A 224158-nucleotide genomic window follows, 5' to 3' on the forward strand; every position below is an offset into this window, starting at 1 on the left:
GATGCTGGCGGAGATTGCCCGCCAGTTCGGCGGTATCGACGAGGATAAGCTGCTGCTGGAGGGCGAATCGCGCAACTCCGGCGAGAATGCCGCCTTTAGCCAGCGCCTGCTTGACGCGCGGCAACTGCGGCCGCAGCGCGTGGTGCTGATTCAGGATCCGCTGCTGCAGCGCCGCGCTGACGCCACTTTTCGCTGGCAGTGGCGCGAGCGCGACAACGCGCCGCTCTTTATCAACTGGCCAGTATTTACGCCGGTAGTGACGCTCGATTCCGGCATGGCGCGCATCACCGGCGCGCCGCCGCAGGGTTTATGGTCGATGGAACGCTTTGTGCAACTGCTGATGGGCGAGGTGCAGCGCCTGCGCAACGATGAAAAAGGCTACGGCCCGCGCGGTGCCGGATTCTTTGGCGAAGTAGCGATGCCCGATGCGGTGGATAATGCCTGGCACCGCCTGGCGCAGCTGCCCGCCGTACAGGCACGGCTGACGGCGAAGCGTTGATTAACGGCTTTTTAAATAGACCTGTAAATTCACATTCACTGCGTTAAGCAGCGGGACGCTGACGCCATGGCGCGCCGCGCGCTCAACCAGATCGCCGATCACCTGTTCCGCTTCAATATCGTATCCCTGCGTTAAATCGCGGTACATCGAAGAGGTCATCGGCGTGGCGGGGTTATTCAGCAGTTCCAGGATTTTTGCTGTCACCGCCGGGCGCGGCTGGTAGCCGTCGGCGGTAATGGTCGCCAGCACCTCGCTAAAGATGCCGCGCAGCAGCGCTTCGCCGCCATCGGCGGTAAGCACCTGCTGCGTATCGCCACGTGCCAGGCAGCAGACCGCGCCGAGCGTGCTCAGCAGCAGCCACTTCTCCCACAGTTCGCTGATAATATTGTCGGTAAAAAAGGTATCGACGCTGGCCGCGCGCAGCGCCTCATCGACGCGCTGTAGCCGCGCATCGTTATGGCCGTCGAGCGCGCCGTAATAGATCTGATGCAGCGGCGTCATCTGCACCACTTCGCCCTGTTCGCCCAGCGTGGCGTTAATCTTCACCAGCCCGCCGATCGCTTTATCGCCGAAGCGTTCACGCAGCCTGTCGATATGGCGCATCCCGTTGAGGATCGGCATGATCAGCGTTTGCTCGCCGACGACGGGGGCAATGTCCTCTATCGCCTGCGCCAGGCCAAAGCTTTTCACCGTAAGGATAATCAGGTCGTACGTGCCGCTCAGCGATCCCGCCTGCGCCAGCTGCGGCTGAAGTTTCTCAACGCCCTGCGGCGTTCTCAGCACCAGCCCGTTCTCCTTTAGCTGCCTGAAGCGCCGCTCGCGCACCAGGAAAGTAACATCACACCCCGCCTGCGCCAGACGCGCGCCAAAATATCCGCCGGTGGCTCCGGCGCCCACGATAAGAATGCGCATGATCGATTTTTTCCTTTGCTGTTGAACTCCCTACCTTAAAACCTGACGGCTGCGGTTGCCAGCGCCGCGTGGATCAGCTGCGCGCTATCGCCGCCAGCAGGGCGGGGAGCAGGCCGGGAAAGCGCCGGTCCAGACAGTCGCGGCGCAGCGAAATCAGATTCTCTCGTCCGACGGGCCGCTGCCAGATGACGCCGCTGTCGCGCAATACGCGCCAGTGATGGGTCATGGTCGATTTGGCAATTTCGCCGCGCAGCGCGTTGCAGCTCTGTTCGCCGTGCTGCGCCAGCGCCTGAAAAACCGCCAGTCGAATCGGATTGCCCAGCGCAAACAGTACATTTTCCAGTTTAATTTCGTGCGGCTGCGGATGATTTTCCAGCATGGTCTTCCTGTTCTACGCTCTATGAGTTGTGCAATTATAGCTCAAACTGTTCGTATTTAGTCGTACAGTGAGCGTAAGCTGATCTGCGACGACGCGCAATCGTGCGCGCCGCACCACGAGTCAACAGACTAAGGACGCATCATGCCCCGAACACTTCCCGTTGAGCGTTACCGCAACATCGGCATCTCCGCGCATATTGATGCCGGTAAAACCACCACGACCGAGCGCATTCTGTTTTATACCGGAATGAGCCACAAGCTGGGTGAGGTGCACGATGGCGCCGCAACGACCGACTGGATGGCGCAGGAGCAGGAGCGCGGCATCACCATTACTTCGGCGGCGGTCAGCTGTTTCTGGCCCGGCATGGACGGCAGTTTCTCGCCGCATCGCATCAATATTATCGACACGCCCGGCCACGTTGACTTTACCATTGAAGTTGAGCGTTCGATGCGCGTGCTGGACGGCGCGGTGATGGTCTATGACGCCGTCGGCGGCGTGCAGCCGCAGTCGGAAACCGTGTGGCGGCAGGCCAATAAATATCACGTACCGCGCCTGGCGTTCGTCAACAAAATGGATCGGCAGGGCGCGGACTTCTTTCGTGTGGTGCAGATGATGAAAGATCGCCTCAGCGCCAACCCGGTGCCGATCGTCATCCCCATCGGCGCGGAAGAGCACTTCAGCGGCGTGGTCGATCTGCTGAAAATGCAGGCGATCTACTGGGACGACGCGTCGCAGGGCATGAGCTTCAGCTATGCGCCGATCCCGGACGGCCTGCGCGAAGAGGCGACCCTGTGGCGCGAAAAAATGGTGTCGGCGGCGGCCGAGGCGAGCGACGAGCTGATGGAGGCCTGGCTGGAAAGCGGCGATCTGGAGCATGACCAGATTATCGCCGGTCTGCGCCAGCGCACGCTACGCAACGAAATACAGCCGATGCTGTGCGGCAGCGCGTTCAAGAACAAAGGCGTACAGCGCATGCTGGATGCGGTGGTCGAGCTGATGCCGTCGCCGGCGGATATTCCCGCGATCAAGGGCACAGATGAAAAAGGCAACGAGGCGGAGCGGCATCCGAGCGACGATGAGCCTTTTTCCGCGCTGGCGTTCAAGCTGATGAGCGATCCCTTCGTCGGACAGCTTACTTTTGTGCGCGTCTATTCCGGCGTGCTGCGCAAAGGCGACAGCGTCTGGAATGCGGTGAAGGGTAAAAAAGAGCGTATCGGACGCATCGTCCAGATGCATGCCAACGCGCGTCATGAAATTGAAGAGATCCGCGCCGGGGATATCGCCGCCTGCGTCGGGCTGAAAGAGGTGACGACCGGCGAAACGCTGTGTGATCCTAATGCCATCATCACGCTGGAGCGCATGGAGTTTCCGGAGCCGGTGATCTCGCTCTCAATCGAGCCGAAAACCAAAGGCGATCAGGAGAAGATGAGCCTGGCGCTGCAGCGGCTGGCGGCGGAAGATCCCTCGTTTCGGCTGCATACCGATGAGGAGTCTGGTCAGGCGATTATTTCCGGTATGGGCGAGCTGCACCTGGAGATTATCGTGGACCGTCTGAAACGTGAATTTGGCGTTGAAGCGAATATTGGCCGTCCGCAGGTAACCTACCGTGAAACCTTGCGCAAAGCGGCGCGCGAGGTAGAGGGCAAATTTGTGCGTCAGTCCGGCGGTAAAGGGCAGTATGGTCATGTGGTGCTGACGCTCGAGCCGCTGGAGCCGGGCGGCGGCTTTGTGTTTGAAGACGCCACCAAAGGCGGCGTGGTGCCGCGCGAATATATCCCGTCGGTGGAAAAAGGTATCCGCGAGGCGCTGAACAGCGGCGTGATTGCCGGTTACCCGATAGTGGATGTGAAGGCGATCCTCACCTTCGGCTCCTACCACGACGTCGACTCCTCGGAGATGGCATTCCGCATGGCGGCGATTCTGGGCTTTCGCGCGGCGGCGAAGCAGGCCGATCCGGTGCTGCTGGAGCCGGTCATGAAAGTCGAGGTAGAGACGCCGGAAGAGTATGCGGGCGGCATTATGGGCGACCTCTCGTCGCGTCGCGGGCATGTGCAGGGCATGGATGAGCACTTCGGCGGGCGTATTATTCGCGCTGAAGTGCCGCTGGCGGAGATGTTTGGCTACTCTACTTCGCTGCGCTCGCTAACGCAGGGCCGCGCCACCTACAGCATGGAGTTCGCCCACTACGCCCAGGCGCCGCGTCAGGTGGCCGACGCGGTGGTCGCAGCGCGTCACTGAGTTACAGGCAGGTCACGCCATGCGCGGCGGCCTGCTCCTCCCAGCGTTTTATTTCGTTATAGGCAGCGCGTTCCGGCACGGTGAATCCACTGATAAAGCTGTCGCGCGCCGCCTTTTCCTCTGCAAACTGCGTGAGTACGCGGCGCAGCGTCGCCAGCGTCTGCGCATCAGTCTGCGCCGAGGCGATCAGCGGCGGGGCGGGGCAGAGCGGCGTTTCGCCGACAATCGCCAGCGGCGCCAGCTCGTGCGGGGCATGGCGTCGCAACAGCGCCCAGCTAAGGCAATCGATCGCCGCGATATCCGCTTTGCCCGCGCGCAGATCCGCCAGCGACTGGCGATGGCTGCCGCTCAACAACGTGGAGCTGAAAAAGCGGCCCGCTTGCGCCAGCGGCGCAATAAGATAGCGCAGCGCGTTATAGCCGGAGTGGGAATCGACGCTGTTCGCCACCGCCCGACGGCCGCGAAAATCCGCTAACGCGCAATCCTCATCCTCCTGACGCGCGACCAGCCAGCTACGGTAGCGTGCGCCGTCACACCCCGGCGCGCTGAGCTGAAACGCGCCGACCAGCTGCACGTCAGGCAGCATCGTCACCAGCGGATAGCCACAGGTCTGGCTCAGCAGCAGGTCGTCAGCGCGCCAGTGCGCCAGCAGATCCGCAGGCCACTCAACCTCCGCCCGCAGGCGCTGCGCCAGAATGCCGGTCAACGCCCGCGTGTCGGGATGATGAATGTCGTACATCGGTAACGAAAGCCGTTTCATGCCGTCACTCCTGTTGTCTGTCAGAGGGCGTGAGAGTCTGCTGGCCTGGGTGAAAAACGTTTGTCCCTTTCGGTCTGATCCGGCGCGCAAGCCGCAGCAGATAAACCCTGCGCCAGGATGACGAAAAAGAGAAGGCTTATCAGGAATTAACTTATGTCGAAAAAGTTGATGATACGGTTGAAAACTATTGGCTATCAGTACAGGCGCGGCTGTCGTAACCTTTGGTCATCGAATCTTATCTCTCACGCAGCGGCGAAGTTTGCCCGCGAAAGGAACTGAATTATGAAAAAGATTGGCTTCTTATCCTTCGGTCACTGGACTCCCTCTTCACAATCCGCCACCCGCTCTGCGCAGGATGTGCTGTTGCAGTCTATCGACCTTGCGGTCGCCGCTGAAGAGCTGGGTGCAGATGGCGCTTACTTCCGCGTGCACCACTTTGCCCGTCAGCTCAGCTCGCCGTTCCCGCTGCTGGCGGCGGTCGGCGCGCGCACCAGTAAAATTGAGATTGGCACCGGCGTTATCGATATGCGCTACGAAAACCCGCTCTATATGGCGGAGGATGCAGGCTCGGCGGACCTGATCGCTAACGGGCGCCTTCAGCTCGGCATCAGCCGCGGCTCGCCGGAGCAGGTGGTAGAAGGCTACCGCTACTTCGGCTATGCGCCGCAAGAGGGCGAAACCGATGCCGATATGGGCCGCCGTCATACTGAAGCATTTTTAGAGGTGCTGCGCGGCGAAGGTTTCGCTAAGCCCAACCCGCAGCCGATGTTCCCGAACCCGCCGGGCCTGCTGCGCCTGGAGCCTTTCTCTGAAGGACTGCGCGAGCGCATCTGGTGGGGGTCCGGCTCTAACGCGACGGCGGAGTGGGCAGCGAAAATGGGCATGAACCTGCAAAGCTCCACGCTGAAAGATGACGAGACCGGCGAGCCGTTCCACGTTCAGCAGGCGAAACAGATCCGCGCCTACCGCGAAGCCTGGAAAGCGGCGGGGCATACGCGTGAGCCGCGCGTATCGGTCAGCCGCAGCATCTTCGCGCTGGTTAACGATATGGACCGCGCCTACTTTGGCCGCAGCGGCCAGGAGCAGGACTCCGTCGGTTTCCTTGATGAGAAGACGCGCGCCATTTTCGGCCGCAGCTACGCGGCGGAGCCGGAAGCGCTGATTAAACAGCTGGCGCAGGATGAGGCCATCGCCGAAGCGGACACGCTGCTGCTGACGGTGCCGAACCAGCTTGGCGTGGCGTACAACGCGCACGTTATCGAAGCGATTCTGAAATATGTCGCCCCGGAGCTGGGCTGGCGCTAAGTATGAAGAGGGCGGCTGCGGCCGCCTTTTTTATTATAAATTGTTATTCTTAAGCTCTTTTCCCTCTCTCTGGCGTTGTCAGGCACTCTTATCGGTTCGGCTCAAGTTAATCTTTCCGCGGCAACCAGACCTGCCTCCTGATCGGGAATCATCTGTGCAGCGCGCGCCACTCCGGTTATGATTTCGTCTCTGTCTGAATGGATGGCCGCGAGAAGCAAGGAGGAACTATCAGCCGCATCAGGATAAGAAAAGGCAACGGGGAGCCTGACCGTGAAGGTTAAAGCACCACGTCATGCCTTTCATTACGCACCCTTCCGTAACCTCTTTTTCGCCCGCACGCTTACGGTGCTGGGCAACAGCGTCGCGCCGGTAGCGCTTGCCTTTGCGGTGCTCGATATGGGCGGTTCCGCCGCCGATCTGGGCGTGGTGGTGGCCGCGCGCTCTCTGTTTAACGTCCTTTTTTTGCTGACTGGCGGCGTGCTGGCCGATCGTTATTCGCGTAATCGGGTGCTGCTGATCTCTTCAATGATTGCCGCGCTTTCCCAGAGTGGCGTCGCCTGGCTGGTGCTGGACGGCTCAGCGACCCTTGCTGGTTTAGCGATGCTGAGCGCCGTGAACGGCGCGGCAGCGGGCATTGCGCTGCCTGCCTCATCGGCGCTGGTGCCGCAAACCGTACCGACGCAGAAGCTGCGCCAGGCGAACGCCTTTATTCAGTCGGGCGTCTATGCCGGCACCATTATCGGCGCGTCGCTGGGCGGTATCCTCACCAGTACCTTGGGCGCTGGCTGGGGACTGGCGGTCGATGCGCTGGGCTTCGCGCTCGCCGCGCCGCTCTATTTCTCCGTTCGCACCGACGCGCAGCCGTCAGGAACGCAAACCACGCTCTGGCAGGATTTACGCGACGGCTGGCGGGAGTTTATCTCCCGAAGCTGGGTCTGGGCGGTAGTGGCGCAGTTCGCCGTGGTCAACGCCGCCTTTACCGGCATGGTAATGGTGCTCGGCCCGGTTATCGCCGACAGCGCTTTTGGTCGCACCCGCTGGGGCATGATGATTGCGGCGCAGAGCGTCGGGCTGATTATCGGCTCCGGTATCGCGCTGCGCTGGCGGCCGCGGCGCGCAATGTTCACCGGCGTGATGCTGGTGGCGCTCTGTGTCTTTCCCATTCTGCTGCTGGCAGGCGGCGCTTCTTCCGGCTGGCTGATGGGCGCGTTTTGCCTGGCCGGCACCGGGTTTGGGCAGTTCGGTGTCATCTGGGCGCAGGCGCTGCAAACCCATATCCCGCGCGACAGGCTGGCGCGTGTCTATGCCTATGACGCGATGGGCTCCTTTATTACCATTCCGCTGGGAGAGCTGGCCGCCGGGCCGCTGGCGATGCAGTTCGGCACTCAGGCTGTGCTGTTGAGCTGCGCGGCGGCGGTGCTGGCAGCGACGCTTGCGGCCAGCCTGGTGCCGGCGATCAGAAGACTTAAACTGACTGAATAGCCGCTGTCGGCTGCTGAGGCGAGGAATGCAAAAAGCCCGCTCAGGTTTCCCTGAGCGGGCTTCTCTAAATATGGCTCCTCTGACTGGACTCGAACCAGTGACATACGGATTAACAGTCCGCCGTTCTACCGACTGAACTACAGAGGAATCGTTTGAACGGGGCGCATATTATCGACCTGCATCGGTCATGTCAAAGCCCTTTTTCACAAAATTGTTCAACTGCTGAAATAAACGTCAGGGGCAGCGCCGCCACCGGCAGAAAAGGCGTGCGCCAGATGAAAATTATTTTTCTTTAAAAGCCTTAATGAAAAAAATGCTTAACACTGCGCGGCTGGCTATCTCCTCTTCATCGCCGCTTTTCTTCCGTAAGATAAAGATCTCAAAGCGGCTCACACTTCTTATCTCTGCCGTTTGCCTGCGCATTTTTCGGAACGTATATTCCGCAAAAATCTCATTATGAAACCAGAGGGCAGTCGATGAACAGAGTCAGGATCGGCATGATCGGCAGCGGCTATATCGGACGCTGTCACGCAATCGCCTATGCGCAGGCGCCGACGGTCTTTGCGCTTAAAGGCGAAATCGTGCGGGAAATGCTGGCGGAGGTTAATCCGGCGCTGGCGGAAAAGCAGGCCGCCGCCTTTGGTTTCGCCCGCTCAACCGGTGACTGGCGTGAGCTGGTGCGCGATCCCGCCATTGACGTCGTGGATATCTGCGCCCCTAATTTTCTGCATAAAGAGATGGCGCTGGAGGCGATTCGCCACGGCAAACATGTCTATTCGGAAAAGCCGCTGTCGCTGTCGGTGGTAGATGCAGAAGAGATGGTTAACGCCGCCCGGGCGGCGGGCGTAAAAACGCTGGTGGGCTTTAACTATATGAAGAACCCGACCAGCCAGCTGGCGAAAGAGATTATCTCACGCGGCGAAATCGGCGAGGTGGTGCATTTCTACGGCACCCACAACGAAGATTATCTGGCCAAGCCGGAGACGCCGCTCGACTGGCACTGTCAGAAGGCGCTGGCGGGCCTCGGCGCGCTGGGCGATCTGGCGGCGCATATCGTCAATATGGCGCACTATCTGGTGGGCGAGATTGAAGAGGTCAGCGGCGACATGATGACGGTGATTAAAACCCGTCCCGATGCAAAAGATCCCAGCCGTCTGCTGCCGGTAGAGAATGAAGATCAGGCCAGCGCGCTGCTGCGCTTTCGCAACGGCGCGCACGGTGTGATTGAAACGTCGCGTATCGCCTGCGGCAGCAAAATGGGGCTGACCTATGTGGTCACCGGCACCCGGGGCACGCTGCGCTACAGCCAGGAGCGTATGGCGGAGCTGGCGCTCTATCTGCATGACGAACCGGCGGGACGACAGGGTTTTAAAACCATTCTGACCGGTCCGGCGCATCCCGACTATGCCAGCTTCTGCGTCTCGGCAGGACACGGCATCGGTTTTAACGATCAGAAAACGGTAGAGATTCGGGATTTAATCAACGGCGTTGCGGCGGGCGATCGCCTGTGGCCCGACTTTGCTGAAGGTTTGCAGGTGCAGAAGGTGCTGGAGGCGATTGCGGTGTCGGCCGCCGAGCGGCGCTGGCAAAAAGTGTAGCGAATCAAAGCGCGCGGTCTGGCAGGCCGCGCGCCAGAATTTTCCTCAACCCGTAGCCTTCTCCCACCAGAGCTTATCCAGCGCATAGTAGCGGTCGCGCTCGCTCTCCGGCTGCTGCAAATCGCGCTTCCACGGCTTCGCCAGAATATAGTGCAGGTTCTTCACCTCGCGCGCATTCCACATCCGGCTGTGCTGAAACGGCAGCGTTTTCAGCGCGTTGTAGATATAGGGAAGCGGCTGCCAGCGGCCAGCGAACGCCTCGTTCAGCAGATCCTGTTCGGAGAACGGGTAGGCCTTCAGATCCTCGATCGCCGCAATACGATCCGCCAGCTGCTCATAGACAGCGTTATCCGGCTTCAGCACCAGAAAGCCGCCGTTCAGGTAGTTATCCAGCGACGCGGGCGCGGGCTGGTTGCGATCCTGCCAGGTATAGTGACAGTTTTCCGGCTGCCAGCTGGCGGGATAGGAGGCGATCTGGTTAGGGTTGCAGCGACAGGCGTGGCAGGCCGCCAGTTGATTGTCGCCAAAATCGAGCGTGAACAGCTCATCCATATTGCGCAGCACCAGCATATCAGCATCAAGAAACACCACGCGCTCATAAGCGGTCAGCTGCCAGGCGCGCAGCTTGGTCCATACTTCGCCGAACTGCGCTGACGCGTAGTGCTGTTCCAGCTCGCGGTTGGGATAGATCGGATCGACCTGCTGCACCACACAGCCTTCCGCCTGAAGCGCGGCGCGATCCGCCTGGGGGATCGCCTCGGTAGCCATCACCACCAGCGGCCAGCGCGTGTTGCTCTGCTTCAGTGAACGGTGCAGTGCCTTTACGCCCACCAGATAATCGGGCTGCGTCAGCAGCGTTACCCATGCATACATGGTTCTCTCCCTGTAAAAGTCAGTCAAAAAGCGCGGTCAGATAGCGGTTGCTGAAGCGGCGTTGCGGGTCCAGTTCGCGGCTCAGCGCGCGGAAATCGTCCCAGTGCGGATAAACTTCGCGCCAGACGTAGCGCCCGGCGTCGTAATATTTGCCCCAGTGCGGCCGGCCGCCTTCCTCCGCCAGCAGTTTTTCCACTTCGGTGAGAAAGTGCAGGCCGTCCTGCGACAGCGAACCGTCATCGGCGTAATAGACCACAAAACCAAAGAAGCAGGTTGGCTCGCCGTAAGCGGGACTGAGCCAGGCTTCGGACGCGCCGGTGCAGCGCAGGATAATCGGATAGTGCATATGGGGGCGGTTAGCGGCGTACCAGCGTTTGATTTTGCCGATCGCGGCGGGTGTACGCGCCAGCGGGATGCCGATCTCTACGTTGATCTGCGGCACCGCGATGCCGCGGCAGAATAGCTGGTAGATATCGCCGGTGACGTCGGTAAAGTCGCGAAATCGAGTGACGGTGCGGAACTGTTTGCCGCCTTTGCCGTGGATCTGCGTATCGCGATGCATCTGCTCCAGCGTCTGGTCGATGGTGCTGTTCAGGCTGTCATCGCCTTGATCGTCGTGCTTCACCACTTCGCGGCCGTTCGCTTGCCACTCTGCGGTTTCCTGCGCGTCTGCTTCGCGGGCGTTCCAGACGTGCATCAGATTGTCATCGACGAACCACCATGCCTTGCTCAGCGCATACTCTTCGTTCCAGCGCAGCAGATCCTGCTCAAGGTTGTCCGCCGTCACGGCGTTTTTATAACAGGTGTAGATGCGGAAGGGCTGGGTGCGCAGCGTCACGGCAGTGACAATGCCAAGCGCGCCAAGGGTGACCTGCGCGGCGGGGAAGTCAGGCTCGCCGCGCGTAAACTCGCGCACCGAACCGTCGGCCAGCACCATGCGAATGCGCAGCGCTTCGTCCGCCAGCGAGCTTTGGTGCAGGCCCTGGCCGTGGGTGCCGGTCGCCATCGCGCCCGCCAGCTTTTGCACCGCAATCACGCCAGGCGACGCGGCCAGCATGCGATCCATTGCGGTCAGCCGGATATAAAGGTCGTTGAGCGTGGTGCCCGCCGCCACGGTGACGCTCTGCTCATCCTGTGCCAGCAGACCGGAAAGGGCGCTGATATCTACCAGCACGTCATCCTCTCCGACGTCCAGCATACGGCCTGGCGACAAACGACTGCCCACCACGCGCACGCGGCCCTGCGTGCCGCGCAAAAGCTGTTGCAGCTCCGCTTCGCTGCGCGGTTGATGCAGCTGCCGACGGCTGCCGATGCGGGCGTTTTGCGCCCAGTTCCACAGCGACTCATCCTGGTCGCTGAGGGTAGTGTTGCGAAGGGGATAGCGTTCGACGTCTCTGCTCACGACTACATTCCTGTGTTGAGATCGGTGAATTTCGTCCGTTAAGCGTAGCCCATCGCAGCGTTGTCGCTTCCCTTAAGCCGGTTTACGGATGTAACGCAGCGTCGCCGTCACCGCCAGCTGTCGATTGCGGCGGATACTCTCCTCTTCGCTGTTATCCGGGCTGAAGAGCGCGTTAAAGGTGTAGCGGTTGGAGACGTGATGCACGCAGATGCTGCTAATCAGGCGGTGAACGTCGATGGTTTCGACCTCACGAATAAAGATGCCCTGCTGCTGGCCGCGCGTCAGGATATCGTCCAGCAGGTCGAGGGCGCTGCGGTTCAGCGCCTTGATGCGCGGCGACTGGCTGATATAGCGGCCGCGCAGCAGGTTTTCCGTGCAGACCAGCCGCATAAAATCGGGATGCGAGACGTGGTAGTCGAAGCTGGCTTCCACCAGTTTGCTCATCGCCAGCTCAGGCTCCATCGCCGCCAGGTTCAGGCCGGTCTCATGCTCGCGGATCGCCTGATAGACCTGTTCAAGCACCTCGATATAGAGCTTCTCTTTGGTGCCGAAATGGTAAACCACCATGCGTTTGGTGGTCTGCGCATTTTCGGCGATCTGCTCCAGACGCGCGCCCTGCATGCCATACTCGGCAAAAGTCGTCAGGGCGCCAGCGATAATGCGTTTTTTCAGCCCTTCAGGATCGTTTTTTCGTTTTGGTGTGGTATCTGACATAGCGTTCAGTAACAAGGAAAATTCAGCCGCTATGGTATCACAGCGCGACAGCCGGGCATTTGCAGATCCAGGGGAAATGGTAAGGCGAGGGTTTCAAAGAGTGAGCTGTTATTACACCGGCGAGAATGCTGGCGCGGCGGGTTATTCGCAGTATTGCCCCAAAAACCAAAAGCCCGCTCGGGTTTCGCTGAGCGGGCTTTTTAAATCTGGCTCCTCTGACTGGGATCGCCTTTGCCGGTAACGGCAATAACCGGCAGCTGTTTTACATATCGTGCAGCCTGCGTTGCGTCAGTAACTGGCGACGCTGGAAGGGGAGCAGCGATGATTAGTCCGCACTGAGACGCCGACCGAGGCCGGAAATATTCTTTATATGCACGCCCAGACGGTTTTACGTCAGTGTGAGCAGGCGCGCCGCGCTCTGAACTGCGCCGGTCAGGCGCTCAGCGGGCAAGTGACCCTCGGTCTGTCCCTCGGCAGCAGCGCAGCGCCCGACGTGGCCGCCAACTGTTACAACCCGGGTGCTTTCCACATCGACGTTGTTAACACCCTGTCTACTAACCCAAGTTGGTCTGAGTAAACGGCCTGCCAGTTACTCTTCTGCAGCAGATAAATTTCATGATTCGCCGCGTCGGGTTGATACTCTCGCTCCCAACGCACTAAGGATTCCCCGGTTTCGGCGAGGGTGGAATAGACACCCGCCGCGACGCCTGCGGCAATCGCGCAGCCCAGGGCAGTGGCTTCTTTCACCACCGGCACTTTTACCGGAATGCCGGTCACGTCACTGAGGATCTGGCACCACAACTTTCCTTTCGAGCCACCACCCGCGAACACAAGCGACCTGGCGCGGACGCCGGAGAACTCGGCAATCAAGTCCAGGTTGCAGGCTGAGACAATCGCGGCGTTTTCCTCCAGGGCGCGGAACAGGGTTTGCTTATTGCAGCGTTCAGGATCAATCGACAAATTGATAAAAGAAGGCGCGGCGTGATACCAGGTTTTGAAATGCATCGCATCGGAGAAAATCGGTGTGATGCCCCATGAGCCGACTGGCACGCGGGCAGCCATATCCTCCAACAGCGAGTAGGTGTCGACCCCCAGACGCTGGGAGAGCAGCTTTTCTTCGGAGCAGAAGGCGTCGCGGAACCAGCGCATGGTCAGGCCAGTGAAAAAGCTGATCGACTCGGCTTGCGCCATGCCGGGGATGACATGTGGATTGATGCGGATGTTCATTTCCGGATCGGTGACGGGCTTTGGCAGGTTAACCACTTGCTGCCAGAAGGTGCCGCCCAGCACGGCGGTCTGCCCGGCGCACACCACGCCCAGCCCCAGCGTGCCAAGCTGTACATCGCCGCCGCCCATGCCCACGGGCGTACCAGCCTGTAAACCGCTGGCTTCTGCTGCTCTGGCTGTGACGGAGCCCAGCCGGGTGCCGGTTTCGGCTACTGGAGAGAGCATATCGGCGCGTAGACCGGCCATGTCGAGCAGCTCTGGGCGCCAGTTGCGGGTGGCGAGGTCTAACATGCCGGTGGTGCCTGCGTTAGAGGGGGCTACCGCCAGCTCGCCACTCAGCATAAAGGCCAGCCAGTCGCTAATCATGGTGACGGTGGCAGCCTGACGATAAATATCCGGGCGATGATGCGCCAGCCACAGCAGGCGCGGCATGGCGCTTAGCGCCAGCGTCTGGCCGGAGCATTCATACACTTCGCGCTCGAATTCAAAGTCGTGAATTTCCTTTAGCTCGGAGACTTCGCGACTGGCGCGAGCATCAACGTTGGCACAGGCCCAGATGGGTTCACCGGCTTTATTATAGAGAACGATGCCTTCGCGCATTGAACAGGCGGCAACGGCGCGAATACTTGAGGCGGGGAGTTGTGCTTCATGCAGGGCCTGGCGAATGCACTGGCAGGCCAACTGCCAGTTCTTGCTCAAATCAAACTCCATCGAACCGGGCACGTCCGGCACCGCCAGATGGATCCACTCGGCCTGTCCCGCGGCTATCTGCTCACCTTCGAGATTGAAAATCACCGCGCGGATACTGCCCGTGCCGGCATCCAGTGCCATCAAATAAGCATCGTTTTTTGTTGCAGATGATGTGCTCATAGTCCGCCTCTCATAACGGTTTTTATCCATACCCGTTACCGTCGCCACGCAGAACACATCTTGCGCGTTAATCGAGTAGCGCCAGCATCGCCTGCGCCGTGCTCTCTTCGGTAACCAGTGCGTTGATTCGTTTACCTTTCAGCGCCGCGATAATCGCCTCGGCTTTTTCCACCCCGGCGGCGACGCCCAACACGGTGGGAATATTGGCTAAATCATCTGGCGAGACGGCAATCAGCTCGTCGTGGATCGTCATGTTCTCCGCCAGCTCGCCGTTGCGCTGCATGAAGTAGCCGAGAATGTCGCCGACCGCGCCTTTGCGGCCAAAAATCAGTTGTTCGCCTTCGCTGATATAGCCCGAGCGCAGGATCGTCGCGTCGTGCTTCTGGTTCAGTGAGCCAATGCCGACGATGGCAATGTCTGCCGCGCAGGCCGCCAGCATCACGTCATGCACGCTGCGCTCCTGGCGGAAAATCGCCGCGACGCTGGCGGACGAGGCCCGCAGTGGTGCGGGGATAATGCTTACGCCACAGGCCGCGTCGAGCTGGCCGATGCCGGTCATATAAGGCCCGACGCCGCCGGACAGCGTCACCATGCGAATCTGCTGCGAGCTGATAAACCCACTCAGATGCTGCAGGGTGCTCATCGCCGTTTCGCCAAAACCCACCGCCAGCAGCTGATCGGGCTTGAGCAAGGTCATCAGCATATGCGCGGCACCCACGCCCAAACGGCTGCTCAAAACGCCTTCCGACAAGTGCGGTAACACGCGGATATGCTGCAAATCAAAGCGATCCAGTAAGGTGTTTTCCAGCGCCAGACACCCCTCAAAGCGCGAGTTAATCTGCACGCGGATCACCCCAGACTGGCGGCCTTTTTCCAGCAAGCGTGAGACTTTCAGGCGCGTCAGCCCCAGCCGGTCACCGATCTCATTTTGGGTCAGGCCGTCGTGGTAATAGAACCACGCGGTGCGAGCCAACAGCTCTTCTTCGCCCATGCCATATTCCATTGGGATAGTCAGGTTGGACTGGTTTGCTTTGTCATTCATATTGAACACTTATCAAAATATAGATCAATTGTTCGTTAACGAAATGATGTTAACTGTGATGGGCATGGCAAATCGTGAAGGATTCCCGTGTGAATCATATCGCAGAATATAGGGATTAAACAAACCGTGATCGCTGTTCAGGTTTTATCCACCGCTGCAGACTAGTCTTTTGAACAATATTAAATGGTAAATACATTTGTTCATTGAGTGTGTTTTTAATCAGAGGTCGCTTCATGCACACAGACTCTCTTAACGCGTTATTACACGTTTCCGGTGTCAGCAAAGGCTTTTCCGGCGTGGCGGTACTTAAAAATATCGACTTTACCCTGCACGGCGGAGAGATCCACGCGCTGCTGGGAGGCAATGGCGCGGGAAAATCCACTTTGATGAAAATCATCGCCGGGGTCGAGGTGGCGGACAGCGGAACGCTGTGGCTGAACGGTAAAGTGCACACCGGTATGACGCCCGCCAGGGCCCATCAGGCAGGGATCTATCTGGTGCCGCAGGAGCCGATGCTCTTCCCCAGTCTGACGGTAAAGGAGAACATCTTGTTCCGTTTGCCCGCCCATCAGGCCAGTGCTGACAAGCTGAAACAGCGTCTTGACCAGTTGGGCTGCACCTTACCCCTCGGCGCGCTGGCGGGGACGCTGGAAGTCGCCGACCAGCAGCTGGTAGAGATTCTGCGCGGGCTTATGCGCGACGCGCGGCTGCTGATCCTTGATGAACCTACGGCGTCGCTGACTCCTGCTGAATCCGCGCGGCTGTTTACTCAGGTTAAAAAGCTGGCTGCGCAGGGCGTCGGCGTGGTGTTTATCTCTCACAAGCTGCCTGAAATTCGCCAGATTGCCGACCGCGTCAGCGTGATGCGTGACGGCAAGATGGCCCTCAGCGGCGCACTGAGCGAGCTTGATAACGACCAGCTGATTCAGGCCATTACCCCGCAGGCGGCCGAAACGGCGCTGCCCGCCGAACAGAAGCTATGGCTGGATCTGCCCGGTTCGCGCCGTAATGGCGCAGCCGGTACGCCAGTGCTACAGGTGGAAAATCTCACCGGCGAGGGCTTTATCGATATTTCCCTGACGGTGAATGCCGGAGAAATCGTCGGGCTGGCCGGCGTGGTGGGGGCCGGGCGCACCGAGCTGGCGGAAACGCTGTATGGCCTGCGCGCCGCACGGGCCGGGCAGGTGTGGCTGGCGGGGCGCGATATCACTTCGCTCAATACCCTGGCCCGACTGGAACAGGGACTGGTCTACCTGCCCGAAGATCGCCAGGCCTCCGGCTTATATCTTGACGCGTCGCTGTCATGGAACACCACTTCGCTGACCTTTAACCGCACCGGCTGGTGGCTTAACCCCAAACGTGAGGCCGCCGTGCTCGAGCGCTACCACCGCGCGCTTGGCATCAAATATTCTCACGGCGACCAGCACGCCCGCACGCTGTCCGGCGGTAATCAACAAAAACTGCTGATTGCCAAGTGTCTTGAAGCTGGCCCCGCGCTGCTGATTGTCGATGAGCCAACCCGTGGCGTGGACGTTTCTGCCCGCGCCGACATCTACCAGCTGCTGCAAAGCGTGGTGAAACAAAATGTCGCTGTGCTGCTGATTTCTTCCGACCTGGACGAGATAGAAGAGCTGGCGGACCGGGTCTTTGTCATGCATCAGGGGGAGATGAGCGGCGAGCTGCGCGGTGGCGATATTAACGTTAACGGCATCATGCATATCGCCTTCGGCAATGCGCACCAACCCGCCCCTGTCAACGCTTTAGAGGGAGAAGCCTGATGCTGAGACTGATTCAGAATAACCGTGAGCTGACCGCGCTACTGGCGATTATCGCGTTGTTCGGCCTGCTCGGCGCGATGGACAGCCACTCCTTTAGCTTCCAGACGCTGGGGATGATTTTCGGCAGTGCGCAGATCCTGATGCTGCTGGCTATGGGTGCCACGTTAGTGATGCTGACCCGCAATATCGACGTGTCGGTGGGGTCGATAACCGGGCTGTGCGCCGTGTCGCTGGGCATCTTGCTCAATAGCGGTCTTGCTTTGCCGCTGGCCTGCCTGGCGACGCTGGCGGTAGGGATCGCGGCGGGCTTATTCAACGGCGTGCTGGTGACGTGGCTGCGTATTCCGGCGATTGTCGCCACCCTCGGCACTCTGGGTTTATACCGCGGATTGATGCTGCTGCTGACCGGCGGCAAGTGGATTGAGGGGCTACCTGCTGACTTAAAAGCTCTTTCTACGCCGCTGGTGCTGGGCATTTCTCCTCTCGGGCTGCTGGTGATTGTTCTGTTGTTAGTGATGTTCTGGGTGCTGTCGCGCACGCCTTTTGGCCGCAGCTTTTACGCCGTCGGAGACAATCTACAGGGCGCGCGCCAGCTCGGCGTGCCGGTGAACCGCATACGTATTCTGGCTTTTGGCATTAATGGCTCGATGGCGGCGCTGGCCGGGATTGTCTTCGCGTCGCAGATTGGATTTGTCCCGAACCAAACCGGCAGCGGGCTGGAAATGAAAGCCATTGCTGCCTGCGTGCTGGGGGGAATCAGCCTGCTTGGCGGCACCGGCAGCCTTGTTGGCGCGGTGCTGGGGGCCTATTTCCTGACGCAAATCGACAGCGTGTTAGTGCTGCTACGCCTGCCCGCGTGGTGGAACGACTTCATCGCGGGCGTCGTGTTGCTGGCGGTACTGGTGTTTGACGGGCGTTTGCGGCAGGCACTCGACAAAAATCTGCGCCGCCAGAAGTACGCCCGTTTCCAGCCGAAAGCGGCGGGGGTGGCAAGAGCCAAAACCAAATCGTCGGAGACGCGCACTTCCCGACGTATGAACACCAATAAAAGCGGGGTGCTGTGATGAACAATCTGAAGCGTTACGGCTGGGAGGGGACATTGCTGGCCCTGCTGGTGGTGGAGATTTTACTGTTCGGCCTTACCAACCCGCGCATGCTGGACGTTAACACGCTGCTGTACAGCACCAGCGATTTTATCACCATAGGTATCGTGGCGCTGCCGCTGACAATGGTGATTGTTAGCGGCGGCATCGATATTTCATTCGGTTCAACCATCGGCCTGTGCGCCATTGCGCTCGGCGTGCTGTGCCAGGCGGGCGTGCCTCTGCCGCTGGCGATTGGCCTGACGCTGGCGCTTGGCACTGCCTGTGGCCTGCTCAATGCCACGCTGATCCTCTATACCGGCGTGAATCCGCTGGTGATCACCCTCGGCACGTTATACCTGTTTGGCGGCAGCGCGCTGCTCCTCTCCGGACTGGCAGGCGCGACAGGCTTTGAAGGGATCGGCGGCTTCCCGGCGGCCTTTACTGACTTCGCTAACCAGGTGCTGCTGGGCCTGCCAATGCCGCTGCTGATTTTTCTTTTAGCGACGCTGTTCTTCTGGGGCTTGATGCACCGCACGCGTACCGGCCGCAATGTGTTTCTGATTGGGCAAAATGCCCGCGTGGCGCGCTATGGCGCACTGCCAGTCAGCCGCACCTTATTCGTGCTTTATGGCATGACCGGGCTGGCCTCGGCAGCGGCGGCAATAGTCATGACATCCTACTTCGGCTCGGCGCGCTCGGATCTTGGCGTCTCCTTACTCATGCCTGCCATCACCGCGGTGGTGCTTGGCGGCGCGAATATTTATGGCGGTTCTGGCTCGGTGCTCGGCACGGCGCTGGCGACCTTGCTGATTGGCTATTTGCAACAAGGGCTGCAGATGATCGGCATTTCCAGTCAGGTTTCCAGCGCATTCTCCGGCGCGCTGCTGATTCTGGTAGTGATTGGCCGTTCAGCCAGCCTCAACCGTGGCCTGCTTCGCAGTGTTTTCCAGCGCTATTACCGCCGCTGGTCTGCGCCTTCTGCTTCTCTGACCTCGAAATAATGTGGAGTGAATGATGAAAATAACCGCGTGGAAAACCCTGTTCGCTGTCAGTGCATTAGCTTTGGTTTGTGCCAGTGTACAGGCGGCCGATCGCATAGCCTTTATCCCGAAACTGGTGGGGGTCGGTTACTTCACCAGCGGCGGCAATGGGGCAATGGCGGCGGGAAAAGAGCTGGGTGTCGATGTGACCTACGACGGCCCGACGGAGCCAAGCGTGTCGGGGCAGGTGCAGATGATCAACAACTTCGTTAATCAGGGTTATGGCGCCATTGTCGTGGCGGCAGTCTCCCCAGACGGCCTGTGCCCGGCCTTGAAACGCGCCATGCAGCGTGGGGTGAAAGTCCTGACCTGGGACTCGGACACCAGGCCCGACTGCCGCTCGATTTACATCAATCAGGGCACGCCGCAGCAGTTGGGTTCCATGCTGGTGGATATGACTGCCAGCCAGGTCACTAAAGAGAAAGCCAAAGTGGCGTTTTTTTACTCCAGCCCCACGGTAACTGACCAGAACCAGTGGGTGAAAGAGGCAAAAGCCAGCATCGCCAAAGCGCATCCAGAGTGGGAAATCGTCACCACGCAGTATGGCTATAACGATGCCACCAGGTCGCTGCAAACCGCCGAGGGCATTATGAAGTCGTGGAATGACCTCGACGCCATCATCGCGCCAGACGCTAATGCTTTGCCAGCGGCGGCGCAGGCAGCGGAAAACCTCGGGCGCAAGGATATCGCCATCGTCGGCTTTAGCACACCAAACGTCATGCGACCCTATGTCGAGCGCGGGACAGTGAAACAGTTCGGCCTGTGGGACGTGGTCGCGCAGGGCAAGATTTCAGTTTATGTCGCCGAACAGCTGCTGAAAAAGGGCGAGCTAAACGTGGGCGACAAGCTGGATGTGCCGAAAATCGGCCAGGTTGGCGTCTCACCAAACAGCGTGCAGGGCTACCAGTATGAAGCCAGGGGTAACGGCATTGTTCTGCTGCCGGAGCGCGTGGTGTTCACCAAAGACAATATCGGTAAATACGATTTTTGACATTAACGTCAAGGTAAGGGGAGCTTGAGATGGCTGATCTAGACGACATCAAAGACGGGAAGAATTTTGGTATTGGTACGCCGCAAAGCAACCGCGCGTTCTTTCTCAAGGGAAGTGGGGCGCTGGACTGGGGGATGCAGTCACGGCTGGCACGCATTTTCAATCCGGCCTCCGGGCGCACCGTCATGCTGGCGTTCGACCACGGCTATTTTCAGGGGCCAACCACCGGCCTGGAGCGGATCGATCTCAATATCGCGCCGCTGTTTGAATACACCGACGTGTTGATGTGTACGCGCGGTATTCTGCGCAGCGTGGTGCCCGCCGCCGTCAATAAACCTGTGGTGCTACGGGCCTCAGGAGGTAACTCGATTCTGACCGAGCTGTCGAATGAAACGGTTGCTGTAGCGATTGAAGACGCGCTGCGCCTGAATGTGTCAGCCATGGCCGCGCAGGTGTATATCGGCAGCGAGCACGAGCATCAGTCGATCAAAAACATTATTCAACTGGTGGATCAAGGCACCCGCTACGGCATGCCAACCATGGCGGTGACCGGCGTGGGGAAAGATATGGTGCGCGATCAGCGTTACTTCTCATTGGCAACCCGCATTGCCGCCGAGATGGGGGCGCACATCATCAAAACGTACTATGTGGACAGCGGCTTCGAGCGCGTCGCCGCAGGCTGCCCGGTGCCGATTGTTATCGCTGGTGGCAAGAAACTGCCCGAACGCGAGGCGCTGAAGATGTGCTTTCAGGCAATCGATCAGGGGGCGTCGGGCGTGGATATGGGGCGCAACATCTTCCAGTCCGAATCGCCGATTGCCATGCTGAAAGCGGTACAGGCCGTGGTGCACGACAACGCCAGCGTAGATCATGCCTACCAGCTGTTTCTCGACCACACATGCTGAGCCAGAGGAGGCGTTATGGAAGTCACTCTCGTAGAAATTAATGTCAAAGCCGATAAGGTCGATGAGTTTCTGAACGTGTTTCGCGAAAACCATTTAGGTGCAATTAAAGAACCAGGCAATCTGCGATTTGATGTGCTGCAAGACGAACAGGAGCCTACCAGGTTTTACATCTATGAGGCTTATGCCGATAGTGACGCCGTCGCCGCGCACAAGAAAACGCCACATTATCTTAAGTGCGTCGAGGCGCTGGAGGAAATCATGACTGGCCCCAGGAAAAAAACCAGTTTTAAAGGGATCTATCCCTAAAGACAGCCTTTACTTCCTCTGTTAACAGAATGTATGCCCGTAAGCATGAGAGTATTCACACCCAGTCAAAATCAAAAAACCAAAAGCCCGCTCAGGTTTCCCTGAGCGGGCTTTTTAAATCTGGCTCCTCTGACTGGACTCGAACCAGTGACATACGGATTAACAGTCCGCCGTTCTACCGACTGAACTACAGAGGAATCGTTGGAACGGGGCGAATATTAGCGACGCCGTTGTGGCTTGTCAAAGCACGATTTCATTTTTCCCGACTGAACGCTCGCAAAAGCAGCGGTTTGCCGCTTTTTCAACAAATTCGGCGAGATTTCAAACTGCTAACAGGATCTCACTTTAAACGCATTTCCCTGCAGATGTTAGATACGTGTCAAAGTTTTGTTATTTGTCGATGTTAAAACAACTGTTTCAGTGCTTTTATGATAAAAATTTCAAAAGCAATATTAATGGAATAAATAAACTGCTTATTATCACCGCCGGAATGAATCAGCAAAACTGGAACGTGATTTTAAAATTAATTCCTGCGGAAACAAGCAATTGTAAAAAGGAGGAGTGAGTCACAAAAAAGCGCGATCGTCCAGGCCCCACCTCTGTAAACAGATTTGAAACCGCCAGCAACGTTGAGTGAATGTAAAAGATATTTTTCATTCGCGGTATCAGCGGCGTCGGCAAGTTAACGACAATAAGGGTTACTCATGAACATCAAAAAAACACTCGCTGTCACACTGTTAGCCTGCATGTTGCCCGCCGCCGCGATGGCGAAAGATCTTTCGGTCGGCGTATCGATGGCGTTGTTCGACGACAACTTCCTCACCATTCTGCGTACCGCGATGCAAAAAGAGATGCAAAAAGAGGGCGTTCAGGGGCAGATGGAAGACGCCAAAGGCGATGTCTCCCAGCAGCTGCAGCAGGTGCAGAACTTTATCGGCCAGGGCGTTGACGCCATCATCGTCAACCCGGTGGATACCAACGCGGTGAAGCCGATCATGGATCAGGCCACCAAAGCGGGCATCCCGCTGATCTTTGTTAACCGTCGCCCGCAGGCGGAGCTTAGCGACAAGATGGCTTATGTCGGATCGGACTCCGAACTGGCGGGTCGTCTGCAGATGGAAGCGCTGGCGAAAGCGTTAAACGGCAAAGGCAACGTCGCCATTCTGATGGGCGATCTCGCTAACGAAGCCACGCGCGACCGCACCAAAGGCGTCGAGGCGGTTGTCGCCAAATACCCTGGCATCAAAGTCGTGCAGAAACAGACTGCAAAATTTATGCGTAACGATGCGGTAGACGTGGTGAGCAACTGGCTGACCGCAGGCGACGATATCCAGGCGATCGCCTCTAACAATGATGAGATGGCTATCGGCGCGCTGCAGGCGCTGGGCAAAAACCCCAACCATATCCTGATCGCTGGCGTGGACGGCACCCCGGACGCGCTGCAGATGCTGAAAAACGGCAAGATGGTCGCCACGGTGTTCCAGGACGCTAAAGGGCAGGGCGAGGGCGCAGTTCAGACGGCCGTTAAGCTGGCGAAGGGCGAAAAGGTACAGAAGATTATCGATATTCCTTACCAGCTGATCACGAAAGACAATATGCAGCAGTTCGTTAACCGTAATCAGAAATAACCGATCCCGACTCAGCCGTACGGAGGTGATGTATGACCGCTTTTGCGCTTGAAGCCGAAGGCATCAGCAAGTTCTTTCCCGGTGTAAAGGCACTCGACAACGTTTCGCTGCGCGTGCGTCCGGGATCGGTGCATGCCTTGATGGGCGAAAATGGCGCGGGCAAATCCACTTTAATGAAGTGCCTGATCGGGATGTACCGTCCCGATCGGGGCACCATCCGCATTAAAGGGGAGCCGGTGCAGTTTCAGGACACCATGGACGCCTTGCGTTCAGGCATTTCCATGATCCACCAGGAACTTAATCTGGTGCCCTACATGACCGTCGCAGAGAATATATGGCTGGGACGCGAGCCGATGAAATATGGCTTTGTTGATCACGGCAAGCTCAACCAGCAGACGCAGACGCTGCTCAACCAGCTTAATATCCGTCTCAAGGCCGATCGTCTGGTGGGCGAGCTGAGCATCGCCGCGCAGCAGATGGTGGAGATCGCCAAAGCGGTCTCCTGGAACGCCGATATCGTGATTATGGATGAGCCGACCTCCGCCCTGACTGAAAGCGAAGTGGCGCATCTGTTCACCATCATTCGCGACCTGCGCGCGCAGGGCAAAGCCATCATCTATATCAGCCATAAAATGGATGAGATCTTCGCCATCACCGATGAGATCAGCATCTTCCGCGACGGCAGCTGGGTCGGCAGCAATCACACCGCGCAATTTACTCGTCAGTCGCTGATCACCCAGATGGTCGGGCGCGAACTGACTCAACTCTTTCCAAAATTCAACAATTCGATTGGCGAAGAGGTGCTGACGGTGCGCAACCTCAGCAGCAAAGATCGCTTTCATGACGTCAGTTTCAGCCTGCGGCGCGGTGAAATCCTTGGCGTCGCCGGTCTGGTGGGCGCAGGGCGCAGCGAGGTAATGGAAAGCCTGTTCGGCATGGAGAGCATCGACAGCGGTGAAGTGCTGATTGACGGCGTGCCGGTCAATATCGATTCGCCTTCAACGGCGATAGAGAAGGGTATGGCGTTTTTAACCGAAGACCGCAAGAAATCGGGGCTGTTTCTCGTGCTGTCGGTGATGGAGAACATGAGCATCGTCAATATGCCGGAGTACAGCGGCAAGAGCGGCTTCGTCAGTCATATCAAGATGGCGCAGGATTGTATGGAGCAGATCCGCCGGCTGAATATCAAGACGCCGACCATGGATCAGATCATCAACAACCTGAGCGGCGGCAACCAGCAGAAGGTGCTGATCGCCCGCTGGCTGCTGGCGCAGCCCAAAATCCTGATCCTCGACGAGCCGACGCGCGGCATCGACGTCGGCGCGAAGGCGGAAATCTACCGTTTGATCTCTGAACTGGCCAACCGCGGCGTGGCAATCATCATGGTGTCGTCGGAACTGCCGGAAATTCTCGGCATGAGCGACCGCGTGATGGTTATGCATCAGGGGCGTATTACCGGCATCCTCGATAAAGAAGAGGCCGACCAGGAAACCATTTTGTCGCTGGCATCCGAGTGAGGCGCGAGACAACTATGAGCAATATCAAAGTGACTGCCACTCCGGCAGCTGAACAGACATCGTTTTTCGGCAATCTGCGGCATAAACTGCCCAAAGATACCGGCATCTTTATCGTTATGGTCGGTATCGCGCTGATTTTCGAAATAGCCGGCTGGTATGTGCGAGACCAGTCATTTCTGATGAACACCAACCGCCTGATCCTGATTGTATTGCAGGTGGCGATCATCGGCATTATCGCCGTCGGGGTCACTCAGGTCATCATTACTACCGGTATCGATCTCTCATCGGGTTCGGTGATTGCGCTGACCGCCGTGGTGGCGGCCAGCCTGGCGCAAACCTCTGACAGCCTGTCACCGATGTTTCCATCGCTGGTGAATATGCCTGCCGTGGTACCTATCGGCGCGGGCATCGGCGTGGGGCTGCTGTGCGGTATGGTCAATGGCATATTGATCACCCGCACCGGCATTCCACCCTTTATCGCTACGCTGGGCATGATGGTCTCGGCGCGTGGTCTGGCGCAGTATTACACCCAGGGTAATCCAATCAGCTTTCTTTCCGACGGCTTTACCTCCATCGGCCAGGGCGCGATGCCGGTTATTATCTTTCTTGTGGTGGCGCTGCTCTTTCATATCGCCCTGAAGCACACCCGCTACGGCAAATACGTTTACGCTATCGGCGGCAATATGACCTCGGCCAAGGTCTCCGGCATTAACGTTAATAAATATCTGATTATCGTCTATACCATCGCCGGTGCGCTCTCCGGCCTGGCGGGCGTGGTGCTGGCGGCGCGCGTCAGCAGCGGTCAGTCAAGCATGGGGATGTCTTACGAGCTGGACGCGATCGCCGCAGCGGTTATCGGCGGCAGCAGCCTGATGGGCGGCGTCGGGCGCATTACGGGCACGCTGATTGGCGCAGTGATCCTGGGCCTGATCAAGAGCGGGTTTACCTTTGTCGGCGTCGATGCTTACGTTCAGGACATTATTAAAGGCATTATTATTGTGGCCGCCGTCTCGATTGATATGCATCGCAACCGCAAAAAACGCTGATTTTTCTGCGCTCAGGCCTGCCCGCTTGTGAAAGCGGGCAGGCTTTTTTTTTAACTGGCTCCCTTTCTGCTGCATACCTCTGTTTTTCTTATCTCATCCGTTCATTTCTGCCATCCACTATATGCACGTCTGGCTCGCACAGGCTGCACCAGCGAAGTGCATCCGCCGGGCTGTCCGTTACTGCCGCGCCATTCCTGCAGCTTATTACCTCTTTATGCGTAATCAGAAAGGCTTATTTTTCGCGCTGTTAGGATTTTTCTGCATCAGGCAGGGCGCGCCTGCAGAAAAACTGGCCTGCTAATTGCAATTTGTCTGTTACCAGGCCAGCAGGCCGCATGAACAGATGTTATTGGCATTCGGGGAATGTGACGGAGGCAAGATGAACTTAAGACGACTGAAATACTTTGTGAAAATCGTCGATATTGGCAGTTTGACGCAGGCGGCTGAAGTGCTGCATATCGCGCAACCTGCGCTCAGTCAACAGGTTGCCACGCTGGAGAACGAACTGGATCAGCAGCTGTTAATTCGTACCAAGCGCGGCGTAACGCCGACCGAAGCCGGTAAAATTCTCTATGCGCATGCGCGAACGATTTTACGGCAGTGCGAGCAGGCGCAGACGGCGGTAATCAACGCCGGGCAGGCGCTCAGCGGACAGGTCTCTATCGGCATGGCGCCGGGCACGGCGGCATCATCGCTGACCATGCCGCTGCTGCAAACGGTTCGGGAGCAGCATCCGGAAATTCTGGTTTATCTGCACGAGAACAGCGGCAGTTCGCTGAATGAAAAGGTAATGAACGGCCAGCTTGATATGGCGGTGCTCTACGACCGTTCGCCGACGGCGGGCATTACCAGTATGCCGCTGATGAAAGAAGAGCTTTACCTGGTCGGCGCGACCGACTGCCCCGGCGGCTCGGTCGATCTGGCCCAGGTGGCGCAGATGAGCCTGTTTTTGCCGCGCGACTATAGTGCGGTGCGCAAGCGCGTTGACGAAGCCTTTTCGCTGCGTCGTCTGAGCGCGCGCATTATCGGCGAGATCGAATCGCTGTCGATGCTGACCGCCGCCGTCGCCAGCGGGATGGGCGTGACGGTGCTACCGGAATCTGCCGCGCGGGCGCTGGTCAGCTCAACCCAGGCCTGGATGGCGCGCATCAACAGCCCGGCGCTGCATCTGCCGCTGTCGCTGAACGTCTCGGCGCGTCTGCCGCTTTCGCCGTCCGCGCAGGCGGTGAAGGATATTTTGCTGTCGCTGCTTAACAAGCCTATGGCAGAGGAGCGCGCGCTGCTGCTGGTCAGCTAGCCTCGCTCTGGCGGCCCCACGGGGCCGCTTTTCCTGTTGTGCAGATGCCGATCCAGCTCCGCCACCCGCTTTTGGTTTCCCACACCCCACCACGAATCCCGAATCTTTTCCCATAAGCTCATTGCTACAAGCGCGAATCCAGGATTCAGACGACGCAGGTTTATCCTTAAAAGCGTCAGACAACGCAGCCATTTTTAAAAAAATGAGCAATCACAGGCGAGGGTGTGCCAGAGGCATCCGACACGCTGAGGCGCGCGCGGTCCGTAAGGCTGACGTAAGCAACGAAGGGACCGCGCGCAGCGCGGCGTGGAGGCTGCCGGAAGCCGGGATTGTTAAGGGGCTGGCGAGCCCCTTAACACGCACGCCGGCAGCGCAGCTGCTGAAACTCCTCAGCGCCTGGCGGGCGGAACCCGCTCAGAGCCAGCCGTTCGCACAGCGAACGGCAGACAAGCCACTGGTGGGCGAACCCGCTCAGAGCCATTCGCGCAGCGAACGCCTGCCCGCCTGCGCAGCAGGCACCCAGGGACTCTGGCGGGGCGCCCACCCGCTACCCTATATTCCCCCTGCGCATAAGCACAAAGTTTTTATTATTTGTTGATATCAATAAACCTTCTTACCATCGGAGATAACAATTTCGTAAAGGGAGGTAAATACCGTGAATTTCCAGCAACTTAAAATTATCCGCGAGGCGGCACGCTGCGAGTTCAATCTGACGGAAGTGGCAAACACGCTATTTACCTCACAGTCAGGCGTCAGCCGTCATATCCGCGATCTGGAGGATGAGCTTGGCGTAGAGATCTTTATCCGCCGCGGCAAGCGCCTGCTGGGCATGACCGAGCCGGGCAAAGCGCTGCTGACTATCGCCGAACGCATCCTCGACGAAGCGGGAAAGGTGCGCCGTCTGGCGGACGTCTTCACTAATGAAACCAGCGGCATTCTGACCATCGCCACGACGCATACCCAGGCGCGCTACAGCCTGCCGCGCGTTATCAAGGCGTTTCGCCAGCTCTATCCCAACGTGCGGCTGGAGCTTAATCAGGGATCGCCGCAGGAGATTGTCGCCATGCTGCTGGCCGGTGAGGCGGACGTCGGCATCGCCAGCGAACTGCTGGTAAATAACCCCAGCCTGGCGGCGTTCCCCTGGTTCAGCTGGCACCATGCGCTGCTGGTGCCCAGCGATCATGAACTGGTGCAGCAGCAGCCGGTCTCGCTCAGCACCCTGAGCCGTTATCCGCTTATTACCTATCGTCAGGGCATCACCGGGCGCTCGCGCGTCGACCGCGGGTTCCAGAGCGCGGGCCTGAAGCCCGATATCGTGTTGAGCGCGCAGGATTCTGACGTGGTAAAAACCTATGTCGAACTGGGATTAGGCGTCGGCATCCTTGCCGATCAGGCGTGTGAAACCCAGCGGGAAGAGGCGCTGGTGCGCATCGATGCGCACCATCTGTTTGATGCCAATACCGTCTGGCTTGGCCTGAAGCGCGGACAGCTGCAGCGCAACTATGTCTGGCAGTTTATGGAGTTATGCAACGCCAATCTGTCGCTGGAAGAGATTAAACGTCAGGCGCTCTCCTCTCAGCGCGAAGAAGAGCCGGTTATCGACTTCCAGATCTAATCCGGCAGCGACTCGACGATGGCCAGCTGAAGGCCATCCCAGCCTTTACTGCCGACGGTTTGCAGCGCGGTGGCCGTCAGATGTGGGCTGTTGCCGACGTCGGACAGATACTGCCGCAGCCCCTGCACGTTTTCGTCTGTTGATTGCGAATCGACAATACGCCCGCCGCGCACCACGTTATCGCCGATAATCACGCTGCCGACGCGTGCCAGCTTTAGCGCCCAGCGCAGGTAGTGCGGATTATTGCGTTTATCGGCGTCAATAAAGATCATATCGAACGGCCCCTGCAGCGTCGGCAGGCTCTCCAGCGCCGCCCCCACCCGCACGTCGATTTTGTCTGCCATGCCCGCTTCGGCGAAATTTTCGCGCGCGACCTGCGCATGCTGCGGCGAAAACTCCAGCGTCACGATGCGGCCGCTCTCCGGCAGGGCGCGCGCCAGCCACAGCGTGCTGTAACCGCCCAGCGTGCCGATCTCCAGAATGCGCGAGGCGTTCATCATGCGCGCCAGCAGGTAGAGCAGCTTGCCCTGGTTGGCCGCCACGTCAATCGGCGGCAGGCCAGCGGCGGCATTGCGCGCCAGTACCGCCTCCAGCGCCGCATCCGGTTTCACCAGCGTCTGGGTGAAATAGTCATCGACTGCTCGCCACATATGATCGCTCATACTTATCTCCTTGTTTAAAAACTGAGCATAGCAGCCGCGCGGCATAAAATTTTTTTTAACTCCGCAAAACTCGCTGTTTCGGGTTTCTGCCTGGTGAGAAAAACATCCTGCGCTGAGACGACGCGATAGAGTGGAAGAAAACCGATGAAAAAGGGGAGTGAGATGTCGCGTCTTCAACTAAAAGATTCCGATCTGCTGCGCCAGCAGGCGCTGTTCGGCGGCCGCTGGCAGGATGCTCACAGCGGCGAGACCTTGCCGGTTGTCGATCCCGCCAGCCGTGAAACGCTGGCGACCATTCCGGCGCTGGGCCGCGCTGAGACGGAAGCAGCTATCGCCTGCGCCGAATCGGTGCGCATCGCCTGGGGCAAAACGCCCAACGCCAGCCGCGCCGCGCTGCTGGAGAAGTGGCATCAGCTTATCCTCGATAACGCCGACGACCTGGCGGCGATCATGACCGCCGAACAGGGCAAACCGCTCGCCGAAGCGAAGGGCGAAGTGCTGTACGGCGCGAGCTTTGTCAAATGGTTCGCCGAAGAGGCGCGCCGTATCTACGGCGATACCATTCCTGCGCCGAGCGAAGATCGCCGCATTCTGGTGCTGAAACAGCCTGTCGGCGTCGCGGCGGCCATCACGCCGTGGAATTTCCCCATCGCCATGATCACGCGAAAAGTCGCGCCTGCGCTGGCGGCAGGCTGCCCGATTATCGTCAAGCCGTCGGAGCTGACGCCGCTTTCGGCGCTGGCGTTGGCGGTGCTGGCAGAGCGCGCGGGCTTTCCCGCAGGCGTGCTGCAGGTTGTGACCGGTCTGCCCACCGAGATTGGCGCGGCGCTGACCGGCAGCCGTCTGGTGCGGAAAATCTCCTTCACCGGCTCGACGCGCGTCGGCCAGCTGCTGATGCAACAGAGCGCCGACAGCGTAAAACGCCTCAGCCTGGAGCTGGGCGGCAACGCGCCTTTTATTGTCTTCGACGACGCCGATGTCGATATCGCGGTAGCGGGCGTAATGGTCAGCAAGTTTCGCAACGCCGGGCAGACCTGCGTCTGCGCCAATCGCATTCTGGTGCAGCGCGCTATTTATGAACGCTTCGCGGCGAAGCTGCTCGACGCGGTCGCCACCCTGAAGGTGGGCGACGGCTTTGCGCCAGGCAGCACTATCGGCCCGCTGATCAACGAACGCGCGGTCGAGAAAGTTAACGGCCACATCGCAGATGCGCTTGGCCTGGGCGCGGAGCTGCTGACCGGCGGCACCAGCCACGGCAACGGCACTTACGTGCAGCCCACGGTGCTCGGCAAGGTTACGGCACAGATGCGTATCGCTCATGAAGAGACGTTCGGTCCGGTCGCGCCGCTGTTTATCTTTGACGAAGAGGAGGAGGCGGTCGCGATGGCCAACGATACGCCCTATGGTCTGGGCGCCTATTTCTTTACCGAAAATATTCGTCGCGCATGGCGCGTCGCCGAAGCGCTGGAATTTGGCATGGTCGGCTTTAATACCGGCGCGATCTCATTAGAAGTCGCGCCATTCGGCGGCGTAAAATTATCGGGAATTGGCCGGGAAGGATCGCGCTATGGCATTGAAGAATATCTGGAACAGAAAGCCTTCCATATTGGCAGCCTGAATTAATCCTTCGGCCTTTTTTTAATATCCTGTAAAGAGCGTTTGTCGCATAAGCGGCAAACGCTCTTTATTTTGTGCGCTGCGTCAGGTTTTTCTCGCTGTTCGCCATTTTAGTGCAAGTTTCATGCGCAATGCACCACGGTAACGCATGAATTTTGTGAGCCAAATCATCTGTTTATTCCTTCGGCAATTACGCAAAATTTCCTCTTTCAATACGGCAGAAAATTTTTTTGCGCTGTTTTAAACGCATTTTTATTTTTCAACTGGCTGGCATACTTTCTGCATTACCTTTTTGCACAAGCTTATTAACGCTGAATATAAGTCCTGCTTTAGCGCTAATTCCCTGATGGTTGACGGGTGTAACAAATAAGGATTTATCCATGTTAAGTTTCGACCCTGAAAAAGTTTCGCTTCCTGTCGGCCATTATATTGACGGCCATCACGTTCAAACCCAGGGGGCGGCATTTGCCGTCAGACGTCCGTCCGACGGCAAAGCCTACGCCACGCTGCATGAGGCGGACGCCGCCGATGTCGACCGCGCGGTACAGCTCGCGCACCAGGCGCTGAAAATCAGCGGCTGGTCTGGCTGCGCGCCGCGCGAACGCGGCCGGGTACTGCGTCGCTGGGCCGATCTTATTGAGCAGGACAGCCTGCTGGCGCAGCTGGAGGCGCTCGGCTCCACCCGTCCTATCGGCGATGTCATCCAGCATGAAATTCCGTTCACCGCCGAAGCGATTCGCTTCTACGCCGAGTGCGCGGATAAGTACAGCGGCGATCTCTTTCCGACGCGCGACAGCAGCCTGGGTATGCTGATCGCTGAGCCTTACGGCGTGGTTGGCGCTATTACGCCGTGGAATTTTCCGCTATCGATGGCGTCGTGGAAGTGCGGCCCGGCGCTGGCGGCGGGCAACGCGGTAGTGCTCAAACCCTCCGAGCTTACGCCCTTTTCAACGGTGCGCATGGCTGAACTGGCGGTGCAGGCCGGCCTGCCAGCTGGCGTGCTCAATATCGTGCAGGGCAGCGGCGCGGTGACCGGCCACGCACTGGTGACGCATCCGCTGGTGCGCAAAGTCTCGTTTACCGGCTCGACCCTGACCGGCGCGCGCATTATGAGCGACGTGGCGCAGCACGGCATGAAGCCGGTCACGCTGGAGCTGGGCGGCAAAAGCCCGCAGCTGGTGTTTGACGACGCGGGCGACATCGAGGTGGTGGCGCAGCGCATTCTGCGCGGTTTTACCGCCAACGGCGGCCAGGCCTGCGTGGCGGGCACCCGTCTGATTGTGCAGCGCGCCATCGCTGCGCCGCTGCTGGATCGCCTGAGCGCGCTGTGCCGCGGCGTGCAACCGGACGTGACCTGGAGCGGCGACAGCCGCTACGCGCCGTTGATCGATGAACGGCAGGGCAAAAAAGTTGCCTCCGTGATCGCCGCCGCGAAGGCGCAGGGCGCGGAAGTGCTGGTCGGCGGCGAGCGTTTCGCCGACACCGGTGAGGGCTGGTTCTGGCAGCCCACCTTGCTGTGCGGCGTCACCCAGGATAACCCGGCGGTGCAGCAGGAGATTTTCGGCCCGGTGCTGACGGTGCAGACCTTCGACGACGAAGAAGAGGGCCTGCGGCTGGCGGCGCATGAGATTTATGGCCTGTGCGCGGGCGTGCATACCCTGAGCCTGCCGCGCGCGCTGCGCGCCATACGCGCCATTGAGGCGGGCACCGTGTGGGTCAACCGCTACGGCCGCTCCGGCGACTTCATCATTCCCACCGGCGGCTTTCTTGGCTCCGGCGTCGGCAAAGATTTGGGGCGACAGGCGTTTCAGGCCTGCCAGCGTCAGAAAAGCGTACTGATCGATTTTTAACTTTTCCTGATTAAAACGAGGTCGCGTCATGGCACTGTTTAAACCGAAATTTATCACCTTTGACTGTTACGGCACGCTGATTAACTTCGATATGGCGGGCGCGGCGGCGCGCTGTTTTAAGGCGCGCGTGGCGGCTGACGAGATGCAGGCCTTCACAACCGATTTCGCCCGTTATCGTCTGGATGAAGTGCTGGGCGCCTGGAAGCCTTACTACGACGTGGTGAGCAACGCGCTGCAGCGCACCTGCAAAAAATGGGGCGTGGCGTGGGATAAGGCCGACAGCGACTTTATCTACACCGACTGCGCCAGCTGGGGACCGCACCCCGACGTGCCTGCCGGGCTGGCGAAACTGGCGACCGAGTTCCCGCTGGTGCTGCTCAGCAACTCGATGAAGGATCTGCTGCCGCACCATATTCCGCGTCTGGGCGCGCCGATCCATATGGCGATCACCGCGGAGGAGGTGGGCGCCTATAAACCGCAGATGAAGGGCTTTGAATATATGCTGCAGAAGCTCGACTGCCGCCCGGACGAGATCCTGCACGTCTCCTCCAGCTTTCGCTACGACCTGATGACGGCGCACGATCTCGGCATCACCCATAAAGCCTGGGTTAATCGCGGTCACGAACCGGCTAATCCCTACTACGGCTACACCGAAATCCATGACATCGGCGCATTGCCTGCCGTCGTTGGACTCTGAGGAGAGCGCTATGAAACTCGAATCGTTCTGGCAGGCCACGGCACCGCCGTTTCACGGCGCGGCGCAAGGTTCGCTGCCGTCGCATGCTGACGTGGTGGTGATCGGCGGCGGCTTTACCGGCGTCTCGGCGGCGCTGAGCCTGGCGCGCAGCGGCCTGGACGTGGTGCTGCTGGAGGGCGGCGAGGTGATGAGCCAGGCCTCGGCGCGCAACGGTGGACACTGTAATACCGGCGTGGCGCAGAACTTCGCCTCGCTGGTGGCGAGCCAGGGCATCGAGAAAGCCAGCCGCTTCTACCGCGCCTACGACGATGCGGTCAGCTATGTCGAACAGCTGGTGCGCGATGAGCGGATCGACTGCGATTTTCGCCTGTGCGGCAAGCTCAAGCTCGCCAGTAAGGCGTCACATTTCGCTGGCCTTCGCGAAGCCTGGGAGCTGATGCGCCGCACCGTGGACCCGGAAATTGAGCTGATCGGCAAAGAGGCGATCCGCCGCGAAGTCGACAGCGACGCCTTTCACGGCGGGCTGCTGCAACAGCGCGGTGGCCAGATGCATATGGGTAAATTCGGCGTCGGTCTGGCGGAAGCGGCGGCGCGCAGCGGCGCGAAAATCTTTCCGCACCACGCCGTAACCGGCTTAACCCGCCTTGACGGCTATCGCCACCGCGTACAGACCGCCAAAGGGGAGATCCTCGCCGACAAGGTGCTGATGGCGACCGGCTGCTCTAACGTTGGGCCTTTTCGCTGGTTTCAACGCCGTATCGTGCCGGTAGGCAGCTTTATCGTGGTGACGGAGCCGCTGGGCGATGCGTTAATCCGCCGCGTGCTGCCAAACGATCGCACCTATGTCACCTCGCTCAACCTCGGCAACTACTTTCGCACCACCGCCGATCGTCGGCTGGTATTTGGCGGCCGCGCGCGTTTCGCGGTCAGCAATCCCACCTCCGATTCGCGCAGCGGCGACATCCTGCAGGTCTCCATGGCCCGGCTCTTTCCGACGCTGGCGCAGGCGCGCATCGACTACTGCTGGGGTGGCATGGTGGATATGTCCGCCGACCGGCTGCCGCATGCGGGCGAACATGACGGTGTTTTCTACTCTATGGGCTACAGCGGCCACGGCACCCAGATGTCGGTGTGGATGGGCGCGGTGATGGCGGATCTGATCGCCGAAAAAAGCAATCGCAATCCCTGGCAGCGCGACGCCTGGCCCGCGCTGCCCGGTTATCACGGCAAGCCGTGGTTTTTGCCGCTGGCCGGACTCTATTACAAAGCCAAAGATCGTTTCTCTTGATGCTTCATTCCAGGGGTTGAACCTTAAACGCTATTGAGGGTACGCAGATGAGTAAAAATGATAATAACGCGCTGACGCGCATGCTGACCGAAGGCACGCTGTCACGCCGCGGCCTGATGAAAATGCTCTCCGCCGGCGCGGTGATGAGCAGCGGCATTATCGGCTTCCCACAGCTGGGCTTCGCCGCCGAAACGCCGGTGAAAGGCGGCAAAATACGCGCCGCGATGTCAAACGCCTCCGCGACCGATACCCTTGACCCGGCCAAAGCCAACAACAGCGGCGACTATACCCGGCAGTGCATGTTCTACAACGGCCTGACCGAGCTGGATAAAAATCTCAAAGCCCTGCCGGCGCTGGCGACATCGCTCGACTCCAGCGACGGCATCACCTGGCAGATTAAACTGCGCAGCGGCGTGACCTTTCACGACGGCAAGCCGCTGACCGCTAAAGATGTGATCTACTCGCTGAGCCGCCATAAAGATGCCGCGGTTGCCTCTAACGCTTTTAAAATCGCCGAGCAGTTCCAGAGCCTGAATGCGGTAAACGACAACGAAGTGCAGCTGGTGCTGAGCCAGGCGAACTTCGATCTGCCCTATATCCTCGCCGCGCCGCCGTTTTTGATCGTGCAGGACGGCACCAAAGACTTTACCAAAGGCATCGGCACCGGGCCTTACGTCTGCAAGGAGTTTACGCCGGGCGTGCGCTCGGTCGGCCGCAAAAACCCCAACTATTTTAAGCCGGGTTTGCCGCACCTCGACGAGGTGGAACTGCTGGGCGTCACCGACCAGGCGGCGCGCGTCAACGCCCTGATGTCGGGCGATCTGCATATCGTCTCAACCCTGGGCGCCAACGACTGCAAGCGCATTAAGGCGACCAGCGACTTCGCCGTACTGGAGAGCAAATCAGGGATGTACACCAACCTGATTGTGCGCACCGATATCAAACCGGGCAGCAACGAAGACTTTGTGCTGGCGATGAAATATCTGCAGCCGCGCGAGATGCTGGTCAAAACCGTGCTGCAGGGCTACGGCGACGTCAGCAACGATACGCCGGTGCCGCCCTGGCATCCGCTCTATAACGCCGAGCTGAAGCCGCGTCCGCTCGATGTGGAGAAGGCGAAATTCCATATCGAAAAGGCGGGGATGAAGGGCGCGACGGTAGAGATCGTCACCACGCCAAATATCGAAGGGGCGGTCGAAGGCGGCCAGCTGATCCAGCAGGTGTCGCGTAACGCCGGCATCAACGTGAAGGTGCGCCGCGTGCCCTATGACGGCTACTGGTCGACGCACTGGACCAAAGATCCCGTGGGCTACGGCTCTATCAACCCGCGGCCGACGCTCGATATGCTCTTCTCGCAGTTCTACCTGTCCGGCGCACCCAACAATGAGTCGGGCTGGAAGAACCCGCAGTTCGACCAGCTGGTGACGGCGGCGCGCGGCGAGCGCGACCAGGGGAAACGCAAGCAGATGTACGGCGATATGCAGAAGCTGATCTACGACCACTGCGGCACCATTATTCCGACCTTTATCAGCACCATCGACGGCTACAGCAAAAAGGTGAAGGGCGTCGAAGCCTGGCCCTCCGGCATGATGATGGGCTACCGCTTTCACGAATTCGCCTGGCTGTCCGCTTAACCCTCTCTACGCTGGAGAACGCCGATGAACCGATACATGATGTTCCTGATCGCCCGCCGCGCAGGCGCTGGCATCCTGACTTTGCTTATCGTCTCGGCGGTGGTGTTCTTTATCACCAGCCTGCTGCCGGGCGACGCGGCGCAGATGATCCTCGGGCAAAACGCCACGCCGGAAACGGTAGCGGCGCTGCGCGCCCAGCTTGGGCTGGATCAGCCGCTGCTGCTGCGCTACTTCAGCTGGCTGGGCGGCATGCTGCAGGGCGATTTCGGCACCTCTTTCGCCAGCCATCTGCCGGTGATGCAGCTGGTGGCACAGCGCATTCCCGCCACCTTTGAGCTGGCGGCGATCACCACGCTGATTTGCGTGCCGCTGGCGCTGCTGATCGGCATGACCGCCGCCATGACGCGCGGGTCGATACTGGATCGCGTGCTGGTGATCGGCACCATGGCGATGGTGGCGGTGCCGGAGTTTCTGGTGGCGACGGTGGCGGTGCTGATCTTCGCCGTGAAGCTGCACTGGGTGTCGGCGATGTCCTTCGGCTCGCCGAATATGGATCTGGTCAGCTACCTGAAAGCCTACGCGCTGCCGGTGCTGACGCTCTGCTGTGTGCTGGTGGCGCAGATGGCGCGCATGACGCGCGCCGCCATTATCAACCAGCTCGACAGCCCCTATCTGGAGATGGCGCTGCTGAAAGGCGTGTCGCCGCTGCGCGCTGTGCTGCGCCACGCCTTGCCCAACGCGGTCGGCCCTATCGCTAACGCGATTTCGCTCAGCCTGTCCTATCTGTTCGGTGGGGTCATCATTATCGAAACCATCTTCAGCTATCCCGGCCTCGCCAGCCAGCTGGTGGATGCGGTAAGCAACCGCGACCTGCCGGTGGTGCAGTTCTGCGTAATGCTGTTCGCCGGCTGCTATCTGCTGTTGCTGCTGCTGGCTGACGTGCTGACCATCGCCTTCAACCCGAAATGGAGAAGCGCATGAATATTTTACTTCCCGTTCGTCTCTTTCAGTCGCTGTCAATCTCAGGACGGCTGGGCTTAACGGTCTCGGCGTTCTGGCTGCTGATGGCGATTTTCGGCAACCAGCTGGCGCCGCACAACGTCGAGGATATCGGCGGCGGCCCGCTGTTCGGCGGCTTTACCGCGGACAACTGGCTCGGCACCGACGCGCTGGGGCGCGATATTCTCAGCCGAATCCTCTACGGCGCGAAGTTCTCTATCGGTCTGGCGCTGGGCGCGGCGCTGGGCGCCAGCCTGATCGGCACGCTGCTGGCGCTGCTGGCGGCCGTGACCGGCCGCTGGCTGGAGGAGATCCTGGGCCGTGTCAACGACGCCATGCTGGTGCTGCCGGGCAAAGTGCTGTCGCTGATGATTGTCGCGGTATTCGGCTCTTCGCTGCCGATGCTGCTGCTCACCGCCATCTTCACCTACTGGCCGGGCGCGTTCCGCATCGCCTTCGCCATGGCGGGCAGCCTGCGCAATATGGACTATGTGCGCGCCTCCCGGCTGCGTGGCGAGAGCCGCTGGTATATCGCCATTCATGACATCCTGCCCAATATGGTGCATCCGATGCTGGCGGATTTCGGTCTGCGCTTTGTCTATATCGTCTTGCTGCTCAGTGGCCTGAGCTTCCTCGGTCTCGGCGTACAGCCGCCCTACGCCGACTGGGGCACCCTGGTGCGCGAAAATATTCAGGGGCTGTTTGACGGCTCGCCAGCGGTGCTGATGCCTGCGCTGGCGATCGCCAGCCTGACTGTCGGCGCTAACCTGTTTATCGACAGCCTGCAACAGATGCGTCCGCTGACGCTGGCGAAGGAGGGCGTATGAACGTGATGCCGCATACCGCAATGCCGGTGATCTCCGTGGAAAAGCTGCGTGTCACGGCGCAGAGCGACAAGGGCGAATCGATTGACCTGGTGTCAGATATCCGCTTCACCGTACAGAAAGGGGAGGTGCTCGCCCTGATCGGCGAATCGGGCTCCGGGAAAACCACTATCGCCATGGCGCTGATGGGCTATGCCCGTCCCGGCTGTCGCATCGCCGAAGGCAACATCCACGTTGCGGGCGTCGACGTCAACAGCCTCAGCCCGCAGCAGCTGCGCGAGTTTCGCGGCAACAAAGTCGCCTATATCGCCCAGAGCGCGGCGGCCTCCTTTAATCCCGGCATGAAAATCATCGATCAGGTGATCGAGCCGGTGGTAATCCACGGCACCATGACGCGCAAAGCGGCGAAGGCCAAAGCGGTGGCGCTGTTCCGCGAGCTGGCGCTGCCCAACCCCGACACCATCGGCGACCGCTGGCCACATCAGGTTTCCGGCGGGCAGCTGCAGCGGCTGATGACCGCGATGGCGCTGATTGGCGATCCTGACGTGGTGATACTCGACGAGCCGACCACGGCGCTCGACGTCACCACCCAGGTGGAAGTGCTGAAGGCCTTTCGCCGCGTGGTGGCGCAGCGCGGCGTCACCGCCATCTACGTCAGCCACGATCTTGCCGTGGTGGCGCAGATGGCGGATCGCATTCTGGTGCTGCTGCGCGGCCAGATCGCCGAATATGGCACCACTGAACGGCTGATCGGCGCGCCGCAGGCGGAGTATACGCGGCTGCTGATGGACGCGGCGCGACAGACAGAGCGTCCCAGCCCGTGGCGCGAGGCAAGCGGCGAGCTTCAGCCGCTGCTGGAGGTGCGCGACCTCTGCGCCGGCTACGGCCCGCGCGACAGCGATGGCCAGCCGAAGATCCGCATTCTGGAGGATATCAATCTCCAGCTGTGGAAAGGTCAGGCTATCGGCATTATCGGCGAGTCGGGTTCGGGCAAAACTACCCTGGCGCACGCCATTGCCGGTCTCAACGCGCCCTGTCACGGCCATATGCTGTTTAACGGCCACTATATCGCGGGCGATATGCACCGGCGGCCGGATAATGAGCTGCGCCGTATCCAGTATGTGTTTCAGATGGCGGATACCGCGCTCAATCCGGCGCACAGCGTCGAGCGTATTCTGTCGCGGCCGCTGGCGCTGTTTCACGGCCTGCGCGGCCAGGCGCTGACCCAGCGGCTGCATCAGCTGCTCGATCTGGTGAAGCTGCCGCGCAGCGTGCTGTGGCGACGTCCCTGGGCGCTCTCTGGCGGTCAGAAGCAGCGCGTCAATCTGGCGCGCGCGCTGGCGGCGGAGCCGGATCTGATCCTGTGCGACGAAGTCACCTCAGCGCTGGATACCGTCGTCGCGGCGGCGGTGCTGGATCTGATCAGCGAGCTGCGGCGCGAACTGGGCCTGTCGGTGCTGTTTATCAGTCACGATATGCACGCGGTGCGGGCGGTCTGCGACAATATCGTGGTGATGAAGTCGGGACGCATTGTGACCCAGCTGGCGCGGGAAGATTACGATAAGCCGACCCGTGAGCTCTATTTCGAGCGCCTGAAACGCGCGGTGCCGGAGCTGCGACAGGGCTGGCTGGACGAGCACGAAGAGATTTTGAAAGCGGAATAGGGCTATCTGGCTTGCCATATTCTCCCCAGCAGTACGCTGGGCGTGAACAATCTGGCTGCGCCGGTAACGCCCTTATATTGTGCGCTGTTGACTGCAAAAAAGAGGTACTAACGCTATGCCCGCTCCACTCCGCTATGTACAGGACAGCGCCGACTTTCCCGACGCCGTCGATGTGGTGATTATCGGCGCCGGCATCGCCGGGGCCGCCGCTGCCTGGGAGCTGACCCGAAAAGGGGTCAAGGTGGCGCTGCTGGAAAAGGGACTGGTCGGTGCCGAACAGTCGAGCCGCAACTGGGGCTGGTGTCGCCAGCAGAACCGCGACGAACGCGAACTGCCGCTGATTATTCATGCGCTGCGGCGCTGGGGCGAGCTGGATCAGGAGACCGGTGAAGATCTGGGCTTCCGGCGCAGCGGGCTAATCTACGCGACGCGCAACGAGGCGGATATTGCCGCGTGGGAGATGTGGAACCGCATGGCGAAAAATTACGGCGTGCGCAGCGACATCCTGACGGGCGAACAGGCGAAGGCCGCCACGCCCGGCAGCACCACCCGCTGGCTCGGCGGCGTCTCATCGCCCACTGACGGCCACGCCGAGCCGCGCCTGGCCGCGCCGGGTCTGGCGATTGCAGCCCAGCGCCTTGGCGCGCTGGTGTTTCAGCAGTGCGCGGTGCGCGGGCTGGATATCGCCGCCGGGCGCGTCAGCGGCGTCTGGACCGAGCGCGGCCTGATCAAAACCAGCCGCGTGATCTGCGCGGCGGGCGCGTGGACCTCTATGTTCTGCCGCCGCCACGGCATCGACCTGCCGCTCGGCAACGTTATCGGCACCGCCTTTCGCACTCAGCCCATCGCGCAGGCGATCGGCGTGCCGCTCTATACGCCTGGCTTCGCCTGTCGTCCGCAGCTTGACGGCAGCTATACCGTTTCTGTCTCTGGCCGCGGCCGCCTGGAGCCGGGTGCGCAAGGCATTCGCTACGCGCGTCAGTTCTATGCCACCTTTAAAAGCCGACGCAAAAATCTGCGTCTGAATATTGGGATGAAGCCCTTTTTTCACGGCCCGGAAGCGCTCGGCGGCTGGACTTTCGATGGCGAATCGCCCTTTGAACGCACGCGCATCCTCGATCCTGCCGCCGATGCCGCTACCGTGCAGGAGGGATTAACCGCCATGCGCAACGAGTATCCGGCACTGGCTGGCCTTAAACTGGCGCAGGCCTGGGGCGGGATGATCGACAGCACCCCCGACGCGATTCCGGTTATCTCCACCGTGGCGAAGCTGCCGGGCCTGGTGCTGTCGGCCGGCTACAGCGCGCACGGCTTCGGCATTGGACCGGGTGCGGGACGGCTCGCCGCCGATCTCGCCACTAACGAGACGCCGGTCGTTGATCCCACACCTTATCGCTACAGCCGTCTGGTTGACGGCAGTGCACTTGAAACGCCTGGCATGATGTAAGGAGCAACGCATGACCACCATTTTTCGCGCCCTGACCGCGCACGATATTGAACGCTGCCACGCCATGACGCAGCAGCTGAAGTGGCCGCACCGCCGTGAAGACTGGCAGCAGGCGATAACGTTCGGCGAGGGCGTAGTCATAGAGGAGCAGGGCGAACTGCTCGGCAGCGCCATGCTCTGGCGCTGGGGTGAACGCGCCGCCACCATCGGGCTGGTGATGGTCGATGGTCAGCAGCAGGGCCGTGGACTGGGCAAACAGCTGATGCTGACTTTGCTGGAAAAGGTACCTGACTATAACGTGCGGCTGCACGCCACCGAGATGGGCAAAGGGCTTTATGAGAAACTCGGCTTTGTGGTCACCGGACAGATCCTTCAGTACCAGACGCGCTCGCTGGACGCGACGCCGCCGGTCTCTTTGCCTGCCGGGCTGCAGCTGCGTCGCGCGCAGGCGCAGGACGCGCCAGAGCTGACCGCGCTTGATCAGCAGGCGCACGGCATGCTGCGTTCGCAGCTGATTGCGCATCTGATTCACCAGCATCAGACCGTGCTGCTGGAGGATGCGCAGGGCGAAATTCACGGCTTCGCCAGCCTGCGCCGCTTCGGCCACGGCTGGGCGATCGGGCCCGTTATCGCAACGACTTTCGCCGTGGCACAGGCGTTGATCGCCTCGCTGATGCAGGGGCTGCGCGGCGAATTTGTGCGTATTGATACCGACGCCGCGCTGCCGCTGGCAGGCTGGCTCGCCACGCTTGGGCTGGCGCAGGTGGATAATCCCACCACCATGGTGCGCGGCACGCCCTGGACGCCGCCAGCGGGCGGCATGCAGGCGTTTGGCCTGATGACCCAGGCGATGGCCTGATGCAGATCCTCTATAAATCGGACCCGCAGCGCGGTGCGCTGTGGCAGCAGTGGCTGGCGCAGCATGCGCCCGATATTCAGCTCCACCTCTGGCCGGAGATTGGCGACCCGCAAGAAATCGAGGTGCTGATCGCCTGGCAACCGCCAGAGACGTTAATGGAGACCTTTCCCAATCTGAAAGTGCTGCTGTCGGTGGGCGCGGGCGCGGATCAGTTCGATCTTGCCGCCTTGCCGCCCGACCTGCCGGTGGTGCGCATGATTGAGCCGGGGCTGACGCAGGGCATGGTGGAGTACGTTACCTTTGCGGTGCTCGGCCTCCATCGCGATATGGTGCGCTATCTGCGGCAGCAGCGCGAAGAGAAGTGGCTGGCGCACAGCGTAAAACCCGCCGCTACGCGGCGCGTTGGCGTGATGGGGCTGGGCGAACTGGGACAGGCTGCGCTGCGGCAGCTGGCGTCGTTCGGCTTTGACTGTGCGGGCTGGAGCCGTACGCCGCGCGAACTCGACGGCGTGGAGTGCTTCCACGGGGCTGCCCAGCTCGGCGCGTTTCTGGCACGCAGCGACATCCTGGTTTGCCTGCTGCCGTTGACGGCGGAGACGCGCGGCCTGCTTAATCGCGACCTCTTTTCTCAGCTGCCCAGGGGCGCGGCGCTGGTGCAGGCGGGACGCGGTGCGCAGCTCATCCATCAGGATCTGCTGGACGCCCTCGACAGCGGCCAGCTCGGCGCAGCGGTCATCGACGTGACCGACCCCGAGCCGCTGCCGCCAGCCCATCCATTCTGGCGACATCCCGCTATCTGGCTGACGCCCCATATCGCCAGCCAGACGCAAAACGAAAGCGCCGTCGCTGCGCTGCTGGAGAACCTGCGCCGCTATCAGCGCGGCGAGCCGATGATCGGCCTTATCGATCGCACGCGAGGTTACTGATACAGGTGCCGCTCTTAACGCGCCGCGCCGCATCAACTGACGCGGCGTCTACGCCTGAACGCGGCCTGCCCGCCGCGCGTGATGTGAAGAAATTTCCCTGCTGAAAGGGCACCGATTTTGACAGGAAATGCCGCAGCCTTACCCATAACGGCAGCATGCTGAACCAGTGGGTTGCGATACTTGAGCCAACCGAACGTTACGTGGATGAGGTATGAAAATGCAGAATGTCATGGCCGAACAACAGACCTATTCAGACAACAGTTTACTGCTGGACGCGCGCGCGCAAAACGTGCCGCGCGGCGTAGTGACCGCGCATCCGCTGGTCATTGAACGCGCAAAGGGCAGCGAGGTCTGGGACGTAGAGGGCAACCGCTATCTCGACTTTGTTGGCGGCATCGGCGTACTCAACGTCGGGCACAACCATCCGGCGGTCGTCAATGCGGTGACGCAGCAGCTGGGTCTGGTATCGCACGCCTGTTTTCAGGTAGTGGCCTATCCGGGCTATATCGAACTGGCGCAGCGTCTTAATCAGCTGGTCGGCGGCGATGAGGCCTATAAAAGCGTCTTCTTTACCAGCGGCGCGGAAGCGGTAGAGAACGCGATTAAGATCGCCCGCGCCCACACCAACCGCTCTGGCGTTATCGCTTTTGACGGCGCTTTTCATGGTCGCACGCTGCTTGGCGTCACGCTGACCGGTATGAGCCAGCCCTATAAGCAGAACTTTGGGCCTTTCCCGGCCGATATCTATCGTCTGCCGTTCCCCAATCCGCTGCATGGCGTTACGGAAGTAGACTGCCTGAAGGCGCTGGATCAGCTTTTCGCGGTGCAGATCGCGCCGGAGCGCGTGGCGGCGATCATTATCGAGCCGGTGCAGGGCGACGGCGGCTTCCTGCCGGCCGGCCCGGCGTTTATGCAGGCGCTGCGCCGCATCACCGAGCAGCACGGCATCGTGCTGATCTGCGATGAAGTGCAGACCGGCTTTGGCCGCACCGGCAAGATGTTCGCCTTCCAGCATCTCAACATTAAACCCGATCTGGTGACGGTCGCCAAAAGCCTCGGCGGCGGTCTGCCGATCTCCGGCGTGGTGGGCAAAGCGGCAATCATGGACGCGCCAGCGCCGGGCGGCCTGGGCGGCACCTACGGCGGCAACGCGCTGGGCTGCGCGGCGGCGCTGGCGGTGCTCGATCTGCTGGAGCATGACAACCTGCTGGCGCGCGCCGAACAGCTCGGCGAGCAGCTGCACGCGCGGCTGCAGCAGCTGGCGGAAAAGTACGCCTGTATCGGTGACGTGCGCGGCCTCGGCTTTATGCTGGCGGTGGAGATTCTTGATTTTGAAACCGGCAAGCCCGACGCCGCGCTGACGCAAAAGATCCTCGACAGCGCCTGTCAGGAGGGCCTGCTGCTGATCAAGTGCGGCATTCAGCGCAATGTGGTGCGCTTCCTTGCTCCGCTTGTTACAACTGATTCACAACTTGAGGAGGCGCTGCATATTTTCGATATCGCCCTGGCGCGCGCCACCGGCCGTCTGGGGTAATGCACCTTCCTCATTGATATTCCTGAAATAATTATAATTTTTCCTGATGGATAACACGCACGTTAGCGCTGGCGCTGGCGGCGCAAAGCGTGTTATACCATCAGCACGTCCTGCACAATTGGTTAACAATGAGGGGTGGTATGAACGGCTTAATGAAACTTGACCGCATTGATATCAACATCCTGGTGCAACTGCAAAAAGATGGCCGTATCAGCAACGTTAATCTCGCCGATGCCGTGGGACTTTCGCCCAGCCCGTGCCTGCAGCGCGTCAAGCGCCTTGAGCAGGCGGGCTTTATCACCGGCTATGAAGCCCATATCAATCTCACCAAAATCACCGATTCGGTTACGGTCTTTACCGAAGTGACGCTCTCCGGCCATCGCCGCGAAGATTTTATGAAGTTCGAAAGCGCGCTGCGCGAGGTCGATGAGCTGATGGAGTGCCACCTGATCACCGGTGGTTACGACTATTTGCTGCGCTTTATCACCCGCAGCATTGAGCACTATCAGGAAGTGATTGAGAAGATGCTCGATGCGCAGATCGGCATTGATAAATACTTTAGCTATATCGTGATCAAATCGCCGGTAATGAAGAGCAGCGTACCGTTGCGCTCGCTGATTACGCGGCAAAACGATGTGCTGGGCACGGTCTAAACGCAACAGCTTCCTCTTCTTTTTGCCCGGTAACCGGGGCCATCGTATTCGAAAAAAACGCCTCAGGACACTCAGCCCCATAAGGGGCTTTTTTTAGTGCCGAACCCTGCGCTTTCAGGCAGCATAAAATTTCATTTCAGCCCGTTTTTCACCTTATCTGACTGGTTCGCCGCGCCTCTTCAGCCGCGTCGGCTGACCGGGCGCATTTACTATAAACCCATGCCGCGACAAGGAGTTATTAATGACTGCACTAATAATTGCCGACCATATCTGGCAGCGCGACGACTTTACCCTCTCCACCAAACGGACACGGCTGGACATGGACTGGATCCATTACCAGCTGGCCGAACGCTCTTACTGGGCGAAAGGGCAGTCGCGCGCCACAACCGAGCGGGCGGTTGCCGCGTCGCTGCCGTTCGGGCTTTACCACGTCGATGCGCAGATCGGCTTTGGACGGCTGATTACCGATTACACCCGTTTCGGCTGGCTGTGCGATGTGATTATCGACGAGGCGTGGCGCGGACATGGCTTAGGCAGCTGGCTGGCAAGCTGCGTGCGCGAACACCCTGAGCTTGCCACGGTGCGTCGCTGGATGCTTTCAACAAACGATGCCCATCAGCTCTACCAGCGGCTCGGCTGGCGCACAGTGCAGGAGCCGCACAAGCTGATGGAGTTCCCTCTCTCCTGACACTGGAGCGACACAGATGCGTTACCGCGTTGGCGTAGACATTGGCGGATCTTTTACCGATTTCGCCGTGCTGGATCGGCAAACTAACCAGATCCATACTCTGAAAGTGCTGTCGCGGCCCGATGCGCCTGGCAGCGAAATTCTGACCGGGCTGGCGCAGTTTGCCGAGCGCGACGGCCTTGACCCGGCAGAAATTGGCTACTTTACCCACGGCACCACGGTCGGCATTAACGCAGTGATCCAGCGGCGCGGCGTCCGGCTGGCGCTGTTTGCCACCGAAGGCTTCTGCGACGTGCTGGAGCTGGCGCGGCTGAAAATCCCCCATATTCACGATCTCTTTTCCCGTCGGCCCACGCCGCTGATAAGCCGCGACCGCGTTTTCGCTATTCGCGAGCGCACCGACCGCGACGGCAGAGTGCTACAGGCCGTGGATCGCCAGAGCGTGCTGGCGGCCATTGAGCGAGCGCGTGAGGCGGGCTGTCAGGGCATCGTGGTGTCGCTGCTGCACAGCTACCGCAACCGGCATAACGAGGCGGCGGTCAAGGCGATTGTCGAGGAGGTCGCGCCCGATCTGCTCACCTGTTGCTCTGCCGATATCTGGCCGATTATTCGCGAATATGAGCGCACCATCACCGCCACCATCAACGCCTACGTGCAGCCGATGGTCATCAACTATCTGGAAAAGTTTGAAAGCGCGCTGCGCGCCAGAGGCGTGACGACGCCGCCGCGCATCACCAAATCCAACGGCGGGGTGATGGGCGTCGAGCAGGCGAAGCGCGAATGCGTGCAGATGGTGCTTTCCGGCACCGCCTCGGGCGTTATCGGCGCCAGCTATCTCGCCAGCGCCTGCGGTTTTGATCGCATCCTCAGCCTCGATATCGGTGGCACCAGCGCCGACGTGGCGGTGATTATTAACGGCGAAGTGGCGCAGGGCAACGGCGAGATGATCGGCGACTTCCCGGTCTATATTCCTTCGGTGGCGGTGACCTCGGTCGGGCAGGGCGGCGGTTCGCTGGCGTGGATCGACGCGCAGGGCGTTATGCAAATGGGGCCGGACAGCGCCGGTTCACTGCCTGGCCCGGTCTGCTTCCAGCGCGGCGGCACCCAGCCAACCGCCACTGACGCCTTCGCCGCCTGCGGCATGATCGGCCATGGCGATCTCGGCTACCACGCGGTGCAGGTCGATGTCGCCGCGGCGCGCGCGGCCTGGCAGCCGCTGGCCGATCGCCTCGGCGTGTCGGTGGAGCAGACCGCGGAAACCGCCATTGAGCTGGCGATCTCCAGCATGTACAGCGACACCAGCGGCCTGCTGTCGCGTTTTGGCCTCGACCCGCGTGAATTCTGGTTCCTCGCCTTTGGCGGCGCGGGGCCGATGATGGGCTGCTTTCTGGCGCGCGAACTCAATATGAAAGGCGTTATCGTGCCGCCGACACCCGGCGTGCTGTCGGCGCTGGGCGGGCTGGTGGCGGATATCCGCAATGACTTTATCCGCACGCTCTATAGCGATCTCAACGCGCAGCTGGCGGACCGGCTGGCGACCGAGGCGGAGAGCCTGAGCCAGCGGGCGCAGGCCTGGCTGGCGGCGGAGCATGGCAAAGAGATGCCGTTCACGCTGCAGTTCAGCGCCGATATGCGCTATCGCGGCCAGTCGTTCGAGATTGACGTGCCGCTGGAGGCGGCGTGGCTGGCGAGCGCTGACGTGGCGGCGCTGCATGCGGCTTTCGACCGGCAGCATCATCAGCTGTTCGGCCACAGCGATGCCGCCGCGCCGGTACAGCTCATCAACCTGCGGCTGGTAATCGCTTCACCCACGCCGAAACCCACGCTGAAAACGCTCCCGGCGGCCAGCGAACCGGTGCAGGCGTCGAAGCGGGTTGAGGCGTGGATAGATGGCGCCTTCCATCAGGTCGATCTGGTGCTGCGCGCTGCGCTGCGCCCCGGCCACCAGCTGCGCGGGCCGGTCATCGTGGCGCAGGATGACTGCACCACCTGCGTGCCGCCGCGCATGCAGGTAGAGGTGGACAGTTTCGGCAACCTGTTAATTACCCCCCTGGGCGAGGAGCCGTAATCATGGCTATTGACGGACGTAACCTGCAAATTCTCGCCAACTACTGCGCGGCGGCGGCCGACGCGATGGCGTTTACCCTGATGCGCACCGCGCACTCCACCTTTGTGAAAGAGACTGAAGATTTCTCCTGCCAGATAGTCAGCCGCGACGGGCTGGCCTTCGCCTCGCCGCGTAGCTTTGGCGCGCCCTGGTACAGCGGCATCGACTATGCGCCTGTGCTGACGCTGATCGGCGACTATCGCGAAGGGGACATCTGCATCACCAACGACGCTTATGCAGGCAATGTAGCGACCCATTCGCCCGATATTCATATCTGGAAGCCGGTATTTTACGCCGGTGAAATCGTCTGCTTTGTCGTCGGCCATATTCACAATACCGATATCGGCGGTGCGGTGCCCGCCTCGCTGTCGCGCTCGCTTACCGACATTGTGCAGGAGGGCATCCGCATTCCGCCGCTCAGGATCGTGCGCGACGGCGAGCTGAATGAGGATGTGGCGCGTATCCTGCGCCTTAACGTGCGCGTGCCGGAGCAGAACTGGGGCGACTTTAAGGCGCAGATCGCCTCGGTCAATATCGGCGAGCGTAAGATCCATGAGATCATCGCCCGCTTCGGCGTCGCTGATTTCCTGCAGGGGATCGAGGGAATTCTCGACTATGCCGAACAACAGGCGCGCGCCATTATCCGCACCATCCCTGACGGCGACTATTTTTACGCCGATTACGCTGATGAAGATGGCGAAGGCGGCTATCCCTGCCGCGTGGCGATCACCCTGCGCGTGCGCGACGATACGCTGGAGCTGGACTACACCGGCAGCGATCCGCAGCTCGCCTCGTCGCTGAATATGCCGACCGGCGGCCGCGAGCGCCATCCGCTGGCGCTGGTCGGCGTCACCTACGTGCTGTCGACGCTCAACCCCGGGCTGCTGCTTAACGCCGGCACGCTGCGCCCGACGCGCGCTGTCTTGCCACCAGGCACGGTGATGAACTGCGAAGCGCCTGCCGCCGTCGGCATGCGATCGCTTACCTGCGCCCTGTCGCAAATCGCCACCGTCGGCGTTTTTTCACTGGCGCTGCCGGAGCGACTGCCAGCGAACTCGCCGGGCGGCAACTCGATTATGAATATTCGCACGCTGGACGCGCACAACCGCAGCGTAGTGGCATCGCTCGGGCCAGTCGGCGGCGGCGCGGGCGGCACGCCGCGTCACGACGGCCCGGATGGATCGGGCGGGCTTTCCGCCTTCCTGAAAAACACCCCGATTGAGGTCAACGAAGCGGAAGTGCCCATTCGCTTCCTGCGCTACGGTCTGGCGCCCGACAGCGCCGGACCCGGACGCTTTCGCGGCGGACTGGCGACCGAAATGGCCTTCGAGATCTTCACGCCGGAGACCACCGTTACCGCGCGCAACCGCAACCGTTCGGTATTCGCCTCGGCGGGCGCGGCGGGCGGCTGCGCGGGCGGCCTTTCTCATTTTCGCACCCTGCGCGACGGCAAGGTGCTGGAGCACGGCAACCGCGACGTAATTCACTGCCAGCCGGGCGATGTGGTCGAGGTGCGCGGGCCTGGCGCGGGCGGCTACGGCCTGCCCGTGCTGCGCGACGTCGGGGCGGTACTCAGCGATGTGCGCTGCGGTTTTCTCAGCGCGGCGGCGGCGCGCGAGCAGTATGGCGTGGTGATAACAGATGGCGAGGTAGATGCGGCGGCGACAGCGCAGCTGCGCGCCGCGATGCCGCAGCAGGCGAAGGCGCATTTTCATCACGGCGAGGCGCGCCAGGCGTTTGAAGCGTGCTGGACACCGGAGCGCTACCGCTTGCTCACCGCCTTTCTCGCCGACGCGCCGGTGAGCTGGCGTCATTTTCTGAAAACTCAGGTGTTTCGCGCCGTCGAACAGGCAGGTGAAGCGGCGGATATGGCACAAATATTCAGCGATTTACGGCTGCGCTTTCCTGCATTAGCAGGCGGATAAGCCAGATTGTCGTCTACCCTTAATCTCTGACACGGATTTTCAAGGAGGCGACAACGATGAGCATGAAAACCAGCGATTTCTTTGTGCAGCGGCTGAAGGCCTGGGGCGTAACCCGTATTTACGGCTATCCCGGCGACGGCATTAACGGCGTGCTCGGCGCCATCCAGCGCGCCAATGAGAAGGGCGACGGCATTGAATTTATTCAGGTGCGGCACGAAGAGATGGCGGCCTTTATGGCGGCCGGTCACGCCAAATTTACCGGTGAGATGGGTGTCTGCCTCTCAACCGGCGGACCGGGCGCGACCCATCTGCTCACCGGCCTCTACGACGCAAAAATGGATCACGCGCCGGTGCTGGCGATTGCTGGCCAGGCGGAAGTGACGGCGCGCGGCGCCAGCTATCAGCAGGAGATGAATCTGGATCGCGTCTTCGCCGACGTAGCTAACTTCGTGCAGGAAGCCGCCGCGCCCGCGCAGGTGTGTCATCTGATCGATCGCGGCGTGCGCATCGCCAAAGCACAAAACGGCGTGGCGGTCGTGATTGTGCCGAAGGATATTCAGGACGAACCCTGGGAAGCGCCGAAACATCTGCACGGCTTTACCCATTCCGGCCCCGGCTATCAGCGCCCTAAAGTCGTGCCTTACGAGGCGGATTTGCAGCGCGCTGCCGAAGTGCTTAACGCCGGTAAAAAGGTTGCCATTCTGATTGGCGCAGGCGCGCGCGGCGCGGCGGTGGAGGTGGTGCAGACCGCTAACGTGCTGGCGGCAGGCGTCGCCAAGGCGCTGCTCGGCAAGGATGTGCTGCCGGACGACGCGCCTTTCGTCACCGGCTCTATTGGCCTGCTCGGCACCAAACCGTCGTGGGAGCTGATGCAGAACTGCGACACGCTGCTGATGATCGGCAGCGGCTTCCCCTGGACCGAGTTCCTGCCGGAAGAGGGCAAGGCGCGCGCGGTTCAGATCGATATCGACCCGGCGATGCTCGGCCTGCGTTACCCCTGCGAAGTCAACCTGCACGGTGATGCGGCGGAAACCCTGCGCGCGCTGCTGCCGCTGCTGGAACATAAAGAGGACCGCAGCTGGCAGGAGGAGATCGCGGTACAGGTGCGCGACTGGTGGAAGGTGATGGAAGATCGTGCCCACGCGCCCGCCAACCCGGTTAACCCGCAGCGCGTGGTGTGGGAAATGTCGCCGCAGCTGCCTGATAACGCCATCGTCACCTCCGATTCCGGCTCCTGCGCCAACTGGTTCGCTCGCGACTATCGCGTTAAGCAGGGCCAGCGCGCTTCGCTCTCTGGCGGCCTGGCCTGCATGGGCGCGGCGGTGCCGTATGCTATCGCTGCGAAATTCGCCCATCCCGATAAGCCGGTGGTCGCGCTGGTGGGCGACGGCGCGATGCAGATGAACAATATGGCGGAGCTGATCACCATTCAAAAATACTGGCAGCAGTGGAGCGATCCGCGCCTTATCGTGTGCGTCTTTAATAACCAGGATCTTAATCAGGTCACCTGGGAGCAGCGGGTCATGGAGGGCAACGCGCGCTTCGAGGCGACGCAGCAGCTGCCGGATGTGCGCTACGCCCAGTTTGCGGAAACGCTTGGTCTGCAGGGTATCTTCGTCGATAACCCGGATGAGCTGGAAGATGCGTGGCGCCGTGCGTTGAGCGCCGATCGTCCGGTCGTGCTGGAGGTGAAAACCGATCCGGAGGTGGCGCCATTGCCGCCCCATATTACCTTCAAGCAGGCGAAAGCCTTTATGAGTTCAATGGCGAAAGGCGATCGCGGCGCAGCGCAGATCATCAGCGATACCGCCAGCCAGTTACTGCATAAAAAGTAAGAGGCACAAAGCGTTAAGCGGCCCCGTCGCGGGCCGCTACTCTTAGCCTCTCTCTTTCCCCTGGCCATTCGCGTCGGGGCACAGGCGATTCGCCACAATCCATTTGGGAGTCACTCATGGCTACAGATAAAAATCCGGTGTGGTTTATTTCGGGATGCTCGACAGGTTTTGGCCGCGAACTGGCGCAACAGGCCATTGCGCGCGGCTTTAACGTGGTGGTAACGGCGCGCGACACTTCCAAAGTGGCCGATCTGGTTGACGGCCGCAGCAACGCGCTGGCGGTGAGGCTTGACGTCACGCGCGCTGACAGCATCGACAGCGCGGTGAACGCGGCGCTGGAAAAGTTCAGCACCATAGACGTGCTGGTGAATAACGCTGGCTACGGCTATCAGAGCTCGGTGGAAGAGGGCGAAGATCAGGCGATCCGCGACCAGTTCGAAGCGAACGTTTTCGGCCTTTTCGCCCTGACGCGCGCCGTGCTGCCCACCATGCGCCAGCAGCGTCGCGGTCATGTCATCAATATTACCTCGGTAGCGGGCTTTATCGGCTTCGCCAGCTCCGGCTACTACTCTGCCAGTAAACACGCGGTTGAAGGCTGGTCGGACTCGCTGGCGGCGGAAACCGCGTCGCTTGGCATTCACGTCACCTGCGTTGAGCCGGGCCCGTTCCGTACCGACTGGGCGGGCCGTTCGCTGCATCAGACGCCGAGCACGCTGCCGGAGTATGCGGAGACCGCTGCGGCGCGCATGAAGGCGACCGCAGAATATAGCGGTACGCAGAAAGGCGATCCGGCGCGGGCGGCGCGGGCGATGATCGCCATCACCGAACAGGCTAATCCGCCGCGTCATCTGGTGATGGGCGAGTGGGGCTATGAGGCGGTCACGGCGAAGCTGAAAGAGCGTCTGGCGCAGATTGAAGCCTGGAAGCAGACCTCCATCGAGACTGACTTCCCGGAATAATCGTGTGCGCGCGCTCTCCGTCAGCGCGCGCTTTTCCGCTAGCTCATCCAGTCGCCCAGCCGCTCAAGCGGAACCGCTTTGCTGAACAGATAGCCCTGCAGCTGATTGCATCCCGCATCGGCCAGCGCGCTCATCTGTCCCGGCGTTTCAACCCCCTCAGCGGTGACGGTCAGCCCCATCGCATGCCCCAGCTTCACCACTGACTCGATAATCGCCACGGAATTCTCCGCCACGCCCAGCGACTGGGTAAAGGAGCGATCGATCTTGATCTTATCCACCGGAAAGGTGCTGAGATAGTTCAGGCTGGAGTAGCCGGTGCCGAAGTCGTCCAGCGCGATGCGGAAGCCCGCGTCGCGCAGCGCGATGATAATGGCGCGCGCCTCATGCTCGTTTTCAATCAGCACCCCTTCGGTGATCTCCAGCTCAATACGCTGGGGATCGCCGCCGCTTTCGCGCACGATATCGACCATGCGCGCCACAAACCCTGTGGCGCGGAACTGCACCGGCGACACATTCACCGCCACCATTAAATCGGGGAAACGCTGCTGGGTCAGGCAGGCCTGGCGCAGCACCCACTCGCCCAGCGGAATGATCAACCCGGTCTCTTCGGCGATAGCGATAAAATCCCCTGGCGGAATAGCGCCGCGCGTTGGATGATCCCAGCGCAGCAGCGCTTCGACGCCCACCATATTTTTCCCGTCGATATCCATCAGCGGCTGATACCAGACCGCCAGCCCCTGATAGCTTTGCAGCGCGGCGCGCAGATCGGCAGCTATGCTCTGCCGCGTGCGTATCGACTCATCCATCTCCCTTTCAAACTGGCGATATTTGCCGCGCCCGCTGCTTTTGGCTTCGTAGAGCGCAATATCCGCTTTGCGTACCAGCTCCTGGCGATCCAGACCATCTTCCGGTGCCAGCACCAGCCCGATGCTGGCGCCGCTCCATACCTCGCCGCCAAACAGCGGAAAAGGCTGACTGAGCGCGTCGAGAATACGCTGCGCCAGCGCCTGTACCTGCCCGATGTTTTCAACTTCCGGCATTACCAGGATAAATTCGTCGCCGCCGATGCGTCCCACCGTATCGCTGGCGCGCACCAGCCCGGAAAGGCGCTGGGCCACGGCAATAATCAGCTCGTCGCCAGCGTGATGGCCATAGGTGTCATTGATATTTTTAAACCGGTCGAGGTCAATCAGCATCAGCGCCACGCGCTGCTCCTGTCGCGTCGCCTGCGCCAGCGCCTGGGTCAGCCGTTCCTCTACCAGCGCGCGATTCGGCAGGCCGGTCAGCACATCATGAAACGCCAGGTGCAGCGCCTGCGCTTCGCTGGCGCCGAGCTTCAGCATCGATTGCGACAAATTAAGGGAAGAGATCCAGAGGCGGCGCACCATATAGAGGCAAAGCAGCGTTACCACCAGCACGGCGATACCGGTCGAGGGGCCGACGGAGCGCAGCATCTCGGCGCCGGGCCGCACCGGATCCCAGTTGATGTAGCCGACCCCGCTTCCCGCCTGCGACGTCAGCATAAAGCGCGCCGGAGCGGTGGGCGGCGCGCCGGTGTCGGAAAAGCTCAGCCCTTTTAACTGGCTGCGCTCCGCCAGGGCGGCGAGGTAGCCGTCGTCCAGAAACTTCAGGCTGACCAGCCGGTAGCGGGGCGCCGACTGCATATCGCGGCGGATGTCGTCGATCGCCAGCGCCGCCACGCGGCCGTCAATACGGGCGAAATCCGCCACCTCCTGCCGGGGGTCGGCGCGCAGCAGCCTGTTGGCCAGAATCGCCTGTACTCTGGGATCGCGCTCCGGCGACGACAAAAGCGCGCCGTCGCGCCACGCCTGCACCGGCCGACGGGCATCGTCCAGCACCATAATCAGCTGGTGGCCGAACATCTCATAGAGCCAGCGGCCGACATTATCATCCAGCCAGCGCTGGTCGGGCTGAACCGCTTCAAGATGCTCTTCCAGCGGTGTCCAGCGCGACAGGCTGTGCAGCTGGCGCTGATGTTCCGCCAGGCTCTGCGTAAATGAGGCCTGGATCATCCTCTGCTGTTGCGCCAGCGCTTTCTGATTAGTGATGGAGGTACTGAGAAAGAGGCCGGTTCCGGCGCCCGTTAGCGTCAGGAGCAGGATCGCCGCCAGCGGCAATAACACTTCACGAATAAAACTGCCGCGAAAACCCGCGGAAAGTTTGGCGCTGTTAATCATTTTCATTTTTCACGTAACAAGGATGTATCAGTTAATAAACTAGCAGAAATCCCTCAGCCTGCACGACCGCTGGTCTCACAGTTTGTTATTGAAAAAACAATAAAATCTCTGCGCCGTTTCGCTGAGTAAAAAGTTTAATGCTTCTTATCAAACAGCTGACCCTTTTCACGGCTGCAGGCGAATTCATCGTCGCGTCACTGCACAGTCACCATCCTGTCATCTGCGCAGGTCAAGGTAATGCCCAACACGCAGCCGGGCTTACCGCTGCTTTCCCCACTCAGTCAAGGTTGAGGATCTGTTCAAGATGGAGATATCCAGACATCCGACCACTGTTTACCAGGCCGTCGCCGCGCAGCTTGAGCAGGCGCTGCGGGAGAACTACCGCAGCGGCGACTATCTGCCTTCCGAACAGCAGCTGGCCGAACGCTATGAGGTCAACCGCCACACGCTGCGCCGCGCGGTGGACGAACTGGTCAATAAAGGGCTGCTACAGCGCCGTCATGGCGTCGGCATCCTGGTGCTGATGCGTCCTTACGACTATCCGCTGCATGCGCAGGCGCGCTTCAGTCAGAACCTGATGGAGCAGGGCAGCCATCCCACCAGCGAGCGGCTGCTGGCGGTGGTGCGTCCGGCCAGCGCCGACGTCGCCAGCGCGCTGGGGGTCGTCGAAGGCGACAGCGTTATTCATCTGCGGACCCTGCGCCGGGTTAACGGCGTGCCGGTCTGTGTGATTAACCACTTTCTGCCTGACCTGAACTGGTGGCCGTCGCTGCAGCGCTTCAGCAGCGGCTCGCTGCACGACTTTCTGCTACAGCAGGGCGGCCACCAGCTGGTGCGCAGCCAGACCCGCATCAGCACGCGCCGCGCCCAGGCCAAAGAGTGCCGTTTGCTGGAGATTGCGCTGCACGCGCCGCTGCTCTGCGTGCGCACCCTGAACAAAACCCGCGACGGCGAGCTGGCGGAATATTCCGTCAGCCTGACGCGCGGCGACATGATCGAACTGACTCTGGAGCATTGATGGAAAGCTTAACGCAACGACAGCAGTGGCTTTCGGTACTGGCGCACAGCAGCGCGTCGGCGCTGGCCGAGCACTGGCAGGCGCTGCATCTCGCGCCGCGCTTCTCGCTGATCCGCCCGGCGGAAATCGGTCTGACGCGCCTGATGGCGCGCATGGGCGCCAGCGGCAAGCGCTTTGTCATGGGGGACGCCACCGTCACGCGCGCCGTGGTGCGGCTGGAGGATGGCACGCTCGGCTACAGCTACGTGCTGGGACGCGACAAGGCGCACGCCGAGCGCTGCGCCCTGATTGACGCGCTGTTGCAGCAGCCGCAGACCCATGCGCTGCTGACGGAAAAAGTGATAACGCCGCTGGCGGCCCTGCGCGAGGAGCAGCGCCAGCTGCGCGCGCGGGAAATCGCCAGCTCAAAAGTAGATTTCTTTACGCTGGTACGCGGAGACAACTGATGACTTTACTGGCTAGTTTTAACCATCCGGTGGCCGATGCGCAGCGCGCGTTCCGTCGCATTCTGAAAGCGATGAGCGAACCGGGCGTGATGGTCTCGCTGCCGCTGGCGCAGGGCTGGGGCACGCTGTCGCCCGCCGCGACCGCGGTATTGCTGACGCTGGTGGATCAGGAAAGCCCGCTGTGGATCGATCCGCAGGTGGATAACGATATTCTGCGCAGCAACCTGCGCTTCCATACCGGCGTGCCGCTGAGCGAACGCTGCGACGCGCCTTTCGCGCTGAGCCATGCCGCCAGCAGTCCTCGCCCGGCGGATTTCGCCGCAGGCGACAACCTCGCGCCGGAAAAGAGCACCACGCTGATTATTGAAGTGCCGTCACTCAACGGCGGGCTGACGCTGCGCCTTTCAGGGCCAGGACTGCGCGAATCGCGCGCCATCGCGCCGCAGCTGCCGGAGAGCGTGCTGGAGTATCTGCGCAACCGTCCGCATCCCTTCCCGCAGGGCGTCGATCTGATTTTTACCTGCGGCGAAGCGATGATGGCGCTGCCGCGCACCACCGACGTGGAGGTGTGCTGATGTACGTAGCCGTTAAAGGGGGCGAGAAGGCGATCGCCAACGCCCATCAGCTACAGGCGGATCTGCGGCGCGGCGCGCGCGAGGTGGCGGAGCTGGGCTGCGATCAGGTCGCGCAACAGCTGGGTCTGGCGGTCGATCGCGTGATGACCGAAGGCGGTATCTACGATCCCGAACTGGCGGCGCTGGCGATCAAGCAGGCGAGCGGCGATCTGGTGGAAGCGATCTTCCTGCTGCGCGCCTACCGCACCACGCTGCCGCGGCTCGCCGACAGCGTCCCGCTGGCGACCGGCGAGATGCGCCTTGAGCGCCGTATTTCCGCGGTCTATAAGGATCTACCGGGCGGCCAGGTGCTCGGCCCGACCTATGACTACAGCCACCGCCTGCTCGACTTTACTCTGCTGGCTAACGGCGAAGCGCCTGCCGCACCGCGCGACGACGAGGCGCTGGCCGCGCGCTGCCCCCATATGTTCGCCATGATGAGCGACGAGGGGCTGGCAACGCGGGAAACGGATGACGGTAGCGAGCCTGTGGATATTACCCGCGAGCCGATGGAGTTTCCGGCCAGCCGCGCGGCGCGCCTGCAACAGCTGGTGCGCGGCGACGAAGGCTTTCTGCTGGCGCTCGGCTACTCCACTCAGCGCGGCTATGGCCGTACCCATCCTTTCGCTGGCGAGATCCGCACCGGCTACCTGAGCATCAGCATCTGCCCGGAAGAGCTCGGCTTTGAGCTGGAGATCGGCGAAGTGCTGCTGACCGAATGCGAGATGGTTAACGGCTTCACCACTCGCGGCGAAGAAGCGCCGCACTTTACCCGCGGCTATGGCCTGGTGTTCGGCCGCGCCGAGCGTAAAGCGATGGCGATGGCGCTGGTGGATCGCGCCCTGCAAACCCGCGAGCATGACGAACGCATCACCAGCCCGGCGCAGGATGAAGAGTTCGTGCTGGCGCACGCCGACAATGTCGAGGCCGCTGGCTTCGTCTCCCACTTAAAACTGCCGCACTACGTCGATTTCCAGGCGGAGCTGGAGCTGCTGAAGCGCCTGCGTCAGGATCATCAGGAGCGCAATCATGGCTGAGCTGACCGGCTATAACCCTGGCTATCTCGACGAGCAGACCAAGCGCGCCATCCGTCGCGCCATTCTGAAAGCGGTGGCTATTCCTGGCTATCAGGTGCCGTTCGCCGGGCGCGAGATGCCGATGCCCTACGGCTGGGGCACCGGCGGCATTCAGATCACCGCCAGCGTGATTGGCGACGCCGATGTGCTGAAGGTGATTGACCAGGGCGCGGACGATACGACCAATGCGGTATCGATCCGCCGCTTTTTCCAGCGCGTCAGCGGCGCGGCGATTACCGAACGCACCACCGACGCCACGCTGATCCAGACGCGTCACCGCATCCCGGAGACGCCGCTGGAGGAGGATCAAATCCTGATTTTCCAGGTGCCGATCCCGGAACCGCTGCGTTTTATCGAGCCGCGCGAAACGGAAACCCGCACCATGCACGCGCTGGAGGAGTATGGCGTGATGCAGGTGAAGCTCTATGAAGATATCGCGCGCTACGGGCATATCGCCACCACCTACGCCTACCCGGTAAAGGTTAACGATCGCTACGTTATGGATCCGTCGCCGATCCCGAAATTCGATAACCCGAAGATGCATATGATGCCCGCGCTGCAGTTGTTCGGCGCAGGCCGCGAAAAGCGTATTTATGCGCTGCCGCCCTTTACCAAAGTTGAGAGCCTCGACTTTGAGGATCACCCCTTTACCGTGCAGCAGTGGGATGAACCCTGCGCGCTGTGCGGCTCGCGCCACAGCTATCTCGACGAGGTGGTGATGGATGACCAGGGCACGCGCCTTTTCGTCTGCTCCGACACCGATTTTTGCCACCAGCAGCAGGAACAGAAACATGCACAGTGAACAGCCGCTGCTTGCGGTCAATAACCTGACGCACCTCTATGCGCCGGGCAAAGGTTTCGAAGAGGTGAGCTTCGATCTCTATCCCGGCGAGGTGCTCGGCATCGTCGGCGAATCTGGCTCCGGCAAAACCACGCTGCTGCGCAGCCTGTCGGCGCGCCTGACGCCGCAGCAGGGTAACATTCTCTACAGCCAGCGCGATCTCTACGCGCTGTCGGAGAGCGACCGTCGCCGTCTGCTGCGCACCGAATGGGGCGTGGTGCATCAGCATCCGCTTGACGGGCTGCGCGCGCAGGTCACCGCGGGCGGCAATATCGGCGAGCGGCTGATGGCGGTGGGCAACCGCCACTATGGCGATATCCGCGCCCAGGCGAGCCGCTGGCTGCAGGAAGTGGAGATCGCGCCCAACCGCATCGACGATCTGCCCACCACCTTTTCGGGCGGTATGCAGCAGCGCCTGCAGATTGCCCGCAACCTCGTTACCCAGCCGAAGCTGGTGTTTATGGACGAGCCGACCGGCGGCCTGGACGTATCGGTGCAGGCGAGGCTGCTCGATCTGCTGCGTACTCTGGTGCGCGAGCTTAACCTGGCGGTGATTATCGTCACGCACGATCTCGGCGTGGCGCGCCTGCTGGCGCACCGGCTGCTGGTGATGAAGCAGGGCCGCGTAGTGGAGAGCGGCCTGACCGACCGCGTGCTGGACGATCCGCACCATCCCTACACCCAGCTGCTGGTTTCATCGGTGCTCAACTAATGACGGAAAAACGCATGAACATACAACTGCGCGTCGAGAATTTGTGCAAAACCTTTGTGCTGCACAATCAGGGCGGCGCTGAACTGCCGGTTTTGCAAAACGCCTCGCTTGAGGTGGCAGAGGGCGAGGTAGTGGTGCTGCATGGCCGCTCCGGCAGCGGTAAATCGACGCTGCTGCGCGCGCTCTACGGCAACTATCAGGCCAACAGTGGCCATATCTGGCTGCGTCATCATGACGAATGGGTCGATATGGCGAACGCCCCGGCGCGCCAGATCCTGGCGATGCGTCGCGATACCCTCGGCTGGGTCAGCCAGTTTCTGCGCGTGATCCCGCGCGTGCCGACGCTGGAAATTGTGATGCAGCCGCTGCTGGAACGGGGGGTGGCGCGCGCCTTTTGCGAGAAGCGCGCCAGAGAGCTGCTGACGCGGCTGAACGTGCCGCAGCGTCTCTGGTCGCTGGCGCCTTCCACCTTCTCCGGTGGCGAGCAGCAGCGCGTCAATATCGCGCGCGGCTTTATCGCCGACTATCCGGTGCTGCTGCTGGATGAGCCGACCGCCTCGCTGGATAAAGCCAACAGCGCGGCGGTGGTGGAGCTGATTGAACAGGCGCGCGCGCGCGGCGCGGCCATAGTCGGCATTTTTCACGATGAAGCGGTGCGCGAACGGGTGGCGGATCGCCTGCACGTTATGCAACCGATCAACAGCGGAGCGGAAGCATGATCGTCAATAATGTCACTCTGATTCTGGAAAACGAGCTGGTAACCGGATCGCTGGAGATGCGCGACGGCCTGATCGCCAGCTTCAGCGAAACGCCGAGCCGTCAGCCCGGCGCGCTGGACGGTGAGGGCGCGTATCTGCTGCCGGGTCTGGTCGAGCTGCACACCGATAACCTCGATAAATTCTTCTCTCCGCGTCCAAAAGTGGACTGGCCCGCCCACTCAGCGATGAGCAGCCACGACGCGCTGATGGTCGCCAGCGGCATTACCACGGTGCTTGACGCCATCGGCGTCGGCGACGTGCGCGACGGCGGTCATCGCCTCGACAACCTGAGCAAAATGATCGACGCCATCCGCGACAGCAACCACAAGGGGCTGAACCGCGCCGAACACCGGCTGCATCTGCGCTGCGAGCTGCCGCACCACGCCACGCTCTCGCTGTTCGAGGCGCTGATGAGCACGCCGGAACTGTCGCTGGTGTCGCTGATGGACCACTCGCCGGGCCAGCGCCAGTACGCCTCGCTGGAGAAGTACCGCGAATATTACCAGGGCAAGTATGCGCTCAACGACCAGCAAATGGATGCCTTCGAGCATGAGCAGCTGACGCTGGCGGCGCAGTGGTCGCAGCCGAACCGACAGGCGATCGCCGCGCTCTGCCGCGCGCGTAACATCGCTATCGCCAGCCACGACGACGCCACCGAGGCGCACGTCGAGGAGTCGCACGGCGTCGGCAGCGCTATCGCCGAGTTTCCTACCACGCTGGAGGCGGCACGCGCCTCACGCGCGAAGGGAATGCAGATCCTGATGGGCGCGCCCAACATCGTGCGCGGCGGCTCCCACTCCGGCAACGTCGCCGCCTGGGCGCTGGCGGCGGAAGGGCTGCTCGATATTCTCTCCTCCGACTACTATCCGGCGGCGCTGCTGGACGCGGCATTCCGCCTCGCCGCCGACGAGCGCAACGCGCTGGCGCTGCCGCAGGCGGTGGCGCTGGTAACGCGCAATCCGGCACGGGCGCTCGGCCTTGAGGATCGCGGCGTCATTGCCGAAGGCCGTCGCGCCGATCTGGTGCTGGCGCATACTGACCACGGCCACCCGCATATTCGTCATGTCTGGACGCAGGGCAGGCAGGTCTACTAATGGCGCGCCTGATCTGGCTTATCGGGCCGTCAGGCTCGGGCAAAGACAGCCTGCTTAACGCGCTGCGCGAAGCGCCGCCGCCGAACATGCTGATCGCCCATCGCTATATTACGCGCGCGGCCGATGCGGGCGGCGAGAACCATATCGCCCTGACCGAGAGCGAGTTCGCGCGCCGCGCGGCGCAGGGGCTGTTTGCCCTGCGCTGGACGGCGCACGGTCTGCACTACGGACTTGGGCTGGAGCTGGATCTCTGGCTGGATCGCGGGCATGACGTGCTGGTCAACGGCTCGCGTCAGCATCTGCCGCAGGCGCAGGCACGCTACGGCGTACGGCTGCTGCCGCTCTGCCTGACGGTATCGCCGGAGGTGCTGGCGGCGCGTCTGCGCCAGCGCGGGCGGGAGAGCGAGACGGAGATTGCGCGTCGGCTGGATCGCGCCGCGCAGCTGCCGCCGCCGGGCTGCCGCCTGCTGAATAATAATGGCGCGCTGTCGCAGACCCTGCTGCAGCTGCGCCAGCTGCTGGAGCCGCTACCATGAAGCTGACCTTTCTCGGCACCGGCGGGGTGACCGCCGCGCCGCTTTTCGGCTGCGACTGCGCCGCCTGCCTGCGGGCGCGCAATGACGTCAAAAGGCGGCGTGCGCCCTGCAGCGCGCTGATCGAGGCGGGCAGCGAGCGCATCCTGCTGGACGCGGGTCTGCCGCTGCTGGCGGAGCGCTTCGCCCCCGGCGAGCTGTCGCGCATTCTGTTAACGCACTACCACATGGACCATGTGCAGGGGCTGTTTGCGCTGCGCTGGGGGCTGGGCGAGACGATCCCCGTCTGGGGGCCGCCGGACGAAAAGGGCTGCGACGATCTTTTTAAGCATCCTGGCCTGCTCGATTTTCGGCCGTCGCTGACGCCCTTTGTGCCGCATCTCTTCGGCGCGCTGCAGGTCACGCCGCTGCCGCTACAGCACTCGAAGCTGACGCACGGCTACCTGTTCGACTGGCACGGTGCGCGGCTCGCCTGGCTGTGCGACACCTGCGGTTTGCCGCCCGACACCGACGATTTTCTTTCGGGCCAGCGCATTGATGAGCTGGTGATCGACTGCAACGATCCGCCAGCGACCACCGCGCGCAACCATAACGATCTGACGCGCGCGCTGGCGATTATCGACCGGCTCGCGCCGCGTCGCGCCTGGCTGAATCATCTTTCACACCATATGGATAACTGGTTATCAAACAACAGGTTGCCTGAGTCTGTCCAGGTTGCCGCTGACGGTTTAACCCTGTCACTGGGCGCGGGCGACCCTGTCACCGTTTGATCACCTGACTGTCATCAGAGAGTCATCGCGTCGGGCCGTAATAGGCGTCAACTTAGGACTTGTCAACGAATACGGAGTGAATCATGGCACAGGCACTGTTAAGAACAGTGGTGGACAACAGCAGCACGCCGCTTCGCCAGACTGGGCAGAAAGTATTGTCGGTGCAGGGCCTGGGCAAGAGCTGGGGCGAGAACCGCGTGCTGGACAATGTCAGTTTTGATCTGCATGCGGGAGAAATGGTCGCCGTAATCGGCCGCTCAGGCGCAGGCAAATCGACGCTGTTGCATATGCTTAACGGCACGATAGACGCCTCTGAAGGTGCGGTATACAGCCTGCGCGACGGCGAAGCCGAGCGTAACCTGCTGACGCTCAACAGCCGCCAGCTGCGCCAGTGGCGCAGCGAGTGTGGCATGATTTTTCAGGACTTCTGTCTGGTGCCGCGCCTCGACGTGCTGACCAATGTGCTGCTGGGCCGCCTGAGCCAGACCTCGACGCTGAAATCCTTTTTTAAAGTCTTCTCGGACAGCGACCGCGCCCACGCCATCGAACTGCTGCAGTGGATGAATATGCTGCCGCAGGCGCTGCAGCGCGCCGAGAACCTGTCGGGCGGACAGATGCAGCGCGTGGCGATCTGCCGCGCCCTGATGCAGAACCCCAAGATCCTGCTGGCTGATGAGCCGGTGGCGTCGCTCGATCCTAAAAATACCACACGCATCATGGATGTTCTGCGCCAGGTCAGCGAGCAGGGCATCAGCGTGATGGTGAACCTGCACTCGGTTGAACTGGTGAAAAGCTACTGTACGCGCGTAATCGGCATTCAGCGCGGCAGGGTGCTGTTCGACGGCCATCCGGCGCACCTCACCGACAGCCTGTTGCAACAGCTGTACGGCGATGAAATTAATCAGCTTCACTAACTCCCACGGCAAGAGAAAAACCTCGAATGAAACTGACTTTATTAGCGTTACTGACCGGCGTAATGACCTTTGGCGTGAACGCAGCGGATGCGCCGAAAGAGCTGAATCTGGGCATTCTCGGCGGCCAGAACGCCACCCAGCAGATTGGCGATAACCAGTGCGTGAAGGACTTTTTTGATAAAGAGCTTAAGGTAGACACTAAGCTGCGTAACTCCTCTGACTATGCGGGCGTTATCCAGGGTCTGCTGGGTGGAAAAATCGATATGGTGCTGAGCATGTCACCCGCCTCTTACGCCTCTGTCTATCTGCAGGATCCGAAAGCCGTGGATATCGTCGGCATTCTGGTTGACGACAAAGATGGCTCGAAAGGCTACCACTCGGTGGTGATCGTTAAAAACGACAGCCCTTATAAGAAGCTGGAAGATCTGAAGGGCAAATCGTTCGGTATGGCCGACCCCGATTCCACCTCTGGCTTCCTGATGCCGAACCAGGCCTTTAAAAAGGAGTTTGGCGGCAGCGTGGATGACAAGTACAACGGCTTCTTCTCCAGCGTGACGTTTTCCGGCGGCCACGAGCAGGATATCCTCGGCGTGCTGAACAACCAGTTTGACGGCGCGGTCACCTGGACTTCGCTGGTAGGTGACTACAATAGCGGCTACAGCTCCGGCGCCTTTGGCCGTCTGATCCGCATGGATCACCCCGATCTGATGAAGCAGATCCGCATTATCTGGCAGTCGCCGCTTATCCCGAACGGCCCGCTGCTGGTAAGCAACAAACTCCCGGCCGATTTCAAACAGAAAGTGGTCGATACCATCCAGAAGCTGGATAAAGAGCAGCACGCCTGCTTTGTGAAGGCAGTCGGCGGCGCTCAGCATATCGGCCCGGCAAAGGTCGCCGACTACCAGAATATTATCGATATGAAGCGCGATCTGGCGAAAGGCCAGCGCGGCTAAGGTTGACCGGGCATCTCTCTTCTGCGGAAAGAGATGCCCGAAGCCGACGCGGGTGACAGAGAGACAGGTTACTTGTGGGTTAAGCGTCTCTGCGTTTTATCACTTCATGCAGGAATCTCTTTTGACTGACTTCGAACGCTACTACCAACGCATCCGCCGCCAGCAGAAACGCGACACGCTTATCTGGTCGCTGGTGCTGGTCACGCTCTACCTCGTTGCGGGCAGGATGTCGGAATTCAGCCTGACGACGCTCTGGGCGTCGATGCCGCACTTCTTCGACTACCTGTGGGAAACGCTGCCGGTACTGCACTTTTCCACGCTGTTCGACAGCGTGAAAACGGAAGGATCGCTCGCTTACTGGGGCTACCGCCTCCATTTCCAGCTGCCGCTTATCTGGGAGACGCTGCAGCTGGCGCTGGCCTCCACCATCGTGGCGGTCGGCATTGCCGCGGTGCTGGCGTTCTTCGCCGCCGACAATACCAAAACGCCGGCGGGGCTGCGCTTCGCCATTCGCGCCTCTGTCGCTTTTCTGCGCACCATGCCAGAGCTCGCCTGGGCGGTGATGTTTGTTATGGCGTTCGGCATCGGCGCTATCCCCGGTTTTCTCGCGCTGGCGCTGCATACCATCGGCAGCCTGACCAAACTCTTCTACGAGGCGATCGAAAGCGCCTCCGATAAGCCGGTGCGCGGACTGGCTGCCTGCGGCGCCAGCAAGCTGCAGCGTATGCGCTTTGCCTTCTGGCCGCAGGTTAAACCGATTTTTCTCTCCTACAGCTTTATGCGTCTGGAGATTAACTTTCGCTCTTCGACCATTCTGGGGCTGGTAGGGGCGGGCGGCATCGGCCAGGAGCTGATGACCAATATCAAACTCGATCGTTACGATCAGGTCAGCATCACGCTGCTGCTGATCATTGTGGTGGTATCGCTGCTGGATACTTTTTCCGGCCAGCTGCGCCGCCGCGTGGTGGAGGGATCGTCATGATTACGCTGGCACCGGATATCGGCAAACTGAAGCAGGAACACCCGGCGCTGTTCGCCGCGCAGAGGCGCTATCTGCGTCGTATCGCGCTTATGGCCATCGCGGCGCTGCTTTATTATATTTTCTTCTTTGAATTTTACGGCATTGAGTGGAGCCGCGCCGTGATGGGCGCGCAGCAGCTGGGCCGTTATTTTCTGCGCATGTTCGTCTGGCAGGATTTTCTCAACTGGCCGTTCGGCTACTACTTTTCGCAAATCGGCATTACCCTGGCGATTGTGTTTGCCGGAACCATTACCGCGTCGATTATCGCGCTGCCGCTCTCGTTTTTTGCCGCGCGCAATGTGATGCACGACCGCGCGATGCGTCCGATCGCCTGGGCGGTGCGTCGCCTGCTCGATCTGCTGCGCGGCGTCGATATGGCGATATGGGGGCTGATTTTCGTTCGCGCCGTCGGCATGGGGCCGCTGGCGGGCGTGCTGGCGATTGTGATGCAGGATGTGGGACTGCTGGGCAAGCTCTACTCGGAAGGGCACGAGGCGGTAGAGCGTTCGCCGAGCCGTGGCCTGAGGGCGGTGGGCGCCAACAGCCTGCAAAAACATCGCTTCGGTATTTTCACCCAGTCATTCCCCCAGTTTCTTGCGCTCAGCCTTTATCAGATCGAATCCAATACCCGTTCGGCGGCCGTGCTGGGGTTTGTCGGCGCGGGCGGCGTCGGGCTGGTCTACGCCGAAAATATGCGTCTGTGGAACTGGGATGTGGTGATGTTCCTGACCATCATCCTCGTGGCGGTGGTCATGATCATGGATGCGATCTCCAGCCAGCTGCGTAAGCGCTATATCAGCGGGAAACCGGTGCCGCTCTGGCAGCCTGCCGCGCGCGACTGAGCCGCTCGCTGCGCTGCCAGGCGCGCGTCAGCGCCTGCGCCAGCTGCCCGCTCTGCCAGGGCTTCGCCAGCCGCTCGCACAGCGGCAGCGCGACCGGCTGCAGGCGCAGATCCTGACCGCTGATCAGCAGCGTCGCCAGCTGCGGCCACTGCTGCTGCGCCTGGCGGATCACCTCGGCGCCGTTCAGCGCGCCGGGCAGCATCAGGTCGCTGATCAACAGATCGATATCGGGCGTCTGGCGCAGCAGCGCCAGCGCCTCTTCGCCGCTGTCACACTCCAGCGTCACGTAGCCAAGCTGATGCAGATGCTCGCAGAGCGTCTGGCGCACCGCCGGTTCGTCATCCAGCACCAGCACCAGCTTATCGCGCGGCGGCGGGGGTGTGACGGGCCTTACCGGCATTAATGCCGCCGCGCTTTCGGGCGCGCGCGGTAGCAGCAGACGCACGGTGGTTCCCTGGCCGGGAGCGGTGTCAATCTCTATCTGGCCGCCTGACTGGCGCACAAAACCATACACCATCGACAGGCCCAGCCCGCTGCCGCTGCCGGTCTCTTTCGTGGTGAAAAAAGGTTCGAATACCTGTTCCCGCACTTCTGCCGTCATGCCGCAGCCCTGGTCAGTCACCTCAATCACCACGCGCTCGCCTTTCTCCCGCTGTTGATTACAGATGCGCAGGCGGATTTCGCCGCTCCTCTGCTGCATGGCATCACGTGCATTCACCACCAGATTCATCAGCGCATTCTCCAGCTGGCTGGCGTCAATCCAGGCGAGCCAGCCGGGCTGCTGCGCCTCAATAACCAGACGCTGGGCGGGCAGCAGCGAGTGCTGCAGCAGGCTTTGCAGCTCATCCACCAGCTGCACCACCGAGACGGCGCGCGGATGCAGCGCCTGCTTGCGGGAAAAGGCCAGCAGACGCTGAGTGAGCAGCGCGGCGCGATCCGCCGCCTGGCGGGCGCGTTCGACGCGGCTTGCCACACTCCCCGGCGGCAGCTGGCCCTGGGTCAGCGCCAGGCTGCCGATAATCACTGCCAGCAGGTTATTAAAATCGTGCGCGATGCCGCCAGTAAGCTGGCCAACCGCTTTCATTTTCTGGCTATGCACCAGCGCCTCTTCCAGCGCTTTGCGTGCGGTGCGCTCCAGCACCGTGTTGACAATGCCGCGATGCGGCACCGGGCTGAAGCGCAGCTCCAGTGTGCGGCCATCCGCCAGCCGCACCTCCTGCGGCTCGCCCGGATGCGGCAGATCCACGCCCGCACGCTGCAACAGCTGGCGATAGTGCAGGCCGCGACGCAGCGCATGGTCGGGCAGCCCCAGCAGCTGCGGATACTGAGCATTCCATACCACCAGCTGGCCGTCGTTGTCGAACAGCGCAAAGCCGTCGCGCATGGCGAGAAAAGTAGACTCAAGCTGGCTGCTTTTCTCCTTCAGCAGGCGCGAGGTATGCGCCAGCGACGCGGTATTGCGCGCGAAAACGTTGAAGGCGCGCGCCAGATCGCCCAGCTCGTCGCGCCGCTGCAGGCCGGGCACGGAGACGTGTTTTTCCCCCTGCGCCAGGCGGGTCATCGCCTCTGCAATGGCGGTCAGGCTGGAACCAAGGTTGCGGTAGATATAGACCCCGGCATAGCCGGTGATCGCCAGCGCCAGCAGGGCGAACAGCGCGATAAACAGGATCACCGAGTTAAGTTCGCGGTGGGTCTCCGCGCTGCGCATTTCGCTCTGCTGCGCCACCTGCTGCACGCAGGCGGTAATATCGTCGTTCAGCGCTGCCACCAGCGCCTTGATGCGGTAGGTTGAGTAAGCGATAGCCAGATCGTTCTCGGCGAGCCGGTCCGCCAGCGGGCGCAGCGACTGCTGGGTCGCAATCAGACGCGCGATTTTTTCATCCAGCACCGCATCGCCGGAGGCGGGCTGCCACGCCGTCATCACCTGCTGCAGCTGATCGACTACCGCTCCAGGCGAGGGGGTGCGAATCGCCACCGCGAGCAGGCGTTCAGTCTGCTCACGCAGCGACGCCGCTGGCCCGCGCTGCACCCGGGCGGCGAGCTGATCGATATGGTCCAGCAGCAGCTGCGACTGCCACAGGCCGCTGAGCAGGGCATTGCGTTGCAGGTGGCGCTGATGGCCGTTGATTAGCAGCTGTGTGATGGTCTGCTCCAGCATCAGGCTGCGCGCGCGGATGCGCGCTACCCGCGCGGGCTGACGCGTCGCGAGCGGCGCCGAGGCGAGCAGCGTCAGCGAATGCTGCAGCGCCTGCTGGTTCTGCTGCAGCCGCTGTGATTCGCTCTGATACTCCAGCGCGCCTACCACCTGTGACAAGCGTACCGCCGCCGTGGCGACGCTGGCGGTATCACGCGCCAGCGCCAGGCTGGCGCTCATATCGTTCAGGGTTTGCGCCTGCGCCTGCTCCTGAATACGTCCGGCATGGCGGAAGCCGAGTATCGCGACCACGCTCACCATCAGCGTGACGCACACCACCAGCAGATTAAACAACAGCAGGCGGCCACGCGCGCCCGCCTGCCAGGGATGTTCATGCCGCATATCGCGCCTCCGCGTCCGCCGTGACTGAGGCGAGTATAGGACGCGCCCTGACGCCGTTTATGACAAATATGAACGGCCGCTGACATTTTCCATTTATCTGGCGTTGCTTTACTCAGCCGTAACCACGGTTATCTGGAGCGGCCCATGACAGCCACACCGATTCTGCAGATGCGCGAAATCACGCGGCGCTTCGGCCAGTTTTATGCGCTGAAGGGCGTGGATCTCACTGTTTATGCCGGTGAAATTCACGCGCTGATGGGCGAAAACGGCGCGGGCAAGAGCACGCTGATGAAGATCCTGGCGGGCGCCTACAGCGCCACCAGCGGCGAGATCCTGATCGACGGCCGACCCTACGCCCTTAAGGGGCCAAAGGAGGCGCTGGCGGCAGGCATCACGCTGATTTATCAGGAGATCAACCTCGCGCCTAACCTGACGGTAGCGGAGAACATTTTTCTCGGCAGCGAAATCACACGCGGCGGGCTCATCCGCCGACGCCAGATGGCCGAAGAGGCGCAGCAGGTTATCGACCGGCTCGGCGCGCAGTTTAAAGCCACCGACCGCGTCAGCCGACTCAGCATCGCTGAACAGCAGCAGGTGGAGATCGCCCGCGCGCTCTACCGCAACAGCCGCATTCTGGTGATGGACGAACCCACTGCCGCGCTAAGCAACCGTGAAACCGAGCAGCTTTTCGCGCTGATTAAGCGCCTGCGCGCGGAAGGCATGGCAATCATCTATATCAGCCACCGGATGGCGGAGGTCTATGAGCTTTCCGATCGCGTCAGCGTGCTGCGCGACGGACAGTATGTCGGCAGCCTGACTCGCGACAGCCTCAACGCCAGCGAACTGGTGCGCATGATGGTCGGCCGTCCGCTGAGCGACCTCTTTAATAAAGATCACACCATTCCCTTCGGCGAGATTCGGCTGGCGGTCAACCATCTGACCGATGGCGGCAAGGTGCGACCGAGCAGTCTGGCGGTACGCGCCGGCGAGATCGTCGGACTGGCCGGACTGGTGGGCGCCGGGCGCAGCGAACTGGCGCAGCTTATCTTCGGCGTGCATAAACCCAGCGGCGGCGAGATCTGGATTGACGGGCAGGAGGTAAAGATCCATTCGCCGCGCGACGCCATTGCTCGCGGCATCGGTTTTCTCACCGAAAACCGCAAAGAGCAGGGACTGTTTCTGGAGATGGCGGCGCAGGAGAACATTGTGATGGCGACGCTCGAGCGCGACGCCAGCTACGGACTGCTTAACCGGCGCAAAGGAGAGCAGATCGCCAGCGACGCCATCGCCACGCTCAATATCCGCGTGCCGCACGCGCAGGTGAGGGCGGGCGGCCTGTCTGGCGGCAATCAGCAGAAGCTGCTGATTTCGCGCTGGGTGTCGATCGGACCGCGCATCCTGATCCTGGATGAGCCGACGCGCGGCGTTGATGTCGGCGCCAAAAGCGAGATCTACCGCATGATGAATCAGATGGCACAGCAGGGCGTGGCGATTCTGATGATCTCCAGCGAGCTGCCGGAAGTGGTCGGCATGAGCGATCGCGTTTACGTGATGCGCGAAGGCGCCATCGCGGGCGAGCTGGACAGAGAGCATATCAGCCAGGAAAACATTATGACGCTGGCCACCGGGGCGCACACGGCGTCGCCGATAGAAATATAAGGAGAACAGAGCGATGACAGAAACCACGCGTGCGAAAGCGCCCACCGTTAAACGGGCGCTGATGGGCGACCTGCTGCAAACCGTCGGCATCCTGCCGATCCTCGTGCTGATTGTGGTGGTGTTCGGCTTTGTCGCGCCGAACTTTTTCACCGAGGCCAATCTGCTCAATATTACCCGTCAGGCCTCAATTAATATTGTGCTGGCGGCCGGTATGACCTTTGTGATCTTAACCGGCGGGATCGATCTCTCGGTTGGCTCGATGCTCGGCACCACGGCGGTAGTGGCGATGGTGGCTTCGCTCGATCCGATGCTCGCCAGCATGACGATTCCGATGGCGCTGGGCGCGGGTCTGGTGATGGGACTGTTCAACGGCATTCTGGTCGCCTGGGCCGGGCTGCCGCCTTTTATCGTCACCCTCGGCACCTATACGGCGCTGCGCGGCGCCGCCTATCTGCTGGCGAACGGCACCACGGTGATCAACTCCGATATCAGCTTTGAATGGATAGGCAACGGCTATCTCGGGCCGGTGCCCTGGCTGATCGTTATCGCCTTCGCCGTGATTGCTCTCTGCTGGTTTATTCTGCGCCGCACCACGCTGGGTGTTCATATCTACGCGGTCGGCGGCAATATGCAGGCGGCGCGGCTGACCGGCATTAAGGTCAGCGCGGTGCTGGTGTTTGTCTACGCCATGAGCGGGCTGCTTTCCGGGCTGGGCGGGCTGATGTCTGCGTCGCGTCTCTATAGCGCTAACGGCAACCTTGGCGTCGGCTATGAGCTGGACGCCATCGCTGCGGTGATCCTCGGCGGTACCAGCTTCGTCGGCGGCATCGGCACCATTACCGGCACGCTGGTCGGCGCGCTGATTATCGCCACGCTGAATAATGGCATGACGCTAATGGGCGTCTCCTATTTCTGGCAGCTGGTGATCAAGGGCGCGGTGATTATTATCGCGGTGATGATCGACAAATACCGCACCCGGCACCACGTTTCATAAGCGCTTTTTTACCCTCCGCCATTCAGCCGTTGGCGATTCTAATAACAGCAGGAGAAGGTCTATGCGTTTTAATCCGATCGTAACCGGGCTGCTGGCGGCAACGCTGTTCAGCGCCTCTGTCGCCCAGGCGAAAGATCTCAAATCCATCGGCGTCACCGTTGGCGATCTCGCTAACCCGTTTTTCGTGCAGATCACCAAAGGCGCGGAGCTGAAAGCGCGGCAGCTGGCGGGCGACAAAGTCAACGTAACGCTGGTTTCCAGCGGCTACGATCTGGGCCAGCAGGTGGCCCAGATCGATAACTTTATCGCGGCGAAAGTCGACATGATCATCCTCAACGCCGCCGACTCTAAAGGCATCGCGCCTGCGGTGAAACGCGCCCGCGACGCCGGGATCGTGGTGGTGGCGGTCGACGTTGCGGCCGACGGCGCCAATGCCACCATCACTTCGGACAACACCCAGGCGGGGGAGATGGCCTGTAAGTATATTTCCGACCGTCTGAAAGCGAAGGGCAACGTGCTGATCATCAACGGGCCGCCGGTTTCCGCCGTGCAGAACCGCGTTGAGGGCTGCATGACCGAGCTGAAGCGTCATCCCGATATCAAACTGCTCTCGTGGAACCAGAACGCCAAAGGGAGCCGCGAAGGGGGGCTTGAGGTGATGACCGGCCTGCTGTCGGCCAATCCGAAGGTGGATGCGGTGTTCGCCATTAACGATCCTACGGCGATCGGCGCCGATCTGGCGGCGAAACAGGCGCAGCGCAATGAATTCTTTATTGTCGGCGTCGATGGATCGCCCGATGGGGAAGAAGCGCTGAAGCGTAAGAATTCGCTGTTCGTCGCTACCCCGGCACAGGATCCGCAGGTGATGGCGGCGAAAGCAGTGGAGATCGGCTACGACATTCTGCAGGGTAAACCGGCGCCCGATAAGCCGGTATTGATCCCGGTTACCCTAATCGATCGCAACAACGTCGGCAGCTACAAGGGCTGGACGGTAAAATAGCGCCAGACGACGCGGTTCCGGCTGTTTGCCTGGTCAGGCGCTCAGCCGAACCGCTTCCGGACGCGCGACATCGGCGGAAAAGACATAGCCGAGGCCGCGAATGGTGCGGATCAGGCTGGGCTGATGCGGGTTAGTTTCGATTTTGCGCCGCAGACGCATAATCAGCACGTCGATGGTGCGATCAAACACGTCAAGACTTTCACCGTGCGTCAGCTCCAGCAGCTGATCGCGCGTCAGCACCTTGCGCGCGTGACGCACCAGCGCGCGCAGTAGCGCATACTCGCCCTGCGTCAGCGGAACTGACTCGCGCTGCGGGTTAAGCAGCTGACAGCGCGACTCATCAAGCTGCCAGCCGTTAAAACGCCAGCCGCACTCCGCCGTTTCTGGCGGTGCGAGACGACCGCCGCGCCGCAGCGCCGCGCGTGCTCTGGCCACCACCACACGCGGGTTAAAGGGCTTGGCGATATAGTCATCCGCGCCCATCTCCAGCCCTACCACCATTTCCGCTTCAGAACCCATGCCGGTCAGCATAATAACCAGCAGATCCGGACGCTGACGCTGCAGCTGCTGCAGCACCAGCAGGCCGTTGGTATCTGGCAGCATCATATCCAGCATCACCAGCGCGATATCGCTATGCTGCGCCAGCAACGCTGACGCATCCCGACCGTAATGGCAGCAGTAAACGCTAATCTGTTGTTCATTCAGCACATCCTGCAGCAGTTCGCAGACGGCTTTATCATCATCGACAACCAGAATGGCGGGCTTCATGCAGCTCGACCTCAAGGTTATAAAAAGGTTAACAAGAGTGTACACGGCGCGTTTTGCGCCGCGCTGACAAGCGATGGAAACGTGAGCGATATCGCCATTGAGTTTGCTGAAGCGTGCGTTAGCGCAGAATTTTTCGGCCGCCTGAAGGCGGCGATGAAAACGATTGCGCAGCAGCGGGGCAATGCACCATAATCGCGCCTTCTTTTGGTTCAGATTTCTCTTAGAAAATGCCAGGCCTGGCAAGGTAAACGATTGCGTTTGCAGCTGGCATAGCGATTGCTATGACTTCAGGCCTTATGGAGATTCAGGGCGTGACGACAGCAGCCGTCAGCATGCAGCGGCGCGTCGTGCGGTATCACAAAAATCAGCATGTAACCCACACTGGCAAGTGAGAACGCGCATTCGTGCCGTCTCCGCTCTTGAGAGATGATGATGTTAGAAAAACTGTTCAAGCTAAAAGCGCATAACACGACGGTTCGCACCGAAGTGATCGCCGGGATCACCACCTTCCTGGCGATGGCTTATATCCTGTTTGTTAACCCCAGCATTCTGGGGGCCACCGGGATGGATAAAGGGGCGGTTTTCGTCGCCACCTGTCTGGCGGCGGCAATCGGCTCGGTACTGATGGGCCTGATCGCCAACTACCCGATCGCGCTGGCGCCGGGCATGGGGCTGAACGCCTTCTTTACTTATACCGTCGTGCTGCATATGGGTTACACCTGGCAGATCGCGCTGGGCGCGGTATTTTTGTCGGCGGTGATCTTCTTCGCGCTGTCGATTTTCAAAATCCGCGAGTGGATTATCGCCAGCATTCCGCTGCCGCTGCGCGCCGGGATTGCAGCGGGCATCGGGCTGTTCCTCGCGCTTATCGCGCTGGAAGGCGCGGGTATCGTAGTGGATAACCCGGCGACCCTGGTCGGGCTGGGCGATCTGACGAAGCCGGGTCCGCTGCTGGCGCTGCTTGGCTTTATCGTGATTGTGGTGCTGGAGGCGCGTCGCGTTACCGGTGCGGTGCTGATCGGCATTCTGCTGATTACCTTTATTTCAATGGGGATCGGTCTGTCGCCTTTCGCCGGCGTCTTCTCCGCGCCGCCCTCCATCGCGCCGACCTTTATGCAGCTGGATATCGCCGGGGCGTTTAACGTCGGCCTGGTCAGCGTGATTTTCGCCTTTCTGTTTGTCGACGTGTTCGATAATACCGGTACGCTGCTGGGCGTGACCAAACGCGCTGGTCTGGCGGACGAGCAGGGCAATATCCCGAAAATGGGACGCGCGCTGGTAGCTGACAGCGCCGCAGCGCTGTTTGGTTCGCTGCTCGGCACCTCGACCACGACCAGTTACGTGGAGTCCGCGGCTGGCGTGAGCGCGGGCGGACGCACCGGCTTAACGGCGGTAGTGGTCGCCATTCTGTTCCTGCTGGCGCTTTTCTTCTCGCCGCTGGCAGGCAGCGTGCCGGTCTATGCGACGGCACCCGCGTTGCTGTTTGTGGCGGTGCTGATGGCGTCCGGCCTGGCGGAGATCGACTGGAAAGACGTCACGACGGCAGCGCCGGTGACCGTAACCGCGCTGACGATGCCGCTGACCTACTCTATCGCTAACGGCATCGCCTTCGGCTTTATCACATGGACGGTGATAAAAGTGCTGAGCGGCCGTTTCAAAGAGGTGAACGCGGCGCTGGTGATCCTCTCTTTGCTGTTCGTTATCAAGCTGGGCTGGCTCAGCGCCTGATTGCACTAGCCGCGCCTGCGACACGCTGGCGCGGTAACGCTCCTTCCTCTTTTAATGCGCGGATAGCGGCTTGTGCCCGCCGCGCATTTTCTTCTGCTCCATTGATACCGATTTGCGTAGTGGCTTCCAGAGCGCGCCAGAAAGGGTGTTAATTATCCTGACGCAGAGCTACCCTGCCAGCGCTGAATCAAGGCGCTTATCGCTCGCTATTTTTGACTGAATTAGCGGAACAGGGAATGTTTACTGGTCGGCGATCTGGTTAAATACCCAACAGCAAGGGGAAGCGCCAGCGGCATATCCGGAAGAGATCACAAGGAGAGGAGAGAACATCATGGAATTCCCGTTAAGCCCGCTTTCGCACACCTTTCCCCGGCCTCTTATCCCTCTTCGACAGCCAGGAGGAAACCCTATGGAGCGATTAACCCAACGCGTCGAGCGGCTTGAGCTGGATACACACCAGATAAAAACCGACCTGGCGGTATTGACCGAACGCTCGCAGAATTTCGCCACCAGAACGGATGTGGAAGGTTTGCGTGCCGAACAGCTTAAGCTGCGCTGTGAAATGCACGACAGCTTCGCCCAGACAACCGCCCAGTTTGCCCGTATTGATGAGAAGTTTGTGCGAATCGATGAAAGGTTTGGCCGAATCGATGCAAGGTTTGACCGAATGGATGAGAAGTTTGAACGGATTGATATGAAGTTTGAACGCGTGGACGAAAAGTTCGATCGTCTCAACGATCGAATTACCTGGACACTGATGGTGCCAGCCACATTAGCCGTGCTCGGCTGGCTGGCGAAAGAAGTTCTGGTAAAGATGTCATAACAGGGTTAAACAGCACGGGGCATTCCCCCGTGCTTTATTTGTTTTTAACGGAACGGCGGCTCGTTAAAGGTTCGCAGTTTACGTGAGTGCAGCTTATCTCCTTCGGCGCGCAGCAGCTCTACCGCGCAAATACCGATCTGCAAATGCTCTGAAATCGCCCCTTCATAAAAACGGTTCGCCTGGCCCGGCAGTTTAATTTCGCCGTGCAGCGGCTTGTCCGATACGCAGAGTAGCGTGCCGTAAGGTACACGGAAACGATAGCCCTGTGCGGCAATGGTGGCGCTCTCCATATCCACCGCCACTGCGCGGCTCAGGTTAAAGCGCAGCGCCGAAGCGGAGTAACGTAACTCCCAGTTGCGATCGTCCGTGGTGACGACGGTGCCGGTACGCAGGCGCTGCTTGACCTCTTCTCCTGGCATATTGCTTACTGCTTTGGTGGCGTCATAGAGCGCGCGCTGAACTTCCGCAATGCTCGGAACGGGAATATCGGGCGGCAGGACGCTGTCGAGCACATGGTCGTCGCGCAGATAGGCGTGCGCCAGCACATAATCGCCAATGCTCTGGCTTTCACGCAGACCACCGCAGTGGCCGATCATCAGCCAGGCGTGCGGCCGCATTACGGCCAGGTGATCGCAGATGGTTTTAGCATTTGACGGGCCGACGCCGATATTAACCAGCGTAATGCCGCGTCGGTTAGGAGAGGTGAGATGCCAGGCTGGCATCTGGTGTTTTTTCCACGCCAGATCCAGCATCGCCGCGTCGCTGTCCGCCGTATCGGCAGTGATAATCGCGCCGCCTGCGCAGGCCAGACTGTCATAGTCGCTGGCGGGATCGCGCACCTGCTCCGTAGCCCAGCGCACAAACTCATCCACATAGCGCGTGTAGTTAGTAAACAGCACAAAAGGCTGGAAATGCTCGACCGAGGTGCCGGTGTAGTGGCGCAGGCGCGCCAGCGAGAAGTCGGTGCGTAATGCGTCGAAGTGCGAGAGGGGGAAAATAGCGTCCGGGTTAAACAGGCCGTCGGCGGTTTCATCGCCAATCTGCGACAGCTCGGTGGTGGGAAAATGGCGGGCGATGCTGGCGCTCATGGTGCGATCCAGCGACAGATCGGAGCCATCAATCACGTAAGGATAGGGGATCTCCTGGCTGGATGGACCGACCTGGATCTCCACCTCATACTCTTTTTCCAGCATCGCCAGCTGTTCGCTGAGATAGTGGCGCAGCAGCGCCGGACGCGTGATGGTGGTGCTGTAGCTGCCCGTATGGGTAAAGCGGCCCCAGGCTCGCGTGCGGTTTTGCTGCGGGCCTTCACCGCGCCAGGTGATGCGCAGTTCAGGATAGACAAACAGTCCCTGGCGACGCGCTTCCTTCTCGGGCAGCGTACCCTGTTCCGTATAGGTTTTTATCGCAGCGCGCAGCGCGTTCACCGCACCCTCATACAGACGCTCCAGTTCATCCAGCGCCTGCTGGCGGGTAAGGCCGTTCCGTTGTGTAGGCATAAGCTCTCCTGATAATAAGCGATCTTTCCCCACAGCTTAGCGGGTTTACCGCCGCCGCAAAGCAAGAATCTGTGATCGAACGCATTATGCACCAACAGGGTGCTGGCGTGTTGCCAATCCCCGCCTACGTTTAATGAATCAGAAGGTGACGTCGTGCGCTGTCGCTGGCGTTGCCACCTTCCTTTTGGCAAAACCTCGCTATCGGTTTTTCTGGCGAGATTCTTGCTTGCAACAGATAGCGGCTCTTATCGCCGCGCATAGCTTCCTGAACCTGATAAACACCTTCACCACTCCTGCATCGTGGTCTGGCAAACGCAAACTAACTGTGTTGAGGATAGACAGCATGTCTCAGAAACTGATCAAGTTGTCATTAAACGTCGTGATTGCAGGCTATTTCAGCGCTGCGCTCAGTGCGCAGGCAGATATAAAAATCGGCGTCGCCGGGCCGTTCTCTGGCCCCAACGCCACCTACGGCGCGCAGTACTGGAAAGGGGCGTTGCAGGCGGCGGAAGATATTAACGCGGCGGGGGGCGTTAACGGCGAGAAGATCGTGCTGGTGCAGGGCGACGACGCCTGCGAACCCAAACAGGCGGTCGCCGTAGCGAACCGCCTTGTGGATCAGGATAAAGTGATGGCGGTCGTCGGCCATTTTTGCTCTTCCAGCACCATGCCCGCATCGGAGGTCTATGACGACGCGGGCGTCCTGTCAATCACCCCAGGCTCCACCAACCCGCAAATTACCGAACGCGGCATGAAAACCCTGTTCCGCATGTGCGGACGCGATGATCAGCAGGGAGCCATCGCCGCCAACTTTATGATCGATAAGCTGAAGGCGAAAAAGGTCGCGGTAATCCACGATAAAGATACCTACGGTCAGGGGCTGGCGGACGCCACCAAAGCGGCGTTGGAGAAGCGCGGCGTAAAAGAGGTGATGTATGAGGGCCTGTCGCGCGGCGAGAAAGATTTTAATGCCCTGGTAACGAAGATCGCCCAGGCGAATCCCGATGTCGTCTATTTCGGCGGCTGCCATCCGGAAGCGGGCCCGCTGGTGCGCCAGATGCGCGAGCAGGGCGTAAAAGCTAACTTCTTCTCCGGCGACTGCATCGTTACAGAAGAGCTGGTTACCGCTGCGGGCGGGCCGCAGTATACCAACGGCATCTATATGACCTTTGGCAATGACCCACGTCAGATCCCCGACGGTAAAGCGGTGATTGATAAATTCCGCAAAGGCGGTTTCGAACCGGAAGGCTATACCCTCTACGCCTACGCCTCTATTCAGGCGCTGGCCGCCGCCTACCAGGGCGCCGGAAAAGATAATGCGAAGGCCAGCGAATGGCTGAAATCACACGATGTTCCCACCGTGATGGGTAAAAAAGCCTGGGACGGCAAGGGCGATTTAAAAGTGTCCGATTACGTCATCTATCAGTGGGACGATAAAGGCAAATACCACCAGCGGTAAGCCTGAGCCCGCCCTGCATGTCTCAGGGCGTTTCCTGTCCGGGTCGCCCGGTTGCGCGGCCCGCTTTGCGCAGAGACTTCGTTATGGACGCCTTCTTACTTCAGCAACTGATTAACGGGCTGACGCTGGGCGCAGTATATGGCCTGATCGCGATCGGCTACACCATGGTGTACGGCATTATCGGCATGATTAATTTCGCGCACGGCGAGGTTTATATGATCTCCGCCTACCTCTGCGCTATCGGCCTGGCGCTGCTTTCGTTTTTCGGCGTGCACTCTTTCCCGCTGCTGATTTTCGGTACCTTGCTGTTCACCGTTGTGGTGACGGCGGTATACGGCTGGACCATTGAGCGCATCGCCTATCGGCCGCTGCGCCACTCGACGCGGCTGGCGCCGCTGATCTCCGCCATCGGCATGTCTCTGATTTTACAGAACTATGTCCAGCTGAGCCAGGGACCCAATCAGCAGGGCGTGCCGACGCTGCTTACCGGCGTGCTGCGCGTCGAGTTTGACGGCGGGCTGGTGCAGATCACCTGGACTAAGGTCTTTATCCTCGCTGCCGCCTTCTGCGGCATGGCGCTGCTCACCTGGATTATTCAGTACACGCGCCTTGGCCGTATCTGTCGCGCGGTGCAGCAGGACCGGCGAATGGCGGCTATCCTCGGCATTAATACCGACCGCGTGATATCGCTGGTCTTTGTGATCGGCGCGGCGATGGCCGGACTGGCAGGCGTGCTGGTCACGATGAACTACGGCACTTTCGATTTTTACGCCGGGTTTATCATCGGCATCAAGGCGTTTACCGCTGCGGTGCTGGGCGGTATCGGGTCGCTGCCCGGTGCCATGCTGGGCGGGCTGCTGCTCGGCGTGGCGGAAGCGCAGTTCGCCGGGCTGGTAAATTCCGACTACAAAGACGTTTTCTCATTCGCGCTGCTGGTGGTGATCCTTATCTTCCGCCCGCAGGGACTGCTTGGCCGTCCGCTGGTTGCGAAAGTGTGAGGGCGCGATGATGAATAACGCGGTAAATGTGCGCCATGCGCTGCGCGATACCCTGCTGGCCGGGCTGGTTGCGCTGGTGGTTTTCGGGCCGATCGTCGGCGTGGTGCTGAAGGGCTATGCCTTTGACCTGGCGCCAGCGCGCGTGGCGCTGCTGGTGGCTGTAGTGATGGCGGGACGGCTGCTGCTCAGCCTCTTTTTGCAAACCGGGCGCGGAAGGGCGCTGCTGCGCCGCTTCGAGGGCGCGGACGACGGCGTCTACGTGCGTGAGCCGGGCTACCGCTCACGGCTGCGCTGGATCCTGCCGCTGCTGCTGGCGGTGGCGTTGCTGTTCCCCTTTCTCGCCAGCAAGTATCTGCTGACCGTGGCGATCCTGGGGCTGATCTATGTGCTGCTGGGACTGGGGCTGAATATTGTGGTGGGGCTGGCGGGGCTGCTCGATCTCGGTTACGTGGCGTTTTACGCCATTGGCGCTTATGGGCTGGCGCTCGGCTATCAGTATCTCGGCCTGGGATTCTGGAGCATGCTGCCGCTGGCCGCGCTGCTGGCCGCCTTCGCCGGGGCGCTGCTTGGCTTTCCGGTGCTGCGCATGCACGGCGACTACCTGGCGATTGTTACGCTCGGTTTCGGCGAGATTATCCGGCTGGTGCTGACCAACTGGCTGAGCTTCACCGGCGGACCAAACGGCGTTTCCGTGCCGTCGCCGACCTTTCTCGGGCTGGAGTTCGGCCGACGCGCGCGCGAAGGCGGCGTGCCTTATCATGAGTTCTTCCACCTCGACTACAACCCCAATATGAAGTTCATCTTTCTCTATGTGGTGCTGGTTCTGGTGGTGGCGCTGGTGCTGTTTATCAAACACCGCCTGACGCGCATGCCGGTCGGGCGCGCCTGGGAAGCGCTGCGGGAAGATGAGATCGCCTGCCGCGCGATGGGGTTAAACCATGTGCTGGTAAAACTTTCAGCCTTTATGCTCGGCGCCTCGACGGCAGGCATCGCGGGCGTGTTTTTCGCCAGCTATCAGGGGTTCGTCAATCCCACCTCGTTTACCTTTTTCGAGTCGGCGCTGATCCTCGCCATAGTGGTGCTGGGAGGAATGGGGTCGACCCTCGGCGTCGTGCTGGCAGCTTTTGTGCTGACGGTCGCGCCGGAGTTGCTGCGCAGTTTCGCCGAATACCGCGTGCTGCTGTTCGGAATGCTGATGGTGGTGATGATGATCTGGCGGCCGCGCGGGCTGGTGCGCACCAGCCGCGTCGGGGTAATGCCGCGTAAAGGAGTCCGCCATGAGTGACGCTATCCTGCAGGTCGACCATCTGATGATGCGCTTCGGCGGCATCAGAGCGCTTAACGACGTCAGCCTGCGCGTACAGCGCGGCTCGGTCACCTCGCTTATCGGCCCCAACGGCGCGGGAAAAACCACGGTGTTTAACTGCCTGACCGGCTTCTACCGCGCCAGCGGCGGACGCATTCTGCTCAATGCACAGGCGCGCAGCACGGATGTGATTCAAATCCTTGGACAAAAAATCCAGCCGCAGGACTGGCTGCGGCCAGCGCGGCTGGGATCGCGCCTCTGGTACAAAATGTTCGGCGGCGCGCACCTGGTGAATCGCGCTGGCCTGGCGCGTACCTTTCAGAATATCCGGCTGTTCCGCGACATGTCGGTGATTGAGAACCTGCTGGTGGCGCAGCATATGCTGGCGAACCGCAATCTGCTGGCGGGCATTTTCAATACGCGCGGCTATCGCGAGGCGGAGAGTCGCGCGCTCGATCGCGCCTTTTACTGGCTGGAGACGGTGGATCTCGTGCCCGCCGCTAACCGGCTGGCCGGTACGCTCTCCTATGGTCAGCAACGGCGGCTGGAGATTGCGCGCGCCATGTGCACCCAGCCGGAGCTTATCTGCCTTGATGAACCGGCGGCGGGCCTCAATCCCGTGGAAACCGAGACGCTGAGCGCGATTCTGCATCGCCTGCGCGCCGATCACCGTATCAGCGTGTTGCTGATTGAACACGATATGCCGATGGTGATGGCGATTTCCGACCATATCGTGGTGCTCGATCACGGCGACGTTATCGCCCAGGGCGCGCCGCGCCAGATCCAGCAGGACCCGCGCGTTATCGCCGCCTACCTTGGCGCAGAGGAGGAGGATCTTCATGGCTGAGCCTATGCTGAAGTTTGACGCGGTGGATCTCTATTACGGTCCGGTGCAGGCGCTGAAAAAGGTGTCGCTGAGCGTGCAGACCGGGGAAACCGTGGCGCTGATCGGCGCTAACGGCGCGGGAAAATCGACGCTGCTGATGTCGATTTTTGGTCAGCCGCGTATCGCGCAGGGCGAAATCTACTTTCAGGGAGAGCCCATCAGTCAGCGTTCAACGCATTTTATCGCCGCCAGCGGCATCGCTCAGGCGCCGGAAGGCAGGCGAATCTTTGCCGATATGACGGTTGAAGAGAATTTGCAAATGGGCACCATCGCCATCGGCAGCGCGCATCAGAAAGACGATCTGGCGCGGATGTATGTGCTTTTTCCGCGTCTGCTTGAGCGGCGCAAACAGCGGGCGATGACCCTTTCCGGCGGCGAGCAGCAGATGCTGGCGATCGCTCGCGCGCTGATGAGTCGTCCCAGGCTGCTGCTGCTCGACGAGCCGAGCCTCGGGCTGGCGCCGCTTGTGGTGAAGCAGATTTTCGCCATCCTGCGTGAGCTGACGCAGCAGGGCATGACGCTGTTTCTCGTCGAGCAAAACGCCCGTCATGCGCTGGCAATCGCCGATCGCGGCTATGTGATGGCGAACGGCGAGATCCGTCTCAGCGGCAGCGGCCGGGAGCTGCTTGATAATGAAGAGGTGCGCAGCGCCTATCTGGGCGGTACGGCAGCCGCTGCGGTGAAAGGCGATAAAAGATTGTAATAATGATTGAAAAGTCAGGGAAACGCTTTGCATAAATAGTTAAGCGGACCCATCATTATAACTCCTGTCCAATCTGTTCTGATTTGGTTATTCCCTTGCAAAATCCTGGCGTAGCAGTGATGCAGGCGATAAAGCGCACGGCGTGGTATCCCAAACGCCGCTTTTATCGCACGCTGTTCTGGCGTGAGATCACGCCACTGGCGGTGCCCATCTTTATCGAAAACCTGTGCGTAATGCTGATGGGCGTATTAAGCACTTTTCTGGTGAGCTGGCTGGGCAAAGAGGCGATGGCGGGCGTGGGGCTGGCAGACAGCTTCAACATTATCATCATCTCTTTTTTCGCCGCTATCGATCTCGGCACCACGGTGGTGGTCGCCTTCAGCCTGGCGAAGCGCAACGGTAAGCGAGCCCGTGCCGCCACGCGCCAGTCGCTGGCGCTGATGACGGTGCTGTCGCTGGTGCTGGTGTTCGCCATTGAGCTGTGGGGACATCTGATTATCGATCTCATCGCCGGCGGCGCGGAACCCAAAGTCAAAGAGCTGGCGCTGAGCTATCTGCAGACCTCGGCGTGGAGCTATCCGGCAGCGGCGATCGCGCTTATCGGCAGCGGCGCGCTGCGCGGGGCAGGGAACACCAAAATCCCGATGCTGATCAACGGCGGGATGAATATCCTGAATATCGTTATCAGTAGCGTATTAATCTACGGCGCCTTCTCCTGGGAGGGGCTGGGATTTGTCGGCGCCGGGCTGGGGCTAACCATCTCGCGCTATATCGGCGCAATCGGCGTGATTTACGTGCTGATGATCGGCTTTAATGCCTCGCTGAAGATCAGCCTGCCGAGCTATTTCCGCCGCTGGGATTTCAAAATCCTGATGGAGGTGCTGGGCATCGGCGTGCCGGCGAGCATTGAATCGGTGCTGTTTAACGGCGGCAAACTGCTGACTCAGGTGTTTGTCGCAGGCATGGGCACCGACGCCATTGCGGGCAACTTTATCGCCTTTTCCATCGCCTCGCTGATTAACCTGCCGGGCAACGCGCTGGGATCGGCTTCCACCATTATTACTGGCACCCGGCTGGGGCGTAACCAGGTCTATCAGGCGGAACGGCAAATCCGGCATGTTTTCTGGCTGGCGAGCCTCTGTCTGTGCGCGCTGGCGTTTCTTACCGTGCCGCTCTCCGGCCTGCTGGCGCGTTTCTATACGCGCGACCCTGACGTTATCAGCGTAACGCAGCATCTTATCTGGCTTAACGCCGCCTTTATGCCGATCTGGGCGGCCTCCTGGGTGCTGCCGGCGGGCCTGAAAGGCGCGCGCGACGCGCGTTACACCATGTACGTCTCTATGTTCAGCATGTGGGGCGCGCGCGTAGTGGTGGGCTATGTGCTGGGGATTATGCTCGGCATGGGCGTGGTGGGCGTCTGGCTCGGCATGTTCCTGGACTGGGCGGTGCGCGGCGCCTGCTTCTGGTGGCGGCTGAAGAGCGGCAAGTGGCTGGATAATTACCGGAAAATGGTGGCGAAGCAGCAGTAGCGCCATGCCGGCTCGCACGCCGCGGTTAGCTGTTTTTCAGCAATAAACTGCAGAAATTGATGGTTCAGCTATGACAGCGATCGGGCTTTACTAAGGCTCTGACTTGATAAGGGCGAACCAGATGAAAAGATTGCTGCAGCTGTGGAAAAACCGTTTCGAGGCTAATGCCGACCGTCGGCGCGACGAACGTGACGAAAGCGAGGCCAGTCTGGAGCTTGAGCTGCTCATCCCCGTCAGCCAGCTCTATGGCTTCGAATATTATCCTGCGGTGCATCGCTACCATGAAAAATAGCCGCGCCCGTTTATGCTCTCCGGTAAAGCCCGCTCCCGCTAAGCGGGCTTTTTTTCGCCTGCTGCAATGGATTTTTACAAAAGGCTGCGCAGCAACAGGCCAGAGCGGCGGCGAGCAATCTGTCGCGCGGCGGAATCGAAGCATAAGAAAAAGGATCGTTCAGCCGCAGCGGCTATGGTTAAAAGAGCAGCACGCCTTTTAACCTGGAGGAGCGAATGAACGATAAAGAGAGCGCCGCGCTGATTAGCGCGCGGCTGGCATTGACTGCGCAGCGGCGTACGCAGACCCGAACCGCGCTGGCAGCGGGTGAACCGGCAGAGCCGGATCGCGCACGCGCGCAGCGCTACGCCTTTCAGCAACATCTGCGTCAGGGCGTTATCACCGGCGAAAGCAACGATCTGTTGCCGATCGCCTTCTTAGAGCAGGGGATAACCTGCGCCCGCGCCGTGGCGCTGCTGCGAGAAGACGGCATTCCCAGGGGCTGCGGTTTTATGACGCACGGCGGGCTCTTTATCACTAATCATCATCTGCTGCCGCAGCCGCCCGCGCAGGGGCGCGTCACGCTGCAGTTTGGCTGGCGGCGAACAGAAACGGGCGAACTGGTCGACGGCGTAACTTATGTCGCCGATGCGGAGCGTTTTTTTCTTACCAGCCCGACCGATGAGCTGGACTGCACCCTTATTGCGCTCGGCGAGATAGTGGCTGGCGGCGGCGAGGCGCCGCAGCCGCTGGCGCTGAACGATCGCAATGATAAACATGCGCTGGGCATCAGCCTTAACCTTATCCATCATCCCGGTGGCGCGCCGCAGCAGATTACGCTGCGTAATAACGCCCTGCTGGCGCGTCACGAGCAACTGCTGCACTATGCGGCCGATACCGATAGCGGCTCTTCCGGCGCGCCGGTGTTTAACGACGCGTGGCAGCTGGTCGCGCTACACCACGGCGGCGTTGAGAGCGATGACGGCTGGGTGAATGAAGGGATCCGCATCAGCGCCATTATCGACTGGCTGAAGGGCGAGCTGCCGCAGCTGCCCGCGGCGCAACAGGCACAGCTGATGCAGGCGCTGACCGTCAGTGAAAACGCGGCTCCGCCGATCGCCTCCGCTGCCGCGCCGGAGACCAACTACGGCAATCGCGACGGTTTCCAGCCCGGTTTCCTCGACGGCGAGGCGATCGATCTGGCCGCCATTATCGCGCCGCGCGCCGCTGAAGTGGCACCGCTGCGCGACGGTCGGCAGGGTGCGGAAGCGAAACTTGATTATCAGCACTTTTCGCTGCTGATGAGCGCCGAGCGGCGACTCGCCTTTTTTACCGCCACCAATATTGACGGTGCGCGCTATATCTCCATCGATCGCGGCAACGGCCAGCCGTCGCTGCTGGAAGAGGGGGACCGCTGGTACGAAGACAGCCGCATCGACAGCCGCTACACCACCGGTCAGGCCTTTTACAGCGAATACAGCCGCTGGTTCGATCGCGGACATCTTACGCGTCGCAGCGATCCCACCTGGGGAACGGCGGAAGAAGCGGTACGCGCGAATAAAGATACTTTTCATTTCACCAACTGTTCGCCGCAGCATTTTCGCTTCAACCAGAGCCTGCAGTACTGGCAGGGCGTGGAGCGCTATATCCTTGAATCGGGCGTGCTGGAGTCGAAGCGTAAGGTCAGCGTGCTGACCGGGCCGGTGCTTAATGACCAGTGGCGGCAGTATGCTGAATGGCAGGTGCCCTTGATGTTCTGGAAGGTGGTGCTGCGCATTAACACGGCGGGCAAGCCGCAGGCGACCGCTCTGCTGGTCAGCCAGGCGGATCTGCTGGATGAGCCGCGCCGCGTCCTGCCACATGCACAGGACGCGCCTCGGCCCAATGTCGATGAGTACCGCGTTACGGTCAGCGCGCTGGAGAAACTGACCGGGCTGAACTTCGCCGCTTTTCGCGACTGGGAGAGCTGGAAACCGGATGAATCGCTGCTGGCGCAGCCGCTGCCGGCAAAACTGATTACGACGTGGGAAGATTTACTGTAGCCGACGCGCCTGTTGCGTCCTGCAAGCCCGCACAGCCCGCTTTACGCGGGCTTTTTTCACTTCTTTTCAGGTAAATTCGTTGTACCTTCAAACCGTTACGCTTAGCACTTCTCCTTGCGATTCTGTGATGGCTGCTACACTTAGGGCTCGAGGCTGATAACGATTCAGCTCCATTAACGACAGTGAAAGAGTCACGAAAAGGAGAGAACGTATGACAGATCGTCCACAACATCCTCAGCAGGCGCAGCAGCAGGAATGGCCCGGCAGCATCCTGAAAATGGATCCAAAACCCGATCATGGTGAAACCAGCTATCAGGGTTCTGGCCGCCTGAAAGGCAAAACCGCCATTATTACCGGCGGCGATTCCGGCATCGGTCGTGCCGTCGCCATCGCCTACGCCCGGGAAGGCGCGGATGTCGTGATCTCCTACCTGGACGAGCATGAAGACGCAAAAGATACGGCGAAACTGGTGGAAGAGGCGGGCCAGCAGGCGCTGCTGATCGCAGGCGACGTCACCGAAGCGGAGCATTGCCGCAGCATTGTGGCGCAGACGGCCGAGCGTTTCGGCAAGATCGATATCGTGGTGAATAACGCGGCTTTCCAGATGACGCGTATGTCGCTGGATGAGATTAGCGATGATGAATTCGATCGCACGATGAAAACCAATCTCTACGCCATGTTCTATATCTGCAAGGCGGCGGTGCCGCATATGCCTTCTGGCGGCGCCATTATCAATACGGCTTCGATCAACGCCGACCAGCCGAAACCGAAGCTGATCGCCTACTCCGCGACCAAAGCCGCTATTGTTAACTTTTCTGGCAGCCTTGCAGCGCTGCTGGCGGAGAAAGGCATTCGCGCCAACGCCGTTGCGCCCGGTCCTATCTGGACGCCGCTGATCCCGTCAACCATGCCGCCTGAACAGGTGGAAAGCTTTGGTGGCGAAGTTCCGCTGCAGCGCATGGGACAGCCTGCCGAGCTGGCACCTGCCTACGTTATGCTGGCCAGCGACGAAGCGAGCTACATTTCTGGCGCAACCATTGCGGTCACAGGCGGTGTCGCGGTTATCTAAATCTGCGTAAGGGAGAAATATGAACGCTTATCCTTTAAAGCTGACTACGCCGCTCGCCACCCATATTTTTGGCGGGCAGCGTATCAGAGAGCAGTTGGGAAAAGCGGGTCTGCCTGAGACGCGCATTGCGGAAAGCTGGGAAATCAGCGACGTTGACGGCATGATCGCCAGCGTCACCAACGGCGAGCTGGCGGGTCAGACGCTGCGCCAGCTCACCGAACGTTACCCCGACGAAATGGTCGCGCCTGGCTGGCGCGGCCCGCACTTCCCGCTGCTGAGCAAATTTATCGACGGAACCGGCATGTTGCCGGTTCACCTGCACGCTAACGACGCGCTGGCGCAAAAGCTGGAGCAGCAGCCGAACGGCAAAACCGAAGCCTGGCATATTCTGTGGGCCGCGCCAGATGCGACCTGCCTGCTGGGCGTACGCGACGGTGTGGACAGCGCCCGACTCAAGGCGGCGCTGCTGGCGCAGGATTATGATGCGGTGATGCACCGGGTGCCGGTAAAAGCGGGCGATACTTTTTACGTGCCAGGCGGCATGCTGCACAGCTTTGGTCCCGACACGCTGATTTATGAAATTGAGCAGACCTCCAATATCCAGCAGCATGCGATGCCATGGCAGATGGAGGATGGCGCGCGCCTCTCTCAGCAAGAGTGGGAAAAAAATATCGATGCGCTGCTGGAGGAGCTGCGGCCGGAGCTGCGCTGCACGCCGCAGCCGGGGCTGACGCTTGAGAAGGGCGGTCTGACGCGGCTTTTCTGCTGCGCCGGCCCCTATTTTGCGCTGGAACGCTGGCGCTTTAGCGAGCCGCAACGTTTCAGCTTCAGCCGCGCGCGTATTGTTTCCAACACTGGCGAGCCGCTAACGGTGGAAGCGAACGGTGTCAGCGTGACGCTGGGCCGCGCCGAGTCGCTGCTGCTGCCTGCTGCGCTGGAGGAGGTGACGCTGCACGGCGCTGGCGAGCTGCTGATAGGCTATGTGCCCGATCTGACGCGCGACGTTGTCGCGCCGCTGCGGCAGGCGGGCTATAGCGAGACAGCCATAGCGCAGCTGGGCGACATCAACGGCACCCTGATATAGGAGGTTTTATGCTGCCATACAGCTTACAGGGAGAGGGCGAAACAACATTTGTGCTGATGCACTATCTGGGCGGCTCGCACCGCACCTGGTTTCCAGCACTGCCTTATCTCGATCGCGCTTCCCGCTGCGTGGCGTTAGATATGCCGGGCTTTGGCGACGCAACTGACATCAAAGATTATGATGTGGCCTCAATGGCGAACCAGGTCGATGAAACCCTCCGCCAGTTGCAGCTGAAAAGGGTGATCCTTGTCGGTCACTCCATGACGGGGAAAGTGGCGATGGCGCTTGCCGCCCGACAGCCTGACTATCTGCAACGGCTGGTGCTGGTGGCGCCGTCGCCGCCTGGCCCGCAGCCGATGAGTGAACAGGATCGCCAGACGCAGGCGGAGTATCAGGGAACGCGTCAGCAGGCGGAAAGCTTTGTCGACGGTGCCTGCTCCGCACCTCTGCCGGATGTGCTGCGCGAGGTGGCGATTGCCGATGCGCAAAGCGCCGCGCCTGCCGCCTTTCACGCCTGGGCGCTGCACGGCAGCCGGGAAGATCTGCGCGAGCAAATCGGCCGCCTTGAGCTGCCCGCCATGATGGTGCTGGGCAGCGAAGATGGCAACGTGCCGGGCATTGAGACGCAGCGGGAAGTGATGCGCACCCATCTGCCGCAGGGCGAGCTGGAGATTATCGACGGCGCCGGCCATCTGCTGCCGATGCAGACCCCGCAGGCGCTGGCGGAGCGGATGCTGGCGTTTGCGCGCCGCGAACTCTGAGTCTGTTAGCGGCAAAGTCACCACAGCAAAAAGCCCGCTCAGGTTTCCCTGAGCGGGCTTCTTTAATATGGCTCCTCTGACTGGACTCGAACCAGTGACATACGGATTAACAGTCCGCCGTTCTACCGACTGAACTACAGAGGAATCGTTTCGATGGGGCGCATATTAATGGCCGCGCTCCGGCGTGTCAACAGCGAAAAACACATTAGCATTCAACTGGCTAGCTTTGCAGCAATGCGATCGCGGATTAAGCGGAATGCGGCGAATTTTGCGCAAAACACGGCAGCGGATGCTGGCGATAGAACTGGCTCAGGTGGCGGTACATCGCCGGAAAGCGCTCAAACAGCAGCGCCGGCGCGGTAAAAAAATATTCGGACAGCACGGCAAAACACTCGGCGGGATCGCTGGCGGCATAAGGATCGATAGTCGCGGCCTGTTCGCCGACCAGCTCAACCTCATTTTCGATTTCTTCCATGGCGGCGCGCAGATCTTTTTCCCACAGCGCAACATCACGCAGCGCCATCACCGGTATGCCGCTGGTGTAGCCGCGGCCGCGTGCGTCCAGCTTGTGCGCCACTTCGTGGACCACCAGGTTATAGCCGGAGAGATCGAACGCATCCTGAAGGTCGAGCCAGTTGAGCACAATCGGACCCTGCGTCCAGCTCTGTCCGGCATGGACGGCAGCGGCGTGATGCACCAGGCCCTGTTCATCTTCCCAGCTGTCGGCGACTTCAAAAGGTTCTGGATAGATCAGCACGTCGTGAAAGCCGTCGAGCCACTCCAGCCCCAGCTTCAGCACCGGCAAGCAGAAGAGCAGAGCGATGCGCGCGCTGCGCAATTCATCAAGCTCGACATTCTGCAGCGGCACCAGTCTCTTTTGCTGCAGGAAACGCTGCGCCATGGCGATCAGCGCCTGCTGCTCATCCTCGTCCAGCCAGCTAAATACCGGCTGCGCCAGCCCCTGTTGCCAGGGCAGCTCGACAAAGGAAGCGCGGTTATCGTTTTTCCACGGCCATTTAAACATTGCAGTACTCGCTGACGGATTCCCCTCGCGACCCTGACGCGCCAGAAAAAATGCCAGCATCCGAAGCGGTCGCTGGCACCTTGATCTGGCTGCAGGGATGAAAGCTGTCTATTCAACCGCTTAGCATGCAATTTGTCTGTGATTCAGCCCGCAAAGCGATGTTAATTGCGCTCGACGCGCGCAAATTCAATCACCCAGACCCAGGGGTTGACTTCCCAGCTGGTGGCACCGTACTGCTTCTGCCACGCTTTGCGGTAGGCCTCTTTAGGCGATTCCGCATTCATATTCATGGTGAAGAAGTTATTCAGGAAGTGCGAATCGGTCTGCACGCCTTCAGCCATAATGTCATCTTCGCTGATATCCTGGATCTTCTCCGCACGTACAGCGGTGATTTGCAGGTTGATGCGGCTGGCCCAGCGCGGCATATGGATGGCGGTCTGCCAGCCGAACTGATCGGCTTCCGGTCCGCCCTGGCTATGATGCCCCAGCTCGTTGTTATCGGCGCGGTACTGGCAAAACGCGGGCAGGCGGAACGGCGACGGATCGCGTTCATACTCTGCCAGATCGCTTTCAGGCACGATAGGTCCACGCCAGGTCTCGCGCACCCACAAAATATCGCCCGGCTTGCCATAAGGGCAGTGCTGGCTGATATCGGCCATCGACATAAGCTTGTAGCCGTGCAGATGGTTAGCGTTAACGTCGAAAGCGTGTACGCCTTCATGATGATCCTGACCTGGTCCGAAAGTCTGCGTTTTCATGATGCGCCGGGTCTGGGTTTGCTGGCCAACCAACAGGGCGCGAACCCGCTGTTCGGAAAAAAGAATCGGCCGTTCTTTCATTGATTACCTCTGAATATAAATAGAACCCGGTTGACACACATTCAATCGCTGTCTTGCGCCTGCGCTCAGCCGTGATGACTTTACATCAATCTGCTTAACAATTTGTCGCCTTACAGTAACGGCAACACAACGATTTGCCTTTAGGAAAAAGCGAAAATGCAAAAAACGCACCAGACCGAGTCTACTAAGTGGTCCCTTACCTGGTATAACCCGAATACAGTACGTTATATCGGGCGTTTTTGAAACCTTTTCAGATTCTTTAACCTTCACAAAGCGCAGATATACTGATTCATCCTGGACGATACTGCCGCTGGTTGTACATGTAGAAACGAACTCAGCGAGGCCGTTTCGCCTAATATTAATAAGATTTGCTTAAGATAATTGATATGGGTTAATGCTGAAAGTTTGTTAAAAACTGGGATAGTGCTTGAATTAGCGCTATAACTCGATCCCGGTCTCATTTTTTTTCGAAACCGGTTTTATCACAGCGAATTTAAACCACCCTGTGTCAAAAATTTGTCATCAGCTACTCGGTAAGATGACGTCCCACTGCGTACGGTCTGATGTAAAGACCGATACCCAAACATTAACAGGGAGATAAGCCATGTCGCTCTCACTCTGGCAAACGCGCTTCGAAAGCTGGTTTCAGATTAACTGGGTTCATGATGACAAGGCGCATGATATCGCCCATTTGCGCCGCGTCTGGATGAGCGCCCAACGCATTATGGCAGGTAGCGACGCCAGCCCGCTGGTGGTTCTGACCGCCTGCTACTTTCATGACGTGGTAAACCTGCCGAAAAATCATCCCGAACGCCATCTGGCTTCTACTTATGCTGCAGAAGAGACCGCACGCATCCTGACGCAGGATTTCCCCGATTTTCCCGCCGCGCTGATCCCGGCGGTAAGCCATGCGGTTAAAGCACACAGCTTTAGCGCCGCCATTGCGCCGGAAACCCTGGAGGCGAAGATCGTTCAGGATGCCGATCGTCTCGAATCGCTGGGTGCCATTGGCCTGGCGCGCGTGTTCTACACGGCCGGCGCGCTTAATCGTCCGCTGTTTGACAGTGACGATCCGCTCGGCAAAATGCGCGAGCTTAACGATGTAAACTGGACGCTCGATCACTTCCAGAAGAAGCTGCTGCGGCTGCCGGATACGATGCAAACCGAAGCGGGCAGGGCGCTGGCGCAGCATAATGCGGATTTCCTGGTGCGCTATATGGCCAAGCTGTGCGCGGAGCTGCAGGGCAACCTCACCAGCATCGACGAATCGGTGCTGCGCGATTTTAGCCCTATACGCGCCTAATATTAAATTTTTATGACAGTCTGTTAAACGTTAGTGACTTCCGCTACGTTGTGGATAAATAACGAAGGGAGTAACGGAATGACTGATACGGTAAATTTGACGATTAAGATTGATCCGGCGCTGAAGGAGCAGATTAAACAGCTGGCGCTGGAAAATCAGATCTCAATGAGTCAGGAGATTGTTCAGCGTCTACAGGAGAGCCTGTTGCCGCCCACCGCATCGGCGGTAGATAACCAGGATACGGAAGAGACCGCGTCAAACGCCTTTTCCGCGGATGAGGTTAAGCAGCTGCGTGCTCTACTGAAGAAACAGAGCAAGAAGAAGAAATAAATAAGACCCGTCGCAAGACGGGTTTTTTATGGGCGTTATTCGGGCGTATCAGATGCGGAACTGCTGTACGCTCTGCGCCAGCCGCGCTGCCTGCTGCTGAAGCGTATCAGCCGCGCGCTGCTGCTGCGTGCTGAGTCCGGCGCTGGCCTGCAGCGTCTCATCCAGCTTATGGATCTCGGCGGCGATATGGCTGACCCGCTTGCTTTGCGCCGTTGCGTTCTGCTGAAGCGCCTGAAGCTGCCCGGCGATAGCGGCCACGGCGCCGCTGATGGTCTGAAACAGCTTCTCCAGCACCTTAACCTTGTTAAAACCCTGCGTGACATGCTGTTGCGTATGCTGGATCAACCCGTCGATGCGCTGCGTCGAACCGCTGCTCTGGCTGGAGAGCATGCCGATCTCTTTCGCCACCACGGAAAAGCTGCGGCCGTAAACCCCGGCGTGCGCGGATTCAATCGCCGCGTTAAGCGCCAGCAGGCGCGTTTGCAGCGACAGACTCTCCAGCATCTCCACGATACCGGCGATATCTCCTGAGGCGTCGACAATCTGACGCATCTGCGTCTCCATCTCATCCACCCGCGAAACGCACTGCTGCATCAGCGTATCGGCATCGTACGCCTGCTGCGTCGCCTGCTGCGATACCTGCGCACTGGTTTCCACCTCTTCCGCGACGCGACGCAGCCGCTGCGACAGATGGGTGAAACTGGCGTTCTGCGCCTGATGCTGCTCGCTGACGCGCGCATTATGCTGCTGCATCTCGCCCGCGCCTGCCGCCACGCTGGCAGCAATGGTATTAATCTCATGCACGATATGGCGTAACCCCTGACGCATCTCCGCCATGGCGCTGAACAGCTGCTGCGTTTCTCGCGCCTGTAAGCGTCCGGCGGCGGGCGGCGACAGCAGATCGCCGGTCGCAATTTGCTGTAGCTGGTGGCTGGCGTGACGCAGCGGCGTAATCACGCCGCGCGCCAGCAGCACACCGCCAGTAATAAGCAGCGAGAAGAGCAGCGCGCTGACGATGAGCGACAGGTTGCGGCTGTGCGTCATGCTCTCCAGCGTGCTGTGGTTAACCGCGCCGAGCTCTTTGTTTGCCGCGTCGATTTCAGCGAACCAGGCGTCATTGAACTGTTGCTGATAGGCCTGCATCGGCACCATAAAAAAGGCGTCGATCTGATTATCCTTTAATCCTTTCAGCTGTTCTTCCAGCCCTTGCGCCAGCAGGGTAAAGCCCTGCGCCAGCGGGCTGTTGTCCGCAGCGTGATAGCCAGCAAAAAGCGTTTTCGCCTGCTGCAGCGACGCGCTGGCGCTGTCGGCCAGGCTTTTCCAGCTGTCTACCGAGCCGCTCTGCTGGTCCTGCATCAGATAGATACCGGCGCGATGGCTGTCGTCGCTGGCGGTCAGCAGTTCAATACGCGCTTTATCAAGCAGGGCCAGCCTTTCCCGTAGCGACGCAGTCTCTACCAGCGCGCTTTGCGTATGATTAACCTGCGCAGTGAGCAGCGTAACGCCCAGCGCCTGCAGCAGGCAGAACAGGATAACAAACAGGGTGAAGTTGCCGCGCAGACTGCTGAGCCAGCCGGGAAGCCCCGGCTTACGCAGACGAAAACGGCGTTTAAGAAGAGTGATGGAGGACATAGCGCAACCCGAAAATAAAAGCGAGTATTCGCCGGTTGCGTGACAACTTTGTGACAAAGGGCGCATTGCTGGAAAAACAGCATAATGCGCGTTACTAAGCTAAACTCTGGTCCTGTTACGCGTTATTTAACTGCCTGATAATAGGCAGCAGCAGCTGTGCCACGGCGGCGAAAACCGGCACCACAACCGAGTTGCCGAACTGCTTATAGGCCTGCGTATCGGAAACCGGAATGCGGAACTGGTGCTCGCCTGGCGCTTCGAAGCCCATCAGGCGCGCGCATTCGCGCGGCGAGAGGCGACGCGGCCGACGCGCCATATTTTCCGCATTGCTGAAATCCGCTTCGCCCAGCGCCTGATCCCAGCCGCGATCGATGAGGATTTCCGAACCATCTTTATAATAGCGAGCCGACAGGGTACGTACACAGACGTCAGCTTTACGCGGATCGTTCAGCCCGAAGCCAAAGCCGTTGCCTTTCGCTTTGTGTTTTCTGGCGTAGTCGTAGAGGTAACGCCACAGCTGCGCGGAAAGAATATATTTCTCCTCTGGCTCGGGTTCCAGCAGGCTTTGCAGGCTCGGCACCGCGGACGGATAGTGCTGCTGGATCTGACGCAGCGACAGCGCTTTGCTGAACGGATAGTCACGGCGGATGCCGACCAGCACGATGCGCTCTCGGTGCTGGGGCAGGAAGTGGCGCGCGTCGATAATCTTCGCGTCCGGCGCGTCGGCATCGGCGTCTGCCACGTCGTAACCCAGCTCATCCAGCGTCGCCATAATGACGGCAAAAGTGCGGCCTTGATCATGGCTTTTCAGGTTTTTAACGTTCTCCAGCACGAAGATCGGCGGCTTTTTAGCGGCGATAATGCGCGCCACGTCGAAAAACAGCGTACCCTGGGCTTCGCACTCAAAGCCGTGCGCGCGGCCCAGCGCATTCTTTTTGCTGACGCCTGCCAGCGAAAAGGGCTGGCAGGGAAAACCGGCCAGCAGCACCTGATGATCGGGGATCTCCGCGTCGATATGGCGATAGATGGCTGCCTCGTCGCGCAGACCTGCGGGCTGGGTGATGTGCCGAATATCGGTATTGAAGCGGTGCTCCTGCGGATCGCTGTAGTGATTCGCCTTGTAAGTGCGCACTGCCTCTTTATTCCACTCGCTGGTAAAGACGCATTTTCCGCCGATGGCATCGAAACCGCGCCGGATGCCGCCAATGCCCGCAAAGAGGTCGATAAAGCGAAACTGCGGGTTGTCATAATGGGCGGGACGCGCAGGCAGCAGGCTGCGCAACAGCGTTAATTCGCCTTCGCTCAGCGGCGGCAACGCGCTTTTGTTTTGCCGCAGCCGCGTCAGCTGCTGCGGCGTCCAGTCGCGGAAGCCCGCCTGATGGAATTTCGCCGCTAAATCGCGCGCGGCATAAATCGCCAGCACCTGGCGCATCAGGTCAGCGGTTTCGCTATCGGGAGAGAGCAGGGGAGAAGCGGGTTCCGTCATTGCGGTGGCGTCATCGGCAAGCATGCGTTTTTCCTTAACTGTGAACGGGCTATGCTAACACTCCTCTGGCTTCGAAGAAATTGGCGGTCGATGCCTAATGGCCGGCTGCATGACGCATCGTCGGGATTTTACCCGCCGGTCGCCGCCTCGTTAACCGCAGCGGAGGCTTTCGCTTTTATTGAGTCCGACTAAAGTTGATAGATAGGGCAAAAAGGAGACGCCATGGCCGATGTACACTCCAGCACGACCCGCAGCAAAAATATGCGTGCGATACGCCAGCAGGACACCGCCATCGAACTACGGGTGGCGCAGCTGTTAAAGGATCGCGGTTTTGCTTACCGCGTTCAGGATAAAAACCTGCCCGGCCGTCCCGATTTCGTTCTGCTTGAGCAGCAGGCGATTATCTTTGTGCACGGCTGTTTCTGGCATCACCATAACTGCTATCTCTTTAAGGTGCCGGCGACGCGCACGGAATTTTGGGTCGGCAAAATCAACAGCAACGTAGAGCGCGATAACCGCTATGTGCGGCAGCTGCAGGAGAGCGGCTGGAAAGTGCTGATTATCTGGGAGTGCGCGCTGCGCAATAAGCTGCGGCTGAGCGACAGCGATCTGCAGGAGCGACTGGAGGAGTGGCTGCTGGCGATGGACCAGAGCGCGGAGATCGATCACAACGGTATTCAGCACTATCGCCCGCGTTGAGGCCGCCTTGCCTTGTCGACTTTGCCGGGTTAGATTTCGCCTTCCCCCGCGAGCAGGAGTTCTGGATGAGCAGTATTAAACTGACGGTAAAACGCCTCTATCAGCTGCGCGACGAGCGCATGGTCAATGCTCATGCGACGGCGCGCGTCTATGTCGGCGACACGCTGGTCGCGACGGAGGAGATTACCGGCATGACGGAAAGCCCGGTCAGCAAATACCTGCATGCAGGCGAGCTGTCAGGCGCGGTCCGCGTAGAGTGGGAGTGCGACGGCATCGCTGAGATAACCGCCGCGATGCTGGAGCGCTGTCCCTGTTGTCAACATAACGAACCGGAATAAGGAAGAGATTTTGGCAGGATCCAGCTTACTGACTTTATTAGATGATATTGCAACACTTCTGGATGATATTTCCGTCATGGGCAAAGTGGCGGCGAAAAAGACCGTTGGCGTGCTGGGCGACGATCTGTCGTTAAACGCGCAGCAGGTAACGGGCGTAAAGGCCAATCGCGAACTGCCGGTCGTGTGGGGCGTCGCGAAGGGCTCGTTTCTTAATAAACTGATCCTGGTGCCGCTGGCGCTGCTGATTTCCGCTTTCGCGCCCTGGCTTATTACGCCGCTGCTGATGATAGGCGGCGCCTACCTCTGCTATGAAGGGGTGGAAAAAGTGCTGCACAGTTTGCAGCATGATAAGCAGGAGAAAAGCCCGGAGGCGCGCCAGCAGCGGCTCGATAAGCTGGCGCAGCAGGACCCGCGCGAATTTGAAAAGAACAAGGTCAAAGGCGCCGTGCGCACTGACTTTATTCTTTCCGCGGAGATCGTCGCCATTACGCTCGGCATCGTTTCTGACGCTCCGTTGCTGAATCAGGTATTGATCCTCGCCGGCATCGCCATTCTGGTGACCATCGGCGTGTACGGCATCGTCGCCGCTATCGTGAAAATCGACGATCTCGGCTACTGGCTGAATGAGAAATCTTCGGCGGTCGCGCAGGGCATCGGTCGTTTTCTGCTGGGGTTCGCCCCCTGGCTGATGAAAATTCTCACGGTGGTCGGAACCCTGGCGATGTTTCTGGTCGGCGGCGGCATTATCGTGCATGGCCTGGCGCCGCTGCATCATCTGATCGAGGCGATCACCGGCGATATGAACGGGCTGGTTGCCAGCCTGCTCAGCAACGGCGCTAACCTGGTGCTCGGCTTTATCGTTGGGTCGATCGTGCTGTTGGCGGTGAATCTGATTGCTAAACTGCGCGGTAAATCGGTATAAAGCGCACTGCCATATGATGTGTAGTCTGAAGAGGAGACGCGATGAACGACGATATGTTTGAATTTGATATTGATGCCCAGCTGGAGCAGGCTGAAGCCAGAGCGGCGGAAAAGGTCAATGAAGTGCCGGACGATGCAGGCGACGAAGCGGATTGCGAAGGCTGCAAAATCTGATTTCAGCTCCTTCAGATGTTAAAAGCGGATAATAATTTTTATCCGCTTTTTTTATTTTCAACATATCTTACTGCTTTATTCTGAATTTACGCTTTTTTGCATGCCTTAACAGGCAGGATGTCCGGATGGCTGCTATAGATAGAAAGGTTCTGTTAACGGTCAAAAGGAGAATGCAAAATGAGCTTTACGATTAGCGATGAAGTTCAGCATAAAGAGGGCGGCCCCGCTATGGTTGTGACTGGCTATGCCAGCGGAATGGTAGAGTGCCGCTGGTATGACGGCTATGCCGTGCGCCGCGAAGCCTTTCATCAGGACGAGCTTAGCCACTCTGTTCCTGAATCACAGCTCGCCAGCTAAGCCCCATCCAACGGGGATGCTTTGTTCATCCCCCGTGACTTCCCGCATTTTCTGATCCACCACGCCTGCTATAATCGCCTGATCTTTGTTATTCGGAGCATCGTTGCTGATGGCTGTTTTGCCGCTCTCCGTCCGAACGTTACGCCCCGAGCTGCGTGTTCACCTCTTGTTTTTAGCGGTCTTTCTTTTCTCCTTTTTTCTGACCCTGCGCGAGCTCTATACACTGCATGCGAACTATGAAGATCGGCAGCGTGCCGCGCTGGTAGATATGCAGAACGGGCTGGAGAGCCAGTTTCAGGAGAGCATCGACGGGCTGATCTATTATCGCCGCATGTTCACTTACGCGCTGTCGCATCCGCTTGATGCCGATCACGGCCGGCGCGCGCTGGCGGAGTTTCATCAGCTGCGCCGTCAGCCCGCCTGGCAGCTGCGGCTCAATATGCCGCGCAGCATGCCGATAAACGGCGTCGGCGACAGCGGGCTGGCGCAGGATAACCTGCTGCAACGCGATCCGGCACGCCTTGACGGCGAGCTGCTCGCGGCGCTGGAGTTCAGCTTTATTATGCAGTTCAGCGATGCGGAGGCCGATTTCCATTCGCGCTTCTGGTACACCTCGCGCGCCGGTTTTTTTATCAGTTCGCGTCCGCCGCAGAGCCTGTCGGCGATTTCCGCCAGCTATGCCACCATCGTATCGCGTCCCTGGTTCCGTGCGATCTCGGCTCTGGCTTCTTCTCAGCAGCTACGCTGGTCCGGCGTTTATCAGGGCGCGAACGATGAGGGCGCGATGCTTACGGTCAGCACGCCTGTGTTTAGCGACGGCTACTGGTATGGCGTGCTGTCGATGGATTTTACCCGGCAGCGTATCGCCAGGTTATTGAACAGTATGCGCCACAGCGCGCTGCAGGGCAGCGTGGTGCTGCTGGACAAAGCGCAACAGCCCCTGGCGGCGCTCAATGCATCGGACGGTAAAGCGCTGAGCGACGGCGCGCGACAGCGGCTCTACGCACAAATGGCGCGTCAGCCGCAGGGCGCGCTGCGGCTGGAGAGTCAGTTTATCAGCTGGCGCAGGCTGAAAAACGTGGACGGCTACCTGCTGAATCAGCAAACGCTGGCGCAGGGGCTGCGGCAGGATTTGGGGCGCGCCATGCTTTTTATGCTCGCGATGTGGCTGCTGTTCATTCTGCTGCTGCTGGTGACACATCAGGTTATCGTTCGTCTGGTGCGGCGGCTGAGCCAGCTCTCTGCCCGGCTGGAGTGGCGCGCCAGCTATGACGGCCTGACGCGTCTGCTCAACCGCAGCGCCTTTTTTGAGCGCTTTGAGGCTGAGACGGCGCGCTGTCAGCAGCTCAATGCGCCGCTGTCGGTGATTCAGCTCGATATCGATCACTTTAAATCTGTCAATGACACCTGGGGCCATCAGGCTGGCGACCAGGCGCTGATGCGCGTCGCCGCGATTATCGCTCAGGCGTTGCGCAAAGAGGATCTGGCCGGGCGCGTAGGCGGCGAGGAGTTCTGCGTCGTGCTGCCTGATACCGGGCTGGCAGATGCGCAAAAGGTGGCGGAGCGTATGCGTCAGCGGCTGGCGGCCAAAACCATTCTGGTGAATGCCAGCCGCTGCTTTAGCGTGACGCTCTCCGCAGGCGTCGCCAGCAGCGAAGAGCAGGGGGATTACCAGGCGACACGCTTACAGGCGGAAGCGGACCGCCGACTCTACCTGGCGAAGAGTCAGGGCCGCAACCGCGTGGTAGCCGACGGTTAAACCTTGCCGTCGTTGTCCTCTTCCACCGCCTGATAGATACGCTGCAGAATATCGGGGAAGGCGGACTGGACCCGGCTCCAGCTGGGAATAAACGGCTTGTCGTTAGGGCGTTCAATAAACGCCTGCCCCGCTTCCAGAATCGACTGGGTAAACATTTCCACCGCCGCCTCTTCGGTGTGCTGATCGAACTTCAGGCCGTTCATCGCTGCCTCGTGGTTGTAGATCTCCATCATATCGAGCGCGTTGCGGTAGTAGGTCGCCTTCAGCACGCGAAAGGAGTCGCTGGTGAGCGGTACGCCCATCGTCGCCAGTTTGCGCAGCAGCGACTGCACGATATCGCTGCTCATACGCTTCAGGCCGCCGGTGCCGTCATCTTCAGCCAGCGGCTGATGTTTGTGGTCATAGTTGTCGGCGATCTCCACCTGGCAAGTCTGGCGCGTGGTGTAGTTGCGGTAAATTTCCGACAGCACGCCAATCTCCAGCCCCCAGTCGCCGGGAATTTTAATGCCGTTAAGCACATGGGTGCGCATGGCGAACTCGCCCGAGAGCGGATAGCGGAAGCTGGCGAGATAGTCGAGATACTCGGAGTGGCCATAGACCTTCTGCAGCGAGCGCAGCAGCGGACCCACCAGCAAGCGTCCTACGCGGCCATTAAGCTTGCCGTCGGCGACGCGCGCGTAAAAGCCTTTGCAGAACTCATACTGGAACGCCGGATTCGCCAGCGGATAGAGCAGGCGCGCCAGCATACCGCGTTCATAAGTGACAATATCGCAGTCGTGCAGCGCCACGCACTGGGTGCGATCCGACGCGAGCGTAAATCCGGTACAGAACCAGACGTTGCGTCCTTTGCCCGGCTGGGAGGGCGACAGCCCCTCTTTATCCAGCTCGGCATCAATCGCCTTCAGGCGCGGGCCGTCATTCCATAAAATACGGTGGCGCTGCGGCAGGCGCGAGAAAAATTCGCGCGCGTAGAGAAACTGATCGCGGTCGGCGCGATCGAGGCCAATCACGATCTCGTCGAGATAGGGCACTTTCGCCAGCTCATCGACGATATTTCCCAGCGCCGGCCCTTCCAGTTCTGAGAAGAGCGACGGCAGGATCAGCCCCATTTTGCGTTTGCGCGCAAAGCGCACCATCTCTTTTTCCAGCGACTCTACGCTGCGGTCGGTCAGATTATGGAAATTGGTAATCACGCCATTCTGATAAAAATCACTCATCGCGCTATCCTTTTGATAAACAGTGGGTGCGGCTTAATCTGGCTGGCTCAGAAAATAGTCAAGGCCTTCTTTCCAGCCTTCGGGGCCGTAATGCGCCGTATGGTAGATCTGCTGCGTATCTTGCCTGGTCAGCGAGACTGGCGTTTTGCTGTAGCCTTTGATCACGACGGCGTAGTCAACCGCATCCAGCATGGGTGCATCGTTGGGGCCATCGCCGAGGCCGATAGTGGTGGGGGCATGGTCGTACTGGCCGAGCAGCCAGCGCAGCGCTTCGCCTTTGCCGCTGCCTGTCGGCATCACATGCCAGAAGCGGCCGCCCTGCGTCAGCTGCAGCTGATGCTGTGCCAGCGCGGCGCGAAACGCCTCCAGCTTCTCTTCGTCATCGCGCCAGACAATCACTTCTGAGGCCTCTCGCTGACGCGCCAGCGTGGCTTCGCCTTCGGTAAGGCCGGTCATTGCCGCCACCTCAGCATTGCTGAAGTTGCAGAAACCCTGAAAGCGAAAGCGCAGCTGCAGCGTGCTGAGCGTCTGACAGATCGCGTCGTAGCCGGGGCTTTCAGGGGGAATGCGCACGCATCGTTGCGCTGACATCTGCACCAGCGCGCCATTTTCAGCAATAAAGGGAATACCTGTCAGGCCAATACGCTTTTGCAGCGGCACGATTTCAGCGGCGGTTTTACTGGAGCAGAGCACGACCGGCACCTGGTAACGCTGCAGTTCGGCCAGCCACTCTGCGGCGGCGTCCCAGCGGTAGGTATGGTGATCGAGCAGGGAACCATCCAGATCGGTGATGACTAACAGCGGCTGTTGCAAACTGGGCATAGCAGGCTCCTTGCGACATTAACTGGCGGATTTTCAGTATTATAGTTGATGAACGATTGCGCCTTCTTTTCGCCTGCCGCGCAGCACTTCCAGGATAATTCTTAAAAGGCAACGGTTAAGCGAGGCGGGATGCACAAAGAGTGCATGGACGAAAGCCGCTGGATTCAGGCTGTTCCCGGTAACTTAAGCGCGACTTCGGCGGGAAAAGCAGCAGGCTTGTGCACAGTGAGCGCTTGTCTTAACGCAGGGCAAGCGTACTCTGCTGAGGTGTCAAGAATTTCCTGGTGTAACGAATTAAGTGGTTGTTTACCCGGCGCTCCCTGCCGGGTATTTTTTTGCCGCGCGGTTAGCGATTCATTTCATTGCAGGTGCAGTCGCGAATATCCAGTTCATACTCATCTGCCAGCTCAATACTGCTTCCCCAGGCTCGGCCGCCGGTGCTGAGATGACGGCTGTTATCCGCCTCTGGAAGCGATTTAGGGGAGTCCTGCCTGCTGTCCTGCCTGCTGCCCGGCAGGCTTTCCAGCAGCGAGTCCACGTCGGGTGTTTCATCGTGCTGAAGATCGGTACCGCTTTTGTTTGTCTGTGCCATTATCGCTCTCCTTTTTAACAAAAGGATTTACAGGCTTTCTCCGACCACAAATTGCGGCGGATCGATTAAGTATAGCTGGCGGGCGAGGCTGGCGAATGAATCTGTGAAAGAGAGAAAGGCGGGTAAAAAAAAGCCCGCGCTGCGCGGGCAAAATCCTTGTTACTTTTAGGTTGACTGCCCCTTTGGGGTGGGGCAGTGCGGAAAGTGTAGAAGGTAGCCGTGTCAGAAGTCTTGTTGCGAAACGTAAAGAAAGCGAAAAAGTGCGCACTTACTTAAATTTACCTGATTTTTCCTTTCTAATCAGCCACATCGTCTATAGTTAGCAGCGAAGTTAAAACCTGACGCGACAAGGAGAGACCATGGATTTGTTACGCATCATTATCGCCATTATTTTGCCGCCGCTGGGCGTATTTATGCAGGTTGGTTTTGGCGGCGCGTTCTGGCTCAATATTTTACTGACGCTGTGCGGCTATATTCCCGGTATTGTCCATGCGGTTTGGGTAATTGCGCGTCGCTGAGGCGAGCCTCTTCGTTTACACTGATGCCAGGAAAATCATCAGGAGCAACGTGCATGAAGGTCAATGACCGCGTCACCGTGAAAACCGATGGCGGCCCGCGCCGCCTCGGCACTATCCTCGCCGTAGAGCCGTTTAATGAAGGCGTCATGTATCTGGTGGCGCTGGAAGATTATCCGTTAGGCATCTGGTTTTTTAATGAGGGCGACCATCCGGAAGGGATATTTGTTGAGCCTTATCTGGAGAAGTAAACGCGCTATTTACGCCTGTCTCTCCTGTTTACTGCAAATAATAAGGCGCCCGTCGGGCGCCTTATTTAATGCTTAATCTACTTTACTAAAACGCATCCTTATTACTTATCAGCGTCAGAATGTTTCCCAGTTGTCATTGCCTGCGGTTGCCAGCGCCGGACGCGGAGTAGCGAGCGGTGATTTTAACGCGGGCAGGGCAGCGGCGGACGACGCGGCTGGACTCGCAGGCGTATCCTGCAGGCGGAAGGCGGCGACCGCTTTGGTCAGTTTGCCTGCCTGATCCTCCAGAGACGCGGCCGCTGCCGAGGCTTCTTCCACCAGCGAGGCGTTCTGCTGCGTGACGTTATCCATCTCGGTGACGGCCTGGCTTACCTGCTGAATACCACGGCTCTGCTCATCTGAGGCGGCGGCGATCTCCGACATAATATCTGTAACGCGGCGTACCGCCTCGACGATCTCGCCCATGGTTTCACCTGCTTCGCCCACCTGATGCGAACCGTCTTTGATCAAATTGACCGACTCCGCAATCAGCGACTCAATCTCTTTAGCCGCCTGGGCGCTGCGCTGCGCCAGACTGCGCACTTCGCTGGCCACTACCGCGAAGCCGCGACCCTGCTCACCGGCGCGCGCCGCTTCCACCGCGGCGTTCAGCGCCAGAATATTGGTCTGGAAGGCGATACTGTTAATGACGTTGGTGATTTCGGCGATCTTCTTCGAGCTGCCGGAGATATTGGTCATGGTTTTAACCACGCCGTTCACCAGTTCGCCGCCGCTGCGCGCCTTGCCAGAGGCATCTGCCGCCAGCTGGCTGGCGTGGTGGGCGTTCTCGGCGTTCTGCTTCACCGTCGCGGTCAGCTGCTCCATGCTGGCGGCGGTTTGCTCCAGCGCGGCGGCCTGTTGCTCGGTACGGGAGGAGAGGTCGGTATTGCCGGCTGAGATCTCGCCGGAGCCCTGATAGATCGCTACCGCGCCTTCGCGCACCGTACCAACGGTTTTCACCAGCGAATCCTGCATCAGCTGCAGATTATGCAGCAGCGTACCGATTTCGCTGCGGCCGTGCGGTTCTGGCGGCGCGGTGAGATCGCCCTGAGCGATGCGCTCGATGCGCGTTACCGACTGACGCAGCGGATTGATCACGACGCGACGCAGGAAGATGAAAGTCACCAGCGTCAGCAGCAAGGCGGCGACGAAGGCGACCGCCATGGCAATAAAGCCGAGGCGCGACTGGTGTTCTGCCGCGGCATTAATGGCGTCAGCGCGTTGGGTACGGAGCTTGATTGCCTGCAGCAGCACCTCGTTATAGGCATTGTCGAGTTTGCGCGTAACATCGGTCTCCTGCGCAATGATGCCTTCAAAACTGCCCTGCTTGCCGGCGTTAATCATCGGCTTCAGGCCTTTCTCAACATAGTCGTTGAAACGCGCCGTCAACGGCCCGTCGAGCGCGATATCCTCAGGCGTTTTGACTTTGCGATTCTGATAAACCTTGAAGCCTTCCTGCGCCTGCTGAATGCGCTTCTCGGTAGCGGCGATGCTGGCTTTGAACTCATCCATTTCGCCGATGCGGGCGGCGGCGCCTGCCTGAATAATCGTAAGGCGCGCTGTGCGCAGATGGTTTGAACTGTTGGAGATCCCCATGCGTACCTGGATCTCATCGGTGGCGTCCCGCAGCGACTGGTTACTCTGTACCAGAAAGTAACTGGCAAGAGCGATACAGAGGGCGAACAGCAGCAGAATACCGCCGAAAATCATACTAAAGAGCGGCACCAGGCGCAGGTTGCGCCACAGGCCAGCCTTGAACGGCGTAGAAGACGTTAGTGAGGTGTTCATATCCTTGATCTCATGTCGGGGTTATGAGACTAACATCGGCAGAGAAAGGAAAAGGGTGAGGGGAGGGAGTGCGATCTGGCTCGCAAAAATGGCAGAAAAAAAAACCGGCCTGGCTGGCCGGTTCTTTCGCTGACTGACTATCTCACATTGACATAGATGCCCGACGTCACATTATCGGTTAAGCGCACCACATGATAGATAACCTGCTTATTATGGGTTTTGATCTTGCGCTTAATATTGCCTTTATGTGACGAGACGGTTTTGGCTTTAATTTGCATCTTGTCTGAAATTTGAATGGTGTCATGACCTGACATCCACATTTTCAGCATATTCGACTCAGTCTGACTTAATGTCAGCGGGTGTACATCCAGCCCTGAAGAAATACGGGTGGATGCGTTGAGCTTCTTCTGCAAATAGGTGCTGAGTAAAGAGTCCAGTGTCGTTGTTTTTATCGATTTTGACGTAATAATCAGGTTCTTACGAACGTAGAGGTATTCCTCAAAATGGATATTAGAAATCGCCATAAAGATAAAAAATAGCGTTTCCGGGTGCTGCATAATAATGCTTCGGATGCGGTCGCTGGAATCCGATTCATGAATAAAACATTCTTCGTTAATAAACACTACGCCAGGTTTTAACTGTTCGCAGCGTTGCTGTAATTGCTCAATATCGGAGACGGAAAAGATGTTTTTCTTTTTGACTCCCTTACAGGACATATAGTCCGATAATCCCAGGCGTGTGTAGTTGCATGAATCCATAATAATCGTTGGCATGTTTAGCGACCCTCACCAATTTGTTATCCGTTTAAATCAACGATGAATTACGCGTTGCGGTACGAGAGAGATTTCTAAGACACTTTTTTATTCTGCTCAGCAGTCTGGCGACAGGCCATACGCCTGCCAAAAGTATTCTTCCCTGACCCGTTTCTGCAAAGTTGTTTTTGTGCTGCCTTGACGTCACTTATCCCTCCAGTGATAGCGGGAATCGCTGGCGGTTTGCAATAAGCGTGCATAACACCCTGTTTTGAGAGCCCCGTCACTATCGCGCATAACACACTCAATTCTGATAGGACGATTCTTAAAAACATTTGATTCGCGAAAGTGTGACGTTTCAGCGAGTGTTGACAATGCCGGAAAAAAAAGGTCCTGACAAGAAAAATCGTTAAAGGATTTTTTTTGTTCGAAAACAATCTGTTGCCGATTTTGTCAACGATTCCACTGAGTTAGCGATGCCGGGAATCTGTGAAATAAAATACTTGAAGCGGGGTTTAATAAGAATAATTTTCAGAGTTACTTCTCATTTATCAGAATTTCCTTAGTTGATTTCTGAGAAAACTGGTTTGAAAAATGCACAGAATGTTTTAAGTGGCTTAAGTATCACTTCAGAAAGATAGTGAGATACTTAATCATCAGGGGTGAGACAGTTCCGAAAGAAACTGGGCGAGCAAATCAAAGACTTCGCTGAACAGATGCTCACAGAAGGGCGCAACCAGTGGCATCATCAACCCCATGGTCAAAATTCCCACTGTTAAGGTAATTGGAAAGCCAACCGCGAAAATCGACAGCTGAGGTGTAACACGGTTTAACAAACCCAGTACCAGGTTTATCAGAAGCAGCAAGACGATTAAGGGTAGCGCTAACATCATGCCATTAAGGAAAATTAATCCGCCCGCTTTGACCAGTGCATTAAAAGCATTGGCGTTTAACGGCTGCCCGCCGATCGGCAACGTATGAAAACTATCCGCCAGTAATGAGATCAGCCACAGATGACCGTTAAAAGTCAGGAAGAGCAACATCGCCAGCATATCGAGAAAACGCGCCAGTACCGGCATATTGAGTCGGCTGCCGGGATCGAAAAAGGTGGCGAAAGAGAGCCCCATCTGTAAACCGATCACCTCGCCGGACAGGCGTACCGCAGCAAATGCCAGCTGCATCGTGAACCCCAGGCCAACGCCAATCAGCATCTGCTGAAGCAGCAGCCAGAAACCGGCAGGTGAAAACAGCGTTACCTCAACCGAGGGCAGCGTCGGCACCATTATCCAGGTAATCAGCGCCGCCAGACCGATCTTCACACGGTTGCTGATGGCGCGCTCGCTCAGCAGCGGCGCCGTGGCGAACAACGCCAGCATACGCGCCAGCGGCCAGAAAAACTGACTGACCCAGTGAACCAGCTGGCTGCTGTCGAGCGTGACCATCAGCCGATCATATAAGGCAGGTTGGTAAACAGGGTGCGGATATAGTCCAGCACCAGATTCAGCATCCAGGGCCCGGCAATAACCGCCGTCGCGGCGACGGCCAGCACTTTCGGAATAAATGAAAGCGTTTGTTCGTTAACCTGAGTCGCGGCCTGCAGCAGACTGATAATCAGGCCGCTGACCAGCGCCGCCAGCAGCAGGGGCGCGGCAAGCATCAGCGCCAGGCGCATCGCTTCCTGGCCCATTGCCATTACGGATTCTGGCGTCATTTATCTCTCCGGGGGAATCGGAATAATCAGGAATAGAAGCTTTGCGCCAGGGAGCCGACTAACAACTGCCAGCCATCCACCAGTACAAAAAGCATCAGTTTGAACGGCAGCGAGATGGTTGCCGGCGGCACCATCATCATCCCCAGCGCCATCAGCACGCTGGCGACCACCAGGTCGATAATCAGAAACGGAATAAAAACGGTAAAGCCAATCTGAAAAGCGGTTTTTAACTCGCTGGTCACGTAAGCGGGCAGTAAAATGCGCATCGGCACCGCTTCTGGTCCTTCGATCGGCGGCGTATTCGCCAGGCGGGCGAACAGCGCCAGGTCCGCTTCGCGCGTCTGGCGCAGCATAAAGTCGCGCAGCGGCTGCGCGCCTTTCTCCAGCGCCACATCCATATTGATCTTGTCCTGGCTAAAGGGCAAATACGCCTCGTCGTAAATCTTGTCGAAGGTCGGCGCCATAATAAAGAAGGTAAGGAAGAGCGCCAGGCCGAGCAACACCTGATTCGGCGGCGCGGAAGGCGTGCCGAGCGCGTTGCGCAGCAGGCCGAACACGATGATGATGCGGGTAAAGCTGGTCATCATCAGCAGCACGGCCGGAATAAAGGTCAGCGAGGTAATGAAAACCAGCGTCTGCACCGGCAGTGACCAGCTTTGCCCGCCGTTGGGCAACGCATGGCTTACCAGGCCCGGCAGCTGGGCGTGAGCGGCTGGCGCCAGCAACAGCAGTGCCAGAAGAGGAAGCAGTCGACGCATCATTGGGGTTTTCCGGGACGTTTAACCAGGTTCTGTAACAGCTGACGAAAATCTTGCGGCGCGGCGGAAGCGGGCGCGCGCTCATCTGGCGCCACCGGTGGCAGCGTATGCAGATGGGTAATCTGCGCCGCCGTGACGCCCAGCACCAGGCGCGCCTCGGCGGTATCCACAATCACCACGCGTTCGCGCTGGCCGACCTGTACGCTGGCGCTCACCTTCAGGGCCTGGTTGCTCACCGTTTTCGGCGCAAAGCCGAGACGGCGCGCCAGCCAGGCGCAGGCGAGGATCAGCAGTACAATCACGGCCAGCACGCTGCTGACCTGGGTCACGACGGAACCGGTTGAAATAGCCGGTGCCGCGGGCGCCGCGGGTTGCAGCGCGTGGGACTGGGTATTCATCATACTTAGCGACTCAGACGACGCATACGTTCAGACGGCGTAATAATATCGGTGATGCGCACGCCATATTTATCATTCACTACCACGACTTCGCCCTGGGCGATCAGGTAGCCATTGATCAGGATATCCAGCGGCTCGCCAGCCAGACCGTCCAGCGCCACCACGGAACCCTGCGTCAGACGCAGCAGCTCTTTGATGGTCATTTTAGTGCGGCCCAGCTCAACGGTGAGCTTGACCGGGATATCCATAATCAGGTCGATGTCCTGCAGTGAACCGGCGGCGGCGCTGCTCTCGAACGTTTTAAACACGTCGTCGCTCTGCGGCGCGCTGGTGGCGGCCTGCTCGTTCATCGCCTCAGCCCACAGATCGTCCGCAGAAATGTCGTCGGACGGTTTATTGCTGTCACTCATTGGGCTGTTCCTCATTCAGCGAATTCAAAATCGGGTTAATCAAATGCTCGACACGCAGGGCGTACTGGCCATTCATGGTGCCGTACTGACTGGTCAGCACCGGGACGCCGTCAACGTGCGCGATAATGCGTTCCGGTTTCTCGATTGGCAGCACATCGCCGGGCTTCAGCTGCAAAATACGCGACAGACGCAGCGAGGTTTCGGCAAAATGCGCAATCAACTCCAGTTCCGAATGCTGCACCTGTTTCACCAGGTTTTCGCGCCAGTGGTTATCCTCGGTGCGGGAGTTCTCCAGCGGCGGGTTGACCAGCAGTTCGCGCAGCGGCTCAATCATCGAGAACGGAATACAGATGTTAAATTCACCCACCAGGTTACCAATCTCGACCTGGAACGGCGTGTTGACCACGATATCGTTCGGCGAGGTGGTGATATTGGTGAACTTAACCTGCATTTCGGAGCGAACATATTCCACATCCAGCGGATAAATCGCCTTCCACGCGTCGCTGTAGCCTTCCAGCGCCAGTTTCAGCATGCGGCGGATAACGCGCTGTTCGGTGTGGGTGAACTCGCGACCTTCCACCTTAGTGGGGAAGCGTCCGTCGCCGCCGAACAGGTTATCTACCGCGATAAACACCAGACTGGGCGAGAACACCACCAGCGCGGTTCCGCGCAGCGGTTTCAGGTGGATCAGATTCAGGTTGGTTGGCACCGGCAAATTGCGGGCGAACTCATGGTACGGCTGAATCTTGATCGCACCGACGCTGATATCCGGGCTGCGGCGCAGCAGGTTAAACAGCGCCATACGGAAATGTCGGGCGAAACGCTCGTTAATAATCTCCAGCGCCTGAAGACGCTCGCGCACCACGCGACGCTGGGTATTAGGGTCGTAAGGACGAATGTCGCCTTCCGGCCCGCTTTGACTCTTTTCATCTACCGCGCTGTCACTGTCGCCGTTAAGCAGCGCGTCAATCTCAGCCTGGGAGAGAATGCTATCGCCCATTGATTTACCTCAAAATGAAGGCGGTAAACAGCACGTCGGTTACCACCTGCGCAGGCTGTCCTTTCACCAGCGGAGGTGACAGCACCTGCTTAATCTGATCAATCAGCGCTTGCTTACCTTGCTCCGACGCCAGGGCGGCGGCGCTCTGACGGGAGAGCAGCAGCAGCAGACGGCTACGCACTTCCGGCAGATAATCATTCATCCGACGACGGGTATCCTCATCCGGCAGACGCAGGGTAAAACCTACGTACAGCACGCGGTCAGGATCGTTGTCAGGATTGACCAGATTGACCGTAAAGGTATCAAGCGCAAAAAAGACGGGAGCGGGCGGTGGTTCAACTTTCGCAGCTTCCGGCTTATCGCTATCGTGTTTATTCATCATTCGCCAGGCTGCATAACCTGCCACGCTACAAGCGGCCAGCGTTACAATCAGTAACACCGGAATTAAGAGTGAACGTTTGCGGCCTTTTGCTTTCGCGTTATCAGACATTTTTGCAGTAACTTCCTGTGAATTATTGGCAAACCTCTCGGTTTGCCTGGACAGATTATCCCGCGTCTTAAGTCAAACAATGGGAAGAAAAGACGCGGGTTTTACGCTTACCTTCAGCGTTTGTCGCTGTCAGGCAAAAGTATCGACAGCGCCGGTGCCGAGGATGCGCGCCTGTAAGGCGGCGGGAACGGCGATCGGCGTTATCTCGCTATCGTCATCCTGGGAGAGAGAGAAGGTGCCGTGCTGTCCGTCGCGGCGTGCCTCCTGTTGCTGCTGCTGGAAGCCCTGGCCCTGCGCGAAGCTGTCACTGCTTACCTGACTCTGTCCCAGGTTAATGCCGTTTTCCGCCAGCGCGGTACGCAGCTGCGGAAGGGCGGCTTCCAGCGCGGCCCTGACGTGGCTGTGGCTGGAGGCCATATTGATCTGCGCCTGGTCGTTATCCAGTTTCAAACTAATCTGGATCGCGCCAAGGTCTGCCGGATGCAGTCGCAGTTCGGCGTTTTGCTGGCCGTTGCGGCTGAACATCACGATTTGCTGGCTCAGCGCCTGCTGCCATTCGTCGCTGCCCAGTTGAGCGTTAAGCATCGGCGTCGATGGCGTATCGGTCGTGGCCGATGCGGTCTGCGTTATCAGCGGCGCGGTGCTGCTGCTGAGCGGCGCACTGGTCAGTGCGGTGCTGTCCGTCTGCGTCAGCGAGGCGCTTTTCTCATCCTGCTTGCTGAAGCTGCTCAAAACCTGCTGAAAGCTGCTGTCCAGCGTGAGCGGCGCGGTGCTGGTCGCTGCGGTGCTCGCTGCCGCGCCCGACGTCGCCGTCAGGGCCGCCTGGCTGGTTTTCGCCTCGGCGTGTGCAGGGGTTGAAGCCTGCTGCGGCTGGCTTTGCGCCAGCGAGCTGCCTAACGCCTGGCTCAGCGTAGAGAGCACCTTGTCCGAGGCCGCGCTGCGGCGCGTTTCGCTGCCGGACGACGCCGTCGCAGTCGTGACGCTTGTCGCGCTGCTCTGCGCAACGGGCGACACCGGCAGCATGGCGAACAGCGCCTGCATCGTCTGCGCATCGCTACTGGTTAAGGTTTCTGCGCTCGCCTTATCCTTATCATCGGCGGATTTGGTGGCGGCTTTAATATTTTCCGGCGTCAACAGCGCCTCCAGACTGCCGGGTTTGTCTAAAGCGGTCAGCAGCGCGTTGAGCTGGCCCGTCGGCGCGGAAGCCTCCTGGCTTTCCTCTGCGCTTTCAGCGGATTGCGTGGTATTTCCCTGCTGTTTCGCCAGCGTCAGCAGGCGGTTGCCCAGCTCAGTCAGAAAGCCCTGCGGCAGCGATTTGGCGCTGTGCAAAAGGTCTGCGGAATCTGAACTGTTCACATCACCTTTTGCGCTGGCGGTGGTGACAATGTTTGGCAGCGTAATCATTCGCCTTTCCTCAATGCGGCCCGTTGGGCGTATTCATCCATCCGTTTCTGATCGAGACGGTTTTCTACTCGTAATGCGTTGTCCGCCGCGCGGCTGATTAACGTCTGATAGGCGTTAAGGCGCTGCTGCTTTTCACGCCAGCTCGTTAATGCCTGTTCCAGCCGCTGGTTCCAGTGGTTGAGCTGGGCGCGGTGCTGCTCAATCGCTTTTTCCAGCGTCTGAATAAACTGGTGATAGTTGGTCCAGCGATTCGTGGCGATGCCGCCCGACATATCGTTGTTCAGTTTGTTGCGGTACTCATCCTGGTAGTCGAGCAGCATGTTCAGCTGCTCGTCCGCCTGGCGCACGCCGCGGCGCATATCGCCGAGGTGGATCACGGCTTTTTCCAGATCCTGCTCGGCTAAATCACGCAGCGTGTCGATAGCACTGGCGCTTTTCATCGCTCACTCCTCGCGTTACGCCGCCGTTAGCCGAACAGCGCATGCAGATGCAGGCAGGCGTCGTCGTAGTGGCTGCGTTCAAAAATGCCCTGTTGCAGAAAGGCTTCCATCTGCGGATAGAGGCGGATCGCCTTATCCAGCATCGGATCGCTGCCAGCGGCGTAGGCGCCGACGCTGACCAGGTCGCGGTTGCGCTGGAAGCTGGAAAGCAGCTGTTTAAACTGGCGCACCCGCGCATAGTGATCCTCATCGATCAGCGCGGTCATGGCGCGGCTGATGGATGCCTCGATATCAATCGCCGGATAGTGACCCGCTTCGGCCAGCCGACGCGACAGCACGATATGGCCGTCGAGAATGGCGCGCGCCGAGTCGGCGATAGGATCCTGCTGATCGTCGCCTTCCGTCAGTACGGTATAGAAGGCGGTGATTGAGCCGCCGCCGTGCGTGCCGTTGCCGGCGCGTTCGACCAGCGCGGGCAGTTTGGCGAACACCGAAGGCGGATAGCCTTTGGTGGCGGGCGGCTCGCCGATGGCCAGCGCAATTTCACGCTGCGCCATGGCATAGCGCGTCAGGGAGTCCATGATCAGCAGCACATGCTGGCCGCGATCGCGGAAATCTTCCGCGATACGCGTGGCGTAGGCGGCCCCCTGCATACGCAGCAGCGGCGAAACGTCTGCGGGCGCGGCGATGACGACCGAACGTGCCCGGCCTTCAGCGCCGAGAATATTTTCTATAAAGTCTTTTACTTCGCGGCCGCGCTCGCCAATCAGTCCCACCACGATGACATCGGCCTGGGTATAGCGTGCCATCATGCCGAGCAGCACGCTTTTGCCGACGCCGGAACCGGCGAACAGGCCCATACGCTGACCGCGCCCCACGGTGAGCAGGGCATTGATGGCGCGTACGCCGGTATCCAGCACGTCGGTAATCGGCGTGCGCTGTAACGGGTTGAAGGGCGGGGTGATCAGCGGCGCGCGGTAATTGGTATCGGGCGACGGCAGACCGTCGAGCGGCTTGCCGCTGCCGTCGAGCACGCGGCCCAGCAGCTGCGGGCCGAGCAGCAGCTGTTTGCCGCTGTGTCCGCTGTCGCGCGCATAGACGCGCGCGCCGGGCAGAATGCCGTCGACCTCTTCCAGCGGCATCAGAAAAAGTTTTTGGCCGTTGAAGCCCACGACTTCGCTTTCGACTTCGGTCAGGGTTTTGCCGTCGTTGCGCTCGATAACGCAGGTCGCGCCGAGCGGCAGCTGCAGGCCGGTCGCCTCCAGCACCAGACCGGTGGCGCGCGTCAGGCGGCCATAACGGCGCACTGGCTGCACCTGCGCGATGCGGGTTTCAAAGGCGTCGAGCGCGCCCAGCCAGCGTGACAGTCGTGAGGTCATTAAAACTCTCCTGGCGCAGCGAGGCGACACAGCTCCTGCCAGCGCGTCGCCACGCTGGCGTCGAGATCGCCATCTTCGGCGCTCAGCTTGCAGCCGCCGGGATGCAGCGTACCGTCAGCCAGCAGACGCCAGCCGTGCAGATCCAGCGTCGGGCCGAGCGTCTGCTCAATACGTTGCAGATCGTCAGGATGGACGCGCAGCTGCGGTTTGCCGCTGAACATCGGCTCCTGCTGCAGCAGCTGCTGGATTTGACGCAGCAGGGCGCTGCCGTCCACCGCGGTCGCCTGGCCGATCACCTGACGCGCGGCTTCAAGCGCCAGCTGCATCAAACGCGAAGCGATCACGCTGTCGAGCGCCTCCAGCGAATGCTGGAACTCGGTAACCAGCTGCTGCATACGCGCCTGAAGCGGCGCCTGCTGCTGCTGCGCGTCGGCCAGCCCCTGCTGGAAACCGGCGTCGTAGCCCGCTTTCTGGCCTTCGGCGAAGCCCTGCTGATAGCCTTCGTTATAACCCTGCGCCTGCGATTCTTTGCGCGCCTGCTGCTGCATGCGCTCGAACTGCTGCTGCTGTTCGTCAGCTTCCGACTCGAACATCTCCGGCTCCGGCAGGATCTCCGGTTCCGGTTCATTGCCGCGGCCTAAATCATCAGGCTGCCAGAGCTGCCACGGGCGGGCGGAAAAGGCATCAGACATAGGTTTCCTCGCCGCCACCAATCACCATCTCGCCCGATTCCGCCAGACGACGGACGATAAGCAGGATGGCTTTCTGTTCGTTCTCCACCGCAGACATACGTACCGGTCCGCGGTTGGCAAGGTCGTCGCGCAGGATATCTGCGGCGCGCGCCGACATATTCTTGAGGAACTTCTCGCGCAGCGGCTGTTCCGCGCCTTTCAACGCGACCAGCAACTGCTCGGACTCCACTTCCTGCAGCAGACGCTGGATGCTGCGGTCGTCCACTTCCACCAGGTTCTCGAACAGGAACATCTCGTCGATAATCTTCTGGGCCAGCTCGCCGTCGAAGTCGCGCACCGCTTCGATAACCGCTTCTTCCTGCTGCGTTTTCATCAGGTTGATGATTTCCGCTGCGGTTCTCACGCCGCCCATCTTGGCGCGCTTGAGGTTGGTGCCGTCCAGCAGGTTGTTGAGCACTTCGGTCAGCTCCGCCAGCGCTGCCGGCTGTACGCCACCAAAGGTGGCGATACGCAGCATGACGTCGTGACGCAGGCGCTCGTCGAACAGCGCCAGAATATCCGCCGCCTGGCCACGTTTGAGGTGCACCAGAATAGTGGCGATGATCTGCGGATGCTCGTCGCGGATAAGATCGGCGGCGGCCTGCGGCTCCATAAAGTTGAGCGTCTCCATACCGCTGGTGGTCTCGCGGGATTCGAGAATATCCTCCAGCAGGCTGGCGGCGCGCTCTTCGCCCAGCGCTTTGGTCAGCACCGAACGCAGGTACTCGTTGGAGTTGAGGCTGAGCGCCGCAAACTGTTCGGCATCGGTCTCGAACTCACGCAGAATTTCGGTGAGCTGCTTGTGCGACACCTGGCGCATATTCGCCATCGCGCCGCTCAGATGCTGCACTTCACGCTGGTTAAGGTGCTTGAACACCTCGGCGGCGCGCTCTTCGCCGATGGTCATCATCAGGATGGCGCTTTTTTCAGTTCCGGTCAGACTCATAGTTCTTTACTCATCCATTCGCGGATAACCAGCGCGACGACGCGCGGATCGTTCTCGGACATATCGCGGATGCGCTGGCTCATCACCTCGGCGCTCATGCGGTTGTTAGACTTACGCTCCAGATCCTGCTCATCTTTACTGAGCTGTACGCTGTAGGCTTCTTCCTGCTGCTCGGCTGCGGCGCGCTGAGTCGCCGCTTCCACGGCGGCTTTTTCCGCTTCGCGTTTACGCATCAGCTGCGGACGCACCATTTTGCGGTAGAGGATGAAGGCGACCAGAGCGATAAGCAGCCATTTGCCGATGTTCATCATCTGATCGAAGAAGCTCTGCTGCTGCCAGAAAGGCAGGTCGCCGCTGCTTGGATCGGTTGCGGTGAACTCGGAGTTAACCACGTTGACGCTGTCGCCGCGCGGCTGTGAGTAGCCCATCGCCTCGCGGGTCAGATCTTCTACCTGCTTCAGCTGCTGCTCGTTAAGGGCGATCGGCTTGCCTTTGTCGTCGGTGCGATAGTTGACGACTACCGCTACCGAGAGGCGCTGCACGTCGCCAACGTTCATTTTGGTATGGCGAATAGTGCGGTCCAGCTCGTAGTTCACCGTATCGTCGCGGCGCGAGTTGGTCGGTACGCTGCTGTTTGCCGTGCTGGTGCTGCTGCCGTTATTCGCACTGTTCTGCTGGCCGTTTTGGCCATTCTGTCCGTTAGGCGCGTTAACCGGCGCGGTGTTGGCTGGCGCTGGCTGGTTGGAGAGCGCGCCCGGCACGCCGCCCGGATAAGGGCTGCCACTCTGGTCGCTGGTGCTGGTCTGGCGCGAACGGATCGCGGCGCTGCTCGGACTGCCGTTAGGCTGATATTTCTCGTCGGTCTGCTCGCTCTTGTCGAAGTTAAGCTGTGCCGTTACCTGCGCGTGCACGTTGCCCTGGCCCAGAATCGGGTTCAGGATCGCTTCAATGCGCTGCTGGTAGCGCGCTTCTACTTCGGCGGTGTATTTAAGCTGCGCGTCGTTGAGATCGCGGCCTTCGCTGTCGGAACGCGTCAGCAGGCGCCCGGTCTGATCGACCACGGTGACGTTGCCCGGCGGCAGGCCTGCCACGCTGCTGGAGACCATATGCACGATGGCCTGGATTTGGCCTTCATCCAGCGCACGACCCGGCTGCAGGTTCAGGGTGACCGAGGCGGAAGGGGATTTCTGCTCGCGCACGAACAGCGTCGGCTTCGGCATCGCCAGATGCACGCGCGCCGTTTTCACCGGCCCTAACGTTTCGATGGTGCGCGCCAGCTCACCTTCCAGCGCGCGCTGGTAGTTGACCTGTTCGCTGAACTGGCTGATGCCGAACTTCTCCTGATCGAGCAGCTCAAAGCCAACAGAGCCGCCTTTCGGCAGACCCTGCTGCGCCAGGCGCAGGCGCAGCTCGTGCACCTTTTCCGCCGGCACCATCAGCGCGCCGCCATTATCGGCGAAGCGATAGGGGATGTTCATCTGCGTAAGCTGGGTAACAATCGCGCCGCCATCTTCATCAGAGAGATTGTTGTACAGCACACGGTAGTCGGGCGCTTTCGCCCACAGCACCAGCGCCATCACGATGGCGATCGCGGCGGCGGCGGCAACGATTAAGGGGATACGCGGATTAGCGCGCAGGCGAGCGATAAGGTCACTGAAGCCTTTTTTTGCTGAATCCTGTGTAGCGGCTGCACTCGCATTCATGACCGATTCCTGCCTGACATAATTGACCGGGTTTGTTGTGGTGACAAAACAGACTCCCTGACACTGCGTAAAAGAAATTCCACTTCAATGCATGGCATTATTTTCTTTATCGCAAAATTTGATGGGCGAAAAAGCCGGGTTTTTTGCAGTTATTTAGCGCCTTTGTCTCATTGACAATGTGCTAACTTTTTGAGCGTAGAAAATATAACCCTTTCGCTTAATGAGGTAACTGCATGTCCATTCAGGCAATTGACGGCGTTTTACAGCAGCTTCAGCTGACTTCGCTGCAGGCCAGTAACAAAAGCAGCGATGCGACGCAGCCGGTCGATTTCGCTGCCACGATGAAAGCGGCGCTGGATAAGATCAGCGACACCCAGAACACCGCACGCGCCCATGCGCAAGATTTTGAAATGGGTAAACCCGGCATCGCGCTGAACGATGTGATGGTGGATATGCAGAAGTCTTCTATCTCAATGCAGATGGGCATTCAGGTCAGGAACAAGCTGGTGGCGGCTTATACTGATATTATGAATATGCAGGTGTAGGTAAGTTAACTAACTAATAAATATATAAATAAAGGCTAGATCGCTTTGGGGTGGGGCATGGATGGGACAAACTCGTTCAGTTTTTCGTTGAGCAGGCTCCTCTGTGTCTCGTCATTTTCCTTCATCCAGGATCCGTATACCTGATACACCATCTGCGCATTTGCATGCCCCATCTGACTGGCGATGAAGTTGGGGTTTGCTCCGGCAGAAAGTGACCAGCATGCATATGTGTGCCTGGACTGGTATGGTTTTCGATAAGTGATACCGGCGCGTCTGATGGCAGAACGCCATGTCTGTGGAATAGAGGCTACGGTGTAGTAATCGTCACTGGCTTTGTTAACGGCGGTGACTTTGGGATTAAAAACGAATGTTAATTCCTCCTTGCTGTTTTTTCCGTATTCCCGGGAAAACATGGTGATGGCAGCAGGCGGTCTCATTCGCGTCAGTTCTAACTGGTCTTTCAGCACCCTGACCGCTGAATCGACCAGAAATACTGTCCGCTCACCGGACGCCGTTTTAGGCGGGGTGAAATCGTCCTGGTTAGTAAGATTACGCCTGACCGTAATCGTCCCTTTAACCAGGTCGACGTCTTCCCATGCCAGAGCGCAGAGCTCTCCGTGTCGCATGCCGCTGTAAACAGCCAGCGACCAGAAGTTCTTTAGCTGTCGAGACTGACATGCATCTATCAGCCGGGTGAATTCATCACGGGTTAGCGGGTCGGGCTGCGGCTTGTCCTTTTTAAGAGGTGAAAGGGTAGAGACTACATTGCGATCGGCGTATCCGTTTTCGTGCGCAAACTTGAATAGTGAATGAAGGTCTGACATGCACGTATTTACGTACGCAACAGACCGGCCTTTCCCATGCATATTTTTGCCGCGACCATAAACGTAGCTCCCTTTAAGCAGCTCCATGCGCATGCGCTGAATGTCTTCCGTGCGGATGGCGCGGATCATCCGCTCTGCACCAATAATGCCGATGGTAGTTGTTAGCCTCGTCTTATAAGAAGCCAGGGTGTTACGGCTTATTTCTGACTCCTTAATAAGAAGCCAGCGCTCAGCCATTTCTTTGACGCTTAACTCTTCCTTTATTGCGCAGAAGCGCGACAGGTTGGCTGACTCCGGGAAGGTCTTCTGATAGCTGAATGAGCCCGTCTTGATTTCGTAGACTATGTTAGCTCGCAGTTCGCCAGCTGACTTCCTGTTTTTGGCAGTATCGGGTATGCCGAGCGACTCCCTCACTCGCACACCCTGATACTGGAAGCTGATGCGCAGAAACCCTCCATGGTTCTCTACGCCTTTTGGATATGCTGCCATTGTTTTTCCTCTGTGTGAAAAGGGCGATCAGGTTATGCTTTTTTTCGCACTCTGGCATCAGGCTGCTTCTTCAGCTGTGACTCGATCCATTTGTCGATAGCTTCGCGGTTATACATGCACTGGCTGTTAAGCCCGGGAACTCCTTCAGGCGAGAACAGCAGATATTCCCTTCCTTGCATCCATGCCTTTTCGCGAGCTCGCTTGATAGTGCCGGGTCGCATTCCCGTTACAGCCATCAGTACCGCCTCAGTTACCCATTTATTGGGTGCCAGATGAATTACGTTTTCCATATCTACTCCTTTGGCGGCCATAGCCAGGCCAGCATGAGGGCAATAAAAAGGGCGAGATCAGTTAAGAGCTCGCCCGGTGAAAGGTCGTCAGTGGTGGCTGTCATGCTGCTTGCTCGTCGGCTGTCATTTCGCCAGAGAGTAATTTCCTGCCGATCGCCATCAGCGTGTCGCGCGAGACAAAACTGGTCAGGGCAAAATCAGAGACGAAAGGATTCCAGATCAGCAGCATCGATCCCTTGTTGTTGCCGTTAACCGGCTTGCCGGTATCAGCGCGAATAAAGGAAAGGCGCCCGTCGATAATGAATCTCACCTCAGTACAGGTTCGTCGCGCCAGGCTAAACCAGCCGACCGAAGTATCAGCCGGAACCAGCATCACCGTTCCGATCCCTTTGCGGCATTCGTCCGCGGCTTTTTGCACCCAGGGCGTAATGTCGCTGTAGGGCGGATTGCACCAGGTAATCCCCAGCGGCAGCTGACCGGCCCAGTCCTGCGCCAGCGCATCATCCTGTTCTGTGAAGTAAACCGGCAGCAGATGGTTTTGCGCGCTGGCGGCCACATCGGCCACAAAACGGAAATCTCGGTTCAGCGCGGCGAATATCTCTGGCGGCGTTTGCCAGCTGTCTCGGTGCTCAGGAGGGGTGGTGCTGCCGCCATAGTCATTAACGATATTCACTGTCGAATCTCCTTATCAATCTGCCTCACGTAGTAGGACAGCCAGCGCTTTGCTGTGAATGTGTCTGGCGGAAGGCATTGAATGGTTTGGGCGTGCTTGTCGAGAAGGGTGGTTATGATGCGGTCGTGCTCTGATTTAGGCCTACCGTCAATGGCTCTGAGGATTTCGCTCCTGCACTTACGCGCTACGGCCCTTAGTGCGTTTTCAGTCTGCGGCGTCATACCACCTTTTGATTACGGAGAGCATGCAGTATGCGCTCATGGTCAGTTCGGCATTCATCACTGCAGAAGTGCCCCTTGTCGATCGGCTCCTCGCAGTAATGGCATTCACCTGTGTAAGTCATCTGAGGAACAGGCCGGTTCGCCAGCGCCAGTGCTATCAGCTGCTGCTCGCGTTCTGCTGCTTCATCCAAAATATCTGCGTGCATACTTTTCTCCAGGCAATAAAAAAACCCGCCGAAGCGGGTATTTGTCGATGCTGGTTGTTTAGTCGTTTAGTGACATCGCCTTAGATTTCCAGTTAGCAACGGCATTTCTCTCGCTGCTTCCCTTATCCTGTATGGGCTTGCCATTGCAATCACCTACTGCAGTCCAAACTGTCTTTGACGTCTGGTTGCATGTGACCTCACAAACTTCACCATCAACGATTACACGATGTGATGACATAGCTATTTCCCTTCTTCTTTCTGATAAACCGGATCCGTGCCCCTTGGGTATTTATTCGACTCTTCCCTGTAGAACCTCAGGCGCTCCTGAAAGTATTCCCGAAGCGCTTCAGGCTGCTGCATCTCCGCTTCATACGCGACTACCGGCATATTCATGCGCTCTTTATAAGCCACTCCGGACGCTGCCAAATCGACGTTCATCCGGTCGCGTTCTTCTTTGCTGCGTGCTGCGATATTGTGTGACATGGTCAATCCTCCTTCCCTGAGTATACCGCTATCGACGCCATGCCCGGCTCTTAATCTCTTCTTCAGCGCAATACTTATCGTATGCGAAAACTAAAGCCTCGTTTTCCGTGTCGAATAGCTTATCGCTTATTTTTTCCCAACCCTGCAGGCCCATTTTACGCACGTCCCATTTCCCATCCCGCGGCCAGATGACATAGCCGCATGTGTGCTGATTGCTGTAGACCTGAGCCTTAGTCAGGCACTCGCCTTCATCGAGCATATAGAACGCGACGCCGCTTATGAATGTGCGCATATATCCGCCTTAACACTGTTTGCATAAACAGTATATCAGGGCGGGGGAGGGGTCAATTGGTGGAGGATTTAGGCGATACTGCCAGCATGGATGTTAAAAACACACGGCGGAAACAGGACTGGTGAACTCCAGCACTTCATCAGCAATCCACCCATTAGCGTAGGCTACCCTAACCGGGTCGCCGCCTTGTTCGTCAATCTCAGCGACATGATCTCCGTCAATAATGACCACCGAACAGTCACCGCCAGCGTAAAATCGCAAGCGAGGAGGGCAGGCAGCCAAAACTTTATTAGCCCTCTTTAGCCAGGCCTTTTCTTCTTTATTCAGGACCATCACTCCTCCACCTGGTGACCGGCCGCGCGGATTGCTTCAATCCACTTCGCGTCATGCTCATGTATGGCGTCACGCACCCACCCGATGCACTTCGTGGCGGGGCGCTTCACAGGCTGAGGCGCGGTGGCGTTCAGAGCATCAACAGCCAGCAGAACATCCTGCGCGTATGCCGCGTTATGCCATTTCAGATTCTCTGCGATTTGATTCAGACGCCCAATCAGCGCCTTTCTCTGCTCTTCCGTAAATGTCTGCATCATGAGGCCTCTGAAGTAGGGTTGTACTCTTCGCCGTCGCGCCAGAAAATCGGGCGAATGTCCTTTAAAAGCCGTTCGTTAGGTATGCGCTTTCCATCCTGAACAGAGAAGACCTTTACAAAGATGCGATGATAAGCGCCGTCGCCCTCCAGATGCGGCCATATCTTAAAGCCTGACACCTCACGACGTTCCCAACTGTTCGAGCTTGCCAGGTGGATCAGAACTTCGTCGCCTACCTCTGGCAACTGACGGCCATCCCAGACTTTTTTAGCTCCCATCACTCACCCTCCACGCGCTTGGTGGTCCATGAAACAGAATGTTCGGCAGTTAATGAGAAAGAATGTCCGCACTCATCGCATTCATGAGACTCATCATCAGCATCGTAACTTTCATCTGTGCAAATCTCCGCGCTGCACCATGGGCACTTGGCCGAGTCAGCATGATAGAAATCCCATTCATCGAAATCTTCATCAGGGACTATTCTTGCCAACGCCTCAGAACGTTTTTCGGCTTCTCTGGCTTCGTGGCATGTATGGCACATCCATCCCCATATACCGTTGTCATCACACGAACCCCATACCGCACCACCTTTATCCCACTCACTACGAGGAGGCGTTTTAGTTGCTTCATCGCGCTTAACTTTGCAGCACTGGCAACGGTCGTGCTCATCGCAAACCACGTATGACATTCTTTCGCCATTCTGATTGCAGTGACCACAGCCATTAACCCACATCCACTTACCTTCAATTTCGAGTGCGTAGTGATGTCTTTCGCTTGGTTTAATAGAAAAGTCACATGCTTGGATTTCTTTTCCGCCCCTAACGATGCGAAGACCGAATTGTTGAATACTGCCATTACGGATGCGCTCAATGCCTGGCTTTAAGCGTAAGTCCAAAATTGGCCCGAGGATGATTTCACCTTTATTCGTTCTTTCCATCACTCACCATCCTTACCGGCGCTGGCGCGCTCAGCCAAAATTTCAGCCTTCTGCTCGGCTGCCAGAATGTCATCAGATACGATCGCCGCAGCTTTGCCTCCTGACCATGAGATAGGCGAGCTTTCTCGGATGGCCTTATTCAGTGCTTCCGCTGCCTGCCAGATCGCTTCGGGAATATCATGATGGTCGCCGCCGTCAGGGATAATCTCTTCGCAATGATCAATCATGTCGATTTCGCGTGGGTAATTCGGCTCGCAGATAAGCAGCTGTAGCTCACTCGGCAGAACGTTATTTTCCCAGCAATGATCCGCAAGGGATTCAACGTCGAAAAAGTAGGTGTCATCGTCGAAGATAACGAGCGGTTCGCCTGACCAAGCTTTTCTTTCCAGAGAGGCGAAGTATTTCTGACGATTTTCTGAATGGCACTTTTCACAATAACCATTCGTTTCGCGAGAGCCGTGTTCGGGATTGTTCGGACAGATGCGGTGCGTGCTACCGGCGTAGCGCGCCATGTCTTCGTCTTTACCCCAAAAACGACCGTTGCGATCAACCCATCCCGTAATCGTCTGAATGCTTGCTGCCTCCGGCGATTCGTACATAACTACGATCTGCTCTTTCATTTCGACTCCTCCTGACCACTGCGCAGCTGCCCGGCGAACTGTTCTGCATCAAGCATCAAACGCTCCAGGGTGATGGTGCTTTCCAGATCGCCGGCGGCTGCCAGCTGCTTACTGGCGAACATGATGATGCCTTCGGCGCGCTGCTGGTTGATGATGTCGTCAGTGAATGGGGTTTTCATGCGACATACGGCGGTTTCAATCTTTCCAAATGTTTGGCTGCCGATTTCGCTAGACCCTAATGTCCTGAGGAATTTCAGAATCTGCTTTGGAAACTCCTTCAACGCGTCATTCTCAGCCGCCAGCGCATCCAGCTTTTGCTGTTGCTCTGTCAGTTTTTCTTCAGCTGTCCAGGCTCTATTTTTCCAGCTCTCTTTAACAGACTTGGCGGCTTCCAGCTTAGCTTCTGCTGTATCCAGCTTTTGCTGCAGGGCGGCGAATTTCCGTACCAAATATGCAGCCAGATTCTCGCCAACGAGAATATCTGACGGTAGGCACTTACCGGCCAGCAGGCCGCGCATTTCGTTTTCAGTGATTTTCACGAGAAACCTCCTTCTGCTGCTCCCATGCCTTTTGCATAAACTCTTCGCTGAACTCCATTTCTGGTGCCTGCTCGAAAACGATATAGGCTTCTTCCTGGCAGTTAGTGCAGTAGCCGGAAACTTTACGGCAACCGCAGTTATCGCAATGTCCACTCATCTTCATCTCCTGCGCCAATGACGGCGAATTTATTCCAGACAGCCGGGATACCAGCCGCGGCTAATGAGCCGGGCGCGCTTCTCAGCTGCGATGATGTTCTGCTGACGCTTGTCCTCGCCGCGTTCTGCGAATGAGCGGCGGCTGACAATCATGGTTTCGGGATGGGAGCGCGTGATGCGCCGGGTGCTAACCAGCGTGTAAGTGAAGTCGGTGCAGCCATCGACCGGCACAGGCTTACTGGCTTCGATAACGACAGTTTTGCCGCGCAGACAGCCGCGCATCAGTCCGTTAAACTCGCCGAGCGTCATATGAAAAAGGGCGCTTAATTCGCGCCCTGTACGTGGTCCCTTAGAAAGTTGCCATGCGACCTTTTCCTTAAAGCCGCTGTTGGGGTGGGTGTTACGACGATACTGTGCGAGCTTACGCATTGGCGGCCCCGTCCTCGTCCAGCTCTGCTTTGCGAAGCAGGTAAACATCAGTGGCTTTTTCAAGTGTGTCAGCCTCGTTCGCAAGCATGCGTGCCGCGTATTTGTAGCAGCGGTCCAGACCGGCAACGTTTTCCGCTTCAGCTGCAGCGGTAGTGAAATCGGCAAGCAACTCATCCGGCGTGCGCGCTGCGGTGGTGGTGGTTGGTTCCGGGTTCACCTGGCGTTCCTGCTTCGGTTCTTCAGATTTGCTGTTAATCAGGTTGTTCAGATCTGCGCGGCTGCGCGCCGGGGTGACGTCGCGTTCCGTGCGCTGCGCTGGCTCAAACTCATCAGGGGTGTAAACGCCGAGGATGACGTCAGGACAGTGGAGGCGTGCCCAGCGCTTAACAGCCAGGTAAGCAAGCTGCTGCTTCGGATCGCTGGCCCACAGCGTTGAATTCCGCACCTGGGCTTGTGAAAGCAGAAGCTGCAGAACGCGAGGCTCATCCTCGCCTTTCATTGTCGCCCAGACCTGAATCCCGCAGCCCGCTTCGTCAGCCAGAGACCATCCGGGAGCAATGTATTTGGTGCCCTTTTGAGAGGTCTTTTCTACAAACTTACCGATAACTTTCTCCCACGGACCGAACCACTCATAGTGAATTCGGTCTTTTGTCGGAGCCATTGAGTTAATGACGGCGTTTACCAGCTGTGCTTCATAGCCCAGCGTGCCGTTAATGATGTGCGTTTTTTGCGCCACTGCATAAGGGTTCATACCCCATTGCGCTGCCTGCAGGGCTACAGCCATGCAATCAGCAGGACTACCGGCAAGATGAGCAGGAACTGTCGCTCTTCCCTTAGCCATGACATCGGCAAATGCCTGAAGCTTTTGCAGACCGCTAGGGCTGAAAATGGCCGCTTTGGTGTCGGCCTCGTTGACCGGCGCCGTGATAATTTCATTGTTCATGCGTAATCCTTTCTTTTGGCCCAGTCCGGGCGCGTGATTTCTTCAATGCCGCCCCAGTTACCGGTAAGCATGCATTCGTGATAGGTGGCCAGGTCGCGGCGAAAGAGGTCGTAGCCCACGGCAACGTCGTCCTCTTTCAGCTGGAAAGTGCGAACCGGGTACCGGCCGCAGTCGATCGACTCGCTGACGGCGATGAACACGAAAAGCGGGTACTCGCCGAAGTGCTTACTGAAGCCTTCGCGGTAGTAGGCGTCCTGAACGTGATAGCGGAACTCTTCAACGTGGCGGGCAAAGCGGGTCATATCAGCCACTTTTTTCACGTCGACGATGACCGGCTGGCCGGAAAGAAACTTGTCTGGCCGGATCCGGCAAAGCTCGCCGGTCTGCTCATCGTTCCAGTATATTGATGCCTCCTGATGGCCTTCAGCTTCCAGTAGCCAGCGCGCGGCCGGGTGGGCGAGGGCGCTGGCGCGCATAAGCTTCAGCTTGCGACCTTCTTCGGCGTCCATAACCGTCATACCCAGCCCGGCGCAGTCTTTCAAAAAAGCTTTTTCGTTCGCCTTTCCCTCGTTAGTGCGCCGGTTGAATTCTGGTGCCACGATGAAGCGGTTATCGAATTCTTCGGGCTCAAGCAGCAGGCAGTGGAGGGCGGTACCCATATCCAGTGCAGATTTCTTCTCTTCGTCCTCGGGCGCTTCTTTGCGCCATTGAAAGATGGCCGGGTTAATGGAGATATCGTCCAGCTGCGATTTGCTGATGCCGGGGCCGCGGTGGTAGTCCTCGTTGCTGATGTCGAAATAGATGCCAGGCTCCATCAGGCAGCCTCCATATTTCCGTGTCGCTGACAGTAAATCCCAATCGCCATTTCCCGCTTCGCGACTTTTACCATCGCATCACGCAGGAAATGCTCGGCGGCTTCGTACTGCTCATCGTCTTCGTCGACCATCTCGACCGCGGGATAATCGAAATGCTTCGGCAGGAACTCGCACAGCTTCATCATCAGCGGGTTTATCTTGTGCTGGTCCATCATCGCGTCGACTTCTTCGCCGATGCGCTCTAAATCGGTCTCAGAGAGGTTTTTGATAATCTCTTCGACTTCCTGTTTTGCTCGCCATGAAAGTTTCACTGGTGCGCTCTCCGTAACAGCAGCATTGCCATAGCCCACTTGGCGCTGTCGCCGAACAGATGGGCCTCTCGTGAAAGCTCCTGCGCTTTCTGGAAATAGCGAATCTTCATGGCTGGCCTCTCTGATTCAGGGTGTCGATAACAGAACGCAGCCCGGCGCGCAGGCGGCGGACAAGTCGGTCGAGTTGAGATTCTTTTAGCTGGACTGCGCCCACGATGGGGCAGCCCGCGAATGCGTAGTTCATCGTGGGTTCCTTAATTCGATTAAGTGAGTTAAAAAAATGGCCCCTGCAGGAATGCAGGAGCCAAAAGCGCAAATCTCTCGTAACGTCATTACGCGTCTGGTGCGAATGCACCGTCATGACCTGTCGCAACAGGCCATTGCGGTCTCACTCTATACGGCGCGCTGCGATCATTGCGTCGGCTACGCTGTATGCACGCCGAGCATGTCGCTCAGCGTCCCAAGTGGAATATGCCGGGTCGGGTAACGATGCCTGAATAGCCTTGGCTGCGAAGTAGTCGCGCAGCGTCATCCCGAATTCAACCTGGTTCCATTCGGTGCCGTCATGTGGCACAAAAGGAAACGCACATCCGCCAGTTTCTTTGCTCATCTCGCTCTCCTGAATTTGGGCGTAAAAAAAGCCGCTTATGCGGCCTATCTTTTGATGTTTCTCGCACTACGTAAAAAGTGAGTCACTCCGGCAACATCACCTTGCTGCGCGCGACGCTTCGCAAATTGTCGCTGACGACGACGCCAGCGACGCTTATCTCCGGCAAGCCGTTTTGAAATAGTGTCTTTTAATTCAATGCTCATCCTTACCTCACTTAATGATGTGCGTTGCGTCTTTGCGAACCTTGCGGTTACCCGCGTTATAAAGCGGATCAATGCTGCCGCCACGATAGTTAGCACCCGTTGCAGCTAAAATGCTGCGTTCATCGGCCCGTCGCGCATGACGACGCGCCCGGCAACGTTCTCTTGCGTTCATATCGACCTCTCTTTGTCCGGCTCAGGCCGCTTGTAAAACGACCTGAAACTGACATTTTCCACACCAGACGCCTTCTCGGCATAAGGTGGCACAACACCAGATTGTTAAAGAGCTGCTATCCGTTTCGTACTGCTACAGCGTCCTGCTGATGTGTCTAAGGCTACAGATAAAACTGTATTATCGTCAACAGGTAAAACTGTAAAAGTGGATATGAAATCGGTATGAATCTGTATTTGATACAAATTTATTTTTGTGAGGGCGTAAAAAAACCGCCTTTCGGCGGCTTTTGAAGAAGGGGATTATCGTTTCCTGCGGTAAATTCTGTGCTCGACCATGGTGCCAATGATCTGAATATGTCGTTCTGCGCTGTTCATTATCGGATAGTCATTGTTCAGCGGGATTAATTCAAAATGCTGCTGACCTTCATGTCCGACGAAAGTGGGCCGGTACTTTTTGAAGGTGGCCTCATGTTCGCCATTCTTAGCAACAACAAACTCACCGGGCATCGGTTCCACTTCGGGGTCGACAATAATCACATCTCCTTCACGAAAATCAGGCTCCATAGAGTCCCCAATAATCCGCAAAGCAAAGGTGTACTGCGACCAGTCCATGTCTGTCATGACGTATTCGAAGCTGCCATCAAAGGCTTCTATAGGGCTTTTATGCGCTAAAGCGCCAGCCTGGACATAGCTTACCAATGGAATCCTCCTTGTATTGACCTCGCTGACCGGGAGGATAACACCGCCATTCATAAGCCACGCTGGGTCACATCTTAATGCCTCTGCAATACCAACGATATTACGAGGCTTGAGAGTCTTACCATCTTCAATACTAGCCCAGGACTGTTGTTTAATGCCCGCTTTTTCTGCCGACTCCGTTTGGGTCAGGCCAAGCTCTAACCTTCGTTTTTTAACGCGTTCTGCAAGGCTCATAAATTCCTCTCCATTTGCCCTTAATCCTCACAGGCAAACCTGTATTTGACAAACAGAAATAGCTGTTAGAGAATACAGATAAAACTGTGGAGGTGAATAAAATGACTACATTTTCTCAACGCCTCAAACAGAAGCGCCTGGAGTTGAATCTGACCCAGACGCAATTGGCTGAAATGGTTGGCATGAAACAGCAATCCATCCAGTCGATTGAAGCTGGCACCACCAAGCGAACCCGCTATCTGTTTGAGCTGGCTAACGCGCTTCAGTGCGAACCTACCTGGTTAATGTACGGACGCAACGTAATCAAAGCTGCTTAAGAAACACCGCTCTTTATCAATCTGAACCCTCACCCTATGCCGCGAAGGTGTCTGGTGAAAAACCCTAGTGACTTGCTCACCGCAATGTCACGCAACCAACTAACCAACAAAGGAATTATCCAAGATGGAACATGCAACTCAAAGCAAGAACGCACGCCGGATTGAGTCGGTGTTGTTGAACAAGCTGGCGTCTATCAGTCAGAAGACATTCGCCGAAAAGCTGGGGATTGCGGAGTACCAGGTAAGCCGCATGAAGAAGAATTTTTTCCGCCAAATGTCTATGGCTATCGACATCCTGGAATACGGGATTGTTGACGACGACGCGGTCCAGCTCGCTAAAGCCGTGGCGAAGGAAGTGGCCCTGATTCTGGACAAAGAAAAGGCCCCGAGCTGCGCTAACAGCTTTGAGGCCTGATGCGAAAAGACTGGATCAATTCACAGGAGTAATTATGACACTTATTGAATCGCTTTTGAATATGGAAGCAGGTGAAAGCCTGCCTTTCCCGGCAGATTTTAATCCGAAGGGCTGGGTTTATGTACTCTCCAACCCCTCAATGCCAGGCATGTACAAAATTGGCCTGACAAGAATTCATCCTAATCAGCGCGCAGGCCAGCTATCGAAGTCTTCTGGCTCGCCAACTGATTTTGTCGTAGAGGCCAAATTCATTTCTGCAGACCCTGAACGGGACGAAAAAATTATCCACGAGTCATTGTCTCGCTTTCGGGTTTCACAAACTCGGGAGTTTTTTGCATGCTCCCTGGAGAAAATACTCACCGAGTGCCGCCGGTGCTTGCCGTTTGGCGAGGCGAAGTCCGTAGAGGAGCTTGTCGATAAATTCAATTTCGTCACCTTTGACGATTACTTCCTCCCGCACGATACGGAATTCATGCTGGAAGAAATGGGAATTAGTGCCTTCGGCAGCAAAGGAAACGCTTACTGGGCACTGGCTTACATTGGAGCCTCTCTGGTGAGGCATCTTACGCAGGAAGGTGGAACCTTCGTATACACAGGGGAGAGCTTCGCTTTAGTGAAGCCATCTAAGGATGGTGAGCAATGAGTACAGCAAGGATTCTTTCTTTCCCTGATCAACATACAGCTCAATTCAGGAGCAACAGGATGGAAAACCAGAAGCATGGTTACATCCCGTTGTACCGGAGCGTCAAAAAGCAACCTTGGGCAAAGGATGTCTTTCTCAGAACACTGTGGGAGAACCTTCTCATTGACGCAGCCAGGCAGCCATATACGGCAAACTTTAAGGGTCATAGATGGCCACTGGAAATCGGGCAACTGGTAACCACATCAGCGGATTTGGGCTTGTCTCTTTGCGACCGAAATGGAGAGCCAACGAGTCGCCATGCAGTAGAGAGGATGCTGGCATTTTTCGAGAAGGAAGAGATGCTTTCGGTGCGGGCTGAGCGACGCAAAGGCACGCTGATCACCATTCTGAATTATGCCGAATATGCTGAAAAAATAGACTCAACCCCCGCGCATAACACCGCGCATATGTCCGCGCATAAAGAAGCCAGTCGTAGCAAGGCTTCAGCGGTAGACCCCGCGCATATAGGCGAGCATAAAAGCGCGCATCATGAACAAGAATATAAAAACAAGAATATTAAAAACACTACGTCCGAGAATTCTCACGAATCCTCTGACGAACGTCCGAAGAATCTTCCTGTAGTCCGTCCTGATGCAGCGGTTCATTCACCGAAGGGCGACAAGTGGGGAACCGCTGACGACCTTCTGGCTGCTCAGTGGATTTTCAGCCGGGTTCAGGTGATCACCCCGACAGCGCAGCAACCCAACTGGCCCGCCTGGGCAAACGACATCCGCCTGATGCGCGACTCCCTGACTGTCAGCCACCGGGAAATCTGCGAGGTCTTCACCTGGGCAAACAGCAATCAGTTCTGGCAGACAAACATCCTCAGCCCGTCAAAGCTGCGCAAGCAGTGGGCGACCCTTAAAGCGCAAATGAGCCAGCCGGTTCGCAACGCGCCATCCAGTTCACAGCAGCAGGTTCCGCACTGGAACGACCGCAGAGAGTGGGAGGAAAATTTCATATGAGAAATCTCGTAGCCGCAATAAACAATCGTGACAGCAGCGCGCTGGCCCGCATGGCAGGTGACGCCCCGCAGCCGGTAGACCGTGGCGTTAACGAAACCGTTGAGCGCCTGGTCGACATGTTGTTCATGAGCCTCAAGCAGGTTTTCCCTGCATCGGTCAGCACTGCACTTAAAGACCCGCGCGACGAAGCCTCGGCTAAGCGCCAGTGGGTTATCGCTTTCGCAGAGAACGGGATCAGCACAAAGCAGCAGCTTTCAGCAGGAATGAAGCACGCTCGCGCCAGTGGCTCGCCGTTCTGGCCGTCGCCAGGGCAGTTCATCCAATGGTGCAAACAGGGCGAACTCCGCTCCGCTGGTCTGCCGGACGAAGACGGCCTGTATGACATGGTGATGAAATACTCCGCCCGCCGCGGTCTGATCGACAGCCCCGAAGCTTACCCGTGGGAAAGCAATGCCGCCTACTGGATGGTCACAGGCCTGTACAGCACCATGCGCGCCAACAACCTCTCCGAGTCTGAGCTACGCGCCAAATGCCGCGCCGAGCTTCGAAAGATGGCATCGCGCATCGAGTCGGGCGAAGAAATTCCGCCACCGCGCGCGCAGCTGGAAAAGCTCTACATGCCAACAGCCAGCGAAAAGGCGCTGGACAACATTGCCCGGCTGAAGGCACTCGTCAGGAAAGGGAGACCATCATGAGCGACAGCATCCGCAGCAGCTTCGAACGTTTTTATCAAAGCGTGCACGGTGATAAGCACAGCATGACCCGTTCGCATCTCGGCTATCAGGATGAGGTTGTCGATCGCGCGTTTTTCTTCTGGCTGGCAGGACGGGAAGGAGCGAGAGCATGACGCAGGTTATCCAGCTCGTCATCGAGCCACCAAAACTTCGCCAGGCGCGCAACCTGACGCTGGCGATCATGAATCTCGCCCAAAAGGGCACGCTGACACCGGAGCAGTATCAGGCGCGGCTTGAAGCCGTTGGCATCCTTGCGCAAGAGGCGCATGACGCCATCATGGATGCAGGCGTTGGTAAAATCGGAGGGGAAAATGATCCACTATCATGGCGGACCAATAACACCTGACACTTGCGCTCTCAAAGCCTGGACATCCCGACACGCATTCATCTCTTTTGCCCATCCCAGCCAGATTAACCTCGCATCTGAATACTGCCAGTCATTCGCTCTCGATAACGGCGCTTTTACTGCATGGAAAGCAGCTGGCCGAAACAAAATCGACTGGAGCGACTACTACGAATTTGTAGCGCGCTGGAAAAACCATCCGGGTTTCGATTTTGCGATCATTCCTGACGTTATCGACGGCGGTGAAGCAGAGAACGAAGCACTACTGGATGAATGGCCACACGGCGATTTCTACGGCGTACCGGTATGGCACATGAACGAGAGCGACGAACGTTTTATCCGGCTTTGCAACGAGTATCCGCGGGTGGCGATAGGCAGTTGCGGAGAATATGACGTTAAGCGGCCAAATCTCGCTGTGGCGCGGATGAAAGACCTGATCCGGCACGTTACCGACGATTACGGACAGCCGATCGCTAAGCTCCACGGTCTACGCATGCTCAACCCGCAGATATTCACGAAGCTACCCCTGGCTAGCGCTGACAGTACCAACGTTGCGAGAAACATCGGCATCGACAAAGCCTGGAAAGGAGCTTACGCCCCGGCATCAAAGGAGACTCGTGCTGCGCTGATGGTAGAGCGAATCGAATCGCATAACAGCCCCGGATCGCTCAACTATTGCGACGAACGGGATAAGTTCAACATGCAGCTGCAACTTGCAGTTTAGCGAGCAGGAGGATAATTGAGCGGAAAACAAGTCACCATTTCAAAACGGCAATTTCGCCAGATCTGCAACGCCTATATCAACGCCGTAAACGCCCAGCAGCAACTCCTCATGGTCCATCGCGGTGACAACCCGCTTTCTGACCGCGCTGTCGGTCGCCTTGAGGATGATATGCGGCTAATCATTCAGCAACTGAAGGAGGTTGTTGATGGAGATACCGAAGGACGGCATACGCCTTCATAAATCGAACTTCAGCGCCATCGGGCAACAAATCCTCCCCATGCTCGACTCTGGCGAAACCTACCGGCTGATCATCAAGCCGTGGCGCGAGAAGCGCAGCCTCAACCAGAACGCCTTATCCCACATGTGGTACAGCGAAATCAGCGACTGGCTCATCCGGCGCGGGAAAGACTTTGCCTCTCCTGAGTGGGTAAAAGACGCGATGAAGCACACCTACCTCGGCTACGTGGAGCGGGAAATGGTCGATGTGGTGACAGGGGAAACAACAGTCATCCGATCGCTTAAGCACACTTCAGACCTCGACACCGGCGACATGCATTTCTACCTCACGCAGGTGGAAGGCTGGGCGCTGAACTTAGGGTGCAGGCTGACGGTCCCGGCTGACAGCGAATACATGAAACTGAAGGACAAACAAAATGGGTAGAAAAAGCACCTGGACACAGCAGGAACTTGAATACGTTGAGCGCGTGGCCGGAAAGGTTCCGCCGGAGGTTATTGCCAGTGCGATCAACAAACCGCTCAGCACGCTGAGAACCAAAGCCAACGTTATGGGGCTCGGCTTACGCGTGCCGAAACGCATACTCGAAAAACACTGGCCTGAATATCTGAAAAAGAACGGGGGAAGCCATGCGGCAAACGTGGTTCACTCATGATCCAGTAGATACCGAAACTGCAAAAGAACTCCTTTCCCGCTACGCCGCCCGCAACATCCAGACCAAAAAGACACTCGCCCTCGATCCTCGCCTCTGGCTGGTCAGCGCGCTGCTGCCTGAAGGAAACCGAGAACCACGGAGAGACTCGACATATGAGCACAAATGCTGGCATTAAGCGCTGCTGCAGCTGCATCACCGTGCTGACCAGTGAGGACAAATACCGATTCGGGGTTAACTGTGAAATCTGTGAAGAAGACGCCTGGTATTACGAGCACTTCGACTACCTCCCGTTCCACGCGATCGGGCGATATGTCCGTTATCAGCTGCGCTGGTTGTGGTGCGCCTTTACTGCCGGGATGGGTATATGCCTGCGCCCGTTGCTGCGCTGGCTGGATGCAAGACGCAAACTTTCGAATGCACGGAGAGAGCGATGAGGAAGATCAGACGACGCTGTAAAAACCCTGACTGCCGCGAATGGTTCAATCCTGGCTTCCAGAATCAAACGTGGTGCAGCGCAGATTGCGGAACCATAATCGCACTGGCTAAGCGGGAGAAAGACCGGCAAAAAGCGAAACAGGAAGCAGAGCGACGACGGAGAGAAGAGACACAGCAGGAAAAGCGCCACACCAAAATCCGCAAGTTAGCAGTACAGCCCCTCAGTTACTTCCATAAGCAAGCCCAGACAGCCTTCAACGCTTACATCCGCACCCGCGACGCCGGGCAGCCGTGTATCAGTTGTGGCCGCGACACCGGCGCGAAAATGAATGCGGGCCATTACCGAACGGTGGGCGCCAGCAAGGAAACCCGCTACGACGAAACCAACTGTCATCTCCAGTGTGAGCACTGCAACTCGTACCTGTCCGGGAACATTGGCGAGTACAAGCCGCGGCTCGTTGCCAAAATCGGCCAGGCTGCGTTCGATCGCCTAATGGGGCCGCACGAGCTGAAGAAGTGGACGCGGGAAGAGTTGCAGGAGCTGGCGGCGCACTACCGGCAGAAAACCAAAGAGCTGATTAAGAAGAGAGAGGCAGCATGAAATTGACACCTAAACAACGCGGAGCATTGCGCATGAAGTTTGGCGGACGATGTGCATACTGCGGATGCGAACTGCCTGAAAAGGGCTGGCACGCCGATCACGTTGAGGCAGTTCTTCGCGTTACAGAGCAATGCATGAAGGCGGCAGCAAAAGGCATTTTTAAGCTGAAGGCCACAGGTGAAGTTTTCAACCAAGGGGCGGATTGTCTGGATAATTTGTTCCCGGCATGCGCGCCATGCAACCTTCTTAAAACCTCCTACTCGCTTGAGATGTTCAGGAAGCAGGTGTCATTGCAGGCCGATCGCGGGCGCAGAAGCAGCGTTAACTTTCGCACTGCTGAACGATTTGGACTTATTGAAGTAGTCGAAAAGCCGGTGATTTTTTGGTTCGAAAAGTATCAGAAGGAGCAAGCAGCATGAGCCTTGAAGCAACAGTGAAGTACCATTTTCCTAAGGGCCAGAACTTCAGCGGCACAGCGCCTCAGACATCGCCCGACACGATGACCGGCACGGATTACATTGCTGCAATGGGTATGGCTATGGCGCGCGCACCGCTGGGTTACGCTGCTTTCATGGGGAAAGTGGGAGTAAGTGAGAACGACGCCGCACGCGCCGTATCCCTGTTAACTGAATTTGCACTGCAGACCTGCGACCGGGTTGCCGCCCTTCGCAAGCTCGATACAGATATTAAACCAGCCGTGATGCAAATGCTCGCAACTTACGCGTACATGGATTATTGCCGCAGCGCCGCCAGTGTGAAGCCGTGCGAATGTTGCCAGGCGATGGGTTTTATCGAGGCGAACGTGTTTTCGATGAAATCACCGCTTTCCGGCGGGCATACCAGAAACGTTAAAGAGACCGTGCGCGTACTGTGCAAGCAGTGCGGCGGGAAGGGTGTCGTTTCGTCGGCGTGCCGGGACTGCAACGGGCGAGGGCGCGCGGTAATGCGCAAAGAGACGGAGCTGCAGGGCGTGCCTGTCATGGGCGACTGTAAGCGCTGCTGTGGGCGTGGTTACGAGCGCATTCCATCCACTGAGGCTCACGGAGAGGTTTGCGGCATTACTGATGCCATCAGCCTGGACACATGGAAGAAGAGCGTAAAGCCGTTTTATGAAACCCTGATTGGCAAACTTGAAATTGAGGAGTCTGGGGCAAACGCAGCCCTGAATAAGGTCACTGCATCGCACGGCATGAAATAGCCCATTAATTTTTAGCGGGCTATTTACTTTTCCCGAAACTGGGGATACGATTCCTAACAGTGAAAGCTACGTCTTGTTGTTGAGCGGCAACAAAACAAAGCAGCCCACAGCTTAAAGTGGGTACTAAAGCCCTGCGGATTTATGCCGTGGGGCTTTTTTATTTTATTATTTTATTGCGGTGCGAGTTAGCTCACTTCGGGGGAGATGTCATTAAGGATGCTCTGAGCAACAACCCTCGTCATCAAGTGCTCCGACAGGATAAACAGGAAGCATTTCAATTTCATTGAACTTTTCGTCCAACGTTTCAATAGCATAAGAATTGCAGCATGGGCAGAGTTCGGTTTCTGAACCTGACGCATGGGTTTCACACAAAAACACTTTTGGTTCGATTACATTGTGCATGTAATCAACTAAAACGCGCGTAGCTTCATTACGGCATTCTTGACATTGTGGCATTTGAACGATCCTTTGCTGTGTATAAAAAGTGATCCATTTATATGATATCCGCTTAATGATTTAAATGTGCCTTAGCCTATCAATCAAAAGTTGAAACAGCTTTTAACTTTAATTAAGTAAAAAATTCATAAAGGCTCGCTTCGGCGGGCCTTTTCTGTTTCCGCCCCTGCCAATCACTGCACAATTCGGTTTAGCGACCTGTGGCAGAGGGCGATTTTTATCCCTAAAAATCCGCGCTCAGGCGGCTTCTTCGCATTGGTACTGCGATGTGAATCAGGGCTTCAAAGAAAGAACCATTCTTACTTCAGGTTTTTTAACCTTTTTTAGCTAGAGCTATGCCTGATTAAGGATGTATAAAATAAATTCGTCCCATTAGTTAATATAACGTGTGGGATTATAACATTGATAACGAATTGGTTTTTTTACGTTAAGGTTTAGCTATGTTTTTGGAATTACAGGCAGGGAGAAAGGACAGCATGGATGGATATGAAGAAAAAGGAGAGAGGCAGGATAATAAAACAGATCGTCTGGGTGGATGGATTTTAAGCCCACATCAGCGCTGTTTTTTGGAATCACTTTTTGATGAACAAGACTGACTCCCTTTAAGTTAAAAAAGGCTCGCTTCGGCGGGCCTTTTCTTTTTCTGCGCCCAGCCATTCAATCCAAATTAACCTTTGCCAGATATGGGTGAGGCGCATTTTCATCGACTACTGACAGCACCGACCGTAATCACGGAGGTGAGCATGAGTATTGATATGAGCAAACTTGCATCTGGCGTTGCCTACGGCGCGTCTGCCGGTACGGTAGCCAACGGGTTGCTTACACGGCTCAGTCCTGACGAATGGAGTGCTGTTGGTGTCATAGCCGGTATTGTCGTCGCACTGCTGACGTTCGCCATTAACGTTTATTTCAAACGTAAAGTATCTCTGGCACAGATAAAAGCGCTGGAAGAACGTGGCTACATTTCTTCCGGCAAACTGGGCGAGGAATAATCATGGCTATCTCAACGAGCCTGCGGAACAAGCTGATCGCTGCTGCAGGTGGCGGAGCCATGCTTATCGCTACGGTGTTCCTCGGCGGCAAGGATGGGGTGGAAGGGCGCGTGTACGTGCCTTACAAAGATGTGGCTGGCGTCTGGACGGTCTGTGATGGGCATACCGGTAACGACATCATCAAAGGTAAGAAATACACCGACCGCGAGTGTGATCGCTTGCTGTGGAATGACCTGCAGCCGGTAAAGAAAACCGTCGATAGTCTGGTAAAAGTGCCGCTTAATGAATATCAGCGTGCTGCGCTCTACAGCTTCACATACAACGTCGGATCTGGCGCATTCTCTAAATCAACGCTGCTTAAGAAGCTGAACGCAGGCGATCAGGATGGTGCATGTGAAGAGCTACGCCGCTGGGTCTATGCCGGTGGTATGAAGTTTCGTGGCCTGATGAATCGCCGCGACATGGAGCGTTCAATGTGCCTTGCGGATGGTCCAAATGACATTTAGCTGGCGAGCATTAATTATTGGCCTGCTGCTGGTGGCGCTCATTGCGGTCTGCCGGTTAGCAATTCTTTTCCACGGCAAATACGTTACCGCTGACAGCCTGGCTACCGAGCGCCAGCAGACGATTGACGATATGCAGGTCCGCCAGCGTGATGTTGCCGCGCTCGACGCCAAATACATAAAGGAATTAGCTGATGCTCAGGCAACTATCGACCAGCTTGAGCGTGACGTTGCTTCTGGCAAGCGCCGGTTGCAGCTCAACGCCATCTGCACGAAGCAATCCACCTCCGGCGCCGCCAGCGTGGATGATGCAGCCAGCCCCGGACTTACTGACTCCGCTGAACGGGATTATTTCACCCTCAGAAGTCGAATCGAGGTCGCAGGGAAGCAAATAGCCGGATTGCAGCAGTACATCAGAGAGCAATGTTTGAGGTAAGTATGGCATTGCTAACCATCACAAGCACAAGGCGCATTATGAGTGCGCCTGATAATTAATTAAACATAAGGCATGAAGAAGGCAGCAATAGTCGCTATTTCCGCTGTTTTAGTAAGATATTTTTCAATATTTGAGCTTCTAATGGCTTCTGTGACTTGTTCGATGGGTTCATCCTTCAGCTTCTTAACTGTTGCCATAACATCAGTCAGAACTTCGGTAGGAGTCTCAGGAAGAAAACCCACTTTAAACAATTCGCTAGCTGGTGGAACAACTAAGACACCGAGTTTTTCGTTTTGGGCTATTAAAACATTCTCGACAACCACACCATCTCCGGTCCCCTCGATATGTAAGCCGTTACCACCATTATTCATTATTGAGCCGCCGGAAATATTGGCTTGTATGCCATTTCCTATGAAAATCCCACCCCCGGCATTTTCAGAAACGTTGCAGTTAGTAAGTGTAACAGGCATAGATACCTCGCTTTATGAGCTTTTATTAGGATTGTGGTTACAAACGGAAATTTTATATGTGATGAATATAAATTCATAGAAATCCTTACTATCTGGAGTAAATATTTCATATCAAACCGAACAGCAGTGTAAGCGCTAGCGCGAGGAAGAAGAGCGCCGCCGTCGTCACCAAAGCAACACTGGCTCCAGCAGCGATCTGATGGACCCGCTTAACCCCATCAGCCCGATCTATGTGGGCAATGACTACAGCAACTCAAGCAGCTTCGATTCATGCAGTAGCAGCTATGAATCAGGCGGTTCTTTAGTTAGGGGCAGCAGTTGTGGCTCAGACTGATTGTCATTACAAAGTCGACCTGCTGGTGGGTTTGATAATGTCTAGTTTTTGCTTCACTAAGAATTATCTTAGCGATAAGGTATGACCTCCACTTATGAAAAGGAGGTTTCAGTGTTTAAAGATTATTTCTTTCGTGATAATGCAACAGTAGAAGAAGAAACTGAGCGCCATAAGCGCATAATAGCGATGGAGGCCGCATATGAAATTGCTAAAGCCTCAGTGGGATCTGTTGGTGCAGGGACCCAGTCAAAAGTTGCTGCCGATCTGAAAGCTGTTGCGTCATCAATTGATGAACTGGCTGATGCCATACAGGCTGCGCTGGAAAAGTAATCCTACTAATTAATACAGCCGCCTACGGGCGGTTTTTTTATGCCATCAGAAAGCGCTTTCAGAGTGCCTCCAATGATGAAAAAAGCGGCCCATCCGTGGACCAAGGACGTGATAGGAGTTCATTTTTTCTTATGCGTTTTTTAGGTTAGACAACCTCGCGACGCCTTCAAGCGTAAGCGGTGAATTTTATAATCGTCCGACAAGGGATATCGATTAGCCACGCTGTGAAGAGTTGCGAAACTGGTATAATCGCACCTCCAAATAAAATTGAGGTGAAAAATGTCAAATCCCAAGCCGCTTTATATGGTGCTTGCTTATGATTCAAGTGCTATGCCTAGCAATCGTAAAGATATTACGGGATATGCCCGTAACACCGAAGAAATCGAAAGGCTTATCCATTCAGCTAAAAACCATGCACTGTACGCGTATGACCACATTGAAACTGTCGATGCTAATTTGGACAAAGTCTTGATAACCATTCGTCGGAGCAAAGGCCAAGAATGGCATTCTTGAAGCTTACAAAGTGAATGTTAAGTTAAACCGCCTCCTGGCGGTTTTTATTGCAAACATTACAGAAGCCACTCACCGAGGGGCTTCGATAATGATTACAGTTCTTTCTCAGCCATCTTTGAAATGACCAGTGTATAAATCTCTTCAAAATGTCGGTCAAAAACGGTAGCAGGTGTAGAGTCTGAAGACTTAGTCATTAGTGGGACCATCAATTTGATGGTTTGCTCAAATGCGAATTTCTTATTCTCATCATTCATAGGTACACATCCTTAATTTAAACAAAGGAAATTATGGCACTCACCGACAAACAAGAAATGTTCTGTCGCGAGTACCTCATCGATTTGAACGCCACTCAAGCGGCTATTCGGGCGGGGTACAGCGATAACACTGCCCGCAAGATTGGCAGCGAAAACCTCACAAAACCAGACATTGCGCAACGCATCATTGACCTTAAATCAGAGCGCAACGAAAGGGTAGAGGTAAACGCAGATTATGTACTGCGCCGCCTGGTTGAGATTGACGAAATGGATGTGCTCGACATCCTGAAAGATGACGGCGGCCTAAAGATGGTTCGCGAATGGCCAAAGGTCTGGCGCACCACATTAAGCGGACTGGATATTCTCACCACCGTCACCAACTTCGACGAAACGACCATGGAGAACATCCTCAAGAAAATTAAGTGGCCGGATAAGGTAAAAAACCTTGAGCTGCTTGGTAAGCACATCAGCGTAATGGCTTTTAAAGAGCAGGCGGCACACGAGCACACCGGTAAGAACGGCGCACCGATTGAAGTGGCAACGCTGACGAAAGACGAATACAAGGCTGCACGGCGGGAGATGCTGGAGGATGACGACTGCTGACTTTAAGACCGCTGCACGCCGTATAGAGTGCGAGGAGGACGGTCTTTACTTCTCGCGCTACTTCTTCAAACAGCGTACCGGCGGCAAGATGATCGTCGCGCCTCATCACCGGGTGATACAGCAGACGCTGGACCGCGTGATTGACGGCGAAATAAAACGGCTGATCATTAACGTTCCACCTGGCTACACAAAAACCGAACTCGCAACCATCAACATGATGGGCCGGGGGCTGGCACTGAATAATCGCGCCCGCTTCATGCACCTGTCCTACTCGCACAACCTCGCGCTGCTGAACTCCTCAACCGCCCGTACCATGATTAAGTCGAAGGCTTATCAGGCGATGTGGCCCATGGAGTTGCGCGACGATGCCGACAGCAAGGCGATGTGGTGGAACGAGCACGGCGGCGGCGTTTACGCTTCGTCAGCTGCTGGTCAGGTAACCGGCTTTCGTGCCGGGCATATGGAGCCAGGCTGGCAGGGCGCGCTGCTGATTGATGACCCGGTTAAACCTGACGATGCCTACAGCGAAACAGTTCGCGGCGGCGTAAACAACCGGTTTAACGAGACCATCAAATCACGCCTGGCGGTTGAAACAACGCCGATGATCGTGATTATGCAGCGCATCCACTATCACGACCTGAGCGGTTATCTGCTGCGCGGTGGCAGCGGGGAGATGTGGCATCACCTCAATCTGCCGGTCATCATCGACAACAGCCAGTCTTACTCTGAGCTGTACCCGGACAACACCCACGCAATACCGATTGAACATGGCCTGCCTGATGGCTGGCTGTGGCCGTTCAAGCACAACGAGTCGCACCGCGTCTCGCTGTTTTCTCACCGGCGCACCGCTGAAGCCCAGTACATGCAGAATCCCAAACGCTTCAATGCCGAGGGCGCGCTGTGGGACGAGGAGATGATCAGCGCTGCGCATGAGATGCGTATCACCAAAGAGCTGACGCGCACCGTTGTTGCGGTCGACCCGCAAGCTACGAACAGCGAAGAGAGCGATGAATCAGGCATTGTGGTTGCCAGCGTATACGGGAGCGGCGATGAGAGGCAGTACAGTACTGATGCAGATTACAGCGGCAAGTATTCCCCCAATGGTTGGGCAACACGGGCAATTCAGGCCTATCACGACCATAAGGCTGACGCGATCGTGATTGAAACCAACCAGGGCGGCGATATGGCTGAAGATACTCTGGTGAATGCCGGGTTTACCGGCCGAATCATCCGTGTGCACGCCAGCAAGGGTAAATACGCCCGAGCTGAGCCCATATCAGCACTCTATGCGCAGGGCCGCGTAGCACATCGCGGCAGCCTCTACACGCTGGAAAATCAGCTGATGGAATATGTGCCGACCACCGCAAAGAAATCACCCGACAGGCTGGACGCAATGGTCTATGCCCTGACCGAATTAAGAGAGCCGCAGATCACCGGCATGTTGGTGCGTAAGCGCTGACGGAGGACAACGTGACACCAGATAAATTGAATGCGCTGTCTGTGGCAATTAACAGCCTGGCGGAGGGGCGCGCTCGTGCTTTGTACGGGCAGTATGTTGGCAAATCGGGTAATACCAAGCGCCAGCGCATCTATCAGGAGTTTGGCTACCCGAACCATCTGACCTTTGACGACTTCTACAACGCTTATGAGCGCAACGCTATCGCAGGTGCCGCAATTAAGCGCATGGCCGATGGCTGCTGGGAAGATTACCCGGAAGTTTTCGAGGGGGAAAAAGCGAAGGATGCTGAGGCTGATTCTGAATGGGATAAAAAGCTGAAGCGCCTGCTCAAGCGCTGCTGGAAGCAAATTAAAGACGCCGATCGCCGCAACATGGTTGGCCGGTATTCAGCGCTGCTTATTCAACTGCGTGATAGCGGGCGCTGGAGCGACCCGGCTAATAAAGCTGTCATTGGCAGAACGGCAGAAAAAGCGCTCGTTAAGCTGATCCCGGTATGGGAATCGCAGCTTGATGTCAGCGAATGGGATAACGACCCAGAAAGTGAAAGCTTCGGTCAGCCGAAGATGTACAGCTTCACAGAGCTACCAGTTGAAGGCCAGCAGGGCGGCGCGCCAGCTCGGCAGATCAGTATTCACCCCGACCGCGTGATTATTCTCGCTGAAGGTGCTGATGATGGTCTGTTGACTTCCGGCGTTCCGCTACTGCGGCCGGGATTTAACAAATTGCTGGATATTGAAAAAGTGTCCGGTGGTAGCGCGGAGGGCTTTCTTAAGAACGCCAGCCGTCAGCTTAACTTCGCTTTCAGCGAGAAAACTGATTTCCGCGCGCTGGCTGCAGCCCTTGGCGTCGCAGATGGGGATTTGGCTGATGCGCTGAATGAGCAGGTGGTTCGTCTGAATCAGAGCACAGACGCAGCAACGTTTATGCAGGCAGGCACGGCAGAGGTGCTTTCTGTCGCCGCTGCCGACCCAGAGCCTACATGGCGTACGGCACTCAGCGAATTCTGCGCTACGGTGCCCATGCCGGTGAAGATTCTTATCGGCCAGGTAACAGGTGAGCGAGCCTCTTCTGAAGATATGAAGGACTGGGCGCGGACACGTATGTCACGCCGGAATGGCTTCCTGTCTGACGTGATTGAAACGCTGGTGCGGCGTTTCTGGACTATTGGGCTTATTGCGCCAGCGGCAAACGAAGAGATAACCGTCTCATGGTCCGATCTGCTGGCACCGTCGCAGGCTGACCGAATCGACAATATGGCGAAGATGGCCGATGTTGCCCAGAAAACTCAGCAGGCATTTGGCCGGGCCGCAGTGAAAGAAAACGAGATTCGCGCAGTGGGTGAGCTACAGACGCTTCCCGAGTATGAACTGGAGCAACCGCCCGACCCGAATAAACCGCCACCCGGTAAGGACCCGCTGACAGATGACAAAACTACAGCTAATCCGAACGCCGGTAATCCCCCGCAATAAAGCCGACCCGACCCAGTCGGCAAGGCCTGTTAATCGGATGTTCCGTGACATCGAAGGCCGTTATTTACGCATAAAAGTGGCGCTTAAACAGTTATTCGATGAACGAATGACCGGGCGCGAACGTGCGTCCAACCAGAAATCTCACGCTGTGCATGGCAATGTCATATATCAGGTGAATGCCGGTGCGTATATCTACGACATGACGGCTGCGCAACTGGCAGACCTGCTGCAGCGCGTGCAAATCATCCTGGACGATGCATTGCTTGAGGGCGGAAGCAACAACCTGTGGGCACTGAGCTACGTCGCTGACGAGTATGAACGCGGCACGCATCAGGCCTTCACAAACCTGTCTGTTCAATCGCCGATATATGAGCAGCAGACCACGTTGCAGCAGCTTCTCAGTTCTCCGGCTTATCAGAATCAGGTCGCAGCAGCTTACGTCTCAACCTACAGCGACTGGCGACTGGAGTCGGACAGAGCACGCGGCGATCTGGCAAATGTGATTTCCGACGCGGTAGGGCGAGGGATTAACCCGCGCGAGACAGCACGGATTATCAGTCAGCGGCTCGATGTTTCGATGGCCCGCGCCAAGAGCATGGCGCAGACAGAGCAGGTGGGCGCGCTACGGCAGGCCCAATGGCAGGAAACGGACTGGTCACGAGAAAGGCTGGGTTTAAATACGGCTCTACTGTGGCTGTCAGCACTCAAACCAACAACGCGAAGCTGGCATGCTGCACGGCATGGTCGAACGTACATCACGGAAGAGGTTCAGGCTTTCTATGCCATCAATGGTAACCGCTACAACTGCTATTGCAGCCAGATACCGGTCATCCTTGATGATAAGGGAGAGGTGGTTAACACGGGCATGTTAAATAAGCTAGCTGATGAGAGGAATAATTGGAAATTTGCATAAAAGCATGAAACATTAACCTCCTAATTATTAGGAGGTTTCATGGCAGATTTATGGTTTTATTCTTGGGCTTCATATGCATCATGCGAAGCTGGTGGTCAGACTATATACAAAGCAGGCTCTAATATTGGAGAGTTTGCAGTAGGCACATCCCCGCTTGATGTTCTGATAGAGCTTCAAGAAGCGCTATGCAAAATGCATGGTGTGGCTGAAGTACATATCACAGCACTAAATCGAGTTTAAACATAAGAAGGCCGCATTAGCGGTCTTTTTTATGCCTGCAATTCACTCATGAGGACACGGCATGAAACGCAATCGCGTTAACGTGCTGTCCGTCGTCAACTCCGCGTCAAACATCACAACCGAAATCATCAACGGCAGGCCACACATTGTGGTCCGTGGCGTCACGCCTATCGTTGACGACATCGTGATGAACGGCAAGTTGTATACGGCAGCAGAAATCGCAAAGGGCTACAAAACCCTTGAGCGCACACCAATGCCATTAGGGCATCCAAAAGTTGATGGCAAGCACGTCTCAGCCCGCGATGTTCAGGCGGTCAATGAATACCATGTAGGTGCATGGCTGCAGGATGTTGAGCACAAGGATGGCAAGGTCTCTGGCGACATGTACGTTGATCGCCGTTATGCCGAATCAACCGAGAAAGGCCAGCGCCTGGTCAACCGACTTGATGATATGGCCGCACGTAAAAACGTAGAGCCCATCCACATCTCCACGGGGCTTCTTTACTCCGGTATTGCCGCTAATGGCGAGTCAAAGGGCAAAAAGTACCGCGAAATCGTCACCAACATGATGTTTGACCACGTAGCCAACCTGCTCGACGAACCGGGCGCTGGCACACCAGAGGAAGGCGTGGGCATCTTCGTCAACTCCGATGGCTCCGAGCAGGAACTGGAAGTGGTGAACCTGGCAGAAGCCGATACGCCCGATCCGGATTTACCGCAGGACCCCGCACTCAAATCACTTTTCAACCAGCTAAAGGCGTTTTTCAGCGCCAACAGCAATTCCGCCAAAGAGGAAGCAAACCCGATGAAAGAACTCATCACCAATGCGCTGAAAGCGAAAGGCATCGACGTTGAAGGTAAGTCCGATGCTGAGCTGATGGACGCTTATAACCAGATGGCAGCTGATGACGCTAAGGCAAAAGCCGAAGCCGAAGAAAAAGCCAGAAAAGAGAAAGAAGAGGCTGACAAAAAGGCCAAAGAGACGGCAACGAACAGCGAGCAGGCCCCGGCGTGGTTCAAGCCGTTTGCCGACAAACTGACCACCATTGAAAGCGGCCTTGCGGTTAATGCCGACAAAGAAAAGGGCGAAAAGCGCAATGCCGTGAAAGCCAAGTTTGGCCTTGACGATCTGGCCGTCAACGCCCTCGACGGTGCAGCACTGGATGGTCTGTATGCCCAGTGCCAGACCACTACCGGCCTCAACGGTTCTTTCCGTCAGGTCAACTCTAACCAGTCCCTCAGCGAAATGCCGGAGTAAAAAATGGCGAAAGATGGAAAGCATGTAATTCACGCTGGCGGCGTGTTCCCTAATCCGCTGCTTAACCGTGAAGGCGCAGCAGCTGCTGCAACAAAACCCGGCACCATCGGCTTCTTCGATGCTGGCAAATTTACAGCGTCAGCAGACGGCAACGAAGAAGCAATTCTGTATGTCGCTAACTATGACTATCTCCGCTGCCTGACTGTCGATGACAGCATTCCGGCAGGTGAGCTGGTTGTGGGCATCCAGCCAATGCCGGGCATGTTCCTGAACGTGCGCGCCGCTGCCGGCACCTACAAAAAGGGTCAGCCTCTCTCTGTTGCAAACGGCCAGGTCAAGACGCAGGCCGATGGCGAATCTGTTCGCTGCTTTGTAGAAGAAGACAAGGCCTATACCACTGCTGCAGGTGACCTGCTGCGTGTTGTGATCAAGTAAGGAGCACCTGAATGTTTGTATTTTCCCGTTCCATTGGCGAGCGCACTGGCAACCTTGAGGTTAACCAGGCGCAGTTCGCCGAATTGCAGATGGCGCGCAATGAAGGCGCTCAGGCTGCCGCCGACTTCCTCGGTCGTGTACGCGGTATCCGTGAAGATGCCGGTCGTCTGGATGCCGTAAACGCAGTTGATGACATCCGCCGCCTTTACCGCGCGTTTGATACCACAGTGCTGGCGCAGTTCGAACCAAACACCCAGTTCACCCTGCTGAACGACCTGATGCCGCTGTCGCGCTCTGTGCGCATCGAACAGTCCCGCTACGACTACGCGCGTACCGGCGGCCGTGGCTGGGCGCACACATCCATGAGCGGCCAGATTGGCGCGGCTCTCGATGCGAAGTCTTACACCTTCGACGGCACCATGGTCCCGATCCACGATTCTGGCTTTAAGTTCACCTGGCGTGACCCGATCTTCAACAGCCCGTCAGCACTTCAGTCTCAGGCCGATGCACAGCGCGGTTCTGTTGAGGACGTGCAGCGCCAGTACGTTGACTACATGTTCAACGGCTTCCGCGACTCTGAAGGAAACTTCGTGCAGTTCGACGGTCTGACGTGGAAAGGCCTTAAAAATGACGAGCGCGTTGCGCAGGTCACGCTGACCTTCAACTTCGCAACCAGCACCGATCCGGTGGCCTTGCGCACCAACGCCATCGCGCTGCGTGACGTGGTTCGCGTAACCAATAGCCAGTATGCGCCGCAGACCTGGTATGTCTCTGCCGAGATCATGTCCAACCTCGAGCGTTATTTCGACGTAAACGCCACCCGCACCGTGCTGGAAGAGCTGCTTAAGCTGTCCGGTATTGCTGCTATCAAAGAAGATGCGCAGCTGTCTGGCAACGAAATCCTGATCGTCCCGCTGACCGCAGGCGTTATCGCGCCGGTTGTTGGTCAGGCGATTGGCACCGTTGCCGACCCTCGCCAGTTCTACAACAGCGATTACGTGTGGCGCACCTGGGGTGCGATGGGCCTGATGGTCAAGCAGGACATCAACAACAAATTCTCCGTCATTCACGCCTCTTAAGGAGCAACCAATGGCCCTCGTGAAAATCCTGAGCTCTAACCTTTTCGCCGGTGCCGTTTTCCAGAAGCTGGAGGCCGGTAAAGTTTATGACGTTGATAAAGCGATCGCTGAAAAGTGGGTTGCGGACGGTAAAGCTGAAGCATCCAAAGAGAAGGGGGAGGCGCTGCAGTTCGAAGTGGCAACTCCTTCTGCGCCTGTTTCCGCTGATACCTCAGCGCTGCAGACGCAGCTCAATGACGCGCTGGAGCAGCTGAAGCAGGCTCAGTCCGACGCCGATGTCAAAGACAAAGAGCACGTCGACGCGCTGGAGCAGCTGAAGCAGGCTCACGCTGAAGAGCTGCAAACGGCAACGAAGCGCGCAGATGATGCTGAAGCCGCTCTGGCAGAAGCAACCAAGAAGGCGAAATAACCATGGCAGCCCAAATCACGCTTGATGACGTAAAGCCGCTGATAGCTGAGCTGGGCTTCACGGTTCCTGATGCAGTGCTTCAGTTGCTGATCGAGCAGGTCAGTGCAGCGTCTGCGTGTATGGACGGGGCGGGCTACTCCGAAAGCCTGCAAAAGCTGTTGCTCATCTATGCAGCCGCGCGACTGGCAGCCCTGTCCGGCGCCCGAAAAATTTCCTCCCAGTCTGCACCATCAGGCGCGTCACGGTCGTTTACCTATGATTCGGCAGGAACAGATTACCTGTACACGCAGATCCTCGACTGGGATAAAAACGGATGCCTGTCCGGGCTTCCTCTTTCAGGAGCAAAGGTCGGGCTGTTCATGGTGGTGGGGGGCTGCTGATGTCATGGATTCCTGCTGCGCAGAGGCTGCCTAAGCCGTTTAACCGCGTCTGGCTGAAAACCTCATGCGGCCGGCAGACAACAGGCTATGTCAACAGTGGTGGCGAATGGGTAATTAACTGCCCACGCATTGCCGCCGAAAAGCCCACTGTAATGAGCTGGAGAGAGTAGCGATGTCCGAGGTAGCGCGCTGGTCTTATACCGGCAAAGCGACGTTCTGGAAGCGGCTGGTGGGCCAGAATGAGATGGGCGACCCGTTAGGCTTCGCCGCGCCAGTGGTAATTGATTGCGGTTATCAGGGCGGTCTGAGTAAACGTCTTGGCGCATTAGGCTCAGAGCGCGTCGTAAAAAACACGGTCTGGACCGAGTTCGCTGGCGCAGATACCGGCGATTACATCCTGATTGGCGTCTCCGCCGAGCCTGACCCGTTAAAGGCGGGTGCTAATGAAGTAATGCAGGCTGTGCGCTTCGAAGATACTTTCGACCGCCTGGCGGATGACTTCGCGATCATTACGGGGGCATAGAATGGGCGTGAAGGTTAAAGGCATTGAGCAGGCGAAGCGTAACCTTGACGTGCTGATTGGCGATATTCAGGGGCGTAAGGCTGTCCGGGCATTGCAGAGCGCACTTATCATCGGCTCATCTCAGGCGGCGCTTTACACGCCTATCGACACAAACACGCTCATCAACAGCCAGTACCGTGAACTGAGCGTAAACGGGAACAGGCTAACCGGGCGCGTGGGCTACTCAGCCAATTACGCGGTTTACGTGCATGACCCGAACATCCCGCAGAACTTCCGGCGTGCCACGGCGCAGAAAGAGTTCCTGACCAAGGGCTTCGAAGACTCCCGCGACCTCATCGACAGGACGATCAAGAAGGAGATGGCCCTGTGACACCTCCAATGCATACGCGGGTGCGCAACCTCTTCGCCAATGCCGGGTTAGCTGAAGGCTTCATAATTCAGCAGCTGGTCTGGTCCGACAGCGGAAACCTTTCCGATGCGTTCATCGTGTTTCGGCCCAACGGTGGCTCAGCGGTACGCAATGGCCTCGGCGCTGAGTATTACGTGATGGTTGACGTGATCGGCGCGAAGGGTGCGAATGGCGCAGCTGATACCGCGGTACAGAACATCATTGACTACGTGCAACAGCACCCCATGGCTGATGAGTGCGTCGGCTACCTCGAAAACCTCGGCGGCATCCCCGCTCCCGTTCTAACTACCGAAGGCCGACTGGTCTATCGGCTCCAGTTTGTCGCCACATTCGGCGCTTAACTAAACGTCCAAGAGGATAGAAATATGGCAGATTGCCAGAACAGCAACGAACGTTTGTTCGGTGGCGCCGTTGTGCTTGAAGTAGCTGACGGCTGCAGCGATGCGCTCCCGCAAGAGTCTGAGTGGAAAGCGCTCGCCGCCGGCACAAGCAAAGGTTTCGACTTTAGCCCTAACAGCGTGACGAGTGATGCCGATGACGGCAAGGGCTACGTTGAAACCATCGTAACGAACTCGGATTTCACCATCAGCTTTGAGGGTGAAGTGCGTAAGAAAGACAAGCTGGACCAGTACGGTATTGGCCGCTTCATCAAGTATTACCACACTGAAATCAGCAACCGTCGCCAGCCTGGCATCTGGGTGCGTCTCGAATATGGTCCGGTAACTTTCATCGGCTATATGAACATCACCGCGCTCAGCTCAGACGGCGGTACTAACGACATCGTGTCGCTGACTACTGAGTTCAAAGTGGGCGATGCCAGCACCATTCAGGTTATCGACACCGATGAGACAGTAGCGGCTACAGGTGTGACCGTGACCCCGGCGACAGCAAGCCTGGCCGTTGGCGCTACCCGTCAGCTGACCGGCGCAGTACAGCCGACTGACGCTACCGATCGCACCGGCACCTGGACGACGTCTGATGCTTCGAAGGCGACCGTCAGCAGCACCGGTCTCGTCACCGCAGTAGAGGCAGGCTCGGCGACGATCACGTTCAAATCCAATGACGGCAACTTTACCGGCACCTGTGCGGTTACTATCACCGCTTCGTAACCATTCCAAGGGGCGGCGCGCTGCCCCTGATAATGCTTATGGAGGAAACATGACGCCCCTGAAAGAGATCGGCGAGTGCCTGATAAGCGCTGGTGACAGCGAATACTTCTTCCGGCCATCGCTGATTAACATGACTCGAATTGGTGATCCTGCTGACATCGTGCAGGCGCTTTACGATTTGCATAATGATGAAGCCAGCGAAATGGTCAGGCAGGCCATATCAGCTTACGGTGAGGTCCCTGCGTGGCTGGCAGCGCACCTTTCCGCGCCCCAGTACGGACGCAAAGCGATCATCGCAGCAATGACCGTTCTGCAGTCATGTTGTGCTAGAGATGCATCCCCACTTACCGGCGAGATTATCCCCGGCAGGTCAGGTAAATGGGCGTTCGTGTACCGCAAAGGGAAGATGACGACCGCGGAGATGATCATCATCGCGCGCTCCCTCATCGTTCACGGCGTCATCGGTAAAGCGAAAGTAAGGCGACTGCAAAAACACGAAGGGACCAGCGCATCATCTGAGTTCAATGCTTTCGAGTACATCAGCGCAGCCCGCACACACCTCGGCATGAGCCGCGAAGAGGCGGAGCAGCTGACAATGACGGAGTTCCAGATGCTGTTGGCTGCGAAGTTCCCGGAGCAGAATGGGTTTACGAAAGAAGAGTATGACGCTGTTGCTGATGACTATCTGGCGCGGAAGGCAAAGAGGTTATCAAAAGTCAAAAATGTCGCTTAAGGCGAAGCGACCTAAAGAGTAGATTTCCCAAAAACAAAAAATGCTTTTCGCTTCTGGCTGGCTCGCTGCGGTTACCTTGCTGTGTTGTTTAAACGTGTTGGTAACGTGCAACTTGTGATGCATCAACTTCGCCGAAATTGCTGCTAACGTGAAAACACGCATCCATTATCTTCGGCGAACTTGCTTCTATCTTGCATCATAGCTCATTGCTAAATCATACTTCTAGGTATTACACTCTGTCCTGACAGCTAAAGCTGTATTAAGCCGGGGACACTGTACTTCGGCATTTTTGTCAGGTGTGTGAGGAAAGGTCATGTCCATCGGTGCCGCTTTAGGGTTTGCAGCAATAGCCCAGCAGATGAGCCAAGTTCAAGAAGCCGTTAACGGTGCATTTAAGCCGTTAATCTCTAATGCTTGCGAAATGCCGCAGCGGCTTGATCCAACTGATGCCTTTACCCGCTGTACAACTATCAATGCCCACGCTCAGAAGCTTCAAAATGTAGCGAAAGAAGGTATGGATCACCTTGTTTCTTTAAGAGAGGGCGGGCTATCAAGTCAAGATGACTTCAGTAACGTGATTGGTCAGCTTGAAGCATTAGAGTTCACTGCAAGAAATTCGCGCGCGCATGCTTTGGATATGTTTCAGGAAGCACAGCGTTCGCCTTTGTGGTCTGGCCACGAGAGCATGATAAGGCCCTTGCAAAAGAAATACATTCGCGCACTGACTGCTATTGAAAATACTGCTTTTCAAATATCACAAGAAATTAAGCAGTCACAAACGGTACCATTTGATTTGCATGATATAAGCATTTCACGCAAAGAAGCATTGGACGTCATAACTGCATCTCATTCTATGCTTACTAACAATAAGTCCAATTGGATATAAGATGGTTAAAGTCAGCATTGCTCAGGGATTGAGTAAGTCTGGGGTTGCTCACAGATACGCACAGAACCTTGCTGAACATATATCATTGGGGCGTCAATTTTGGTGTTTTGGTTCCCATGGTGGTTTTGAAAGAAACTATGAGGCGATGTCTGCGAATATTAGGAAGATTCATCTTCTTATCGATGGAGACAAACCCTGGCATCCTGACGCGCCATTGAGCGAAAGAACAAGCAACAATTATCTGGTTTACGCCAAACATTTCTATCGCGAAGAACACCTGCAGCTACTTGCAATAATATCTCCAAACGCGCATCAAGTAATTGATGATCTGCTTCCGGGTCTGGTGGATTTAGCCGAACAATTCATCGAACTTAGCGACGAAGAGTTGGCATTACTAAAAACATATCAAGCTTAACTATCCCTTTCTTGCTTCCCATTGCACCGCATCCCCGCTAGGATTTATCCCACGTTACTTATGGGGATAGGGATATGAAGAAAGTTATTTTGGGTGTAGTAGCTGCGTTGTTGCTTTCAGGTTGTGTCTACACCGGCACCAATTTTGATGAATCAAAACTGGCAAATGTGCATAAAGGCGAGACTACAAAGCAGGAGGTTATTTCCTACTTTGGTAATCCATCGACAACAACCGTGGATTCAGATGGCAACGAATTGCTAATGTGGACTTACAGCATTGGCAGCGCATTTGGTGCAGATGCCAAAGTGCTAACAGTCAAAACCCATAACGGTAAGGTCGAGTCATACTCGGTCAGTAAGTCGAAAATATAAACGCATCACCGATAACATAACCTCGCTCCGGCGGGGTTTTTTTATGCCTGGAGAAATAGATGGCCGAGAAAGTAGGTGAGATTTATTACGATGTCGACCTAGACACTGCTCAGATGATTGCAGCAAACCAAAAGGCGCGTCAGGAGTTAGATAACCTCGGCAATCAAGCCAAGGGAGCTGCTGCGGGCGTTAAAAATCTCGAAACTCAAATGAAGTCATCTGCCGCAGCAGTTAATCAGGCAACAAAAGCTGGGGGTAGCTTCCGTAGCCAGTTCCAGCAGGCAGGCTATCAGATCCAGGACTTCATCGTTCAGGTGCAGGGCGGACAGTCTGCATTAGTCGCCTTCAGCCAGCAAGGCTCACAATTAGCTGGGGCTTTTGGACCAACAGGCGCAATTGTGGGTGCGGTTATCGCGTTAGGAACAGTGATAGCAGGAACGCTAATTACTGCCCTCAATGGCGGTAAAAATGCTATGGACGCCCTTAAGGATGCTGCTGATGAAATGGATAAGGTGATCACCATCTCTCAGAATGGTGTCGCAGCTCTCTCTGACAAATATGCAAACCTGGCGCGCGTGAATGGTCAAGTAGCAACACTGATGCGAAATCAGGCATTGCTTGAATACAATCAGGCCATTGCAAAAATACCGGGTGCGATAAGTGATGCAACTGGCGCATTTGTATCATTAGGCGATAAAGTTTCTGGCGCTTTTACTGGTGGCATTCCATCAGTTAACAACTTTACCCGTGCCATGTCAGATCTGAATATCACTACGGATACATTTAGTGACGTTATCAAGCAGGTCCCGACCCGCCTGGGTGGCGTTGATCCTGCGCTTTCAGCTATTAACAATACCGTTACGGCGCTTTCATCAAAGCTTGGAATCTCCGATCAGGCTGCCTTTGAATTGTCGAAGCAACTTTCAGACCTCAGCAAAAATCCATCGCCTCAAGCCTTGCAAGATCTCGCTAACAAGTTGCAGGGCATGACCTCATCTAGCAAAGACGGACAGGCGGCAATTACTGCATTGCTAGGGCCAATCGTGGCGCTTTCACGGGAGGCAGCAAACGCGGCGTTCAACGTTAGTCTGCTCAAAAATAATACTGACAACCTGACAGAGGGTCAGAAGAACCTTATTAAGCAATCAGAGCGAAATTTAGCTCTATCAAAATTGCAAGGCGAGGCGAGAGCAAGGCTGGCTGCGCAATATGCTGCCGAGGATGCCGGTTTTGCCAAAGATGATCCACATACTAAACAGATGCAAGCCGATGCCGCTGCTACATATAGTAATTTGGAAGCAAGTCAGAAGTTAAAAGCTGAGCAAAAAAAATCAGCTTCTCAAATGGATTCTATCGCGCAGAAACTCGCTAATCTCAAGCAGCAAGCCGAACTGTCAGCCGATTCAACTAATACACTGAGCCGAGAGCAAGCGATACTTAATGCTCAGATTTCACTTGGTAAGGGCGCAACTCAGCAACAGATTCAATTAGCTGGTGAATATGCAGCGGAAAAATGGGACACAGCGAATGCCATTAAAGCTCAGGCAGCAGCGGAGAAACTACTGCCGGAAACGCGAGAAAATGCGAGTTACAAACAAGATGTAGAAGATCTTAAAACGGCTTTAGCAGCTAAAAAAATCTCTCAACAACAGGCCGACGCTACTGCTGAACAACTGGAAAAGCAGCATCAGGTGAATATTGCCAAAATACGCGCAGAGCAGGTTGTTTCTCCAGCTCAGGATGCAATTGGCACTGTAGACCCTGTCCAGCAATTGGCTAACCAAAATGCTCAAAAGCTGGCACTCATCCAGCAATTTGAACAGCAACGGCTAATTACAGAGCAACAGAGTCTTTCCCTTCGCAATGCAGCTAATACCGAATATGAGCAGCAGCGTATCGCAGCGCAGTGGCAAATTTATAAGGCTCAGGACCAGTCTAACGAATTACTGGGGACGGCGATTGAATCACTAGGCGGCGGCGCTACAAATGCGATAACTGGCCTGCTGAATGGTACTCAAAGTCTGTCAGAGGCTTTTGCAAACCTAGGCACGTCTGTGCTTAACGGCCTGGTGAGTAGCTTAGTTGAAATGGGGGTTCGCTGGGTTGAATCGGCAGTAATGGGTCAAGCGGCGCAACAAACAGCCATTGCAGCTAACCAGGCAACCTCAGCAGCAGCTTTAGCAACCTCAACCGCGATGGGCGCAGCATCAGCAGCAACGCTTCTTGCCGCCTTTTCTCCCGCGGCTATGGCGGCTTCAATCGCAACATCCGGCGGTGCTGCTGCTGCTGGACTGGCAGGTTACACGACAGCCATGACTGCAGCGCAAACAATGTCCCTTGCCGGTATGCGCGAGCACGGCGGCCCTGTTAATGCCAGCAGCATGTACCGAGTAGGTGAGGGCGGTAAGCCTGAAATTTTCAAAGCCAGCAACGGCAGTCAGTACATGATCCCCGGCGATAGCGGCAAGGTGATCAGCAATAGCGATCTTGGTGGCGCAGGCAGTGACGGCGGCGGCACGGTTTTTAATGTGGCGTTCAACATCCAGACCACTAACGGTATTGATGACGCCACCATGCAGAAAATGGCAGGCATGATGAAGCAGGTCGCGCTCTATCAGATGAAAGATCAAACAAGACCGGGCGGATTGCTCGGGCCTCGCAAATAACAGGAAATACCATGCCAGAAACTTTCACATGGAGCCCGCAGGCGGGCTTCACGGGCGAGCGTACGCCTGATGTAGCCGTAGTGAAGTTAGGTGATGGCTACGAACAGCGTCAGGTGAAGGGTATCAACCCGCTTATGGGGAAATATCCGCTCACCTTCATTGGCTACGACGATTCCAAATGCGGCAGGATAAACGTGGCGAAAGCCGTGGATGCGTTTCTGACTGCGCGCATGGCCGTTGAGTCGTTCTACTGGACGCCAAATGATACCGGCGTTCAGGCACTGTATGTGTGCCGTTCGTGGTCGATGCAGAAGACCAAGGGCGTGTACACGTTAACCGGAACATTCGAGCAAGTACCCCGTTAACTCAGGAGTGAAATCATGACCTTAGAACAGCGAATCGAAGCTTTAGAGAAGAAAGTGGCTAATCTGACAATGCCCAACGACAAAGCGGAAGAGTTGGCGAAGATGATGCGGGATGTTGCGGCTGAGACGATTAAAAATGCGCGCCGTCCCGGTGGGTTGATGGACAAGCCAGATCAAGAAGCGGCCACGCTTATGGCCGCTAAGTTGGCAACTCGTAAATTACTTGCTGAGCAGGCGGAGTGACTCTTCCAAAACCTTAGCGACGGCGCTATTAGCCCCGTAATTGGCAATTGTCTGGTTAATCTCACTTTCTACCGACTTGATCTCATTCTCATGCATTCTTTGCACTAAAGTGCGAATTAAATATTCAGCACCACCCATGCGGTACTGAAGTATCAGAATGTCTTCCTTAATTTTATCGATCTCTGCTTGAGACATAATTTTTCCTGTCCAGAGGTAATCAGCCATCCCTCATTGCTGTGTGCGCCCATGCCCCAAACATGGACGGGCTGAATACTCAACATATCCTTATCTGTAAATGAGCAACATCCTGATATTCGATCAGTAATCATCCAATGGCTGCCACCTAGCGGCCTTTTTTTATGGGCGTAATATGCGAGACATACCAGCAGAACTAATCATCGAGAGCGTTGATGCCGGTGTCGGCGCGATGCTCGACCTGTTTGAAGTCGACCTGCAGTCGTTCGGCGGTGATATCGTCCGCTTCCACGCTGGCACCAATGGCTATTACAACGATGTCATCTGGCAGGGGCGCGCTTATTCGGCCTACCCGATCGCCGTGGAAGGATTCGAAGTGAAATCTGAGGGGACGTATTCGCGCCCGACAATGAAGGTGGCGAACATCACCGGACTGATAACCGGCATCAACCACGATTTCGATGATGCTTTGGGCGCCGTGGTGACGCGCCGACAGGTGCTGGTTAAGCATCTGGACGCGGTGAACTTCCCGAAAGGTAATGCAGATGCGGATCCGACCATGGAGGCCGTGTCGCGCTACGTAATCGAGGAAATGGCAGAAGAGACTTTCGAGACTGTCACCTACAACCTGGCGACGCCGGTGGACTGTGATAACGCCATTATCCCGGCGCGCACTATCCTGGCTGATGTGTGCCAGTGGGTGTATCGCGGTGATGGCTGTGGCTATTCAGGCCCGGCCGTTGCCGACGAGAAAGACAATCCGACCTCAGATATGTCGAAGGACAAATGCTCAAAACACCTGAGCGGCTGCGAGTTCCGTTATCCGAAGCCGAATGCGAAGCCTTACGGCGGCTATCCCGGATCAGCGAAGGTATCATGATGATTGAAAATGAGTGCCTGGACTACGCCGCCTCATCTGCAGAAGAGGTTTGCGGACTGATAATCGACAATCAGCGGTTATGGCTTTGTCGCAATGCGCATCCCGATCCGCAGCAAAATTTCCGAATTGACGAAGCAGACTGGCTTAAAGCAGAGGCGGCGGGAGAAATTACCGCCGTTTTTCATTCTCACCCTGAGCCGAAACCGGTTCTGTCTGCTGCCGATCGCAGCGCGCAGCTGGCTACCGGCATCGACTGGTGGTTAGCCAGTGATGGCTGCCTTCGAAAATTCCGTCCGGTGCCGCATTTGCTGGGCAGGCGGTTTGAGCATGGCGTGACGGACTGCTACACGCTGTTTCGCGATGCCTACCACCTTTGCGGCATTGATTTGCCTGACTTCGAGCGAGGTAATGGATGGTGGGTGCGAGGGGAAAACCTTTACCTGAAGAACATGGCAGCCAATGGCTTCAGTGAAGTCGCCTTCGATGCCATCCAGCCCGGCGACGTAATCATCAGGCGCGCGTTTCCTGAATGCGACCCCTGCCACGCAATGATCTGGCTGGGTGACAACACTATCCTCCATCACGAAGTGCATGGCCGGTTAAGCCGCCGCGAGACACTTCGTCAGCTTCACGTTCCTCTTATTCACTCCATCTGGAGACACGAACGATGCTCACTTTTGGATTTGCGGGGAATTTACGACGACATTTCCGCCAGATCGATTTGAACGTAGACACTCCGGCTCAGGGGCTTCGGCTGCTACTGGCTCAGTGCCCGGATTTTAAGCGTGACTTTTACCAGACCCGTCTGCGTATGCGCATCGACGGCAGCGATATCTCCGGCGACAACCTGGAGTTTCACATGAACCGTCATTTAAAAGACGGTGCCAGGGTGCTATTCGTCCCGGTTGTTGAAGGCTCAATTTCGGCCGTGGCTGCAGCGTGGATCATGGTTGCAGTAACCGTCGCATCAGTGGCTTATTCGCTTTATATGACTTCGCATATGAAGACGAAGACATCGGCCGATCAGGATACCAATTCCATTACCAACAACTCATTTACCAGCGCAGAGAACCGGGTGGGACAGGGGCGGCCCGTGCCTATCCTGCTGGGCGAAATGGTGGTCGGAAGCAACGTTATCAGCCTCGGTATCGACACCACAAACAATCAGGACTGGGACATTTCAATAAGCTAAGGTGACAGCATGAGTTCAGGCGGCGGTGGCGGCAGCACTCCTAAATTAATCGACGACAATCTCAAATCTAAGCAATTCCTCCGCGTTCTGGACCTCATTTCCGAAGGTCCGATTTATGGTCCGGTAGACCAGAGTCACCTTTCTTCCTTCATGCTGAATGACACGCCTGTAACCGATTCTGCGGGCGGAGTCACTATCAATGGCGTGAGTGTCGCCTGGCGACCGGGTACGGCTTCTCAGTTACCTATCACTGGCTTCAACACGGTAGAGGCAACGACGGTTGTTAATACAGCCGTTAAGCAGGCGACGCCACTGGTGCGCACCGTAACGGATACTGATGTTGATCGCATTCGCATGAATATCGGCGTTTCTGGGCTAGTGGAGCAGGACACAAAGGGAAATCAGCACGAAACGTCAGTGACCATGGTGATTGAAACCCGTAACGGCGCCGGGTCATGGCAGATTCAGAAGACTGTCACCATCAGCGGCAAGCAGTCAGGTGAATACCTTGAGGCGCACCTGTTTGACGCACCGCAAACCAAACCGTTCGACATCCGGCTTCGCCGCGTAACGCCTGACAGTTCCAGTGATCTGCTCACCAACGGCACTATCTGGAACAGCTATACAGAAATCACTGACGATAATCTCTCATATCCCTACGCAGCCATAGCTGGCTGCGTTGTTGATCGGGACCAGTACGCTGACACCCCAGCGCGGACTTACCACCTTCGCGGTCTGATTGTCGATGTGCCTGATAATTACGACCCGATCGCGCGCACCTACACAGGCATCTGGACGGGTAGCTTTAAGTCGGCCTGGACGAATAACCCGGCATGGATATTTCGCGCGCTGGTGAAAAATGCCCGTTATGGCCTGGCTCGTCGCGCTGGTTATATCGACGTCGACGACGGCAGCCTCTATGTGCTGTCGCAGTTCTGCGATCAGCTGGTCGATGATGGCTATGGCGGAAAAGAGCCTCGCTTTACGCTGAATGCTTACATTACTGAGCAGAAAAGCGCGCGCGAACTGCTGGACGATATCGCCGGGATGTTCCGCGGCATTGCCCTGTGGGACGGCATGCGCTTTTCCGTGATGCTGGACAACCCACAGGACCCGGTTGCCTCGATCACCAATGCAAACGTCGTAGATGGCCTGTTCACCTACAGCTCAATGAAACGCTCAGAGCGCTACAACGCTGTCATCGTCTCCTGGACTGACCCGAACAATGGCTGGTCACAGGTGAAAGAGTACGTTTCCGATGATGGCCTGATTGATCGCTACGGCTACAACGAAACCACCATAGAGGCATTCGGCTGCACGTCACGCGGCCAGGCATTCCGTACGGGAAAATGGCTGATTGAAACAGCTAAACGAGAAACCAAGAAAACCACGTTCAAAATGGCGCGCGAAGCCATCCGCTTTATTCCCGGCGATGTGGTTGAAGTTCTCGATAACAGGCATGCGGCAACCCGCCTTGGCGGCCGGATAATATCTCATGCGGGCGCGTCTATTACGGTCGACGCGGATGTTTCTGAACTGGCCGGTAGCGGCGACACAATGTCGCTGATGGGGGCAGACGGGAAGTTCACAAAGTACGTCATTGCCAGCGTGGCGGGGCGTGTCATTACCCTGAAGTCCGCACCAGCCTGGGTGAGAGACGGTACCGTATTCGTCATCTCAACCGGTGAAGTTGCACCGCGACTGTTCCGCATCATGGGTATTTCCGAGGATGACAACAACTCGGTTTACAGCGTCACGGCTACTCTGCATGACCCAAACAAGCAGGCAGTGGTCGATGATGGTGCTGTGTTCGAAATGCCCAACGATACCCTGAACGGATATCGCGTTCCGAACATCGAAAATCTGCGGATCATCAATACGAACAGCGAAACCGTCCAGGTAACAGCAACGTGGGAGACGGCAACGCTCACGAAGAAAATCATGTTCGAGCTCTACGTCTACACCACTGACGGAAAGGTGGTAGCGCAGTACGAAACAGATCAGTTCCGATATGATTTTTACGGTCTGGATGCGGGGAATTACACGCTGGGCGTGCGCGGACGCAATGAGAACGGCATGAAGGGAGCGGAAACGCAGGTCAGCCTGGTTATCGGCGCGCCAGCGGCACCGACCTTTGTACAGTGGAACCCCGGCATCTTTTCTGCAGACATCGTTCCAGTGATGAGCGTCAGCGCAACGACTGATACGACTTTTGAGTTCTGGTACACCGGCGAGGTTCCGGCAAGCAGCATCGGCAATGTCGAAAACGAGGCTCAGTTTCTGGGGCGCGCTTCGCAGTGGACGCTGCACGGGCTCAAGGCTGACAAAACCTATTATATGTACGTGCGTACCAAAAATGCGTTTGGTGTGTCAGCTTTCGTGCAGGTATCCGGTCAGGCGTCAGCTGATATCCCCGGCATGCTGGACTATATCGACGAGGCGGTGAGGAAGTCCGAGGCATTTGAGCGGCTCTCTTCGAATATCGACACGAATATAGAAGGGATATTGCAGAACGCGCTTAACCTGGACGCTTCCGTAGACCATCAGTTCGAAGCTTACGGGCGCAACCGCGCTGACATCATCAGTGTCAGGCAAACCATCGCGACGAATGATTCGGCCTACGCCCAGCGCATGGATCAGATTCAGGCGCAGTCTGACAAGAACACCTCATCAGTACAGCAGGTATCCAGCGCTTATGCTGATCTGAGCGGGAAATTGTCTGCTCAGTGGGGCGTTAAAGTGCAGGTAGACAGTAACGGCAATAAATATGTTGCTGGCATGCAACTGGGAGTTGAAGGGAATAATGGTTCTGTCCAGTCTTATGCACTTTTCAGTGCTGATAATTTCGGTATTTACAACACTACCAACGGCACTTATCAACTGGCGTTCGCGGCTATCAATGGTCAGGTGTTTATCAGGGATGCGTTTATTAATTATGCATCATTTACCCTCGCCAAAGTGGGTTCATGGTACTCAGCTAATTACGTTGCTGGAAAATCGGGAACGATTATGCGAAACGACGGCACTTTTGAATTATATGGAGGTTCAGGCACATCAGGCGGTAGCGTCTTCAATGAAACCGGCATGGCTGTTTATGATGCTAACGGCGTCGAGCGCTTCAAGGCGGGGAAACTAAACTGATGGCAGATATTTACGGAGTGAGAATCACGCCGGATGATGGCGGAAAGCAAATAATACTCGACGCCTCAATGCGGTACGCATCTTATCTCGGCAGCGCATCAATGATGGCAAACGCGGGCTCTGCTGGCGGCTTTAAGCAGCAGCCCGCTGGCAGCCGGGCCCTGATTGTACCGCGCAGCCTGGTGAGAGTTTATGACGGAACTAACCCGGCCGGGCCGCCGATGACCTATATCAGAAGTCTGTCATTTGACGGAAGCTCATTAATCTATAACGCGAAATATATTAGTCCCAATGGAAATACACCCTCTGCAGTTGAAGCGGGTTATGCAGACGTATTTTCTGTGTCTTATGCAGCTAACCCAGCCGTTCAGTATGGAGTTCGAATCACCAATGGCTCCAACTTTATGGAAATAGGGGATATTTCATATCTGGGATTTGTGACATACAGGGCAACAATAAATATCAGCGGCGAATGGGCAATTCCGTCTGACGTGCTGAACCTCGGTAATTACATCGTTTTTGCCAGATGGTCAAATACCGATACGCCGCTTTACCTTGACAGGGCAACAAATGCCATAAGGACTTATACATCATTTGGCAGTATTGACGGCTCGGTGCAAGGTGGGTCGGTAAGTAACGTTCAGATTGTCATTGTATCCTGTGGTTTCTCGCCATCGCTCCCTGTTTCGGGCTACGGCATGGTTATCAGGAATGCCGCTAACCAGGTAACCTACTCCAGTAAATACCCGCCGGTCATGTGGACCGATGCCTATTACGACATGGGCGCTTATGAAAATTTTGATGGCTCGACTGGCGAGGTCCTCGCATGGGTAAATCCAACCGGTTCCGTTTCGCAGCCGATGGTGCCTTTATGCAGCCTCGGCGTGCAGAGGGGCGATTACTCAAGGAACAACAGCACTTACAGCTTCAGGAAATGCCTTGAGTCCGGCATGAAAATGAACGGCAACGCAATTTCCACAGCCAGGGCAAAATCTACCGGAAAAGAAATTGCTGTTTACCAGTACCCGAAAGCTGTTCAGGCGTCCTGCCAGCTCCCATGCATAGAAGCCAGCTATTACTTCTGATTAAACCCTTAAAACGAATATAACCCGGCAAAATTGTCGGGTTTTTTATTGCCCGGAGAAAAATATGTCAGCTGGTTCCATTTCACTTACGAACAACTCAACGGCAATTACAGGGCTGGGAACGAACTTTACTTCAGACCTGAAAGCCAATGATTTTATCGTCGCCGTCATTGGCGGCATCACCTACACTCTCGGCGTTCAGTCCGTTAATTCGGCAACCGGGGTTACACTCATCACGGCCTATGGAGGCCCAACCGCCTCAGGAATTGCATGGACAGCGGTTCCTAATGGAACGCTGGTAGGGATTACCGCTCAGGTAGCTGCTGATGTCGCTAAAGCTATTCGCGGCCTGAATCTCGATAAGGCTAACTGGCAGCAGATTTTCAGCGGCACCGGAAACGTTACAGTTACGCTTCCTGATGGAAGCCAGTACACAGGTCCAGCGTGGAATACCGTATTAAACAAAAATAAAAACCTTTCTGACCTGGCTGATATAACAGCGTCCAGAACAAATTTAGGGCTAGGTACTAGCGCCTATCCCCTGTTTAGTGGAATAGAACTTTCATCCTCTCAGCCTTATATCGATTTCCACCACGGCAAAAGTACTGACGACTTCACGCACAGGATCATAACTGGAGACGCTGGCGCGCTAGAGTTCAGCCATGGGACTGCAAACGCAGCGAGATTTCGTGTGGCGGGCGGTTACCAGTGTAGAGCCGGAGCTACGGGAGCATATAGCGGGCATTGTTTCAACTACAACTGGAACGGTAGCTCACAGGTTGAAGTATGGATAAACGCAGACCGAGTAGGCGCTATCACTTTAGCCGCGGTGTCTGATCGCGCTTTGAAAAAAGATATCACGTACCGCGATGATAAAGACAAGGCTCTGGAAGAAGTAATGCAATGGAAGCCAGCTACTTTCAAGATGAAAGCAAGAGGCATTATTCCAGAGACAGCAGATATGCTGGGGTACATTGCAAACGACCTGGCTGCGGTATCGCCAGAATGTGTAACAGGCGAAGGACTCCCTGACGGGTATGATCTGGAAAAGGACCCGAACCCTTACGGTGCATATGGGCTTGACCAGGTAGCAATCATGGCAAAAATGACGCTCGCTATTCAGGCGCTCGAAAAGCAAATTTCAGCACGCGACGAAGCAATCGAAGAGTTGCACGCACGCATTAAAGCTTTAGACGGCCTCGACGCTTAAAAAAGCCCGGCGACGGGGCAGAGGTAGACCGCGCCGATTTGAGCAGGCTGCGGAGATAAGGGGTATAAACGCGGCAATATCACCGCGTACACTGAATTGGAAAAATTATTCTTTCTTCCTGGTAGGCGATTGTTTGGAGATAGCTATTGTTAAGTAAATATCTTTCTGTAAAGCAATGATTTTCTCATCACTAGGCTAAATAATACTGACAACACAGAAACGGAGAAGAATAAGTATACGTCATTAGCAATATGGTTTTTTAATATCAGATAAAAGAAGAAGTGAATAAAGTAAATGCTTGTAGCCATGGTTTTAGTGTCGAATTGAATGTTTATAGAAGCGTTAGCTGCAAGCAAAATCAGAATGGAGGCTACGATTGGGGCTGTAATTAGCATGTCATTACTATATATCCCTTCCTTGAATTTCATTGCGCTTTCTGCTATTAGCATAGAGATTGATATGACAAGGGTGACTAACAAGTTACTGGTTGAAATCTTGCTAAAGAAACTATTCCTTAACAAGGACCCTAAAGCCACAAGCGGGAAGCCAAATAGCAAAAAATTTCTATAATACAGTATGGAGTACTGGCTTGGTGTAATAGTATTTTGAATTAGTACGCCGATTATATAAAGAGCTAATGCCACTGTATAAAGATACTTTTTCCCTCTCAGTAAGTAGTACGTATAAATACCAAGTATCATAGCTGGCATAAACCATAAGTGGCACCACCCCTTAACTATCAAAAGCATTAAATTAAAAGAAAAACCTTCTAAGCTGAAATTGTTGCTGTATAACTCCCTAGAAATAAAAGGAAGGTAAAACAACCACCAGCAAACATAAAGATAGAACAATCTCTTTAAAACTTTAATTAGATCATCAGAACTGTCTTTCCCCGAAAAGAAATACCCAGCTGACAGGAAAAAAAACGGCACTGCAATTCTCGCAATGCCTTGCGTCAGTAAATACTTCAATTCAGAACCGGGAATGATGGTATGTATAGATACTACCAGAAAAGCCATGATAACTTTGACAGCGTCTAATAGGTTGCTTCTTCCTTGTTTCGCCATAGTGAAACCTAAATTAATGCCAGTAAACAATACAGCCATTATGCCTGATTGATTAACGTGAGAGAATTAAAAAGCCTTGTCGATGGGGTAGATACGGTGCTCAACTATCTGAGCAGACTATGGAGTGTCTGGTTAAAGTTTATCCAATTAATCCGCTCTGTTCTGTAAAAATCCCTTTCGCATCATGCTCCTTACAAAAGCCCCAAACGCAGCGGCTTGCCAAAAAGCCCCTCTGATATTACTGTGTTTATATACAGTAATTTTAAAAGGGGAAATTTATGGCGCGCGGGTACGAAGTCGGCTGGGCATTTCGGGACGCAATCAAACTGGACAGTCGTAGCAGACGGATAGTAACAACGAATGAGTTCCGTCTGATGTTGGCAAAGTACAACCACCACTGGACGCTGGAGCAGTGCAACGAGTATATCCTGCGCTATCAGAGCAACTTCTTTGAGATCGACGCTGTGAAGGAAAACAAGACGTGGGCGCTGCGCAACATGGGGTACGTGATGTGACTGCCTCGGCTGAGCCTTACGACCTAAAGCAGGCGGAACCGGATTATGCGCATTTCACTTCTAGCAGTTTCCGCATCGAAACGCAGGATGGCTTTGTCATCGTTGACAGCGCGGACCGAGTGAAGCCTGGTGACGAAGTGGCGTTTCAGTACGATGGCTATCCGATGATCGGGATTCTGTTCTCATCGGGACTGATTACACCAGACGGCGAAACTCTTGAAGGCGAGGTGATGGAGAGGATTATCGTGCTGGGGAAAGTGACGGCTACGATTCTCGACGATGAGGACCCGTACCGGCCGACGATATGAAAGGAGGCCTCATTTTCTGTGGGGCAGCAATGGGACAAAAAATTGCCGCAATCTTTACCATCTCTTCGCTACAAGGTTGGCAAGTGATTGCGGCAATGCTCTGTTGGCGCGGGCTTTCGATGTGATCTTTGCTCGCTCTATTTTTCCTACCATTGCATTATGAATATGCAGGTATAAGCGCATAAGTGTGTGAAACTACAAGGAATTTTATAAGGCCACTTTAGCGAAGCACGTATGTAGCACAAGATCGTTCATTTTCGTGTTGATGAGGGAAAGCTGATCCGTATTGTTCTCTGACATCCAGGCGCCATAAACCCGATACACCATCTGCGCATCCGAGTGACTCATTTGCGCGGCGACGTAGTTCGGGTTTGCGCCTGCCGACAATGCCCAGCATGCGAAAGTGTGCCTGGACTGATATGCCTTACGGTGGCGAAGACCTGCACGCCTTAGCGCACCGTTCCATATTTGCCCAAGCGAATCCGTCGAATAGTAAGCGCCTGACCTGCCGTTTACTGCATCAAGGCTGGCGTTGAATACGAATGTTTTCTGATCATCTATCCTTTCGCCATGCTCCCTGGTATGAAATGTGAAGAGAGTCTGAGGATACATTCTTGTCAGCTCGCGCTGATTGCGGAGAACTTCAGCTGCTGCATCAATCAGACAAATGACCCTGTTGCCTGCCTCGGTCTTCGGTGGGGTGAACAGGCCTTGCGGCGTCAGATTGCGCGAGACGGTAATGGTCTTCGCTTCAAGGTCTATATCCTCCCAGGCCAGCGCGCAGAAGATCTGAATTAACCAGAACTTTGCGAAGCTTTGAACAACATCCTGAAAGAGGCCGCCGACGAAAACCTTGTTAATGGCTACCCTGTTACTTCAGGGTAACTTCAGCCAGTATGCTATCTGCGCATGGAGAGGCGATTCGTGCAGCATTATTGAAAATATAAAAATGAATGGATTTATTATCACGACAGCCATTCAGGATCGGACTTTCAATACAAATACCTCTGTCATAATAAAAAATGTTACCGTTCCTGCCATAAGCATTTACTGGCATTAGTAGCAACTCTTCTTGTCCCAAAAAATACAGACTTTGCCTGTATAACCGGTACAACCTCCATTACAGTAATTAAGACGCAGACACAGAATGATTTTACAGGGGAAGTAGATGACATGCTTGTCACTGTCGTTGGGCAAGGATACACCTTAAGTGACACAGTAAATATTGGAATGGGATCTGATGGTGCGATAGTTTCTGTGAATATCACTAACCCAGGTAGTGCTATACAACCTGCACCGTAAGCATGCCATCATCAACAGGATCAGAATTCGCAGGAACAGTGGTTCTGGCGCTGTTAACTGTAAAGAGTGCGTTCTGTCCTTCTCATTTGAGGCGGTTCTTAATATTCGTATCACAGGGTTGAAGAGCTCTTTTACAGCGAAGGCGGGAAGCACTTTAACGCTAAAGCGCATGCAGAATAGGCCTTGAGCGGGGATAGCTTGAACATTATAAATTAGGCGGCTAAAGCCGCCCTTATTTTAATTCTTGGCAGAGGCGATGCCTTTCATAATTATTGCATTGCCTTTGTAGCACACCCAACCAAAAAATAGGGTTAATGCTATACTCAAACACAGTAATGCATAGTTATTATGTATGTGATTATTAATCTTATTGTCGCTGGTAAGGATAGAAATAACCACGTGGTGAACCAAGAACGCAGCGAAGCTAACTTCAGCAATATATGTTATTGCATTTGATTTGATCAAGTTCATTTTGCCTACCTCAAAAAATGAAGCGGTGGCAGAGAAGCAAAAAACTGCTACAGCTATCTTTGTGGGCACTGGGCTAGCATTAAAGAAAAATATTAAATAAAAAAGCGAAACTATCACAGGAGCCAGCATAATTACCGGCGTGAACTTTTCAGAAGCAAATCTGTACGATGAGCCAAGCGTGAAAAGAGTACCCATGGTAATAAGGTTGTTCCATTCACTGATGTTAAATAATCTTCCGTAGAATTGATGGTTTACATAAAATATAAGCAGTGAGGCTATAGCTGTAGCCAAGGGGTATCTTGAGGTTGCCTTAACGATGGCCGGGAATGCGATATAAAGAGAAATTATCGCCCCTAAAAACCATTCGCCCGTAACGTAAAAAGTATTCAATTTGTAGTGGAGGTAACCATCAAAGCCAATTAGAGTCAGTAGGAAATTAACGGGCTTAGCTGAGAACGCAACGCCACCATTGCATATTATTAACGCAACAAGACATGCAACATAACAAACGTAGAACTGAGGAAATATCCTCAGAAGTCTCTTTTTATAAAATGAAAACACTCCACAGGAGTTTGATTTTGTTGATAGTGAGTAGCCGGATATTATCATGAAAAGCCCAACGCCAATCTGGCCTAAATCTATATAATTATTTCCATGCCAGCCTATCATATCACCCCATCCGCGCTTCATAATCATTTCCACATTGAAGTGGAACAGAATAATCATGAATAGCGATAAGACACGCAAAAGATCGATTGAAAAAATCCTTAATTTTTTGTTGCTCATTTTTTGTCCATCTTATGGGGGTTGTCTGCAGGGAATAGTAAGCGATAGTTAAGGAAGGTTAAAATATTTATTAAGATAAATCTTGAAAACGTGACAAGAAATTTCTCGCCTCATAGAAAAGTCCCCGCGATAGGGCAGAGATGTGCCGCAACTGCTCCAGTAAGGTGCAGGTGGGTAAAGTAAATTTAGCTAACAATGCATGACGACTTCAGCCGACACCAATGAGATAGATTTGCGGCACGCAAAGTCTTGTTACCTTCTGCAGGACACCTGTGAGACAAAAAATTGCCGCAATCTTACCTTTGGCTTTGCTTCAGGATTGGCAAAGGCACCATAAAACCGATACATCATCTACACCTTTGCATACTCATCTGACTGGCGATGAAGTTGGGGTTTGCTCGGGCAGGGCGTGACCGGTGGTTGTAGGTTTTTCTGGAATCATAGAGTTAGCGATAAAAAATCCCGGCATATTTAATTTCGGAACCCCATGTTGGTCGTACTTCGCAAGTTTAAAGAATACATTAGCCGGCCATACCTTACCGGCTGGAAATTATGCCAGGCTCGATTTACCCTCTAAAATCCCCCTTGTTCGCCAGATTGATGAAACAGACCTCGCAGTATGCTTCTGCTAAACCCGGACTTAACGTGCATCAGCCTGATCCAGCAATACTGCTCAGGCAGGTTTACGTCCCTCACTCCAGACACGGCGAAGCAGAACCACAATGAAAAAATTAGTTTTAATCACAGCCGTGCTGCTGCTTTCCGCATGCGCGACAAAACAGTACCCCCAGGCACCAGCGGTTACGGATGAGGAAGCGGTGGCGCTGGATTGTCAGGCGCTTGAGCGCGAGATCGCCAAAACGCACGGTATCCAGCAGGAGATCAAACAGACCAGCAACTTTGACTATCGTACGGTAATGGGCTTTCTGGGCGACTTCGGGATCGGCAACGGGATTGCGCGCCATAATGCCAGTGAAAAAGCGAAATCGCGGCTGTCACAGCTGCAGGCGCTGCGCGACGTAAAATGTAGCGCCCGCTAAGGGCAAGGCAAGTTTGCTATCCAGCCTGCATACGCTTTAGCGTGTAAAGCTTGTTTTATGAAATGTTATATCATAACATTTTACACTCTTTCACTTATGGAGGGTAAAATGGTGGCGAAAAAACAGGCTTTAACCGTATTGGTTATGCTGACGATCAGTGGGCAGGTTATGGCGCACGGGCATCACTCACACGGTCCGGCGCTGTCGCAAATGGAGCAGAAAGCGGCTGAAGGCATTTTCGACAATAAAGATGTCAGGGATCGCACGCTGGCGGACTGGGAAGGGGTATGGGACTCAGTTTATCCGTTGTTGCAGCAAGGCAAACTTGATCCGGTCTTTGTGAAGAAAGCGCAAAAAGACGGGCACAAGAGTCCAGAGCAATATAAAGCCTATTATCGCAAAGGCTATGCTACCGATATTGATCGAATGGGCATCGAAAATGGCGTTATTGAGTTTCACCGCGGCGGCAGCGTGTCAGCCTGTCACTACAGCTATGCGGGGCACAAAATCCTGACTTATGCCTCTGGCAATAAAGGGGTTCGCTACCTGTTCGAGTGTAATGACGCGAACAGTACCGCACCTAAATATGTCCAGTTTAGCGATCATATTATCGCACCGCGCAAATCGAGCCATTTCCATATATTTACCGGCAATGTTTCTCAACAGGCACTGCTGGACGAAATGGATAACTGGCCAACCTATTATCCGTATCAGTTAACGCAACAGCAGGTCGTTGACGAAATGCTGCATCATTCATAGTTTAAATACAGATTAAAATAGTCACGCAGAACAAGCTTTAAAAATTAATGCAAACTGCTCAGAGAGATATGTCAAGCTACAAGCTCGTCGCAGGCCAGGCTATGTCAGGTTCTGCGATGAAGCCAGGCTCCAGAGCATTGGTGCCGACTGCGGGGGAAATTTATAAAAATATTACCCTTACGTAACCATTCTTTTAATCGATTAAATATATCCCGGCGACGATAGCGCTGACAGAGATGATGTGCAGTAATTCAGTCATGTTATTTACCTCCTTTGTTGACCTCTGTTTCATTCAAGAAGCTATAAAGCAATCCGTCAAATAATGAGTATGAATTTATCAAATAAAAGTGGAACGAGATAAGGCGATACAACAAGCGGAACAGGGTTTATACAAAAAGCCAAACGGCAGAGCCGTAATGTTTTACCTTTTACGCTTCGTTCACGTTTCGGTGATTTTAGACGCATGATAAATAGTCACAGCGCTAAACTAGATATACCCAATAAGGGTAAATGGAGGTGCGTATGTCAGAACGTCCCGATGATCTCGATCCCATCCCCGGCGATGGCCAAGTGCCAGGCAGCATAGAAGATATACCCGGCGGAGATGAGGACGAGATGCCAGAAGATGACGAGTACCAGGAAGATGACGTCGAGGATGAAGACGAGGATGAAAATCTTAATCCCTGAATGCTAAAGCCGTCTGCGGGCGGCTTTGTTCATAGCGGCGCACGCAAAAAATTGCCCGCATAATGCGGGCAAGCCCAGTAGAGCAGAACTCTCGTTTACATTACGTAAAAGCAATGCGCATAGCGCATAGTCATCTTCTCACCGGGTCGAAAATAAGGAAATGGTCAGGCGGGTTATCTGTCACAGGAAATTCTTATTACGCAAAAAAAGACCCGCTCGAGGCGGGTGAAAATCGTTACATGGAGTAATCCACATAATAGGTCAGACGCTAACCTGTAACGAAAGTTCGAGCGAAGCGGTAAATTCTCTCTCACGCTCTTTTCCTCTGCGCTGTTATTGCTGCGTGTCGCGATAGCGTCGCCATTCAACCAGGGTTCCCAGCACAGACAGCGCCTGTTCAGACGAGCGCAACAGCGGGTAATCCTCATTGAGCGGTGCCAGTTCAAAGCTGTCCTGACTGCGCGCGCGATATTTGCGTACCACATAATCGCTGTCGCCATTTAGCGCGAGCACCAGCTCTCCGGGCTGGGGCGGTAACTCTGGATCGATAATCAGCAGATCGCCGCGCAGGCATTGCGGCGACAGCGCGTTGTCCCACAGCAGCACGGCAAAGCTGGCGGTAGAGTAGTCGCGATCTGTTTGCACACGCCTCGCAATTTCAACCTGATTAGCCTCTGATAGCCATAGCGAAATTTGCTCCCTTTCAAGTACGGGCACGCCGGTTTGCGTCTGATTTTGTACAGTAAAAACCGGTCCATCGCCGTCAACCAGCCATGCAGGCGCGCAGCCCAACGCCTCTGCGAGCCGCAGCAGATTTTCGCCGCGCGGCAGCGTCTCCTCTTTTTCCCACTGTGATATCGCCACATGGGAAACCGAAATTTTTTCCGCTACTGCTTTTTGCGTCAAATTCAAAGCCTTACGGCGGAAGCGGATACGTTCACCTGTTGTTTCTTTTTCCATCGTCTTGACATCTCCTGAGAGCCAGACTTAAGTATACTTAAGCTGTGAATTTAAGCAATCTTAAGTTACAGCGAGGGAGGCGCTTTGCGTTGTACGCCTGACGTCAGCAGCCGTTACCCGTCGAGCACAGAGGTGAGGCATGGAAAGTAGTCTGATTACCAGTGTTGGCGCATTAGTTCTTGGGGGCGGAGCGGCCGCGCTTTTCTGGAAGCCGCTCATTGCAGGCATTGCCTCTATTGTCACCAGCAATCGTGCCGGTGGAGAAATCATTACCAGTTACAAAGAGCAGGTGCTGTTGCTAAAGGAGAGTAACGCGTTGCTCCGTCAGGAGAATGATGATTTGCGAGTACGGCACGACACGAATTTGCGGCGGATTTCCACCCTTGAGACCGATCTGCGTCTGATCAAAAACGCACTCGGCATCCTGGTGGCAATGACCGATGCCGATCAAAACAGCAAGTTCCGCAATGAAATCGACAGGCTAATTTCCACTCTGGAGGATCGTAACGATGGCAGAGATACACAGTGAAATAAGACCGGCGACTCACAAACGTAAGCTCATGCTGGGCGTGCTGATGCTGGGCATGTCGATGGTATGCATTGTGATGACCATTCTTTTTTTATACGTCAGCAGTACTGCCAATCGGCGCGTAGAAGAGATTCGGCAGGAGTCCCGCGAATCTGCCGCCAGACGCGAAGCCAAAGTTGATCAGCTGTCGAAGCAGGTGTCCGCACTCCAGCGAAAGCTGGACGCGCTGCCCGATCGGACCGCCGCACAGACGGCCGACAAGGTTAAGCAGGTTGTTATACAGGATGAGTCCTCTGTAAAGCCGTAACAGGAGAGCCCTATGCGAATTTTTAACCTGATTGGGGAAGGTGTTCACGCCCTCCGATCGTTTATCATCACGAAGGAGTCTGCTATGACTGATACCAGCATCATTAACTCAACCGCTCAAAACAGTGACGCCACGCTGCCGCAGTTTGCCGTACCGGACAGCAATGTACCCACCGATCCGCAACTGCAGCGCTTAACCTCTCCCTCAACGGTTGCGCCAGCAACTTCAGAGGAGACGCCGGGAGAAACGCATGTGGCACCTGACGCGACGGCGCAGCACACCCCTGCTCAGTCTGCGGATCAGAGCCCAACCCCGGACGCTGCCACTTCCGCGTCTTCTACGGATCAGAGCGCAACCCCGGACGCTGCCGCCTCTGCGTCTTCTACGGATCAGAGCGCAGCCCCGGACGCTGCCGCCTCGGCACAGCCTGCGGATCAGAGCGCAACCCCGGATGCTGCCGCCTCCGCGCAGCCTGCGGATCAGAGCGCAGCCCCGGCCGCTGCCGCCTCGTCGCAGCCTGCCGATCAGAGCGCAACCCCGGCCGCTGCCGCCTCGTCGCAGCCTGCCGATCAGAGCGCAACCCCGGATGCTGCCGCCTCGGCGCAGCCTGCCGATCAGAGCACGCCCTCGAACGCTGCCGCTCAGTCCGCCGATCAGCCAGCGACGGCAGATACTTCCGCTAACGCGCAGTCCCAGGCGCAGACATCCGTGGCGGATGCCGCTGCCGGGCAGACCAGTCCGCAGGCTGACAACGCTGCTGTACAGGCGTCAGCCCCCGCAGCCGCATCCACCGCGCAGGCGTCTGCTCAGCCAGCGGCGAAAACGGAGCAAGATGACTTCAGCGCAGGCGTAAAAGATTTCAACGCCGCGTTTGATTTCGTCCAGCAGGGAATTGAGCGCCTTGGAGCGGCGGCCAGGAAAGAGCTGTTTGAACTGGCGCGTAAATATCTGTGATAACTGAGCGTGCGTAATATCAAAAGGGGACAGCGGGTCCCCTGTTTTTTTGCAAAAAATAGCGGCGCTTTTGGTCGCCCCGACGGTCTTGCAAAAGTTAAAGCGCATGAAAAGATTCTGTTCCGTTGCTGGCTGGCGGCGGGGAGGGTGCAGGCGTGACAAATTACATAAGATGCCCGTTCTGATAGCGGGCTGCGCCTTTCCTTGGGGTTCCCCTTAACAACGGCCATGCATAGCCCTTAACAGGGGCAAAAAGGAGTGAGCGAGCGCACCGTGGTTCTCTGGCTGCGGGTATCCTCAGGGGCAACTTGCGAACATTCTTAAAGCGGTTTCGTTATAATCCACTACCTTTAATCATTCACGCGAGATAATTATTGGTTAAAACGGCAGAAGGAAAAACAGCATGAGTGATTCAGTGGAAACGAAAAGCAAAACTGACTACCTGCGCGATGTAACCTCGCAGCTGAAAGAGATGCGCCACTATGCGCAAACCAATACCGAAACGCTCTCCAGCCACTGGCTCGCATTTGATGCTGGCGAATATAAAGATAAAGAGTTTGCCGGACGCATTGATGCGCTGCTGAACAAACAGGGCACGCTGCTGGATGACTTAGACGCCGCAATCCAGGACATGGAGATTGCGGTTAACCACAGCGAGCAGGAGAAGTAACCCTGCTCCAGCCGGTGGTCGTCGCGCTTAGTCGGCCACCAGCCACATTTCCGCTTCTTCAAACATCTCTTCGATGATGCGCGCCAGCGTCGCTTTATCATTTTTACTCATATCGGTTTCGATCGCGTTGCGCTCCATCGGCTTTACGCGCACTTCAAGCTCCGGGAAAACGCGCTGTACGCGCTTTTCCAGCTCCCGCAAAATCATTTCGCGCGCGCCTGGCAGGCCGGCTACGTTACGCTTATCGTAAATCAATTCCACAAACATACTGGTATTCCATACAGGGAAGAAATTCGCTGGCACATCATACTGTAAATCCAACCAGTGACAAGCGTCTCAGGCGCGTCAGAAGGTTTTTTTTTGGCGTCATACGCAAATTTGTGGCAGGCGGTGATCAAAACAGGGCGAGGAAGAAATTGCAGCAGGATAAAAAAATTAAACCTCTGGAGGTGGAAATCCAGCAACACCTCCAGAGGCGGTGCAAGCGCACCATTCGTTCAAGGACAATCACGACCGAAGTCGTGAAGTAAACTTATACAAGTTTTGCGAGCTTGTACAATTTAATCCTGAATTATTTTACTGGTTGGAGGTGTTGCCGCTCTCGGCAAGTCAGAGTTCGTTCTTAATGCAGAACTCTTCCCAGGTCATACCCAGCGATTCCGCATGAGATTTAAGGTAGTTTTCAATCGCTTCAGCGGCCACGGCTTTATCCGGCTCAGCAAGCTGGATAGAAAATATCATGCCATCAAGGTTTTTTTGACGCAAAAAGGCAGCATAAATGCGTTCGGCATGCCATTCGCGCAGCTGGCGCAGCGACATATTGGCGTGGCGCGCATCGCTTTCTGTCAGCTCATCAAGCGCGGCCTGAAAATCGGCGTGGGCGGTAAAGAACATCTCGCGCGCCTGCGCGTAATAGGCTTCTGGCGTTTTCATAAAGTTTCCTGAAAAGTTATTGTGGTGCAGCGCGCCAGTGTAACTCACCGGCCTGGGCTTGTCAGGACGCCGTTCCGGAGAGAAGCGGAAGAAAAAAAGTCTTCGCGCGGCGCGAAGCAGAACGTAGATTGCTTGCGGAAAGCAGGCGAAAAATTATAACTTAGCCGCCATTGAAGCGATCTCAGGGATTAACGATGAAAAAGTGGATGCTGACGGCCGCGCTGGCGCTGGCCGGTTGTGCGCAAATTAACAGCTATGAGGATGCGGTGCAGACGCCCGCCCCCGCCAGCCTGCAGGGCAACTGGCAAACCGTCGGCCCGCAGAGCGGCTTACGCAGCGATCAGGCGCTGGGCAGCCTGATTGTGAATGCAGACGGCAGCACGCTGGACTGCCGTCAGTGGATGCGTGTTATCGCCAAACCGGGCAAACTTTCGCGCCTCAGCGGCGACTACGTTAACGTCAACCGCCAGTCGCGCGTCATGCCACTGGTGCTGGAAGGAAGCGAACTGCATTATGACGGTTTGACGCTGCGCCGGGTTGAACGTCCGACGGTAGAGTGTCAGCAGGCGCTGGCTGAAGTGGCCCGACAGCCGAAAGCGGCGGTGATCCAGAATATCGAGCCGGACATCCTGAAGTCCGACATTACGCGGGCGAACGAAAAAAAACAGTAATGGCACCACGCCTTATTCCGTCAGACGCGACGGAATAAGGCGCTTAACGCTACTCTGCCACTACCCAGACGCTGACGCTGCCGCCGTTGCAGCGCACGACGAGGCTACCCTGTTCATCCGCGGTAATCGTCTCTTCGCGATGGCCTAAATAGTCGCGCCATGCTTTACCGGCAAAGCCTTCTCCCATCGCTACGTTTTTTTCGCCTTCGTCGCCGTTCGACATAATCACAATGCAGCCCGGCTGCTCAGCGGTGCCGCTGCGGCTGAACGCCACGCAGTTGGGATGATCGAAATAATCCGTTTGCGCCCCCCAGGCGTAAAGCTGACGCGCCCGAATCAACGCCTCCAGTTCTGCAATAGCAGGCATCTCGACGCGATGCGTCCCGCCGTCGCCGCCTTCATCTTCATAGCTGGCGCCAAACAGATCGGGATAAAACACCGTTGGCACTCCCTGTTCACGCAGCAGGATTAAGGCATAGGCAAGGGGCTTAAACCAGGCTTCTACCGGCGCTTCCAGCGACTGCAGCGCCTGAGTGTCGTGGTTGGCGACCAGCGTGACCGCATGCCAGGGATCGGCCTGTACCAGTGAATTAGCGAAAACCTGGCTGAGATCGTAGTCGCTGCCCTGCGTTGACGCCTGATGGAAATTCAGATGCAGCGGCGCGTCGAACAGCAGGGTTTTGCCGTCTACCTGCTGGATATATTCCAGCAGCTTGTCAGTCTCGAACGACCAGTATTCGGCGACGATAAACATCGGCTCGTCGGCGACCTCCTGAATATGTTCGATCCACTCTTTATAGAACCAGGCGGGAATATGTTTCACCGCATCAAGACGAAACCCGGTGCAGGGCACCTGTTGCATAACCCAGCGCGCCCAGTACTTCAGCTCTTCGCGTACGGCGTTGTTGCGAAAATCGATATTCGCGCCCATCAGATAGTCGAAATTACCCAGCTCGCTGTCTACCTGATCGTTCCAGCCGTCGGCGGTGTAGTCATTAACTATCTTGAAAACGCCGTTCTCATCCGGGTTTTCGATATGGTCGACGCCGCTAAAGCACTTATAGTCCCAGATGAATTTTGAATATTTACCCGCACGCGCCGCAAAGCTGAAGCGCGTCCAGGCTTCGCACTCGATCACCTCTTCGCTGATCTCGTCGCGGTTATCGGGATTGACGCGGTTGACGCGCACGCGCTCTTTCTCATCCGCGCCCATTTTATGGTTGACCACCACATCCAGCAGTACGCCGAGGTTGTGTGTGCGAAGGGCGTCCGCCGCAGCCAGCAGTTGCTGCTTGTCGCCATATTTGGTGGCGACGCTGCCTTTCTGTTCGAATTCGCCCAGGTCGAAAAGATCGTAGCTGTCGTAACCCACGGAATAGCCGCCCGATTCGCCTTTATACGCAGGCGGCAGCCAGGCCATGGTGATGCCGATCTCGCTCAGCCAGGCGGCTTTTTCGGCGACTTCAGGCCAAAGCTGGCCGCCGTCCGGGTAATACCAGTGGAAAAATTGCAATAACGTCGGATTGTGCATCTGCTGCGCTCCAGCGGGAAAAAAAGCAAGTATGGAGCACGACGCAAAAAAAGACGCACCGGCAGAACAACTCTTTTGTTCTTCGCGGTGCGTTTCAGAATCAGGAGAGGGGCTGGTTTTCCATCGGCACCATCACGCTGCCCTGTTTGCCATAGGCGTTGAGCACTGATTTCTGGCGGGTATTCTGGTTAACCAGCGTTGAAAGCTCGTTCATGCGCTCCTGCAGCAGGCGCTTCACTTCGCTTTCATTATCAAGGATATGGCGCAGTACCGGACGCAGCTGCTCCTGCGCCTGCGCAGAAGGCGAAGCAGCCTCGGTCGATCGCGCCAGCCGTTGCACCGCGCTGACGTAATCAACTTCCTTTTTGATCAAATCATCCCATTCGCCCTCGGCCGCAAGACGCAGCATTTGCTGGCTGAGATCGAGTAACTGCTGGTAAATGGTAATCAGTTGCGGTGCTAGTATCATTAAACGGCGTCCTGAATCAGAGGTTGAGGCTGGGCAACTTCCTTCCAGGCATCAGCGATATTACGCAGCAGCGCTTCGACCTCAACAATGGCCTCCACGTCATTACGTAAATTCGCCTGAAGGAGGCGCCGCACCATATAGGCGTAAAGCGAAAGCAGGTTGGTGGTGAGCTCATCGCCGCTCTCTTCTGCGAGACCTTGCCTGAGCCCGTTTTCAATAATGTTAATGGCTTTAGAGAGGGAAAGACCTTTGCCCTCAATGTTGCCGTCCTGCAGGAACAGACGAGCGCGTACCAGCGCGCTGAGCGCGCCTTCGAACAACATATTCACCAGCTGCTGCTGGCTGGCGCTCATCACGGCGCTTTCGACGCCGATTTTTGCATAGGCCTGTGTGCCGTTTGCGGTGTACATGATCACTCCTTAGTAAAATCAGCTCTTGGAGCTGGAGCTGCTTGACGTATCGAACTGCTGCGTCAGATAGCTGCTGGTCTGGTTTAGCGAGCTCATGACCACGTCGAGCTGGGTAAACTGGGTTTTTAAGCGCGCAATGGTGTCAGTAATGCGGTCGTTTACCTTGTTGTACTGCGCGGTCAGGTCGTTCAGCGTCTTGCTGACGCCATCAGTCGCCGACTGCACAATGCCGGTGCTGGAGAGCCAGCTGGTCAGGTTGCTGGCGACAGTGGTGGCGACGCCGGTGGTTTTGCCGTCACCGATAATCATCTCTTTCACGCCCGCCATATTCGAGGTCAGGCTGGTGTTCAGCTTGCTGGAGTCCAGATCCAGCTGACCAGTGGTGGGATCGGTAGTCACGCCGATCTGCGCCAGGGTTTTAAAGGTGGAAGAGCTGGAGGCGTTGGTCAGCAGGCTTTTCAGCTGGCTCTGGATAGTGCGCAGCGTACTGTCGCCCAGCAGCGCGCCGTTACTGCTGTCCTGCGAGCTGGCGCCCACATCGACGGCGGTATATTTGGTCAGGCTGGAGAAGCTGTCCTGCAGTGTGTTATAGGCCGACACCCAGCTGGTGATGGCGTTGCTGGCTTTAGAGGTGTCGGTGGCGACGGTCAGCGTCTGGTTGCCGCTGGTGGTGTCGCTCAGGTTCAGCGTAATGCCTTCCAGCGCGTCGCTGATGGTGTTACTGCTGTTTTCGATAGCGATATTGTTAACGGTCAGCTTGGCGTTCTGCGCCGTCACACTTTCCGTCATCGCATTGCTGCTGGCGCTGGCGTCGTAGCCGACAATGCCCTGCAGCGTACTGTCGCCGGTAACTTTAATGCTGCTGACGGCATTATCCGAACCGGTTTTATCAGAGGTGACGGAGAGGCGGTAGCTGCCGTCCGCGACTTTGATAATGCTGGCGGTAACGCCTGCATCGGCGCCGTTAATAGCGTCGCGCATACCGGTCAGCGAGGTCTGGTCGCTGGTCAGCGTAATATCTTTGCTGGAGCCGTCTGCCAGCGCAATGCTCAGCGTGCGGCTGCTGACCGAGCTGTCGCCCAGCGCCGTGGTGTTGCTGCTTTGTACCGCTGAGGTCAGGGTCTGCGCCTGCGCCAGCTGCGATACGCTGATGGTGTATTTACCCGCCACGGTGCTGCCAGAGGTAGTGGCGCTAAATGCGCTGGAGCTGCTGGTCGCCGTCGTGGCAGTGAACAGGTCCGCATTATTCAGCGTGGTGTTCGCCGTCTGAAAGGTGGTCAGCGCGCTTTTCAGCGTCGCGTAGGCGCTCAACTTGGCGGTATAAGAAGACTGTTGGTTAGAGATCGGCGTCAGGGCGGCTTTTTCCGCCGTCTGCATGCTGTCAAGAATACTGCTTAAATCCAGGCCTGAACCGATACCCAGGGTAGAGATACTTGCCATGCTTGTTTCCTTATCATGTCGACACGGAGAGTGAATACCGGGGTTATCGGCGGCGAATGGGGAAAGTTTAAAGTTATTCCTGCCGGCGCGATAAAGGGAATAGCGCATATAGAGAAGGGTATTTCTAAGGCTAGAAAAAGGGAGATTTTCTTCTAAAGAAGTCGCAGGCGAGGGCGATAAAGATAAGCGTGACAGGTTGAAGGAAAAAAATTTCACCTGGTACTAAAAAAATTCTAAAGGTTGTTTAAGGGCAGACGATAACAACTTTGACGGCGCTGAAGCCGGCGGGTTGAAGCCCACACCTTAACCGAAAGACTTGATTAACAGGAATATTTATCATGGCCCAAGTCATTAATACCAACAGCCTCTCGCTGATCACTCAGAACAACATCAACAAGAACCAGTCCGCTCTGTCTACTTCTATCGAGCGTCTGTCTTCTGGTCTTCGTATCAACAGCGCTAAAGATGACGCTGCTGGTCAGGCAATTGCCAACCGCTTTACTTCTAACATCAACGGCCTGACTCAGGCTTCACGTAACGCCAACGACGGTATCTCTGCTGCGCAGACTACTGAAGGCGCGCTGTCAGAAATCAACAACAACCTGCAGCGTGTACGTGAACTGACCGTACAGGCACAGAACGGCACCAACTCTGATTCCGACCTGTCTTCAATCCAGGACGAAATCAAATCACGTCTGGACGAAATTGACCGCGTATCTGGTCAGACTCAGTTCAACGGCGTGAACGTACTGGCTAAAGACGGCAAAATGTCTATCCAGGTTGGCGCTAACGATGGCCAGACCATCGACATCGACCTGAAGAAAATTGACTCATCTACTTTAGGCCTGAGCGGTTTCAGCGTCTCTAAAAACGCGCTGAAAACCAGCGATGCCATTACTCAGGTAGGTGCTAGCGGTTCTCTGAAAAATGTTGACCTGTCAAGCGTTGCTACTGCACTGAAAGTGGACGCAAGCTCACTGTCACTGAAAAACGTGCAGACTGCAGCGGGTGCGGCGACCTCTACTTACGTCGTCTCTTCAGGCAGCGACAACTATGCAGTATCAGTAGACGATACCACTGGTAACGTTTCTCTGAACACCACCGACGTGTCATACACCGACACTGCAAACGGCGTGACCGCGGGTACCATGTCTGGTCAGTTCGTTAAAGTAGGTGCTGATTCAACTGGCGCTGCGCAGGGTTATGTCACCGTTCAGGGCAAAGATTACAACACGGCTGCAGGCGCAATCGTAGATGGCGGCGCAACGGGTACCACTGCCGTAGCCAGCAACATCGGCGACATCGCTTCTGCTAGCAACGCCAACCTGCACACTGGTTCAGCGACTTCTAACCCGCTGGCACTGCTGGACAAGGCTATCTCTTCAGTGGATACCTTCCGTTCAAGCCTGGGTGCGGTGCAGAACCGTCTGGACTCTGCTATCACTAACCTGAACAACACCACGACTAACCTGTCTGAAGCACAGTCTCGTATTCAGGATGCTGACTACGCGACCGAAGTTTCAAACATGTCTAAAGCACAGATCATCCAGCAGGCTGGTAACTCCGTGTTGGCGAAAGCTAACCAGGTTCCGCAGCAGGTTCTGTCTCTGCTGCAGGGCTAATCGCCCTCTGGTGAACGACCTGAAACCCCGCTTCGGCGGGGTTTTTTTATGGCTGAAAAGCAGCGAATCCGTCACCATCCTGTTACAGATCCTCGCCGCGCTGCCGATAACTTCCTACAGAACATCACAACTTTTTTAGCCCGATTTTTCTTTTTCTGGAGTGTCTATGCGCTTCAATTATGACTTGTTACCCGGCGAGCAGCTGGCCTTCGACGAGATCGCGCTGCGTTACGCGCAGCAGCATCCCGACGAAAAGGCGCTTACCGTGCGCGGGTTGCTGAGCCCGTCCACCAGCCACCGTACTCTACGCATTCGCGCGATCTTCGCCGGTGAAGAGAGCAACAGTTCGCTGGAAGATCTCCTGTTTATCTCCGACGATAACGAACGCAAAAACTACCTGCGCCGTTTCGAGCACTACCTGAAGTCGCAGGAGCCGTTCGCCTATTTTCGCCGCAGCGAGGCGCAGCGCGACAATCTCTGGCAGGTCATGGGCGAGAGCCGGGTCTACGCCATGATCGATCCCCACTCCGCCGCCGCGCAGAACCTGCTCGCCAGCCGCGGTTATCAGCTGGTATTGATGCGCGAGGATGAGAACGAGGCGTACTGGCAGCTTTTCGATCCCCAGATGCATCCCTGTTTTCCGCTTTCGCGCCGCATCCAGTTTATTGTGGTGCTGAGTACGCCGCAGCATAAGGTGCCAACGGCGGTGATGGCGGGCATGGAGGTCGGGCGGCGCGTCAAAGCCAGTGTATTGCAGCGCGCCAGCCAGGCGGAGTTTCTGGCGGCGGTTAAAGCGCGCTACGGCGGCTGCGTCATAACCGGCACGCGTCTTACCGAACGTCACAGCTGGCCCTGGGTAGAGGCGTGCCATATCGACAGGCGGCAAAATGAGGAGGGCGGCCTGGCGGACAACAGCGTCGATAATGGCCTGTTCCTGCGCAGCGATTTGCAGCGTCTGTTTATCAATAAAATGATAAGCATCGATGGTGATTCAGGGCAGATACGTTTCCATCCTGACGCAGAAATCCAGCAAAGCATTAGCCCCTATTACCAGGCGCTGGAGGGGCAGGTCTGCGCCCTGTGGGAGGCGGTTCCGCTCGCCACGCGGCAGCGGCTGAGCGCGTTGGGTTAAGCGCCCTTATGGGAGCGGAACAATCCGCTCTCTGACATAACAAAAATGAAATAACCTCGCTTTTGCCCGCCTATTCACCCAATCAATCCCCCCTACAGAATTGGATAATCCTGCCGATAACTTCATTAACGCAGGGTAGTCAACGTGAACGATTTCTATACCGCCGAAGGCGTGATGGATAAACATTCGCTCTGGCAGCGCTACGTCCCGCTGGTGCGCCATGAAGCATTGCGTCTGCAGGTTCGTCTGCCAGCCAGCGTTGAGCTAGACGATCTGCTGCAGGCCGGTGGCATTGGCTTGCTGAATGCTGTGGAGCGTTACGACGCTCTGCAGGGGACAGCATTCACCACCTACGCCGTGCAGCGCATCCGTGGCGCAATGCTGGATGAGCTTCGCAGCCGTGACTGGGCGCCGCGCAGCGTGCGACGTAACGCACGCGAAGTGGCGGGTGCGATGCATCAGGTCGAGCAGATGATGGGGCGTGCAGCCACCGAGCAGGAAGTAGCCGATCGGCTGAATGTTTCGATGGAAGAATACCGGCAAATTTTGCTGGATACCAATAACAGCCAGCTCTTCTCCTACGACGAGTATCGAGAAGAACACGGCGACAGCGCGGAGCTGGTCACGGAAGGGCATGAAGAGGCCAACCCGTTGCATCAGCTACTTGAAGGGAATCTGCGTGAACGCGTCATTGAAGCGATCGAAGCCTTACCCGATCGCGAAAAAATGGTGCTGACACTGTACTACCAGGAAGAACTGAACCTGAAAGAGATTGGAGCGGTACTCGACGTGGGCGAATCACGCGTCAGTCAACTGCACAGTCAGGCGATAAAACGCCTGCGTGCCCGACTTACGGGAGCGCGCTGACGGCTTCAGTTCCTGGCGATCTAAAAATAATAAAACCGGGGACTCAGCAATGGGAGCCAAATCCAAAGCCAGACCTTTAAGCCGTTATCTTAAAGACTACAAACATAGCCAGAGCCACTGTTCACACTGTGGCAAAGTGCTGGACCGCATGGCGTTGGTCTTTCGCGGTCAGATCATCAATAAAGAGGCCATTGCGCGCATGGACCAGATGATTGATGAGCAGCTGTGGCTGAAATTACAGCCAGAACTGACCGCGCTGTGCCGTTTTTGTAGTGATATTTTTTGCAATACGCATCCTAATTACTTCGACATTATGGCATTCAAGCAGTACCTGTTTGAGCAGACGGAAATGAGCCACAGCACTATCCGCGAATATGTGGTACGGCTGCGTCGTCTGGACGATATGCTTAAGGCCAAAAATTTCCCGGCTGACCGCTTAAGCGGCAACAGCTGGCATGAGTGCCTGGAGAATGATCTGCCTGATGCGGGCAATAATAACTACCGCATCGCGCTGCGCAAATATGACCAGTTTTTGGGGTGGCAGCGCAGCTAGCTGCCGAAGCGCTGGCACGCTGATCGTCTCCGCTCAGGTGGGGACGCGTCAGAGAGACCAGCGAAGCATTCAGTATGCCGCCGCGGCGCACTTAGCCAGGCGGTTATCTGCGAAGCAGGCAGCGCAACCTGTACCGACGGGAAGCCGTTCCTGTTACGAGGGAGCGGTTGTGCGATAGTCATAAGTATGTCCCCGTGCGGCAGACCGCCGCTTAAAAATGCGTAAGCATCAGGTGACCTCTTCTTTTACGCGCGAAGGCAGATGATCCTTCGCGCAACTTCTGCAACACTGTAAAGATTACTGTGACAGCCCTGGAGGCCGCATTGTCTTTACATCATCTTCACCAGTATCCACGCCTTGAGCTGCTCGGCGCGCCGACCCCGCTGGAGCATCTGCCACGCCTTTCTGACTATGTCGGTCGCGATATTTTTATCAAACGTGACGATGTCACGCCGATCGCCCTTGGCGGAAATAAACTGCGCAAACTGGAGTTCCTGGCAGCGGATGCGCTGCGCGAAGGGGCTGACGTGTTGCTGACGGCGGGCGCTATCCAGTCTAACCACGTACGTCAGACCGCCGCCGTCGCGGCAAAGCTTGGCCTGAAGTGCGTCGCGCTACTGGAAAACCCAATTGGCACCGAGGCGGAAAACTACCTCAGCAACGGCAATCGACTGCTGCTGGATCTCTTCGACTGTGAAATCGTGCTGGTAGAGGCGCTGAGCAATCCGGCGGCGCAGCTGGCGGCGCAGGCGGAACGCCTTGAAGCGCAGGGTTTTCGTCCTTATGTCGTTCCGGTAGGCGGCTCGAACTGGCTGGGCGCGCTGGGGTATATCGAATGTGCGCAGGAAATTGCCCATCAGAGCGAAGGCGTAGTCGATTACGCCGCCGTAGTGGTGGCGTCCGGCAGCGCAGGCACCCATGCCGGGCTGGCGGTCGGGCTGGAGCAGCTGCTGCCGCAAACGGAGGTGATCGGTGTTACCGTTTCGCGTAAAACGGAGCAGCAGCTGCCGGTGGTAGACAGCCTGCGTCAGCAGTTGATCGGCAAGCTGGAACTGACCAGCACCGCGCCCGTTACGCTGTGGGACGACTACTTTGCACCACGCTACGGCGAACCAAACGAAGAGGGGATGGAAGCCGTCAAACTGCTGGCCCGCCTGGAAGGCATTTTGCTCGATCCGGTTTACACCGGCAAAGCGATGGCCGGCCTGCTGGACGGTATCAGCCAGAACCGCTTCCGTCGCGAAGGTCCGCTGCTCTTTGTGCATACCGGCGGTGCGCCAGCGTTATTTGCTTATCATCCTTCGGTCTGAGCAGTCGGAAAAAAAACGTTTATACTGCGCGAGTTACTGAAGCAGTACCGGGCGGCGCGTAAGCGCTGCCTGACAACACACATCACATACTAATAAATGGGGTAGATATGATTTTTTCTCGTGTTGGTCGCCATCTGGCGATGGGCGTGATGGCGGCGGCGCTAATTGTCGGCGTTAACATCAAAACGCACGCAGCGGAAAACCTGCTGGCGCAGATCAAAGACAAAGGTGAGCTGCGCGTTGGTCTGGAAGGAACCTATCCGCCGTTCAGCTTTCAGGATGAAAACGGCAAACTGACCGGCTTCGAAGTAGAGTTCGCGCAGCAGCTGGCGCAGCATATGGGTGTAAAAGCCAAACTGCAGCCGACCAAATGGGACGGCATGCTGGCGGCGCTGGATTCTAAACGCATCGACGTGGTGATCAATCAGGTGACCATCTCCGACGAGCGCCAGAAGAAGTATGACTTCTCCACGCCTTATACCATCTCCGGCGTGCAGGCGCTGACGATGAAAGCCAAAGCGGGCACCATTAACAAGCCGGAAGATCTGGCGGGTAAAAAAGTCGGCGTTGGCCTGGGCACCAACTATGAGCAGTGGCTGCGCAGCAACGTAAAAGGGGTCGATATTCGTACTTATGATGACGACCCGACTAAATATCAGGATCTGCGCTCTGGCCGTCTGGATGCGATCCTGGTCGATCGTCTGGCCGCGCTGGATCTGGTGAAGAAAACCGGCGATACCATGGCGGTAGCGGGCGCGCCATTCTCACGTCTCGCCTCCGGCGTGGCGCTGCGCAAAGGCAACGAGGATCTGCTCAACGCAGTCAATCAGGCGATCGCTGCCATGCAGAAAGATGGCTCGCTGGCCAAACTGTCTGAAAAATGGTTCGGCGCGGATGTGACTAAGTAATGCAGGAAAGTCTCAAACTGGTGCTGGATTCAGCACCTTTTTTATTAAAAGGCGCGCTCTTTACGCTACAGCTCAGCATCGGCGGCATGTTTTTCGGCCTGGTGCTGGGCTTCGTGCTGGCGCTGATGCGGCTGTCGCGCTTCTGGCCGGTTAGCCTGCTCTCCCGTTTTTACGTCTCGGTCTTTCGCGGCACGCCGCTGATCGCCCAGCTGTTTATGATCTACTACGGCCTGCCGCAGTTCGGCATCGAACTCGATCCCATTCCCTCTGCCATGATTGGCCTGTCGCTCAATACCGCCGCCTACGCCTCGGAGTCGCTGCGTGGCGCGATTGCGGCCATTGAGCGCGGCCAGTGGGAAGCGGCGGCAAGTATCGGCATGACCCGCTGGCAGACGCTGCGCCGGGTGATCCTGCCGCAGGCGGCGCGTACGGCGCTGCCGCCGCTCGGCAACAGCTTTATCAGCCTGGTGAAGGATACCTCGCTGGCGGCGACCATTCAGGTGCCGGAGCTGTTCCGTCAGGCGCAGCTGATCACCTCGCGCACGCTGGAGGTTTTCACCATGTACCTGGCGGCGTCACTGATCTACTGGGTAATGGCGACGCTGCTGTCGGCGCTGCAAAACCGGCTGGAAAAACGGGTCAATCGTCAGGATGAGGAGGCGAAATGAGCGCCATTGAGATCACCGGACTGGTGAAAACCTTCAACGGCCAGACAGTGCTGCACGGCATCGACCTGGAGGTCGCCTCGGGCGAAGTGGTGGCGATTATCGGTCCCAGCGGGTCAGGGAAAACGACGCTGCTGCGCTGTATCAACCTGCTGGAGACGCCAGACAGCGGCACCATCAAAGTCGGGGAGATCGCTATCGACGCCAGGCTGGCGCAGACGAAGCAGAAAGAGCAGGTGCGTCAGCTGCGCCAGCAGGTCGGCTTTGTTTTCCAGAACTTCAATCTGTTTCCTCACCGCTCGGTGCTGGAAAACATTATTGAAGGGCCGGTCATCGTTAAAGGCGAACCCAAAGGGGAAGCTGAGGCGCGCGCCCGCGCGCTGCTGGAGAAAGTCGGATTGCAGGGCAGGGAGAGCAGTTTCCCGCGTCGGCTTTCTGGCGGCCAGCAGCAGCGCGTCGCCATCGCCCGTGCGCTGGCGATGCGTCCGCAGGTGATCCTGTTTGACGAGCCGACCTCGGCGCTCGATCCCGAGCTGGTGGGTGAGGTGCTCAACACCATCCGCGCGCTGGCGCAGGAGAAACGCACCATGGTCATCGTCACCCATGAGATGAGCTTTGCCCGCGACGTGGCGGATCGGGCGATCTTTATGGATCAGGGCCGCATCGTTGAGCAAGGCCCGGCGAAAGCGTTGTTCAGCAACCCGCAGCAGGCGCGTACTCGCCAGTTCCTTGATAAATTTCTTAATCAGTAATGGATACGCCTCTGCGGAGGCGTATATCTGCTGTGCCTGACCATCCTGACCATCCTGACCATCCTGACCATCCTGACCATCCTGACCATCCTGACCATCCTGACCATCCTGACCATCCTGACCATCCTGGCTCAGCGGTCACGCGTGCCGCGTTGTAACAGGTGCGGAAGGCAAAGATAAGTGCCTGGCCGCTATTATTCCCGCGCGTTAACACAATTATTTATTCACGCTTAAACAATCTGGTGCAAAGTCTTTAATTATTGCAGCTTTGAATATATCAATATCTGGCTTTTCTGCATTAGGGTTACTCCTATTTACCCCGGCAAATAACGAGCATTATAATTCCCACTCTGCCTGTTTAGTCATTAACAGCTAACTAAAAAATAGCGTGCATCCTGAAAGTAAAGAAAAAGCGAAACGCGTAAAGGATTGTTAATTCAGGGCCAGCGCAATATTTTTAAGAGTTTCGCTAGAGTCAGTAGCAAGGGAATAGCGAATAATCGCCAGATAATCCTAAAAGTGTCATTCCCTTTTTTCTTTCCGCTTTAAATTTCTGACCTACACAGCAGGAGTCAAATCATGAGCAACATCAAGTCAGATGAAATATCATGGATCAATACCCTAAAGGGCGCCTGCATACTGCTGGTCGTGCTATATCACACTGTATTGCCCGGCTTTGAAGGCACCCTGAAGTATCTCTCTGCCGGCTGGATACCGGCGGAAATGTGGGTGCAGTTTAATACTGTGCTGTCGCCGTTACGTATGCCCGCCTTTTTCTTCGTATCGGGACTGCTGGCCACCAACGGCATTCTAAACCGCCCCTGGAAGCAGGTCTTTACCAGCCGTATCACCAATCTTTTCTATCTCTACATTCTGTGGGGCTTTATTCAGTGGTGGTCTATTACCGGCATCTCGACTGAAATTACCGGGCAGCGTATTTCTCAAAACCTGAACGCCGCCTATGCCGGTTCGCTGTTTGAATTTTTAAAGCTCACCTTTATGGCGATGAGCACCTCCTGGTATCTTTACGGGCTTGGCTTATATTTCCTCTGCGCCAAAATATTCCGCCAGCATAAAGTGGCCCTGTTAGCGATCGCCGTGATCCTTAATTATCTTGCTGTCGAAAAAATTATTCCCATGTGGGGGCCGCAGAGCGTCGCGCAATATTTTGTGTTCTTCCTGCTGGGCGTATTCTGGAGCCCGGTAATGCTGCGCCTGAGCGAGTGGCGTCGTGAAAACTGGACGCCCTGGGCGATACTGGCGGCGCTTGCTGGCATCCATGTTATTTTCGGCCTCGATAAGAGCCTGTTTATGTGCATCATCGCGGTGCTGGTGAGCGTGGCGGTCTGCCGCTGGCTCAATCAACGCTTCAGCATGCGCTTTATGAACTGGATAGGGCGTAATACGCTACAAATCTACGTCATTCACCGCATTTTCATTGAGTTCTTCGGCATGTCGGCGATTCTGTTCGCCCAGCGCCATCATCTGTTTGAACAGGCCTGGTTCTCCTTTCTGTGGGCCTGCCTCTATCCGGTGGCGATAGTCGGCCTCTGTTCGCTCTGTTCGGTAGCGGTGTGGTCGGTGACCAATCGCGGTCTGGGGCAGTCGCTGTTTATCTTCCCGACGCTGATCGGGCTGAAGCGCGCCCGCTCCACAGCCTGAAAAAAAGCCCCGCGCAGGCGGGGCTGATGTCGAACACAGCGCAGCGGGCCTCAGGCCCGCTGTTGGCTTAACTCTTTACGCGGTTAGCGAAGCTTTTGCGCAGCTTCTGCAGTTTCGGCGGGATCACCGCCATGCAGTAGCCGTTGCGCTGGCCAGCGCCGTCCCAGTAGTCCTGATGGTACGCCTCGGCGGGATACCACTCTTTCAGCGGTTCAATAGTCGTGACCACCGGATCCTGATGGTCCTGCTGCGCGCGCGCAATGGCGGCGACCGCTTCCGCTTCCTGCTCCGGCGTAGCCGGGAAGATGGCAGAACGATATTGCGTGCCGATGTCGTTGCCCTGGCGGTTAAGCTGGGTAGGATCGTGAGTGGCGAAGCTGATATCCAGCAGATCGCCATAGCTCACTTTTTCGGGGTCGAACCCTATGCGAATCGCTTCTGCATGACCGGTCGCGCCGCTGCATACCTGCTCATAGGTCGGGTTTGGGCGCGCACCGCCGGTATAGCCGCTTTCAACCGACTCCACGCCGATCACATCTTTAAAAACCGCTTCGGTACACCAGAAACAGCCGCCTGCGATCACTGCGTATTCGATTGCCATAATGCTTAACTCCTGTCGAGGTCGAGTAAGAGAGAGTAAGGACGGCGGCGATCCTTTTCAACCTGCGCATGGCGAGATTTGTTTGCGAGACGCTAAATCAGCATCTCCGGTTTAAACTGCCCGCTGCGATCGAGCACGCGGTCGCCCATGATGGTAAAGCGGCCCTCGCCGGTATAGTGCAGCGTAGGAGGAAACTCCGGCTCGTCAGAGACATGCGCCTTCACGATTTCGAAAATAAACAGGTTGTAGTTATCCACCATTGAATCGTCATAGAGCTGGCACTCAAAGCTGGCGAAACACTCGTTAATCAGCGGGGCGTTCACTACGCTGGCAGGCCCGGGAGTGAGATCGAAGGCATCGAACTTATCCAGTTTGTCGCCGTGGCTGTTGCCGATAGCGACGACCTTATCAATCAGATCCGCCGAGGGTACGTTCAGCACGCACTGGCCGCTGTCGCGGATCAGCGCATGGCTGTGGTTCATGCTGGAGATCATGCAGCCGACCAGCGACGGCGAAAACTCCAGTACCGTATGCCAGCCGAGGGTCATGATGTCGCTGTGCGTGCCGAACTGCGAGCTGAGCAGCAGCACCGGGCCTGGCTCCAGATATTTGCGCGCCTTGCTGACCGGAAAGGCGGTTTTGTGCAGACGTGGACTCATGGCATTTCCTTGTTTCGGGGCGATGCCATTAAGTGTAGAAGCTACAGGTCGATCACCAGCGCTTTACTGCGGCTGCGCGAACAGCAGAGCGCGATTTGTTGACGCGGCGCAGATTTTTCCTCCTCCGACTGGACGGTGTCGCGGTGGTCCGCCTCGCCTGACAGCACCGGCGTCAGACAGGCACCGCACAGCCCCATTTCGCAGGAGAGCGGCACATCAACGCCATTCTCCAGCAGCACGCGGGCGATAGTCTTATCCGCAGGCACAGGCCAGCTGGCGCCGGTGGAGGCCAGCGTGACGGTAAAGCTCTCGCCGTTTTCCTGCGCGGACGGCGGGAGGGTAGCGCTAAAGGCCTCTGTATGCACCTGCTCTGCGCGCCAGCCAAGCGCCTGCGCCTGCTGTTGCAGATGCGTCATAAAGCCCTGCGGGCCACAGAGATAGAGATGCGCGCCGCTCACAGGCGCGCGCAGCGGCTCGGGCAGGTGCTGGCGCGGGCTCTTGCCCTCGGCGCTGCACAGGATTTCACCATAGCCGTGCCGGAAGGGATGAAGCAGATGGCGCGCCAGGGCGGCGTCCTGGCGTTGCTTCACGTAGTAGTGCAGCGAAAAAGGGACGCCGTCGGCGTCGAGCTGCGCCGCCATCGCCAGCAGCGGCGTCAGGCCGATGCCTGCGGCGATAAGCACCACCCGCTGCGCCGCCACCAGCGGAAAAAGATTGCGCGGCGCGGAAATCGTGAGCCGCTGGCCCAGGCGCAGCTGCTGATGAATATAGCGCGAGCCGCCGCGCGAATCGGCCGCCAGCCCGACGCAGATCAGATAGCGATCCTGGCGCATGGGCGAGCCGGTCAGCGAATATTGCCGCACCATGCCGTTGCCCAGCTGCAGGTCGATATGCGCGCCTGCTTCCCAGCGCGGCAGTGGTTCGCCGTCGTCGCGCACCAGGCTCAGCGCAACGGCATGACGTCCCTGGCGCGACAGACCATCGACAATCACCGTAAAGGTTGTCATCTCATTTACCTCGCTAGACCAGGAAAAATTCGCCGTACCCCTGCTTCTTCAGGCCGCGACGGTAGGCGATAGAGCTGCGATCGGCCGGGATATGCGCCTCCAGCGTCAGATCGAGCGGCAAACGTTCTGGCATCTGCGTCTCCACCATCAGACGATCTTCTTCGAACACGCGGTGGTTAAAGGCGTGTACATCCTCAACCGGTATGTGCAGGTCGAAGTTGCGCGCGATGGGCGCGAACATACGCGTTTTGCGCGCCGAGACTGGCGAGGCGGCATTCATAATGACCAGCCGCGCCGCGTCGGGAAAATGCACCGTCAGCGTGGCGGTAAAGGGCAAATACATCTCAAAATGACGCAGCCACTGAAAGCCTTCCGGCGCCTGCTGATCCGAACCTGCCGCAAAGTTGGATACGGAGCTCCAGTAGTCAACCGCAAAGCCATACTCCGTCTCGACAGGGTTGTAGGGCGGAACTTCCTGGTTGTCTGGGTCGGCGAAGGTTTCGCTGTGCACCCAGGCGAAATGCGCCACGTCGAGAAACCCCTCCACCTGACGTCCGGCAAACCCGGCGACGTCAAAAGGCGGGCAGTTGATCTGCTGGAAGCCAGCGTCGTGCCAGTGCGGCATTTGCGGCAGCGCGTCAGGATTGTCGGCGTCCGGCGCCAGGCAGACCCAGACCAGTCCAAAACGCACCTCTACCGGAAAGCTGATGAGATTGAGTTTGGCGGGCACCGGCTGGCTGGGGCTGGAGGGAATGCGGTTGCAGCGGCCATCCTCGCCGAAGCGGAGACCGTGATAAGGACAGATAATGCCGTGATCGTCGTGAAAGCCGAGCGTCAGCGGCACGCCGCGATGCGGACAAACATCTTTCGCGGCGACGATCTGCTCATTAATGCGATAGAGCACCAGCTGCTCGTCAAGCAGTACCGCTTTCATCGGCGAGGGGCCCACGTCGCAGAGACGCGCCACCGGATGCCAGCAGCGCGCCAGTCGCAACCAGTCGTCGGGTTCAAACGTGCAATGGGCCGGAGGCGCAGGTTGTTTCATGGCGATGACCTTTCTGAAAAGTAAGGGGGCGATGCGATCATTGTGGACAGAGCAGGGTGCAACGATCCATCATCGTTTTTTCAGTCAGGTGTTGCGTTAAACAGTACAGGTTCCCCATGCTTCCCTTTTCACGCTTCTCACACTATTTCCTGGAGCTGGCGCGCAGCGGCAGCTTACGCAAGGCGGCGGAACAGCTGCACGTCTCCGCTTCAGCGATTAACCGGCAGATCCTGCAGGCGGAGGAGGAGCTTGGCATGCGGCTGTTTGAGCGGCTGCCGGACGGTATGCGCCTGACCAGCGCGGGCGAGCTGCTGCTGGACGATCTGCGTCGCTGGCAGCGGGAATATCAGCGTACCCGCCAGCGTTTTGATGAGATACAGGGACTGCGGCGCGGGCACGTCAGTCTCGGCCTGATTCAGGCGCTGAACGAAGGGGCGATTGCCGATGCGCTGTCGCAAATAGCGCAGACGCACCCCTGGCTGCGCCTCGATCTCAGCGTGCATGACAGCGCGCAGATTAGCGAGCAGGTGCGGCTGGCGGAGCTGGATGCCGGGCTGGTGCTGGATCCGCAGGGGCAGGCGGGGTTGAGCGTGATGGCCTTTGCAGAGCTGCCGATTGGCGTCGTGTTGCCCGCCGGGCATGCGCTTAGCGGGCGCGATACGCTCTCTACCGGCCAGCTCAGTGCCGAGCGGCATATTATTCCCGGCCCGCCACTGGTGGTGCATGAGCGAGTTGAGATGCTTTACCGTCGCCATAGTCTGCAGCCGGAAAACGTGATCACCTGTAACGACATTCGCCTGATCAAATCGCTGATCAGGCAGGGCAGCGGCATCAGCATGTTAAGTCTGCTGGACGTGATGGATGAGGTAGAGCGGGGCGTGCTCAGCTTTGTGCCGCTGCGCGACAGTAACGTCAGGCCTCTGACGCTGGCATTATGTTGCGCGCCGGCGCGGCAGCTGTCACGCGCCGCTCAGCAGGTTATCCAGCAGCTGACCGGCGTTATCGAGTCATTGGGCGCGCCGCGCTGAGCGCCAGTATTTGTCTTAAAATCAGCGAATAACGCACTTTTTGTAAATTAACGTAAAGCGGCATCCTGGCAGGTTTAGTGGAAACCGTAATTAGGCTATAAGTCCTCTACCACGCCAACCTGCTTAGGGTTTCACCTTACACGATGATGACTCTGCGACCTCTGCTGACGCTTGTGTTAGCCTCTGCTTTTCTGCTTGGCGGCTGTTCCCGTCATTCTACCGATACATCCGCACAGAACGATACGCAGGTCAGCGATGGGAGCATGGGCGATCAGCCCGATCTCATTCCGGTCGTGGCGGCGTTGCACGATCAGATGCACACCTGGCACGGCACGCAATATCAGTGGGGCGGTACCGAACTTTCCGGCGTCGACTGCTCAGGTTTTGTCTGGCGAACCCTGAAAGACCGCTTCAACCTGCCGATGGATCGCGTTACTACCACGGAACTGTTGAAGATGGGCAAACGCATCGCCCCGCGCGATCTGCAGCCGGGCGATTTGGTTTTTTTCCGCATCAAGGGCGGTATGCATGTCGGCTTCTATGATACTGACCAGCACTTCTTCCATGCTTCGGTCAGTCAGGGGGTCGTGCGTTCAGCGCTCGACAATCCTTACTGGCAAAAAGTCTTTTATCAGGCGCGGCGACTGCCGAAAGAGTATAACGCGCAGATTACCCTCAATAAGGGCAGCGGCTTAGCGCTGGCACGTCAGTAACCGCGCCGTCGCGATGAGCGATTCAGTGGTAAAAAGCCCGCCAACAGGCGGGCTTTTTAATTAGTGGCGAATGGCGCAGCCGCACTGGCCCATTTCGCCCAGTACCGCTTTGCCCTGATGAGAGTGGCGCACGCGCAGTTCGCCGCGACGCCAGGCGCCATCTTCCTCCGTGCGATTAAGCAGCAGGCGATTAAGCGCTTCCGTAACCAGCAACGCGCGCGGCTGCGCCCAGGTGGTCAGATGCCACGTCGATGCGCTCGCCTCGTCGCTGTCGCCGAATCCGACAACGGCGACGTGCGCGCCCTGACCGAAATCGCGCACCGCCTGCAATGCGCCAAACGCCAGCAGATCGTTATCGCAGAACAGCGCCTGAATACGCTCCGCTGCGCGGGCGCGCTTCAGATAGTGCATCATCGCCTGATAGCCGCTGTCGCGGTCATCTCCCGACCCCGCTGCGGTTAAGTGCTGATCCACCGTTTTGCCCGCCGCAGCCAGGGCGCTGCTGAAGCCGTCAATGCGCGCAGGATCGGCGCAGGTCGCCTGTTGCAGATAACCGAAACGCTGGTGGCCCTGCGCCAGCAGAAGCTGACCCATTTCCGCGCCGGCGGCGAAGCCATCCAGATTCAACTCGTCCAGCGCGATAAGCGGAATCTGTCCGGCGGCGGCGCAAAACGCAGCGCTGAAGCGACCGGAAAGGTGAATCGCGGCGCTCAGCAGCGGTGCCAACTGCCGCGCGCGATCGTCCGCTGCGGCGTCGACCAGCAGCGCCGCGCAGCCGCGCGCGTTAAGCTGCCGGTTAACTTCCTGCAGCAGCGCCGCCGTCTGCGGATGGCTGAAATCCGTGCTCAGCACGCCGACTGTTTTACAGGTGTTGTTATACATTCAGAAGACCCTGTTAAGGTGAGTAGAGGTCTCTGTACCATAAAGGAAATCGCCCGGGTTTCACAATGCCTCTGCGCGCGCCAGCTGCAGTTCGCGCATGCCCAGCGTGCGGGTCGCCAGCACCGATTGCTGGGCGAACAGGCTCGCCTGCTCAACGGCTTTATTGAGCGGCACCCCGTCCAGCAGGCCGGCGGTCAGTTCAGCGGTAAAGAGATCGCCGGTGCCTTTGGGCGGGTTGTCGTAATGGGGATGCTCGGTGATAAAGGTCTCTTTCGCCGTCACGCAGAACACCTGCATGCTGCGACGCGCCTCATCGCGCGTGGCGCTGGTCACCACCACCCATTCGGTGCGCGCGCCGAGCAGCGAGCGCGCGGCGTCAATAATCTCCGTGTCGCTCTCCAGCTGCGCGCCGCACAGGCAGCCCAGCTCAAAGCGGTTGGGCGTCAGCCCTGTCGCCAGCGGCGCAAGCTGTTCACGATAGTGCGTCGCCAGCTGCGGATCGACATAGAAACCGCTGTCGTCATCGCCCAGCACCGGATCGATAATCACCGGCATCTGGGGATTTTTCTCGCGCATCAGCCGCAGCCAGCGCGCCAGCGTCACCGCCTTATCGGTCGATTTCAGATAACCCAGCACGACGGCGCGCACGGCGCTGTCGAGGTTGCGCTCCGCCAGCGCGGTCAGGTAGCCCTCGAACCAGGGCTGAGGGATCTCGCCGCCGTAGCAGCTGGCGTAGTGGGGCGTATTGCTCAGCAGCACCGTAGGCACCGCCACCACCTGTAACCCATGGCGACGCAGCGCGGGCACGGCGATGCTGTTGCCGACGCTGCCATAAACAACCTGAGACTGAACAGAGATAACATCGATAATTTCGCCGCCCGCGGCGTCGGATACCTGAAACATACTGCTCTCCTTGTTAGCACTCCATTGCCCCAGTATACAGCGCTTGCAGCGGGTTGCGGCGAGCGCCTGCTTCCTCGGGATGCACGCTTTTTCTGCCGCTTCCCTTAATGCTGACAGCTCGGGTATGACGGGGGATAGCGACAGGGGAAGGGCCGCGGCGAAAACAGGATAATCGGCTGCGGATACGCAAAAAATGCCGCACAACTGGCAAATATGACAAGGCCGACTACACTTAATCGCGACGATGTTTTCAGTCAGGTTGATATGTCTGTGAAGGTTTTAAAACGTAGTGGCGTTCTATCCGAATTTTTTTGCTGGTATCCGCAGTTTTTGCCCTGCACGTTAACCCATGCTCAGCCGTTCCGGCTGTCTGGTCCGCAGACGATCACCCTCGCTAAAACATCTTACTTTCTATGGCGCGTTGACGAGCCAGGCCTCTGACCTGACAAGCCGCGAATCGGACGCGCCCGAATCAACAACAGGAGAAGACACGTGACCCAAGCGGCGAATGAACATGCCTCGCTTCCTGCGCTAAGCGGCGGTCTTTATGCCTTCTTTTTTGACGTAGACGGCACCCTTGCCGCTATTCAGCCGCAGCCTGACGCGGTTTTCATTCCGGAAAACGTACGTCAGCAGCTGCAACAGCTGTCATCCCTTTGTCACGGCGCGCTGGCGCTGGTATCGGGCCGGCCGATTGCGCAGCTCGACGCGCTGGCCGCGCCCCTTATCGCGCCCGCTGCAGGCGTACACGGCGCTGAGCGTCGCGATGCGCAGGGCGAGCTGCACCAAATCAGTCTGGAGCCGGAAGTCGCCGAGGCGTTGCAGCAGCAGTTGCAAGAGGCGATGGCGCGCTGGCCAGGCACACTACTCGAGGCTAAGGGTATGGCCTTCGCGCTGCATTACCGTCAGGCGATGCAGCATGAGCAGGATGTACTCGACCTGGCCGAACAGGTCGTGAAGCGCTTCCCGGCACTGACGCTTCAGCCGGGAAAATGCGTCGTGGAGATAAAACCGCAGGGAGTAGATAAAGGCGAAGCCGTACGCGCCTTTATGCGCGAAGCGCCTTTTACCGGTCGAATCCCGGTATTTGTCGGAGACGATCTGACGGATGAGAAAGGATTCATCGCTGTAAACGCCATGCAGGGCATTTCCGTAAAGGTTGGACAAGGTTCCAGTCAGGCACGCTATCGACTGTCAGACGTCGAGGCGGTTTATGCGTGGCTGGAGCGATTACTATTACAAATAAAACAAGACAACGTCGGTAAGGAGTAAAGGTTATGGGTCGTTTAGTGGTCGTATCTAACCGAGTAGCCATTCCTGATGGGAAAAAAGCCAGCGCAGGCGGCCTCGCCGTCGGCATTCTTGACGCGCTCAAAACCACCGGAGGATTGTGGTTTGGCTGGAACGGGGAAATCAGCGAATTTTCCGGAGAAGAGGAAGACGAACTTGTACAGGCAGAACATGACGGCATCTCCTACGCCGCGCTGCCGCTGAGCCAGAACGATTACGATCTCTACTACTGTCAGTTCTCCAATACCGTAATCTGGCCCGCGTTCCACTACCGTCTCGATCTGGTGCAGTTCCAGCGCGAAGCCTGGGACGGCTACTGCCGCGTCAATGAGATGCTGGCACAGCGCCTGAAGCCGCTGATTAAGCCGGACGACACCCTGTGGATCCACGATTATCATCTGCTGCCGTTCGCTGCTGCGCTGCGTAAGCAGGGCATTAATAACCGCATTGGCTTCTTCCTGCACATTCCGTTCCCAACGCCGGAAATTTTCAACGCGCTGCCTCCGCATAAAGAGCTGCTCGAGATGCTGTGCGAATACGATTTGCTGGGTTTCCAGACAGAATCGGATCGTGTGGCTTTCCTCGACTGTCTGAGCCAGCTGACGCAGCTGCAGAATAAAGGCGAGAAGAAGCACCGCGCCTTCGGCAATACCTTTATGACCGAGGTCTATCCTATCGGTATCGAGCCGGACAGCATCAAAGAGATGGCCGAAGGTCCGCTGCCGCCCAAAATGGCGGCGATGAAACGCGAACTGGGCGATGCGAAAAATATCATTGCCTGTGAGCGCCTCGACTATTCGAAAGGGCTGCCGGAGCGTTTCCTGGCGTATGAAGCGCTGCTGGAAAACTTCCCGGAGCATCGCGGCAAAATCCGCTATTCGCAGATTGCGCCGACCTCGCGCGGAGATGTGCAGGCCTATCAGGATATTCGTCATCAGCTGGAAACCGAGGCGGGGCGCATCAACGGTAAGTTCGGCACGCTGGGCTGGACGCCGCTCTACTACCTCAATCAGCACTTTGACCGTCGTTTGCTGATGAAGATCTTCCGCCTGACCGACGTCGGGCTGGTAACGCCGTTGCGCGACGGCATGAATCTGGTGGCGAAAGAGTATATCGCCGCGCAGGACCCGGACGATCCGGGCGTGCTGGTTCTGTCGCGTTTTGCCGGTGCCGCCAACGAGCTGACTTCGGCGCTGATCGTCAACCCATACGATCGCGACGAAGTGGCAGCGGCCTTGAATAAGGCGCTGACCATGCCGCGTACAGAGCGTATTTCGCGCTACAACGACATGATGGCGGTTCTGCGTAAGAATGATATTACGCACTGGCGTGAGAGCTTCCTGAAAGATTTGTGGGCTATTCCGCCGCGTAGCGAAGATCACAGTACAGTCAATAAAGTGGCGACCTTCCCTAAACTCGCCTGATTGTCACGGCGGCCTGTCGATACGGGCCGCCGTTTGTTCTTTATCCCGTTACCGCCTCATTCTCTCCAGCCTCGCTAAAGCATCCCTTTATCGCTAAACCCCGACACAGAGCGGCATTTGTTGCTTTATCCATCATTCATGCAAAAAAACGCTTTTTTTGTACACGCAGGCCTAAAGTCTGGCGGCGAGATGCCGATAGTTGGAAGTCATAAAAGTGTCAAATCCGCCATTCATTCATATCTCTAATGTAACCCCTTGTTACATCTACTGTCCCCGGCTTTACGTCCATTGTTAAGCGTTAACGATTCGTTGCTGAAATGCGCCGGTTCTTCGCTGCCTCTCTTTACGCTTCGTTTACTCACCACAGGAAATATTTGCCCTAAGTGATTAATTTTCAAATAGTTGGTGACCGCCTTTTTTAGAGTTTTGTGCTGCCGTATAGGCTCGGTCTGGCTGCTTATAGGGTGGTAAGCGCAATGTTAAAGATAATAGATCGTCTGAGCCACCACCCAGGGGATACATTCTGTTCATAAGGGGAATAAGCCCATTTCTAGGACGAAATATAAGTGAAATAAAGCAAAATTGAACAAAAAACAGACAAAGTAAAAGCGGAACTGAAGGGTTGGGGAAAAAATTTGCCTTAAAAGTGTGATGTAGATCACGCTTTATCTAAAATTTCACATTCCTGTCGTTGTATGTGCAAATCAGACGGGATAGATTTGCGTTGTTTTAGGAATAGTCTTAAAGAAATGTAAAGAGACGTCACGGAAGAGCGCAATAATTTAAAAAAGAATGGCCCTGGGGTTTTGACTAACGCTGTAAATATGTCGCTAAAGACATAAAGCAGACTTCAGAGTACGTTTGGTTTTTGGCTGTAAATTTTTGCCATCTTTAGATTTAACAACCAGCAACCCGAAGCGCAGAGGGTTTTTTCTGCGATGCTCTAACGTCGCGTCTGTCAGGATGGAAAAAATGGGTACATCTGATTTACTTAAACATATTTATGATATCAACCTGTCTTATTTACTGCTTGCACAGCGATTAATTAACCAGGAAAAAGCTTCTGCAATGTTTCGCCTCGGAATTGATGAAGAGATGGCTAACGCATTGTCGCAATTAACTCTGCCTGAAATGGTAAAGTTAGCGGAAACCAACCAGTTGGTTTGTCAGTTTCGCTTTAACGATCACAACATTATTAATCGACTGACGCAGGAATCCCGCGTGGATGATTTACAACAAATCCACACCGGAATTTTATTATCCAGCCGTTTGCTGCGTAATGTTTCTAAAGAAGAAGCGCCGGCGAAAAAGAGGGCGATGTAAATGTCAGAGAAAAGCATTGTCCAGGAAGCGCGCGATATTCAGCTCGCCATGGAATTAATTTCGCTGGGCGCACGTTTGCAAATGCTGGAAAGCGAAACTCAGTTAAGCCGTGGCCGTCTGATTAAACTTTATAAAGAGCTGCGCGGCAGCCCGCCGCCGAAAGGCATGCTGCCGTTCTCTACCGACTGGTTTATGACGTGGGAGCAAAATATTCACGCTTCTATGTTCTGCAACGCCTGGCAGTTTATGCTGAAAACAGGCATGGCAACCGGCGTCGATGCGGTGATTAAAGCTTACCGCCTCTATCTTGAGCAGTGTCCGCAATCGGACGAGGGCCCGCTGTTGGCGCTGACGCGCGCCTGGACCCTGGTGCGATTCGTTGAAAGTGGCATGCTGGAACTGGATGACTGCAAAAGCTGCAAAGGCAGTTTTATCAATCATGCGCATCAGCCGGTCGGCAGCTTTGTCTGCAGCCTGTGCCAGCCGCCATCACGTGCGGTAAAAAGACGTAAACTTTCTGCAGATTCTGCCGATACCTTTCCACAACTGCTGGATGAACAGGTTAAACACGCCGTTTAAGTTTGTTCGCATCGTGGAAAGTCATCCAGCAGCGGGTATCCCCCGCTGCTTTTTTTTTGCCCACGATTTGAATAACGCCTGCGGCTCTCTGGCTTAACTTCCACCAACACGTTACGGACGTAAGGATGTTTTTGTGCTGATCTTATTGGGTTATATCGTTGTTGTCGCATCCGTGTTGGGCGGATATATGTTGGTGGGCGGCCATCTCGGCGCGCTTTATCAGCCTTCCGAGCTGTTAATTATCGGCGGTGCTGCTGCTGGCGCTTTTTTAGTCGGCAATAACGGCAAGTCAATTAAAAAGACATTAAAATCGCTGCCGAAGCTGATGCGCGGCTCGAAATACAACAAAGCTCTCTATATGGATTTGATGGCGCTGCTTTATCGCCTGATGGCCAAATCGCGCCAGCAAGGCATGCTGTCGCTGGAGCGCGATATTGAAGATCCGGCACAAAGCGAAATCTTTGCTAATTATCCGCGTATTCTCGCCGATAAACAGCTAGTGGATTTTATTACCGATTATTTGCGTCTGATGGTCAGCGGCAACATGAACGCCTTTGAGATTGAGGCGCTGATGGATGAAGAGATCGAGACCTACGAACACGAATGCGAAGCGCCAGCGCAAAGTTTAGCTGCGGTTGGCGACGGTCTGCCCGCCTTCGGCATCGTGGCGGCGGTCATGGGCGTGGTGCACGCGCTGGCCTCCGCCGATCGTCCGGCCGCTGAGCTGGGCGCGCTGGTAGCGCACGCGATGGTCGGGACATTCCTCGGCATCCTGCTGGCGTACGGCTTTATTTCGCCGCTGGCGTCGGTACTGCGCCAGAAGTGCGCTGAGACCACCAAGATGATGCAGTGCATTAAGGTCACGCTGCTCTCCAGCCTCAATGGCTATGCGCCGCAGATTGCGGTGGAGTTTGGTCGTAAGACGCTTTATTCCACCGAGCGCCCGTCATTCAGCGAACTGGAAGAGCACGTACGCAACGCAAAAAATCCGGCTAAACAGACTTCGGACGAAAATGCATGAAGCACGGCAACCGCCCCATAGTGGTGATCAAAAAGCGCAAGCATAAAGGCCACGAAGGCGGCCATGGCTCGTGGAAGATCGCCTACGCCGACTTTATGACGGCGATGATGGCCTTCTTTATGGTGATGTGGCTGATCTCCATCTCCAGTCCGCAGGAGCTGGTGCAGATTGCCGAATATTTTAAAACGCCGCTGAAGGTCGCGCTGACCGGCGGCAAGCGCAGTAGCGACAGCGACAGCCCAATCCCGGGCGGCGGCGATGACGCCACCCGTATCCAGGGCGAAGTAAAAAAGGTCGTCAATATGGATGAGCAGAAGCGCAAGCTGGATGACATTCGCCTGAATCGCCTGCGTGAAAAGCTGGATCAGTTGATTGAGGCGGACCCGCGTCTGAAGGCGCTGCGCCCGCATCTGATTATTAACATGGTGGACGAGGGGCTGCGCATCCAGATTATCGACAGCCAGAACCGGCCGATGTTTAAGACCGGCAGCGCGGAAGTCGAACCCTATATGCGCGATATCCTGCGCGGCATCGCGCCGCTGCTAAACGATATTCCCAACCGCATCAGCCTGGCGGGCCATACCGACGATTTTCAGTACGCGAATGGCGACCGCGGCTACAGCAACTGGGAGCTTTCAGCCGATCGCGCCAACGCCTCGCGCCGCGAACTGGTGCTGGGCGGCCTCGACGGCGGCAAAGTGCTGCGCGTGGTGGGCATGGCCGACACCATGAAACTGAAAAACCGCGGCGGCAACGATGCCGTTAACCGCCGCATCAGCCTGCTGGTGTTGAACCACGACACTGAAGCAGCAATTGAAAAAGAGAACGCCGAGAGCGACGCCGTACAGGTGAGCGATCCGGCGGCCATTGAAAAGATTACCGCGCCGCCTGTGCCGCAAAGCAGCAGCCCGGTAAACACAGCAGCCCCCTCACAGCCGAGGTGATCCCGTGAGCATGGACATCAGCGATTTTTACCAGACGTTTTTCGATGAGGCCGATGAGCTATTAGCTGATATGGAGCAGCATCTGCTGGGGCTCGATCCCCAGGAGCCAGACTCCGAGCAGCTTAATGCCATCTTCCGCGCCGCCCACTCGATAAAGGGCGGAGCCGGAACCTTCGGTTTTACGGTATTACAGGAAACCACCCACATTCTGGAAAACATTCTGGATGGTGCTCGTCGCGGCGAGATGCAGCTCAGCACCGACATCATCAACCTGTTTTTGGAAACTAAAGATATTATGCAGGAACAGCTCGATGCCTATAAAACCGCGCAGGAGCCGAACGCGGAAAGCTTTAACTACATCTGCGAAGCGCTGCGCCAGCTGGCGTTAGAAGCGAAAGGCCTGCCGGTCGCGGCACCTGCCACCGCGCCTGCTGCAGCTGCCGCGCCAGAAGCGCCGGCCAGCAGCGGCCTGCGCGTGCAGCTGGTCAACCTCAAAGAGAAAGAGGTCGACCTGATGCTGGAAGAGCTGAGTAATCTCGGCAGCTTAAGCAACGTGGTGAAGGGCAACGACTCTCTCGAAGCGACTATCGACGGCGTCGGTAAAGACGACATCGTGGCGGTACTTTGCTTCGTTATCGAAGAAGGGCAGATCCGCTTCCCGCAAGCGGACGCCGCTGAAGCCGCGCCGGTCGCCGAACCTGCGCCGGTCGCTCCTGCGCCGGTCGTTGAAGCCGCGCCGGTTCAGAGCGCCAGCGTCAGCGAACTGCCGGTTGCCAAGCGCGAAGCCAAACGCGCCGCCGCGCCAGCGAAAAGCAGCGAATCGAGCAGCATCCGCGTCGCAGTGGAAAAGGTTGATCAGCTGATTAACCTGGTCGGCGAACTGGTTATTACCCAGTCAATGCTGGCGCAGCGCTCCGGCGAACTCGATCCGGTCGCTCACGGCGATCTGCTGAACAGCATGGGCCAGCTGGAGCGCAACGCGCGCGATCTGCAGGAATCGGTCATGTCGATTCGTATGATGCCGATGGAGTATGTATTCAGCCGCTTCCCGCGTCTGGTGCGCGATCTGGCGAGCAAGCTGGGCAAAGAGGTGGAACTGACGCTGCTTGGCAGCTCGACCGAACTCGATAAGAGCCTGATCGAACGTATTATCGACCCCTTAACGCACCTGGTGCGCAACAGTCTGGATCACGGCATCGAGTCGCCGGAAAAACGTCTGGCGGCGGGCAAAGTGGCGACCGGTAATCTGACGCTGTCGGCGGAACATCAGGGCGGCAACATCTGTATCGAAGTCTCTGACGACGGCGCTGGCCTGAACCGCGAGCGCATCCTCGCCAAAGCGCTCTCGTCTGGCCTGCCGGTCAGCGAAAACATGAGCGACGAAGAGGTCGGCATGCTGATCTTCGCGCCGGGCTTCTCAACCGCTGAACAGGTTACCGACGTATCGGGCCGCGGCGTTGGTATGGATGTGGTAAAGCGAAACATTCAGGAGATGGGCGGCCATGTGGAAATTGCCTCGAAGCAGGGCAAAGGCACTACTATCCGTATCCTGCTGCCGCTGACGCTGGCGATCCTCGACGGTATGTCAGTACGCGTCGCGGACGAAGTCTTTATCCTGCCGCTCAACGCGGTAATGGAATCTCTGCAGCCGCGCAGCGAAGAGCTGAAGCCGCTGGCGGGCGGCGAGTGCGTGCTGGAAGTGCGCGGCGAATACCTGCCGCTGGTCGAGCTGTGGAATGTGTTTGACGTCCAGGGCGCGAAAACCGAAGCGACGCAGGGTATCGTCGTTATTCTGCAGAGCGCGGGCAAGCGTTACGCGCTGCTGGTCGATCAGCTCATTGGCCAGCACCAGGTCGTCGTGAAAAACCTGGAGAGCAACTATCGCAAGGTGCCTGGCATCTCCGCCGCCACCATCCTCGGCGACGGCAGCGTCGCGCTGATCGTTGACGTGTCGGCGCTGCAATCGCTCAACCGTGAAAAACGTGTGGCCGGCGCGGCCGCCTGACTGATAACAAAAGGGTAGAAAAATGACTGGAATGGCAACCGTGACCAAAATCGCCGGCGAAACCGTCGGCCAGGAGTTCCTGGTATTTACGCTGGGAGACGAAGAGTACGGAATCGATATTCTTAAGGTGCAGGAGATCCGTGGCTACGATCAGGTCACGCGCATCGCCAATACGCCGGAGTTTATTAAAGGCGTCACCAATCTGCGCGGCGTTATCGTGCCGATTATCGACCTGCGCGTGAAGTTTTCCCAGCCGGACGTCGAGTACAACGATAACACCGTGGTTATCGTGCTGAATCTGGTACAGCGCGTGGTCGGCATTGTGGTAGACGGCGTCTCTGACGTGCTGTCGCTGACGCAGGATCAGATCCGTCCTGCGCCGGAGTTCGCCGTCACCATGTCTACCGAATACCTGACCGGTCTCGGCGCGCTCGGCGAGCGTATGCTGATTCTGGTGGATATCGAGAAGCTGCTGAGCAGCGAAGAGATGGCGCTGATGGATACGCTGCGCAGCGCGTAAGCCTCTTTTCACAGGCCGGGGTGAAACCGGCCTGTGATTATTTATCTTTGGAATCAAACAGAAACATATTTTATTTATCCTTAGCGCGCTAAATATATCCCGCTCCCCGCCGATACCTTTATTGCTTTATCTTCTACTTTCCCAGGGCTCCTTATGTTAACCAAAATTCGCGTAGTCACCAGTTTATTACTGGTTTTACTGATGTTTGGCCTGTTCCAGGCTTTTTCAGGAGCAGTGTTCTTCTCTGCATTAAGCGATGATAAAACCAGCTTTAACGTATCGCAGCTTGCCAGCAAAAACCTTCAGGCGCTTAACGACGCCTATATGAGCCTCAACCAGAGCCGCGTAGTGCTGACGCGTATCCAGCTGCGCATCGCCAGCAGTAAGGTGGATGGCAAAGCGCCGGATATCACGTCGCTGTTTACCGACAGTCAGAACTTCCAGCAAACGGCAGCCAAAAACTTCGAGCTGTTCAAAGCGACGCCGGACACGCCGGGACAGGATGCGGCGCTCAATAACCGTCTGATGGACGCCTATGGCGCCTATGCGACCGCGCTGGCGCAGATGCAGACGGCGCTGGAAGCTAATAACCTCGCCGAAGCGGGCACGGTGCCGGTCGCGCCTAACCAGAACGCATTCCTTAAGATCTACACCGAATGGCGCGCCAACCAGGCGCACCTCTCCGAGCTGGGCGTAGAGAAAAATGCCAGCGCCTACACGCGCATGCTCTGGATCCTCGGCACTATCATGGCGCTGGTGGCAGTGGTTATCGTGCTGTGCTGGATTGGCCTGCGTCGCGTGCTGATCAACCCGCTGAACGCTAATATCGCCCACATTCAGCAGATTGCGCAGGGCGACCTGACCCAGTCGATTGTGGTGGAAGGGCGCAACGAAATGAGCCAGCTGGCCGCCAGCCTGCATGAGATGCAGCAGGCGCTGGTGAGTACCGTCAGCAACGTGCGCGACGGCTCCGATGCCATCTTTACCGGCGCCAGCGAAATCTCTGCGGGCAACAACGATCTCTCTGCCCGCACCGAAGAGCAGGCGGCGTCGCTGGAGCAGACCGCCGCCAGCATGGAGCAGCTGACCGCTACCGTGAAGCAGAACGCCGAGAACGCCCGTCAGGCCTCTGCCTCGGAAACGGCGCAAAAAGGCGGCAATGTGGTGGACGGCGTGGTGAAAACCATGAGCGATATCGCAGGCAGCTCGAAGAAGATTGCCGATATCACCAGCGTCATTGACGGCATCGCCTTCCAGACCAATATCCTGGCGCTGAACGCGGCGGTAGAAGCGGCGCGTGCGGGCGAGCAGGGTCGCGGCTTTGCCGTGGTGGCGGGCGAGGTACGCAGCCTGGCGCAGCGTAGCGCCCAGGCGGCGAAAGAGATCAAGTCACTGATTGAAGACTCGGTGAACCGCGTCAATGCCGGCTCGCAGCTGGTAGGCACCGCGGGTGAAACCATGAGCGATATCGTCAATGCGGTAACGCGCGTGACCGACATTATGGGCGAAATCGCCTCTGCGTCGGACGAGCAGAGCCGCGGTATCGACCAGGTCGGACAGGCGGTAACGGAGATGGATCGCGTCACGCAGCAGAACGCCTCGCTGGTGGAAGAGTCGGCAGCCGCGGCAGCCTCGCTGGAGTCGCAGGCGAGCCGCCTGAGCCAGTCGGTGGCGGTCTTCAAGATCCCGCGCGCGGTGGCGGCTGGCGGCACGCGGCACGCCCAGATCGCGGCACCGGTAACCAGCCCAGCTGCGCCACGCAAGGCGCTGGCCGCACCCGGCAGCGATGCCAACTGGGAAACCTTCTGATCAGGCCAAGCGTACAGGCATATATTAATACCGGGCGTTAGCCCGGTATTTTTTTAGCCGTTTCAATGCAATCCAGCTTCACGTTCCGCTTACAAAACCTTCAAAACGGTAAAAACAGCTAAACAGGCTCAGATCTGGCGATATTGCGCCGATAGAGAGCCTGCACGATTTTTTATGACTCCCGGGAAAACGATATGTTGAAACGAATTAAAGTGGTGACCAGCCTGATCGCCGTGCTGGCGATTTTTAGCCTGCTGCAGCTGACGTCGGGCGGGCTGTTCTGGTCTGCGCTTCAGAAAGATAAAGATGCCTTTGCGCTGGCGCAGGTCTCTACCCAAAACGTGACGGCGATGACCGATGCGTGGATCGCGCTTAACCAGACGCGCATCACCCTCAACCGCGCCATGCTGAGGCTGCAGAGCAGCACGGCGGCGCAGATTAACGGCGGTCAGTTAGATCAGCTGGTGCAACAAACGGAACAACAGCTGGCGCAGGCCGATCGCAACTTCAAAATCTATTACGATCTGCCCTCTACGCCCGGCCTTGACGTGGCGCTGCGGGATAAGCTGGAGGCGCAGTACGCCAGCTATCACGATGGCCTGGCCGGTATGCTGGAGCGCCTGAAAGCGCGCGATCTGGAGGGGATGTTCCGATTCAATATCGAACAGATCCAGACCAATATGCAGGATGCCTACAGCGAATGGCGCACGAAGCAGACGATGCTTGCCGCGCAGGGCGCGGAGCAGAATCAGCGTGCGTTTGTGCAGATGATGTGGCTGCTGGCGGCCGTGGCGCTGCTGGTGACCGGCGTGGTCGTCGCCTGCTGGTTTGGCCTGCGACATGTACTGATCCAGCCGCTGCGTCAGCTGCTGACCCATATTCGCACCATTGCGGCGGGCGATCTCACTCAGCCGATTGCGGTGGAAGGACGTAACGAGATGAGCCAGCTGGCGAACGGCCTGCAGGAGATGCAGCAGGCGCTGGTGAGCACCGTCAGCAACGTGCGCGACGGCTCCGACGCCATCCTCAGCGGCGCCAGCGAAATCGCGGCGGGCAACAACGATCTCTCCGCCCGCACCGAAGAGCAGGCGGCGTCGCTGGAGCAGACCGCTGCCAGCATGGAGCAGCTGACCGCCACCGTGAAGCAGAACGCCGAAAATGCGCGGCAGGCGTCGCAGCTGGCGCTGAGCGCCTCGGAAACCGCGCGTAAAGGCGGCGATGTGGTCGACGGCGTGGTGAAAACCATGAGCGAGATTGCGGGCAGCTCGAAGAAGATCGCCGATATTACCGGCGTCATCGACGGCATCGCCTTCCAGACCAACATTCTGGCCCTGAACGCCGCGGTAGAAGCGGCGCGCGCGGGCGAGCAGGGCCGCGGTTTCGCCGTGGTAGCAGGCGAGGTGCGCAGCCTGGCGCAGCGCAGCGCTCAGGCGGCGAAAGAGATCAAGTCGCTGATTGAGGACTCGGTAAACCGCGTCAATGCCGGATCGCAGCTGGTAGGCACCGCGGGCGACACCATGGGCGAGATCGTTGGCGCGGTGACGCGCGTAACCGACATCATGGGCGAAATCGCCTCGGCGTCGGACGAGCAGAGCCGCGGCATCGACCAGGTCGGACAGGCGGTAACGGAGATGGATCGCGTCACACAGCAGAACGCTTCGCTGGTGGAGGAGTCCGCCTCGGCGGCCGCGTCGCTGGAAGATCAGGCAAGCCGCCTGAGCCAGTCGGTGGCGGTCTTCAAGATCCCGCGCGCCACCCAGGCGCCGCGCATGCCAGCGCGCGCGCTTACGGCCGCGCCAGCGCGCCCGGCGTTGACTGCGCCCGCCTCTGGCGAAAACTGGGAAACCTTCTAACCTGGAACCCTCTGCCCGCAGGGACGCGGGCCTTTTTATCTCTGCCTGTTTCCGCCCCGATCGCACCCGAATGCGGGCGGCCTCTCTTTTTTAACGCCTGCGGCTTCAATCCCGCCTTAGCCACATAAAGATCCCTTCACTGACGCCGATAACTGATGCGTTCCGCCAACCAATGAGGTGTTTATGTTTAATCGAGTACGCGTTGTCTCTGGCCTGCTGGGTGTGCTGGCGCTGTTTATCCTGCTGCAGCTCGTTTCCGGAAGCGCTTTTTTTAAAACGGTGAAAGCCGACAAAGAGAATTTTGCCTATAACCAGCGTCTCGCGACGTTGCAACAGGCGATGGGCACCTCATGGGTTTCCCTGGTTCAGGCGCGCAACACGCTGAACCGGGCCGGGATCCGCTATCTGCTGGACAGCCAACATGCCGGTTCCGGCGCGACGGTGCAGGATCTGGTAGCGCTGGCCAACGAGGAGCTGAAGGTAGCCGATCAGGGGTTCGCCGACTTTAACGCGAACTTATCTGAACAGGGGAAAACCGCAGATAACGTGGTGGCCCTGCAGGCAAACTACAAAGCCTATCGCGATGCGCTGGCCGAGCTGATCGGCTTTCTCGGCACGGGCAATTTCAAAGGTTTCGTCGACCAGCCTACTCAGGGTTTTCAGGATAAATTCCAGAAAGACTATAACGCCTGGCAGAGTCATAACCAGCTGCTGGCGCAGCAGGGCGTCGAGACCAATAACACCGCTTACGACCACGCCATCATGATGGCGCTCGGCCTGGTGATCCTGTCACTGCTGATAAGTCTGCTGGTCTGGACGGTAATGCGCGGCTCGCTGATCGCTCCGCTGAAGCAGAGCATCGAGCATATCCGCCATATCGCGCGCGGCGACCTGACGCAGCCGGTTACCTTTAGCGTACGCAACGAACTGGGCGATCTGCTCGGGGCGCTGCAGCATATGCAGCAGGAGCTGGCGCGCACCGTCTCCACCGTACGCGACGGCGCGGACGCCATCTATACCGGCGCCAGCGAGATCGCCGTCGGCAATAACGATCTCTCTTCCCGTACCGAAGAGCAGGCGGCGTCGCTGGAGCAGACCGCCGCCAGCATGGAGCAGCTGACCGCTACCGTGAAGCAGAACGCCGAGAACGCCCGTCAGGCCTCTCGCCTCGGAAACCGCGCAGCAGGGCGGCAAGGTGGTGGATGGCGTGGTGAAAACCATGAGCGACATCGCCGGCAGCTCGAAGAAGATTGCCGATATCACCAGCGTCATCGACGGCATCGCCTTCCAGACCAATATCCTGGCGCTGAACGCGGCGGTAGAAGCGGCGCGTGCGGGCGAGCAGGGCCGCGGCTTTGCCGTGGTGGCGGGCGAGGTGCGCAGCCTGGCGCAGCGCAGCGCTCAGGCGGCGAAAGAGATTAAGTCACTGATTGAGGACTCGGTGAACCGCGTTAATGCCGGCTCGCAGCTGGTAGGCACCGCGGGCGAGACCATGAGCGATATCGTCAGCGCGGTAACGCGCGTGACCGACATCATGGGCGAAATCGCCTCGGCGTCGGACGAGCAGAGCCGCGGCATCGATCAGGTCGGTCTGGCGGTGACGGAGATGGATCGCGTCACACAGCAGAACGCCGCGCTGGTGGAAGAGTCCGCTTCGGCGGCCGCATCGCTGGAAGATCAGGCCAGCCGACTGAAACAGGCGGTTTCTGTGTTCAATATCGGTAAAGAATTTGTCGGCCAGGCCGTTAACAGAACTACGGCGTCGAAAAGTCTACGTCTGGATGCGCCAGTAGCGGCTTCCCGCGCGGCGGTCGGTCGTAGCGACGACAACTGGGAAACCTTTTAATCGCCTGGATGGCCGGGTCGGCGGCAACGCCGCCCGGCATAGCAGCAGAATCTAATGAATTAAGTACAGTGCCAGGTGACCTGAAATGAAGAAATCGACGCTACTGGATCAAAACGAAGCGACAACCATGCTCTCGCAGATGGTTCAACGCCTGCCGCTTTCGGATACACACTTTCGTCGTATCAGCCAGCTGATCTATCAGCGAGCTGGCATTGTGCTGGCCGACCACAAGCGCGAAATGGTCTACAACCGTCTGGTGCGTCGTCTGCGCACGCTGAACATTGATGACTTTGGCCGCTATCTGGCTCTGCTGGAGAACGACGTCAACAGCGCGGAATGGCAGGCCTTTATCAATGCGCTGACCACCAACCTGACGGCATTTTTCCGCGAGGCGCACCATTTCCCGATTCTGGCGGAACATGCGCGCAAGCGTTCTGGCAGCTTTAACGTCTGGTGCGCGGCGGCCTCGACCGGCGAAGAGCCTTACTCGATCGCGATGACGCTGGCGGAAACGCTGGGCGCCGGGCCAGGCAAGTTTCAGGTGCACGCCAGCGATATCGATACTCAGGTGCTGGAAAAAGCGGTCGCCGGCGTCTATCGCCAGGAGGAGCTGCGTACGTTGTCGCCGCAGCAGCTGCAGCGCTTTTTCCTGCGCGGCACCGGCCCGCATGCCGGGATGGTGCGCGTACGCCCGGAACTGGCGCACAGCGTCAGCTTCGCCCAGCTCAACCTGCTGGCGAACGAATGGGCACTGCCAGGGCCGTTTGATGCGATCTTCTGCCGCAACGTAATGATCTATTTCGATAAAGAGACGCAGGAGAAAATTCTGCGTCGGTTTGTTCCCCTGCTGAAGCCGGGCGGTCTGCTCTTTGCCGGTCACTCAGAGAATTTCAGTCAGATTAGCAAAGAGTTCTGGCTGCGCGGACAAACCGTCTATGGACTGACGAAGGAAAGACGATGAGCAAAATCACCGTAATGTGCGTGGACGACTCCGCGCTGATGCGACAGCTGATGACCGAGATCATCAACAGTCATCCCGATATGGAGATGGTGGCTACCGCGCCCGATCCGCTGGTCGCCCGCGATTTAATCAAGCAGTACGACCCGCAGGTGCTGACGCTGGACGTGGAGATGCCGCGCATGGACGGCCTCGACTTTCTGGAAAAACTGATGCGTCTGCGTCCGATGCCGGTGGTGATGGTCTCGTCGCTGACTGGCAAAGGCTCGGAGATAACGCTGCGCGCGCTGGAGCTGGGAGCGGTGGATTTCGTCACCAAACCGCAGCTCGGCATTCGCGAAGGGATGCTGGCCTATAGCCAGATGATCGCCGACAAGATCCGCGCGGCGGCGCGCGCGCGACTGCACGCCCGTCCGACGATGCCGGCGCCGGTGACCTTAAAAGCGGGTCCGCTGCTCAGCAGCGAAAAGCTGATCGCCATCGGCTCGTCAACCGGCGGCACCGAAGCGATTCGCCACGTGCTGCAGCCGCTGCCGCCGACCAGCCCTGCGCTGATGATCACCCAGCATATGCCGCCGGGCTTTACCAAATCCTTCGCCGAGCGTCTCAACAAGCTCTGCCAGATTACGGTGAAAGAGGCGGAAGACGGCGAGCGCATTTTGCCAGGGCACGCCTATATCGCGCCGGGCGCGATGCATATGGAGCTGGCGCGCAGCGGGGCGAACTATGTAGTGAAACTGAATGAAGGGCCGCCGGTGAACCGCCACAAGCCCTCCGTGGATGTGTTGTTCAAATCGGTAGCCATCAACGCCGGACGTAACGCGGTGGGCGTCATCCTCACCGGCATGGGCAACGACGGCGCGGCGGGCATGCTGGAAATGCACCGCGCCGGCGCCTGGACCATCGCGCAGAGCGAAGCGTCCTGCGTGGTATTTGGTATGCCGCGAGAAGCCATCGCCAGTGGCGGTGTGAGCGAAGTCGTGGATTTAGGCAACATCAGCCAGCATATGCTGGCAAAAATTAGCGCCGGACAGGCACTGCGTATTTAACAGGCCCGTCCTGCCGGGCGAGATAACACAGGAGTAATTATGGCTGATAAAAACATGCGCTTTTTGGTGGTTGACGACTTCAACACGATGCGTCGTATTGTGCGTAACCTGCTGAAAGAGCTGGGATTCAATAACGTCGAAGAGGCGGAAGACGGCGTTGATGCGCTCTCTAAACTGCGCGCGGGCGGCTTCGACTTCGTCATCTCCGACTGGAACATGCCGAACATGGATGGCCTGCAGCTGCTGCAGACCATTCGCGCCGACGGCACGCTGGGCCAGCTGCCGGTGCTGATGGTGACCGCGGAAGCGAAAAAAGAGAACATTATCGCGGCCGCGCAGGCCGGCGCCAGCGGTTATGTGGTGAAGCCATTCACCGCCGCCACGCTGGAAGAAAAGTTAGGCAAAATCTTCGAAAAACTGGGTATGTAAGGAGATGTGATGAGCGACCTTCCGAAATCAACTGAGGATGCCGCCACGGCGCAAGACATCATTACCCGGATCGGATCTCTGACTCGCATGCTGCGCGACAGCCTGCGTGAACTGGGACTGGACCAGGCGATTGCCGAAGCGGCGGAGGCGATCCCCGACGCGCGTGACCGTCTGGATTATGTCGTACAGATGACCGCGCAGGCTGCCGACCGCGCCCTTAACTGCGTTGAAGCCGCGCAGCCGCATCAGGACAAAATGGAGGCTGGTGCCAGCCAGCTGAAAGGCCGCTGGGACGCATGGTTTGAGAACCCGATTGAGCTGGCGGATGCCCGTGAGTTGGTTTCGGATACTCGCGAGTTTCTTTCTGCGGTACCGGGACACACCTCATTTACCAACAAGCAGCTGCTCGAAATCATGATGGCGCAGGATTTCCAGGACCTTACGGGTCAGGTGATCAAGCGCATGATGGATGTGATTCAGGAAATTGAGCGTCAGCTGCTGATGGTGCTGCTGGAGAATATGCCGGAAGTCAGCGCCGAGCAGCGTCAGCAAAGCTCGAGCCTGCTGAATGGCCCGCAAATTCATGCCGATGCGCCGGGCATCGTTTCCAGTCAAGATCAGGTAGACGACCTGCTGGACAGCCTGGGTTTCTGAGGCTGGTTTTACCCCCCGATCGGGAGGCGCAACGCCTCCCGATCGATACGCGTTTGCCTTATGGCGAAATTAACTCGCTTTTTCCCCGCTTAATCCCCGCTTTAACCGCCGCGTACTTTGGCATGCTGTGCTCAGAATTCCTACCCACTGAGGTTTGTCGTGGCTGAAGAGAGCGACGAGGACAAAACAGAATCGCCCACACCCCACCGACTTGAAAAAGCGCGTGAGGAGGGACAGATTCCGCGTTCGCGCGAGCTGACGTCGGTGCTGATGCTGCTGGCAGGTCTCCTGACCCTCTGGCTGGGCGGCACGCTGATGGCGCGCCAGCTGGCCGCGATGGTCGCTTCCGGGCTGCGTTTCGACCACGGCATGGTGAACGACAGCAAGCTAATCATCGGCCATATCAGCAGCCTGGTCGGCCAGGCGGTCATGGCGCTGTTGCCATTGATGGGCGGGCTGGTGCTGGTGGCGATCGCCGCGCCGATGCTGCTGGGCGGTATCGTCATCAGTGGCAAATCGATCAAGATGGATTTTACAAAGCTCAACCCGCTGCCGGGTTTTTCCCGCATGTTCGCTGCCCAGGCCTGGACCGAGCTGTTCAAAGGCATTCTGAAAGCGGTGCTGGTGGGGAGCGTCGGTGGCTGGTACATCTGGTCGCACTGGAGCGAGATGCTGCGTCTGATCAGCCAGTCGCCCTCCAACGCGCTGATGCACGGGCTGGGGATGATCGCCGCCTGCTGTTCGCTGGTGATCCTGGGCCTGATCCCCATGGTGGGCTACGACGTTTTCTGGCAGCTCTACAGCTATTACAAAAAGCTGCGCATGTCGCGCCAGGAGATCCGCGACGAATTCAAACAGCAGGAAGGCGACCCGCACGTTAAAGGGCGCATTCGCCAGGCGATGCGCGCCGCCGCGCGCCGCCGCATGATGGCCGATGTGCCTAAAGCTGACGTTATCGTTACCAACCCGACGCACTACTCCGTGGCGCTGCAGTACAACGAGAAAAAGATGAGCGCGCCGAAAGTCGTGGCGAAAGGGGCGGGCGAGGTGGCGTTAAAGATCCGCGAACTTGCCGCAGAACACCGCATTCCGCTGCTGGAGGCGCCGCCGCTGGCGCGCGCGCTCTACCGGCATACTGAGATTGGTCAGCAGATCCCCGGCGCGCTCTATGCGGCGGTGGCGGAAGTGCTGGCCTGGGTCTGGCAGCTGCGTCGCTGGAAGCGCGAAGGCGGCCTGATCCCGAACAAACCGAAAAACCTGCCGGTTCCGGCAGAGATGGACTTTGCAGGAGAGAAGCGAAACGATGGCTAACCTGGCCGCAAAACTGCGTTTACCAAACAACCTGAAAGAGACACAGTGGCAGGTGCTTGCCGGTCCTGTGTTGATTATGATGATCCTGTCGATGATGGTGCTGCCGCTGCCCGCCTTCATCCTCGATCTGTTGTTCACCTTTAATATCGCGCTCTCGATTATGGTGCTGCTGGTGGCGATGTTCACCCAGCGCACGCTGGAGTTCGCCGCCTTTCCCACCATTCTGCTTTTCTCGACGCTGCTGCGGCTGGCGCTGAACGTCGCCTCGACCCGTATCATCCTGATGGAAGGCCATACTGGCGGCGGCGCAGCTGGACGCGTGGTAGAGGCGTTCGGCCACTTCCTCGTCGGCGGCAACTTCGCCATCGGTATCGTGGTGTTCGTCATCCTGGTGGTCATTAACTTTATGGTTATCACCAAAGGTGCGGGGCGTATCGCGGAAGTGGGCGCGCGCTTCGTGCTGGACGGCATGCCGGGTAAACAGATGGCGATCGACGCCGATCTCAACGCGGGCCTGATCGGCGAAGAGGAGGCGAAAAAGCGACGTACCGAAGTGACGCAGGAAGCAGATTTCTACGGCTCAATGGACGGTGCGAGTAAGTTCGTACGCGGCGACGCCATCGCCGGCATTCTTATCATGGTCATCAATATCATCGGCGGTCTGCTGGTGGGCGTCGTTCAGCACGGTATGGATATCGGCCATGCTGCGGAAACCTACACGCTGCTGACTATCGGTGACGGTCTGGTGGCCCAGATCCCGGCGCTGGTGATCTCCACCGCGGCGGGCGTCATTGTGACCCGCGTTGGCACCGATCAGGATGTCGGCGAGCAGATGGTGGGGCAGCTGTTCAAAAACCCGCGCGTAATGCTGCTGAGTGCCGGCGTGCTGGGCCTGCTGGGTCTGGTGCCCGGCATGCCGAACTTTGTGTTCCTGCTCTTTACCGCCGCGCTGCTCGGCCTGGCATGGTGGATGCGCGGCCGCGAGATGGAAGCGAAGAAGAACCCGGAAGCTGCCAGCAGCTCTATCATGAAACCTTCAGATACGCCAGCCAGCACCGAGGCTTCCTGGACCGACGTGCAGCTGGAGGATACGCTGGGGATGGAAGTCGGCTATCGTCTGATCCCGATGGTCGATCACGCGCAGAACGGCGAGCTGCTGGGTCGTATCCGCAGCATCCGTAAAAAGGTGGCGCAGGATGTCGGCTTTCTGCCGCCGGTGGTGCATATCCGCGACAATATGGAGCTGCCGCCCGCGCGCTACCGCATTCTGATGAAAGGGGTCGAGATTGGCAGCGGCGACGCCTATCCTGGCCGCTGGATGGCGATCAACCCGGGAACGGCGGCGGGCACGCTGCCGGGCGAGGCGACTGTCGATCCGGCGTTCGGCCTGGCTGCCATCTGGATCGACAGTGCGCTGAAAGAGCAGGCGCAGATCCAGGGCTTTACCGTGGTGGAAGCCAGCACCGTGGTGGCGACGCACCTGAACCATCTGATTGGCCAGTACGCCAGTGAGCTCTTTGGCCGTCAGGAAGCGCAGCAGCTGCTCGATCGCGTCAGTCAGGAGATGCCGAAGCTGACGGAAGATCTGGTGCCGGGCGTGATTACCCTGACCACGCTGCACAAGGTGCTGCAAAACCTGCTGACCGAGCGCGTCTCGATCCGCGATATGCGTACGATTATCGAAACCCTGGCGGAGCACGCGCCGGTGCAGAACGATCCGCAGGAACTGACCAGCGTAGTGCGCGTGGCTCTGGGCCGCGCCATTACGCAGCAGTGGTTCCCTGGCAATGACGAAGTGCAGGTGATCGGCCTTGATACCACGCTGGAGCGTCTGCTGCTGCAGGCACTGCAGGGCGGCGGCGGGCTGGAGCCGGGTCTGGCCGACCGGCTGCTGGAGCAGGCGCAGGCCGCGCTGCAGCGTCAGGAGATGCTGGGCGCGCCGCCGGTGCTGCTGGTCAACCATCCGCTGCGCGCGCTGCTGGCACGCTTCCTGCGCCGCAATCTGCCGCAGCTGGTGGTGCTCTCTAATATGGAGCTGACCGACAATCGCCAGATCCGTATGACCGCCACCATTGGAGGCAAATAATGCGCCGCTGGTGCTGGGGACTGGCGCTGCTGTCGCTGACAGCTTTGCCGCTTTACGCTGCCTCGGGCGCGTGGCAGGCCAGCGTCAGCGGCCCGGCGTTAAGCAATCGTGGCGGCTGGGTCAGATCAAAGCCGCTGCGCGCGCCGCCGGGCATTTCCGGTTCGGTTAATATTATTAACTGGCGTTATCAGCTCACCGGCCCTGCGCCGTCGGGTTTACAGGTCAGGCTGTGCGGCGCGCAGCGTTGCGCCACGCTGGAGGGCAGTAGCGGCGCGACGCGCGAACTGGCGCAGCTCAACGCGGGCGAAACGCTCTATATGGTGTTTGGCGTGGCGGGCAGAGGGGCGTTGCCGCCGGGCCTGCAGGTGCTGAGCAGCGAAGTGATGGTCAATTACCAGAACTAAAAAACCCCGCCGAAGCGGGGTTTTTTGTGGCTCAGACGCAGACGCGGATAGCATGGTCTGATCGCAAAGTCGCTCAAGGCATCCCTGCGCGCTCGGCCCGCGACATCCCTGTCGCGGGACGCTTTGCTCTTCAGTCCATGCTATCCGCTCGCTAAACCTTTTAGCCGTTTGTTACATCCGTTCTACGGTCTTAATACCTAAGGTATCCAGGCCCTGCTTCAGCGTCTTCGCCGTCAGCGCTGCCAGCTGCAGGCGGCTCTGGCGCGTGGCCTCATCTTCCGCGCTGAGGATAGGGCAGTGCTCATAGAAGCCAGAGAAGAGCCCAGCCAGATCGTAGAGATAGGCGCACATAACATGCGGCGTACCGTCGCGCGCCACCTGAATGATGGTTTCTTCAAACTGCAGCAGGCGCGTCGCCAGCTGCGCTTCGCGATCTTCGGTAATTGCCAGTGGCGCGTCAATGCTGTCAACCTCGACGCCCGCTTTACGGAACACCGAGAGCACGCGAGTATAGGCGTACTGCATATAAGGCGCGGTATTGCCCTCAAACGCCAGCATGTTGTCCCAGTCGAAGATGTAATCGGTGGTGCGGCTTTTCGACAGATCGGCGTACTTCACGGCACCGATGCCGACCACTTCCGCCAGCTGCTGCAGCTCCGCTTCATCCATTTCCGGGTTCTTCTCGCGCACCAGCGTCAGCGCGCGATCGTGCGCCTCTTCCAGCAGATCGGCCAGTTTAATGGTGCCGCCGCTGCGGGTTTTGAACGGACGGCCATCTTTGCCCAGCATCATGCCGAAAGCGTGGTGCTCCAGCGGAACGGATTCCGGCACATAGCCCGCCTTGCGAACGATGGTCCATGCCTGCTGCAGATGCTGGTGCTGGCGCGAATCGATGTAGTAAAGCACGCGATCGGCATGCAGCGTCTCATAGCGATATTTGGCGCAGGCGATATCGGTCGTGGTGTAAAGGTAGCCGCCATCTTTCTTCTGAATGATGACCCCCATCGGCTCGCCTTCTTTATTTTTGAACTCGTCCAGGAACACGACGGTCGCGCCTTCGCTGGTCACCGCCAGCCCTTTGGCGCGCAGATCCTCGACGATGCCCGGCAGCATATCGTTATAGAGGCTTTCGCCCATCACATCCTTGCGCGTCAGGGTCACGTTCAGTCGGTCGTAGATCAGCTGGTTCTGGCCCATGGTAATATCGACCAGCTTCTTCCACATGGCGCGGCAATATTCGTCGCCGCCCTGCAGCTTAACGACATAGGCGCGCGCGCGCTCGGCGAAAGCTTCGTCTTCGTCGTAGGTGCGCTTGGCTTCACGGTAGAAGGCTTCGAGGTCAGCCAGCGCGATATCTTCATGATGCTCGTTCTGCTGCTTCTCAAGGTAGGCGATCAGCATGCCGAACTGGGTGCCCCAGTCGCCGACATGGTTGGCGCGGATGACGTTGTGACCAAGAAACGACAGCGTGCGCACCGCGGCGTCGCCGATAATGGTGGAGCGGACATGGCCGACGTGCATCTCTTTCGCCACGTTCGGCGCAGAGTAGTCAACAACGATAGTTTGCGGTTCAACGGCGGCAACGCCCAGGCGCGGCTGCGTTAGCGCCAGTTTCGCCTGTGCGGCCAGCCAGTCGCGGTCGAGAAAAATATTGATAAAGCCCGGCCCGGCGATCTCCACTTTGCTGGCGATGCCTTTCAGGTCAAGATGCGTAATCACGCTTTCAGCCAGCTGTCGCGGCGCCTGACCCAGCTTTTTTGCGACGGCCATAATGCCGTTCGCCTGATAATCCCCAAACTGAACCCTGGCGGACTGACGAACCTGGGGGTCGCAGTCGACCGGCGCACCGGCTAAAATCATCGCCTGACTGACTTTTTCGGAAAGAAGAGCCTGAATATTCACCGCATTACCTTCATCTGCTAAAAGGCCCGTCTGCCGCGCAGCGAGCCGTTGTCCTCATCCTGCCGACGCGCCCGCAGGCCGCGCAGAATGGAAAAAAGAAGAGGGGGAAGTATACGTGAAATGTCTCGTTGCGTCAGCAGCCGCCGCGCAAGAGAGCGTGCGGGGAAACGGCGTCAGGCCGGTTTCCCGAAACGGAGATTAGCGACGGCGAAGATGACGACGTGGATTTTTGACGCTTTTGTCTTCACGCACCTTCCAGTGGCGGGAAATTGCAAATCCCATCAGTGCGATCAGGACTGCGACAACAATGAGCATGAACATAGAGCCATTCCTTGTAGTTGTGTTAGGTCAAATCTATAAGAAAGGCGGTGTGGCTGCAATTGTTTGGCTGGCAAATAAGAGTTATCTTATTGTATTAATGAATATGATAATTATCAGTAGCTTAGGTCACTTTCATCCAGCAACTGCTGGACCTGAAGTCGGGATAAATCCGAATTAAAAGGGCTTATTACGTGGTTTTGCAGCAAAATTACGGTCAAATCGGATGATTCTTAACATCTTATCGCAGCCGAAGCAGGGCTGGCGGGACTTTGTATTTATTAAAAAACTTAAACAAACAGAGACGTTTTATGATTTCCAACCCAACATTTCCCTCTGAATTACAGGACTTAGAGAAGGATCTGGCGCGCTTCAGCGCTTCACTGCAACAATTCGCAGACCGCCTCGGATTAAACTTAGCGGCGCTTGAGGCTGACCATATCGCGGTACGCTGTCATCAAAACAGCACTGCCGAACGCTGGAAAGAAGGACTATTGAAGATCGGAACGCTGTTTTCCGAGGCGATGATAAACGGGCGGCCTGTCTGCCTGTTTAAACTGCATCAGCCACTGCTGCTCAACGGCTGGCAGCTGGACGTTATCGAACTGCCCTGGCCGGGGGAGAAGCGCTATCGCCACGAAGGCTTTGAGCATGTGGAGATTGTGCTGCGCGGCGATCACCAGACGCTGGGCGTGCGCGCGATGGCGCTGCTTAGCGACGATGCGCTGACGCAGCCGGGCATCTCTTTCAAAACCAGCTCGCCAAAGGGCGAAAGCGATCGGCTACCTAACCCAACCCTGGCGGTGACCGACGGGCAAACCACGATAAAATTTCATCCGTGGCGGCTGGAGGAGATTGTCGCCAGCGAGGCGGGTTAAGCGCGCGCGGCGATGGCGGCGCGCAGCCGGACGAGCGCCTCTTCCAGCGTGGCGTGCGTGCAGCCGAAGTTAAAGCGCACAAAGCGGTCGTCGCCGAAATCGCGTCCGGGTGAAAAGCCCAGGCCCCATTTTTCAAAATAGAGCGCCGGGCTGGCGACATCCAGCCCGTGACAGTCTATCCAGCCTAAATAGGTCGCCTCCGGCCGGGCCATCGACAGCCCCGGTAGCGCATTGACGGCGGCATGCAGCCGGTCGCGGCTAATGCGCAGATAGGCGAGCTGCGCGTCCAGCCAGTCATCACCGCCGCGCCAGGCCGCTTCGGCGGCGACCAGCGCCAGAATATCGACCTCGGGCACGATGCCGTAGCGCGCCTGTTTAAAGCGCGCCCGCAGTTCAGCATTGGGAATAATCGCCAGCGAGGCGCCAAGCCCGGCGATATTGAAGCTCTTGGAGGGAGAGATCAGCGTAATACTGCGCTGTGCGGCGTCTTCACTCAGGCTGGCGAAGGGGATATGGCGCGCGCCAGGCTCCAGCAGCAGATCGCAGTGGATCTCATCAGAACAGACGATCAAATCGTGCTGACGGGCAAAGGCCAGCTGCGCTTCCAGCTCGTCGCGGCGATAGACCGTACCGCCGGGATTTTGCGGGTTGCACAACAGTAACAGCTTCTCTTTGCCGTTAAGCAGGGACGCCGCCTGGCTGAGGTCAACTACCCAGCGTCCCGCCTGCAGCGTCAGCGGCAGATGGATCTGCTCGCGCTCCGCCAGCTTTGCCGCGCCGCGAAACGGCGGATAAATGGGTGAAGGGGCGATCGAACGCTCATCGGGCAGGGTCATGGCGCGCACCGTCAGATTAAGCCCGCTCACCACGCCGGGCAGCACCACAATCCACTCCGGCTCTACTTTCCACTGGTAGCGCTGCTCAAAGCGCGCGATCGCCGCCTCTGTCAATCCCGTTGGTCGCCCGCCATAACCAAAAACGCCATGATCGGCGCGGTTTTTTATGGCCTCGATAATGCACTCCGGCGAGCGAAAATCGGTGTCCGCTACCCACAGTGGAAGCACATCCTGGTCACTATATTTGTTCCATTTCAGGCTATCGCTGTGACGACGGTCTATCCGTTGGTCAAAATTAAATGCCATGTGCTGTTTTCCACGTAAACTGATTTTGTAATCAGACTATCTTATCGCCCTGTGTCGAGCCAGACGTCATGAAAGGAGGAACTGATGACCACACTGGAAATTTGCTGCTACGGCGTGGATTGCGCCATGACGGCGCAGCAGGCCGGCGCTGACCGCGTTGAGCTGTGCGCCGGACCGCGCGAAGGCGGCCTGACGCCTTCCGCCGGTTCACTGGAGGCGGCACGACGTGAAATATCGATTCCGGTTCATCCTATCGTCCGACCGCGCGGCGGCGACTTTTGCTATACCGCGCGTGAATTCGAAATCATGAAATCCGACGTGGCGAGAATATGCGAAATGGGGTTTCCTGGCCTGGTGATTGGCATGCTGGATGAGGAGGCGCATATCGATCGATCGCGCATGCGGCAGATTATGGCGCTGTGCGACGGTGTACAGGTGACGTTTCATCGCGCTTTCGACCTGTGCCACAGTCCAAACCGCGCGCTGGAAGAATTAACGGCGCTGGGTGTGGCGCGCATTCTGACCTCCGGCCAGCAGCAGAGCGCGGAAAACGGAATTGCTTTATTAAGGGAACTTAATGAACAGAGCGAAGGTCCAATCATTATGGCTGGTGCTGGCGTACGCCTCAGTAACCTGCAAAAGTTCCTGGACAGCGGACTTAGCGAGGTTCACAGCTCTGCCAGCCGCCTCGTAACCTCACCGATGCGTTACCGTAAAGCCGGTGTCTCCATGTGTTCCGAAGCCGAAATGGATGAGTTCAGCCGTTACTGCGTGGATAGCGATGTGGTGGAAGCCATGAAAAGCGTGATGCAGCTCAATACCGTCAGGGTAGCCTGAATCACCACAGATTTTGCCGCGCAGCACGCCTTATGACGTGATGTTTGCAAGTACCAAACCCCAGCCATCTTGCTGGGGTTCTTTTTATCCGCGGTTAAATATTTTCTGCCGGGCGCAGGTTGCCGCCGTCATTCCCTCAGGGTTTGGCTCCAGGCTGTCGCGCCTTTTTCAGGATAATTTTGCTCAAACCTCACCAGAGTGCGCCAGTTGCCGCCAATAAGGTTACACTCAGGTTATTGAGATCTCTGGGAGTTACACCATGAAACGCTCTCTGATTGCGGCGCTTACTCTGGGTTCGCTTTTCGTCTCCCACTCGCTGTGGGCCGCTGCCTGCGGCCCACACAGCAAGGCCGTAGCCAGCAGCAACAGCTGGATTATGCTGGGCGGCAGCGCAAAAGGCGCGGTGCGGCAGGTCATCGCTGGCGAATTCGGCAAAGATGTGGATTCGCAAAAACGGGTGCTGGGGCAGTTCGATCCCTGCGGTATTTTGCTGGTTGCCGACGTCACTTTCGATAAAAAAGAGCACAACGTCACCCTGAGCATGGAGCAACATATCGCGCGCGTGCAGGGCGGCTGGGTGGCGGAGTACGCCTATCTGGTAAAGGTGCTGAAAGAGGGGAAAGAGCAGGTGGTCGATAACCGCCAGGGCACGATTAGCTGGCTTACCGGCCGACACGGCAATATCGTCACCGCGTCCGATAAATTCACCAGCATGGGCAAAAGCGGCTTTACCGATACGACCTATCGCTACGACGCGCAGCTGCGGCTGACGAAAAGCGTTTCGCGCGGCACCGACGCGCTGACCAACGGCGAAAGCAGCTGGCGCTGGAATCCGCAGGGGCAGGTCGTCAGCGCGGTAACGGCGCGCAGCAAAGATCGCTATACCTACGATAAAAACTTCCGCGAATGGCAGCTACACGGCACCGCCACCACGCCGGTCAGCTCGCTGCGAACGGTCGATGAGTGTCAGCTGTGGGATGAGGTCGGAAACTGCACCTTAAGCTATCTGCATGAAACCGAAATATTCGAGAAAGGTACGATTGAGCGGCACCTCAGCGCCGCCTACAAATATCAATACTGGGATCGTCCTGCCGAGGCGGAGTAGCGCGCAAAATGCGCCTGTCCGCGCTG

General features: G+C 57.3%; 245 protein-coding genes, 3 tRNA genes and 2 pseudogenes (1 of these 250 cut by a window edge). 167 read left to right on the top strand and 83 right to left on the bottom strand.

The window, feature by feature from the left end; genetic code table 11:
• A protein-coding gene (locus D7S44_RS07180; protein WP_120453391.1) for a YdcF family protein crosses the window boundary here: on the top strand, positions 1-499 show its 3' portion. It extends 281 nt beyond the left edge of the window; only the last 499 of its 780 coding nucleotides appear in the window; the start codon falls outside the window, past its left edge; the stop codon is at positions 497-499.
• Here the strand turns inward: D7S44_RS07180 and D7S44_RS07185 are convergent, their stop codons facing one another.
• A complete protein-coding gene (locus D7S44_RS07185) occupies positions 500-1411 on the bottom strand; it encodes a ketopantoate reductase family protein (protein ID WP_120453393.1) in 912 nt (303 codons plus the stop codon).
• Between the two features lie 73 nt (positions 1412-1484).
• Positions 1485-1790, bottom strand: coding sequence for an ArsR/SmtB family transcription factor (locus tag D7S44_RS07190; protein WP_120453395.1), 306 nt, complete (start codon positions 1788-1790; stop codon positions 1485-1487).
• 141 nt (positions 1791-1931) lie between these two features.
• Between D7S44_RS07190 and fusA the strand changes: the two genes are divergently transcribed.
• Positions 1932-4028 (top strand): elongation factor G, encoded by a 2097-nt coding sequence (gene fusA / locus D7S44_RS07195; RefSeq protein ID WP_120453397.1) that lies wholly within the window; start codon positions 1932-1934, stop codon positions 4026-4028.
• Position 4029: 1 nt separating this feature from the next.
• On the opposite strand, the gene D7S44_RS07200 is transcribed toward fusA, so the two are convergent.
• The gene (locus D7S44_RS07200) at positions 4030-4788 is read right to left on the bottom strand and encodes a phosphate/phosphite/phosphonate ABC transporter substrate-binding protein (RefSeq protein ID WP_120453399.1); all 759 of its coding nucleotides are present in this window, start codon (positions 4786-4788) and stop codon (positions 4030-4032) included.
• A gap of 282 nt (positions 4789-5070) precedes the next feature.
• Here D7S44_RS07200 and D7S44_RS07205 point away from each other — a divergent pair, with 282 nt between their 5' ends.
• Both D7S44_RS07205 and D7S44_RS07210 read left to right on the top strand, forming a co-directional pair.
• On the top strand, positions 5071-6093 hold the full coding sequence (locus tag D7S44_RS07205; RefSeq protein WP_120453401.1) for an LLM class flavin-dependent oxidoreductase: 1023 nt from the start codon (positions 5071-5073) through the stop codon (positions 6091-6093).
• Positions 6094-6363: 270 nt separating this feature from the next.
• Positions 6364-7575 (top strand): MFS transporter, encoded by a 1212-nt coding sequence (locus tag D7S44_RS07210; protein ID WP_240629438.1) that lies wholly within the window; start codon positions 6364-6366, stop codon positions 7573-7575.
• Positions 7576-7646: 71 nt separating this feature from the next.
• Here D7S44_RS07210 and D7S44_RS07215 read toward each other — a convergent pair.
• Positions 7647-7722, bottom strand: a tRNA-Asn gene (locus tag D7S44_RS07215).
• Positions 7723-8051: 329 nt separating this feature from the next.
• Here D7S44_RS07215 and D7S44_RS07220 point away from each other — a divergent pair.
• Entirely contained in the window at positions 8052-9173 is a 1122-nt protein-coding gene (locus D7S44_RS07220) for a Gfo/Idh/MocA family protein (RefSeq protein ID WP_120453405.1), read from the top strand.
• 45 nt (positions 9174-9218) lie between these two features.
• Here the strand turns inward: D7S44_RS07220 and D7S44_RS07225 are convergent, their stop codons facing one another.
• The 3 genes from D7S44_RS07225 to D7S44_RS07235 all read right to left on the bottom strand — a co-directional run bounded on the left by D7S44_RS07225 (position 9219) and on the right by D7S44_RS07235 (position 12162).
• Complete coding sequence (locus D7S44_RS07225) at positions 9219-10046, bottom strand: glycosyltransferase family 8 protein (protein ID WP_120453407.1); 828 nt, start codon at positions 10044-10046, stop codon at positions 9219-9221.
• Between the two features lie 19 nt (positions 10047-10065).
• Positions 10066-11448 (bottom strand): D-arabinono-1,4-lactone oxidase, encoded by a 1383-nt coding sequence (locus tag D7S44_RS07230; protein WP_120453409.1) that lies wholly within the window; start codon positions 11446-11448, stop codon positions 10066-10068.
• A gap of 72 nt (positions 11449-11520) precedes the next feature.
• Positions 11521-12162: a TetR/AcrR family transcriptional regulator gene (locus D7S44_RS07235; RefSeq protein WP_120453410.1), complete on the bottom strand. Its 642-nt coding sequence runs from the start codon at positions 12160-12162 to the stop codon at positions 11521-11523.
• 253 nt (positions 12163-12415) lie between these two features.
• Between D7S44_RS07235 and D7S44_RS23835 the strand changes: the two are divergent.
• Positions 12416-12649 (top strand): annotated as a pseudogene (locus D7S44_RS23835) (nitrogen assimilation transcriptional regulator NAC); the annotation flags it as partial.
• 20 nt (positions 12650-12669) lie between these two features.
• On the opposite strand, the gene lsrK reads toward D7S44_RS23835, so the two are convergent.
• Both lsrK and lsrR read right to left on the bottom strand, forming a co-directional pair.
• Entirely contained in the window at positions 12670-14259 is a 1590-nt protein-coding gene (gene lsrK, locus D7S44_RS07245) for an autoinducer-2 kinase (RefSeq protein WP_120453412.1), read from the bottom strand.
• Positions 14260-14326: 67 nt separating this feature from the next.
• Positions 14327-15301 (bottom strand): transcriptional regulator LsrR, encoded by a 975-nt coding sequence (gene lsrR / locus D7S44_RS07250; protein ID WP_240629439.1) that lies wholly within the window; start codon positions 15299-15301, stop codon positions 14327-14329.
• A gap of 233 nt (positions 15302-15534) precedes the next feature.
• On the opposite strand from lsrR, the gene lsrA reads away from it, so the two are divergent.
• From lsrA to lsrG, 6 genes are read left to right on the top strand one after another with little or no spacing between them, the layout of a single operon-like run.
• Positions 15535-17079, top strand: coding sequence for an autoinducer 2 ABC transporter ATP-binding protein LsrA (lsrA, locus tag D7S44_RS07255; RefSeq protein WP_120453414.1), 1545 nt, complete (start codon positions 15535-15537; stop codon positions 17077-17079).
• A complete protein-coding gene (gene lsrC, locus D7S44_RS07260; protein ID WP_120453416.1) occupies positions 17079-18143 on the top strand; it encodes an autoinducer 2 ABC transporter permease LsrC in 1065 nt (354 codons plus the stop codon). The genes lsrA and lsrC overlap by 1 nt, the downstream gene beginning before the upstream one ends.
• A complete protein-coding gene (gene lsrD, locus D7S44_RS07265; RefSeq protein ID WP_120453418.1) occupies positions 18143-19165 on the top strand; it encodes an autoinducer 2 ABC transporter permease LsrD in 1023 nt (340 codons plus the stop codon). The genes lsrC and lsrD overlap by 1 nt, the downstream gene beginning before the upstream one ends.
• Before the next feature lie 13 nt (positions 19166-19178).
• Positions 19179-20195, top strand: a complete 1017-nt coding sequence (gene lsrB / locus D7S44_RS07270) for an autoinducer 2 ABC transporter substrate-binding protein LsrB (protein WP_120453420.1) — start codon at positions 19179-19181, stop codon at positions 20193-20195.
• A 29-nt stretch (positions 20196-20224) separates the two neighbouring features.
• Positions 20225-21100, top strand: a complete 876-nt coding sequence (gene lsrF, locus D7S44_RS07275) for a 3-hydroxy-5-phosphonooxypentane-2,4-dione thiolase (RefSeq protein WP_120453422.1) — start codon at positions 20225-20227, stop codon at positions 21098-21100.
• A 15-nt stretch (positions 21101-21115) separates the two neighbouring features.
• Positions 21116-21406 carry a (4S)-4-hydroxy-5-phosphonooxypentane-2,3-dione isomerase gene (gene lsrG, locus D7S44_RS07280; RefSeq protein ID WP_120453424.1) on the top strand — a complete coding sequence of 97 codons (291 nt, stop codon included), beginning with the start codon at positions 21116-21118 and terminating at the stop codon, positions 21404-21406.
• A gap of 121 nt (positions 21407-21527) precedes the next feature.
• On the opposite strand, the gene D7S44_RS07285 is transcribed toward lsrG, so the two are convergent.
• A tRNA-Asn gene (locus D7S44_RS07285) sits at positions 21528-21603 on the bottom strand.
• Between the two features lie 507 nt (positions 21604-22110).
• On the opposite strand from D7S44_RS07285, the gene D7S44_RS07290 reads away from it, so the two are divergent.
• From D7S44_RS07290 to cbl, 5 genes are all read left to right on the top strand, one after another.
• The gene (locus D7S44_RS07290) at positions 22111-23034 is read left to right on the top strand and encodes a sugar ABC transporter substrate-binding protein (protein WP_120453426.1); all 924 of its coding nucleotides are present in this window, start codon (positions 22111-22113) and stop codon (positions 23032-23034) included.
• Positions 23035-23066: 32 nt separating this feature from the next.
• Positions 23067-24551 (top strand): sugar ABC transporter ATP-binding protein, encoded by a 1485-nt coding sequence (locus tag D7S44_RS07295; RefSeq protein ID WP_120453428.1) that lies wholly within the window; start codon positions 23067-23069, stop codon positions 24549-24551.
• A 23-nt stretch (positions 24552-24574) separates the two neighbouring features.
• The gene (locus D7S44_RS07300) at positions 24575-25597 is read left to right on the top strand and encodes an ABC transporter permease (protein ID WP_179256400.1); all 1023 of its coding nucleotides are present in this window, start codon (positions 24575-24577) and stop codon (positions 25595-25597) included.
• A gap of 379 nt (positions 25598-25976) precedes the next feature.
• Positions 25977-26894 carry a nitrogen assimilation transcriptional regulator NAC gene (gene nac / locus D7S44_RS07305; protein WP_120453432.1) on the top strand — a complete coding sequence of 306 codons (918 nt, stop codon included), beginning with the start codon at positions 25977-25979 and terminating at the stop codon, positions 26892-26894.
• 655 nt (positions 26895-27549) lie between these two features.
• Positions 27550-28509: an HTH-type transcriptional regulator Cbl gene (cbl, locus tag D7S44_RS07315; RefSeq protein WP_120453436.1), complete on the top strand. Its 960-nt coding sequence runs from the start codon at positions 27550-27552 to the stop codon at positions 28507-28509.
• On the opposite strand, the gene D7S44_RS07320 is transcribed toward cbl, so the two are convergent.
• A complete protein-coding gene (locus D7S44_RS07320) occupies positions 28506-29171 on the bottom strand; it encodes an O-methyltransferase (protein ID WP_120453438.1) in 666 nt (221 codons plus the stop codon). The genes cbl and D7S44_RS07320 overlap by 4 nt on opposite strands.
• 162 nt (positions 29172-29333) lie before the next feature.
• Here D7S44_RS07320 and D7S44_RS07325 point away from each other — a divergent pair, with 162 nt between their 5' ends.
• From D7S44_RS07325 to D7S44_RS07410, 18 genes are all read left to right on the top strand, one after another.
• Positions 29334-30794 (top strand): NAD-dependent succinate-semialdehyde dehydrogenase, encoded by a 1461-nt coding sequence (locus D7S44_RS07325; RefSeq protein ID WP_120453440.1) that lies wholly within the window; start codon positions 29334-29336, stop codon positions 30792-30794.
• A gap of 374 nt (positions 30795-31168) precedes the next feature.
• The gene (locus D7S44_RS07330) at positions 31169-32638 is read left to right on the top strand and encodes an aldehyde dehydrogenase family protein (protein WP_120453442.1); all 1470 of its coding nucleotides are present in this window, start codon (positions 31169-31171) and stop codon (positions 32636-32638) included.
• A gap of 28 nt (positions 32639-32666) precedes the next feature.
• Entirely contained in the window at positions 32667-33335 is a 669-nt protein-coding gene (locus D7S44_RS07335) for a haloacid dehalogenase type II (RefSeq protein WP_120453444.1), read from the top strand.
• 10 nt (positions 33336-33345) lie between these two features.
• On the top strand, positions 33346-34623 hold the full coding sequence (locus D7S44_RS07340) for an NAD(P)/FAD-dependent oxidoreductase (protein ID WP_120453445.1): 1278 nt from the start codon (positions 33346-33348) through the stop codon (positions 34621-34623).
• A gap of 47 nt (positions 34624-34670) precedes the next feature.
• The gene (locus D7S44_RS07345; protein ID WP_120453447.1) at positions 34671-36257 is read left to right on the top strand and encodes an ABC transporter substrate-binding protein; all 1587 of its coding nucleotides are present in this window, start codon (positions 34671-34673) and stop codon (positions 36255-36257) included.
• Positions 36258-36281: 24 nt separating this feature from the next.
• Positions 36282-37238: an ABC transporter permease gene (locus tag D7S44_RS07350; RefSeq protein ID WP_120453449.1), complete on the top strand. Its 957-nt coding sequence runs from the start codon at positions 36282-36284 to the stop codon at positions 37236-37238.
• On the top strand, positions 37235-38083 hold the full coding sequence (locus D7S44_RS07355; RefSeq protein WP_120453451.1) for an ABC transporter permease: 849 nt from the start codon (positions 37235-37237) through the stop codon (positions 38081-38083). The genes D7S44_RS07350 and D7S44_RS07355 overlap by 4 nt, the downstream gene beginning before the upstream one ends.
• A complete protein-coding gene (locus D7S44_RS07360) occupies positions 38080-39744 on the top strand; it encodes an ABC transporter ATP-binding protein (RefSeq protein ID WP_120453453.1) in 1665 nt (554 codons plus the stop codon). The genes D7S44_RS07355 and D7S44_RS07360 overlap by 4 nt, the downstream gene beginning before the upstream one ends.
• A gap of 115 nt (positions 39745-39859) precedes the next feature.
• Positions 39860-41191, top strand: coding sequence for an NAD(P)/FAD-dependent oxidoreductase (locus D7S44_RS07365; RefSeq protein WP_120453455.1), 1332 nt, complete (start codon positions 39860-39862; stop codon positions 41189-41191).
• Between the two features lie 10 nt (positions 41192-41201).
• Positions 41202-42050: a GNAT family N-acetyltransferase gene (locus D7S44_RS07370; protein WP_120453456.1), complete on the top strand. Its 849-nt coding sequence runs from the start codon at positions 41202-41204 to the stop codon at positions 42048-42050.
• Positions 42050-42976, top strand: a complete 927-nt coding sequence (locus tag D7S44_RS07375; protein ID WP_120453458.1) for a 2-hydroxyacid dehydrogenase — start codon at positions 42050-42052, stop codon at positions 42974-42976. Before D7S44_RS07370 ends, D7S44_RS07375 begins: the two co-directional genes overlap by 1 nt.
• Positions 42977-43193: 217 nt before the next feature.
• Positions 43194-44510 carry a 4-aminobutyrate--2-oxoglutarate transaminase gene (gene gabT, locus D7S44_RS07380; RefSeq protein WP_120454192.1) on the top strand — a complete coding sequence of 439 codons (1317 nt, stop codon included), beginning with the start codon at positions 43194-43196 and terminating at the stop codon, positions 44508-44510.
• A 140-nt stretch (positions 44511-44650) separates the two neighbouring features.
• Positions 44651-45163 (top strand): Lrp/AsnC family transcriptional regulator, encoded by a 513-nt coding sequence (locus tag D7S44_RS07385; RefSeq protein WP_120453460.1) that lies wholly within the window; start codon positions 44651-44653, stop codon positions 45161-45163.
• A gap of 241 nt (positions 45164-45404) precedes the next feature.
• Entirely contained in the window at positions 45405-45851 is a 447-nt protein-coding gene (locus D7S44_RS07390; RefSeq protein ID WP_120453462.1) for a GNAT family N-acetyltransferase, read from the top strand.
• 16 nt (positions 45852-45867) lie between these two features.
• On the top strand, positions 45868-47919 hold the full coding sequence (locus D7S44_RS07395; RefSeq protein WP_120453464.1) for a hydantoinase/oxoprolinase family protein: 2052 nt from the start codon (positions 45868-45870) through the stop codon (positions 47917-47919).
• Between the two features lie 2 nt (positions 47920-47921).
• A complete protein-coding gene (locus D7S44_RS07400; protein ID WP_120453466.1) occupies positions 47922-49883 on the top strand; it encodes a hydantoinase B/oxoprolinase family protein in 1962 nt (653 codons plus the stop codon).
• Positions 49884-49939: 56 nt separating this feature from the next.
• Complete coding sequence (locus D7S44_RS07405) at positions 49940-51718, top strand: thiamine pyrophosphate-requiring protein (protein ID WP_120453467.1); 1779 nt, start codon at positions 49940-49942, stop codon at positions 51716-51718.
• 116 nt (positions 51719-51834) lie between these two features.
• Positions 51835-52677 (top strand): oxidoreductase, encoded by an 843-nt coding sequence (locus D7S44_RS07410; RefSeq protein WP_120453469.1) that lies wholly within the window; start codon positions 51835-51837, stop codon positions 52675-52677.
• 38 nt (positions 52678-52715) lie between these two features.
• On the opposite strand, the gene D7S44_RS07415 is transcribed toward D7S44_RS07410, so the two are convergent.
• Positions 52716-54875, bottom strand: a complete 2160-nt coding sequence (locus D7S44_RS07415) for a putative bifunctional diguanylate cyclase/phosphodiesterase (protein ID WP_120453471.1) — start codon at positions 54873-54875, stop codon at positions 52716-52718.
• A 304-nt stretch (positions 54876-55179) separates the two neighbouring features.
• Here D7S44_RS07415 and phnF point away from each other — a divergent pair, with 304 nt between their 5' ends.
• The 14 genes from phnF to phnE (D7S44_RS07485) all read left to right on the top strand — a co-directional run bounded on the left by phnF (position 55180) and on the right by phnE (D7S44_RS07485) (position 66467).
• Positions 55180-55893, top strand: a complete 714-nt coding sequence (phnF, locus tag D7S44_RS07420; protein ID WP_120453472.1) for a phosphonate metabolism transcriptional regulator PhnF — start codon at positions 55180-55182, stop codon at positions 55891-55893.
• Entirely contained in the window at positions 55893-56339 is a 447-nt protein-coding gene (phnG, locus tag D7S44_RS07425; protein WP_120453474.1) for a phosphonate C-P lyase system protein PhnG, read from the top strand. The genes phnF and phnG overlap by 1 nt, the downstream gene beginning before the upstream one ends.
• Positions 56339-56914 carry a phosphonate C-P lyase system protein PhnH gene (gene phnH / locus D7S44_RS07430; RefSeq protein WP_120453482.1) on the top strand — a complete coding sequence of 192 codons (576 nt, stop codon included), beginning with the start codon at positions 56339-56341 and terminating at the stop codon, positions 56912-56914. Before phnG ends, phnH begins: the two co-directional genes overlap by 1 nt.
• Positions 56914-57990: a carbon-phosphorus lyase complex subunit gene (locus D7S44_RS07435; RefSeq protein ID WP_120453484.1), complete on the top strand. Its 1077-nt coding sequence runs from the start codon at positions 56914-56916 to the stop codon at positions 57988-57990. Before phnH ends, D7S44_RS07435 begins: the two co-directional genes overlap by 1 nt.
• Positions 57983-58831, top strand: a complete 849-nt coding sequence (locus D7S44_RS07440; RefSeq protein WP_120453486.1) for an alpha-D-ribose 1-methylphosphonate 5-phosphate C-P-lyase PhnJ — start codon at positions 57983-57985, stop codon at positions 58829-58831. Before D7S44_RS07435 ends, D7S44_RS07440 begins: the two co-directional genes overlap by 8 nt.
• Positions 58821-59582 carry a phosphonate C-P lyase system protein PhnK gene (phnK, locus tag D7S44_RS07445; protein WP_120453488.1) on the top strand — a complete coding sequence of 254 codons (762 nt, stop codon included), beginning with the start codon at positions 58821-58823 and terminating at the stop codon, positions 59580-59582. Before D7S44_RS07440 ends, phnK begins: the two co-directional genes overlap by 11 nt.
• Positions 59583-59596: 14 nt before the next feature.
• Positions 59597-60301, top strand: coding sequence for a phosphonate C-P lyase system protein PhnL (phnL, locus tag D7S44_RS07450; RefSeq protein WP_120453490.1), 705 nt, complete (start codon positions 59597-59599; stop codon positions 60299-60301).
• On the top strand, positions 60298-61434 hold the full coding sequence (phnM, locus tag D7S44_RS07455) for an alpha-D-ribose 1-methylphosphonate 5-triphosphate diphosphatase (RefSeq protein WP_120453492.1): 1137 nt from the start codon (positions 60298-60300) through the stop codon (positions 61432-61434). The genes phnL and phnM overlap by 4 nt, the downstream gene beginning before the upstream one ends.
• Positions 61434-61970, top strand: coding sequence for a ribose 1,5-bisphosphokinase (phnN, locus tag D7S44_RS07460; protein ID WP_120453494.1), 537 nt, complete (start codon positions 61434-61436; stop codon positions 61968-61970). The genes phnM and phnN overlap by 1 nt, the downstream gene beginning before the upstream one ends.
• On the top strand, positions 61967-62737 hold the full coding sequence (gene phnP, locus D7S44_RS07465; protein ID WP_120453496.1) for a phosphonate metabolism protein PhnP: 771 nt from the start codon (positions 61967-61969) through the stop codon (positions 62735-62737). The genes phnN and phnP overlap by 4 nt, the downstream gene beginning before the upstream one ends.
• Before the next feature lie 83 nt (positions 62738-62820).
• Positions 62821-63651 (top strand): phosphonate ABC transporter ATP-binding protein, encoded by an 831-nt coding sequence (gene phnC, locus D7S44_RS07470; RefSeq protein WP_120453498.1) that lies wholly within the window; start codon positions 62821-62823, stop codon positions 63649-63651.
• 26 nt (positions 63652-63677) lie between these two features.
• Positions 63678-64604 carry a phosphonate ABC transporter substrate-binding protein gene (gene phnD, locus D7S44_RS07475; protein WP_120453500.1) on the top strand — a complete coding sequence of 309 codons (927 nt, stop codon included), beginning with the start codon at positions 63678-63680 and terminating at the stop codon, positions 64602-64604.
• A 121-nt stretch (positions 64605-64725) separates the two neighbouring features.
• Positions 64726-65586 (top strand): phosphonate ABC transporter, permease protein PhnE, encoded by an 861-nt coding sequence (gene phnE / locus D7S44_RS07480; RefSeq protein WP_120453502.1) that lies wholly within the window; start codon positions 64726-64728, stop codon positions 65584-65586.
• Positions 65583-66467 (top strand): phosphonate ABC transporter, permease protein PhnE, encoded by an 885-nt coding sequence (gene phnE, locus D7S44_RS07485; RefSeq protein WP_120453504.1) that lies wholly within the window; start codon positions 65583-65585, stop codon positions 66465-66467. Before phnE (D7S44_RS07480) ends, phnE (D7S44_RS07485) begins: the two co-directional genes overlap by 4 nt.
• On the opposite strand, the gene D7S44_RS07490 is transcribed toward phnE (D7S44_RS07485), so the two are convergent.
• Positions 66421-69003 carry an ATP-binding protein gene (locus D7S44_RS07490; protein ID WP_120453506.1) on the bottom strand — a complete coding sequence of 861 codons (2583 nt, stop codon included), beginning with the start codon at positions 69001-69003 and terminating at the stop codon, positions 66421-66423. The two genes, phnE (D7S44_RS07485) and D7S44_RS07490, sit on opposite strands and share 47 nt — an antisense overlap.
• A gap of 144 nt (positions 69004-69147) precedes the next feature.
• On the opposite strand from D7S44_RS07490, the gene D7S44_RS07495 reads away from it, so the two are divergent.
• The 3 genes from D7S44_RS07495 to D7S44_RS07505 all read left to right on the top strand — a co-directional run bounded on the left by D7S44_RS07495 (position 69148) and on the right by D7S44_RS07505 (position 72656).
• Positions 69148-70662 (top strand): sugar ABC transporter ATP-binding protein, encoded by a 1515-nt coding sequence (locus D7S44_RS07495; protein WP_120453508.1) that lies wholly within the window; start codon positions 69148-69150, stop codon positions 70660-70662.
• A gap of 13 nt (positions 70663-70675) precedes the next feature.
• The gene (locus D7S44_RS07500; protein ID WP_120453510.1) at positions 70676-71656 is read left to right on the top strand and encodes an ABC transporter permease subunit; all 981 of its coding nucleotides are present in this window, start codon (positions 70676-70678) and stop codon (positions 71654-71656) included.
• A 61-nt stretch (positions 71657-71717) separates the two neighbouring features.
• Positions 71718-72656 (top strand): ABC transporter substrate-binding protein, encoded by a 939-nt coding sequence (locus D7S44_RS07505; protein ID WP_120453512.1) that lies wholly within the window; start codon positions 71718-71720, stop codon positions 72654-72656.
• Between the two features lie 33 nt (positions 72657-72689).
• Here the strand turns inward: D7S44_RS07505 and D7S44_RS07510 are convergent, their stop codons facing one another.
• Complete coding sequence (locus D7S44_RS07510; RefSeq protein ID WP_120453514.1) at positions 72690-73424, bottom strand: response regulator; 735 nt, start codon at positions 73422-73424, stop codon at positions 72690-72692.
• Between the two features lie 429 nt (positions 73425-73853).
• Here D7S44_RS07510 and D7S44_RS07515 point away from each other — a divergent pair, with 429 nt between their 5' ends.
• Together D7S44_RS07515 and D7S44_RS07520 are read left to right on the top strand one after the other, a co-directional pair.
• Positions 73854-75152 carry an NCS2 family permease gene (locus D7S44_RS07515; protein WP_218834496.1) on the top strand — a complete coding sequence of 433 codons (1299 nt, stop codon included), beginning with the start codon at positions 73854-73856 and terminating at the stop codon, positions 75150-75152.
• Positions 75153-75561: 409 nt separating this feature from the next.
• Positions 75562-75975, top strand: coding sequence for a hypothetical protein (locus tag D7S44_RS07520; protein ID WP_120453516.1), 414 nt, complete (start codon positions 75562-75564; stop codon positions 75973-75975).
• A 44-nt stretch (positions 75976-76019) separates the two neighbouring features.
• Here the strand turns inward: D7S44_RS07520 and D7S44_RS07525 are convergent, their stop codons facing one another.
• Positions 76020-77474 (bottom strand): AMP nucleosidase, encoded by a 1455-nt coding sequence (locus D7S44_RS07525; RefSeq protein ID WP_120453518.1) that lies wholly within the window; start codon positions 77472-77474, stop codon positions 76020-76022.
• Positions 77475-77817: 343 nt separating this feature from the next.
• Here D7S44_RS07525 and D7S44_RS07530 point away from each other — a divergent pair, with 343 nt between their 5' ends.
• From D7S44_RS07530 to D7S44_RS07575, 11 genes are all read left to right on the top strand, one after another.
• Positions 77818-78933, top strand: coding sequence for a branched-chain amino acid ABC transporter substrate-binding protein (locus D7S44_RS07530; protein WP_120453520.1), 1116 nt, complete (start codon positions 77818-77820; stop codon positions 78931-78933).
• A gap of 83 nt (positions 78934-79016) precedes the next feature.
• The gene (locus tag D7S44_RS07535; protein ID WP_120453522.1) at positions 79017-79931 is read left to right on the top strand and encodes an ABC transporter permease subunit; all 915 of its coding nucleotides are present in this window, start codon (positions 79017-79019) and stop codon (positions 79929-79931) included.
• A 7-nt stretch (positions 79932-79938) separates the two neighbouring features.
• Positions 79939-81216, top strand: a complete 1278-nt coding sequence (livM, locus tag D7S44_RS07540; RefSeq protein ID WP_120453524.1) for a high-affinity branched-chain amino acid ABC transporter permease LivM — start codon at positions 79939-79941, stop codon at positions 81214-81216.
• Positions 81209-82084 carry an ABC transporter ATP-binding protein gene (locus D7S44_RS07545; protein ID WP_120453526.1) on the top strand — a complete coding sequence of 292 codons (876 nt, stop codon included), beginning with the start codon at positions 81209-81211 and terminating at the stop codon, positions 82082-82084. The genes livM and D7S44_RS07545 overlap by 8 nt, the downstream gene beginning before the upstream one ends.
• Positions 82077-82826, top strand: a complete 750-nt coding sequence (locus tag D7S44_RS07550) for an ABC transporter ATP-binding protein (RefSeq protein WP_120453528.1) — start codon at positions 82077-82079, stop codon at positions 82824-82826. Before D7S44_RS07545 ends, D7S44_RS07550 begins: the two co-directional genes overlap by 8 nt.
• Positions 82827-82945: 119 nt before the next feature.
• A complete protein-coding gene (locus tag D7S44_RS07555) occupies positions 82946-84355 on the top strand; it encodes an EmmdR/YeeO family multidrug/toxin efflux MATE transporter (RefSeq protein ID WP_120453529.1) in 1410 nt (469 codons plus the stop codon).
• A gap of 121 nt (positions 84356-84476) precedes the next feature.
• A complete protein-coding gene (locus D7S44_RS23660; RefSeq protein ID WP_167456957.1) occupies positions 84477-84647 on the top strand; it encodes a hypothetical protein in 171 nt (56 codons plus the stop codon).
• A 215-nt stretch (positions 84648-84862) separates the two neighbouring features.
• A complete protein-coding gene (locus D7S44_RS07560; protein WP_120453531.1) occupies positions 84863-86668 on the top strand; it encodes a DNA/RNA non-specific endonuclease in 1806 nt (601 codons plus the stop codon).
• 211 nt (positions 86669-86879) lie between these two features.
• Positions 86880-87737 (top strand): glucose 1-dehydrogenase, encoded by an 858-nt coding sequence (locus D7S44_RS07565; protein WP_120453532.1) that lies wholly within the window; start codon positions 86880-86882, stop codon positions 87735-87737.
• Between the two features lie 19 nt (positions 87738-87756).
• Positions 87757-88821 carry a class I mannose-6-phosphate isomerase gene (locus D7S44_RS07570; RefSeq protein ID WP_120453534.1) on the top strand — a complete coding sequence of 355 codons (1065 nt, stop codon included), beginning with the start codon at positions 87757-87759 and terminating at the stop codon, positions 88819-88821.
• 8 nt (positions 88822-88829) lie between these two features.
• Positions 88830-89582: an alpha/beta fold hydrolase gene (locus D7S44_RS07575; protein ID WP_120453536.1), complete on the top strand. Its 753-nt coding sequence runs from the start codon at positions 88830-88832 to the stop codon at positions 89580-89582.
• Between the two features lie 68 nt (positions 89583-89650).
• Here the strand turns inward: D7S44_RS07575 and D7S44_RS07580 are convergent.
• From D7S44_RS07580 to D7S44_RS07590, 3 genes are all read right to left on the bottom strand, one after another.
• Positions 89651-89726: transfer RNA gene (locus D7S44_RS07580), tRNA-Asn, on the bottom strand.
• 103 nt (positions 89727-89829) lie between these two features.
• Complete coding sequence (mtfA, locus tag D7S44_RS07585) at positions 89830-90606, bottom strand: DgsA anti-repressor MtfA (RefSeq protein WP_120454195.1); 777 nt, start codon at positions 90604-90606, stop codon at positions 89830-89832.
• Between the two features lie 161 nt (positions 90607-90767).
• Positions 90768-91445: an ASCH domain-containing protein gene (locus D7S44_RS07590; RefSeq protein WP_120453538.1), complete on the bottom strand. Its 678-nt coding sequence runs from the start codon at positions 91443-91445 to the stop codon at positions 90768-90770.
• A gap of 604 nt (positions 91446-92049) precedes the next feature.
• On the opposite strand from D7S44_RS07590, the gene D7S44_RS07595 reads away from it, so the two are divergent.
• Positions 92050-92748, top strand: a complete 699-nt coding sequence (locus D7S44_RS07595; RefSeq protein WP_120453540.1) for a phosphohydrolase — start codon at positions 92050-92052, stop codon at positions 92746-92748.
• A 78-nt stretch (positions 92749-92826) separates the two neighbouring features.
• A complete protein-coding gene (locus D7S44_RS07600; protein ID WP_120453542.1) occupies positions 92827-93078 on the top strand; it encodes an Arc family DNA-binding protein in 252 nt (83 codons plus the stop codon).
• 48 nt (positions 93079-93126) lie between these two features.
• Here the strand turns inward: D7S44_RS07600 and D7S44_RS07605 are convergent, their stop codons facing one another.
• Positions 93127-94710: a methyl-accepting chemotaxis protein gene (locus tag D7S44_RS07605; protein ID WP_120453544.1), complete on the bottom strand. Its 1584-nt coding sequence runs from the start codon at positions 94708-94710 to the stop codon at positions 93127-93129.
• A 115-nt stretch (positions 94711-94825) separates the two neighbouring features.
• The gene (gene dcm, locus D7S44_RS07610; RefSeq protein ID WP_120453546.1) at positions 94826-96220 is read right to left on the bottom strand and encodes a DNA (cytosine-5-)-methyltransferase; all 1395 of its coding nucleotides are present in this window, start codon (positions 96218-96220) and stop codon (positions 94826-94828) included.
• 198 nt (positions 96221-96418) lie between these two features.
• Between dcm and D7S44_RS07615 the strand changes: the two genes are divergently transcribed.
• From D7S44_RS07615 to dgcQ, 6 genes are all read left to right on the top strand, one after another.
• Positions 96419-96895: a very short patch repair endonuclease gene (locus tag D7S44_RS07615; RefSeq protein ID WP_120453548.1), complete on the top strand. Its 477-nt coding sequence runs from the start codon at positions 96419-96421 to the stop codon at positions 96893-96895.
• A 65-nt stretch (positions 96896-96960) separates the two neighbouring features.
• Positions 96961-97233, top strand: coding sequence for a hypothetical protein (locus D7S44_RS07620; protein WP_120453550.1), 273 nt, complete (start codon positions 96961-96963; stop codon positions 97231-97233).
• A 10-nt stretch (positions 97234-97243) separates the two neighbouring features.
• Positions 97244-98155, top strand: a complete 912-nt coding sequence (locus D7S44_RS07625; protein ID WP_120453552.1) for a DUF808 domain-containing protein — start codon at positions 97244-97246, stop codon at positions 98153-98155.
• 41 nt (positions 98156-98196) lie between these two features.
• Entirely contained in the window at positions 98197-98328 is a 132-nt protein-coding gene (locus D7S44_RS23980) for a hypothetical protein (RefSeq protein ID WP_257025846.1), read from the top strand.
• 177 nt (positions 98329-98505) lie between these two features.
• Positions 98506-98685: a YodC family protein gene (locus D7S44_RS07630; protein ID WP_120453554.1), complete on the top strand. Its 180-nt coding sequence runs from the start codon at positions 98506-98508 to the stop codon at positions 98683-98685.
• Positions 98686-98794: 109 nt separating this feature from the next.
• A complete protein-coding gene (gene dgcQ, locus D7S44_RS07635) occupies positions 98795-100444 on the top strand; it encodes a cellulose biosynthesis regulator diguanylate cyclase DgcQ (RefSeq protein WP_120453556.1) in 1650 nt (549 codons plus the stop codon).
• Here the strand turns inward: dgcQ and D7S44_RS07640 are convergent.
• From D7S44_RS07640 to D7S44_RS07650, 3 genes are all read right to left on the bottom strand, one after another.
• Positions 100441-101661 carry a glycosyltransferase family protein gene (locus D7S44_RS07640; RefSeq protein ID WP_120453558.1) on the bottom strand — a complete coding sequence of 407 codons (1221 nt, stop codon included), beginning with the start codon at positions 101659-101661 and terminating at the stop codon, positions 100441-100443. The genes dgcQ and D7S44_RS07640 overlap by 4 nt on opposite strands.
• Positions 101662-101694: 33 nt before the next feature.
• Positions 101695-102483, bottom strand: a complete 789-nt coding sequence (locus D7S44_RS07645; RefSeq protein WP_120453560.1) for a mannosyl-3-phosphoglycerate phosphatase-related protein — start codon at positions 102481-102483, stop codon at positions 101695-101697.
• Positions 102484-102829: 346 nt separating this feature from the next.
• On the bottom strand, positions 102830-103075 hold the full coding sequence (locus tag D7S44_RS07650) for a DUF2525 domain-containing protein (RefSeq protein ID WP_120453562.1): 246 nt from the start codon (positions 103073-103075) through the stop codon (positions 102830-102832).
• 359 nt (positions 103076-103434) lie between these two features.
• Here D7S44_RS07650 and D7S44_RS07655 point away from each other — a divergent pair, with 359 nt between their 5' ends.
• Both D7S44_RS07655 and dsrB read left to right on the top strand, forming a co-directional pair.
• Positions 103435-103593, top strand: a complete 159-nt coding sequence (locus D7S44_RS07655; protein WP_120453564.1) for a YqaE/Pmp3 family membrane protein — start codon at positions 103435-103437, stop codon at positions 103591-103593.
• Positions 103594-103646: 53 nt separating this feature from the next.
• Positions 103647-103841 (top strand): protein DsrB, encoded by a 195-nt coding sequence (gene dsrB, locus D7S44_RS23760; RefSeq protein WP_179256392.1) that lies wholly within the window; start codon positions 103647-103649, stop codon positions 103839-103841.
• Positions 103842-103955: 114 nt separating this feature from the next.
• Here dsrB and D7S44_RS07665 read toward each other — a convergent pair whose 3' ends face one another.
• The 15 genes from D7S44_RS07665 to fliF all read right to left on the bottom strand — a co-directional run bounded on the left by D7S44_RS07665 (position 103956) and on the right by fliF (position 117790).
• A complete protein-coding gene (locus D7S44_RS07665; RefSeq protein ID WP_120453568.1) occupies positions 103956-105668 on the bottom strand; it encodes a methyl-accepting chemotaxis protein in 1713 nt (570 codons plus the stop codon).
• Positions 105669-105805: 137 nt separating this feature from the next.
• Positions 105806-106441, bottom strand: a complete 636-nt coding sequence (gene rcsA / locus D7S44_RS07670; protein WP_120453570.1) for a transcriptional regulator RcsA — start codon at positions 106439-106441, stop codon at positions 105806-105808.
• Positions 106442-107076: 635 nt separating this feature from the next.
• Positions 107077-107862 (bottom strand): flagellar biosynthetic protein FliR, encoded by a 786-nt coding sequence (gene fliR / locus D7S44_RS07675; protein ID WP_120453572.1) that lies wholly within the window; start codon positions 107860-107862, stop codon positions 107077-107079.
• Complete coding sequence (fliQ, locus tag D7S44_RS07680; protein ID WP_120453574.1) at positions 107862-108131, bottom strand: flagellar biosynthesis protein FliQ; 270 nt, start codon at positions 108129-108131, stop codon at positions 107862-107864. The genes fliR and fliQ overlap by 1 nt, the downstream gene beginning before the upstream one ends.
• 26 nt (positions 108132-108157) lie before the next feature.
• On the bottom strand, positions 108158-108889 hold the full coding sequence (gene fliP, locus D7S44_RS07685; RefSeq protein ID WP_120454198.1) for a flagellar type III secretion system pore protein FliP: 732 nt from the start codon (positions 108887-108889) through the stop codon (positions 108158-108160).
• Positions 108889-109287, bottom strand: coding sequence for a flagellar biosynthetic protein FliO (gene fliO / locus D7S44_RS07690; protein ID WP_120454200.1), 399 nt, complete (start codon positions 109285-109287; stop codon positions 108889-108891). Before fliO ends, fliP begins: the two co-directional genes overlap by 1 nt.
• 5 nt (positions 109288-109292) lie before the next feature.
• Entirely contained in the window at positions 109293-109697 is a 405-nt protein-coding gene (gene fliN, locus D7S44_RS07695; RefSeq protein ID WP_120453576.1) for a flagellar motor switch protein FliN, read from the bottom strand.
• Entirely contained in the window at positions 109690-110697 is a 1008-nt protein-coding gene (fliM, locus tag D7S44_RS07700; protein WP_033749825.1) for a flagellar motor switch protein FliM, read from the bottom strand. The genes fliN and fliM overlap by 8 nt, the downstream gene beginning before the upstream one ends.
• Positions 110698-110701: 4 nt before the next feature.
• The gene (gene fliL, locus D7S44_RS07705) at positions 110702-111187 is read right to left on the bottom strand and encodes a flagellar basal body-associated protein FliL (RefSeq protein ID WP_120453578.1); all 486 of its coding nucleotides are present in this window, start codon (positions 111185-111187) and stop codon (positions 110702-110704) included.
• A gap of 129 nt (positions 111188-111316) precedes the next feature.
• Positions 111317-112591: a flagellar hook-length control protein FliK gene (locus D7S44_RS07710; RefSeq protein WP_120453579.1), complete on the bottom strand. Its 1275-nt coding sequence runs from the start codon at positions 112589-112591 to the stop codon at positions 111317-111319.
• A complete protein-coding gene (fliJ, locus tag D7S44_RS07715) occupies positions 112588-113031 on the bottom strand; it encodes a flagellar export protein FliJ (RefSeq protein WP_120453581.1) in 444 nt (147 codons plus the stop codon). The genes D7S44_RS07710 and fliJ overlap by 4 nt, the downstream gene beginning before the upstream one ends.
• A 26-nt stretch (positions 113032-113057) precedes the next feature.
• Positions 113058-114410: a flagellar protein export ATPase FliI gene (fliI, locus tag D7S44_RS07720; protein WP_120453583.1), complete on the bottom strand. Its 1353-nt coding sequence runs from the start codon at positions 114408-114410 to the stop codon at positions 113058-113060.
• Positions 114410-115102 (bottom strand): flagellar assembly protein FliH, encoded by a 693-nt coding sequence (gene fliH / locus D7S44_RS07725; RefSeq protein WP_120453585.1) that lies wholly within the window; start codon positions 115100-115102, stop codon positions 114410-114412. Before fliH ends, fliI begins: the two co-directional genes overlap by 1 nt.
• Positions 115095-116087, bottom strand: coding sequence for a flagellar motor switch protein FliG (gene fliG / locus D7S44_RS07730; RefSeq protein WP_120453587.1), 993 nt, complete (start codon positions 116085-116087; stop codon positions 115095-115097). Before fliG ends, fliH begins: the two co-directional genes overlap by 8 nt.
• Entirely contained in the window at positions 116084-117790 is a 1707-nt protein-coding gene (gene fliF, locus D7S44_RS07735; protein WP_120453589.1) for a flagellar basal-body MS-ring/collar protein FliF, read from the bottom strand. Before fliF ends, fliG begins: the two co-directional genes overlap by 4 nt.
• Before the next feature lie 233 nt (positions 117791-118023).
• Between fliF and fliE the strand changes: the two genes are divergently transcribed.
• Entirely contained in the window at positions 118024-118335 is a 312-nt protein-coding gene (gene fliE, locus D7S44_RS07740) for a flagellar hook-basal body complex protein FliE (RefSeq protein ID WP_120453591.1), read from the top strand.
• 35 nt (positions 118336-118370) lie between these two features.
• Here fliE and D7S44_RS07745 read toward each other — a convergent pair whose 3' ends face one another.
• The 22 genes from D7S44_RS07745 to D7S44_RS07840 all read right to left on the bottom strand — a co-directional run bounded on the left by D7S44_RS07745 (position 118371) and on the right by D7S44_RS07840 (position 129067).
• Entirely contained in the window at positions 118371-119648 is a 1278-nt protein-coding gene (locus D7S44_RS07745) for a site-specific integrase (protein WP_120453593.1), read from the bottom strand.
• 32 nt (positions 119649-119680) lie between these two features.
• A complete protein-coding gene (locus D7S44_RS07750; protein ID WP_120453595.1) occupies positions 119681-119938 on the bottom strand; it encodes an excisionase family protein in 258 nt (85 codons plus the stop codon).
• A gap of 100 nt (positions 119939-120038) precedes the next feature.
• Positions 120039-120605 (bottom strand): phage N-6-adenine-methyltransferase, encoded by a 567-nt coding sequence (locus D7S44_RS07755; protein ID WP_120454202.1) that lies wholly within the window; start codon positions 120603-120605, stop codon positions 120039-120041.
• A gap of 223 nt (positions 120606-120828) precedes the next feature.
• The gene (locus D7S44_RS07765; protein WP_120453599.1) at positions 120829-121038 is read right to left on the bottom strand and encodes a hypothetical protein; all 210 of its coding nucleotides are present in this window, start codon (positions 121036-121038) and stop codon (positions 120829-120831) included.
• Between the two features lie 240 nt (positions 121039-121278).
• Positions 121279-121521, bottom strand: coding sequence for a DNA polymerase III subunit theta (locus D7S44_RS07770; protein ID WP_120453601.1), 243 nt, complete (start codon positions 121519-121521; stop codon positions 121279-121281).
• Positions 121522-121549: 28 nt separating this feature from the next.
• Complete coding sequence (locus tag D7S44_RS07775; protein WP_120453603.1) at positions 121550-121813, bottom strand: hypothetical protein; 264 nt, start codon at positions 121811-121813, stop codon at positions 121550-121552.
• A gap of 93 nt (positions 121814-121906) precedes the next feature.
• Entirely contained in the window at positions 121907-122146 is a 240-nt protein-coding gene (locus tag D7S44_RS07780) for a hypothetical protein (RefSeq protein WP_120453605.1), read from the bottom strand.
• On the bottom strand, positions 122146-122403 hold the full coding sequence (locus D7S44_RS07785; protein ID WP_120453607.1) for a hypothetical protein: 258 nt from the start codon (positions 122401-122403) through the stop codon (positions 122146-122148). The genes D7S44_RS07780 and D7S44_RS07785 overlap by 1 nt, the downstream gene beginning before the upstream one ends.
• Positions 122400-122681 (bottom strand): hypothetical protein, encoded by a 282-nt coding sequence (locus D7S44_RS07790; protein WP_147402085.1) that lies wholly within the window; start codon positions 122679-122681, stop codon positions 122400-122402. Before D7S44_RS07790 ends, D7S44_RS07785 begins: the two co-directional genes overlap by 4 nt.
• The gene (locus tag D7S44_RS23280) at positions 122678-123337 is read right to left on the bottom strand and encodes a hypothetical protein (RefSeq protein WP_147402086.1); all 660 of its coding nucleotides are present in this window, start codon (positions 123335-123337) and stop codon (positions 122678-122680) included. The genes D7S44_RS07790 and D7S44_RS23280 overlap by 4 nt, the downstream gene beginning before the upstream one ends.
• Positions 123337-123957, bottom strand: a complete 621-nt coding sequence (locus D7S44_RS07800) for a hypothetical protein (RefSeq protein ID WP_120453613.1) — start codon at positions 123955-123957, stop codon at positions 123337-123339. Before D7S44_RS07800 ends, D7S44_RS23280 begins: the two co-directional genes overlap by 1 nt.
• Complete coding sequence (locus tag D7S44_RS07805; RefSeq protein WP_120453615.1) at positions 123954-124496, bottom strand: hypothetical protein; 543 nt, start codon at positions 124494-124496, stop codon at positions 123954-123956. The genes D7S44_RS07800 and D7S44_RS07805 overlap by 4 nt, the downstream gene beginning before the upstream one ends.
• Positions 124483-124653, bottom strand: coding sequence for a hypothetical protein (locus D7S44_RS23665; protein ID WP_167456958.1), 171 nt, complete (start codon positions 124651-124653; stop codon positions 124483-124485). The genes D7S44_RS07805 and D7S44_RS23665 overlap by 14 nt, the downstream gene beginning before the upstream one ends.
• A 29-nt stretch (positions 124654-124682) precedes the next feature.
• Positions 124683-125081, bottom strand: coding sequence for a hypothetical protein (locus D7S44_RS07810; RefSeq protein ID WP_120453617.1), 399 nt, complete (start codon positions 125079-125081; stop codon positions 124683-124685).
• On the bottom strand, positions 125074-126024 hold the full coding sequence (locus D7S44_RS07815; RefSeq protein WP_120453619.1) for a RecT family recombinase: 951 nt from the start codon (positions 126022-126024) through the stop codon (positions 125074-125076). Before D7S44_RS07815 ends, D7S44_RS07810 begins: the two co-directional genes overlap by 8 nt.
• Positions 126021-126839, bottom strand: a complete 819-nt coding sequence (locus tag D7S44_RS07820) for a PD-(D/E)XK nuclease-like domain-containing protein (RefSeq protein WP_120453621.1) — start codon at positions 126837-126839, stop codon at positions 126021-126023. The genes D7S44_RS07815 and D7S44_RS07820 overlap by 4 nt, the downstream gene beginning before the upstream one ends.
• The gene (locus tag D7S44_RS07825; protein ID WP_120453623.1) at positions 126839-127150 is read right to left on the bottom strand and encodes a hypothetical protein; all 312 of its coding nucleotides are present in this window, start codon (positions 127148-127150) and stop codon (positions 126839-126841) included. Before D7S44_RS07825 ends, D7S44_RS07820 begins: the two co-directional genes overlap by 1 nt.
• 106 nt (positions 127151-127256) lie before the next feature.
• Complete coding sequence (locus tag D7S44_RS24060) at positions 127257-127511, bottom strand: protease FtsH-inhibitory lysogeny factor CIII (RefSeq protein ID WP_120453625.1); 255 nt, start codon at positions 127509-127511, stop codon at positions 127257-127259.
• 27 nt (positions 127512-127538) lie between these two features.
• A complete protein-coding gene (locus D7S44_RS07835) occupies positions 127539-127760 on the bottom strand; it encodes a hypothetical protein (RefSeq protein ID WP_120453627.1) in 222 nt (73 codons plus the stop codon).
• A 44-nt stretch (positions 127761-127804) separates the two neighbouring features.
• The gene (locus D7S44_RS23465; protein ID WP_158591223.1) at positions 127805-127963 is read right to left on the bottom strand and encodes a hypothetical protein; all 159 of its coding nucleotides are present in this window, start codon (positions 127961-127963) and stop codon (positions 127805-127807) included.
• Positions 127964-127970: 7 nt separating this feature from the next.
• Positions 127971-128135, bottom strand: a complete 165-nt coding sequence (locus D7S44_RS23470) for a hypothetical protein (protein ID WP_158591225.1) — start codon at positions 128133-128135, stop codon at positions 127971-127973.
• Positions 128136-128434: 299 nt separating this feature from the next.
• On the bottom strand, positions 128435-129067 hold the full coding sequence (locus tag D7S44_RS07840) for a LexA family protein (RefSeq protein WP_120453628.1): 633 nt from the start codon (positions 129065-129067) through the stop codon (positions 128435-128437).
• A gap of 101 nt (positions 129068-129168) precedes the next feature.
• Between D7S44_RS07840 and D7S44_RS07845 the strand changes: the two genes are divergently transcribed.
• From D7S44_RS07845 to D7S44_RS07915, 15 genes are all read left to right on the top strand, one after another.
• A complete protein-coding gene (locus tag D7S44_RS07845; RefSeq protein ID WP_120453630.1) occupies positions 129169-129384 on the top strand; it encodes a helix-turn-helix domain-containing protein in 216 nt (71 codons plus the stop codon).
• A gap of 124 nt (positions 129385-129508) precedes the next feature.
• The gene (locus D7S44_RS07850; RefSeq protein ID WP_120453632.1) at positions 129509-129799 is read left to right on the top strand and encodes a CII family transcriptional regulator; all 291 of its coding nucleotides are present in this window, start codon (positions 129509-129511) and stop codon (positions 129797-129799) included.
• A 34-nt stretch (positions 129800-129833) separates the two neighbouring features.
• Positions 129834-130442, top strand: coding sequence for a GIY-YIG nuclease family protein (locus D7S44_RS07855; RefSeq protein WP_120453634.1), 609 nt, complete (start codon positions 129834-129836; stop codon positions 130440-130442).
• Between the two features lie 59 nt (positions 130443-130501).
• Positions 130502-131446 carry a replication protein gene (locus tag D7S44_RS07860; protein ID WP_120453636.1) on the top strand — a complete coding sequence of 315 codons (945 nt, stop codon included), beginning with the start codon at positions 130502-130504 and terminating at the stop codon, positions 131444-131446.
• A complete protein-coding gene (locus tag D7S44_RS07865; RefSeq protein ID WP_120453638.1) occupies positions 131443-132141 on the top strand; it encodes a replication protein P in 699 nt (232 codons plus the stop codon). Before D7S44_RS07860 ends, D7S44_RS07865 begins: the two co-directional genes overlap by 4 nt.
• On the top strand, positions 132138-132293 hold the full coding sequence (locus D7S44_RS23475; RefSeq protein ID WP_158591227.1) for a hypothetical protein: 156 nt from the start codon (positions 132138-132140) through the stop codon (positions 132291-132293). Before D7S44_RS07865 ends, D7S44_RS23475 begins: the two co-directional genes overlap by 4 nt.
• On the top strand, positions 132290-132526 hold the full coding sequence (locus D7S44_RS07870; RefSeq protein ID WP_120453640.1) for a hypothetical protein: 237 nt from the start codon (positions 132290-132292) through the stop codon (positions 132524-132526). The genes D7S44_RS23475 and D7S44_RS07870 overlap by 4 nt, the downstream gene beginning before the upstream one ends.
• Complete coding sequence (locus tag D7S44_RS07875) at positions 132492-133247, top strand: hypothetical protein (RefSeq protein WP_120453642.1); 756 nt, start codon at positions 132492-132494, stop codon at positions 133245-133247. The genes D7S44_RS07870 and D7S44_RS07875 overlap by 35 nt, the downstream gene beginning before the upstream one ends.
• Before the next feature lie 15 nt (positions 133248-133262).
• Complete coding sequence (locus tag D7S44_RS07880) at positions 133263-133487, top strand: hypothetical protein (RefSeq protein WP_120453644.1); 225 nt, start codon at positions 133263-133265, stop codon at positions 133485-133487.
• Positions 133453-133908, top strand: a complete 456-nt coding sequence (locus D7S44_RS07885) for a YbcN family protein (RefSeq protein WP_120453646.1) — start codon at positions 133453-133455, stop codon at positions 133906-133908. The genes D7S44_RS07880 and D7S44_RS07885 overlap by 35 nt, the downstream gene beginning before the upstream one ends.
• Positions 133901-134137 carry a hypothetical protein gene (locus D7S44_RS07890; RefSeq protein ID WP_120453647.1) on the top strand — a complete coding sequence of 79 codons (237 nt, stop codon included), beginning with the start codon at positions 133901-133903 and terminating at the stop codon, positions 134135-134137. Before D7S44_RS07885 ends, D7S44_RS07890 begins: the two co-directional genes overlap by 8 nt.
• Before the next feature lie 152 nt (positions 134138-134289).
• Positions 134290-134571 carry a hypothetical protein gene (locus D7S44_RS24200; protein WP_240629440.1) on the top strand — a complete coding sequence of 94 codons (282 nt, stop codon included), beginning with the start codon at positions 134290-134292 and terminating at the stop codon, positions 134569-134571.
• Entirely contained in the window at positions 134568-135173 is a 606-nt protein-coding gene (locus tag D7S44_RS07905; protein ID WP_120453653.1) for a recombination protein NinG, read from the top strand. Before D7S44_RS24200 ends, D7S44_RS07905 begins: the two co-directional genes overlap by 4 nt.
• On the top strand, positions 135170-135592 hold the full coding sequence (locus tag D7S44_RS07910) for an HNH endonuclease (protein ID WP_120453655.1): 423 nt from the start codon (positions 135170-135172) through the stop codon (positions 135590-135592). Before D7S44_RS07905 ends, D7S44_RS07910 begins: the two co-directional genes overlap by 4 nt.
• The gene (locus D7S44_RS07915; protein WP_120453657.1) at positions 135589-136371 is read left to right on the top strand and encodes an antitermination protein Q; all 783 of its coding nucleotides are present in this window, start codon (positions 135589-135591) and stop codon (positions 136369-136371) included. Before D7S44_RS07910 ends, D7S44_RS07915 begins: the two co-directional genes overlap by 4 nt.
• Before the next feature lie 210 nt (positions 136372-136581).
• Here the strand turns inward: D7S44_RS07915 and D7S44_RS23285 are convergent, their stop codons facing one another.
• Positions 136582-136827: a hypothetical protein gene (locus D7S44_RS23285; RefSeq protein ID WP_147402087.1), complete on the bottom strand. Its 246-nt coding sequence runs from the start codon at positions 136825-136827 to the stop codon at positions 136582-136584.
• A 440-nt stretch (positions 136828-137267) separates the two neighbouring features.
• Between D7S44_RS23285 and D7S44_RS23480 the strand changes: the two genes are divergently transcribed.
• The 4 genes from D7S44_RS23480 (at position 137268) to D7S44_RS23985 (ending at position 138758) form a co-directional block, all read left to right on the top strand.
• Positions 137268-137423: a hypothetical protein gene (locus D7S44_RS23480; RefSeq protein WP_158591229.1), complete on the top strand. Its 156-nt coding sequence runs from the start codon at positions 137268-137270 to the stop codon at positions 137421-137423.
• Positions 137424-137570: 147 nt separating this feature from the next.
• Entirely contained in the window at positions 137571-137819 is a 249-nt protein-coding gene (locus D7S44_RS07920; protein ID WP_120453659.1) for a class II holin family protein, read from the top strand.
• A 2-nt stretch (positions 137820-137821) separates the two neighbouring features.
• Complete coding sequence (locus D7S44_RS07925) at positions 137822-138325, top strand: lysozyme (RefSeq protein ID WP_120453661.1); 504 nt, start codon at positions 137822-137824, stop codon at positions 138323-138325.
• Entirely contained in the window at positions 138315-138758 is a 444-nt protein-coding gene (locus D7S44_RS23985; protein WP_371315472.1) for a lysis protein, read from the top strand. The genes D7S44_RS07925 and D7S44_RS23985 overlap by 11 nt, the downstream gene beginning before the upstream one ends.
• 59 nt (positions 138759-138817) lie before the next feature.
• Here the strand turns inward: D7S44_RS23985 and D7S44_RS07935 are convergent, their stop codons facing one another.
• Positions 138818-139228 (bottom strand): right-handed parallel beta-helix repeat-containing protein, encoded by a 411-nt coding sequence (locus D7S44_RS07935; protein WP_120453665.1) that lies wholly within the window; start codon positions 139226-139228, stop codon positions 138818-138820.
• Positions 139229-139673: 445 nt separating this feature from the next.
• On the opposite strand from D7S44_RS07935, the gene D7S44_RS07940 reads away from it, so the two are divergent.
• Positions 139674-139892 carry a hypothetical protein gene (locus D7S44_RS07940; RefSeq protein ID WP_120453667.1) on the top strand — a complete coding sequence of 73 codons (219 nt, stop codon included), beginning with the start codon at positions 139674-139676 and terminating at the stop codon, positions 139890-139892.
• 279 nt (positions 139893-140171) lie between these two features.
• On the top strand, positions 140172-140405 hold the full coding sequence (locus D7S44_RS23290; RefSeq protein WP_147402088.1) for a hypothetical protein: 234 nt from the start codon (positions 140172-140174) through the stop codon (positions 140403-140405).
• A 92-nt stretch (positions 140406-140497) separates the two neighbouring features.
• Here the strand turns inward: D7S44_RS23290 and D7S44_RS23485 are convergent, their stop codons facing one another.
• Positions 140498-140659, bottom strand: coding sequence for a hypothetical protein (locus D7S44_RS23485; RefSeq protein ID WP_158591231.1), 162 nt, complete (start codon positions 140657-140659; stop codon positions 140498-140500).
• A 33-nt stretch (positions 140660-140692) separates the two neighbouring features.
• Here D7S44_RS23485 and D7S44_RS07945 point away from each other — a divergent pair, with 33 nt between their 5' ends.
• From D7S44_RS07945 to D7S44_RS08045, 21 genes are all read left to right on the top strand, one after another.
• On the top strand, positions 140693-141262 hold the full coding sequence (locus tag D7S44_RS07945) for a terminase small subunit (RefSeq protein WP_120453669.1): 570 nt from the start codon (positions 140693-140695) through the stop codon (positions 141260-141262).
• Positions 141249-142721 carry a phage terminase large subunit family protein gene (locus D7S44_RS07950; protein WP_120453671.1) on the top strand — a complete coding sequence of 491 codons (1473 nt, stop codon included), beginning with the start codon at positions 141249-141251 and terminating at the stop codon, positions 142719-142721. The genes D7S44_RS07945 and D7S44_RS07950 overlap by 14 nt, the downstream gene beginning before the upstream one ends.
• 11 nt (positions 142722-142732) lie before the next feature.
• Positions 142733-144190 (top strand): anti-CBASS protein Acb1 family protein, encoded by a 1458-nt coding sequence (locus D7S44_RS07955; RefSeq protein ID WP_167456959.1) that lies wholly within the window; start codon positions 142733-142735, stop codon positions 144188-144190.
• The gene (locus D7S44_RS07960) at positions 144144-145103 is read left to right on the top strand and encodes a phage minor head protein (RefSeq protein ID WP_371315473.1); all 960 of its coding nucleotides are present in this window, start codon (positions 144144-144146) and stop codon (positions 145101-145103) included. Before D7S44_RS07955 ends, D7S44_RS07960 begins: the two co-directional genes overlap by 47 nt.
• 39 nt (positions 145104-145142) lie before the next feature.
• The gene (locus D7S44_RS23295) at positions 145143-145343 is read left to right on the top strand and encodes a hypothetical protein (RefSeq protein WP_147402089.1); all 201 of its coding nucleotides are present in this window, start codon (positions 145143-145145) and stop codon (positions 145341-145343) included.
• Positions 145344-145404: 61 nt separating this feature from the next.
• Entirely contained in the window at positions 145405-146601 is a 1197-nt protein-coding gene (locus D7S44_RS07965) for a DUF2213 domain-containing protein (RefSeq protein ID WP_120453677.1), read from the top strand.
• A 3-nt stretch (positions 146602-146604) separates the two neighbouring features.
• The gene (locus D7S44_RS07970; RefSeq protein WP_120453679.1) at positions 146605-147036 is read left to right on the top strand and encodes a hypothetical protein; all 432 of its coding nucleotides are present in this window, start codon (positions 146605-146607) and stop codon (positions 147034-147036) included.
• An 11-nt stretch (positions 147037-147047) separates the two neighbouring features.
• Positions 147048-148115 carry a major capsid protein gene (locus tag D7S44_RS07975; RefSeq protein ID WP_120453681.1) on the top strand — a complete coding sequence of 356 codons (1068 nt, stop codon included), beginning with the start codon at positions 147048-147050 and terminating at the stop codon, positions 148113-148115.
• A gap of 10 nt (positions 148116-148125) precedes the next feature.
• Positions 148126-148524, top strand: coding sequence for a hypothetical protein (locus tag D7S44_RS07980; protein WP_120453682.1), 399 nt, complete (start codon positions 148126-148128; stop codon positions 148522-148524).
• A 2-nt stretch (positions 148525-148526) separates the two neighbouring features.
• Positions 148527-148904, top strand: a complete 378-nt coding sequence (locus D7S44_RS07985) for a DUF7370 family protein (RefSeq protein ID WP_120453684.1) — start codon at positions 148527-148529, stop codon at positions 148902-148904.
• 172 nt (positions 148905-149076) lie between these two features.
• Positions 149077-149427: a hypothetical protein gene (locus D7S44_RS07995; protein WP_120453688.1), complete on the top strand. Its 351-nt coding sequence runs from the start codon at positions 149077-149079 to the stop codon at positions 149425-149427.
• A 1-nt stretch (position 149428) separates the two neighbouring features.
• Positions 149429-149797: an HK97 gp10 family phage protein gene (locus D7S44_RS08000; protein WP_120453689.1), complete on the top strand. Its 369-nt coding sequence runs from the start codon at positions 149429-149431 to the stop codon at positions 149795-149797.
• A complete protein-coding gene (locus tag D7S44_RS08005; RefSeq protein WP_120453691.1) occupies positions 149794-150177 on the top strand; it encodes a phage tail termination protein in 384 nt (127 codons plus the stop codon). The genes D7S44_RS08000 and D7S44_RS08005 overlap by 4 nt, the downstream gene beginning before the upstream one ends.
• Before the next feature lie 24 nt (positions 150178-150201).
• On the top strand, positions 150202-150945 hold the full coding sequence (locus D7S44_RS08010) for an Ig-like domain-containing protein (protein WP_120453693.1): 744 nt from the start codon (positions 150202-150204) through the stop codon (positions 150943-150945).
• A gap of 49 nt (positions 150946-150994) precedes the next feature.
• Positions 150995-151678 carry a DUF6246 family protein gene (locus tag D7S44_RS08015; RefSeq protein WP_120453695.1) on the top strand — a complete coding sequence of 228 codons (684 nt, stop codon included), beginning with the start codon at positions 150995-150997 and terminating at the stop codon, positions 151676-151678.
• 313 nt (positions 151679-151991) lie between these two features.
• On the top strand, positions 151992-152564 hold the full coding sequence (locus D7S44_RS08020; protein WP_120453697.1) for a hypothetical protein: 573 nt from the start codon (positions 151992-151994) through the stop codon (positions 152562-152564).
• A 1-nt stretch (position 152565) separates the two neighbouring features.
• Positions 152566-152979, top strand: a complete 414-nt coding sequence (locus tag D7S44_RS08025; protein ID WP_120453699.1) for a type II toxin-antitoxin system YafO family toxin — start codon at positions 152566-152568, stop codon at positions 152977-152979.
• Between the two features lie 74 nt (positions 152980-153053).
• Positions 153054-153350: a lipoprotein gene (locus tag D7S44_RS08030; protein ID WP_120453701.1), complete on the top strand. Its 297-nt coding sequence runs from the start codon at positions 153054-153056 to the stop codon at positions 153348-153350.
• A gap of 59 nt (positions 153351-153409) precedes the next feature.
• The gene (locus D7S44_RS08035) at positions 153410-156016 is read left to right on the top strand and encodes a tail protein (tape measure) (protein ID WP_120453703.1); all 2607 of its coding nucleotides are present in this window, start codon (positions 153410-153412) and stop codon (positions 156014-156016) included.
• An 11-nt stretch (positions 156017-156027) separates the two neighbouring features.
• Positions 156028-156381, top strand: coding sequence for a phage tail protein (locus D7S44_RS08040; RefSeq protein ID WP_120453705.1), 354 nt, complete (start codon positions 156028-156030; stop codon positions 156379-156381).
• Between the two features lie 15 nt (positions 156382-156396).
• Positions 156397-156624, top strand: coding sequence for a hypothetical protein (locus D7S44_RS08045; protein WP_120453707.1), 228 nt, complete (start codon positions 156397-156399; stop codon positions 156622-156624).
• Here the strand turns inward: D7S44_RS08045 and D7S44_RS08050 are convergent.
• Complete coding sequence (locus tag D7S44_RS08050; RefSeq protein WP_147402090.1) at positions 156601-156849, bottom strand: hypothetical protein; 249 nt, start codon at positions 156847-156849, stop codon at positions 156601-156603. The genes D7S44_RS08045 and D7S44_RS08050 overlap by 24 nt on opposite strands.
• 145 nt (positions 156850-156994) lie before the next feature.
• On the opposite strand from D7S44_RS08050, the gene D7S44_RS08055 reads away from it, so the two are divergent.
• From D7S44_RS08055 to D7S44_RS08080, 6 genes are all read left to right on the top strand, one after another.
• The gene (locus tag D7S44_RS08055) at positions 156995-157699 is read left to right on the top strand and encodes a phage minor tail protein L (protein WP_120453711.1); all 705 of its coding nucleotides are present in this window, start codon (positions 156995-156997) and stop codon (positions 157697-157699) included.
• Positions 157696-158424, top strand: coding sequence for a C40 family peptidase (locus D7S44_RS08060; RefSeq protein ID WP_120453713.1), 729 nt, complete (start codon positions 157696-157698; stop codon positions 158422-158424). The genes D7S44_RS08055 and D7S44_RS08060 overlap by 4 nt, the downstream gene beginning before the upstream one ends.
• Positions 158367-158891, top strand: a complete 525-nt coding sequence (locus D7S44_RS08065; protein WP_120453715.1) for a tail assembly protein — start codon at positions 158367-158369, stop codon at positions 158889-158891. The genes D7S44_RS08060 and D7S44_RS08065 overlap by 58 nt, the downstream gene beginning before the upstream one ends.
• Positions 158892-158900: 9 nt before the next feature.
• Positions 158901-162032 carry a TipJ family phage tail tip protein gene (locus D7S44_RS08070; RefSeq protein ID WP_120453717.1) on the top strand — a complete coding sequence of 1044 codons (3132 nt, stop codon included), beginning with the start codon at positions 158901-158903 and terminating at the stop codon, positions 162030-162032.
• The gene (locus D7S44_RS08075) at positions 162032-163117 is read left to right on the top strand and encodes a DUF6453 family protein (protein ID WP_120453719.1); all 1086 of its coding nucleotides are present in this window, start codon (positions 162032-162034) and stop codon (positions 163115-163117) included. Before D7S44_RS08070 ends, D7S44_RS08075 begins: the two co-directional genes overlap by 1 nt.
• A 64-nt stretch (positions 163118-163181) precedes the next feature.
• Positions 163182-164327, top strand: a complete 1146-nt coding sequence (locus D7S44_RS08080; RefSeq protein ID WP_120453721.1) for a tail fiber domain-containing protein — start codon at positions 163182-163184, stop codon at positions 164325-164327.
• 149 nt (positions 164328-164476) lie between these two features.
• On the opposite strand, the gene D7S44_RS08085 is transcribed toward D7S44_RS08080, so the two are convergent.
• The gene (locus tag D7S44_RS08085; protein ID WP_120453723.1) at positions 164477-165433 is read right to left on the bottom strand and encodes an acyltransferase family protein; all 957 of its coding nucleotides are present in this window, start codon (positions 165431-165433) and stop codon (positions 164477-164479) included.
• Positions 165434-165768: 335 nt separating this feature from the next.
• Here D7S44_RS08085 and D7S44_RS23860 point away from each other — a divergent pair, with 335 nt between their 5' ends.
• Both D7S44_RS23860 and D7S44_RS08095 read left to right on the top strand, forming a co-directional pair.
• Positions 165769-165909 (top strand): hypothetical protein, encoded by a 141-nt coding sequence (locus tag D7S44_RS23860; RefSeq protein WP_240629441.1) that lies wholly within the window; start codon positions 165769-165771, stop codon positions 165907-165909.
• On the top strand, positions 165876-166217 hold the full coding sequence (locus D7S44_RS08095; RefSeq protein WP_147402091.1) for a phage repressor protein: 342 nt from the start codon (positions 165876-165878) through the stop codon (positions 166215-166217). The genes D7S44_RS23860 and D7S44_RS08095 overlap by 34 nt, the downstream gene beginning before the upstream one ends.
• Before the next feature lie 207 nt (positions 166218-166424).
• Here the strand turns inward: D7S44_RS08095 and D7S44_RS08100 are convergent, their stop codons facing one another.
• Both D7S44_RS08100 and D7S44_RS08105 read right to left on the bottom strand, forming a co-directional pair.
• The gene (locus D7S44_RS08100) at positions 166425-167078 is read right to left on the bottom strand and encodes a site-specific integrase (protein WP_311781249.1); all 654 of its coding nucleotides are present in this window, start codon (positions 167076-167078) and stop codon (positions 166425-166427) included.
• A gap of 678 nt (positions 167079-167756) precedes the next feature.
• On the bottom strand, positions 167757-168776 hold the full coding sequence (locus D7S44_RS08105; RefSeq protein ID WP_120453730.1) for an acyltransferase family protein: 1020 nt from the start codon (positions 168774-168776) through the stop codon (positions 167757-167759).
• A gap of 722 nt (positions 168777-169498) precedes the next feature.
• Here D7S44_RS08105 and D7S44_RS08110 point away from each other — a divergent pair.
• From D7S44_RS08110 to D7S44_RS23670, 3 genes are all read left to right on the top strand, one after another.
• Positions 169499-169816 carry a hypothetical protein gene (locus tag D7S44_RS08110; protein WP_120453732.1) on the top strand — a complete coding sequence of 106 codons (318 nt, stop codon included), beginning with the start codon at positions 169499-169501 and terminating at the stop codon, positions 169814-169816.
• A gap of 108 nt (positions 169817-169924) precedes the next feature.
• Complete coding sequence (zinT, locus tag D7S44_RS08115; protein ID WP_120453734.1) at positions 169925-170575, top strand: metal-binding protein ZinT; 651 nt, start codon at positions 169925-169927, stop codon at positions 170573-170575.
• Between the two features lie 522 nt (positions 170576-171097).
• Positions 171098-171262: a hypothetical protein gene (locus D7S44_RS23670; RefSeq protein WP_167456960.1), complete on the top strand. Its 165-nt coding sequence runs from the start codon at positions 171098-171100 to the stop codon at positions 171260-171262.
• A gap of 333 nt (positions 171263-171595) precedes the next feature.
• Here D7S44_RS23670 and D7S44_RS08120 read toward each other — a convergent pair whose 3' ends face one another.
• A complete protein-coding gene (locus D7S44_RS08120; protein ID WP_120453736.1) occupies positions 171596-172222 on the bottom strand; it encodes a helix-turn-helix domain-containing protein in 627 nt (208 codons plus the stop codon).
• Between the two features lie 139 nt (positions 172223-172361).
• Here D7S44_RS08120 and D7S44_RS08125 point away from each other — a divergent pair, with 139 nt between their 5' ends.
• The 4 genes from D7S44_RS08125 (at position 172362) to D7S44_RS08140 (ending at position 174682) form a co-directional block, all read left to right on the top strand.
• Positions 172362-172751: a hypothetical protein gene (locus D7S44_RS08125; RefSeq protein WP_120453738.1), complete on the top strand. Its 390-nt coding sequence runs from the start codon at positions 172362-172364 to the stop codon at positions 172749-172751.
• Positions 172732-173058, top strand: coding sequence for a hypothetical protein (locus tag D7S44_RS08130; RefSeq protein WP_120453740.1), 327 nt, complete (start codon positions 172732-172734; stop codon positions 173056-173058). Before D7S44_RS08125 ends, D7S44_RS08130 begins: the two co-directional genes overlap by 20 nt.
• A gap of 84 nt (positions 173059-173142) precedes the next feature.
• The gene (locus D7S44_RS08135; protein WP_120453742.1) at positions 173143-174012 is read left to right on the top strand and encodes a hypothetical protein; all 870 of its coding nucleotides are present in this window, start codon (positions 173143-173145) and stop codon (positions 174010-174012) included.
• A 403-nt stretch (positions 174013-174415) separates the two neighbouring features.
• A complete protein-coding gene (locus D7S44_RS08140) occupies positions 174416-174682 on the top strand; it encodes a hypothetical protein (RefSeq protein WP_120453744.1) in 267 nt (88 codons plus the stop codon).
• A 27-nt stretch (positions 174683-174709) separates the two neighbouring features.
• Here the strand turns inward: D7S44_RS08140 and D7S44_RS08145 are convergent, their stop codons facing one another.
• Together D7S44_RS08145 and D7S44_RS08150 are read right to left on the bottom strand one after the other, a co-directional pair.
• Complete coding sequence (locus D7S44_RS08145) at positions 174710-174949, bottom strand: DinI-like family protein (protein ID WP_120453746.1); 240 nt, start codon at positions 174947-174949, stop codon at positions 174710-174712.
• Between the two features lie 342 nt (positions 174950-175291).
• Positions 175292-175615, bottom strand: a complete 324-nt coding sequence (locus tag D7S44_RS08150) for a DUF6388 family protein (RefSeq protein WP_033749791.1) — start codon at positions 175613-175615, stop codon at positions 175292-175294.
• 194 nt (positions 175616-175809) lie between these two features.
• Between D7S44_RS08150 and yedD the strand changes: the two genes are divergently transcribed.
• The gene (gene yedD, locus D7S44_RS08155) at positions 175810-176286 is read left to right on the top strand and encodes a lipoprotein YedD (protein WP_120453747.1); all 477 of its coding nucleotides are present in this window, start codon (positions 175810-175812) and stop codon (positions 176284-176286) included.
• Between the two features lie 49 nt (positions 176287-176335).
• On the opposite strand, the gene amyA is transcribed toward yedD, so the two are convergent.
• The 4 genes from amyA to fliD all read right to left on the bottom strand — a co-directional run bounded on the left by amyA (position 176336) and on the right by fliD (position 180136).
• Positions 176336-177817: an alpha-amylase gene (amyA, locus tag D7S44_RS08160; protein WP_120453749.1), complete on the bottom strand. Its 1482-nt coding sequence runs from the start codon at positions 177815-177817 to the stop codon at positions 176336-176338.
• A gap of 100 nt (positions 177818-177917) precedes the next feature.
• A complete protein-coding gene (gene fliT, locus D7S44_RS08165; RefSeq protein ID WP_120453751.1) occupies positions 177918-178286 on the bottom strand; it encodes a flagella biosynthesis regulatory protein FliT in 369 nt (122 codons plus the stop codon).
• The gene (gene fliS / locus D7S44_RS08170) at positions 178286-178696 is read right to left on the bottom strand and encodes a flagellar export chaperone FliS (protein ID WP_120453753.1); all 411 of its coding nucleotides are present in this window, start codon (positions 178694-178696) and stop codon (positions 178286-178288) included. The genes fliT and fliS overlap by 1 nt, the downstream gene beginning before the upstream one ends.
• A gap of 18 nt (positions 178697-178714) precedes the next feature.
• The gene (gene fliD / locus D7S44_RS08175) at positions 178715-180136 is read right to left on the bottom strand and encodes a flagellar filament capping protein FliD (RefSeq protein WP_120453755.1); all 1422 of its coding nucleotides are present in this window, start codon (positions 180134-180136) and stop codon (positions 178715-178717) included.
• Positions 180137-180474: 338 nt separating this feature from the next.
• On the opposite strand from fliD, the gene D7S44_RS08180 reads away from it, so the two are divergent.
• The 10 genes from D7S44_RS08180 to D7S44_RS08220 all read left to right on the top strand — a co-directional run bounded on the left by D7S44_RS08180 (position 180475) and on the right by D7S44_RS08220 (position 189607).
• Positions 180475-181758 (top strand): FliC/FljB family flagellin, encoded by a 1284-nt coding sequence (locus D7S44_RS08180; protein ID WP_120453757.1) that lies wholly within the window; start codon positions 180475-180477, stop codon positions 181756-181758.
• Between the two features lie 166 nt (positions 181759-181924).
• On the top strand, positions 181925-182890 hold the full coding sequence (locus D7S44_RS08185) for an HNH endonuclease signature motif containing protein (protein WP_120453759.1): 966 nt from the start codon (positions 181925-181927) through the stop codon (positions 182888-182890).
• 144 nt (positions 182891-183034) lie between these two features.
• Entirely contained in the window at positions 183035-183757 is a 723-nt protein-coding gene (locus D7S44_RS08190) for an RNA polymerase sigma factor FliA (protein WP_120453761.1), read from the top strand.
• 49 nt (positions 183758-183806) lie between these two features.
• Positions 183807-184310, top strand: a complete 504-nt coding sequence (gene fliZ / locus D7S44_RS08195; protein WP_048785856.1) for a flagella biosynthesis regulatory protein FliZ — start codon at positions 183807-183809, stop codon at positions 184308-184310.
• A gap of 323 nt (positions 184311-184633) precedes the next feature.
• Positions 184634-185620: a D-cysteine desulfhydrase gene (locus D7S44_RS08200; RefSeq protein WP_120453763.1), complete on the top strand. Its 987-nt coding sequence runs from the start codon at positions 184634-184636 to the stop codon at positions 185618-185620.
• A 107-nt stretch (positions 185621-185727) separates the two neighbouring features.
• Positions 185728-186528 (top strand): cystine ABC transporter substrate-binding protein, encoded by an 801-nt coding sequence (gene tcyJ, locus D7S44_RS08205; RefSeq protein ID WP_120453765.1) that lies wholly within the window; start codon positions 185728-185730, stop codon positions 186526-186528.
• Complete coding sequence (tcyL, locus tag D7S44_RS08210; protein ID WP_120453766.1) at positions 186528-187196, top strand: cystine ABC transporter permease; 669 nt, start codon at positions 186528-186530, stop codon at positions 187194-187196. Before tcyJ ends, tcyL begins: the two co-directional genes overlap by 1 nt.
• Complete coding sequence (tcyN, locus tag D7S44_RS08215; RefSeq protein WP_120453768.1) at positions 187193-187945, top strand: L-cystine ABC transporter ATP-binding protein TcyN; 753 nt, start codon at positions 187193-187195, stop codon at positions 187943-187945. Before tcyL ends, tcyN begins: the two co-directional genes overlap by 4 nt.
• Before the next feature lie 32 nt (positions 187946-187977).
• The gene (locus tag D7S44_RS23990; protein ID WP_272867889.1) at positions 187978-188103 is read left to right on the top strand and encodes a hypothetical protein; all 126 of its coding nucleotides are present in this window, start codon (positions 187978-187980) and stop codon (positions 188101-188103) included.
• Positions 188104-188524: 421 nt separating this feature from the next.
• Positions 188525-189607, top strand: a complete 1083-nt coding sequence (locus D7S44_RS08220) for an acyltransferase family protein (RefSeq protein WP_120453769.1) — start codon at positions 188525-188527, stop codon at positions 189605-189607.
• Between the two features lie 67 nt (positions 189608-189674).
• Here the strand turns inward: D7S44_RS08220 and msrA are convergent, their stop codons facing one another.
• The 4 genes from msrA to hpxD form a co-directional block, all read right to left on the bottom strand.
• Entirely contained in the window at positions 189675-190208 is a 534-nt protein-coding gene (msrA, locus tag D7S44_RS08225) for a peptide-methionine (S)-S-oxide reductase MsrA (protein WP_120453771.1), read from the bottom strand.
• 92 nt (positions 190209-190300) lie between these two features.
• A complete protein-coding gene (locus tag D7S44_RS08230) occupies positions 190301-190867 on the bottom strand; it encodes a flavin reductase family protein (protein ID WP_167456961.1) in 567 nt (188 codons plus the stop codon).
• 41 nt (positions 190868-190908) lie between these two features.
• Entirely contained in the window at positions 190909-191874 is a 966-nt protein-coding gene (locus D7S44_RS08235) for a PDR/VanB family oxidoreductase (protein WP_120453773.1), read from the bottom strand.
• Positions 191875-191887: 13 nt separating this feature from the next.
• Complete coding sequence (gene hpxD, locus D7S44_RS08240; protein ID WP_120453775.1) at positions 191888-192919, bottom strand: molybdenum cofactor-independent xanthine hydroxylase subunit HpxD; 1032 nt, start codon at positions 192917-192919, stop codon at positions 191888-191890.
• Positions 192920-193035: 116 nt separating this feature from the next.
• On the opposite strand from hpxD, the gene D7S44_RS08245 reads away from it, so the two are divergent.
• Both D7S44_RS08245 and D7S44_RS08250 read left to right on the top strand, forming a co-directional pair.
• Complete coding sequence (locus tag D7S44_RS08245; protein WP_120453776.1) at positions 193036-193947, top strand: LysR family transcriptional regulator; 912 nt, start codon at positions 193036-193038, stop codon at positions 193945-193947.
• A 152-nt stretch (positions 193948-194099) separates the two neighbouring features.
• The gene (locus D7S44_RS08250) at positions 194100-194660 is read left to right on the top strand and encodes an NlpC/P60 family protein (protein ID WP_371315478.1); all 561 of its coding nucleotides are present in this window, start codon (positions 194100-194102) and stop codon (positions 194658-194660) included.
• 60 nt (positions 194661-194720) lie between these two features.
• Here D7S44_RS08250 and D7S44_RS08255 read toward each other — a convergent pair whose 3' ends face one another.
• Together D7S44_RS08255 and pdxK are read right to left on the bottom strand one after the other, a co-directional pair.
• Positions 194721-195542: a substrate-binding domain-containing protein gene (locus D7S44_RS08255; protein WP_120453778.1), complete on the bottom strand. Its 822-nt coding sequence runs from the start codon at positions 195540-195542 to the stop codon at positions 194721-194723.
• A 60-nt stretch (positions 195543-195602) separates the two neighbouring features.
• Entirely contained in the window at positions 195603-196445 is an 843-nt protein-coding gene (gene pdxK / locus D7S44_RS08260; RefSeq protein ID WP_120453779.1) for a pyridoxine/pyridoxal/pyridoxamine kinase, read from the bottom strand.
• 492 nt (positions 196446-196937) lie between these two features.
• Between pdxK and otsB the strand changes: the two genes are divergently transcribed.
• The 18 genes and pseudogenes from otsB to flhE all read left to right on the top strand — a co-directional run bounded on the left by otsB (position 196938) and on the right by flhE (position 217950).
• Positions 196938-197717, top strand: coding sequence for a trehalose-phosphatase (gene otsB, locus D7S44_RS08265; protein ID WP_120453781.1), 780 nt, complete (start codon positions 196938-196940; stop codon positions 197715-197717).
• A gap of 5 nt (positions 197718-197722) precedes the next feature.
• Complete coding sequence (otsA, locus tag D7S44_RS08270) at positions 197723-199159, top strand: alpha,alpha-trehalose-phosphate synthase (RefSeq protein ID WP_120453783.1); 1437 nt, start codon at positions 197723-197725, stop codon at positions 199157-199159.
• Between the two features lie 972 nt (positions 199160-200131).
• Positions 200132-200482 carry a flagellar transcriptional regulator FlhD gene (gene flhD, locus D7S44_RS08275; protein ID WP_120453785.1) on the top strand — a complete coding sequence of 117 codons (351 nt, stop codon included), beginning with the start codon at positions 200132-200134 and terminating at the stop codon, positions 200480-200482.
• Positions 200483-201061 (top strand): flagellar transcriptional regulator FlhC, encoded by a 579-nt coding sequence (gene flhC, locus D7S44_RS08280; protein ID WP_120453787.1) that lies wholly within the window; start codon positions 200483-200485, stop codon positions 201059-201061.
• A 133-nt stretch (positions 201062-201194) separates the two neighbouring features.
• Positions 201195-202082, top strand: a complete 888-nt coding sequence (gene motA, locus D7S44_RS08285) for a flagellar motor stator protein MotA (RefSeq protein ID WP_120453789.1) — start codon at positions 201195-201197, stop codon at positions 202080-202082.
• On the top strand, positions 202079-203026 hold the full coding sequence (gene motB, locus D7S44_RS08290) for a flagellar motor protein MotB (RefSeq protein WP_120453791.1): 948 nt from the start codon (positions 202079-202081) through the stop codon (positions 203024-203026). The genes motA and motB overlap by 4 nt, the downstream gene beginning before the upstream one ends.
• Before the next feature lie 10 nt (positions 203027-203036).
• Positions 203037-205031 (top strand): chemotaxis protein CheA, encoded by a 1995-nt coding sequence (gene cheA / locus D7S44_RS08295; RefSeq protein ID WP_179256401.1) that lies wholly within the window; start codon positions 203037-203039, stop codon positions 205029-205031.
• 22 nt (positions 205032-205053) lie between these two features.
• Positions 205054-205551 (top strand): chemotaxis protein CheW, encoded by a 498-nt coding sequence (gene cheW / locus D7S44_RS08300; protein WP_120453794.1) that lies wholly within the window; start codon positions 205054-205056, stop codon positions 205549-205551.
• Positions 205552-205704: 153 nt separating this feature from the next.
• Positions 205705-207360 (top strand): methyl-accepting chemotaxis protein, encoded by a 1656-nt coding sequence (locus D7S44_RS08305; RefSeq protein ID WP_120453796.1) that lies wholly within the window; start codon positions 205705-205707, stop codon positions 207358-207360.
• Between the two features lie 194 nt (positions 207361-207554).
• Positions 207555-209213: a methyl-accepting chemotaxis protein gene (locus tag D7S44_RS08310; RefSeq protein WP_120453798.1), complete on the top strand. Its 1659-nt coding sequence runs from the start codon at positions 207555-207557 to the stop codon at positions 209211-209213.
• Between the two features lie 183 nt (positions 209214-209396).
• A pseudogene (locus D7S44_RS08315) lies at positions 209397-211059 on the top strand (methyl-accepting chemotaxis protein).
• Between the two features lie 85 nt (positions 211060-211144).
• The gene (cheR, locus tag D7S44_RS08320) at positions 211145-212020 is read left to right on the top strand and encodes a protein-glutamate O-methyltransferase CheR (RefSeq protein WP_120453800.1); all 876 of its coding nucleotides are present in this window, start codon (positions 211145-211147) and stop codon (positions 212018-212020) included.
• The gene (locus D7S44_RS08325) at positions 212017-213066 is read left to right on the top strand and encodes a protein-glutamate methylesterase/protein-glutamine glutaminase (protein ID WP_120453802.1); all 1050 of its coding nucleotides are present in this window, start codon (positions 212017-212019) and stop codon (positions 213064-213066) included. Before cheR ends, D7S44_RS08325 begins: the two co-directional genes overlap by 4 nt.
• Positions 213067-213105: 39 nt before the next feature.
• On the top strand, positions 213106-213495 hold the full coding sequence (gene cheY, locus D7S44_RS08330; RefSeq protein ID WP_120453804.1) for a chemotaxis response regulator CheY: 390 nt from the start codon (positions 213106-213108) through the stop codon (positions 213493-213495).
• A 9-nt stretch (positions 213496-213504) separates the two neighbouring features.
• Positions 213505-214149, top strand: coding sequence for a protein phosphatase CheZ (gene cheZ, locus D7S44_RS08335; protein WP_120453806.1), 645 nt, complete (start codon positions 213505-213507; stop codon positions 214147-214149).
• Between the two features lie 159 nt (positions 214150-214308).
• The gene (flhB, locus tag D7S44_RS08340) at positions 214309-215460 is read left to right on the top strand and encodes a flagellar biosynthesis protein FlhB (protein WP_120453808.1); all 1152 of its coding nucleotides are present in this window, start codon (positions 214309-214311) and stop codon (positions 215458-215460) included.
• Positions 215453-217546 (top strand): flagellar biosynthesis protein FlhA, encoded by a 2094-nt coding sequence (gene flhA, locus D7S44_RS08345; protein WP_120453809.1) that lies wholly within the window; start codon positions 215453-215455, stop codon positions 217544-217546. Before flhB ends, flhA begins: the two co-directional genes overlap by 8 nt.
• Positions 217546-217950 (top strand): flagellar protein FlhE, encoded by a 405-nt coding sequence (flhE, locus tag D7S44_RS08350; protein WP_120453811.1) that lies wholly within the window; start codon positions 217546-217548, stop codon positions 217948-217950. Before flhA ends, flhE begins: the two co-directional genes overlap by 1 nt.
• A 171-nt stretch (positions 217951-218121) precedes the next feature.
• On the opposite strand, the gene argS is transcribed toward flhE, so the two are convergent.
• Positions 218122-219852 carry an arginine--tRNA ligase gene (argS, locus tag D7S44_RS08355; RefSeq protein ID WP_120453813.1) on the bottom strand — a complete coding sequence of 577 codons (1731 nt, stop codon included), beginning with the start codon at positions 219850-219852 and terminating at the stop codon, positions 218122-218124.
• A 198-nt stretch (positions 219853-220050) separates the two neighbouring features.
• Positions 220051-220173, bottom strand: a complete 123-nt coding sequence (locus D7S44_RS23995; RefSeq protein ID WP_255729570.1) for a hypothetical protein — start codon at positions 220171-220173, stop codon at positions 220051-220053.
• 308 nt (positions 220174-220481) lie between these two features.
• Here D7S44_RS23995 and D7S44_RS08360 point away from each other — a divergent pair, with 308 nt between their 5' ends.
• On the top strand, positions 220482-221048 hold the full coding sequence (locus D7S44_RS08360; RefSeq protein WP_120454208.1) for a VOC family protein: 567 nt from the start codon (positions 220482-220484) through the stop codon (positions 221046-221048).
• Here the strand turns inward: D7S44_RS08360 and D7S44_RS08365 are convergent.
• A complete protein-coding gene (locus tag D7S44_RS08365) occupies positions 221045-222190 on the bottom strand; it encodes a MalY/PatB family protein (protein ID WP_120453815.1) in 1146 nt (381 codons plus the stop codon). The genes D7S44_RS08360 and D7S44_RS08365 overlap by 4 nt on opposite strands.
• Positions 222191-222274: 84 nt before the next feature.
• Between D7S44_RS08365 and cutC the strand changes: the two genes are divergently transcribed.
• Positions 222275-223027, top strand: coding sequence for a copper homeostasis protein CutC (gene cutC, locus D7S44_RS08370; RefSeq protein ID WP_120453817.1), 753 nt, complete (start codon positions 222275-222277; stop codon positions 223025-223027).
• A gap of 259 nt (positions 223028-223286) precedes the next feature.
• On the top strand, positions 223287-224132 hold the full coding sequence (locus tag D7S44_RS08375) for a hypothetical protein (protein WP_120453819.1): 846 nt from the start codon (positions 223287-223289) through the stop codon (positions 224130-224132).
• The last annotated feature ends 26 nt before the right edge of the window (positions 224133-224158 follow it).

It is taken from the genome of Pantoea piersonii (assembly GCF_003612015.1).
GTDB classification, from domain to species: Bacteria; Pseudomonadota; Gammaproteobacteria; order Enterobacterales; family Enterobacteriaceae; genus Pantoea; species Pantoea piersonii.

Coding starts and splice junctions, on each gene's coding strand:
- D7S44_RS07905 (WP_120453653.1), top strand. CDS start 134,568: ATGAGGAAGATCAGACGACGCTGTAAAAACCCTGACTGCCGCGAATGG.
- D7S44_RS08365 (WP_120453815.1), bottom strand. CDS start 222,190: ATGGCATTTAATTTTGACCAACGGATAGACCGTCGTCACAGCGATAGC.
- phnP (WP_120453496.1), top strand. CDS start 61,967: ATGAAGCTGACCTTTCTCGGCACCGGCGGGGTGACCGCCGCGCCGCTT.
- fliL (WP_120453578.1), bottom strand. CDS start 111,187: ATGTCTGATAACGCGAAAGCAAAAGGCCGCAAACGTTCACTCTTAATT.
- D7S44_RS07850 (WP_120453632.1), top strand. CDS start 129,509: ATGGAACATGCAACTCAAAGCAAGAACGCACGCCGGATTGAGTCGGTG.
- D7S44_RS07650 (WP_120453562.1), bottom strand. CDS start 103,075: ATGGCACAGACAAACAAAAGCGGTACCGATCTTCAGCACGATGAAACA.
- D7S44_RS07590 (WP_120453538.1), bottom strand. CDS start 91,445: ATGAAAGAACGGCCGATTCTTTTTTCCGAACAGCGGGTTCGCGCCCTG.
- D7S44_RS07975 (WP_120453681.1), top strand. CDS start 147,048: ATGTTTGTATTTTCCCGTTCCATTGGCGAGCGCACTGGCAACCTTGAG.
- D7S44_RS07630 (WP_120453554.1), top strand. CDS start 98,506: ATGAGCTTTACGATTAGCGATGAAGTTCAGCATAAAGAGGGCGGCCCC.
- D7S44_RS24060 (WP_120453625.1), bottom strand. CDS start 127,511: ATGACGGTGCATTCGCACCAGACGCGTAATGACGTTACGAGAGATTTG.
- D7S44_RS07505 (WP_120453512.1), top strand. CDS start 71,718: ATGCGTTTTAATCCGATCGTAACCGGGCTGCTGGCGGCAACGCTGTTC.
- D7S44_RS08360 (WP_120454208.1), top strand. CDS start 220,482: ATGATTTCCAACCCAACATTTCCCTCTGAATTACAGGACTTAGAGAAG.
- lsrA (WP_120453414.1), top strand. CDS start 15,535: ATGCACACAGACTCTCTTAACGCGTTATTACACGTTTCCGGTGTCAGC.
- D7S44_RS23280 (WP_147402086.1), bottom strand. CDS start 123,337: ATGGAAAGAACGAATAAAGGTGAAATCATCCTCGGGCCAATTTTGGAC.
- dcm (WP_120453546.1), bottom strand. CDS start 96,220: ATGCTTGCCGATGACGCCACCGCAATGACGGAACCCGCTTCTCCCCTG.
- D7S44_RS07780 (WP_120453605.1), bottom strand. CDS start 122,146: ATGGTCCTGAATAAAGAAGAAAAGGCCTGGCTAAAGAGGGCTAATAAA.
- tcyN (WP_120453768.1), top strand. CDS start 187,193: ATGAGCGCCATTGAGATCACCGGACTGGTGAAAACCTTCAACGGCCAG.
- D7S44_RS07400 (WP_120453466.1), top strand. CDS start 47,922: ATGGCTATTGACGGACGTAACCTGCAAATTCTCGCCAACTACTGCGCG.
- dgcQ (WP_120453556.1), top strand. CDS start 98,795: ATGGCTGTTTTGCCGCTCTCCGTCCGAACGTTACGCCCCGAGCTGCGT.
- fliT (WP_120453751.1), bottom strand. CDS start 178,286: ATGATACTAGCACCGCAACTGATTACCATTTACCAGCAGTTACTCGAT.
- phnC (WP_120453498.1), top strand. CDS start 62,821: ATGGCACAGGCACTGTTAAGAACAGTGGTGGACAACAGCAGCACGCCG.
- D7S44_RS07870 (WP_120453640.1), top strand. CDS start 132,290: ATGACGCAGGTTATCCAGCTCGTCATCGAGCCACCAAAACTTCGCCAG.
- D7S44_RS07495 (WP_120453508.1), top strand. CDS start 69,148: ATGACAGCCACACCGATTCTGCAGATGCGCGAAATCACGCGGCGCTTC.
- D7S44_RS23985 (WP_371315472.1), top strand. CDS start 138,315: ATGACATTTAGCTGGCGAGCATTAATTATTGGCCTGCTGCTGGTGGCG.
- fliR (WP_120453572.1), bottom strand. CDS start 107,862: ATGGTCACGCTCGACAGCAGCCAGCTGGTTCACTGGGTCAGTCAGTTT.
- fliS (WP_120453753.1), bottom strand. CDS start 178,696: ATGTACACCGCAAACGGCACACAGGCCTATGCAAAAATCGGCGTCGAA.
- D7S44_RS23290 (WP_147402088.1), top strand. CDS start 140,172: ATGTCAAATCCCAAGCCGCTTTATATGGTGCTTGCTTATGATTCAAGT.
- rcsA (WP_120453570.1), bottom strand. CDS start 106,441: ATGCCAACGATTATTATGGATTCATGCAACTACACACGCCTGGGATTA.
- D7S44_RS07620 (WP_120453550.1), top strand. CDS start 96,961: ATGAGCAGTATTAAACTGACGGTAAAACGCCTCTATCAGCTGCGCGAC.
- fliF (WP_120453589.1), bottom strand. CDS start 117,790: ATGAATGCGAGTGCAGCCGCTACACAGGATTCAGCAAAAAAAGGCTTC.
- fliE (WP_120453591.1), top strand. CDS start 118,024: ATGTCCATTCAGGCAATTGACGGCGTTTTACAGCAGCTTCAGCTGACT.
- pdxK (WP_120453779.1), bottom strand. CDS start 196,445: ATGTTTCAGGTATCCGACGCCGCGGGCGGCGAAATTATCGATGTTATC.
- D7S44_RS23995 (WP_255729570.1), bottom strand. CDS start 220,173: ATGTTCATGCTCATTGTTGTCGCAGTCCTGATCGCACTGATGGGATTT.
- D7S44_RS07330 (WP_120453442.1), top strand. CDS start 31,169: ATGTTAAGTTTCGACCCTGAAAAAGTTTCGCTTCCTGTCGGCCATTAT.
- D7S44_RS08055 (WP_120453711.1), top strand. CDS start 156,995: ATGCGAGACATACCAGCAGAACTAATCATCGAGAGCGTTGATGCCGGT.
- lsrG (WP_120453424.1), top strand. CDS start 21,116: ATGGAAGTCACTCTCGTAGAAATTAATGTCAAAGCCGATAAGGTCGAT.
- D7S44_RS07235 (WP_120453410.1), bottom strand. CDS start 12,162: ATGTCAGATACCACACCAAAACGAAAAAACGATCCTGAAGGGCTGAAA.
- D7S44_RS07960 (WP_371315473.1), top strand. CDS start 144,144: ATGACAAAACTACAGCTAATCCGAACGCCGGTAATCCCCCGCAATAAA.
- D7S44_RS07915 (WP_120453657.1), top strand. CDS start 135,589: ATGAGCCTTGAAGCAACAGTGAAGTACCATTTTCCTAAGGGCCAGAAC.
- lsrB (WP_120453420.1), top strand. CDS start 19,179: ATGAAAATAACCGCGTGGAAAACCCTGTTCGCTGTCAGTGCATTAGCT.
- lsrD (WP_120453418.1), top strand. CDS start 18,143: ATGAACAATCTGAAGCGTTACGGCTGGGAGGGGACATTGCTGGCCCTG.
- D7S44_RS23980 (WP_257025846.1), top strand. CDS start 98,197: ATGAACGACGATATGTTTGAATTTGATATTGATGCCCAGCTGGAGCAG.
- D7S44_RS07645 (WP_120453560.1), bottom strand. CDS start 102,483: ATGCCCAGTTTGCAACAGCCGCTGTTAGTCATCACCGATCTGGATGGT.
- lsrR (WP_240629439.1), bottom strand. CDS start 15,301: ATGAATGACAAAGCAAACCAGTCCAACCTGACTATCCCAATGGAATAT.
- D7S44_RS07385 (WP_120453460.1), top strand. CDS start 44,651: ATGAACGGCTTAATGAAACTTGACCGCATTGATATCAACATCCTGGTG.
- D7S44_RS08040 (WP_120453705.1), top strand. CDS start 156,028: ATGCCAGAAACTTTCACATGGAGCCCGCAGGCGGGCTTCACGGGCGAG.
- livM (WP_120453524.1), top strand. CDS start 79,939: ATGATGAATAACGCGGTAAATGTGCGCCATGCGCTGCGCGATACCCTG.
- D7S44_RS08255 (WP_120453778.1), bottom strand. CDS start 195,542: ATGTATAACAACACCTGTAAAACAGTCGGCGTGCTGAGCACGGATTTC.
- D7S44_RS07750 (WP_120453595.1), bottom strand. CDS start 119,938: ATGGAAAACGTAATTCATCTGGCACCCAATAAATGGGTAACTGAGGCG.
- D7S44_RS07820 (WP_120453621.1), bottom strand. CDS start 126,839: ATGGAGCCTGGCATCTATTTCGACATCAGCAACGAGGACTACCACCGC.
- D7S44_RS07520 (WP_120453516.1), top strand. CDS start 75,562: ATGGAGCGATTAACCCAACGCGTCGAGCGGCTTGAGCTGGATACACAC.
- D7S44_RS07565 (WP_120453532.1), top strand. CDS start 86,880: ATGACAGATCGTCCACAACATCCTCAGCAGGCGCAGCAGCAGGAATGG.
- D7S44_RS08075 (WP_120453719.1), top strand. CDS start 162,032: ATGGCAGATATTTACGGAGTGAGAATCACGCCGGATGATGGCGGAAAG.
- D7S44_RS07340 (WP_120453445.1), top strand. CDS start 33,346: ATGAAACTCGAATCGTTCTGGCAGGCCACGGCACCGCCGTTTCACGGC.
- D7S44_RS07980 (WP_120453682.1), top strand. CDS start 148,126: ATGGCCCTCGTGAAAATCCTGAGCTCTAACCTTTTCGCCGGTGCCGTT.
- D7S44_RS07560 (WP_120453531.1), top strand. CDS start 84,863: ATGAACGATAAAGAGAGCGCCGCGCTGATTAGCGCGCGGCTGGCATTG.
- D7S44_RS08060 (WP_120453713.1), top strand. CDS start 157,696: ATGATGATTGAAAATGAGTGCCTGGACTACGCCGCCTCATCTGCAGAA.
- D7S44_RS23660 (WP_167456957.1), top strand. CDS start 84,477: ATGAAAAGATTGCTGCAGCTGTGGAAAAACCGTTTCGAGGCTAATGCC.
- D7S44_RS07810 (WP_120453617.1), bottom strand. CDS start 125,081: ATGCGTAAGCTCGCACAGTATCGTCGTAACACCCACCCCAACAGCGGC.
- D7S44_RS07185 (WP_120453393.1), bottom strand. CDS start 1,411: ATGCGCATTCTTATCGTGGGCGCCGGAGCCACCGGCGGATATTTTGGC.
- D7S44_RS07390 (WP_120453462.1), top strand. CDS start 45,405: ATGACTGCACTAATAATTGCCGACCATATCTGGCAGCGCGACGACTTT.
- phnN (WP_120453494.1), top strand. CDS start 61,434: ATGGCGCGCCTGATCTGGCTTATCGGGCCGTCAGGCTCGGGCAAAGAC.
- phnF (WP_120453472.1), top strand. CDS start 55,180: ATGGAGATATCCAGACATCCGACCACTGTTTACCAGGCCGTCGCCGCG.
- cheW (WP_120453794.1), top strand. CDS start 205,054: ATGACTGGAATGGCAACCGTGACCAAAATCGCCGGCGAAACCGTCGGC.
- D7S44_RS07655 (WP_120453564.1), top strand. CDS start 103,435: ATGGATTTGTTACGCATCATTATCGCCATTATTTTGCCGCCGCTGGGC.
- flhD (WP_120453785.1), top strand. CDS start 200,132: ATGGGTACATCTGATTTACTTAAACATATTTATGATATCAACCTGTCT.
- fliI (WP_120453583.1), bottom strand. CDS start 114,410: ATGACCTCACGACTGTCACGCTGGCTGGGCGCGCTCGACGCCTTTGAA.
- D7S44_RS07970 (WP_120453679.1), top strand. CDS start 146,605: ATGGCGAAAGATGGAAAGCATGTAATTCACGCTGGCGGCGTGTTCCCT.
- D7S44_RS08085 (WP_120453723.1), bottom strand. CDS start 165,433: ATGGCTGTATTGTTTACTGGCATTAATTTAGGTTTCACTATGGCGAAA.
- fliM (WP_033749825.1), bottom strand. CDS start 110,697: ATGGGCGATAGCATTCTCTCCCAGGCTGAGATTGACGCGCTGCTTAAC.
- D7S44_RS07600 (WP_120453542.1), top strand. CDS start 92,827: ATGACTGATACGGTAAATTTGACGATTAAGATTGATCCGGCGCTGAAG.
- D7S44_RS24200 (WP_240629440.1), top strand. CDS start 134,290: ATGAGCACAAATGCTGGCATTAAGCGCTGCTGCAGCTGCATCACCGTG.
- D7S44_RS08070 (WP_120453717.1), top strand. CDS start 158,901: ATGAGTTCAGGCGGCGGTGGCGGCAGCACTCCTAAATTAATCGACGAC.
- D7S44_RS23285 (WP_147402087.1), bottom strand. CDS start 136,827: ATGCCACAATGTCAAGAATGCCGTAATGAAGCTACGCGCGTTTTAGTT.
- zinT (WP_120453734.1), top strand. CDS start 169,925: ATGGTGGCGAAAAAACAGGCTTTAACCGTATTGGTTATGCTGACGATC.
- D7S44_RS08145 (WP_120453746.1), bottom strand. CDS start 174,949: ATGTTTGTGGAATTGATTTACGATAAGCGTAACGTAGCCGGCCTGCCA.
- D7S44_RS07875 (WP_120453642.1), top strand. CDS start 132,492: ATGATCCACTATCATGGCGGACCAATAACACCTGACACTTGCGCTCTC.
- D7S44_RS07510 (WP_120453514.1), bottom strand. CDS start 73,424: ATGAAGCCCGCCATTCTGGTTGTCGATGATGATAAAGCCGTCTGCGAA.
- D7S44_RS08180 (WP_120453757.1), top strand. CDS start 180,475: ATGGCCCAAGTCATTAATACCAACAGCCTCTCGCTGATCACTCAGAAC.
- D7S44_RS23860 (WP_240629441.1), top strand. CDS start 165,769: ATGTTGGCAAAGTACAACCACCACTGGACGCTGGAGCAGTGCAACGAG.
- D7S44_RS08050 (WP_147402090.1), bottom strand. CDS start 156,849: ATGGCTGATTACCTCTGGACAGGAAAAATTATGTCTCAAGCAGAGATC.
- D7S44_RS08235 (WP_120453773.1), bottom strand. CDS start 191,874: ATGACAACCTTTACGGTGATTGTCGATGGTCTGTCGCGCCAGGGACGT.
- lsrK (WP_120453412.1), bottom strand. CDS start 14,259: ATGAGCACATCATCTGCAACAAAAAACGATGCTTATTTGATGGCACTG.
- D7S44_RS08150 (WP_033749791.1), bottom strand. CDS start 175,615: ATGAAAACGCCAGAAGCCTATTACGCGCAGGCGCGCGAGATGTTCTTT.
- D7S44_RS23475 (WP_158591227.1), top strand. CDS start 132,138: ATGAGCGACAGCATCCGCAGCAGCTTCGAACGTTTTTATCAAAGCGTG.
- D7S44_RS23465 (WP_158591223.1), bottom strand. CDS start 127,963: ATGAGCATTGAATTAAAAGACACTATTTCAAAACGGCTTGCCGGAGAT.
- D7S44_RS07575 (WP_120453536.1), top strand. CDS start 88,830: ATGCTGCCATACAGCTTACAGGGAGAGGGCGAAACAACATTTGTGCTG.
- D7S44_RS07405 (WP_120453467.1), top strand. CDS start 49,940: ATGAGCATGAAAACCAGCGATTTCTTTGTGCAGCGGCTGAAGGCCTGG.
- cheY (WP_120453804.1), top strand. CDS start 213,106: ATGGCTGATAAAAACATGCGCTTTTTGGTGGTTGACGACTTCAACACG.
- D7S44_RS07515 (WP_218834496.1), top strand. CDS start 73,854: ATGATGTTAGAAAAACTGTTCAAGCTAAAAGCGCATAACACGACGGTT.
- D7S44_RS23470 (WP_158591225.1), bottom strand. CDS start 128,135: ATGAACGCAAGAGAACGTTGCCGGGCGCGTCGTCATGCGCGACGGGCC.
- fliG (WP_120453587.1), bottom strand. CDS start 116,087: ATGAGTCTGACCGGAACTGAAAAAAGCGCCATCCTGATGATGACCATC.
- D7S44_RS07355 (WP_120453451.1), top strand. CDS start 37,235: ATGAATATTTTACTTCCCGTTCGTCTCTTTCAGTCGCTGTCAATCTCA.
- D7S44_RS07995 (WP_120453688.1), top strand. CDS start 149,077: ATGTCCGAGGTAGCGCGCTGGTCTTATACCGGCAAAGCGACGTTCTGG.
- D7S44_RS07640 (WP_120453558.1), bottom strand. CDS start 101,661: ATGAGTGATTTTTATCAGAATGGCGTGATTACCAATTTCCATAATCTG.
- D7S44_RS07375 (WP_120453458.1), top strand. CDS start 42,050: ATGCAGATCCTCTATAAATCGGACCCGCAGCGCGGTGCGCTGTGGCAG.
- flhE (WP_120453811.1), top strand. CDS start 217,546: ATGCGCCGCTGGTGCTGGGGACTGGCGCTGCTGTCGCTGACAGCTTTG.
- amyA (WP_120453749.1), bottom strand. CDS start 177,817: ATGCACAATCCGACGTTATTGCAATTTTTCCACTGGTATTACCCGGAC.
- phnM (WP_120453492.1), top strand. CDS start 60,298: ATGATCGTCAATAATGTCACTCTGATTCTGGAAAACGAGCTGGTAACC.
- D7S44_RS07840 (WP_120453628.1), bottom strand. CDS start 129,067: ATGAGCCTTGCAGAACGCGTTAAAAAACGAAGGTTAGAGCTTGGCCTG.
- D7S44_RS07765 (WP_120453599.1), bottom strand. CDS start 121,038: ATGCACGCAGATATTTTGGATGAAGCAGCAGAACGCGAGCAGCAGCTG.
- D7S44_RS23480 (WP_158591229.1), top strand. CDS start 137,268: ATGTTTTTGGAATTACAGGCAGGGAGAAAGGACAGCATGGATGGATAT.
- D7S44_RS08045 (WP_120453707.1), top strand. CDS start 156,397: ATGACCTTAGAACAGCGAATCGAAGCTTTAGAGAAGAAAGTGGCTAAT.
- D7S44_RS07500 (WP_120453510.1), top strand. CDS start 70,676: ATGACAGAAACCACGCGTGCGAAAGCGCCCACCGTTAAACGGGCGCTG.
- D7S44_RS08025 (WP_120453699.1), top strand. CDS start 152,566: ATGGTTAAAGTCAGCATTGCTCAGGGATTGAGTAAGTCTGGGGTTGCT.
- D7S44_RS07815 (WP_120453619.1), bottom strand. CDS start 126,024: ATGAACAATGAAATTATCACGGCGCCGGTCAACGAGGCCGACACCAAA.
- D7S44_RS23485 (WP_158591231.1), bottom strand. CDS start 140,659: ATGAATGATGAGAATAAGAAATTCGCATTTGAGCAAACCATCAAATTG.
- D7S44_RS07770 (WP_120453601.1), bottom strand. CDS start 121,521: ATGTCACACAATATCGCAGCACGCAGCAAAGAAGAACGCGACCGGATG.
- dsrB (WP_179256392.1), top strand. CDS start 103,647: ATGAAGGTCAATGACCGCGTCACCGTGAAAACCGATGGCGGCCCGCGC.
- D7S44_RS08230 (WP_167456961.1), bottom strand. CDS start 190,867: ATGAGTCCACGTCTGCACAAAACCGCCTTTCCGGTCAGCAAGGCGCGC.
- D7S44_RS07615 (WP_120453548.1), top strand. CDS start 96,419: ATGGCCGATGTACACTCCAGCACGACCCGCAGCAAAAATATGCGTGCG.
- D7S44_RS07745 (WP_120453593.1), bottom strand. CDS start 119,648: ATGGCAGCATATCCAAAAGGCGTAGAGAACCATGGAGGGTTTCTGCGC.
- fliH (WP_120453585.1), bottom strand. CDS start 115,102: ATGTCTGATGCCTTTTCCGCCCGCCCGTGGCAGCTCTGGCAGCCTGAT.
- fliO (WP_120454200.1), bottom strand. CDS start 109,287: ATGAATACCCAGTCCCACGCGCTGCAACCCGCGGCGCCCGCGGCACCG.
- D7S44_RS07535 (WP_120453522.1), top strand. CDS start 79,017: ATGGACGCCTTCTTACTTCAGCAACTGATTAACGGGCTGACGCTGGGC.
- D7S44_RS07800 (WP_120453613.1), bottom strand. CDS start 123,957: ATGAAAGAGCAGATCGTAGTTATGTACGAATCGCCGGAGGCAGCAAGC.
- D7S44_RS07350 (WP_120453449.1), top strand. CDS start 36,282: ATGAACCGATACATGATGTTCCTGATCGCCCGCCGCGCAGGCGCTGGC.
- D7S44_RS07395 (WP_120453464.1), top strand. CDS start 45,868: ATGCGTTACCGCGTTGGCGTAGACATTGGCGGATCTTTTACCGATTTC.
- D7S44_RS07985 (WP_120453684.1), top strand. CDS start 148,527: ATGGCAGCCCAAATCACGCTTGATGACGTAAAGCCGCTGATAGCTGAG.
- D7S44_RS08245 (WP_120453776.1), top strand. CDS start 193,036: ATGCTTCCCTTTTCACGCTTCTCACACTATTTCCTGGAGCTGGCGCGC.
- D7S44_RS08080 (WP_120453721.1), top strand. CDS start 163,182: ATGTCAGCTGGTTCCATTTCACTTACGAACAACTCAACGGCAATTACA.
- fusA (WP_120453397.1), top strand. CDS start 1,932: ATGCCCCGAACACTTCCCGTTGAGCGTTACCGCAACATCGGCATCTCC.
- D7S44_RS07865 (WP_120453638.1), top strand. CDS start 131,443: ATGAGAAATCTCGTAGCCGCAATAAACAATCGTGACAGCAGCGCGCTG.
- tcyJ (WP_120453765.1), top strand. CDS start 185,728: ATGATTTTTTCTCGTGTTGGTCGCCATCTGGCGATGGGCGTGATGGCG.
- yedD (WP_120453747.1), top strand. CDS start 175,810: ATGAAAAAGTGGATGCTGACGGCCGCGCTGGCGCTGGCCGGTTGTGCG.
- D7S44_RS08120 (WP_120453736.1), bottom strand. CDS start 172,222: ATGGAAAAAGAAACAACAGGTGAACGTATCCGCTTCCGCCGTAAGGCT.
- D7S44_RS07440 (WP_120453486.1), top strand. CDS start 57,983: ATGGCTGAGCTGACCGGCTATAACCCTGGCTATCTCGACGAGCAGACC.
- D7S44_RS07835 (WP_120453627.1), bottom strand. CDS start 127,760: ATGAGCAAAGAAACTGGCGGATGTGCGTTTCCTTTTGTGCCACATGAC.
- D7S44_RS07335 (WP_120453444.1), top strand. CDS start 32,667: ATGGCACTGTTTAAACCGAAATTTATCACCTTTGACTGTTACGGCACG.
- motB (WP_120453791.1), top strand. CDS start 202,079: ATGAAGCACGGCAACCGCCCCATAGTGGTGATCAAAAAGCGCAAGCAT.
- D7S44_RS08130 (WP_120453740.1), top strand. CDS start 172,732: ATGGCAGAGATACACAGTGAAATAAGACCGGCGACTCACAAACGTAAG.
- D7S44_RS23295 (WP_147402089.1), top strand. CDS start 145,143: ATGGCAGATTTATGGTTTTATTCTTGGGCTTCATATGCATCATGCGAA.
- phnE (WP_120453504.1), top strand. CDS start 65,583: ATGATTACGCTGGCACCGGATATCGGCAAACTGAAGCAGGAACACCCG.
- D7S44_RS08220 (WP_120453769.1), top strand. CDS start 188,525: ATGAGCAACATCAAGTCAGATGAAATATCATGGATCAATACCCTAAAG.
- D7S44_RS07360 (WP_120453453.1), top strand. CDS start 38,080: ATGAACGTGATGCCGCATACCGCAATGCCGGTGATCTCCGTGGAAAAG.
- D7S44_RS07435 (WP_120453484.1), top strand. CDS start 56,914: ATGTACGTAGCCGTTAAAGGGGGCGAGAAGGCGATCGCCAACGCCCAT.
- D7S44_RS07290 (WP_120453426.1), top strand. CDS start 22,111: ATGAACATCAAAAAAACACTCGCTGTCACACTGTTAGCCTGCATGTTG.
- D7S44_RS07325 (WP_120453440.1), top strand. CDS start 29,334: ATGTCGCGTCTTCAACTAAAAGATTCCGATCTGCTGCGCCAGCAGGCG.
- D7S44_RS08135 (WP_120453742.1), top strand. CDS start 173,143: ATGACTGATACCAGCATCATTAACTCAACCGCTCAAAACAGTGACGCC.
- phnH (WP_120453482.1), top strand. CDS start 56,339: ATGACTTTACTGGCTAGTTTTAACCATCCGGTGGCCGATGCGCAGCGC.
- D7S44_RS07595 (WP_120453540.1), top strand. CDS start 92,050: ATGTCGCTCTCACTCTGGCAAACGCGCTTCGAAAGCTGGTTTCAGATT.
- D7S44_RS07525 (WP_120453518.1), bottom strand. CDS start 77,474: ATGCCTACACAACGGAACGGCCTTACCCGCCAGCAGGCGCTGGATGAA.
- tcyL (WP_120453766.1), top strand. CDS start 186,528: ATGCAGGAAAGTCTCAAACTGGTGCTGGATTCAGCACCTTTTTTATTA.
- D7S44_RS07920 (WP_120453659.1), top strand. CDS start 137,571: ATGAGTATTGATATGAGCAAACTTGCATCTGGCGTTGCCTACGGCGCG.
- D7S44_RS08125 (WP_120453738.1), top strand. CDS start 172,362: ATGGAAAGTAGTCTGATTACCAGTGTTGGCGCATTAGTTCTTGGGGGC.
- D7S44_RS08140 (WP_120453744.1), top strand. CDS start 174,416: ATGAGTGATTCAGTGGAAACGAAAAGCAAAACTGACTACCTGCGCGAT.
- D7S44_RS07785 (WP_120453607.1), bottom strand. CDS start 122,403: ATGATGCAGACATTTACGGAAGAGCAGAGAAAGGCGCTGATTGGGCGT.
- D7S44_RS07710 (WP_120453579.1), bottom strand. CDS start 112,591: ATGATTACGCTGCCAAACATTGTCACCACCGCCAGCGCAAAAGGTGAT.
- D7S44_RS08035 (WP_120453703.1), top strand. CDS start 153,410: ATGGCCGAGAAAGTAGGTGAGATTTATTACGATGTCGACCTAGACACT.
- D7S44_RS08310 (WP_120453798.1), top strand. CDS start 207,555: ATGTTGAAACGAATTAAAGTGGTGACCAGCCTGATCGCCGTGCTGGCG.
- fliP (WP_120454198.1), bottom strand. CDS start 108,889: ATGCGTCGACTGCTTCCTCTTCTGGCACTGCTGTTGCTGGCGCCAGCC.
- D7S44_RS07415 (WP_120453471.1), bottom strand. CDS start 54,875: ATGATTAACAGCGCCAAACTTTCCGCGGGTTTTCGCGGCAGTTTTATT.
- D7S44_RS07320 (WP_120453438.1), bottom strand. CDS start 29,171: ATGAGCGATCATATGTGGCGAGCAGTCGATGACTATTTCACCCAGACG.
- D7S44_RS07220 (WP_120453405.1), top strand. CDS start 8,052: ATGAACAGAGTCAGGATCGGCATGATCGGCAGCGGCTATATCGGACGC.
- gabT (WP_120454192.1), top strand. CDS start 43,194: ATGCAGAATGTCATGGCCGAACAACAGACCTATTCAGACAACAGTTTA.
- D7S44_RS07555 (WP_120453529.1), top strand. CDS start 82,946: ATGCAGGCGATAAAGCGCACGGCGTGGTATCCCAAACGCCGCTTTTAT.
- D7S44_RS07190 (WP_120453395.1), bottom strand. CDS start 1,790: ATGCTGGAAAATCATCCGCAGCCGCACGAAATTAAACTGGAAAATGTA.
- nac (WP_120453432.1), top strand. CDS start 25,977: ATGAACTTAAGACGACTGAAATACTTTGTGAAAATCGTCGATATTGGC.
- fliQ (WP_120453574.1), bottom strand. CDS start 108,131: ATGACGCCAGAATCCGTAATGGCAATGGGCCAGGAAGCGATGCGCCTG.
- otsA (WP_120453783.1), top strand. CDS start 197,723: ATGGGTCGTTTAGTGGTCGTATCTAACCGAGTAGCCATTCCTGATGGG.
- D7S44_RS08305 (WP_120453796.1), top strand. CDS start 205,705: ATGTTAACCAAAATTCGCGTAGTCACCAGTTTATTACTGGTTTTACTG.
- lsrF (WP_120453422.1), top strand. CDS start 20,225: ATGGCTGATCTAGACGACATCAAAGACGGGAAGAATTTTGGTATTGGT.
- D7S44_RS07365 (WP_120453455.1), top strand. CDS start 39,860: ATGCCCGCTCCACTCCGCTATGTACAGGACAGCGCCGACTTTCCCGAC.
- D7S44_RS08020 (WP_120453697.1), top strand. CDS start 151,992: ATGTCCATCGGTGCCGCTTTAGGGTTTGCAGCAATAGCCCAGCAGATG.
- mtfA (WP_120454195.1), bottom strand. CDS start 90,606: ATGTTTAAATGGCCGTGGAAAAACGATAACCGCGCTTCCTTTGTCGAG.
- D7S44_RS07545 (WP_120453526.1), top strand. CDS start 81,209: ATGAGTGACGCTATCCTGCAGGTCGACCATCTGATGATGCGCTTCGGC.
- phnG (WP_120453474.1), top strand. CDS start 55,893: ATGGAAAGCTTAACGCAACGACAGCAGTGGCTTTCGGTACTGGCGCAC.
- D7S44_RS07855 (WP_120453634.1), top strand. CDS start 129,834: ATGACACTTATTGAATCGCTTTTGAATATGGAAGCAGGTGAAAGCCTG.
- D7S44_RS07490 (WP_120453506.1), bottom strand. CDS start 69,003: ATGCGGCATGAACATCCCTGGCAGGCGGGCGCGCGTGGCCGCCTGCTG.
- hpxD (WP_120453775.1), bottom strand. CDS start 192,919: ATGAAACAACCTGCGCCTCCGGCCCATTGCACGTTTGAACCCGACGAC.
- D7S44_RS07965 (WP_120453677.1), top strand. CDS start 145,405: ATGAAACGCAATCGCGTTAACGTGCTGTCCGTCGTCAACTCCGCGTCA.
- flhC (WP_120453787.1), top strand. CDS start 200,483: ATGTCAGAGAAAAGCATTGTCCAGGAAGCGCGCGATATTCAGCTCGCC.
- D7S44_RS07665 (WP_120453568.1), bottom strand. CDS start 105,668: ATGAACACCTCACTAACGTCTTCTACGCCGTTCAAGGCTGGCCTGTGG.
- D7S44_RS07200 (WP_120453399.1), bottom strand. CDS start 4,788: ATGAAACGGCTTTCGTTACCGATGTACGACATTCATCATCCCGACACG.
- phnL (WP_120453490.1), top strand. CDS start 59,597: ATGAACATACAACTGCGCGTCGAGAATTTGTGCAAAACCTTTGTGCTG.
- D7S44_RS07775 (WP_120453603.1), bottom strand. CDS start 121,813: ATGCGCACATTCATAAGCGGCGTCGCGTTCTATATGCTCGATGAAGGC.
- D7S44_RS07530 (WP_120453520.1), top strand. CDS start 77,818: ATGTCTCAGAAACTGATCAAGTTGTCATTAAACGTCGTGATTGCAGGC.
- D7S44_RS07605 (WP_120453544.1), bottom strand. CDS start 94,710: ATGTCCTCCATCACTCTTCTTAAACGCCGTTTTCGTCTGCGTAAGCCG.
- D7S44_RS23665 (WP_167456958.1), bottom strand. CDS start 124,653: ATGAGTGGACATTGCGATAACTGCGGTTGCCGTAAAGTTTCCGGCTAC.
- cheA (WP_179256401.1), top strand. CDS start 203,037: ATGGACATCAGCGATTTTTACCAGACGTTTTTCGATGAGGCCGATGAG.
- D7S44_RS07345 (WP_120453447.1), top strand. CDS start 34,671: ATGAGTAAAAATGATAATAACGCGCTGACGCGCATGCTGACCGAAGGC.
- D7S44_RS08010 (WP_120453693.1), top strand. CDS start 150,202: ATGGCAGATTGCCAGAACAGCAACGAACGTTTGTTCGGTGGCGCCGTT.
- D7S44_RS08065 (WP_120453715.1), top strand. CDS start 158,367: ATGCTCACTTTTGGATTTGCGGGGAATTTACGACGACATTTCCGCCAG.
- D7S44_RS07885 (WP_120453646.1), top strand. CDS start 133,453: ATGGAGATACCGAAGGACGGCATACGCCTTCATAAATCGAACTTCAGC.
- D7S44_RS08325 (WP_120453802.1), top strand. CDS start 212,017: ATGAGCAAAATCACCGTAATGTGCGTGGACGACTCCGCGCTGATGCGA.
- D7S44_RS07910 (WP_120453655.1), top strand. CDS start 135,170: ATGAAATTGACACCTAAACAACGCGGAGCATTGCGCATGAAGTTTGGC.
- D7S44_RS07570 (WP_120453534.1), top strand. CDS start 87,757: ATGAACGCTTATCCTTTAAAGCTGACTACGCCGCTCGCCACCCATATT.
- D7S44_RS07410 (WP_120453469.1), top strand. CDS start 51,835: ATGGCTACAGATAAAAATCCGGTGTGGTTTATTTCGGGATGCTCGACA.
- D7S44_RS08030 (WP_120453701.1), top strand. CDS start 153,054: ATGAAGAAAGTTATTTTGGGTGTAGTAGCTGCGTTGTTGCTTTCAGGT.
- D7S44_RS07205 (WP_120453401.1), top strand. CDS start 5,071: ATGAAAAAGATTGGCTTCTTATCCTTCGGTCACTGGACTCCCTCTTCA.
- fliD (WP_120453755.1), bottom strand. CDS start 180,136: ATGGCAAGTATCTCTACCCTGGGTATCGGTTCAGGCCTGGATTTAAGC.
- D7S44_RS08000 (WP_120453689.1), top strand. CDS start 149,429: ATGGGCGTGAAGGTTAAAGGCATTGAGCAGGCGAAGCGTAACCTTGAC.
- fliJ (WP_120453581.1), bottom strand. CDS start 113,031: ATGAAAAGCGCCAGTGCTATCGACACGCTGCGTGATTTAGCCGAGCAG.
- D7S44_RS07890 (WP_120453647.1), top strand. CDS start 133,901: ATGGGTAGAAAAAGCACCTGGACACAGCAGGAACTTGAATACGTTGAG.
- D7S44_RS07845 (WP_120453630.1), top strand. CDS start 129,169: ATGACTACATTTTCTCAACGCCTCAAACAGAAGCGCCTGGAGTTGAAT.
- D7S44_RS23670 (WP_167456960.1), top strand. CDS start 171,098: ATGTCAGAACGTCCCGATGATCTCGATCCCATCCCCGGCGATGGCCAA.
- D7S44_RS07225 (WP_120453407.1), bottom strand. CDS start 10,046: ATGTATGCATGGGTAACGCTGCTGACGCAGCCCGATTATCTGGTGGGC.
- D7S44_RS07860 (WP_120453636.1), top strand. CDS start 130,502: ATGGAAAACCAGAAGCATGGTTACATCCCGTTGTACCGGAGCGTCAAA.
- cheZ (WP_120453806.1), top strand. CDS start 213,505: ATGAGCGACCTTCCGAAATCAACTGAGGATGCCGCCACGGCGCAAGAC.
- D7S44_RS08375 (WP_120453819.1), top strand. CDS start 223,287: ATGAAACGCTCTCTGATTGCGGCGCTTACTCTGGGTTCGCTTTTCGTC.
- D7S44_RS07295 (WP_120453428.1), top strand. CDS start 23,067: ATGACCGCTTTTGCGCTTGAAGCCGAAGGCATCAGCAAGTTCTTTCCC.
- D7S44_RS08110 (WP_120453732.1), top strand. CDS start 169,499: ATGAAAAAATTAGTTTTAATCACAGCCGTGCTGCTGCTTTCCGCATGC.
- msrA (WP_120453771.1), bottom strand. CDS start 190,208: ATGGCAATCGAATACGCAGTGATCGCAGGCGGCTGTTTCTGGTGTACC.
- cutC (WP_120453817.1), top strand. CDS start 222,275: ATGACCACACTGGAAATTTGCTGCTACGGCGTGGATTGCGCCATGACG.
- D7S44_RS07550 (WP_120453528.1), top strand. CDS start 82,077: ATGGCTGAGCCTATGCTGAAGTTTGACGCGGTGGATCTCTATTACGGT.
- D7S44_RS08185 (WP_120453759.1), top strand. CDS start 181,925: ATGCGCTTCAATTATGACTTGTTACCCGGCGAGCAGCTGGCCTTCGAC.
- D7S44_RS07935 (WP_120453665.1), bottom strand. CDS start 139,228: ATGCCTGTTACACTTACTAACTGCAACGTTTCTGAAAATGCCGGGGGT.
- cheR (WP_120453800.1), top strand. CDS start 211,145: ATGAAGAAATCGACGCTACTGGATCAAAACGAAGCGACAACCATGCTC.
- fliZ (WP_048785856.1), top strand. CDS start 183,807: ATGGGAGCCAAATCCAAAGCCAGACCTTTAAGCCGTTATCTTAAAGAC.
- D7S44_RS07950 (WP_120453671.1), top strand. CDS start 141,249: ATGACGACTGCTGACTTTAAGACCGCTGCACGCCGTATAGAGTGCGAG.
- fliN (WP_120453576.1), bottom strand. CDS start 109,697: ATGAGTGACAGCAATAAACCGTCCGACGACATTTCTGCGGACGATCTG.
- D7S44_RS07925 (WP_120453661.1), top strand. CDS start 137,822: ATGGCTATCTCAACGAGCCTGCGGAACAAGCTGATCGCTGCTGCAGGT.
- phnD (WP_120453500.1), top strand. CDS start 63,678: ATGAAACTGACTTTATTAGCGTTACTGACCGGCGTAATGACCTTTGGC.
- lsrC (WP_120453416.1), top strand. CDS start 17,079: ATGCTGAGACTGATTCAGAATAACCGTGAGCTGACCGCGCTACTGGCG.
- D7S44_RS08015 (WP_120453695.1), top strand. CDS start 150,995: ATGACGCCCCTGAAAGAGATCGGCGAGTGCCTGATAAGCGCTGGTGAC.
- D7S44_RS08105 (WP_120453730.1), bottom strand. CDS start 168,776: ATGAGCAACAAAAAATTAAGGATTTTTTCAATCGATCTTTTGCGTGTC.
- D7S44_RS07945 (WP_120453669.1), top strand. CDS start 140,693: ATGGCACTCACCGACAAACAAGAAATGTTCTGTCGCGAGTACCTCATC.
- D7S44_RS07370 (WP_120453456.1), top strand. CDS start 41,202: ATGACCACCATTTTTCGCGCCCTGACCGCGCACGATATTGAACGCTGC.
- flhA (WP_120453809.1), top strand. CDS start 215,453: ATGGCTAACCTGGCCGCAAAACTGCGTTTACCAAACAACCTGAAAGAG.
- phnK (WP_120453488.1), top strand. CDS start 58,821: ATGCACAGTGAACAGCCGCTGCTTGCGGTCAATAACCTGACGCACCTC.